Origin of the sequence: Stappia sp., from assembly GCF_048268045.1 — a bacterium.
In the GTDB taxonomy this organism is placed as follows: domain Bacteria; phylum Pseudomonadota; class Alphaproteobacteria; order Rhizobiales; family Stappiaceae; genus Stappia.
Genome location: NZ_JBLWWG010000002.1, coordinates 335660 through 553778, shown reverse-complemented (window position 1 = coordinate 553778; position 218119 = coordinate 335660). Strand labels below are relative to the sequence as shown.

198 protein-coding genes, 3 tRNA genes and 1 pseudogene (1 of these 202 only partly in view) are annotated in these 218119 nt (G+C 66.7%); 83 read left to right on the top strand and 119 right to left on the bottom strand.

Going from position 1 to position 218119, the window contains the following annotated elements; genetic code table 11:
* The first annotated feature begins 560 nt into the window (after window positions 1–560).
* A complete protein-coding gene (locus ACN0WF_RS05110) occupies window positions 561–2489 on the top strand; it encodes a M23 family metallopeptidase (RefSeq protein ID WP_417771697.1) in 1929 nt (642 codons plus the stop codon).
* Between the two features lie 98 nt (window positions 2490–2587).
* Here the strand turns inward: ACN0WF_RS05110 and clpB are convergent, their stop codons facing one another.
* From clpB to ACN0WF_RS05080, 6 genes are all read right to left on the bottom strand, one after another.
* Entirely contained in the window at window positions 2588–5188 is a 2601-nt protein-coding gene (gene clpB, locus ACN0WF_RS05105; protein ID WP_417771696.1) for an ATP-dependent chaperone ClpB, read from the bottom strand.
* A 251-nt stretch (window positions 5189–5439) separates the two neighbouring features.
* The gene (locus tag ACN0WF_RS05100) at window positions 5440–6264 is read right to left on the bottom strand and encodes a DUF4167 domain-containing protein (protein WP_417771695.1); all 825 of its coding nucleotides are present in this window, start codon (window positions 6262–6264) and stop codon (window positions 5440–5442) included.
* A 400-nt stretch (window positions 6265–6664) separates the two neighbouring features.
* Window positions 6665–7582 (bottom strand): peptide chain release factor N(5)-glutamine methyltransferase, encoded by a 918-nt coding sequence (gene prmC, locus ACN0WF_RS05095; RefSeq protein ID WP_417771694.1) that lies wholly within the window; start codon window positions 7580–7582, stop codon window positions 6665–6667.
* The gene (gene prfA / locus ACN0WF_RS05090) at window positions 7579–8652 is read right to left on the bottom strand and encodes a peptide chain release factor 1 (protein WP_417771693.1); all 1074 of its coding nucleotides are present in this window, start codon (window positions 8650–8652) and stop codon (window positions 7579–7581) included. Before prfA ends, prmC begins: the two co-directional genes overlap by 4 nt.
* A gap of 114 nt (window positions 8653–8766) precedes the next feature.
* Complete coding sequence (gene ptsP / locus ACN0WF_RS05085) at window positions 8767–11034, bottom strand: phosphoenolpyruvate--protein phosphotransferase (RefSeq protein WP_417771692.1); 2268 nt, start codon at window positions 11032–11034, stop codon at window positions 8767–8769.
* A gap of 96 nt (window positions 11035–11130) precedes the next feature.
* On the bottom strand, window positions 11131–12381 hold the full coding sequence (locus ACN0WF_RS05080; protein ID WP_417771691.1) for an aspartate kinase: 1251 nt from the start codon (window positions 12379–12381) through the stop codon (window positions 11131–11133).
* Between the two features lie 168 nt (window positions 12382–12549).
* Between ACN0WF_RS05080 and ubiG the strand changes: the two genes are divergently transcribed.
* From ubiG to ACN0WF_RS05065, 3 genes are all read left to right on the top strand, one after another.
* Complete coding sequence (gene ubiG / locus ACN0WF_RS05075; protein ID WP_417771690.1) at window positions 12550–13341, top strand: bifunctional 2-polyprenyl-6-hydroxyphenol methylase/3-demethylubiquinol 3-O-methyltransferase UbiG; 792 nt, start codon at window positions 12550–12552, stop codon at window positions 13339–13341.
* A gap of 19 nt (window positions 13342–13360) precedes the next feature.
* On the top strand, window positions 13361–14056 hold the full coding sequence (locus ACN0WF_RS05070; RefSeq protein WP_417771689.1) for an alpha/beta fold hydrolase: 696 nt from the start codon (window positions 13361–13363) through the stop codon (window positions 14054–14056).
* Between the two features lie 115 nt (window positions 14057–14171).
* Entirely contained in the window at window positions 14172–15365 is a 1194-nt protein-coding gene (locus tag ACN0WF_RS05065; protein WP_417771688.1) for a porin, read from the top strand.
* Here ACN0WF_RS05065 and ACN0WF_RS05060 read toward each other — a convergent pair whose 3' ends face one another.
* Window positions 15366–15722, bottom strand: coding sequence for a DUF1428 domain-containing protein (locus ACN0WF_RS05060; protein WP_417771687.1), 357 nt, complete (start codon window positions 15720–15722; stop codon window positions 15366–15368). It abuts the gene before it with no gap.
* A gap of 20 nt (window positions 15723–15742) precedes the next feature.
* Window positions 15743–16168, bottom strand: a complete 426-nt coding sequence (locus ACN0WF_RS05055) for a VOC family protein (protein ID WP_417771686.1) — start codon at window positions 16166–16168, stop codon at window positions 15743–15745.
* A gap of 159 nt (window positions 16169–16327) precedes the next feature.
* On the opposite strand from ACN0WF_RS05055, the gene ACN0WF_RS05050 reads away from it, so the two are divergent.
* Window positions 16328–16768, top strand: a complete 441-nt coding sequence (locus ACN0WF_RS05050) for a MarR family winged helix-turn-helix transcriptional regulator (protein WP_417771685.1) — start codon at window positions 16328–16330, stop codon at window positions 16766–16768.
* 70 nt (window positions 16769–16838) lie between these two features.
* Here ACN0WF_RS05050 and ACN0WF_RS05045 read toward each other — a convergent pair whose 3' ends face one another.
* The 4 genes from ACN0WF_RS05045 to ACN0WF_RS05030 form a co-directional block, all read right to left on the bottom strand.
* Window positions 16839–17348: a DUF1178 family protein gene (locus ACN0WF_RS05045; protein WP_417771684.1), complete on the bottom strand. Its 510-nt coding sequence runs from the start codon at window positions 17346–17348 to the stop codon at window positions 16839–16841.
* Entirely contained in the window at window positions 17345–18199 is an 855-nt protein-coding gene (locus ACN0WF_RS05040) for a carbon-nitrogen hydrolase family protein (protein ID WP_417771683.1), read from the bottom strand. Before ACN0WF_RS05040 ends, ACN0WF_RS05045 begins: the two co-directional genes overlap by 4 nt.
* A 23-nt stretch (window positions 18200–18222) precedes the next feature.
* Entirely contained in the window at window positions 18223–18477 is a 255-nt protein-coding gene (grxC, locus tag ACN0WF_RS05035) for a glutaredoxin 3 (protein ID WP_417771682.1), read from the bottom strand.
* 123 nt (window positions 18478–18600) lie between these two features.
* A complete protein-coding gene (locus tag ACN0WF_RS05030) occupies window positions 18601–19527 on the bottom strand; it encodes a ComF family protein (protein ID WP_417771681.1) in 927 nt (308 codons plus the stop codon).
* A 170-nt stretch (window positions 19528–19697) separates the two neighbouring features.
* On the opposite strand from ACN0WF_RS05030, the gene ACN0WF_RS05025 reads away from it, so the two are divergent.
* Entirely contained in the window at window positions 19698–20624 is a 927-nt protein-coding gene (locus ACN0WF_RS05025) for a methyltransferase domain-containing protein (RefSeq protein WP_417771680.1), read from the top strand.
* Between the two features lie 77 nt (window positions 20625–20701).
* Here ACN0WF_RS05025 and ACN0WF_RS05020 read toward each other — a convergent pair whose 3' ends face one another.
* From ACN0WF_RS05020 to ACN0WF_RS05000, 5 genes are all read right to left on the bottom strand, one after another.
* Window positions 20702–20917 carry a Flp family type IVb pilin gene (locus ACN0WF_RS05020; RefSeq protein WP_417771679.1) on the bottom strand — a complete coding sequence of 72 codons (216 nt, stop codon included), beginning with the start codon at window positions 20915–20917 and terminating at the stop codon, window positions 20702–20704.
* Between the two features lie 54 nt (window positions 20918–20971).
* The gene (gene mutT, locus ACN0WF_RS05015; protein WP_417771718.1) at window positions 20972–21370 is read right to left on the bottom strand and encodes an 8-oxo-dGTP diphosphatase MutT; all 399 of its coding nucleotides are present in this window, start codon (window positions 21368–21370) and stop codon (window positions 20972–20974) included.
* A gap of 66 nt (window positions 21371–21436) precedes the next feature.
* Complete coding sequence (locus ACN0WF_RS05010; protein ID WP_417771678.1) at window positions 21437–22276, bottom strand: GNAT family N-acetyltransferase; 840 nt, start codon at window positions 22274–22276, stop codon at window positions 21437–21439.
* Window positions 22273–23505 carry a bifunctional glutamate N-acetyltransferase/amino-acid acetyltransferase ArgJ gene (gene argJ, locus ACN0WF_RS05005; RefSeq protein ID WP_417771677.1) on the bottom strand — a complete coding sequence of 411 codons (1233 nt, stop codon included), beginning with the start codon at window positions 23503–23505 and terminating at the stop codon, window positions 22273–22275. The genes ACN0WF_RS05010 and argJ overlap by 4 nt, the downstream gene beginning before the upstream one ends.
* A gap of 75 nt (window positions 23506–23580) precedes the next feature.
* Window positions 23581–23868 (bottom strand): hypothetical protein, encoded by a 288-nt coding sequence (locus ACN0WF_RS05000; RefSeq protein WP_417771676.1) that lies wholly within the window; start codon window positions 23866–23868, stop codon window positions 23581–23583.
* Between the two features lie 254 nt (window positions 23869–24122).
* Here ACN0WF_RS05000 and ACN0WF_RS04995 point away from each other — a divergent pair, with 254 nt between their 5' ends.
* A complete protein-coding gene (locus tag ACN0WF_RS04995) occupies window positions 24123–24737 on the top strand; it encodes a TetR/AcrR family transcriptional regulator (protein WP_417771675.1) in 615 nt (204 codons plus the stop codon).
* 22 nt (window positions 24738–24759) lie between these two features.
* On the opposite strand, the gene ACN0WF_RS04990 is transcribed toward ACN0WF_RS04995, so the two are convergent.
* Window positions 24760–25659, bottom strand: a complete 900-nt coding sequence (locus ACN0WF_RS04990; RefSeq protein WP_417771674.1) for a peptidylprolyl isomerase — start codon at window positions 25657–25659, stop codon at window positions 24760–24762.
* 300 nt (window positions 25660–25959) lie between these two features.
* On the opposite strand from ACN0WF_RS04990, the gene secA reads away from it, so the two are divergent.
* From secA to dctP, 5 genes are all read left to right on the top strand, one after another.
* A complete protein-coding gene (secA, locus tag ACN0WF_RS04985; protein ID WP_417771673.1) occupies window positions 25960–28743 on the top strand; it encodes a preprotein translocase subunit SecA in 2784 nt (927 codons plus the stop codon).
* Window positions 28744–28838: 95 nt separating this feature from the next.
* Entirely contained in the window at window positions 28839–30038 is a 1200-nt protein-coding gene (locus ACN0WF_RS04980; protein ID WP_417771672.1) for an adenylate/guanylate cyclase domain-containing protein, read from the top strand.
* A gap of 203 nt (window positions 30039–30241) precedes the next feature.
* Window positions 30242–30745 (top strand): TRAP transporter small permease subunit, encoded by a 504-nt coding sequence (locus ACN0WF_RS04975; protein WP_417771671.1) that lies wholly within the window; start codon window positions 30242–30244, stop codon window positions 30743–30745.
* Window positions 30735–32060: a TRAP transporter large permease gene (locus tag ACN0WF_RS04970; RefSeq protein WP_417771670.1), complete on the top strand. Its 1326-nt coding sequence runs from the start codon at window positions 30735–30737 to the stop codon at window positions 32058–32060. Before ACN0WF_RS04975 ends, ACN0WF_RS04970 begins: the two co-directional genes overlap by 11 nt.
* Before the next feature lie 16 nt (window positions 32061–32076).
* Entirely contained in the window at window positions 32077–33174 is a 1098-nt protein-coding gene (gene dctP, locus ACN0WF_RS04965; RefSeq protein WP_417771669.1) for a TRAP transporter substrate-binding protein DctP, read from the top strand.
* Window positions 33175–33289: 115 nt separating this feature from the next.
* Here the strand turns inward: dctP and ACN0WF_RS04960 are convergent, their stop codons facing one another.
* A complete protein-coding gene (locus ACN0WF_RS04960; RefSeq protein ID WP_417771668.1) occupies window positions 33290–33898 on the bottom strand; it encodes a L,D-transpeptidase in 609 nt (202 codons plus the stop codon).
* Between the two features lie 103 nt (window positions 33899–34001).
* On the bottom strand, window positions 34002–34928 hold the full coding sequence (locus ACN0WF_RS04955) for a sugar kinase (RefSeq protein ID WP_417771667.1): 927 nt from the start codon (window positions 34926–34928) through the stop codon (window positions 34002–34004).
* A gap of 194 nt (window positions 34929–35122) precedes the next feature.
* Between ACN0WF_RS04955 and ACN0WF_RS04950 the strand changes: the two genes are divergently transcribed.
* Window positions 35123–35917: an alpha/beta fold hydrolase gene (locus ACN0WF_RS04950; RefSeq protein ID WP_417771666.1), complete on the top strand. Its 795-nt coding sequence runs from the start codon at window positions 35123–35125 to the stop codon at window positions 35915–35917.
* An 82-nt stretch (window positions 35918–35999) separates the two neighbouring features.
* Here ACN0WF_RS04950 and ppa read toward each other — a convergent pair whose 3' ends face one another.
* The 4 genes from ppa to ACN0WF_RS04930 form a co-directional block, all read right to left on the bottom strand.
* Window positions 36000–36533 (bottom strand): inorganic diphosphatase, encoded by a 534-nt coding sequence (gene ppa / locus ACN0WF_RS04945; RefSeq protein ID WP_417771665.1) that lies wholly within the window; start codon window positions 36531–36533, stop codon window positions 36000–36002.
* A 198-nt stretch (window positions 36534–36731) separates the two neighbouring features.
* Window positions 36732–37322: an RNA 2',3'-cyclic phosphodiesterase gene (thpR, locus tag ACN0WF_RS04940; RefSeq protein ID WP_417771664.1), complete on the bottom strand. Its 591-nt coding sequence runs from the start codon at window positions 37320–37322 to the stop codon at window positions 36732–36734.
* Window positions 37323–37505: 183 nt separating this feature from the next.
* Window positions 37506–38558 carry an aldo/keto reductase gene (locus tag ACN0WF_RS04935; RefSeq protein WP_417771663.1) on the bottom strand — a complete coding sequence of 351 codons (1053 nt, stop codon included), beginning with the start codon at window positions 38556–38558 and terminating at the stop codon, window positions 37506–37508.
* 83 nt (window positions 38559–38641) lie between these two features.
* Window positions 38642–39334 (bottom strand): arylesterase, encoded by a 693-nt coding sequence (locus ACN0WF_RS04930; RefSeq protein WP_417771662.1) that lies wholly within the window; start codon window positions 39332–39334, stop codon window positions 38642–38644.
* A gap of 83 nt (window positions 39335–39417) precedes the next feature.
* On the opposite strand from ACN0WF_RS04930, the gene ACN0WF_RS04925 reads away from it, so the two are divergent.
* The 5 genes from ACN0WF_RS04925 to ACN0WF_RS04905 all read left to right on the top strand — a co-directional run bounded on the left by ACN0WF_RS04925 (window position 39418) and on the right by ACN0WF_RS04905 (window position 47250).
* The gene (locus tag ACN0WF_RS04925) at window positions 39418–40140 is read left to right on the top strand and encodes an ABC transporter ATP-binding protein (protein ID WP_417771661.1); all 723 of its coding nucleotides are present in this window, start codon (window positions 39418–39420) and stop codon (window positions 40138–40140) included.
* 2 nt (window positions 40141–40142) lie between these two features.
* Window positions 40143–42743, top strand: a complete 2601-nt coding sequence (locus ACN0WF_RS04920) for an ABC transporter permease (RefSeq protein ID WP_417771717.1) — start codon at window positions 40143–40145, stop codon at window positions 42741–42743.
* 209 nt (window positions 42744–42952) lie between these two features.
* Window positions 42953–43711, top strand: a complete 759-nt coding sequence (locus ACN0WF_RS04915) for a hypothetical protein (RefSeq protein ID WP_417771660.1) — start codon at window positions 42953–42955, stop codon at window positions 43709–43711.
* 357 nt (window positions 43712–44068) lie between these two features.
* Entirely contained in the window at window positions 44069–44830 is a 762-nt protein-coding gene (locus ACN0WF_RS04910; RefSeq protein WP_417771659.1) for a Bax inhibitor-1/YccA family protein, read from the top strand.
* Window positions 44831–45141: 311 nt separating this feature from the next.
* Window positions 45142–47250 (top strand): S8 family peptidase, encoded by a 2109-nt coding sequence (locus ACN0WF_RS04905; protein WP_417771658.1) that lies wholly within the window; start codon window positions 45142–45144, stop codon window positions 47248–47250.
* Between the two features lie 92 nt (window positions 47251–47342).
* Here the strand turns inward: ACN0WF_RS04905 and ACN0WF_RS04900 are convergent, their stop codons facing one another.
* A complete protein-coding gene (locus tag ACN0WF_RS04900; RefSeq protein WP_417771657.1) occupies window positions 47343–47717 on the bottom strand; it encodes a DUF2794 domain-containing protein in 375 nt (124 codons plus the stop codon).
* A 432-nt stretch (window positions 47718–48149) separates the two neighbouring features.
* Between ACN0WF_RS04900 and ACN0WF_RS04895 the strand changes: the two genes are divergently transcribed.
* Window positions 48150–48671, top strand: coding sequence for a GNAT family N-acetyltransferase (locus tag ACN0WF_RS04895; protein WP_417771656.1), 522 nt, complete (start codon window positions 48150–48152; stop codon window positions 48669–48671).
* Window positions 48672–48831: 160 nt separating this feature from the next.
* Here the strand turns inward: ACN0WF_RS04895 and ACN0WF_RS04890 are convergent, their stop codons facing one another.
* On the bottom strand, window positions 48832–50514 hold the full coding sequence (locus ACN0WF_RS04890; RefSeq protein ID WP_417771655.1) for an acyl-CoA dehydrogenase family protein: 1683 nt from the start codon (window positions 50512–50514) through the stop codon (window positions 48832–48834).
* 254 nt (window positions 50515–50768) lie between these two features.
* Between ACN0WF_RS04890 and ACN0WF_RS04885 the strand changes: the two genes are divergently transcribed.
* Entirely contained in the window at window positions 50769–51641 is an 873-nt protein-coding gene (locus ACN0WF_RS04885) for a YihY/virulence factor BrkB family protein (RefSeq protein ID WP_417771654.1), read from the top strand.
* 48 nt (window positions 51642–51689) lie between these two features.
* Here ACN0WF_RS04885 and ACN0WF_RS04880 read toward each other — a convergent pair whose 3' ends face one another.
* A complete protein-coding gene (locus ACN0WF_RS04880) occupies window positions 51690–52583 on the bottom strand; it encodes a DMT family transporter (RefSeq protein ID WP_417771653.1) in 894 nt (297 codons plus the stop codon).
* 194 nt (window positions 52584–52777) lie between these two features.
* Here ACN0WF_RS04880 and ACN0WF_RS04875 point away from each other — a divergent pair, with 194 nt between their 5' ends.
* From ACN0WF_RS04875 to ACN0WF_RS04865, 3 genes are all read left to right on the top strand, one after another.
* Window positions 52778–54766 carry a methyl-accepting chemotaxis protein gene (locus ACN0WF_RS04875; protein ID WP_417771652.1) on the top strand — a complete coding sequence of 663 codons (1989 nt, stop codon included), beginning with the start codon at window positions 52778–52780 and terminating at the stop codon, window positions 54764–54766.
* A 135-nt stretch (window positions 54767–54901) separates the two neighbouring features.
* A complete protein-coding gene (locus tag ACN0WF_RS04870; RefSeq protein ID WP_417771651.1) occupies window positions 54902–55237 on the top strand; it encodes a hypothetical protein in 336 nt (111 codons plus the stop codon).
* Between the two features lie 126 nt (window positions 55238–55363).
* Window positions 55364–56548 (top strand): NAD(P)/FAD-dependent oxidoreductase, encoded by a 1185-nt coding sequence (locus ACN0WF_RS04865; RefSeq protein ID WP_417771650.1) that lies wholly within the window; start codon window positions 55364–55366, stop codon window positions 56546–56548.
* A gap of 33 nt (window positions 56549–56581) precedes the next feature.
* On the opposite strand, the gene ACN0WF_RS04860 is transcribed toward ACN0WF_RS04865, so the two are convergent.
* The 4 genes from ACN0WF_RS04860 to ACN0WF_RS04845 are packed head-to-tail and all read right to left on the bottom strand — an operon-like array spanning window position 56582 to window position 58454.
* Window positions 56582–57016: a metallopeptidase family protein gene (locus tag ACN0WF_RS04860; protein ID WP_417771649.1), complete on the bottom strand. Its 435-nt coding sequence runs from the start codon at window positions 57014–57016 to the stop codon at window positions 56582–56584.
* A 35-nt stretch (window positions 57017–57051) separates the two neighbouring features.
* On the bottom strand, window positions 57052–57315 hold the full coding sequence (locus ACN0WF_RS04855) for a hypothetical protein (RefSeq protein ID WP_417771648.1): 264 nt from the start codon (window positions 57313–57315) through the stop codon (window positions 57052–57054).
* A gap of 30 nt (window positions 57316–57345) precedes the next feature.
* Window positions 57346–57858 (bottom strand): disulfide bond formation protein B, encoded by a 513-nt coding sequence (locus ACN0WF_RS04850; RefSeq protein WP_417771647.1) that lies wholly within the window; start codon window positions 57856–57858, stop codon window positions 57346–57348.
* 17 nt (window positions 57859–57875) lie between these two features.
* Window positions 57876–58454, bottom strand: a complete 579-nt coding sequence (locus ACN0WF_RS04845; protein WP_417771646.1) for a YqaA family protein — start codon at window positions 58452–58454, stop codon at window positions 57876–57878.
* Window positions 58455–58612: 158 nt separating this feature from the next.
* Between ACN0WF_RS04845 and ACN0WF_RS04840 the strand changes: the two genes are divergently transcribed.
* Both ACN0WF_RS04840 and ACN0WF_RS04835 read left to right on the top strand, forming a co-directional pair.
* A tRNA-Leu gene (locus ACN0WF_RS04840) sits at window positions 58613–58699 on the top strand.
* A 125-nt stretch (window positions 58700–58824) separates the two neighbouring features.
* A complete protein-coding gene (locus ACN0WF_RS04835) occupies window positions 58825–59502 on the top strand; it encodes a class II aldolase/adducin family protein (RefSeq protein WP_417771645.1) in 678 nt (225 codons plus the stop codon).
* Between the two features lie 15 nt (window positions 59503–59517).
* Here the strand turns inward: ACN0WF_RS04835 and ACN0WF_RS04830 are convergent, their stop codons facing one another.
* Window positions 59518–60063, bottom strand: coding sequence for a hypothetical protein (locus ACN0WF_RS04830; protein WP_417771644.1), 546 nt, complete (start codon window positions 60061–60063; stop codon window positions 59518–59520).
* A 162-nt stretch (window positions 60064–60225) separates the two neighbouring features.
* On the opposite strand from ACN0WF_RS04830, the gene ACN0WF_RS04825 reads away from it, so the two are divergent.
* Entirely contained in the window at window positions 60226–61797 is a 1572-nt protein-coding gene (locus ACN0WF_RS04825; protein ID WP_417771643.1) for a CHAD domain-containing protein, read from the top strand.
* A gap of 492 nt (window positions 61798–62289) precedes the next feature.
* Here the strand turns inward: ACN0WF_RS04825 and ACN0WF_RS04820 are convergent, their stop codons facing one another.
* Window positions 62290–65205 (bottom strand): AsmA family protein, encoded by a 2916-nt coding sequence (locus ACN0WF_RS04820; protein ID WP_417771642.1) that lies wholly within the window; start codon window positions 65203–65205, stop codon window positions 62290–62292.
* Between the two features lie 235 nt (window positions 65206–65440).
* Here ACN0WF_RS04820 and ACN0WF_RS04815 point away from each other — a divergent pair, with 235 nt between their 5' ends.
* The 3 genes from ACN0WF_RS04815 (at window position 65441) to asnB (ending at window position 68861) form a co-directional block, all read left to right on the top strand.
* Window positions 65441–65935 carry a TerB family tellurite resistance protein gene (locus ACN0WF_RS04815; RefSeq protein WP_417771641.1) on the top strand — a complete coding sequence of 165 codons (495 nt, stop codon included), beginning with the start codon at window positions 65441–65443 and terminating at the stop codon, window positions 65933–65935.
* A 69-nt stretch (window positions 65936–66004) separates the two neighbouring features.
* Window positions 66005–66751 (top strand): glutamine amidotransferase, encoded by a 747-nt coding sequence (locus ACN0WF_RS04810; protein ID WP_417771640.1) that lies wholly within the window; start codon window positions 66005–66007, stop codon window positions 66749–66751.
* A 148-nt stretch (window positions 66752–66899) separates the two neighbouring features.
* A complete protein-coding gene (gene asnB / locus ACN0WF_RS04805; protein ID WP_417771639.1) occupies window positions 66900–68861 on the top strand; it encodes an asparagine synthase (glutamine-hydrolyzing) in 1962 nt (653 codons plus the stop codon).
* Between the two features lie 52 nt (window positions 68862–68913).
* Here asnB and alc read toward each other — a convergent pair whose 3' ends face one another.
* The 3 genes and pseudogenes from alc to ACN0WF_RS04790 all read right to left on the bottom strand — a co-directional run bounded on the left by alc (window position 68914) and on the right by ACN0WF_RS04790 (window position 71730).
* Window positions 68914–69927 carry an allantoicase gene (gene alc / locus ACN0WF_RS04800; RefSeq protein ID WP_417771638.1) on the bottom strand — a complete coding sequence of 338 codons (1014 nt, stop codon included), beginning with the start codon at window positions 69925–69927 and terminating at the stop codon, window positions 68914–68916.
* A gap of 64 nt (window positions 69928–69991) precedes the next feature.
* A pseudogene (uraD, locus tag ACN0WF_RS04795) lies at window positions 69992–70492 on the bottom strand (2-oxo-4-hydroxy-4-carboxy-5-ureidoimidazoline decarboxylase); the annotation flags it as partial.
* 308 nt (window positions 70493–70800) lie between these two features.
* Entirely contained in the window at window positions 70801–71730 is a 930-nt protein-coding gene (locus tag ACN0WF_RS04790) for a LysR substrate-binding domain-containing protein (protein WP_417771637.1), read from the bottom strand.
* A 261-nt stretch (window positions 71731–71991) separates the two neighbouring features.
* Here ACN0WF_RS04790 and ACN0WF_RS04785 point away from each other — a divergent pair, with 261 nt between their 5' ends.
* Both ACN0WF_RS04785 and ACN0WF_RS04780 read left to right on the top strand, forming a co-directional pair.
* Window positions 71992–73221, top strand: coding sequence for a urate hydroxylase PuuD (locus ACN0WF_RS04785; protein WP_417771636.1), 1230 nt, complete (start codon window positions 71992–71994; stop codon window positions 73219–73221).
* A gap of 125 nt (window positions 73222–73346) precedes the next feature.
* Window positions 73347–74168, top strand: a complete 822-nt coding sequence (locus ACN0WF_RS04780; protein WP_417771635.1) for a MipA/OmpV family protein — start codon at window positions 73347–73349, stop codon at window positions 74166–74168.
* Window positions 74169–74259: 91 nt separating this feature from the next.
* On the opposite strand, the gene ACN0WF_RS04775 is transcribed toward ACN0WF_RS04780, so the two are convergent.
* Window positions 74260–75120 carry a pentapeptide repeat-containing protein gene (locus ACN0WF_RS04775; RefSeq protein WP_417771634.1) on the bottom strand — a complete coding sequence of 287 codons (861 nt, stop codon included), beginning with the start codon at window positions 75118–75120 and terminating at the stop codon, window positions 74260–74262.
* Between the two features lie 256 nt (window positions 75121–75376).
* Between ACN0WF_RS04775 and ACN0WF_RS04770 the strand changes: the two genes are divergently transcribed.
* Complete coding sequence (locus tag ACN0WF_RS04770; protein WP_417771633.1) at window positions 75377–75823, top strand: L,D-transpeptidase; 447 nt, start codon at window positions 75377–75379, stop codon at window positions 75821–75823.
* 451 nt (window positions 75824–76274) lie between these two features.
* On the opposite strand, the gene ACN0WF_RS04765 is transcribed toward ACN0WF_RS04770, so the two are convergent.
* From ACN0WF_RS04765 to ACN0WF_RS04745, 5 genes are all read right to left on the bottom strand, one after another.
* Window positions 76275–77300: a patatin-like phospholipase family protein gene (locus ACN0WF_RS04765; RefSeq protein ID WP_417771632.1), complete on the bottom strand. Its 1026-nt coding sequence runs from the start codon at window positions 77298–77300 to the stop codon at window positions 76275–76277.
* A gap of 37 nt (window positions 77301–77337) precedes the next feature.
* Complete coding sequence (locus ACN0WF_RS04760) at window positions 77338–78120, bottom strand: 3-hydroxybutyrate dehydrogenase (RefSeq protein WP_417771631.1); 783 nt, start codon at window positions 78118–78120, stop codon at window positions 77338–77340.
* A gap of 220 nt (window positions 78121–78340) precedes the next feature.
* Window positions 78341–79087 carry a hypothetical protein gene (locus ACN0WF_RS04755; protein ID WP_417771630.1) on the bottom strand — a complete coding sequence of 249 codons (747 nt, stop codon included), beginning with the start codon at window positions 79085–79087 and terminating at the stop codon, window positions 78341–78343.
* A gap of 31 nt (window positions 79088–79118) precedes the next feature.
* Complete coding sequence (locus tag ACN0WF_RS04750; protein WP_417771629.1) at window positions 79119–79898, bottom strand: hypothetical protein; 780 nt, start codon at window positions 79896–79898, stop codon at window positions 79119–79121.
* Between the two features lie 109 nt (window positions 79899–80007).
* Window positions 80008–80928: a 4-hydroxy-3-methylbut-2-en-1-yl diphosphate synthase gene (locus ACN0WF_RS04745; protein ID WP_417771628.1), complete on the bottom strand. Its 921-nt coding sequence runs from the start codon at window positions 80926–80928 to the stop codon at window positions 80008–80010.
* Window positions 80929–81227: 299 nt separating this feature from the next.
* On the opposite strand from ACN0WF_RS04745, the gene ispG reads away from it, so the two are divergent.
* The 3 genes from ispG to ACN0WF_RS04730 are packed head-to-tail and all read left to right on the top strand — an operon-like array spanning window position 81228 to window position 84123.
* Window positions 81228–82505, top strand: coding sequence for a flavodoxin-dependent (E)-4-hydroxy-3-methylbut-2-enyl-diphosphate synthase (gene ispG, locus ACN0WF_RS04740; RefSeq protein ID WP_417771627.1), 1278 nt, complete (start codon window positions 81228–81230; stop codon window positions 82503–82505).
* Window positions 82502–83386, top strand: a complete 885-nt coding sequence (gene pdxY / locus ACN0WF_RS04735; protein WP_417771626.1) for a pyridoxal kinase — start codon at window positions 82502–82504, stop codon at window positions 83384–83386. The genes ispG and pdxY overlap by 4 nt, the downstream gene beginning before the upstream one ends.
* Window positions 83387–83400: 14 nt before the next feature.
* A complete protein-coding gene (locus tag ACN0WF_RS04730) occupies window positions 83401–84123 on the top strand; it encodes a DUF429 domain-containing protein (RefSeq protein WP_417771625.1) in 723 nt (240 codons plus the stop codon).
* Window positions 84124–84136: 13 nt separating this feature from the next.
* Here the strand turns inward: ACN0WF_RS04730 and ACN0WF_RS04725 are convergent, their stop codons facing one another.
* The 3 genes from ACN0WF_RS04725 to ACN0WF_RS04715 form a co-directional block, all read right to left on the bottom strand.
* A complete protein-coding gene (locus ACN0WF_RS04725; protein ID WP_417771624.1) occupies window positions 84137–85372 on the bottom strand; it encodes a L,D-transpeptidase family protein in 1236 nt (411 codons plus the stop codon).
* A gap of 200 nt (window positions 85373–85572) precedes the next feature.
* Complete coding sequence (locus ACN0WF_RS04720) at window positions 85573–86526, bottom strand: acetyl-CoA carboxylase carboxyltransferase subunit alpha (protein WP_417771623.1); 954 nt, start codon at window positions 86524–86526, stop codon at window positions 85573–85575.
* A 159-nt stretch (window positions 86527–86685) separates the two neighbouring features.
* Window positions 86686–87537: a DUF3108 domain-containing protein gene (locus ACN0WF_RS04715; RefSeq protein ID WP_417771622.1), complete on the bottom strand. Its 852-nt coding sequence runs from the start codon at window positions 87535–87537 to the stop codon at window positions 86686–86688.
* Between the two features lie 455 nt (window positions 87538–87992).
* Here ACN0WF_RS04715 and rpmB point away from each other — a divergent pair, with 455 nt between their 5' ends.
* Both rpmB and ACN0WF_RS04705 read left to right on the top strand, forming a co-directional pair.
* Window positions 87993–88298 carry a 50S ribosomal protein L28 gene (gene rpmB, locus ACN0WF_RS04710; RefSeq protein ID WP_417771621.1) on the top strand — a complete coding sequence of 102 codons (306 nt, stop codon included), beginning with the start codon at window positions 87993–87995 and terminating at the stop codon, window positions 88296–88298.
* Between the two features lie 176 nt (window positions 88299–88474).
* A complete protein-coding gene (locus ACN0WF_RS04705; protein WP_417771620.1) occupies window positions 88475–89137 on the top strand; it encodes a VUT family protein in 663 nt (220 codons plus the stop codon).
* 81 nt (window positions 89138–89218) lie between these two features.
* Here the strand turns inward: ACN0WF_RS04705 and folD are convergent, their stop codons facing one another.
* From folD to ACN0WF_RS04690, 3 genes are all read right to left on the bottom strand, one after another.
* Window positions 89219–90115 (bottom strand): bifunctional methylenetetrahydrofolate dehydrogenase/methenyltetrahydrofolate cyclohydrolase FolD, encoded by an 897-nt coding sequence (folD, locus tag ACN0WF_RS04700; protein WP_417771619.1) that lies wholly within the window; start codon window positions 90113–90115, stop codon window positions 89219–89221.
* Between the two features lie 81 nt (window positions 90116–90196).
* The gene (locus tag ACN0WF_RS04695; RefSeq protein ID WP_417771618.1) at window positions 90197–90538 is read right to left on the bottom strand and encodes a DUF167 family protein; all 342 of its coding nucleotides are present in this window, start codon (window positions 90536–90538) and stop codon (window positions 90197–90199) included.
* Window positions 90539–90545: 7 nt separating this feature from the next.
* Complete coding sequence (locus ACN0WF_RS04690) at window positions 90546–90836, bottom strand: YggT family protein (RefSeq protein ID WP_417771617.1); 291 nt, start codon at window positions 90834–90836, stop codon at window positions 90546–90548.
* 234 nt (window positions 90837–91070) lie between these two features.
* Between ACN0WF_RS04690 and ACN0WF_RS04685 the strand changes: the two genes are divergently transcribed.
* Both ACN0WF_RS04685 and ACN0WF_RS04680 read left to right on the top strand, forming a co-directional pair.
* A tRNA-Ala gene (locus ACN0WF_RS04685) sits at window positions 91071–91146 on the top strand.
* Window positions 91147–91355: 209 nt separating this feature from the next.
* Window positions 91356–91967: a GNAT family N-acetyltransferase gene (locus ACN0WF_RS04680; protein ID WP_417771616.1), complete on the top strand. Its 612-nt coding sequence runs from the start codon at window positions 91356–91358 to the stop codon at window positions 91965–91967.
* Here ACN0WF_RS04680 and ACN0WF_RS04675 read toward each other — a convergent pair.
* Window positions 91951–92676 (bottom strand): hypothetical protein, encoded by a 726-nt coding sequence (locus ACN0WF_RS04675; RefSeq protein WP_417771615.1) that lies wholly within the window; start codon window positions 92674–92676, stop codon window positions 91951–91953. The two genes, ACN0WF_RS04680 and ACN0WF_RS04675, sit on opposite strands and share 17 nt — an antisense overlap.
* Window positions 92677–93175: 499 nt before the next feature.
* Here ACN0WF_RS04675 and ACN0WF_RS04670 point away from each other — a divergent pair, with 499 nt between their 5' ends.
* Entirely contained in the window at window positions 93176–96244 is a 3069-nt protein-coding gene (locus tag ACN0WF_RS04670) for an autotransporter domain-containing protein (protein WP_417771614.1), read from the top strand.
* 101 nt (window positions 96245–96345) lie between these two features.
* On the opposite strand, the gene ACN0WF_RS04665 is transcribed toward ACN0WF_RS04670, so the two are convergent.
* The 9 genes from ACN0WF_RS04665 to ACN0WF_RS04625 all read right to left on the bottom strand — a co-directional run bounded on the left by ACN0WF_RS04665 (window position 96346) and on the right by ACN0WF_RS04625 (window position 109019).
* Window positions 96346–98412 carry a TRAP transporter permease gene (locus tag ACN0WF_RS04665; RefSeq protein ID WP_417771716.1) on the bottom strand — a complete coding sequence of 689 codons (2067 nt, stop codon included), beginning with the start codon at window positions 98410–98412 and terminating at the stop codon, window positions 96346–96348.
* Between the two features lie 115 nt (window positions 98413–98527).
* Window positions 98528–99538: a TAXI family TRAP transporter solute-binding subunit gene (locus ACN0WF_RS04660; protein WP_417771613.1), complete on the bottom strand. Its 1011-nt coding sequence runs from the start codon at window positions 99536–99538 to the stop codon at window positions 98528–98530.
* 153 nt (window positions 99539–99691) lie between these two features.
* The gene (locus ACN0WF_RS04655) at window positions 99692–100822 is read right to left on the bottom strand and encodes a M20/M25/M40 family metallo-hydrolase (protein ID WP_417771612.1); all 1131 of its coding nucleotides are present in this window, start codon (window positions 100820–100822) and stop codon (window positions 99692–99694) included.
* A 96-nt stretch (window positions 100823–100918) separates the two neighbouring features.
* A complete protein-coding gene (locus tag ACN0WF_RS04650; RefSeq protein ID WP_417771611.1) occupies window positions 100919–102082 on the bottom strand; it encodes a M20 aminoacylase family protein in 1164 nt (387 codons plus the stop codon).
* 24 nt (window positions 102083–102106) lie between these two features.
* Window positions 102107–103777 (bottom strand): ABC transporter ATP-binding protein, encoded by a 1671-nt coding sequence (locus ACN0WF_RS04645; protein WP_417771610.1) that lies wholly within the window; start codon window positions 103775–103777, stop codon window positions 102107–102109.
* Between the two features lies 1 nt (window position 103778).
* Entirely contained in the window at window positions 103779–104663 is an 885-nt protein-coding gene (locus ACN0WF_RS04640) for an ABC transporter permease (RefSeq protein WP_417771609.1), read from the bottom strand.
* A complete protein-coding gene (locus tag ACN0WF_RS04635) occupies window positions 104663–105604 on the bottom strand; it encodes an ABC transporter permease (protein WP_417771608.1) in 942 nt (313 codons plus the stop codon). The genes ACN0WF_RS04640 and ACN0WF_RS04635 overlap by 1 nt, the downstream gene beginning before the upstream one ends.
* A gap of 142 nt (window positions 105605–105746) precedes the next feature.
* Window positions 105747–107327 (bottom strand): ABC transporter substrate-binding protein, encoded by a 1581-nt coding sequence (locus ACN0WF_RS04630; protein WP_417771607.1) that lies wholly within the window; start codon window positions 107325–107327, stop codon window positions 105747–105749.
* 153 nt (window positions 107328–107480) lie between these two features.
* A complete protein-coding gene (locus tag ACN0WF_RS04625) occupies window positions 107481–109019 on the bottom strand; it encodes a M81 family metallopeptidase (RefSeq protein ID WP_417771606.1) in 1539 nt (512 codons plus the stop codon).
* 224 nt (window positions 109020–109243) lie between these two features.
* Here ACN0WF_RS04625 and ACN0WF_RS04620 point away from each other — a divergent pair, with 224 nt between their 5' ends.
* Entirely contained in the window at window positions 109244–110065 is an 822-nt protein-coding gene (locus ACN0WF_RS04620; protein ID WP_417771605.1) for an IclR family transcriptional regulator, read from the top strand.
* Window positions 110066–110109: 44 nt separating this feature from the next.
* Here ACN0WF_RS04620 and ACN0WF_RS04615 read toward each other — a convergent pair whose 3' ends face one another.
* The 3 genes from ACN0WF_RS04615 to ACN0WF_RS04605 form a co-directional block, all read right to left on the bottom strand.
* Window positions 110110–111495, bottom strand: coding sequence for an amidase (locus tag ACN0WF_RS04615; RefSeq protein ID WP_417771604.1), 1386 nt, complete (start codon window positions 111493–111495; stop codon window positions 110110–110112).
* A gap of 195 nt (window positions 111496–111690) precedes the next feature.
* Window positions 111691–112608, bottom strand: coding sequence for a LysR family transcriptional regulator (locus tag ACN0WF_RS04610; protein WP_417771603.1), 918 nt, complete (start codon window positions 112606–112608; stop codon window positions 111691–111693).
* A gap of 90 nt (window positions 112609–112698) precedes the next feature.
* Window positions 112699–112775, bottom strand: a tRNA-Arg gene (locus ACN0WF_RS04605).
* Between the two features lie 493 nt (window positions 112776–113268).
* On the opposite strand from ACN0WF_RS04605, the gene ACN0WF_RS04600 reads away from it, so the two are divergent.
* A complete protein-coding gene (locus ACN0WF_RS04600; protein ID WP_417771602.1) occupies window positions 113269–116328 on the top strand; it encodes an EAL and GGDEF domain-containing protein in 3060 nt (1019 codons plus the stop codon).
* A 33-nt stretch (window positions 116329–116361) separates the two neighbouring features.
* On the opposite strand, the gene ACN0WF_RS04595 is transcribed toward ACN0WF_RS04600, so the two are convergent.
* From ACN0WF_RS04595 to ACN0WF_RS04565, 7 genes are all read right to left on the bottom strand, one after another.
* Entirely contained in the window at window positions 116362–117309 is a 948-nt protein-coding gene (locus ACN0WF_RS04595) for a GDP-L-fucose synthase family protein (RefSeq protein ID WP_417771601.1), read from the bottom strand.
* A gap of 3 nt (window positions 117310–117312) precedes the next feature.
* Entirely contained in the window at window positions 117313–118392 is a 1080-nt protein-coding gene (gene gmd, locus ACN0WF_RS04590) for a GDP-mannose 4,6-dehydratase (protein ID WP_417771600.1), read from the bottom strand.
* Window positions 118393–118512: 120 nt separating this feature from the next.
* A complete protein-coding gene (locus tag ACN0WF_RS04585) occupies window positions 118513–119388 on the bottom strand; it encodes an RNA polymerase factor sigma-32 (protein ID WP_417771715.1) in 876 nt (291 codons plus the stop codon).
* Between the two features lie 448 nt (window positions 119389–119836).
* Window positions 119837–120433: a CarD family transcriptional regulator gene (locus ACN0WF_RS04580; protein WP_417771599.1), complete on the bottom strand. Its 597-nt coding sequence runs from the start codon at window positions 120431–120433 to the stop codon at window positions 119837–119839.
* Window positions 120434–120853: 420 nt separating this feature from the next.
* Window positions 120854–121192 (bottom strand): ferredoxin FdxA, encoded by a 339-nt coding sequence (gene fdxA, locus ACN0WF_RS04575; RefSeq protein WP_417771598.1) that lies wholly within the window; start codon window positions 121190–121192, stop codon window positions 120854–120856.
* Window positions 121193–121544: 352 nt separating this feature from the next.
* Window positions 121545–122006 carry an RNA-binding S4 domain-containing protein gene (locus ACN0WF_RS04570; protein ID WP_417771597.1) on the bottom strand — a complete coding sequence of 154 codons (462 nt, stop codon included), beginning with the start codon at window positions 122004–122006 and terminating at the stop codon, window positions 121545–121547.
* 58 nt (window positions 122007–122064) lie between these two features.
* On the bottom strand, window positions 122065–125250 hold the full coding sequence (locus ACN0WF_RS04565) for a helicase-related protein (protein ID WP_417771596.1): 3186 nt from the start codon (window positions 125248–125250) through the stop codon (window positions 122065–122067).
* Window positions 125251–126088: 838 nt separating this feature from the next.
* Here ACN0WF_RS04565 and pyc point away from each other — a divergent pair.
* A complete protein-coding gene (gene pyc, locus ACN0WF_RS04560) occupies window positions 126089–129559 on the top strand; it encodes a pyruvate carboxylase (RefSeq protein ID WP_417771595.1) in 3471 nt (1156 codons plus the stop codon).
* Window positions 129560–129583: 24 nt separating this feature from the next.
* Window positions 129584–130792, top strand: a complete 1209-nt coding sequence (locus ACN0WF_RS04555; protein WP_417771594.1) for a winged helix-turn-helix domain-containing protein — start codon at window positions 129584–129586, stop codon at window positions 130790–130792.
* Between the two features lie 13 nt (window positions 130793–130805).
* On the opposite strand, the gene ACN0WF_RS04550 is transcribed toward ACN0WF_RS04555, so the two are convergent.
* Window positions 130806–131252 (bottom strand): host attachment family protein, encoded by a 447-nt coding sequence (locus tag ACN0WF_RS04550; RefSeq protein WP_417771593.1) that lies wholly within the window; start codon window positions 131250–131252, stop codon window positions 130806–130808.
* A gap of 179 nt (window positions 131253–131431) precedes the next feature.
* Window positions 131432–131893 (bottom strand): low molecular weight protein-tyrosine-phosphatase, encoded by a 462-nt coding sequence (locus ACN0WF_RS04545; RefSeq protein ID WP_417771592.1) that lies wholly within the window; start codon window positions 131891–131893, stop codon window positions 131432–131434.
* A 177-nt stretch (window positions 131894–132070) separates the two neighbouring features.
* Here ACN0WF_RS04545 and ACN0WF_RS04540 point away from each other — a divergent pair, with 177 nt between their 5' ends.
* Window positions 132071–132364, top strand: a complete 294-nt coding sequence (locus ACN0WF_RS04540) for a 4a-hydroxytetrahydrobiopterin dehydratase (protein WP_417771591.1) — start codon at window positions 132071–132073, stop codon at window positions 132362–132364.
* An 11-nt stretch (window positions 132365–132375) separates the two neighbouring features.
* Here ACN0WF_RS04540 and ACN0WF_RS04535 read toward each other — a convergent pair whose 3' ends face one another.
* Window positions 132376–132615, bottom strand: coding sequence for a sulfurtransferase TusA family protein (locus ACN0WF_RS04535; RefSeq protein ID WP_417771714.1), 240 nt, complete (start codon window positions 132613–132615; stop codon window positions 132376–132378).
* Window positions 132616–132738: 123 nt separating this feature from the next.
* On the opposite strand from ACN0WF_RS04535, the gene ACN0WF_RS04530 reads away from it, so the two are divergent.
* The 5 genes from ACN0WF_RS04530 (at window position 132739) to ACN0WF_RS04510 (ending at window position 136516) form a co-directional block, all read left to right on the top strand.
* Complete coding sequence (locus ACN0WF_RS04530) at window positions 132739–133290, top strand: DUF924 family protein (RefSeq protein WP_417771590.1); 552 nt, start codon at window positions 132739–132741, stop codon at window positions 133288–133290.
* 357 nt (window positions 133291–133647) lie between these two features.
* Window positions 133648–133986 carry a P-II family nitrogen regulator gene (locus tag ACN0WF_RS04525; RefSeq protein WP_417771589.1) on the top strand — a complete coding sequence of 113 codons (339 nt, stop codon included), beginning with the start codon at window positions 133648–133650 and terminating at the stop codon, window positions 133984–133986.
* A gap of 24 nt (window positions 133987–134010) precedes the next feature.
* Window positions 134011–135348 carry an ammonium transporter gene (locus tag ACN0WF_RS04520; protein WP_417771588.1) on the top strand — a complete coding sequence of 446 codons (1338 nt, stop codon included), beginning with the start codon at window positions 134011–134013 and terminating at the stop codon, window positions 135346–135348.
* Between the two features lie 209 nt (window positions 135349–135557).
* The gene (locus ACN0WF_RS04515; protein WP_417771587.1) at window positions 135558–135986 is read left to right on the top strand and encodes a hypothetical protein; all 429 of its coding nucleotides are present in this window, start codon (window positions 135558–135560) and stop codon (window positions 135984–135986) included.
* Window positions 135987–136153: 167 nt separating this feature from the next.
* On the top strand, window positions 136154–136516 hold the full coding sequence (locus ACN0WF_RS04510; RefSeq protein WP_417771586.1) for a hypothetical protein: 363 nt from the start codon (window positions 136154–136156) through the stop codon (window positions 136514–136516).
* A gap of 85 nt (window positions 136517–136601) precedes the next feature.
* On the opposite strand, the gene ggt is transcribed toward ACN0WF_RS04510, so the two are convergent.
* Window positions 136602–138194: a gamma-glutamyltransferase gene (gene ggt, locus ACN0WF_RS04505; RefSeq protein WP_417771585.1), complete on the bottom strand. Its 1593-nt coding sequence runs from the start codon at window positions 138192–138194 to the stop codon at window positions 136602–136604.
* Between the two features lie 242 nt (window positions 138195–138436).
* On the opposite strand from ggt, the gene ACN0WF_RS04500 reads away from it, so the two are divergent.
* A complete protein-coding gene (locus ACN0WF_RS04500; RefSeq protein ID WP_417771584.1) occupies window positions 138437–138871 on the top strand; it encodes a GlcG/HbpS family heme-binding protein in 435 nt (144 codons plus the stop codon).
* A 77-nt stretch (window positions 138872–138948) separates the two neighbouring features.
* On the opposite strand, the gene phaR is transcribed toward ACN0WF_RS04500, so the two are convergent.
* Entirely contained in the window at window positions 138949–139545 is a 597-nt protein-coding gene (phaR, locus tag ACN0WF_RS04495; RefSeq protein ID WP_417771583.1) for a polyhydroxyalkanoate synthesis repressor PhaR, read from the bottom strand.
* Window positions 139546–139879: 334 nt separating this feature from the next.
* Between phaR and ACN0WF_RS04490 the strand changes: the two genes are divergently transcribed.
* Window positions 139880–141061, top strand: a complete 1182-nt coding sequence (locus ACN0WF_RS04490) for an acetyl-CoA C-acetyltransferase (RefSeq protein WP_417771582.1) — start codon at window positions 139880–139882, stop codon at window positions 141059–141061.
* Between the two features lie 243 nt (window positions 141062–141304).
* On the top strand, window positions 141305–142033 hold the full coding sequence (gene phbB, locus ACN0WF_RS04485; RefSeq protein ID WP_417771581.1) for an acetoacetyl-CoA reductase: 729 nt from the start codon (window positions 141305–141307) through the stop codon (window positions 142031–142033).
* Window positions 142034–142268: 235 nt separating this feature from the next.
* Here the strand turns inward: phbB and rpmF are convergent, their stop codons facing one another.
* From rpmF to ACN0WF_RS04470, 3 genes are all read right to left on the bottom strand, one after another.
* Window positions 142269–142454 carry a 50S ribosomal protein L32 gene (rpmF, locus tag ACN0WF_RS04480; RefSeq protein WP_417771580.1) on the bottom strand — a complete coding sequence of 62 codons (186 nt, stop codon included), beginning with the start codon at window positions 142452–142454 and terminating at the stop codon, window positions 142269–142271.
* A 152-nt stretch (window positions 142455–142606) separates the two neighbouring features.
* Window positions 142607–143350, bottom strand: coding sequence for a monofunctional biosynthetic peptidoglycan transglycosylase (mtgA, locus tag ACN0WF_RS04475; RefSeq protein ID WP_417771579.1), 744 nt, complete (start codon window positions 143348–143350; stop codon window positions 142607–142609).
* A complete protein-coding gene (locus tag ACN0WF_RS04470) occupies window positions 143347–144315 on the bottom strand; it encodes a hydrogen peroxide-inducible genes activator (RefSeq protein ID WP_417771578.1) in 969 nt (322 codons plus the stop codon). The genes mtgA and ACN0WF_RS04470 overlap by 4 nt, the downstream gene beginning before the upstream one ends.
* A gap of 247 nt (window positions 144316–144562) precedes the next feature.
* On the opposite strand from ACN0WF_RS04470, the gene ACN0WF_RS04465 reads away from it, so the two are divergent.
* From ACN0WF_RS04465 to ACN0WF_RS04450, 4 genes are all read left to right on the top strand, one after another.
* A complete protein-coding gene (locus tag ACN0WF_RS04465; RefSeq protein ID WP_417771577.1) occupies window positions 144563–145114 on the top strand; it encodes a peroxiredoxin in 552 nt (183 codons plus the stop codon).
* A gap of 121 nt (window positions 145115–145235) precedes the next feature.
* Window positions 145236–145763 carry a carboxymuconolactone decarboxylase family protein gene (locus ACN0WF_RS04460; protein WP_417771576.1) on the top strand — a complete coding sequence of 176 codons (528 nt, stop codon included), beginning with the start codon at window positions 145236–145238 and terminating at the stop codon, window positions 145761–145763.
* Window positions 145764–145961: 198 nt separating this feature from the next.
* On the top strand, window positions 145962–146885 hold the full coding sequence (locus ACN0WF_RS04455) for a polyprenyl synthetase family protein (protein WP_417771575.1): 924 nt from the start codon (window positions 145962–145964) through the stop codon (window positions 146883–146885).
* Between the two features lie 23 nt (window positions 146886–146908).
* Complete coding sequence (locus ACN0WF_RS04450) at window positions 146909–147586, top strand: helix-turn-helix domain-containing protein (protein ID WP_417771574.1); 678 nt, start codon at window positions 146909–146911, stop codon at window positions 147584–147586.
* Here the strand turns inward: ACN0WF_RS04450 and ACN0WF_RS04445 are convergent.
* The 5 genes from ACN0WF_RS04445 to gloB all read right to left on the bottom strand — a co-directional run bounded on the left by ACN0WF_RS04445 (window position 147535) and on the right by gloB (window position 151364).
* Complete coding sequence (locus ACN0WF_RS04445; RefSeq protein WP_417771573.1) at window positions 147535–147933, bottom strand: VOC family protein; 399 nt, start codon at window positions 147931–147933, stop codon at window positions 147535–147537. The genes ACN0WF_RS04450 and ACN0WF_RS04445 overlap by 52 nt on opposite strands.
* A 78-nt stretch (window positions 147934–148011) precedes the next feature.
* Window positions 148012–148710 (bottom strand): hypothetical protein, encoded by a 699-nt coding sequence (locus ACN0WF_RS04440; protein WP_417771572.1) that lies wholly within the window; start codon window positions 148708–148710, stop codon window positions 148012–148014.
* Window positions 148710–149930, bottom strand: a complete 1221-nt coding sequence (locus ACN0WF_RS04435; protein ID WP_417771571.1) for an argininosuccinate synthase — start codon at window positions 149928–149930, stop codon at window positions 148710–148712. Before ACN0WF_RS04435 ends, ACN0WF_RS04440 begins: the two co-directional genes overlap by 1 nt.
* A 185-nt stretch (window positions 149931–150115) precedes the next feature.
* A complete protein-coding gene (locus ACN0WF_RS04430) occupies window positions 150116–150562 on the bottom strand; it encodes a cupin domain-containing protein (RefSeq protein WP_417771570.1) in 447 nt (148 codons plus the stop codon).
* A 16-nt stretch (window positions 150563–150578) separates the two neighbouring features.
* Window positions 150579–151364 carry a hydroxyacylglutathione hydrolase gene (gloB, locus tag ACN0WF_RS04425; protein WP_417771569.1) on the bottom strand — a complete coding sequence of 262 codons (786 nt, stop codon included), beginning with the start codon at window positions 151362–151364 and terminating at the stop codon, window positions 150579–150581.
* Between the two features lie 253 nt (window positions 151365–151617).
* Between gloB and ACN0WF_RS04420 the strand changes: the two genes are divergently transcribed.
* A complete protein-coding gene (locus ACN0WF_RS04420; RefSeq protein WP_417771568.1) occupies window positions 151618–152436 on the top strand; it encodes a class I SAM-dependent methyltransferase in 819 nt (272 codons plus the stop codon).
* Here the strand turns inward: ACN0WF_RS04420 and metW are convergent.
* The gene (gene metW, locus ACN0WF_RS04415; RefSeq protein WP_417771567.1) at window positions 152372–152992 is read right to left on the bottom strand and encodes a methionine biosynthesis protein MetW; all 621 of its coding nucleotides are present in this window, start codon (window positions 152990–152992) and stop codon (window positions 152372–152374) included. The genes ACN0WF_RS04420 and metW overlap by 65 nt on opposite strands.
* Window positions 152989–154170: a homoserine O-acetyltransferase MetX gene (metX, locus tag ACN0WF_RS04410; protein WP_417771713.1), complete on the bottom strand. Its 1182-nt coding sequence runs from the start codon at window positions 154168–154170 to the stop codon at window positions 152989–152991. Before metX ends, metW begins: the two co-directional genes overlap by 4 nt.
* 333 nt (window positions 154171–154503) lie before the next feature.
* On the opposite strand from metX, the gene hisC reads away from it, so the two are divergent.
* Window positions 154504–155631, top strand: a complete 1128-nt coding sequence (gene hisC, locus ACN0WF_RS04405) for a histidinol-phosphate transaminase (RefSeq protein WP_417771566.1) — start codon at window positions 154504–154506, stop codon at window positions 155629–155631.
* A 55-nt stretch (window positions 155632–155686) separates the two neighbouring features.
* Complete coding sequence (locus tag ACN0WF_RS04400) at window positions 155687–156622, top strand: prephenate/arogenate dehydrogenase family protein (RefSeq protein WP_417771565.1); 936 nt, start codon at window positions 155687–155689, stop codon at window positions 156620–156622.
* A gap of 84 nt (window positions 156623–156706) precedes the next feature.
* Here the strand turns inward: ACN0WF_RS04400 and folK are convergent, their stop codons facing one another.
* The 4 genes from folK to ACN0WF_RS04380 all read right to left on the bottom strand — a co-directional run bounded on the left by folK (window position 156707) and on the right by ACN0WF_RS04380 (window position 159996).
* Window positions 156707–157204: a 2-amino-4-hydroxy-6-hydroxymethyldihydropteridine diphosphokinase gene (folK, locus tag ACN0WF_RS04395; protein WP_417771564.1), complete on the bottom strand. Its 498-nt coding sequence runs from the start codon at window positions 157202–157204 to the stop codon at window positions 156707–156709.
* On the bottom strand, window positions 157201–158040 hold the full coding sequence (folP, locus tag ACN0WF_RS04390; RefSeq protein ID WP_417771563.1) for a dihydropteroate synthase: 840 nt from the start codon (window positions 158038–158040) through the stop codon (window positions 157201–157203). The genes folK and folP overlap by 4 nt, the downstream gene beginning before the upstream one ends.
* 232 nt (window positions 158041–158272) lie before the next feature.
* The gene (locus ACN0WF_RS04385) at window positions 158273–159541 is read right to left on the bottom strand and encodes a multidrug effflux MFS transporter (protein WP_417771562.1); all 1269 of its coding nucleotides are present in this window, start codon (window positions 159539–159541) and stop codon (window positions 158273–158275) included.
* A complete protein-coding gene (locus ACN0WF_RS04380) occupies window positions 159538–159996 on the bottom strand; it encodes a MarR family winged helix-turn-helix transcriptional regulator (protein ID WP_417771561.1) in 459 nt (152 codons plus the stop codon). Before ACN0WF_RS04380 ends, ACN0WF_RS04385 begins: the two co-directional genes overlap by 4 nt.
* Window positions 159997–160177: 181 nt before the next feature.
* Between ACN0WF_RS04380 and typA the strand changes: the two genes are divergently transcribed.
* Window positions 160178–161998, top strand: a complete 1821-nt coding sequence (typA, locus tag ACN0WF_RS04375; protein ID WP_417771560.1) for a translational GTPase TypA — start codon at window positions 160178–160180, stop codon at window positions 161996–161998.
* 75 nt (window positions 161999–162073) lie between these two features.
* Here typA and ACN0WF_RS04370 read toward each other — a convergent pair whose 3' ends face one another.
* Together ACN0WF_RS04370 and ACN0WF_RS04365 are read right to left on the bottom strand one after the other, a co-directional pair.
* A complete protein-coding gene (locus ACN0WF_RS04370; RefSeq protein WP_417771559.1) occupies window positions 162074–163570 on the bottom strand; it encodes an MFS transporter in 1497 nt (498 codons plus the stop codon).
* Window positions 163567–168363 (bottom strand): NAD-glutamate dehydrogenase, encoded by a 4797-nt coding sequence (locus ACN0WF_RS04365; protein WP_417771558.1) that lies wholly within the window; start codon window positions 168361–168363, stop codon window positions 163567–163569. Before ACN0WF_RS04365 ends, ACN0WF_RS04370 begins: the two co-directional genes overlap by 4 nt.
* Window positions 168364–168576: 213 nt before the next feature.
* On the opposite strand from ACN0WF_RS04365, the gene ACN0WF_RS04360 reads away from it, so the two are divergent.
* From ACN0WF_RS04360 to leuD, 3 genes are all read left to right on the top strand, one after another.
* Window positions 168577–169161 (top strand): peroxidase-related enzyme, encoded by a 585-nt coding sequence (locus ACN0WF_RS04360; protein ID WP_417771557.1) that lies wholly within the window; start codon window positions 168577–168579, stop codon window positions 169159–169161.
* Window positions 169162–169302: 141 nt separating this feature from the next.
* Complete coding sequence (gene argC / locus ACN0WF_RS04355) at window positions 169303–170253, top strand: N-acetyl-gamma-glutamyl-phosphate reductase (protein WP_417771556.1); 951 nt, start codon at window positions 169303–169305, stop codon at window positions 170251–170253.
* A 32-nt stretch (window positions 170254–170285) separates the two neighbouring features.
* Window positions 170286–170891 (top strand): 3-isopropylmalate dehydratase small subunit, encoded by a 606-nt coding sequence (leuD, locus tag ACN0WF_RS04350; RefSeq protein WP_417771555.1) that lies wholly within the window; start codon window positions 170286–170288, stop codon window positions 170889–170891.
* Window positions 170892–170969: 78 nt separating this feature from the next.
* On the opposite strand, the gene ACN0WF_RS04345 is transcribed toward leuD, so the two are convergent.
* The 4 genes from ACN0WF_RS04345 to ACN0WF_RS04330 all read right to left on the bottom strand — a co-directional run bounded on the left by ACN0WF_RS04345 (window position 170970) and on the right by ACN0WF_RS04330 (window position 176199).
* Window positions 170970–173633, bottom strand: a complete 2664-nt coding sequence (locus ACN0WF_RS04345; RefSeq protein WP_417771554.1) for a TonB-dependent receptor domain-containing protein — start codon at window positions 173631–173633, stop codon at window positions 170970–170972.
* 214 nt (window positions 173634–173847) lie between these two features.
* The gene (locus ACN0WF_RS04340; RefSeq protein WP_417771553.1) at window positions 173848–174828 is read right to left on the bottom strand and encodes a FecR family protein; all 981 of its coding nucleotides are present in this window, start codon (window positions 174826–174828) and stop codon (window positions 173848–173850) included.
* A gap of 112 nt (window positions 174829–174940) precedes the next feature.
* Window positions 174941–175465, bottom strand: coding sequence for an RNA polymerase sigma factor (locus ACN0WF_RS04335; RefSeq protein WP_417771552.1), 525 nt, complete (start codon window positions 175463–175465; stop codon window positions 174941–174943).
* Between the two features lie 236 nt (window positions 175466–175701).
* Complete coding sequence (locus tag ACN0WF_RS04330) at window positions 175702–176199, bottom strand: MarR family winged helix-turn-helix transcriptional regulator (RefSeq protein ID WP_417771551.1); 498 nt, start codon at window positions 176197–176199, stop codon at window positions 175702–175704.
* A gap of 253 nt (window positions 176200–176452) precedes the next feature.
* On the opposite strand from ACN0WF_RS04330, the gene ACN0WF_RS04325 reads away from it, so the two are divergent.
* The gene (locus tag ACN0WF_RS04325; protein WP_417771550.1) at window positions 176453–176875 is read left to right on the top strand and encodes an organic hydroperoxide resistance protein; all 423 of its coding nucleotides are present in this window, start codon (window positions 176453–176455) and stop codon (window positions 176873–176875) included.
* A 121-nt stretch (window positions 176876–176996) separates the two neighbouring features.
* Here the strand turns inward: ACN0WF_RS04325 and ACN0WF_RS04320 are convergent, their stop codons facing one another.
* Together ACN0WF_RS04320 and ACN0WF_RS04315 are read right to left on the bottom strand one after the other, a co-directional pair.
* Window positions 176997–177500 (bottom strand): cyclic nucleotide-binding domain-containing protein, encoded by a 504-nt coding sequence (locus tag ACN0WF_RS04320; protein ID WP_417771549.1) that lies wholly within the window; start codon window positions 177498–177500, stop codon window positions 176997–176999.
* A gap of 123 nt (window positions 177501–177623) precedes the next feature.
* A complete protein-coding gene (locus tag ACN0WF_RS04315) occupies window positions 177624–178346 on the bottom strand; it encodes a GH25 family lysozyme (protein ID WP_417771548.1) in 723 nt (240 codons plus the stop codon).
* Window positions 178347–178638: 292 nt separating this feature from the next.
* Here ACN0WF_RS04315 and ACN0WF_RS04310 point away from each other — a divergent pair, with 292 nt between their 5' ends.
* Window positions 178639–179442: an exodeoxyribonuclease III gene (locus tag ACN0WF_RS04310; RefSeq protein ID WP_417771547.1), complete on the top strand. Its 804-nt coding sequence runs from the start codon at window positions 178639–178641 to the stop codon at window positions 179440–179442.
* Window positions 179443–179495: 53 nt separating this feature from the next.
* Here the strand turns inward: ACN0WF_RS04310 and ACN0WF_RS04305 are convergent, their stop codons facing one another.
* Entirely contained in the window at window positions 179496–180470 is a 975-nt protein-coding gene (locus tag ACN0WF_RS04305; RefSeq protein WP_417771546.1) for an NADPH:quinone oxidoreductase family protein, read from the bottom strand.
* Between the two features lie 167 nt (window positions 180471–180637).
* On the opposite strand from ACN0WF_RS04305, the gene ACN0WF_RS04300 reads away from it, so the two are divergent.
* Window positions 180638–181198, top strand: a complete 561-nt coding sequence (locus tag ACN0WF_RS04300; RefSeq protein ID WP_417771545.1) for an RNA methyltransferase — start codon at window positions 180638–180640, stop codon at window positions 181196–181198.
* 16 nt (window positions 181199–181214) lie between these two features.
* Here the strand turns inward: ACN0WF_RS04300 and holA are convergent, their stop codons facing one another.
* From holA to leuS, 3 genes are read right to left on the bottom strand one after another with little or no spacing between them, the layout of a single operon-like run.
* Window positions 181215–182264, bottom strand: a complete 1050-nt coding sequence (holA, locus tag ACN0WF_RS04295) for a DNA polymerase III subunit delta (RefSeq protein WP_417771544.1) — start codon at window positions 182262–182264, stop codon at window positions 181215–181217.
* A 6-nt stretch (window positions 182265–182270) separates the two neighbouring features.
* Window positions 182271–182840, bottom strand: a complete 570-nt coding sequence (gene lptE / locus ACN0WF_RS04290; protein ID WP_417771543.1) for an LPS assembly lipoprotein LptE — start codon at window positions 182838–182840, stop codon at window positions 182271–182273.
* Complete coding sequence (leuS, locus tag ACN0WF_RS04285; protein WP_417771542.1) at window positions 182827–185436, bottom strand: leucine--tRNA ligase; 2610 nt, start codon at window positions 185434–185436, stop codon at window positions 182827–182829. The genes lptE and leuS overlap by 14 nt, the downstream gene beginning before the upstream one ends.
* A 237-nt stretch (window positions 185437–185673) precedes the next feature.
* Here leuS and ACN0WF_RS04280 point away from each other — a divergent pair, with 237 nt between their 5' ends.
* On the top strand, window positions 185674–186390 hold the full coding sequence (locus tag ACN0WF_RS04280; protein WP_417771541.1) for a YggS family pyridoxal phosphate-dependent enzyme: 717 nt from the start codon (window positions 185674–185676) through the stop codon (window positions 186388–186390).
* Between the two features lie 9 nt (window positions 186391–186399).
* Here the strand turns inward: ACN0WF_RS04280 and ACN0WF_RS04275 are convergent, their stop codons facing one another.
* Window positions 186400–187842 carry a TrkH family potassium uptake protein gene (locus tag ACN0WF_RS04275; RefSeq protein ID WP_417771540.1) on the bottom strand — a complete coding sequence of 481 codons (1443 nt, stop codon included), beginning with the start codon at window positions 187840–187842 and terminating at the stop codon, window positions 186400–186402.
* 562 nt (window positions 187843–188404) lie between these two features.
* On the opposite strand from ACN0WF_RS04275, the gene ffh reads away from it, so the two are divergent.
* From ffh to rimM, 4 genes are all read left to right on the top strand, one after another.
* Entirely contained in the window at window positions 188405–189910 is a 1506-nt protein-coding gene (gene ffh / locus ACN0WF_RS04270; protein ID WP_417771539.1) for a signal recognition particle protein, read from the top strand.
* Window positions 189907–190224, top strand: coding sequence for a chorismate mutase (locus ACN0WF_RS04265; RefSeq protein ID WP_417771538.1), 318 nt, complete (start codon window positions 189907–189909; stop codon window positions 190222–190224). Before ffh ends, ACN0WF_RS04265 begins: the two co-directional genes overlap by 4 nt.
* 32 nt (window positions 190225–190256) lie before the next feature.
* Window positions 190257–190664, top strand: coding sequence for a 30S ribosomal protein S16 (rpsP, locus tag ACN0WF_RS04260; RefSeq protein ID WP_417771537.1), 408 nt, complete (start codon window positions 190257–190259; stop codon window positions 190662–190664).
* 150 nt (window positions 190665–190814) lie between these two features.
* On the top strand, window positions 190815–191354 hold the full coding sequence (gene rimM, locus ACN0WF_RS04255; RefSeq protein ID WP_417771536.1) for a ribosome maturation factor RimM: 540 nt from the start codon (window positions 190815–190817) through the stop codon (window positions 191352–191354).
* Here the strand turns inward: rimM and ACN0WF_RS04250 are convergent.
* Window positions 191312–191791, bottom strand: a complete 480-nt coding sequence (locus ACN0WF_RS04250; RefSeq protein WP_417771535.1) for an antibiotic resistance protein VanZ — start codon at window positions 191789–191791, stop codon at window positions 191312–191314. The two genes, rimM and ACN0WF_RS04250, sit on opposite strands and share 43 nt — an antisense overlap.
* A 104-nt stretch (window positions 191792–191895) precedes the next feature.
* On the opposite strand from ACN0WF_RS04250, the gene trmD reads away from it, so the two are divergent.
* A complete protein-coding gene (gene trmD / locus ACN0WF_RS04245) occupies window positions 191896–192609 on the top strand; it encodes a tRNA (guanosine(37)-N1)-methyltransferase TrmD (RefSeq protein WP_417771534.1) in 714 nt (237 codons plus the stop codon).
* Window positions 192610–192939: 330 nt separating this feature from the next.
* On the top strand, window positions 192940–193413 hold the full coding sequence (gene rplS, locus ACN0WF_RS04240) for a 50S ribosomal protein L19 (RefSeq protein ID WP_417771533.1): 474 nt from the start codon (window positions 192940–192942) through the stop codon (window positions 193411–193413).
* Window positions 193414–193532: 119 nt separating this feature from the next.
* Here the strand turns inward: rplS and ACN0WF_RS04235 are convergent, their stop codons facing one another.
* Window positions 193533–194561, bottom strand: coding sequence for a cell division protein FtsX (locus ACN0WF_RS04235; protein WP_417771532.1), 1029 nt, complete (start codon window positions 194559–194561; stop codon window positions 193533–193535).
* Entirely contained in the window at window positions 194554–195213 is a 660-nt protein-coding gene (gene ftsE, locus ACN0WF_RS04230; protein ID WP_417771531.1) for a cell division ATP-binding protein FtsE, read from the bottom strand. The genes ACN0WF_RS04235 and ftsE overlap by 8 nt, the downstream gene beginning before the upstream one ends.
* Before the next feature lie 241 nt (window positions 195214–195454).
* On the opposite strand from ftsE, the gene ACN0WF_RS04225 reads away from it, so the two are divergent.
* From ACN0WF_RS04225 to ACN0WF_RS04215, 3 genes are read left to right on the top strand one after another with little or no spacing between them, the layout of a single operon-like run.
* The gene (locus ACN0WF_RS04225; protein WP_417771530.1) at window positions 195455–196504 is read left to right on the top strand and encodes an MJ0042-type zinc finger domain-containing protein; all 1050 of its coding nucleotides are present in this window, start codon (window positions 195455–195457) and stop codon (window positions 196502–196504) included.
* A 2-nt stretch (window positions 196505–196506) separates the two neighbouring features.
* On the top strand, window positions 196507–197061 hold the full coding sequence (gene hpt / locus ACN0WF_RS04220; RefSeq protein WP_417771529.1) for a hypoxanthine phosphoribosyltransferase: 555 nt from the start codon (window positions 196507–196509) through the stop codon (window positions 197059–197061).
* A 15-nt stretch (window positions 197062–197076) separates the two neighbouring features.
* Complete coding sequence (locus tag ACN0WF_RS04215; RefSeq protein WP_417771528.1) at window positions 197077–197490, top strand: response regulator; 414 nt, start codon at window positions 197077–197079, stop codon at window positions 197488–197490.
* Window positions 197491–197726: 236 nt separating this feature from the next.
* Here the strand turns inward: ACN0WF_RS04215 and ACN0WF_RS04210 are convergent, their stop codons facing one another.
* The 4 genes from ACN0WF_RS04210 to argH all read right to left on the bottom strand — a co-directional run bounded on the left by ACN0WF_RS04210 (window position 197727) and on the right by argH (window position 203583).
* Entirely contained in the window at window positions 197727–200276 is a 2550-nt protein-coding gene (locus ACN0WF_RS04210; RefSeq protein WP_417771527.1) for a TIGR02302 family protein, read from the bottom strand.
* Between the two features lie 172 nt (window positions 200277–200448).
* On the bottom strand, window positions 200449–201723 hold the full coding sequence (lysA, locus tag ACN0WF_RS04205; protein WP_417771526.1) for a diaminopimelate decarboxylase: 1275 nt from the start codon (window positions 201721–201723) through the stop codon (window positions 200449–200451).
* Window positions 201724–201774: 51 nt separating this feature from the next.
* Entirely contained in the window at window positions 201775–201987 is a 213-nt protein-coding gene (gene lptM / locus ACN0WF_RS04200; protein WP_417771525.1) for an LPS translocon maturation chaperone LptM, read from the bottom strand.
* 30 nt (window positions 201988–202017) lie between these two features.
* Complete coding sequence (gene argH / locus ACN0WF_RS04195) at window positions 202018–203583, bottom strand: argininosuccinate lyase (RefSeq protein WP_417771524.1); 1566 nt, start codon at window positions 203581–203583, stop codon at window positions 202018–202020.
* 44 nt (window positions 203584–203627) lie between these two features.
* On the opposite strand from argH, the gene tlpA reads away from it, so the two are divergent.
* Complete coding sequence (gene tlpA / locus ACN0WF_RS04190; protein ID WP_417771523.1) at window positions 203628–204311, top strand: thiol:disulfide interchange protein TlpA; 684 nt, start codon at window positions 203628–203630, stop codon at window positions 204309–204311.
* 107 nt (window positions 204312–204418) lie between these two features.
* On the opposite strand, the gene ACN0WF_RS04185 is transcribed toward tlpA, so the two are convergent.
* From ACN0WF_RS04185 to ACN0WF_RS04145, 9 genes are all read right to left on the bottom strand, one after another.
* Window positions 204419–204622: a hypothetical protein gene (locus tag ACN0WF_RS04185; RefSeq protein ID WP_417771522.1), complete on the bottom strand. Its 204-nt coding sequence runs from the start codon at window positions 204620–204622 to the stop codon at window positions 204419–204421.
* Between the two features lie 112 nt (window positions 204623–204734).
* Entirely contained in the window at window positions 204735–205616 is an 882-nt protein-coding gene (locus ACN0WF_RS04180; protein WP_417771712.1) for a 3-hydroxybutyryl-CoA dehydrogenase, read from the bottom strand.
* 291 nt (window positions 205617–205907) lie between these two features.
* Entirely contained in the window at window positions 205908–206849 is a 942-nt protein-coding gene (locus ACN0WF_RS04175; RefSeq protein ID WP_417771521.1) for an electron transfer flavoprotein subunit alpha/FixB family protein, read from the bottom strand.
* Between the two features lie 23 nt (window positions 206850–206872).
* Window positions 206873–207622, bottom strand: coding sequence for an electron transfer flavoprotein subunit beta/FixA family protein (locus ACN0WF_RS04170; protein ID WP_417771520.1), 750 nt, complete (start codon window positions 207620–207622; stop codon window positions 206873–206875).
* 230 nt (window positions 207623–207852) lie between these two features.
* Window positions 207853–208545: a rhomboid family intramembrane serine protease gene (locus tag ACN0WF_RS04165; protein WP_417771519.1), complete on the bottom strand. Its 693-nt coding sequence runs from the start codon at window positions 208543–208545 to the stop codon at window positions 207853–207855.
* Between the two features lie 31 nt (window positions 208546–208576).
* Window positions 208577–209149 (bottom strand): cob(I)yrinic acid a,c-diamide adenosyltransferase, encoded by a 573-nt coding sequence (locus ACN0WF_RS04160; RefSeq protein WP_417771518.1) that lies wholly within the window; start codon window positions 209147–209149, stop codon window positions 208577–208579.
* 19 nt (window positions 209150–209168) lie between these two features.
* A complete protein-coding gene (locus ACN0WF_RS04155; protein ID WP_417771517.1) occupies window positions 209169–209366 on the bottom strand; it encodes a twin transmembrane helix small protein in 198 nt (65 codons plus the stop codon).
* Between the two features lie 69 nt (window positions 209367–209435).
* Window positions 209436–210323: an SDR family NAD(P)-dependent oxidoreductase gene (locus ACN0WF_RS04150; RefSeq protein ID WP_417771516.1), complete on the bottom strand. Its 888-nt coding sequence runs from the start codon at window positions 210321–210323 to the stop codon at window positions 209436–209438.
* Window positions 210324–210413: 90 nt separating this feature from the next.
* Window positions 210414–211658: a ubiquinone biosynthesis hydroxylase gene (locus ACN0WF_RS04145; RefSeq protein ID WP_417771515.1), complete on the bottom strand. Its 1245-nt coding sequence runs from the start codon at window positions 211656–211658 to the stop codon at window positions 210414–210416.
* 125 nt (window positions 211659–211783) lie between these two features.
* On the opposite strand from ACN0WF_RS04145, the gene tesB reads away from it, so the two are divergent.
* The gene (tesB, locus tag ACN0WF_RS04140) at window positions 211784–212656 is read left to right on the top strand and encodes an acyl-CoA thioesterase II (RefSeq protein ID WP_417771514.1); all 873 of its coding nucleotides are present in this window, start codon (window positions 211784–211786) and stop codon (window positions 212654–212656) included.
* A gap of 18 nt (window positions 212657–212674) precedes the next feature.
* Here tesB and ACN0WF_RS04135 read toward each other — a convergent pair whose 3' ends face one another.
* From ACN0WF_RS04135 to ACN0WF_RS04125, 3 genes are all read right to left on the bottom strand, one after another.
* Window positions 212675–213874 (bottom strand): CobW family GTP-binding protein, encoded by a 1200-nt coding sequence (locus tag ACN0WF_RS04135; RefSeq protein WP_417771711.1) that lies wholly within the window; start codon window positions 213872–213874, stop codon window positions 212675–212677.
* Window positions 213875–213932: 58 nt separating this feature from the next.
* Window positions 213933–215300 (bottom strand): D-alanyl-D-alanine carboxypeptidase family protein, encoded by a 1368-nt coding sequence (locus tag ACN0WF_RS04130; RefSeq protein ID WP_417771513.1) that lies wholly within the window; start codon window positions 215298–215300, stop codon window positions 213933–213935.
* Window positions 215301–215548: 248 nt separating this feature from the next.
* Window positions 215549–216004, bottom strand: a complete 456-nt coding sequence (locus tag ACN0WF_RS04125) for a GatB/YqeY domain-containing protein (protein ID WP_417771512.1) — start codon at window positions 216002–216004, stop codon at window positions 215549–215551.
* Window positions 216005–216325: 321 nt separating this feature from the next.
* On the opposite strand from ACN0WF_RS04125, the gene ACN0WF_RS04120 reads away from it, so the two are divergent.
* The 4 genes in view from ACN0WF_RS04120 to ACN0WF_RS04105 are tightly spaced (at most 27 nt apart) and all read left to right on the top strand, a layout consistent with a single transcriptional unit that may run on beyond the window.
* Window positions 216326–217183, top strand: coding sequence for an urease accessory protein UreD (locus ACN0WF_RS04120; RefSeq protein ID WP_417771511.1), 858 nt, complete (start codon window positions 216326–216328; stop codon window positions 217181–217183).
* A gap of 27 nt (window positions 217184–217210) precedes the next feature.
* Window positions 217211–217513, top strand: coding sequence for an urease subunit gamma (locus ACN0WF_RS04115; RefSeq protein WP_417771510.1), 303 nt, complete (start codon window positions 217211–217213; stop codon window positions 217511–217513).
* Window positions 217514–217529: 16 nt separating this feature from the next.
* Entirely contained in the window at window positions 217530–217835 is a 306-nt protein-coding gene (locus ACN0WF_RS04110) for an urease subunit beta (RefSeq protein WP_417771509.1), read from the top strand.
* Between the two features lie 25 nt (window positions 217836–217860).
* Window positions 217861–218119: the 5' portion of a lysozyme inhibitor LprI family protein gene (locus tag ACN0WF_RS04105; protein WP_417771508.1), read on the top strand. It continues 164 nt past the right edge of the window; the window shows 259 of its 423 coding nt (coding positions 1–259); it begins with the start codon at window positions 217861–217863; its stop codon lies beyond the right edge, outside the window.

Here is a 218119-nt window from a genome sequence, read left to right as displayed (position 1 = left end):
CCCGCGCCGACACGCCCGCCAAACCTAGTCGCTTTCGCGCGCTCAGATGGCCAATACCCCCTTTGCCGAGCTCCCTCCCCACGATCCTTGCCCGCCAGAGTGGCGTGAAATTCCCCTCGGGCTGCTCCCCCCCCTCTCACAACGCAGCGTCTCCCGCAGTGGCGCGAGGCGGGGACCGCGTCCATACGGCTCCCTTCCCGCCTCGCGCCACAAATACGCCGGATTGCTCCTGTCCTTCGTGGCCCCTAGTATAGCTCGCGCGCGCACCTGCATTCGGAAGGGCCGGATCGGTGCGCTCGCCAGGATCGATGACCGACACCCGTGCGCTTCCCGCGTCGCGACAGTCGGGTTTGCGAACAGGCTGGTTCTTCCGGCCGGTTCGCAAACCTGGCGGCCGCCCGGCGCGCACCACAAGGTCGGCGACAACGAGGTGACCGGGCAAGCGTTTCGCGCAAGGCTCGGCGGCTACCGGCAGGACCAGGGGCGGTTCTTCGGAAGCAGGTTTGCAGGGACAGCAGGGTGACATGCATCTAGGCGGACAACCGCACGGACGCGACGACGTGGATCTGGGCGATGAACCGCCCCTCATGGTCTATGATGGGCGCGCGCAACTTCCCGACAGACGGCGGGTCAGCCTTCGCTGGCTGACGGGGTCGATCCTGACCGGCTTCACGTCGGTGACGCTGATGGGCGGCGCTCTCTTCGCCGCGCTCGACGGCCAGTACCAGGTTGCCGCCGCCCCCGCGCGCGGCGAGCCGGGCAGCGGAACCGTCCTGCGCCCGCTTGGCCTCGGCTCGGCAAAGGGAGACCGGGTCACGCGCGCGGCGGCGCAATATTCCTCCCGCCAGGTGATCCCCGTCTCCACAGTGCACCGCCTCGACGGACGCGACCACATCAAGGTTCGTCCCTATGCCTTCATCACCGCAACGCTGGCGACCCGTCAGTCGCGCGAGGAGGCGGAGGAGATCCCGCCCTTCAACCCGCTGAAGCTCTTCTCCGACAACACGATCATCCCGGCCCGCGCCGCCAGCGACGCGGTCTATGATGCCCGTGTCGAGGGCGAGGTGACGATCAGCTCCCGTGATTTTCCCTATGACGATCCCGATGCCGTCACCGACGCCGGTTATCAGGAGCTCGAGATCGAGCAGTTCGTGCGCCAGTCCGCGCGCTTCCTGTCCGGCAATGCCATCGACGCGGCAGCCGGACCGGTCATCGATCCCGGTCGCTTCGATTTCAACCTGGCTCAGCAGCCGGATCTGTCACGCCTCTCGGTGCGCATCACGCCGGAAAATGTCTCCTTCGTCTCCAAGAACGACACGCCGGAAGGCTTTGCCGGCATGGAGGAGAAAATCGTTCCGGTCACCGGAGAGCTGACGCTCGCGGAGACCCTTCTCGACAATTCCGCCAGCGAGAGCGAGGCCAACGCCATTTCCGATGCCTTCGCCCGCGAGTTCGGCATCGAAAAGATCGAGCCCGGCCAGCGCGTGCGCATCGCGCTGGCCCCGGCGCGCGACGACAGCGAGCGCATGCAGCCGCAGCGCATCAGCCTCTATACCGACACCGAGCATCAGGCGACCGTCGCCCGGTCGGACACCGGCGACTTCATCCCGGCCGAGGCGCCGGACACCTTCCTGGCCGATGCGTTCGCAGAGGCAGATCGGGTTGGCTACGCAGGAACCACCCCGACGCTCTACGACAGCCTGTATCAGACCGCGCTGGAGCAGGACGTCAAGCCAGAGCTCATCGCCGACCTGGTCCGGATCTTTTCCTTCGACGTTGACTTCAAGGCGCGGGTCAAGCCAGGCGACACGCTGGAGATCTTCTACAGCCTCGAACAGGACGATGCGGAAGCACCCGCCGAGATCCTCTATACGGCGCTGACGACCGGCGGCACCACACGCCGCTTCTACCGTTTCCGCACGCCCGACGACACGTCCGTCGATTTCTATGACGAGACCGGCAAGAGCGCGAAGAAGTTCCTGATGCGCAAACCGGTCGCCGGCGGCCGGTTCAGCTCCGGCTTCGGCCTGCGCCGCCACCCGATCGTTGGCGTCATGCGCCCGCACAACGGCGTCGACTGGTCGGCCCCGCGCGGCACGGCGATCATGGCCGCCGGCGATGGTGTGATCGTCCGCGCGGACTGGATGTCCGGCTACGGCCGCCATACCGAAATCCAGCACGCCAACGGCTACACGACCACCTACAGCCACCAGTCGAGCTTCGCCGACGGAATTCGCGACGGTGTCCGCGTCCGCCAGGGCCAGGTGATCGGCCGCGTCGGTTCGAGCGGCCTGTCGACGGGCGCCCATCTCCACTACGAGGTCAAGGTCAATGGCCGCTTCGTCGATCCCATGCGTATCCGCCTACCGCGCGGACGCACCCTCGACGGAGAGATGCTCGAGGCCTTCAACCGCGAGCGTTCGCGTATCGACACCCTGATCGAGCGGGCGACCGGCCCCTCCCGCGTGGCCTCGCTCGGAGAGAAATAGACCGCCCGGCACCGCCGGCGCGGCTCCGCGAAAACGAAAAACCCCGGACGGGTGACCGTCCGGGGTTTTCTTTTATGCAGCCAGGGCCGCGCTCCGCCTCAGGCAGCGGCGACCTTTTCGCCGGCAACGGTGAAGAGCAGGCGGTCGGAGCCGGCGGACACTTCCACCAGCGCCCCGTCGGTGACCTTCCCGGCCAGGATGAGCTCGGCCAGCGGGTCCTGCACCTGACGCTGGATCACCCGCTTCAGCGGACGCGCGCCATATGCCGGATCGTAACCGCGATCCGCCAGCCAGCCGCGCGCGCTGTCATCGAGCGCGAGCTCGATCTTGCGATCGACCAGCAGTCCCTGCAGCCGCTTGAGCTGGATGTCGACGATGGCCGCCATCTGCGAGCGCTGCAGCCGATGGAACAGGATCTGGTCGTCAAGCCGGTTCAGGAACTCCGGCCGGAAGGCCGAGCGAACCACCGCCATCACCTGATCGCGAACCGCCGAGGAATCCTCGCCGTCCGGCTGGGCGACAAGATATTCCGAGCCCAGGTTCGAGGTCAGGATGATCAGAGTGTTGCGGAAGTCGACCGTCCGCCCCTGGCCATCCGTCAGACGACCGTCATCGAGCACCTGCAAAAGCACGTTGAAGACATCGCCATGGGCCTTCTCGATCTCGTCGAAGAGGACGACCTGATAGGGCCGACGGCGCACGGCCTCGGTGAGCGCGCCGCCCTCCTCGTAACCAACGTAGCCCGGAGGCGCGCCGATCAGCCGGGAGACGGAGTGCTTCTCCATGTATTCCGACATGTCGAGACGCACCATCGCGGTTTCGTCGTCGAAGAGGAACGACGCCAGTGCCTTGGTGAGCTCCGTCTTGCCGACACCGGTCGGACCGAGGAACAGGAACGAGCCGATCGGCCGATTCGGGTCCTGCAGGCCGGCGCGGGCGCGCCGCACGGCGGTCGAGATGGCGTGCACGGCCTCTTCCTGGCCGACCACGCGGCGGGCCAGTTCATCCTCCATGCGCAGCAGCTTGTCGCGCTGGCCCTCGAGCATCTTGTCGACCGGAATACCGGTCCAACGCGACACCACCTGGGCGATGTGGTCGGTGGTCACCGCCTCCTCGACCATGGCGCCCGCGACGGCTTCCTTCGCATCGGCCTCGGCAAGCTTCCGCTCCAGATCCGGGATGACGCCATAGGCGAGCTCCCCGGCCTTGGCCAGATCGCCGGTACGCTGCGCCTTCTCCAGGTCGATGCGCGCGGCCTCGAGCTGTTCCTTCAGCTTCTGCTCGGAGGAGAGCTTCTCCTTCTCGCCCTGCCAGCGGGCGGTGAGCGCGTCGGACTCTTCCTCAAGCCCGGCAAGCTCACCCTCGAGCCGCTCCAGCCGGTCACGGGCGGCCGCGTCGGTCTCCTTCTTCAGCGCCTCGCGCTCGATCTTCAGCTGGATGATGCGCCGGTCGAGTTCGTCGAGTTCCTCGGGCTTGCTGTCGACCTGCATCCGCAGTCGGCTTGCCGCCTCGTCCACCAGATCGATGGCCTTGTCGGGCAGGAAACGGTCGGTGATGTAGCGGTTGGACAGGGTCGCCGCCGCGACAACGGCCGAATCCGTGATCCGCACGCCATGGTGCAGCTCGTACTTCTCCTTCAGGCCGCGCAGGATCGAGATCGTGTCCTCCACCGTCGGCTCGGACACGAAGATCGGCTGGAAGCGACGGGCCAACGCCGCGTCCTTCTCCACATGCTTGCGGTACTCGTCGAGCGTGGTGGCACCAACGCAGTGCAACTCGCCGCGCGCCAGTGCGGGCTTCAGCAGGTTGGAGGCATCCATCGCCCCGTCCGCCTTGCCGGCGCCGACCAGCGTGTGCATCTCGTCGATGAAGAGGATGATGCCGCCCGCCGCCGATTCGACTTCGGAAAGAACGGCCTTCAACCGCTCCTCGAACTCACCGCGATATTTCGCGCCGGCGATCAGCGACCCCATGTCGAGCGCAAGCAACTTCTTGTCGCGCAGGCTCTCCGGGACGTCGCCATTGACGATCCGCAGCGCGAGCCCTTCCGCGATCGCGGTCTTGCCGACGCCCGGTTCGCCGATCAGAACCGGGTTGTTCTTGGTGCGACGCGACAGAACCTGCATCGTGCGCCGGATCTCGTCGTCCCGGCCGATGACCGGGTCGAGCTTGCCGTCGCGCGCTGCCTGGGTCAGGTCGCGGCTATACTTCTTCAGCGCGTCATACTGGTTTTCGGCCGTGGCGCTGTCGGCGGTGCGGCCCTTGCGCAACGCGTTGATCGCCTCGTTGAGCGAGGCAGGCGTCAGTCCGCCACGCGCCAGCGCCTTGCCGGCATCGCAGTCGGAACTCATGGCCAGCGCCAGAAGCAGCCGCTCGACGGTGACAAACGAGTCGCCCGCCTTCTCGGCGATCTTCTCGGCCTGCTCGAACACCCGCGCCAGCGCGGGGGCGAGATAGAGCTGACCGCTGCCGCCGGAGACCTTGGCCATGGCGGCAAGCGCGGCATCATTGGCCGTGGCTATGTCGGCGGGACGACCGCCGGCGCGCTGGATCAACCCGGAGGCCATGCCTTCCGGATCGTCGAGAAGCACCTTGAGCAGGTGTTCCGGCGTGAACTGCTGGTGAGACTGGCCGAGCGCGTAGCTCTGCGCGGACTGAACAAAGCCGCGGGCGCGTTCGGTGTATTTTTCGAAATTCATTCTGTGACCTCCTGATCCGGCGATCACCCGAAGCGAGATCGCCTTTTCGGACTGCGGGCCCGAGCCGGCACCCGCACGGCCCTGTCTTGGCCGCCCTCTGCATATAGTGTTGCATTTCGACAACAAAAGAGCAAAGCAAGCCTCGGCACGAAAAAAGGGACCACGCCAGGCGCGGTCCCTTCTCGATGTCGCATCATGCCAGCCCCGCAGCCGGCGCTCCGGCCCGATAACGGGCCGAAGATGTTTCTTTGTCAGGCGTCGCTGGCCGCCGGAGCCTCGGGGCTCTCGGTCTTGCGGGCCCGCGGCGCACGACGGGCGCGCGGCTTCTTCACCTCCCCCTCGTCGCCGGAGGGCTCACCGGCCGTCTCGGCCTTTGCCTCGGAGGGGGCTGGCGATGCAGGGCTGTCCGCGGCATCGGCCGGACCGGCCTCGGAACGACCCTCATCGCCCAGGCTGGCGCGCGTCCGGCGCATTCCACGACCCCGGGCGCCACGCGCCCGGCGGCGTCCGCCGGCATCGTCATCGCCTGCGGCATCGTCGGACTTGCTCTCGCCGTCATCCTTGGCGACCGCCGGTCCGGACTTGCCGTTCAGCACGGGCATCGCATCGACGAAAGGCTGCGGTGCGTCCATCGGCATCACAGGCTTGGCATCGGCGGACGCATCCCGGTCGCGATCGCGATCACGGTCTCTATCCCGATCCCGGTCGCGGCGTTCGTTGCGTTCGCTCCGCTCGGCGCGCTCGCTTCGTTCCGAACGCTCCTCCTGCTCGTCCATCTCGTCGAGCTCGTCCTCGCCGCGCGGCAGAACCACCGGCTGGTGCATGCTCTGCTGTGCCGAGGCGATGATGCGCAGATAGTGCTCCGCGTGCTGGAAATAGTTCTCCGACATCACCCGATCACCGGCGGCGGACGCGTCACGCGCGAGCTGCTGGTACTTCTCGGCGATGTGATGCGCGGTGCCGCGGATCTTCACGTCCGGGCCGTTGGACTCATAGGATCGCGAAAGGGGATTCGGTCCCTTGCGGCCACCCCGCCCCCGGAGGCGCTTGTTGTTGTTCTGATTTCCTGGTCTCATTCTGCCGTTTTCTCTCACGAACGGCGACCGGCGTAGGCCAGTCAAAACAGTCCGGCCGCCCGAGGGGTGCCGGCGCCATGAAACGCAACGGAACGAGTCGATGTTGCGCGGTCGGAACAAGCCGATTGGGTACGGAATACGCACGGTGCTATCGCACCGATCTTTCCGGAATCCTGAAAGGTTCTTCTTGAACAGACCAGTGCCGAGCTAGTCCCAGACCTGAAGGTCGTCGGTGCATCTTCGTAGACGGCCGGTAAATGCCGCGCGATGCGGTGTTCGGCCGAAACGAAAAATCTCTGAGGAGACCTCGATCCGCCGACCCGTCGATCACGATGCCACCCCCGTCGGGCCTCGGCGAGCTGAAACTAGCCGGTTCCGAACGCTTTTCCAAGCTTCTTTTTCACAAGCTGGCGGGTTGGCGTGTTTTTGCCACACCAACCCCTCCCAGGACCCTGTCCCTACCCGCAAGATCTTGACGCAACGTCACTTCCTCGAAACCAGCCGCAACGAGAAGGTCGCTCACGTCCGCGCCCTGGCGCCAGCCGATTTCGACAAACAAGGCGCCATTGCGGCACAGCGCCCGCGCCGCGTCCGGCAGGATCGCGCGATAGGCGTCGAGGCCGTCGTCTCCGGCAAAGAGCGCCAGCGCCGGATCGTGCAGGCGAACCTCGCGCGCAAGCGCCTCCGCTTCCCCCAGCGCGATATAGGGCGGATTGGAGAGGACAAGGTCCAGACCGGGCGCCAGCGCGGCGGCGAAATCACCCTGAAAGCAGAGAAGCCTGTCGCCGACCCCATGCGAGCGGGCGTTTTCGCGCGCACTCGAAAGCGCGTTTGCGGAGAGGTCGCAGGCGAGCGCGACGGCATTCGGCAGTTCGTGCAGGAGCGCCACGGCAATCGCACCGGTTCCCGTGCCAATGTCGGCGAGGCGCAGGCGGCGAGCGCGTCCGCCCGTCGCGTCGACCCACTCGAGCGCGGCTTCCACCAGCGTTTCCGTGTCCGGTCGCGGCTCCAGCGTGTCGGCGGAGAGCCGGAAGCTCAGGCCCCAGAACTCACGCTGGCCAAGGATACGGCCGACCGGCATGCCCGCAAGCCGGGCGTCGAGAAACCGCGCGAGCCGCGCGCCCGCCGCCGCGTCGATCTTTCGCTCCGGATCCAGCACCACGTCCTGAGGCTCGAGTTCGCTTGCCGCAGCGACGAGGAGACGCGCCTCCAACGCGGCATCGGCGATACCGGCCTGCGCGAACCGGGCACGCAGTGCGCGTGCCGCCGCGCCCAGCGTCGCGGGAAGCGGTGGCTCCGCCGCGGCCGGCACCGTCACAGGCCCTCGGCTGTGAGCAGCGTCGCCTGGTGATCGAGCACCAGCGCGTCGATCACCTCGTCGAGCGCCTCGCCGGACAGGACTTCCTCGAGCTTGTAGAGGGTCAGTCCGATGCGATGGTCCGTCAGCCGACCTTGCGGGAAATTATAGGTGCGGATCCGCTCCGACCGGTCGCCGGAACCGACCTGTAACCGCCGCGCCTCGGTACGCTCGCTGGCGAGCCGCGCCCGCTCGGCGTCGAAGATGCGCGTGCGCAACACCTGCATGGCCTTGGCCTTGTTCTTGTGCTGCGAGCGCTCGTCCTGCACGGCGACGACCACGCCGGTCGGAATATGCGTGATGCGCACCGCTGAATCGGTGGTGTTGACATGCTGGCCACCCGCGCCCGAAGCGCGGAACGTGTCGATCCGCAGATCGCTGTCGGCAATGTCGACATCGACGTCCTCAGCCTGGGGAAGCACGGCGACGGTGGCGGCGGAGGTATGAATGCGCCCACCGGATTCGGTTTCCGGCACGCGCTGCACCCGGTGCACGCCCGACTCGAACTTGAGCCGCTCGAAGACGCGCTCGCCCGAGACCGAGGCGATGACCTCCTTGAAGCCGCCGACCTCGCCCTCGCTGGCCGAGACGATCTCCACCTTCCAGCCGCGAAGCTGGGCATAGCGCTGGTACATGCGAAAGAGGGTGCCGGCGAACAGCGCCGCCTCGTCACCGCCGGTGCCTGCGCGCACCTCGAGAATGACGTTGCGCGCATCGGCGGAATCGCGCGGCAGGAAGCCGATCCGCACGGCCTGGGCCAGATCCTCGACCGTCTCCTCGAGCGCTGTCCGCTCGTCCTCGGCAAGCGCCCGCATTTCCGCATCGGCCTCGGGGTCGGCGATCATCGCCTTGACGCCGGCAAGCTCATCCTGCGCTTGCAGCAGTGCACGCACGCGCGCGGCCAGCGGCTCGAGCTCGGCATAGTCGCGCGACAGCCGGACATAGGTCTCCGCGTCCGGGTTCTGGGTCATCCCGTGCTCGATTTCCGCGACGCGCGACAACAGGCCTTCGAGTTTGTCCGCCGATATCATGCGTTGCTGCAGTCCCTTGCGTTTCGATGTTTCGGTGTCGTGATGTCCCGACGCGGCGGTCCGGACCCGGCGCCCCGCAGGCGGCGGCACTTCCGCGTATCCTGAAGGCGCGCGCTAGAGCGGGATATCGATGTCCGTCGCCAGCTTGCGCAAGGTCTCGCGCAGGCTGTCCAGCTCCCCCGGCTCGGCAACCAGCGGCAGTACCTGCTTCGTCACCGCGCCAAGGTCGAGCCCGCGCACCATGGCCTTGACCGGCCCGAGGGCGGAGGCGGACATGGAGAGATTCCGGTAACCGAGGGCGGCCAACGCCATCGCCTCGAGCGGCCGGCCGGCGATCTCGCCGCAAAGCGTGACCGGCGTGTCGTGGCGCGCGGCCGTGTCGACGATGTGCTTGAGCGCCCGGAGAAAGGCCGGGCTCATCGTGTCGAAGCGCCCGGCGACCCGGGTGTTGCCACGATCAACCGCATTGAAGAACTGGAAGAGGTCGTTCGAGCCGATCGAGGCGAAGTCGACCAGCCCGAAGAGCTCGTCGAGCTGGAAGAGAAGCGAGGGCACCTCGATCATCACGCCGAGCTGCAACCGCTCGGGCAGCGGGTGTCCATGCCGCCTGAGATGGGCGATCTCGCGTTCGACAACGGAGCGCGCACGGCGGAACTCGCTCACCTCAGCGACCATCGGGAACATGATCTTCAGGTCCCGCCCGGCCGAGGCATGGAGCAGCGCGCGGATCTGGGTGCGCAGCACGCCCGGGCGGTCGAGCCCGAAACGGATCGCCCGCCAGCCCATGGCCGGGTTTTCCTCCTGGATCGCCCGCAGATAGGGGAGAACCTTGTCGCCGCCGATATCGAGCGTGCGGAAGGTCACGGGCCGCCCGCCAGCCGCCTCGATCACCTGCCGGTAGTAGTCGGTCTGCTCGCTCATCCGCGGAAAGGACGAGGCGACCATGAACTGCAGCTCGGTGCGGAACAGGCCGACCCCGGATGCGCCCGACTCCGACATCGCCGGAAGGTCGACCAGCAAGCCGGCGTTGAGCTGAAGCGACATCTCCACGCCGTCGCGCGTCACCGCCGGCTTGTTGCGCAACCGCCGGTACTGCGCCTGGCGGCGGGCGCGGAAGCGCACCTTCTCCGCATAGGCATTCTCGATGTCGGAGGCCGGGCGCAGATAGATCTGCCCGCTCTCGCCGTCGACGATTACCGCATCGCCCGATTCGGCCAGGCTCACCAGGTTCTCGGCCAGACCCACGGCGGCAATGCCCAGTGCCCGCGCGACGATGGTGACGTGGCTGGTCGGCCCGCCCTCCTCGAGCGCCACGGCGCGAATCCGGTCACGACCGTAGTCGAGCAGTTCCGCCGCACCCATGTTGCGCGCCACGATCACCGCGTCCTGCGGCAGGCCATCGTGCACGGGCCCGTGCTTGCGGCCCATCAGCTCGCGGATCAGCCGATGGGCGAGATCGTCGAGATCATGCAGCCGCTCGCGCAGATAGGGGTCGGTCTGGCGCATCATGCGCGCCCGTGTGTCCGACTGGACCTTCTCCACGGCGGCCTCGGCCGTCAGGCCGTTGTTGATCGCCTCCTCGATCTTGTGGATCCAGCCACGATCATGGGCGAACATGCGATAGGCCTCGAGCACGTCGCGGTGCTCGCCGCTTGGGGCCATGTCGCCGGAATTGAGCAGATCGTCGAGCGAGATCCGCAGACGGTTGATCGCCCGTTCCAGCCGCTCGAGCTCGACGCCGGCGTCCTCGGCGATAAGGTTGGTGACGACGACGCGCGGCTCGTGCAGCACCACGTGGCCGAGACCGACGCCATCCGACAGCGCCACACCCTGAAAGTGCATCGGCCGCGACAGATCGAGCTTCGTGCCCTGCTGGACGATGGCCTCGAGTTCGCCGGCGGCAACCATTTCGGCGATCACCATCGCCGTGGTCTGCAGCGCCTCGACCTCATCCTCGAAATAGGTCCGGTGAGACTGATTCTGGACGACGAGCACGCCCAACGTCCGCCCGGCGCGCAGGATCGGCACGCCGAGGAAGGAATTATAGGCCTCCTCGCCCGTTTCCGGGCGATAGGCGAAGGCGGGATGGGCCTGGGCGTTGGGCAGGTTGAGCGGGCGGGCGTCCGTCGCGATCAAGCCAACGAGACCCTCGCCCACCTTGAGGCTGGTCTTGTGGACCGCGTCGCGGTTGAGGCCTTCGGTGGCATAGAGCTCCAGCACGCCGTCGGCGCGCAGGATATAGACCGAGCACACCTCGGCGACCACGTTCGCCGCGATCAGCACGACAATCTTGTCGAGCCGCTCCTGCGCGTTGATCGGCTCCGCCATGACCTCACGGAGGCGCCGAAGCAGAACGCGCGGCCCTGCGAGAGTGCTCCGCATCACCCTTCAAGCCCTTTCCGCATCACCGGCCCGGGCGCGGGCACGACAGGAGCGCCGCACCCGGTGGGGACGAAGGCCATGGGGCCGACCGTCCGCTTACCCGTCCAGATCGTATAGCGAATGGAGAGTCCGCACCGCAAGCTCGGTATAGGCGGAATCGATGAGAACCGAGATCTTGATCTCGGATGTAGTGATCGCGCGGATGTTGATGCCCTTCTCCGCCAGCCCCTGGAAACAGCGCGCGGCGATGCCCGCGTGGGAGCGCATGCCGATGCCGATCACCGAAACCTTGACCACGTCGCGCGCGCCCTCGATGGCCTGGTAGCCGATCGCATCCTTGTTTTCCCGCAGCACCGTGAAGGCGCGATCATAGTCGCTTTCCGGCACCGTGAAGGTGATGTCGGTGGTGCGCCCGTCCGGCGAGATGTTCTGGACGATCATGTCGACGTTGATGCTCGCGTCGGCCAGCGAGCCGAACACGGCGCTGGCCACGCCCGGCTTGTCGGCAACGTTGCGGATGGACACCTGTGCCTCGTCCTTGGCAAAGGCAATCCCGGTAACGACTTGCTGTTCCACGATCTCGTCCTCGTCGCAGATGAGAGTGCCCGGCGGCAGTCCGCCCGCGCCGAGCTGCGGCGCATCCGGGTCGTCGAAGCTGGAGCGCACGAAGGTGCGCACGCCATGAACCATGGCCATCTCGACCGAGCGCACCTGCAGCACCTTGGCGCCGAGCGAGGCCATTTCCAGCATCTCCTCGAAGGCGATGCGGTCAAGCCTGCGCGCCTTGGGCACGATGCGCGGGTCGGTGGTGTAGACCCCGTCCACGTCGGTGTAGATATCGCAGCGGTCAGCGCCGATCGCGGCCGCCAGCGCCACCGCGCTGGTGTCGGAGCCGCCGCGCCCGAGCGTCGCGATGCGGTTGTCGGGCGCCACGCCCTGGAAGCCGGCGACCACCGCCACCTGCCCCATCTCCAGCCGCTGGATCAGCAGATCCGACTCGACATCGGTGATGCGGGCCGCGCCATGCTGGGAATCGGTCTTCAGCGCGATCTGCCAGCCCTGCCAGGAACGCGCCTCGATGCCCATGTCCTGAAGCACGATGGCAAGCAGTCCGCTCGTCACCTGCTCGCCGGAGGAAACGATCGCGTCATACTCGCGCGCGTCGTGCATCGCCGAGGCCTCGCGGCACAGGCCGACGAGCCGGTTGGTCTCACCCGCCATCGCCGAGACGACGACGGCCACCTGGTGGCCGGCCTCCACCTCGCGTTTCACATGGCGCGCCGCGTTGCGGATACGCTCCAGGTTTGCGACGGACGTACCGCCGAACTTGAGAACCAGTCGGGCCATGGGGTGCTTCGCGAGATCTCGAACATCTGTAGAAGGATAGGCGGCAAGGAAACCACCTTCCCGGATCGGCGCAATCCATACAGATTGCGACGAGGGATCGCAACAGCCATGCTTGACAAAGCCCCCGGGACGTTCGACCTGTCAGCGAGGCAGGATAAGGACCGCAGCATGACCCCCGCCAGCACAAGCAACACCGACAGCGCACCCGCCACCGACCCGGGGCGGGCAAGCACCATCGATCAGGCGGAAGTCGACCGCTTTTCCGCCATGGCGGCCGAATGGTGGGACCCGGCGGGCAAGTTCCGGCCGCTGCACAAGTTCAATCCCGTGCGTCTCGGCTACATCAAGGAGCAGGTCTGCGCCCGTTTCGGCGCCGACGACCGCGCCTCCGATGCGTTCAAGGGGCTTCGCCTGCTCGACATCGGCTGCGGCGGAGGCCTCCTGTGCGAACCGATGGCCCGGCTCGGCGCCGAGGTCGTCGGCGCCGACGCATCGGCGACCAACATCGAGGTCGCACGACTGCATGCCGCCCAGTCCGGCCTCCCCATCGACTACCGCGCGACGACGGCCGAGGACCTGGCCGCGGCAGGCGAGCAATTCGATGTCGTGCTGAACATGGAGGTGGTCGAACACGTCTCCGACGTGCCGCTCTATCTCTCCGCCTGCGCGAAGCTGGTGAAGCCCGGCGGCATCATGTTCATGGCCACCATCAACCGCACGCTCAAGGCCTATACGCTGGCCATCGTCGGCGCGGAATATGTGCTTGGCTGGCTGCCGAAGGGCACCCACACCTACGAGAAGCTCGTGCGTCCCGCCGAGATCGAGGGTCCGCTGACCGAGGCCGGCCTGATCCCGCTCGACCGCTGCGGCGTCAGCTTCAATCCGCTGGCCGACAGCTGGAACCGTTCCCGCGACATGGACGTCAACTACATGATGCTCTTCGGCCGCGACCGCACCTGAACCGAAGGACAAAATGCCGATGGATCCGCTTGTCCTCGTCCCGGGCCTGCTTTGCACCCGGGCGCTCTACGCCCCGCAGATCGCGGCCCTGTCCGTCGATGGCATGACGATCGACGTGGCCGATCACCGCAGCGACGACACGATCCCGGCCATTGCCGCGCGCCTGCTCGAAAACGCCCCGTCCCGCTTTGCCCTCGCCGGGCTTTCCATGGGCGGTTATGTCGCCATGGAGGTCCTGCGCCAGGCGCCGGAGCGGGTCGCCAGGCTTGTCCTGCTCGACACCGCCGCGCGCGCCGACGCGCCCGAACAGACGGAAAACCGCAAGCGTCAGGTCGCGCTTGCGGCCGCCGGGCGCTTCGACGACGTGATCGGCGCCCTGTTCCCGCTCTTCGTGCATGAGCGCCACGAGAACGATGCCGGCCTGCGCGCCGCCGTCTTCGCCATGGCCCGCGACACCGGAGTCGAGGCCTTTGCCCGCCAGCAGGCGGCGATCATGGGCCGGATCGATTCCCGCCCCGGGCTGTCGGCGATCACCTGCCCGACGATGATCGTCGTCGGCGACGGCGACCGGCTGACCCCGCCGGAACGCGCGCGTGAAATGCAAGAGCGCATCGCCGGCAGCCGGCTCGAGATCATCGCCAACTGCGGCCATCTGCCGACGCTCGAGGCACCGGACGAGACCTCCGCCCGGCTTGTCGAATTCCTGAACTGCTGACCAGCGCACCCGATCAGACGGAGCCAGGGGCCACCGTCCCCCGCTGCCACATGCGTGTCTCAGCACCTTGCCAGACTTGAGCCCTCCCCCTCCAGGGCCAGAAGGAGCTACTGCCATGACCACCCGCCACAGCATCGCCGTGAGCCTTGCAGCCCTTTTCCTGGCCGGTGCCGGGGAGAACGCCGGCGCGGCCGGAGCTTCGCCCACGCAGGTCGAACCCGTCGACTATGTGCGCGTCTGCGACGCCTATGGCAGTGGCTTCTTCTACGTGCCTGGAACCCAGACCTGCCTGCGTGTCAGCGGCCGGGTGCGTGCCGAATACCGGGTGCGGGGCTTCGGCGACATGGCCAGTGCCTGGGATGACCGCACCGACAATTCCACCCAAACGCGCGCGCGCGGCTATGCCCGCTTCGACAGCCGCAGTGACACGGAATACGGCCTGCTGCGAACCTATGTGGAAGCGTTTCTGACCGCCGACAGCGGTGCAACGGCCACGACGACCGTCGGCATCGACCATGCCTTCATCTCGCTTGGCGGTTTCACCATCGGCAAGACCCAGTCCGTCTGGGACTATTGGACGGGTTATGCCTATGGCGCGATCTTCACCGACTATTCCAACACCAAGCTGTGGTCGGTCTCCTATACCGGCGAGCTTGCCGACGGCCTGAGCGCGACGCTCGCGATTGAGGACAATTCCAAGCGCCGCACCAATCTCGTCCAGCTCGGCGCACCAGCCACCGTGATCGCCTCCGGTGGGCCGCGCATGCCCGACATCGTCGCCAGGCTCAAGCATGATGGCGACTGGGGTGGCGCACAGGCGATGGGCGCACTGCACCAGGTGATGTTTGCAGCCGGTCCCGGCAAAACCCGCATCGGCTACGCGCTTGGCGCGGGCGTCGAGGTGAAGCTGCCGGTGATCGGCCCGAAGGACCGCTTGATGCTGCAGGCCATCTACACCCATGGCGCGAGCCGTTATGCGGTGGACAGCTGGGACGGACGCATCTCCGATGCGATCACCGATGGCGCCCGCACCAAGCTGACCACCACCTGGAACCTGGTCGCCGGCCTCCGCCACGAGTTCAACGCCCATTGGGCGGCCAACCTGGAAGGCGGCTGGCACAAGGTCGATGCGCTCGGGCAGGCCTACGACTTCCGCCAGATCGGCGTAAACGGCAACATCGAGTGGCGACCGGTCGCAGGTCTTGCGATCGGCCTCGAGGGCGAGTTCCGCAATGTCGACTATCGCGCCGCCGGCCTTGCCGACGGCAACCAGTTTGTGACCCTGGTGCGCGTGCAGCGCGACTTCTGATCAGGCCCGCAGGTCGACCAGCCCCTCGAACCCGCCGAAGATCATGCGCTTGCCGTCGAATGGCATCTCGCCGATCTCCCCCATGCGCGGATCGCTCATCATCTTCTCGAGGGCCGCATCTCGAACCTCCCTGGACGGAAACTCCATCCAGCTGAAGACAACGACCTCGCCCTCCTCCGCTTTCACCGCGCCGCGAAAATCGGTGACCTTTCCCTCCGGCACGTCGTCGCCCCAGCACTCCGTCACCCTGGTCGCGCCGAATTCGAGAAACAGCTTTGCCGCCGCCTGCGCGTGGGCGCGGAACGCCTCCTTTCGGGCTTCCGGCACCGCCATGACAACCCCTGTCACATAGCTCATTTCAAATCCCTCCTCTTTCCTCAACCCGCAGCCCCCATCGCCGCGGTCGCGGCCTCCATGTCCATCCAGACCAGCTCGAAGATATGCCCGTCCGGGTCCTCGTAGCTGCGGCCATACATGAAGCCGTAGTCCTGCACCGGCCCCGGATCCTTGCGCCCGCCCCGAGCGCCGGCGCGTTCGGCGAGTTCGTCCACCTCGCCCCGACTCTCGGCCGAGAAGCAGATCAACACCTGCGCCTGGTGCTTCGCGTCGACGCGATCCTTGTCGGTGAAATCCGCGAACCGCGCGTGGGTCAGCAGCATCAGGTGGATTTCGTCGGAATAGGTCAGCTTCGCTGCTGTCTCGTTGCTGAACATCGGATCCTTCACCGCCCCCATGGCTTCGTGAAAGGCAACCGACCGGTCGAGATCGGCGACCGGCAGGTTCACGAAAATCATCTTCCTCATTTCACCTCTCCTCCCGACGCTGAATGCGCCCCAGCAACCTCGTCACAGCCACGCCCCTGGCGCGCAAAAGCCCCTCAAGATCCTGACTTTCCTGTTGGAAAGAGCCGGATTTAACGAGCGTTCGATTGCTTTTTAGGTTGATATCAACATATTTAGATCATGTCAAAGAAACTTCCGTTCGACGCCACGATCGAGGTGCGCGACAACTGCCTCTGCCTGCACGCGCAACGTGCCGCACGCGCGCTCGCACGGCGGTTTGACGAGGTCCTGCGCCCCTTCGGTCTGACCAACGGCCAGTTCTCTCTGCTGATGTCGCTGAACCGGCCCGAACCGCCGACGCTGGCTCCGGTCGCCCGCCTGCTCGCCATGGACCGCACGACGCTCACCGCCGCGCTGAAACCGCTGGAGCGGCGCAGCCTGCTCACCATCGAGCCCGATCCGAAGGACCGCAGGAGCCGGCGCCTGGCGTTGACGGAAGAGGGACATGCCGCACTGATCGCCGCCCTGCCGGTCTGGCGCGAGACCCATGCGGAAATCGACCGCGAGCTTGCACCGATGGATCCGGAAGCCTTGCGTCAGGCACTGCGGCGCATCGCCTGAGCCGGCGAGCAATCGAGCCCGAGCCGGCGTCCAGGTCCGGCGAGCAATCGGGAAGAACGCCCGGAAGACGTCAGTTGCGGTCTTCGGGCAGCACGGGAAGCGGCAGAACCTGAATGCCCTCGTCGAGGAGTTCGCGCACCTCCTCGCCAGAGGCCGCGCCATAAATGCCCCGCGCTTCCGCCTCGCCGTAGTGGATCTTGCGCGCCTCCTCCGGAAAGGCCGTGCCGACATCGACAGCACTGGCGAGCATCTCCGCCTTGAGCGCCCGCAGTCTGGCGGCAAGATCGGCCGCCTGCGGCCCGCTCGGGGACACCGCGGGCGCTGCAGGTGCTTTCCCCGCGGGCGCATCCACCGACGCACCGGCCTGCGCCATGGGAGCGCGGGAAAGCTGTTCGGCCCGCTCCTCGCGCTTGCGCGCGGTCGCGACCGACGGGGCCATCAGCGCCTTCTCGACCGCCGCGGACCCGCAGGCCGGACAGGTAACGAGGCCGCGTTCCTTCTGGCCGTTGAAATCATCGTTGCCGCGAAACCAGCCCTCGAAACCGTGGCCGTTGTCGCAGCGCAAGGAGAACCGGATCACTCGGCCGCCTCCGCTCGCGCGGCGACGACCCGCAACGCGAAGTCGCGCTGGTTGGCAATCGCTGGAATGCGCTGGCGCGCTGCAAGCGCCGCCGCCAGGTCGATCTCGGCGCAAAGATGTCCGGGCGCATCCCCGTCGATCTCGGCGACCACCTTGCCCCAGGGGTCGACGACGAGGCTGTGGCCGTAGGTCTCGCGCCCGTCCTCGTGGACACCGCCCTGCGCGGCGGACAGCACGAAGGCGCCGTTTTCGATGGCCCGCGCCCGCTGCAGCACATGCCAGTGCGCCGCACCTGTCTGGCGGGTAAAGGCGGCTGGCGCGGAAAGTGCCAGTGCCCCGGCGCCCGCCTGCATGCGGAAGATCGCCGGGAAGCGGATGTCGTAGCAGATCGCCACGCCAAGCCGCATGCCGGCGAGGTCGATGACAAGCGTCTCCCCGCCCGGCCGATAGGTGGCTGATTCGCGCCAGCTCTCGCCATTGGCGAGGTCGACGTCGAACATGTGGATCTTGTCGTAGCGCGCCAGGATCGCCCCCTCGGGCGAGAACAGGAAGGCCCGGTTGACGGCGCTCTCCTCGCCGGTGCGGATCGCCAGCGAGCCGATGTGCAGGTAAATGCCAAGTTCGGCGGCAAGCGCCGCGAAGGCGGCAACGGAGGCATCCTCCGCCTCGGGGCGGATCTTGGCGAAGAGATCGGAGCGGCTGCGCTCCAGCAGATTGGTCATCTCCGGCGTCTGGACATAGGTCGCCCCGTCCCTCGCCGCGGCGCGGATCATAGCACTCGCGTCGGCGATGTTCGCCGCCACGTCGCGCCCGCTGCGCATCTGGACCAGTCCGGCTGTCAGCTTGCTCATGACAATCTCCGCGTTGTCCCGTCCTATGCGTCCAGCAGCGCTGAGAGCTTGCCGGAACGTTCCAGCGACATCAGTTCGTCGCAGCCGCCCACATGGGTATCGCCGATGAAGATCTGCGGAAAGGTCGCCGCGCCCTTGGTGCGCTGGATCATCTCCTTGCGCATCTGCGGATCGAAGGTCGCGTCATACTCGCGAAACGCGACGCCCTTCTTCTGGAGAAGCGACTTCGCCCGCGTGCAGTACCCGCACATCTGACGCGTATAGATCTCGACCGCCATGGTGTTGTCGTCCCTTGCTGATCCGTGCGACGCGCATCTTTTCGGCCAGTGGCCGGCACGTCGGAAATTGCCTTGCCGGCGATATATTGATCTCCGCGCGGCAAACGCAACCCCCGACGCCGGCTAGCTGATCGGCGCATCCGCCCCGGCATGGGCGAAAGCCAGCACATCGACGCCCGAGGCTCCCGCCCTGAGCAAGGCGCGCGTCGCCGCCTGTACCGTTGCGCCGGTGGTGAAGACATCGTCCACCAGGATCACCCGCCGCGCCGCGATCCGCAACACGCCGGAGGCGCTGACGGCAAAGGCGCCGCGCACATTCGTCGCCCGCGCCTTTGCATCAAGCCCGACCTGCCGTTTCGTCGCGCGCACGCGCTCAAGCAGCGCCGGCGCCACCTCGAGGCCGCTGCGCGCGCCCACTTCGCGGGCCAGCAGTGCCGCCTGGTTGTAGCGTCGGCTCCAGTGGCGCAACCGGTGCAGCGGCACCGGCACCAGCAGCGGCGGCGGCACCCCCTCTTCCCGCTTCAGGAGTTCCGCACCGGCGAGTGCCATCAGCCGCCCCATCATACGCGCCGCCGTCGGGCGGTCGTGATACTTGAGCCGCGACACCAGCGCCCGCGCAGGCCCCTCGTAGGCGGCGACCGCCCGCAGCCTGTCGAAGACGGGCGGGTGGGCAATGGCCCGGGGCGACAGGGCGCCTTCACCGAGATCATAGGCGAAGGGCAGCCCGAGCCGCGCGCACCAGGGCGGCGCGAGAAAGGTCATGGCGCTCCAGCACTTCGCGCAAAGGGCCTGATCGGAAGCGACGAGCCGGTCGCAGGCAAGGCAGGTCGGCGGCAGCGCCAGCCGCAAGGCAGCGCCGGCGACACAGGAGGCGACGGCGGCAAACCGGACCAGCGCCGGCCCCGGAGAGAACGGCGCGCGCGCGCGCCCGCCGCCGCGCGTTTCGCTCAGATGCAGGGCCGCCATCGGATCCGCATCGTCCCCGTGCAGGGAGGGAACGCCGCAGGGGATCCATTCCCTCTCGCTCTCCACTCCTCCCGTCCCGGACATGTGCCTCCCCTTGCCGCCAGATGACCGTTGACCATTGACCGTGACGGTCCGGCATGGTTCACCGGCGCGGAACCGTCGCCACGGCGACGATAGCACGACATAACCACAGGTTGCGATCAGGTTGCACGCACCGCGCGGCCCGACGCAAGCCCACCAGGGAACGACACGCCATGGCCTCGCAGGATCCGACGGCGCCGACGCGGCCCGACCTCTTCGACCGGCCTCTGCTGGCGCAGCGACGCGCCCGCGCCCTGCGCCGCGCCGTCGAGGGAGCGGACTTCCTGCTCGCCCACGCGGTCGCCGATATGGCCGACCGGTTGCTTGCGGTGACCCGCGACTTCTCCATTGCCGTCGATCTTGGCGGCCACACCGGACGTCTTGCAGGAGTTCTCGCGACGCATCCGCGCATCGGCCGCGCGCTTCGCGCCGATCTCTTCATCGCGGATCCCAACGTTCCCGGTGCTGATCTCGTCGTCGATGACGCCCTGCCACCCTTTGCCGAGGCGAGCGTCGACCTCATTGCCTCCGCGCTGTCGCTCCATCTGGTCAACGACCTTCCCGGCGCGCTGATCCAGATCCGCCGGTCGCTGAAGCCGGACGGCCTGTTCCTGGCAAGCGTGCTTGGCGGCGACACGCTGTTCGAGCTGAAGGACTGCCTGATGCGGGCGGAGCTGGAGATCTCCGGTGGTGCCGCGCCGCGCGTCGTCCCCTTCGCCGACACGCGTGGGCTGGGGGCGCTGCTGCAACGCGCCGGCTTCGCGCTTCCCGTCGCCGACGTCGACCGGGTCACGGTGCGCTACGACAGCATGTTCGCCCTGATCCGCGACCTGCGGGCCATGGGGGCAACCAACATGCTCGCCGAGCGCGCGCGCACGCCGCTTTCGCGCGCGATCATCGCCCGCGCCGGCGAGATCTACGCAAATGCGCACGCGGACGCCGACGGACGCATCCGCGCCACATTCGACATCGTCTCGCTATCGGGATGGGCGCCGCATGAAAGCCAGCAGAAGCCGCTGAAGCCAGGCTCGGCAAAGGTCAGCCTGGCCGACGCGCTGTCGGCTTTCGATACAAAAGGCAAAGGTGGGAAAGAGGACTGACGCGTCCTGCAGCGGCCGCGCCCGGCGCGGCAACGTCGCGGACGCACGCCTGAGCGCGCCCGCATCCGAAATGATGGTCAGATCGACGCAGCCGCCGAAGCGATGACGCCGAAGACATCATCGTTCAAAACCGTGGCGATGCTGGAGAGTGCGGTGAAGATGGCGAGCGAGATGAGCCCCACGATCAGCGTGTATTCAACGGCCGTCTCGCCGCTCTCGTCGCGCAGGAATGTCCGCACGGTCCCGCTCGAAAGCCCGCTCTGTCCGCCCGAAGCGTCGCGATGAAACTGCATGACCCGGTCCTGTCCCTGACTGCGTCACGCTGGCGGTTTCTCGTTATTTCAGGTCTAGCCCAGATCGATCAGATGCGGAATGAGAGGTTCGTCCGCCGGCGGCATCGGATAGTCCCGAAGCTTCACCGCTCTCACCCATTTGATCGCCTGGCCTTCCCGGCCCGCCACCGTGCCCGACCATCGTCGGCACACATAAAGTGGCATCAGCAAGTGAAAGTCCTCATAAGCGTGGCTCGCGAATGTGAGCGGTGCGAGGCACTCTTTCTTAACCGTGATCCCGAGTTCCTCGGCCAGTTCTCGGATGAGCGCCTCTTCCGGCCGCTCGCCCGGTTCGACCTTTCCGCCCGGGAATTCCCACAGGCCGGCCATCGCCTTGCCCTGCGGTCGCTGGGCAATGAGCACCCGGTTGTCGACATCAAGAAGCGCGCAAGCCGCGACGAGCAGAAGTTTCATGCGTTGACCCCGTTTCGTTTCGGCACGCCTGGCTAAGGTTTCGCTCACCATGACCGCAAGCCGCGGTCAGGCGACCTCCGGCGAGCGCACCGGTTTCGCGTCCCCGGCCGGCGGGTGCCGGTAGGCATAGTCATAGACATGGGAAAAGCCGAGGCCGGCATAGAGCGCCCGGGCGGGGCCGTTCTCCGCCGTCACCTGCAGCCAGGCGGTGTCCGCGCCGGCCGCCCGGCCGGCTGCGAGGCAGGCCTCGACCAGCCGTGCGCCAAGGCCCTGGCGGCGAGCGCCGGGAGCAACCGCAACATCATAGATACCGAGAAGGCCGCGATCCGCGATCGCCACCGCAACGCCCGAGGCACGCCCCGCCTCATCGCGCGCGACAAGGCAAACGCGCGGTGAAGCCACCCGCGAAAGCGCCGACCCGAGTTGTTCCAGCGCCACCGGCGTCACCGTCTCGGGCCGGGTTCCCCCTGTCTCGGCGAAGGCCGTCAGCCACGAGGCGAGATCCGTTGTCTGGATCGTCGCGCCCGCTGCATCCGCCGCCGCGACGCCGCACGCAGGCGCATCCGCGATCCGCCGCGCCCAGACGTCGCTCCGCCCGGCTTGCGGCCAGCCGCGCCGGTCGCAGAGGTCGAGCACCGCCGCAGGCGTCAGCGGCGTGCGGCGCAAATGGAAGGGCACGCCATGACTGGCGAAGAGCGCCTGCGCCGCGGCAAGCCGGTCTCCGGCGTCCGCATCGTCGGATGCGTCGTAGATGTTGAGCGAGTTCACCCGGCGTGCCGGATTTCCCGGCGAAAGACGCAGCATCCAGCGGCCATCGAAATGCGCCATGGCGCTTGGAAAGGCGTTGACGTTCGCCTCCTCGATGGCCGCGACGAGACCGCCCGGCCAGGCAGTCTCGTGGCTCACGAGCGATAGTCGCCGTTGATCGCGACATATTCCTTGGTGAGATCGCAGGTCCATACGGTCGAGCGTCCCTCGCCGAGGCCGAGGTCGACGCGCACCGGAATGAACTCCTCGCGCATGACCGCCGAGGCAGCTGCCTCCGAATAGTCCGCGTCGCGCTCGCCGTCGACGGCGACGCGCACGTCGCCGAACCAGATCGCCAGCCGGTCACGGTCGGCCGGCTCGCCTGCCTTGCCGACGGCCATGACGATGCGGCCCCAGTTGGCGTCCTCGCCGGCGACCGCCGTCTTGACCAGTGGCGAATTGGCGATGGAAAAGCCGATACGCCGCGCCGACGCGTCGCTTTCGGCACCCGTCACGGTAATCTCGACGAACTTGCGCGCACCCTCGCCGTCCTTGACGATCATCTGTGCCAGTTCGCGCATCAGATCGCCAAGCGCGACCTTGAAGTCGGCCAGCCGCGGATCGTCGGCGCTTTCGATGCGCGCCCCACCGGCAGCCCCGGTGGCGAACAGCAGGACCGTATCGGAGGTCGAGGTGTCACCATCGATGGTGATGGCGTTGAACGTGTCACCGACCGTGCCCGACAGCAGCGCCTGAAGCGCGGGTGCCGAAATCGCGGCGTCGGTGACCAGGAAGGACAGCATCGTCGCCATGTCGGGCGCGATCATGCCCGCTCCCTTGGCAATGCCGTTCAGCACCACATCCGTGTCGCCCACCTTCACCCGGCGGCTCACCGCCTTGGGATAGGTGTCGGTGGTCATGATCGCCCGGGCCGCCTCCTGCCAGCTTCCGGCCGTCGCGGCGCCGGCGAGCCTGTCGACCACGCCGGAAAACCGCTCCGCCGGCAGCGGCTCGCCGATGACGCCGGTCGAAGCGAGGAACACCTCGCCGGGCGCACAGCCCGCGGCGGCGGCGGCCAGGCGCGCCGACAATTCCGTCGCTTCCTTGCCCTTCCTGCCGGTGAAGGCATTGGCATTGCCGGAGTTGACAAGCAGCGCGCGGGCGCGCCCGCCCTTCAGGCTGTCGCGACACCAGTCGACGGCAGCCGAGGGGCAGCGCGAGCGGGTGAAGACGCCAGCGACATCAGCACCGGCATCAAAGAGCATCATCAGCACGTCCGTGCGCCCGGCATACTTGATGCCGGCCTGCGCGGTCGCGAAGCGCACGCCGCCGACCTCCGGCAGTTCGGGATAGGATTTCGGCGCGAGTGGCGAGACGGCGCTGGACATCGGGCACTCTCCTGAAGTGCTGGGGGAAAATCGATCCGGGCGAGCCTTGCCCGAACCCCCGCCGCGACGCAAGTCCTAACGCCCGGCGACGCACCGCTCAGGATGGATGAAGGAAAAGAACCGACGGTAGAGGAACGGGATCAGCCCCCACACCATCGAGACGACCACCAGCGGCACCAGCACCAGCGTGCGCTGCCACAAGGCCCAGTCCGCGGTCAGCGGACTGATCGCATAGAGGAGCAGCGTCACCAGCGGATAGACGCCGGAAAACACCAGAAGCGCGAAGCGCGGGCGCGACTGGACACGCTGGACGACGGGCTCGGCCACTTCGGCGCCCCGGGCATTTGCGGTTTGGACGGACATCGACGGCTCCTGAACGTTCGGCCCCACAGGGCGACGGGATGGAACGGGATCGTGCCGGACACGGGTCCCGCGCCTTTTCCCGCCGGACGGACCGAAATAAAACGATACGAACCGTTTCGTATTAAACTGCATCTAAACGGCCCGTTTCGTTTAGTCAAGACCCGTGCTAGAAGGAAAAGTGCGACGCTTGGAGGCACGGCATCAGAACCGGCCCCGAAAAAACAACGAAACGGGACGGAAGGGACCGACAGAAAATGAGCCAGGATTCGACCGACGCCGCCCCCCGCCCCGGCGCGGCGCGCAAGTCGATCGGCGCGAAGCGCAATCCGGCCAGCGCCGACGCCATCCGCAAGGCGGCGGCCGAGATCCTCGAAAAGGATGGCTACGCGCGCTTTTCCATCGAGGCCGTCGCCCGACGCGCCCATGCGGGCAAGCCGACCATCTACCGCTGGTGGCCGAGCAAGGCCGCCCTTCTTGTCGACATCTATCACCGGCAGAAGCAGGGAATGCCCGACCCGGACACCGGCCGGCTCGCCGACGATCTCGCGATTTTCCTGGAAGGACTGCTGCGCCTGTGGCGCGAAACGCCGAGCGGGGCGATCTTTCGCTCCATCATTGCCGAGGCGCAAAGTGACGAAACCGCGGCCGAGGCCCTGCGCGCCTATCTCGACGAGCGCATCGCCCATTCCTCGCAGATGATCCGCCGGGCCCAGGCGCGCGGCGAGATCGCGAGCGGCATCGACCCGGCCAGCGCCATGGACTTGGTGATCAGCCTCGCCTGGTGTCGGCTGCTGACCGGACGGCTGGACATGGAAACGGCCGCCGTGAAGGCGGCCGTCTCGCTGTTCGTGGAAAGCTGGCGAGCCTGAAGGCAGGCCCGGGGCCGTCCGCTCAGTCGGCCTTGGGCGCTTCGGGCGTCTCGCCGGCCTTGGTCGCATCTTCCGCCTTGGCCGGGTCCTCGGCCGGAGCGATGATCTCGATCTTGGTCTTCGCCTTGAGGTCTTCCATCAGCGCGGCGTAGCGCTCGCGCAGCAGATCCTGACGGATCCGCTCGCTCACCGCGTCAAGCTCCGGCGCGGCCTGCTTGCGGGCATCCTCGACCTTGATCACATGCCAGCCGAACTGGGTCTCCACCGGCTCTTCGGTGAACTTGCCGACTTCCAGGTTGAAGGCAGCATCCTCGAATTCCTTGACCATCCGGCCCTTGGTGAAATAGCCGAGATCGCCGCCGTTGGGACCCGATGGGCCGGTCGACTTCTCCTTGGCCAGTTCCTCGAAGTTGCCGCCGTCCTTGAGCGCCTTGATGACCTCCTCGGCCTCCTCCTTGGTCTTCAGCAGGATATGGCGCGCATGACGCTCCTCCTCGCCGACGTAGTTGGAGAATTCCTTGTCATAGGCAGCCTTGACGTCCGCCTCGGTGACCTTCTGCTCCACTTCGCGCGCCAGATAGGCGTTGCGCAGGGCACGGGTCTTGAGGAATTCGAGCTGGCGCTCGAAGTCGGGCTCCTTGTCGATGCCGGCCGCGCGCGCCGCATTGGCCATCACCTGCATGTCGACCATCACGTCGGTCAGCACCGGGCGCCACTGGGTCGGCGGAACCTGGCGCAGCTGGTCGGCGAAGTCGCGCGAGGCGAAGGCGAGATCGGCTTCGGTGATCGTCGTGTCGCCGACCTTGGCGACAGCATCGCCCGGATCCTGCGCATGCGCGATGCCCGCGACGCCGATGAAAAGGGCCGTCATGACGCCGCCAAGCAGGGCCTTGCCGCGTGCTGCGCTAAGATGAAATGTCATTCTCTCTCCTTCCGCTCCATGATCGCGGTCCGCTCGGGTGGTGAGGTCGCGAAGGGCCCGGATCGCGTCGCCGGCACACTGGCGCAAAAGACGCGGCGTTGACAACCTTCGGACCCCCTCTTATCTGTCGAACGGCCCGGCCGTGCGGCCGGCCGACCCCTTTTGTCGAGCGTGCGTCCCTCTCCCTTCGCAATGCGGCGGATCTGAGGCCGGCACGCGCCCGTATCGTCAATATGATCAGTGGATCGTCGCCTGCGCTGACTATCGGGCGGCTGCCCAGTCAAGGATAAGGACCGCCACATGGCCGGCCTCGGCGCAATCGCCAGAAAGCTCTTCGGAACCGCGAACGATCGTCGCGTCAAGCAACTGCGGAACCGGGTTGCGGCCATCAACGCGCTGGAGGACGATCTTCGCAAGCTCAGCGACGACGAACTGCGCGACCGCACCCGCGTCTTCCGCGAGGAACTGAGCGCGGGCAAAAAGCTCGACACCCTCCTGGAACCCGCCTTCGCCACCGTCCGGGAGGCGGCGCGCCGCGTCCTCGGCCAGCGTCACTACGACGTTCAGCTCATCGGCGGCATGGTTCTCGACGCGGGCCAGATCTCGGAGATGCGCACAGGCGAGGGCAAGACGCTCGTCGCCACGCTCGCCGTCTACCTGAACGCCCTGGAGGGCAAGGGCGTCCACGTCGTCACGGTCAACGACTATCTCGCCTCGCGCGACGCCGACTGGATGGGCCGCATCTACCGCTTCCTCGGCCTCACCACGGGCGTCATTGTCCACGGGTTGACCGACGAGGAGCGCCGCGAGGCCTATGCCGCGGACGTGACCTACGGCACCAACAACGAGTTCGGCTTCGACTACCTGCGCGACAACATGAAGTACGAGCGCGGCTCGATGGTGCAGCGCGGGCATCACTTCGCGATCGTCGACGAGGTCGACTCGATCCTCATCGACGAGGCGCGCACGCCGCTGATCATCTCCGGCCCGCTCGAGGACCGCAGCGAGTTCTACAACACCATCGACGCCTTCATCCCGGCGCTCGAGGCGGGCGACTTCGAGCTGGACGAGAAGCAGCGTTCGGCGAGCTTCACCGAAGCCGGCAACGAGAAGCTCGAGACGCTGCTGCGCGAGGCCGGCCTGCTCAAGGGCGAGGGCCTCTACGATCTGGAGAACGTCTCCGTCGTTCACCACCTGCAGCAGGCGCTGAAGGCGCACAAGCTTTTCCAGCGCGACAAGGACTACATCGTGCGCAACCGGGAGGTCGTCATCATCGACGAGTTCACCGGCCGCATGATGCCGGGCCGACGCTACTCCGAGGGCCTGCACCAGGCGCTGGAGGCCAAGGAGAAGGTACAGATCCAGCCCGAGAACCAGACGCTGGCATCGATCACCTTCCAGAACTACTTCCGCCTCTATGACAAGCTTGCCGGCATGACCGGCACCGCCGACACCGAGGCCGAGGAGTTCGCCAACATCTACGGGCTCGAGGTCGTCGACATCCCGACCAACCTGCCCGTCCGCCGCATCGACGACGACGACGAGGTCTATCGCTCGGTCGCGGAGAAATACGACGCCATCGTCGAGCTCATCGACGACTGCAAGACGCGCGGCCAGCCCGTGCTCGTCGGCACCACCTCGATCGAGAAGTCGGAACTGCTCGCCACCCGCTTGCGGGAGGCCGGCTACAAGCAGGTCGACGTCAACGATCTGAACGCCTTCGAGCCGTTGTTCTCCGCCGGTGGTGCCACCACGGCGAAGATCTTCGCCGTGCTCAACGCCCGCTACCACGAGCAGGAAGCGACGATCATCTCGCAGGCCGGCCTGCCCGGCGCCGTGACCATCGCCACCAACATGGCCGGCCGCGGCACCGACATCCAGCTCGGCGGCAACTCCGAGATGCGCTTCGCCCGCGAGCTCGGCGACATGCCCGAGGGGCCGGAGCGCACCGAGAAAGAGGCCGCGATCCTCGCCGACATCGAGGAACGCAAGACGATGGCCAAGGAGGCCGGCGGCCTCTATGTCATCGGCACAGAGCGCCACGAGAGCCGGCGCATCGACAACCAGCTGCGCGGTCGCTCCGGCCGCCAGGGCGATCCCGGACATTCCAAGTTCTTCCTGTCGCTTCAGGACGATCTGATGCGCATCTTCGGCTCCGACCGAATGGAAGGCATGCTGCAGAAGCTCGGTCTCAAGGATGGCGAGGCGATCGTCCATCCCTGGATCAACCGGGCCCTGGCCAAGGCACAGCAGAAGGTCGAGGCGCGCAACTTCGACATCCGCAAGAACCTGCTGAAGTTCGACGACGTCATGAACGACCAGCGCAAGGTCGTGTTCGAGCAGCGCATCGACCTCATGGACGGCGAGGCGGTGGCCGAAACCGTCACCGACATGCGCCACGATGTCATCGAGGAAATGGTCGCCCGCCACATTCCCGAGCGGGCCTATCCCGAGCAGTGGGACACGGAAGGCCTTGAGGCGGAGGTGCGCCAGTATCTCGCTCTCGAGCTGCCGGTGGTCGACTGGGCCAAGGAGGAAGGCATCGCCGGCGAGGAGGTCATCGAGCGCCTCAAGACGGCGGCCGACGAGGCCATGGCCCGCAAGGTCGGCCAGTATTCCCCGCAGATCATGCGCCAGGTGGAGAAGGCGGTCCTTCTCCAGACCCTCGACCACCTGTGGCGCGAGCATCTGGCCAATCTCGACCACCTGCGGTCGGTCGTCGGCTTCCGCGGCTACGCCCAGCGCGATCCGCTGCAGGAGTACAAGACCGAGGCCTTCACGCTGTTCGAGGTGATGCTCGCGAACCTGCGCCAGGCGACCACCGCCCAGCTCATGCGCGTGGAGCTCGTCCAGGAGGAGGCGCCGTCGCTGCCCTCCGACAGCGACCTGCCGCAAATGCACGCCGAACACCGCGACCCGCTCACCGGCGAGAACGAGTTCGACGAGGGCAATGCCGCCGGGACGGCACCGGGCGGACCGCGCGACCCGAACGTCCCCTCGACGTGGGGCAAGGTCGGCCGCAACGAAGCCTGCCCGTGCGGATCGGGCAAGAAGTACAAGCACTGCCACGGCGCGCTCACCTGAGCGCGCCCGAGGGGCGACGCGGGGCGCGCGCAGGATCGCGGCCCGCGTCCGATTGAACTGATGCGCGCCCGGCAGACGTCTGAAAGGCAATTGCAGTGCGCACCAACCCCGAACTCGAACGGATAGAGGACTGGCTGATCCGCGAGGCCCTCGGCAGCCCGGACATGACAGCCATGTTCTCCGGCACCTGCGAGCGCCTCGTCGCGGCCGGCATCCCCATTGCCCGCGCCAATCTGGCCTGGTCAACGCTGCACCCGCTGGTCAATGCCGAGGCGGTGCTGTGGGTGGCCGGCGAGGACGCCCTCTTCGAGCAGTACCCGCACGACCGGGAAGACGAGGAGGACTGGCTGCAAAGCCCCATCCGCGCCATGCTGATGTCCGGTGAGGACAGGCTGCGTCGCCAACTCGCCTCGGGCAACTCCGATCCCGGCTTCCCCATGCTGCGCCGCCTGCGCGACGAGGGCTACACCGACTACATCATCCTGCGAACGCCCTTTGACCTGCCCACCACCAGCGAGGTCGGCCCAACGGGCATGATGGTGAGCTGGGCGACGCGCGCGCCGGGGGGCCTCGATACCCGGACGATCGACCAGATTGACTATCTCCAGATCCGCCTCGCGCTCGCCGCAAGGGCCACGATCCAGACCCGCATCGCCCACACGATCGCCGAGACCTATCTCGGCCGCCATGCCGGCCGGCGTGTCCTGTCCGGCTCGATTCGCCACGGCGACGGCGAACGGCTGGACGCCGTGATCTTCTATTCGGACCTGCGCGGTTCCACGGCCCTTGCCGACAGCCTGTCGGAAGACGCCTATCTCGCCCATCTCAACGCCTATTTCGACGCGGCGGCCGGCGCGGTGATCGCCGCAGGCGGTGATGTGCTGGACTTCATCGGCGACGCGATCCTGGCCGTCTTTCCCATTGACGAAGACGGACTCGATGCAGCCTCCCTGCGCGCCCTCGAGGCGGCGGAACACGCCCTCGCCCGGCTCGAAGCGGCCCGCGCCCTGACCCCGTATCCGCTCCATTGCGGCATCGCGCTGACCTGCGGCGAGGTGATGTTCGGCAACATCGGCGTCGCCGACAGGCTGACCTTCTCGGTAATCGGCCGCACCGTGAACGCCGCCGCGCGCATCGAGGCGATGACCAAGCACCTGGCGACACCCGTTCTGGTGACCTCGGAAGTTGCCGCTGCGGCCCCCTCGGCCTTCCTGCCCAAAGGCAGTTACACGCTTGCCGGCTTCGGTGCCGAGGTGGAACTTTTCGCCCCTCGGGCAACGTCCCAGCGCCCCTGAACCGACGCCCCGCGCACGCCACCTCGCGCACAGGTCGAACAGCCGTTCGGCAGCGCAACCTGACGACGTGTTCATATTTTTGTTATTCACCCGCAAGCCTTTACGAACGTTACGTCACTTGCCCTCACGTCAGCACAGCTCAACACTTGGCCTTGTCACGCGCGACGGCGCCAGACATGATCGGAATGGTTGAGGGAGGATCCATGCTGTTTCGTGCCATAGACGGTTTGAACGAGGTGGTGGGGCGTGTCGTTAGCGTTCTTGCCATCATCTTCGCCGCGATCATCATTTACGACGTCGTCATGCGCTACGCGCTGAACGCCCCGACCCGCTGGGCGTTCGACGTGACGAAGCAATTGTTCGGCTTCTATTTCATCCTGCTCGGCGGCTACGCCCTGCGCCATCAGGCGCACGTACGGGTCGACCTGATCACCGCCGCGCTGAAACCCCGTGCGCGGCGCATCGTCGAGGCCGCCGGCTACCCGATCTTCTTCTTTCCCTTCGCCTGGGTCTTCTTCGACCAGTCCTGGATCTTCGCCGAGCGCTCGTGGAGCCAGGGCGAGACCACCTACGGCTCCATCCAGCTTCCGGTCTATCCGCTCAAGATCGCAATGTGCGTGGCGGCGGGCCTGCTGCTGCTGCAAGGCATCTCCGAATTCCTCAAGCTGGTCCTGAACCGGGAAGACCCTGCACGCCATGACGCCTGAGATCATCGCAGCCGCCATGTTCGCCATGCTCCTGCTGGGGCTGTTCATGGGGCATCCGCTCGCCTTCGTCCTCGGCGGTGCCGCGGTCGCGGGCACCCTTCTCGCCGGCAAGCCCATGCTTCTGGGCATCATCGTCAACCGCATCTACGGCGACGTGCTCGACAACTACACGCTGATCGCCATTCCGCTCTTCGTGCTGATGGCGCGGTTCCTGTCCGATTCGGGCGTCACGGACCGAATGTTCGAGACGCTGCGCCTGCTGATGTCCGGCATTCGCGGTGGCCTGGCGCTGGCGGTGGTGTTCATCTCCATCCTGCTGGCCGCCACCACCGGCATCATCGGCGCCTCGATCACCGTCATGGGTGTCATGGCGCTGCGGCCGATGCTGCAATATGGCTACAGCCCGCGGCTGACGACCGGCGTCATCGCCTCGTCCGGCTGCCTCGGCATCCTCATCCCGCCGTCGATCATGCTCATCCTGATGGCGAGCTATTCGCCGCTGTCGGTGGGCGAGCTTTTCGCCGGCTCCATGGTGCCGGGCATCCTGCTTGGCTTCCTCTATGCCGGCTATGTCGCGCTGATCGCCATCCTGCGTCCCGATCTCGCGCCCTCCGTCGAGCCTGACGAGAAGGTTGGGCGCGGCGAGTTGCTGCGGCTGCTGGCGCTTGAGGCGGCGCCGCCGCTGGTGCTGATTCTCGGCATCCTCGGCAGCCTGCTTGCCGGCATCGCCACGGCGACGGAAGCCTCCGCCATCGGTGCGGCGCTGGCGCTCGCCATCGTCGTCCTGCGCGGCAGGTTCCAGATGAAGACCTTCTACGGCGCCCTGATCGAGACGGGCCGCACCTCGGCGATGATCCTGTTCATCGTCATCGGCGCCACCGCCTTCACCGGCGTCTTCAACATCACCGGCGGCCTGCGCGCGGTGCAGGAGATCATCCGCAGCCTCGACATGGAACCCTGGCTGCTGATCACCATGATGATGGCGATCGTCTTCCTGCTCGGCGCCTTCCTCGACTGGACCGGCATCGTGCTCCTGTCCTTCCCGATCTTCCTGCCGATCGTGCAGGAGATGGACGTGAGCCTGCTGTGGTTCGTCGTGCTGATGGCGGTGGTCCTGCAGACCTCGTTCCTGACACCCCCATTCGGCTACGCGCTGTTCTACTTGCGGGCGATAGCCCCACGCAGCGTGTCGACAGCCGACATCATCATCGGCGTTCTGCCCTTCGTCGGGCTGATCGTGCTGATGTGCATCCTCGTCGCCCTGGTGCCCGATCTGGTCACCTGGCTGCCGAGCGTTCTTTATGCAAGCAACTAGACGGGAGGAGACGTCAATGCTGAAGACATCCCTGAAATACGCCGCAAGCATCGCCGTACTGGCGACGATGGCCGGTCCGGCGCTGGCCGCCGAGACCTGGACGATGACGAGCACCTGGCCGTCGTCGCTGGAGCTGATCGAGACCGACAAGCACTTCGTCGAGCTCGCCAACAAGCTCACCGGCGGCGATCTGAAGATCGACTTCTACGAAGGCGGCAGCCTTGTTCCCGCCGGCGAGGTCTTCGGCGCGGTCGAATCCGGCACGATCCAGGCCGGCGGCGACTGGCCCGGCTACTGGGCCGGCCGCGACCCGGCATTCTCGCCGCTGTCCACCACCGCCAGCCTGTTCAACGCCGTCGACTATGTGAACTGGATCAAGCAGTGGGGCGGCGACGCGCTCTACATGGAAACCTACGGCAAGTTCGGCATGGTCTACCTGCCCTATGGCGTGACCAACAATGAATCCGGCTTCCGCAGCAACACCCCGATCCGCAACCTTGAAGACCTGAAGGGCAAGCGCCTGCGCCTGTCCGGCCTCGAGCAGGGCCGTCTTCTGGAGAAGCTCGGCGGTAGCCAGGTTTCCATGGCCGGCGGCGAAATCTACCAGTCGCTAGAGCGCGGCGTCATCGACGGGGCGGAGTTCTCCACCCCCAACGTCGACTATTCCGGCGGCTTCCAGCAGGTGACCAAATACTGGTCGACACCGGGCTGGCATCAGTCGGCCTCGGTCTTCGGCGTGATGATCAACAAGGCCTCCTGGGACGCACTGACGCCCGAGACGCAGGAAAAGCTGAAGATCGCAGCCGACGCCACCCTGCTCTGGTCGCTCGCCTTCACCGAGAAGCGCGCCAACGAGGCCTACGGCAAGTTCAAGGAAGCCGGCATCGAGATCACCCGCATGGATGACGAGACGCTGGCCAAGATCCAGGAAATGGCCAACGAGGTGATCGTCGAGACCGCCTGCGAAACGCCGTCCTCGGCCAAGGTGTATCTCAGCCAGCTCTCCTATCTGGCGGACTACAGCGGCTGGCGCGAGGCCTCGGCCCCCTTCAATCTCGGCCGCACGCCGAACGGCCCGGACATCGAGAAGATCCGCGCCTGCGCCGAGAAGTAAGCAGCGTCCTGCCGCGGAACGATCCGCCGGCAGGGCATGCGCCCACGCAAAACGGGAAAAGCCGGCCCATGGCCGGCTTTTCTTGTCTTCGATCACCTGAACCGGAAGCCCGCCGTTACTGGCGCACCACCACCGTCGCGCCGACGTTGACGCGCTCATAGAGGTCTTCGACGTCCTCGTTCAGCATGCGGATGCAGCCGGAGGACACCGCCTGGCCGATGGACCAGTCCTCGTTGGTGCCGTGGATCCGGTATTCGGTCGACCCCAGATAGAGCGCGCGCGCACCCATCGGGTTCTTCGGCCCGCCCGGCATGTGGGCCGGCAGCTTGCGGCCCTTCTTGCGCTCGCGCACGATCATCTCCGGCGGCGGCGTCCAACCCGGCCACTTGGCCTTGCGCGTCACCTTCTCCGCTCCCGACCAGCCAAAGCCCTCGCGCCCGACGCCGATGCCATAGCGCATCGCCTTGCCACCCGGCATGACGTAGTAGAGGTAGCGCTCACGCGTATCGACCACCACAGAGCCCGGCTTCTGCTGGGTGCGGTAGCCGACCACGGTGCGCTTGTATTTCGCCCGCGCGATCTTGCCGGCGGCTTCCGGCGTGATGCGGTATTCCTGCCAGCTCCGGCTGACCGGATCGTAATAGCGCCCGGTCTGCGCCTTGGCCGCGCCAGCGGCCACGGCAAGCGCCATCACCGCGCCTGCAAGTCCTGCCCAAAATCGCATGTTCGCTCCTCGTCGCCCGCACCGGCCCGCCTGCGCGCAACAGTCCCCGGAAGATCCGGGCCGGCCATCCTGCGGAAAATGCATGATGCGAATTTACATCGGGCTAACGCCCGGCGCCGCTCCTGCTTTCGAGCAGCGCAAGGACGCCGTCGCGCTGTGGCAGCGGCGCAACAGCACCGAAGCCGCAAACCGCCAGCGCCGCCGCCGCATTGGCGTGATGCGCCGCCGACAGGCCATCCCCCGTCCTGAGGAACTCCGCCAGGAACGCCCCGTCGAAGGCATCGCCCGCCCCGGTTGCGTCAAGCGCCTCGACAGGATGCGGCGCGATACGCGCGCGCGCGCTTTCGCCTGCGTAGAAAACCCCGTCAGCGCCGAGCGTCAGCGCCACGTGCTTCGCGCCGAGCGCCAGATAATGGTCCGCGATTTCCTCCGGCCTCGTCAGTCCGGTCAAGAGCCGCGCGTCGTCGAGACCGGGAAGCAGGATGTCGGACATGGCCGCCGTCGCCTCGACAACCGCCCGGGCACGGGCCAGCGGCCACAACTTGAGCCGCAGGTTGGTGTCGTAGGAAACCAGCCCGCCGGCCTTGCGCACGATGTCGATCGCCTCGAACACCGTGTCGCAGGCGGTTTCGGAGATCGCCTGGCTGATCGCCGAGACATGCAGCACCTTCGCCTGCTCCAATACCGCGCGCGGCAGGTCGGCGGGGCGCATCAGGCTCGCGGCCGAGCCCGTGCGCCGGTAGGAGAAGACATGCCCCTGCGCCCCGTGGGTGACGAAATAGAGGCCCGTCGGCGCGTTCTCCATGCGGATCACGCCCCGCGTGTCGACGCCTTCCGCGCGCCAGAGATCGTCGAACAGATCGCCGAAGACATCCGTTCCCGTCGCGCTGAGATAGCCGACGGAAGCGCCCTGCCGCGCTGCCGCGATGGCCGCGTTCGATGTGTCCCCGCCAAAGCCCTGCACATAGCTGCCGCCCGGCGTCGTCTGGTTGAACTCGATCATCGGCTCGCCGAGGCACAAAAGCTCCATCGGATCCGGCACTCCCATTGCTTTCAGACGTTCGGCGCATCGCGCGCACACGCCATTTCAATCGATTTAGTTTCCCATGCGACGCCATTCTCCTCCTGTCAAGGGTACAGCCAGCCAGCGTTGCCGCACCGGGGCTCTCGCCAGCGCTGTCTTGCCGTGCGACAAAGTGGAAAACTCGCCTGACGGAGATTCCCGTGACGCCACCTCCCATTGCCCTCCCCTTCTTCGAACGCGGCCCGCTCGCGGACGCCCCGGAAAACGCCGGCGCGCCCGTGCTGCTGCTGCATGGCTTCGGCGGCGATGCCCGCGGCTGGGTCGACCTGCAGGAGGGGCTTGCCGGCCTTCGTCGCACACTCGCCGTCGACCTGCCCGGCCACGGACGGGCGCTCGGCTGGCCGCGCATAGGCGGCGCCGGCGTCGCCGCGCGCGCCGTGCTCGGCACGCTCGACGCGCTGGAGATCCCCCGCGCCCATCTCGTCGGCCATTCCATGGGCGGCGCAACGGCGGCATTGGTCGCGTTGAAGGCGCCGGAGCGCATCGCCAGCCTGACGCTGCTCTCTCCCGGCGGTTTCGGAACGCAGATCAACCACCTGCTGCTCAGGCGCTTCGCCGCCGCCACGCAAGCGCAGGAGCTGCATGTTCTCTTCGAACAGTTCTTTGCCTGGGACTACGAACTCGCTCCCCTCGTCTCGCGCCAGATGGCCGGCGAGCGCGCCCGTCCGGGCGTCGTCGAGACGCTTGCCGAGATCGCCGGCGCGATCCTCGACGGAGCGGGCCAGGCGACACTGCCGCTCGAAGATCTCGCCGCCCTCGGCATTCCCGTGAAGCTTGTCTGGGGCACCGAGGACCGGGTACTGCCGGTCGACCAGGCGCGCGGTGTTCCAGGCGCCTTCGCCGTCCATGTCTTCCCGCGTGTCGGCCACATGCCGCATCTGGAGATCCCCGAGGCGGTGCAGCGCCTCGTCACGGAGCAGATCTCCGGCCGCTGAGCGCGGCGAAAACGAAAAGGGCCGCACCGGAATGCCGGCGCGGCCCTTTTTTCGTTTCGATATAGACCCGTAACGCGGTGTCTTACTTGGCGGCCTTGGCGCGCTCGATCGACTCCAGAATGATACGCTTGGCCTCGTCCGGACCACCGAAGCCGGTGATCTTCACCCACTTGTTCGGCTCCAGGTCCTTGTAGTGCTCGAAGAAATGCTTGATCTGCTGGATGGTGATGTCCGGCAGGTCCTCGTAATGGTTCACGTTCTCGTAGCGGCGCGTCAGCTTGGCCGACGGCACGGCAAGGATCTTCTCATCCTGGCCCGCCTCGTCTTCCATGAACAGCACGCCGATCGGGCGGCAGCTCATGATCGCGCCGGGAACGATCGGGCGCTGGTTGGCGACGATCACGTCAACCGGATCGCCGTCGCCGCACAGCGTGTGCGGAACGAAGCCGTAGTTTCCGGGATAACGCATCGGGGTGTAGAGGAAGCGGTCCACGTACATGGCGCCCGCATCCTTGTCCATCTCGTACTTGATGGGCTCGCCACCGACCGAGACCTCGATGATCACGTTGATGTCTTCGGGCGGGTTCTTGCCGATCGGCACGGCATCGATGCGCATGAATGGGGCTCCTCGGACAGGCGGCGGGACGTCAGCGCCCGACCGCGGACCTTGCGTGAAATATCGCCGGCTGTATCGCAAGCCGGGCGCGCGAAGGCAAGACGGAATTTGTGCGCTGCACCTTTGCGCGCGCCGCCGTTCGCGGGCAAAACCCGCCGTTCCGTCTCCCGAAGACCGAGCCTGGCCCCGCGCCTGCCGCTACCAGTGGTCGGCCGGTGCGCCGAGCCAGTCGTCGGGCGCAACGCCGCCGGTCTCCCTGCCAAGCGGGTAGGTTTCCTCGACCAGATAGGGGCCCCCGCCCACGCTTGCCCGCGAGGACAGCAGCACGAAGCGCTTGACGGTGAAGGTCAGTCCCTGAAAGTCGCCATGCTCGGCGAGCCATCTGGCCACGTCCTGATTGGTCGCCGAACGGCAGCGCGCCAGCGTGACATGGGGGATGTATTTGCGCCGCTCCGGGGAAAGCCGCAGGCGCTGCATCAGCCGCTCCTGCTCCGCCTGCATCTCCATCAGCTCCGGCGTCGGCTCCACCCGCGCGAAGATCGCGTGCGGCTTGCCGTTGGCAAAGGCGCCGAGGCCGGTCAGGCGAATTTCCACCGGGTCGCGGCGAACGCGCGACAGGGCGTCGGCGATCTCGTCGGCCATGCGGTCGTCGATGTCGCCGATGAAGCGGAGCGTGATGTGGTAATTCTCGGGATCGATCCAGCGCGCGCCGCGCAGGCCGCCACGGAGAAGGGAGAGCATGAGACCCGTTTGCGACGGAATCTCAAGCCCGGTGAACAGTCGAGGCATGGTGTGACCCTCCTCTGTCGCCGATGACTTCATCAGGACGAGAAACACACCGCACTGCAAGAAAAAACGGTTTTGCGCGCCACATCAGGATCTTGCGCGCGCCACCCGTCGCCTCGCCGGCCCGTCCGCGTGTGACGTGGCGGGCCGGCGAGAATCAGTTTCGCACGAAGACCCCTTGCCGGCTTACGGGCAGGGGCTGCCGTGATTCTGGTAGATCTCGTTGATCCGCGTCTCGATCTCCTCGGTGATCTTGAGATCCTGCGCGCCGAGATCGTGCTCGAGCTGGGAGAGCGATGTCGCGCCCAGGATCACCGAAGTGGTGAAGGGGCGGGTCTCGGCAAAGGCGATGGCGAGCTGCGAGGGCGACACACCAAGTTCCGCGGCAAGATCCACATAGGCGTTGATCGCTGCTTCGGCGCCCGGCTTCTCATAGCGCTGCAGACGGTTGAACAGCGTCTTGCGCGCGCCTTCCGGCAGCGCCCCGTCGCGGTACTTGCCGGTCAGGTACCCCTGGCCCAGCGCCGAATAGGCGAGCAGGCCGACCTGTTCGCGGTGGGCGATCTCGGCAAGGCCGGTCTCGAACGTCCGGTTGACGAAATTATAGGCGTTCTGGATCGAGGCGACGCGCGGCAGCCCCATCTTCTCGGCAATCGCCAGATAGCGCATGGTGCCCCAGGCGCTCTCGTTGGAAAGCCCGATGTGGCGCACCTTGCCGGCCTTCACCAGGTCGGCGAGCGCGGCCAGCGTCTCCTCGATGGCGATCTCGTCCTCGAGCGGCGCCGGGTCCTGCCAGATCGTCGGATTGGAGCCGAAGCCGGAGACATTCCGGTCTGGCCAGTGCACCTGATAGAGATCGACATGGTCGGTGCCGAGACGCTTCAGGCTCTTGTCGATGGCCTCTTCCACATGGGCGCGCGAAAGATTGGCCTTCACGCCGCCATCGCGGAACCAGGTGTTGTCGCTGCGTCCGACGATCTTGGTGGCGAGCACGACCTTGTCGCGGGTGCCGCGCGCCTTCATCCAGGTGCCGATGATTTCCTCGGTCCGCCCCTGGGTCTCCGCCTTGGGCGGGATCGGATAGAGTTCGGCCGCGTCGATCAGGTTGATGCCGCGATCGAGCGCGAGGTCGAGCTGGGCATGACCTTCGGCCTCGGTGTTCTGTTCGCCGAAGGTCATCGTTCCGAGCGACAGGCTCGAAACGGTAATGTCGGTGCGTCCAAGACGGCGCTGTTCCATGGGGGTCTGATGTCCTGATTGGGAGTGTCTTGCTTGGGAGCAATACGTAAGGGGCGACAATTTGACCCCGCCCCGGCCACAGGTCAACCGCGCGAGGCGGCCACCTCCTCGACAATTTTCACAAGACCGGGAAGGATGCCCTCGACGATGATCGCAACCCCCTTCGCGGTCGGATGCATGCCGTCAGGCAGCACCGTGTCCGCGGAGACCGGGATGCCGGCCAGAAAATACGGATAGAGCGCGACATCGTACTTCTGCGCCAGTTCGGGATAAATCGCGTCGAAGCCGCTGGCGTAGTCTTCGCCCATGTTGCGCGGCGCCTTCATGCCGGCGAGCAGCACCTTGATGCCGCGCTCCTTCAGCCGCGCGATGATGGCATCGAGATTGTCACGCGCCGCCTCGACCGGCAGCCCGCGCAGCGCGTCGTTGGCGCCAAGCTCGACGATGGCGATCTCCACCTCGTCGCCGATGGACCAGTCGAGCCGCGCGCGCCCGGCGCCGGTCGTGTCGCCGGAGACGGAGGCATCGATCACCCGCACGTCGTGGCCCCGTGCTGCCAGCGCCCGTTCGAGCTGCGCGTAGAAGGCATCCTCCGCGGGAAGCTGGTAGCCCGCCGACAGGCTGTCGCCGAAGGCCGCGATCACCACCGGCTCGGCCCGCGCCGCCCCGGTTGCCGCCGGCAGCAGCGACAGGGCGAGGCAAAGCGGCGCGAACGGTCTGAAAAGTGTAACGAAGCGTATCACCTGAAGCCTTCCTCTGGACGTCTGCGGGGGCATTCCCCATATCGCATGAAACCGCAAGCGGCGCCGGCACCCTTCGGCGCGCATCCGCCGTACCCGAGCGACATATAGGGCAGTGCATGACCGACCGGCCAGCTTCGGCGCCCCTGATTTCCCTTTCCGACGTGTATCTCAGCCTCGGCCATGGTGCCGGGCGGGTCGATATTCTCAAGGGCGTGGACCTCGAGATCGCCCGCGGACGCTCGCTCGGCATCGTCGGCCCCTCGGGTTCCGGCAAGTCGACGCTGCTGATGATCATGGCCGGCCTCGAGCGGGCCGACCGGGGCGTCGTGCGCGTCGGCGAAGCGGATCTCACCGCGCTTGGCGAGGATGACCTCGCCCGCTTCCGCGGCCGCGAGATCGGCATCGTCTTCCAGTCGTTCCACCTGGTGCCCAACATGACGGCGCTCGAGAACGTCGCCATTCCGCTGGAGCTTGCCGGCCGGCGGGACGCCTTCGCGCTCGCCGAGGCCGAGCTTGCCGCTGTTGGCCTCGCCGCACGTGCCCACCACTATCCCGCGCAGATGTCGGGCGGCGAGCAGCAACGCGTCGCCATCGCCCGTGCGCTCGTCACCCGCCCGCCACTGCTTCTGGCCGACGAGCCGACCGGCAACCTGGACGAGACGACCGGTGCACAGATCGTCGAGCTGATGTTCGCCGCCTGCGCCGAGCGCGGCATGACCATGGTGCTCGTCACCCATGACGCGGCCCTTGCCCGGCGCTGCGACGAGACGATCCGCGTGCGCGCCGGCCATATCGAGCGCCTCGAACCGGCAGGATCTCCCGCCGGAACGGAGGCGTGACAATGCACGGCACGGCGAGCCCGCCCGCCCCGCGGATCCCATCCCCCGCGCCCCGCAGGTCGCCACCGCTTTCCCTGGCGCTGCGCTTCGCCCTGCGCGAGATGCGCGGCGGCCTCAAGGGGTTCTATGTCTTCATCGCCTGCATCGCGCTCGGCGTGGCGGCGATCTCCGGCGTCACCTCTGTATCGCGTGCACTGGTCGAGGGCATCGCCGCCGAAGGCACCTCGATCCTGGGCGGCGACATCTCCTTCCGTCTCACCCACCGCCAGGCCGACGAGGCGGAGGCCGCCTACCTGCAAGGCCTTGGCCAGGTCTCGCGCATCGCCACCCTGCGCGCCATGGCCCGCGTTCCCGCAAGCGGCGACCAGACGCTGGTCGAGCTCAAGGCCGTGGACGACGCCTATCCGCTCTACGGTGCCATGCGCCTGTCCGACGGCGGAGACTTCCGCGCTGGTCTTGCCAGGCGCGACGGCGGCTTCGGCGTGCTCGTCGAGCCGGAGCTTCTTGTCCGCCTCGGGCTTGCCGAGGGCGACACGCTTCGCCTCGGCCGCGCCGACCTGAAGATTTCCGGCACCATCGCCGCCGAACCCGACCGGCTCAGCGACGGCATCAATTTCGGCCCCCGCGTCATCGTCTCGCAGCAAGCACTGGCCGAGACCGGGCTCGTCCAGCCCGGCAGTCTGGTGCGCTGGACCTACCGGGTGCGCCTTCCCGAGGGCACCGGCCTCGACGATATCCGCACCCTGAGCGAGGAGGCCAACCAGCGCTTCCCGCTTGCCGGCTGGCGTATCCAGTCGCGCGCCGAGGCCGCCCCGGGTCTCCAGCGCAACATCGGACGGCTTGCCCAGTTCCTCACCCTCGTCGGCCTCACCGCGCTCGTCGTCGGCGGCGTCGGCGTCGCAAACGCGGTGCGCTCCTATCTCGATGCCAAGCGCCCGGTGGTCGCCACCCTGCGCTGCGTCGGCGCCGATGGCGCCTTCGTCTTTCGCGTCTACCTGATCCAGATCCTGCTGCTCGCACTCGCCGGCATCGTCATCGGGCTTGCCATCGGCGCACTCATTCCCTTCGCCGCCGCCGGCGCGCTCGCCACGATCCTGCCGATCCATGCGGTCGCGAGCATCTACCCGCTGGAACTCGGTCTTGGCGCGCTCTACGGCGGGCTGACGGCGGTCACCTTCGCGCTCTGGCCGCTCGGCCGGGCCCATGACGTGCCGCCGCGCCTGCTGTTCCACGACGACGTCAGCGGCGAGAGCCGCTGGCCCCGCGCGCGCTACGTCGTGGCAACCGGCGTCGCCGTGCTGCTGCTCGCCTCCCTCGCGGTGGCGCTGTCGGGCGACCTGCGGGTCTCGCTCACCTATGTCGGCGCGACCCTTGCGGTTTTCGCGCTGCTTGCCCTGATCGCCCGGCTGATCATGGCGCTGGCCCGCCGCGCCCCGCGCGCCCGCTCCACCGGGCTGCGGCTTGCCGTCGGCAACATCCACCGGCCAGGCGCGCTGACGCCCTCCGTCGTGCTGTCCCTCGGCCTCGGCCTGTCGCTGCTGGTCACGCTGGCGCTGATCGACGGCAACCTGCGCCGCGAGCTCGGCGAGACCATCGCCGCCCAGGCGCCAAGCTTCTTCTTCCTCGACGTGCAGCAGAACGAGCGCGAGGCCTTCGACGCGCTCCTGGCGCGCGAGGCGCCGGGCGCGAAGATCGACGGCGCGCCGATGCTGCGCGGCCGCATCACCGCTGTGAACGACGTGCCCGCCGACGAACTCACCCCCGCCGAGGGCGGCGCCTGGGTCCTGCGCGGCGACCGGGGCATCACCTATTCCACCGACATCCCGGCCAACTCCAAGCTGACGGAAGGCGACTGGTGGCCGGCCGGCTACGGCGGCGAGCCGCTGGTCTCCTTCGAGGCCGACGCCGGCCGGGCGCTTGGCCTCAAGCTCGGCGACACGCTGACGGTCAATGTGCTCGGCCGCGCCGTCACCGCGCGGATCGCCAACTTCCGCCAGGTGGATTGGGAATCGCTCTCCATCAACTTCGTCATGGTGTTTTCGCCCAACACCTTCGCCGGCGCGCCACACACCCATCTGCGCACGCTGACCTACGCCGATGGCGGCGGCGAGACGCGGGAGCTGGCGCTGCTGAAGACGCTCTCCGATACCTTTCCGACCGTGACCGCGGTGCGCGTCAAGGACGCCATCGATCAGATCAACGGGCTCGTCGCCCAACTCGCCTGGGCGATAAGGGCGGCCGCCTCGGTCACCCTCGTCGCCTCCGTGCTGGTGCTCGCCGGGGCGCTCGCCGCCGGTCACCGGCACCGGGTGCATGACGCGGTGATCCTCAAGACGCTGGGCGCGACGCGGGCGCGGCTGATCGGCGCCTTCGCGCTGGAGTATGCGCTGCTCGGCCTCGTCACCGCGGCCTTCGCGGTGCTCGCCGGAACGCTTGCCGCCTCCTTCGTGCTGACCCGCGTGATGAACACGGGCTTCACCTTTCTGCCGGCCACCGCCGTCGGCGCGGCGCTTGCCGCACTCGTGCTGACGGTCGGCCTCGGCCTTGTCGGCACATGGCGCGTGCTCGGCCGCCGCCCCGCGCCGGTGCTGCGCAACCTCTGAGCTCAAGGCAAGGGCCCGCACCCCACCCTTGCAAATTGCACACACCGGCAAGTTTCGGGCAAGCATGTCGCCGCTTTCCCCGGAAACCTGGCCAATTGGCGGATAGCAAGGGTTTTCACAGCGTCTCGGACGGTTAAGATCGCGACCGGAACAAATGTGTCCCTCGAACGGGGGGCCGACCGACGCATATCGACCGGGAGACACACCAAATGACGACAGTCCGAAACCCGCTTCGGCGCCTTGCCGTGGCCGCCGCCCTCGCCGCGACCGCCTGGGCCATGCCGGCGCAGGCGGAATCGCCCTTCCACACCGGCGTCTGGCAGGTGAACGCTCCCACGGGTTCGCAAGGCCTTGTCGTCAGCGACTGGCTGGTCTTCGAGGAGGGCCTGCCCAAGCGCTGGCTCTACCGCAAGGCCGGCACCAACGACCAGAACCAGTTCGACTTCCTCACCCGCACCATCGGCGAGAGCGTCTATGCGCCGGTCGAGATCCGCGTCTACCGCACCGGCGAACACGAGATGAAGTACACCGTCTTCATCAAGGGCCAGGAGCCGGTCGAACTGTCCGCCAACCGTCTCTCGATCCCCAACTACAAGAACTCCTGCCTGTCGGTCGAGAACAAGAGCGAGCGTCTGTTCGGCAACTGGACGGGCACCACTGCCTCGTCGTTCAAGCGCATGCGCCTGACCAAGTCGAAACTCACCATCGACGGCCAGAGCCGCACCATCGAGGCCATGCCCGTGCGCGTCGGCCGCCTCGGCATCGTAGAGAACGGCCAGCCGATCGCCTTCCTCACCGACGGCGGCGGCGACTATGCCGTCGTCCAGTGGTTCAAGCCGGGCGTCGACGTCGCCACGATGCGGGATCCGAAGAAGGAGATCCTCGACTTCGCCCGCGAGGAGATCGTGCGTCAGCCGGGAGGCACCTGCGACAGGCAGATCAAGTCCCGCCTGAAGGCGATGAAATAACACGACACGGCGGGGCGAATGCCCCGACCGCGAGGCAAGGCCGCCCGGATCATCCGATCCGGGCGACCTTCGCGTTTTGCGCGAAAGGTCACGGTGCGTTTACCCCGCGCGAAACATGACGGCACCGGAATGCGAAAACGGCTTTTCGCCTCTTGTTCATGCCATTGAGCGTGTCCATATTCGGTAAGACGTGTGGGTCTTCGCGCCAGCGGTGTCCCTTGGGGCTGCGCGGATGACGCGAAAGCCCGGCATGTCGGACCCGCAATGGCGGGTCGAAACGCATCATGGCCATGGTTTTGCGGGTACGCCGACGGCGATCCGCGAGCATGGCGACGAGAGGGACAGAAAGGACACTCGATGTCGACCTTCGACCGCAATTCGAACCTTCGGTATTCTGCGGCCGGCGCGCGTGCCGAGGCCGGCGTCTATGATGAAGGCCTGCGCGCCTACATGCTGGGCGTCTACAACTACATGGCGCTGGGCCTCGGCATCACCGGCCTTGCCGCGCTCGCGACCTTCTATTTCGCGATTGACCAGTCCTCGGGCGGCATGGCGCTGACCCCGTTCGGTCAGGCGATCTATCTGAGCCCGCTCAAGTGGGTGGTCATGCTCGCACCGCTCGCCGCGGTGTTCTTCCTGAGCTTCCGCATCCAGAAGATGAGCGCATCGGCCGCGCAGACGACCTTCTGGGTCTATGCCGCGATCATGGGCGTATCGCTGTCGTCGATCTTCCTGGTCTTCACCGGTGGCTCGATCGCACGCGTGTTCTTCATCACCGCCGCATCCTTCGGCGCGTTGAGCCTTTATGGCTACACGACGAAGAAGGATCTGTCGGGCTGGGGTTCGTTCCTGTTCATGGGCCTGATCGGCATCGTCATCGCGTCGATCGTGAACATCTTCCTCGCCTCTTCGGCGATGCAGTTCGCCATCTCCGTGATCGGCGTCCTGGTGTTTGCGGGCCTCACCGCCTACGACACCCAGCAGATCAAGGAAATGTACTACGAGGGCGACAGCTCGGAGGTTTCGATCAAGAAGTCGGTCATGGGAGCGCTGCGCCTCTACCTCGACTTCATCAACCTCTTCCTGATGCTGCTGCAGCTCTTCGGCAACCGCGACTGAGGATGCCGACAGCCGCACCGCGCAACGCGGTCTGGCACCGAATGCAAAAAAGGGCGCGAGGGAAACCTCGCGCCCTTTTTCATTCTCCCGACGATTCATCACGCTGCCGGGGCATCGCGGCGACCGCTCGCCAGCCAGCCGAAGGCCCGCCGCCGGCCCCTTTCGCACCTGCGCTTTTGCCGCTCCGTCCAGCCGGATCTGCACTCCGTCCATTTTATTAAACCGTTGATTTTCATGGGCCGTTTCGCAATTGACGGGCCTTGAGACGCGCGCAATATCGCCGCCATCGCATTATCTATGGATGGATCGACATGTCTCGCGTGTTCCCCTTGCATACCCGGCGCGCTGCCGGCGTGGTTTCCCGCCGCGCGGCCGGCCTCCGCCTCGGCGTCAGCGCCGCCGCGGCCATGGTCCTGCTGCTTCCCGGCCTTGCCGCCGCCGAACCGATGCCGTCCGTCGACGAATACGCCGCCCAGTGGGGCCTCGGCATGATCGGCGCGAAGGCTGCCCATGACCGTGGCTACACCGGCTCGGGCGTCACCGTCGGCGTCGTCGACAGCGGCGTCCTGCCCCTGCATCCCGATCTTGTCGCCAACCTGTCCGATCTGTCCTATTCGGGCGTGACCGGCCTGCCGGTCGCAGCCGACGGCAACGGCCACGGCACCCATGTCGCCGGCACCATCGCCGCGACGCTCAACGGCGTTGGCATGGTCGGCGTCGCCCCGGGCGCAAAAGTCGCGCCGCTGCAGCTTGCCAACGACGCCGGCAACATCGATCAGGCGACGCTCGATCAGGTGGTCTCCAATGTCTATGCCTATGGCCTGGCCAACGGCATCGAGTTCTACAACAACTCCTGGGGCTCCGATCCGGTGATGCCGGCGTCCGGCCCCGATCTCGAGGCGGCGCGCCATTATTTCGAGGTCGAGAACCCGAATACGCTCGCCGCCTTCCGCTCCGCCGCCAACGCCGGCTCGGTGCTCGTCTGGGCCGCCGGCAACGACGGACTGGCAAGCGTTGCCTACGAGCCCGGTCTGCCGGTTCTCTATCCCGAGCTCCAGGCCAACTGGATCGCCGTCGCCGCCGTCGGCCAGACCGGCGAAGTCACCGACTATTCCAACCGCTGCGGCATCGCGGCCGCCTGGTGCCTTTCCGCCCCCGGCGGCGATGACGACCAGGAGAATGGCGGCATCTATTCGACCGCCAATGACGGCACCTACGTGCGCATGTCCGGCACCTCCATGGCCGCGCCGCATGTCACCGGCGCGCTCGCCATCGCCCGTCAGATGTTCCCCAACGCCAAGGCCACCGATCTGGCCCAGCTCGTGCTCGCCACGGCGACCGACGTGGGTGCCGCCGGCATCGACGACGTCTACGGCTGGGGCATCCTCAACCTCGACAACCTGACGTCGACGAGGGACGCGGCCACCGGTGCCGTCTATTCGCAGGGCGCCTTCGCCCAGACGCGCACCCTCGGCCAGATCGCCGACATCGCCGGCAACCTGTCGGGCAGCCTCGGCGGCGGCGATCCGGCGCCTGGCGGCGTCACGCTGTCCACCCACGGCGCGGCCCCGACGGCTGACATGCGCATGCGCTGGTGGTTGGCGCCGATGGCGGGCTTCACCCAGACCTCGGCAAGCGCCACCACCGCCTCGGCGATCACCCGCACCGGCGGCGCCATCACCGGCCTCGACTTCCGCCCATCCGAGGAAGTGCGCTTCGGCTTCGGCGTCGGCTTCAGCCAGTCGCGCACGGGCAGTGCCGGCAACAAGGTCAGCTCGACCGGCGTGCACGGCCTTGCCTATGCTGGCTATTCGACGGATGTCTGGTTCACGGACGGCGGCTTCGGCGTCAGCCGCTTCGAGACGAAGACCACCCGCTCGGGCATCGCCGGCCTCGGCGGCGCCGCCGCCGGCCTCACCGGCAAGAGCTCCGGCACCGATGTCGGCGCCTGGGGCAACGCGCGCGTCGGCATGACCTTCGCGACGCTCGCCGCGACGCTTCAGCCCTATGCCCAGGCGCGTGCCGTTCACCAGTGGCTCGGCTCCCAGTCCGAAAGCGGCGCCGGTATCTTCGGCCTGAGCGCGGCCTCCGCCACCACGATGCAGACCGACCTCGGCGCCGGCGTCCGCGTCACCGGCAATGCCCTCGCCCTCGGTGCCGGCGCGGAGCTGCGCCCGGTGGTCGATGTCGCCTACGCCCGCGCCATCGGCTCGCTCGGCGACAGCCGCTCGGTGACCATGCTGGGCTCGCCCGTCGCGGCAAGCGCCGTTGGCGTCGGGCGCGACATTGCCCGTCTCGGCGCAGGACTCACCTACACCGCCATGGACGGGCGTCTGAGCGGCAGTCTCGGCTACGCGGGCGAATTTCGCGCCCGGGCCACATCCCATGCCCTGAACGCAAGCATCGGCCTGCGGTTCTAGGCATTGCCGGCCGCTTCAGGCCGGCGTGCGTGACGTGCAACACCTGAAGCGGCGCATGCGCCGCTTCCTTTTTTTCATGTCCTGAAAAAGCCTCAAACCAGCGACAGATGCCGCTTCTTCTCGAAGACCCGCAACACCTGGGCAAGCTCGCCGCCGCGTTTCAGGATCGCCCCGCCGACGCCAACGACCGCATAGGCCCCCTGTCGACGCGCGTTCCGCGGCACCTTCTCGATGCGATAGAGCGGCATTTCCGAGCTGCGGCGGAAAATCGAGAACACCGCCCGGTCCTTCAGATGGTCGATCGCATAGTCGCGCCACTCGCCGGCGGCGACCTTCTGTCCGTAGACACGCAGGATCAGATCGAGCTCGCGCCGGTGAAATGCGGTGATGGGCAGGGGTGCCGGTCCCGACCGGTCGGGCGCGCCGTCGGCCCCCCGTCGTGCGGTTTCATCCTCGACCTCGCTCATGGCGCCTCCCGCATTTCGCCGCGTCATCCTCCCGTCATGATGGGCCGCGCCGCGCCGGCAATGCAAGCCTCGTTCTGGAATCCCCGGATTCAGCCGTTTCCGCCGGTTTTCGCGGCTCCTTCAAATTTCACAGTTTCGCCCCATTGCAGCCCATACCGCGCCATCTTGAGCGACGAAAAAAGCATGGTTGCAGAAGGAACCGCCGTGGAGCTTCGGAACGCAACAGCCCCCCAGCCCCCCGGGGTTTCGCGGCACAAGGATCCGGTTCTCCGACTGTCATGCAGTCGGTCAGGACACTGAATGCAACCGGAAGGGCCGGCCTTGAGCCGGCCCTTTTCCGTTTCCCCACCTCCCCGCTGTTCTCCTGGACAAAATTTCGCACCGTGGTTTCCGCAGCTTTTGTCGCGGCCCGATCGGCGCTATCATGTCCTCATGACCCTCGGCCTGACCTCCCTGCGCCCAGCGCGCGACAATGATGCCGAAGCGCTCGCCACCATCCATGAGGAGACCTGGCGGGCGACCTATCGCGGTGTCATCGACGGGCTTGAGCTGGAACGGATGATCTCCAAGCGCGGGCCGAAATGGTGGCGCACGGCGCTGGCCCGCGGGGTCCGCATCAAGGTCCTCTATGTGGCGGGAACGCCGGCCGGCTATGCCACCTTCGGCCGCAGTCGCATGCGCGAGCTTCCCTTCGAGGGCGAGATCTACGAGCTCTACGTGCGGCCCGACCACCAAGGCATGGGCTTTGGCACCGAGCTGTTCCAGGCCGCCCGCGCGGCACTGGAACGCACGCGGCTCTCCGGCCTCGCCGTCCGGGTCGTGCGTGACAATGAGGAAGCCGTGCGGTTCTACCACCACCGCGGCGGCCAGGTGCTGATGACCAGCCGCGAGCGCATCGCCCAGACCGCGCTCGACCTCACCGTCTTCGGCTGGTTCCCCGACGATCTGACCTGACGATCTCCCGCAAGGCCCCCAGCACTTGCGGTTGACGAGACGGACGACCGCCCGTCCCGTGCCTGCGGCCGTCCGCCAACTCAGCCCTTTGGCATCGCCTGCCGGCTCTCAGCCCTTTGCTTCGCCTGCCGGCTCTCAGTCCTTTGCGTCGCCTGCCGGCTCAGTCGCGCCCGTCGAGCAGACGCCGCGCGATCACCTGCGCCTGGATTTCGGCGGCGCCTTCGAAGATGTTGAGGATGCGCGCGTCGCAAAGCACCCGGCTGATCTGATATTCCAGCGCGAAGCCGTTGCCACCGTGGATCTGCAGCGCATTGTCCGCCGCCGCCCAGGCAACGCGGGCGCCGAGCAGCTTGGCCATGCCCGCCTCCAGATCGCAGCGCCGGCCGGAGTCCTTCTCCCAGGCGGAAAAATACGTGAGCTGGCGCGCGGCCATCAGTTCCGCCGCCATCAGCGCCAGCTTGTCCGACACGCGCGGGAAGGCGATCAGCGGCTTGCCGAACTGGATGCGCTCCTGCGCATAGCGCAGCCCCAGGTCGAGCGCCGCCTGCGCGACGCCAAGAGCCCGCGCCGCGGTCTGGATGCGGGCCGCTTCGAAAGTCTGCATGAGCTGCTTGAAGCCCTGCCCCTCGACCCCGCCGAGCAGGTTTTCCTGCGCCACCTCGAAGCCGTCGAAGGCGATCTCGTATTCCTTCATGCCGCGATAGCCAAGAACCTCGATCTCGCCGCCGGACATGCCCGGCGCGGGGAACGGATCCGCGTCCGTGCCGCGCGGCTTGGTCGCCAGGAACATCGAAAGTCCGCGATAGCCCGGCTCGGAGGGGTCGGTGCGCGCCAGCAACGTCATCACGTCGGCGCGCACGGGATGGGTGATCCACGTCTTGTTGCCATAGATCTTCCAGACATCCCCCTCGCGCACGGCCCGCGTCTTCAGCGAGGCAAGGTCGGAGCCGGTGTTTGGTTCGGTGAAGACGGCGGTCGGCAGCACCTCGCCCGTGGCGATCCTCGGCAGCCACTCCCGCTTTTGCGCCTCCGTTCCGCCGCACAGGATCAGCTCCGCCGCGATTTCCGAGCGGGTGCCGAGCGAGCCGACGCCGATATACGCGCGGCTCAGCTCCTCAGAAACCACGCACATGCTCTCCTTGCCGAGCCCCAGACCGCCGAACTCCTCGGGGATGGTCAGGCCGAAGACCCCAAGGTCGGCCATCTCGCCGATCACCTCGAGCGGGATGTAGTCGTTCCTCAGGTGCCAGTCATGGGCGAAGGGCTCGACCCGATCGGAGGCAAAGCGGCGCATCTCGCTGCGCACCTGCTCGTAGGTCTCGTCGAGCCCCGTGGCGCCGAACACCGAAACGCCCTGCTGCTGGCGGATCAGCTCGGCAAGCAGCGCGCGCACCTCGACCGTGTTGCCGCTCGCAACCAGCGTCACGACCGCATCCGTCTCGAAGCCGGCCGCCTCGCCGCGCGAGATGCCGAGATCGGCAAGACGCACGGTCTCGCCCTGGTTCATCGGGATGCCGCCGAAGATCTGCGCCAGATATTCCGCGAAGGCGAGGCGGACGATGCAATCTTCCGTCGCGCCGAAACGACCCGCCTCCCGCAGCCGGCCGGCATAGGCGTCGAGCTGCCGCAGCGCGCTCACATAGGTGGCAAGCCAGGCAAGACCATGGGCGGCACGCTGCTCGCGCTCCATCGCCTCGCCCGAGATCCGGCCGTTCTCGACGACACGGGCGCGTACGCGCTCCACCGCCAGCTCGAGAAGATCCGACACCGCGCCGACAGCCTCCGCCGTCAGCGTCTCCATCGGCCTGTCGGCGGCGTTCCCGGCCTGTCCGGCACTGTGCATCCTCTCACTCCCTCTCACCGCCCGGCGATCGTCGCGCCGCAACGCATGTCCGCTCGCGGCCCGGTTCGCCGATGCCGCTGGTGCTGCACCGCCCTCCGCGATGGTGCAGCGCACACAATATCGCGCCGACGCCGCGAAGCAATCCTCCAATTGACGAAGGCTTCGAGAAACTTTGTTGCGCGCCCGACGGTTTGGCCGGCACGGCCGGCCGCACCGCCTTGACGAGACCGGTCCGGCGCTTCAAAAGCCGTTGCATGCGCGTTTTTGCCCCCCTGCGTGCGGCCGCCACCATCCTGTGGGATGCGGTCAGCCACATGACCAACGACGATGGCTTCGCGCTGGCGAGCCACGTCGCGCTGTCCTCGCTTCTGGCGCTGTTTCCATTTCTGATCTTCGTGGCCGCGCTCACCGGTTTTCTCGGCATGGCCGACATGGCCGACAGGATCACCGCGCTGCTGTTCGACACCTGGCCGAAGCAGGTGGCCGGCCCCATCGCCAGGGAAATCCGCGTCGTGCTGACCGAGCCGCGCGGCGACGCGCTGACCTTCGGCATCGCGGTCACCCTGTGGTTCGCCGCCAATGGCGTCGACGCGCTGCGGGTGGCGCTGAACCGCGCCTATGGCGTGCTGGAATGGCGCGGCTATTTCCGGCTGCGGCTGCTGGCGATCGTCGGCGTCCTCGTCGGCTCCATCGTGCTGATCGTCTTCGGCTTCATGATCGTGCTCGCTCCGCTGGCCATCAAGGCGGCTGTGGCCGCCGCCCCGGTGCTCGAGGCCTTCATCTCCAGGCTCAACCTGTCGCGCTACGTCATCGCCACGCTGATGACCTTCGGCGGCCTTCTCGCGGTGCATCTGGTCCTGCCCGCCGGACGGATGCGCCTCATCGACGTGCTGCCCGGCATCGGCGTCACGCTGGCGCTGTGGCTGGCCTCGGGCGCGGCCTTCGGCGCCTATCTGGCGAGCTTCGCCAACTATGTTTCCACCTACGCCGGTCTTGCCGGCGTGATGACAGCGCTCGTCTTCCTCTACCTCGTGTCGCTATGCTTCGTCTTCGGCGGCGAATTCAACGCCGCGATCCTGCGCTGGCGGCGCGAGCGGGCCAAGACCCGCCTCGCCCCCGCGCCCTGAAACACCGTATCCCGGACACCGCGGCCCGGGATACGGCGAGGGCGTGGCTCACGCCGGCGCGCGGCGCGTGCCGATGCGCCTTTCGCGGATCATCAGCAGCGCCGCGACGACGAGCCCCGTGCCCAGGATCTGCAGCGGCACCAGCGTCTCGCCAAAGAGAAGGTAGCTTTCCACCGCGGTCGCCACCGGCACCAGGTAGAACAGGCTCGCCACCTTGGCGGCGCTGCCCTCGCGGATCAGCACCATCAGCAGCAGGATCGCGCCGAGCGAGAGCACCAGCACCAGCCAGGCCATCGCGAACAGCAGCTCTCCCGACCAGGTGATCTGCCAGCTTTCGGCAAGCGACAGTGGCGCGACCACGGCAAGCGCGCCGACATACTGGATCGCCGTCCCCGCGACGAGATCGACGCCGCCGGCAAAGCGCTTCTGATAGACCGTACCAAAGGCAATGCCGGCGACCGCGAGAAGGCAGATGCCGATGTTTTCCACGCTCAGCCCCGAGGCGACCGCGCCGAGCTTCGGCCCCATCACCAGCACCAGCCCCGCCGCGCCGACGGCCAGCCCCGCCCAGTGACGCCCGCTAACCCGCTCGCCCAGCATCGGCCCGGCGAGCAGCGCCGTCATCAGCGGCTGCAGGCCCAGCACCAGCGCCGTGATGCCCGCCGGCATGCCATGGGCGATGGCATAGAAGACGCCGCCCAGATAGACGCCGTGAATGAGCACGCCAGCGACCAGCCCGTGCAGCCAGCCACGCCCCGTGCGCGGCCATGTCACGCGGAACGCGACGGCAAGGCAGACGAGCACCGGCAGCACCAGCAGGAAACGGACCGTGAGGAAGGTGAAGGGCTCGATATAGGGCGCGCCGAGCTTCGAGCCGATGAAACCGGTCGACCACAGCAGAACGAAGATTCCGGGAGCTATCTTTGTGATCAGGTTACGCAAGGAAAATAAGGTCCTGTTTTATTTGACGTAGCGGCCGATAATTAAAAACTGCCAAGCTCCGCTGTTGCCGATTTGATCGGCAGGATTAAAGCAATGGCAATATTCAAGACGCACAGTTCTGTCGAGATTGAATTCCCGACCGCGAGGATTTGGGTGTGACGAGATTGAACGTTCTCGCAGGGGCCGCCACCATAGTGGCTCGACTGACCGTCCGCATCAGGATTTTCCTGCTCATTGCCATCACCATGGCCGGCCTTGCCGCCATCGGTGGCGTGTTCTGGTGGAGCCAGGAAAGCGTCGAGGCAGCCTTCGCCCGCGCCGACGGCTTCACCGGCCTTGCCAGCGATGTCGCGGCGCTTGAGACCGCATCTGCAAATCTGCGCATGATCGAGAAGGCCTACCTCGGCGCGCCGACCGCCGCCCGGTTCGAGGAGTTCCAGGACGGGATCGCCCGGACCCGCGCGCAGATCGCCGAACTCGCGGCCCGGCCGGCGGCAAGGCCCTACGCGGAGGAGATCGACAAGGTGTCCTCCGTCGTCGGCGAGATCGGGCAGGTTTACGGCGAATTGCACGCGGTGCAGCAGCGCCTCGGGCTCGCCGACGCCGATCCCGACACCGACGCCGGTGCGCTGGCGACGCTTGCGCGCGCCGACCACGATCTCGTCACCCGCATCCAGAAGGAAGCCCGCTTCGCCCGCAACCCGGCCAACGACAAGCTCGCCTTCGCCGTGGTCGACATGGCCCGCGCCGGGAAGGCGGCGATCCTGCACATGGACGACGTCACCATCGGCGCCTTCGAGGTGACCGCCGGCCGTTTCGAGCGCTCCCTTGCCCGCGCCGCGTTCGAACAGGCGACGAAGGACGACCTCGCCGCCACGTTCGCCGTCTTCCGCAAGGCCATTGACGTGCTTGTCGCCGACGACAAGACGCGCGGCGCGATCACCGAGCGGCTCGAGGCGCATTTCGACGTGCTGCCGCCCTATCTGGCCGAACTTCGCGCCGCCGCCGCCGCCGGCCTTGCCGCGGCGAACGCTGATCTTGCCGGCAATCGCGCTCTCGCCTCGACGGTGATGACCGCGATCATGGTCGCCATGGTCGCGATGCTGCTGGTCGCCGGCCTTCTCATCGGCACCTCGATCGCCGGCCCGCTGGCCGTTCTGCGCAAGGCGATGGACCGGCTGGCACAGGGCGAGACCGACATCGACCTGCCGCACGCCGCCGGGCGCACCGAATTCGACGCCATGACCGCGTCCGTCGCCGTGTTCCGCGACAATGCCCTCGACCGGGAACGGCTGACGGCCGCGCGCGAGCAGGAAAGCGCCGGCCGAGAGGCCCGCATGGGACGGCTCGAGACCATGATTTCCGGCTTCGAGGACACCGCCAGCGCAGTCCTTGCCCGCCTCGACGAGGCGGCCGACGCGCTGGCCGACGCATCCGGCGCGCTCGGCGAGGCCACCGGCCGCGCCGCCGAGGAAGTTGGCGAGGCCGGCAACGCCGTGCGGATCGCCACCGACAATGTGACCTCCGCCGCCTCCGCCTCGGAAGAACTCAACGCCTCCATCGCCGAGATCGCCGCGCAGGCGCGACGCTCCACCGACGTCGCCGGCAGGGCCGTGACCAGCGCGCGCGAGACCGGAAGCTCGATGACCGAGCTCTCCCGCACGGCCGACCGCATTGGCGAGGTCATGAGCCTCATTCGCGAGATCGCCAACCAGACCAACCTCCTCGCCCTCAACGCCACCATCGAGGCGGCGCGCGCCGGTGAGCACGGCCGGGGCTTCGCGGTCGTCGCGGCCGAGGTCAAGGACCTCGCCGGCCAGACCGCCAAGGCGACCGAGGACATCGCCCAGCAGGTGGAGGCGATCCAGTTTGCCTCCGCCACCGCCGTCAGCGCCATCGGCGACGTGGAAACCGTCATCGGCGAGATGAGCGACATCGCCGGGGCGGTCTCCGTCTCCGTCGAGGAACAGAGCCAGGCGCTCGACGCCATCGTGCAGAACACGGCGCGCGCCTCGGAACGCTCCGGCGCCGGCGCGGCGGCGATGGAGCGCGTCTCCGGCGCGACTGAGCATGCACGTGGCACCGGCACCCGTGTCGGCGAGCTCTCCGGCACGCTCGCCGACCAGGCTCGGGTGTTGCGCGCGGAAATCGCGGTCTTCCTGAAGGACGTGCGCGCCGCCTGAACACGCACGCTCGGCGCGCAAGATCGGCACCTGTGCACAGACCCTGGCCTGCCTCGCGACACGCTTCAGATCGGCCTCGTCCTGGGATAGAGAAGAGTGCGCGATTGGCGCGCCTCTCTTCTCGCAGGTGGTAATATGAGAAAGCTCAACTTCGCCCTGGCGGCGTCGGCAGTTGTCATGTGCGTATCGGCCCCCGCACAGGCCGAAGATCTCGTTTTCACGCTCAAGAACGGAACGAATTCCGTTCTGACCCACTTCTACACGTCTCCCGTCGGCGTGGAGAACTGGGAAGACGACGTGTTCGGGCGCGACGTGCTGGCTCCCGGCGAAAGCATCAAGATCACCATCGCCGACGGGCGGGAGGTCTGCGAATACGACATGAAATTCGAGTTCGAGGACGGCTCCGATCTGGATACCACCACGGACTCCCAGGATTTCTGCGAGATCGATTCCTACACGATCCACGAATGATCTTCAGGCGGGAGGCCCAGGTGCCTTCCGCCCTTGCCCTGCCCGCGCAACGCCATGCTGCGGCCTTGGCGCGGCCTTCGCTGCGTGCTACGTCCGGCCGGTCGCAACATGCAAGACGGGGATAGAATGGCCGACAGCATCGTCATTGTCGGGGCCGGTCAGGCCGGGGCGCAAATCGCCCATTCGCTGCGCACCGGCGGCTACACCGGTCGCCTCACCCTCATCGGCGACGAGGCACATCCGCCCTACCAGCGCCCGCCGCTCTCCAAGAAGCACCTGTCCGGCGAGATTGACGACGCGGGCCTGCACCTGCGTCCCTCCGCCTTTTATTCCCAGAACGAGATCGACTGCCGCTTCGCCTCCCCCGTGACCGCCATCGACCGGGCGGCGAAAACCGTCGCGCTGGAGGACGGCGAGAGCGTTTCCTACGACAAGCTGGTGATCGCCACCGGCACCCGGCCGCGCACCATTCCCCTTCCCGGAGCCTCGCTCCCCGGGGTTGTCACGCTGCGCAAGATCTCCGACATCGAGGCCATGCGCCCGCTTCTTGCCACCCCGGGCCGCATCGCCATCGTCGGCGCCGGCTATATCGGCCTGGAGGTCGCCGCGGTCGCGCGCGCCATGGGCCACGAGGTGGTGGTGGTCGAGGCTCAGGACCGGGTGATGAAGCGCGTCGTCACGCCCGGCGTCTCCGCCTGGTTCGACCGGATGCACCGCGACAACGGCGTAGAACTGCGGCTCGAAACCGGCGTTGCCGGCTTTACCGGCGACGACCGCGTTCGCGCGGTGACGCTCGCCGACGGGCATGAACTGGCCTGCGACATGGTGCTGGTGGCCGTCGGCGCGGTGCCGAACGACGAGCTGGCGACGGCCGCCGGCCTCGAAACCGACGACGGCATCCTCGTCGACGGCGCGGGACGCACCTCCGACCCGGACATCTTCGCCGCCGGCGACTGCACCCGCTTCTTCTCCACCCTCTACGGTCGCTCGGTCCGGCTGGAGAGCGTGCAGAATGCCATCGACCAGGGCAAGGCGGTCGCCGCCACCCTGCTCGGCGGCGAGGTCGACTACGACCCGGTGCCGTGGTTCTGGTCCGATCAGTACAAGACCAAGCTGCAGATCGCCGGCCTGTCGCAGGACTATGACGACGCCCGCACCTTCGGCGACCCGGCCTCCGGCAGCTTCTTCGTCGCCTATCTGAAGGAAGGTCGGCTGATCGCGGTCGACAGCATCAACCACCCGCGCTCGCACATGATGGCGCGCCGGGCGATCGGCTCGCAGTTCCGCGAGGACCTGCTGCCCGCCGCCTGATCCGCATCAGCCGGAAAGAAAGAAGACGGCGGCCTACTCGGCCGCCGCCTCGATCTCTTCCATGTCCTCGTCGCTCAGGCCGAAATGATGGCCGATCTCGTGCACCAGCACATGGGCGACGATGTCACCGAGCGGCTCTTCGTAGGCGGTCCAGTAGTCGAGGATGGCGCGGCGGTAGAGCCAGACCCGGTTGGGCATGCGCCCGCTCCAGCTCGCGCCCCCGCCCTGCGCCAGACCGACGCCCTCGAACAGCCCCATCAGGTCGAAGGGGTCCTCGATGCCGAGGCTGTCGAGCGCATCGTCGTCGCCGAAATCCGCCACCCGGATCTCGATCTCGCCGCAGAGCGCGCGAAACCCCTCCGGCAGCGAGGCGAAGGCGTCGCGCGCCATGACCTCGAAATCGGCAAGGCCCGGCGCTAGCATGCCCGACCAGTCGACCGGCCTCGGCAGTCTCTCGCTCGATCCCATCTATAGCTCCCGCTTCGTCCGTTTCGCTCCACCGCTCACAGATAGGTCGCGATCAGGTAGATCACGAGCCCCACGGCGAAGACGGCCCCGGCCGTGCGCCCGATCTTGCGGCCGAGCCTGACGACCGGGTCGTTCGCGTCGTCGCCGGCTCCTGACCGCGACGCCCCGGCGAACCCGGCGCGCAGCACCGTCTCGCTCTCGCGCTCCGCCCGTCCAAGGGCGATCTCGGCCTCGCGCTGGCGCAAGGCCTCGCGCGCACGCGCGTGATCTCCTCCGCCGCCGTCCTTGTTCTCGCTCATCGCCGCCCCTCCCCGCCGTCTCGCTGGTTTTCAGCCGGCCGCGCGCCGGCCGCGAACCAGCGCGAACAGCGCCAGAACCGCGAGCCCGGCCGAAACGACCGCGTTCCATCCGGCGAACGACAGGCCGAACATCCGCCAGCTCGCCTCGGTGCAGCTCACCACGCGGGTCGACTTCAGCGCGTTCAGCATGTTGGCGGCCGATCCCGGGATCGCCGCGCCGCCGCCGCAGTCGGAAGGTCCCGCCCAGAAGTCCCATTCGGCACCGGCCTGATAGACACCAAGCCCCGCGCCATAGGCAAAGATCGCCGCGACGACAACGAGCAGCAACGCGGTCAGCCCGCGCACCCGCCCCCTGGCGACAAGCGCCAGCGCCACGAGCGCCACCGGAAGGCCGATGTAATAGGGCACCCGCTGCTCGAGACAGAGCTTGCAGGGCGCATAGCCGCCGATGAGCTGGAAGCCCCAGGCACCGAGAATGGCGGCCAGTCCGCCGGCCAGAACCAGAAGAAGCGCCGCCATCGCGGACTTGCGTGCGGAATCCATGTCCGGGATCCTTTTCGTCACAGATACTTGATCACGACAAAGCCCCCGACCAACCCCACGACAAAAACGGTGAACACGAGCCCCAGCCGCTTCTCGATGAAGTCGCGGATCGACGGTCCGAACAGATAGAGCAGGCCCGCAACGATGAAGAAACGCAACCCTCTGGCAAAGACGCTCGCCAGCATGAACACGGCGAAGTCGAGCCCCGTCGCGCCACTGGCAATGGTGATAACCTTGTAGGGGAAGGGCGTTACGCCGGCGATGAAGACGATCCAGGCGCCATAATCGTTGAACTGCTCGCGAAACAGCTCGAACTTGTCGAGATATCCGTAGAAGTCGAGGATCGGCTCGGCGAGCTGCAGGAACAGGAAGGCGCCGATGGCGTATCCGGCCGCGCCGCCGACGACCGAGGTCACCGTGCACAGCGCCGCATAGGCGAAGGCCTTGCCGCGCCGGGCGATCACCATGGGGATCAGCAGGATGTCCGGAGGGATCGGAAAGAACGAGCTTTCCGCGAACGACACAGCCCCGAGCGCCAGCGGCGCGCGGCGTCCCGAGGCAAGCGACATGGTCCAGTCGTAGAGGCGGCGCAACATCCCCGCTGATTAGCCGCTTGCGGGGCGCTTGTCATCCGTTTCCGCGCGCCCGCGCCCGCGTCCGCGGGCATGTCGCGAAAGCCCGATGTTTCAATTGACGCAAGAAGCGCCTTGGCTATGATCGCGCCCGTTCGTGCGGAGCGGCCTCCGCGCCGAATGCCCCCGTGGCGGAATTGGTAGACGCGACGGATTCAAAATCCGTTTCCCTAACCGGAGTGTCCGTTCGAGTCGGACCGGGGGCACCACATGACGGCAGGCCAGGCAGAGCGCCGGCGCGCCGCGATGCTGTTCTCCACGCCTGTTTCCGGTTCCGTTCCGGGCGTCGACGCCGTTCCGGCCCGGGTGCAGGCCCCTGCAACGGACCCCGCCCATGGCCCCGACCGCCTCCGCCGCGCACCCCGACCTCCGCCAGGCGGTGATCGACACCTGTCTCGCGATGAACGCCTCCGGCCTCAACCAGGGCACCTCCGGCAATGTGTCGGTGCGCGTCGGGGACGGCTACCTGATCACCCCCTCCGGCGTCGCCTACGCGGCGATGACGCCCGACCAGATCGTCACCATGGCGCCGGACGGCAGCCATTCCGGCAACTGGGTTCCCTCTTCGGAATGGCGCATGCACCACGACATCTACGCCGCGCACCCACAGGCCGGTGCCGTCGTTCATGTGCATTCGACCCACGCCACGGCGGTGTCCTGCCTGCGCCGCGACATTCCCCCGTTCCACTACATGATCGCCGTCGCCGGCGGCGCGACGCTGCGCTGCGCCGACTACGCGACCTTCGGCACCCAGGCACTGTCGGACCACATGCTGGCAGCGCTTGCCGGTCGCAGCGCCTGCCTGCTCGCCAACCATGGCCAGATCTGCTTCGGCCCGACGCTGGAAAAGGCGCTGTGGCTGGCCGGTGAGGTCGAGGCGCTCTGCCACCAGTACACCGTCGCCTGCCAGACCGGCACGCCGGTGATTCTGTCGGAGGCGGAGATGGCGGAGGTCATCGAGCGCTTTGCCACCTATGGCAAGCAGCCGGAGCGCAAACCGATTTCAGATTGACCCAAGCCTCGCGCCTCAGGGCGCGGATGCCGGCTCCTGCCGCCGCTGCCCTTCCGGCGCCGGCGCGCGGTTGTAGCCAGGCCCGATCGTGAGCGGCCGGTCCGGCACCCGCGCCGGGTCGACATCGCTGCGGATCGTCGTTTCGTGGGTTTCGAGTGGCGTTGTCCCGCCATAGTCGTAGAGGTCGACCCTGACCCGATAGGGCTGGTCCTTGACCACGCCATGAACCGCCGGCGTCTCGAGGCCGTAGCGGGTCAGCCCGTGGCGAATGCGCCGCTCAAGCACGATGTCCGCGCCCCCGGCCGGATCCTCGAATGTCGCCACGATCCGCGACTGCGACGTCGTCGCCTTCTGCACCAGCACGGTGATGCCGGCGCGGATCTCGCCGAGCCTGTAGTAGACGAGAAAGCCGCCACCGGCGATGCGGACATGGGTCAGCGCCTGCTGATGGGCGCGCTGGTAGACGATCACCGTCACGGCGATGAGCGCCAGCGCCAGCACCAATGCGCCCGCCGCGACACGAAACCCCCGCGTTTTCTCGAATTCGACCACAGCCGCCATGGCGCGGCTCTCCCGCATCGCCTGCGTCCTGGCTATCAGCCTAGCACCGGCAGCGCCGGCGCGCGAGCGTGCTGACGCAGCGGCCCGCCGGTAGCCGGCAAAGCAAAGCGCACTCAGCGCGCTTTTCTGGACAGCCCCCGGAAAACCGGCTAGAGCATTGGCATGACCGAGAAAACCCAAGAGACCGAGCTCAAGCTCGAACTGGACAAGGCCGACCTGCAGCGCCTGAAGAAAGCTGCCGCACCGGCCGGTTTCTCGGTGGCACGAGCCGTGACGCGGCCGCTGGCGTCGATCTATTTCGACACCCCCGACCTGGCGCTGAAACGCGCGAAATGGTCGCTTCGGGTGCGCAGGATCGGCAACGACTGGATCCAGACTGTGAAAGCGGGCACCGGCGTCGTCGCCGGCCTGTCGCGACCGCGCGAATACGAGGTCGAGGTCGCCGCCCCTGTTCCCGACCTGACCCGCATTGCCGACGAAACGGTGCGTGAGGGGCTTTGGAAGCTCATCGACGGCGCGCCGCTCGATCAGGTTTTCGAGACCCGCATGACCCGCACGACGCGGGTTTTTTCCGCAGGTGAAAACACCGAGATCGAACTGGCGCTCGATGCCGGGGAAATCCACGCGGGCGCCAGCGCCCATCCGCTGTTCGAGGCCGAGTTCGAGCTGATGGCCGGCCCCGTCGAGGCGCTGTTCGACCTTGCCTCGGCACTTCCGGGACTGGACCGCGCGCGCCTGTCGCCGATGAGCAAGGCCGGGCGCGGCTATGCGCTTCTGGATGGCGGCCTGCCGCAGCCGGCCCCTCTCAAGGCCGACGACGTGGCGCTGACCACCGGGGACACCGCCGAGAGCGCCTTTCGCGCCATCCTGCGCTCCTGCCTGACGCAGATCGCCGCCAACCGCGACGCCGTGCTCGCCGGCGAGGCGCCCGAGGCCCCGCACCAGCTTCGCATCGGCCTGCGGCGTCTGCGCAGCGCGCTCAAGATCCACGCCCGGCTGCTTGACCCGCCGACGCGCGAGGCGCTCGACAACGCCGCCCGCGCGCTTGCCACGACGGTCGGCGCCCTGCGCGACCTTGACGTGCTGGCGACCGATATCCTGGCTCCCGCCCTTGCCGAAGCGCCCGATGAGGTTCCAGCCCGGGCGCTTGCGGAAACCATCGCCGCCCGGCGCATCGAGGTGCGCGGAGAGGTCCGCGCCGCGCTCGAGGGCGTGCAGGTCAACGCTCTTGTCTTCGCCCTCGCGCGTCTCGCCGAGGGTGAGGGCTGGCGGGCGCGGGCGGTGGCCGCCCTCGGTCCGGAAATCGACGACGCCTGGCGGATGCCGGCGCGCGAGTTCGCCGCGCGCGCCATGCACAAGCGCTGGAAGGCGGCCGCCCGCCTCGGCGCGCGCATCGACGATCTCGACCTCGAGGAACGCCACGACATGCGCAAGGCGCTGAAGAAGCTGCGCTACACCTTGGAGTTCTACCGCCCGCTGTTCCAGCGCAAGACGATGAAGCCCTTCCTGTCGAAGCTGAAGCGGCTGCAGGATGTCTTCGGCTATCTCAACGATGTCGCCATGGCGCGTGGCCTCGTGCGGCTGGTCGGCGAGACGGCCGGGGGCGACGCCGACCGCGCACTCGCCGCCGGCTTCGTTCTCGGCTGGCACGAGGCACGCGCCGCCCGCGCCTGGCAAGACGCCCGCGCCCTGTGGGACGACACCCGCGCCGCCGACCGTTTCTGGAAATCCTGACGCCCCCGCCAAGCGAGATGGCCAAGCAGAAGTGCGCGCCAGCCGGGCAGGAGAGCCCAGCGGCCGGGCGTGAGTGAGAAGCCGTCAGGCGAGGGCAGCGGCTCAGCACGTTCCGCAGACACAAGACGGGCCCCTTGCGCCCACCTGCAACCCATTCGCCCCGACAACAGGCCGCCCTCGACACAAGCGGCCCGCACGGGCGCCCCCCGGCACAGACCGACCGCGCCTCCCGCACCGCCGTCACCCCGGGCTTGACCCGGGGCCTATTGGATCCCCGAGCGCTGGCGGTCAAGACACCGGGCATGCGGACCGCTGCGGACGAACCGGCCCCCGCCCCGCATGCCGCGACGTGGAGTGGGTCCCGGGTCAAGCCCGGGATGACGCCGAGGAGAACGAATCCCGGCGCACCCCGCGCCAGCGCGGGCGTGCGGCCTGCCTTCGGCCTGATCGGAGGCTGGCCGCGCCGCTGTTTTGCCGCCGGCGCTCGTCGGATCAGGGGCTCGGTTGCGCCGGCGTCGCGGTTCCGCCGCTGTCTCGCGGCTGCTTTTTCCGGCCGCCGAGCGAGCCGAGGAAGCCCTGCGGCAGGCCGAAGCCCTGCTCCACCGCATCGAGCACCTCCTGGTCGTCGACCTCGCCGTCGATCACCTTCTGCACGTCGATATGGGTGGAGCCGCCGGTGGCGCGACCGATGGCGTCGTTCGCGGCGTTGGTCAGCGCGTCGCCGACGGATCCGCCGCCCTTGCCGCTCTCGCGCGCCGACGACAGCGCCTTGACCAGGCCGCCGCCAAAGCCGTCGAGCTGCTTCAGCGCGGCTTGCGGGTTTTCGAGAATGCCCTGGATATCCGGATAGATTTGCGGCCGGGCCCAGGGGCCGCGCACGATCACCGGCACGCCAAGCCCTTCCAGCGCATGGCTCTCGCCCTTGCCGAGCGGCACCGGCGGCGCGCCCTCGAGCGTCGCCACCACGCGCGGCTCCAGCCGCCAGTCGAGCAGTTTCTCCGGCATGTCGATGCGGCCCGAGCCGGTCATGCGCACCAAGGGCCCGACCAGCGCCAGATCATCCGAGGTGGCGATGCCACGGGCAATCTCGAAGCCCGCGCCCAGTGCCGAGAAGTCGGTCTTCTGTTCCGGGTTCGACGCCCAGCCAAGCAGGGTGTCGACGGTCAGCCCGCGCACCATGCGCGGAATGTTGATGCCACGGATCGAGCCGTTGGCGAAGTCGAAGCGCGCCGTGCCGGCCAGGCTCGAGACCAGCTCGAAGGTGCTGGTGCCGCGCGCGACGAGATCCGTGCCGACGGTGAGTTCGCCGTCGATCCAGTCGAAGCCGGCAAGGGCTGCAAGCAGGCTGCGGCCGCCGACGCCGGCAAGATCGAAGGACGCAGCGAGCTCCGGCACCGCGCCGCCGCCGTCGAGCATGAGCCGCCCCTTGCCGGAACCGCCGTAAAGCGCCATTTCGGCCAGCGTCGCCTCAAGCTTGCCGCCGGAAAGCACCACCTTGAGCCGGCTCGGGCCAACCTCGACACCATCCCAGGAAATCGCCTTGGCGGTCAGGTCGAGGTCGGCGGCAAAGGCCTTGAGGCCGGAGAGATCGATGGGGGCGCGGCTCCAGCCGCTGCCTTCCGCGCCGGGCACGCGCGGCGCGGACTCGATGCCGCCGCTGCGTGCGGCCTGCATGTAGGGATCGACCGCCAGCCGGTCGAGGGCGAGCGTGCCGGTGAGCTTCGGCGGGCTGGAGAGCGTCAGCGTGCCCTCGCCCGTGCCCGTGGTCTCGTCGAGCCGGATATGCGCCTGGCGGAAGCTGACGGCCGTCTCGCTCGTGTCGAGCTTGCCGGAAAACGCAAAGCGCTTCAGCCCGCCGTCGCCGGAAAGAGGCATGCCGAGCCAGCCGGCAAGACCGCGCAGATCGGCCGTCTCGACGACGACGTCGCCGTCGAGGCCGCTGGCCGGCGAGAAGGCGCCCTCATAGCCCAGCGTCACCCGGCTGCCGGAAATCCGCAGCGAGGTCGGGGCCGGCATGCCCGCCATCATCAGCGCCGGCGTCGCCGATCCGTCGACGCGGAACGCCTCGCCACGCCATGTCAGCCCACCGTTCAGCGTCACCGGCGCATCGAGACCGGAGAAGCTGACGGCCAGCGCCAGGTTCTCGATCTTCGAGGCCGCCGGATCGTCGCCAAGCGGCGCCGGCAGCGCCAGTCCGGAGATGCCGCCGCCGGCGAGGCTGAGCTTGCCGGCAATGTCGAGCGTGCCCATGAGCCGTGCCATGTCGCTGCCCGAGGCCGACAGGCGCACGTCACCCGCCAGCGTGCCGCGCGCTTCCTCGCTTCGCCCGGCAAGGGCAAGAAGGTTCGACAGGCTTGCGTCGGCAAGCGCCAGCCGCGCCTCGACGGCCGGCTCGCCGCTGGAAAGATCCGCGCGGCCGTCGCCACGAAGCTGCGCCTCGCCAAGCCTGGCCGTCAGCCCGGCGACGTCGACCGCGTTCCTTGTCAGGCGAAGCTGCGCCGTCATGCCGAAGGAGCCGGGTTCTGGGCCGGTGGCGACGCCGAAGACGGCAAGCGTCTCGCCCAGCGCCGCGCCCTCGGCCGAAACCCTGAGATTGCTTTCGCCCGACATCGACGCATCACCGGTGACGCCGGCCGTGACGCCGGCACCCGTCAGCGTCAGTTCGACGCCGCTGGCTTCGCCTTCCGCCAGCGCCAGGGGCGCCGCGATGTCGCCGGCCACCTCGATCTCGACGCCGCGGTGGACGAAGCTGCCGGAAAGGTCCATCGGCCCGGCGAGCGAGGGCAGCGACACCTGCATGTCGATCTTCTCGATCCGCTGACCGCCCTCGGCCGAACCGATCACCAGAGTGCCGTTGGTAACGGTGAGCCTGTCGACGCCGATGCGCGCCAGCATCGCCGCGCCGCCGGCCGCTTCCGCCGCCCGGCCCTCATCCGCCGTCTCGACCGCGCCGGGTCGCTCGGACCGCGCGGCCTCGGAATTGCTTTCGGAAATCGCCTCGGTCGCCGCGCTCCAGCGGTCGAGCGGAAAGCCCTCCGCCGCCTTGACGGCTTCCGTGCCGGCGTCGCCGCCGACCTGCACCTGCGGCCTGTCGAGCGCGATGTGGGTGAGCTTCGCCGACCCGCCGAAGAGCGTGCCCCAGGCGAGACCGAAGTCGACCTCGCCGACGCGCAGGAACTCCATGCCGTCCGGCCCAGCGACGCCGACGTCGCTGGCGGTCATGCGCAAGCCCGGCAGCAGCGACAGGCCGACCGCCCCGTCGAGCCGCAGGTGCCAGCCGGTGCGGGCCTCGATCTGCGCGATCAGCTCGGCCCGGATGGCATCCTTCGGCAACAGCAGCGGCACGACCATCGCCAGCGCCAACAACGCCACGAGACCGCCGACAACACCAATCGCAAGCCTTTTCACGCAAACACCCCATCATCGAATCAGCCGCCAGTTTACGACAAAGCATGTCGACAGCATGGCCGAAGACGCTGCTTTGCTGCCGTGCGGCATGGACTTTTTCGGCAAGATTGCCAATGTTGCTCGTCTGGGGCCTGTCGTGTCGCGCCCGTTGGCGCCCCGGCCAAGGGCGCCGGGCGGCGGCGGCAGAGCGCGTTGAGCGGCGGGGCTGCCCCGCGGCCGGACCTGAGGAGGGCACATGTTTCCAGCGTTGAAGCGTTTCCTGAAGACCGTGGTGACGGGGGAAGCGGACGACCTGACCTTCGCCGAGGACGACCATCGGCTCGCCGCCGCGGCACTCCTTGTTCACATCATCGCCGTCGACGGCGTCGTGGATGATGCAGAGCGCGAGATGCTGTCGCAGGTGCTGCGCACGACCTACCAGCTCACTCCCGAGATGACGACGGAACTGATCGAGGCGGCGACGAAGCGCGACGCCGAGGCTGTCGATCTTTACGGCTTCACCTCGGTGCTGAAGCGCACGCTCGACATCGACGGCCGGCTCAAGGTTCTGGAGATGATGTGGGAGCTTGTCTACGCCGACGGCACGGTGCACGAGTTCGAGGACAACACGATCTGGCGCGTCGCCGAGCTGATGGGCATCTCCTCGCGCGAGCGGCTGGCGCTGCGCCGCAAGGTCGCCGCCCATACCCATGTCGACAGCGGCGACGCGGACGAGGGCGAGGCCTCCTGAGTTTCGCTCAGCCGGACACGACCGAACGCCCCTCGACGGCGGCCCCGATTGCACGCTAAACTCAAGATCATGATCATAGATCCGAAGCAATTTGCAGATCGCCCGAAGGTCCTGATCGTCCTGCATCAGGAAACCTCGACGCCCGGCCGCGTCGGACAAGAGCTTGTCCGGCGCGGGTTTGCTCTCGACATCCGACGCCCGCGCTTCGGTGACCTGCTGCCGGAAACGCTTGCCGATCATGCCGGCGCGGTGGTCTTCGGCGGCCCGATGAGCGCCAATGATCCCGAGGCCTTCGTCTCGCGCGAGATCGACTGGATCGGCGTGCCGCTGAAAGAGAGGAAGCCCTTTCTCGGCATTTGCCTCGGCGCGCAGATGATGGCCCGCCACCTCGGCGCGCCGGTCTATGGCCACGACGACGGCCTCGTCGAGATCGGCTATTACGACCTCCACCCGACCAGCGCGGGCAAGACCTTCATGCCCTGGCCGCGCAAGGTCTACCAGTGGCATCGCGAGGGCTTCGGCCTGCCCCATGGTGCGGAACTGCTGGCCTCCGGCGACACCTACCCCAATCAGGCGATCCGCTACGGGCCGGCCGCCTATGCGATCCAGTTTCACCCGGAGCTCACCTACCACATGATGGTGCGCTGGACGACGCGCGGCGCACCGCGCATGGCGCTTCCCGGCGCCCGCCAGCGGCGCGACCATTTCGCCGGGCGCTATGTGTTCGATCCGGAGGTCAAGGCCTGGCTCGACGGTTTCCTTGACCGCTGGATCGGCCGCGCCGACGCACCCGCCCTTGCCGAGGCTGCCGAATAGGCCTTCGCCGCAGCTCTCGCCTTCCTCTCGTCGCGTTTTCCGGTAAAACCCGGACCTCTCGCCTCGTCCTTTTCAGCCGCGCCAACGTGCTTTAAGGGTCGCAAGGCGACCTGGGCCACGACCTGTTCGGCCAGAGACGGAGCGTGACATGTGCGGCATTGCCGGGATTTTCAGGCCGAACGGCCTCAGCGACGCGGACCAGGGCCTTCTCGACGCCATGGGCGAGGCGATCGCCCACCGGGGGCCGGACGCGCACGCCACCTGGACGGATCCGCGCGCCGGCATCGGCCTGGTTCACCGCCGCCTGTCGATCCTCGATCTGACCGAGGCCGGCGCCCAGCCGATGCACTCCGCCTGCGGCCGCTACACGATCTGCTACAATGGCGAGATCTACAATTACCTCGATCTGCGTCGGGAGCTGGAGGAGGAAGGCCATGCGCCCGTCTGGCGCGGCCATTCCGACACCGAGGTGCTGCTTGCCGGCGTCGTCGCCTGGGGGCTGGCGGCAACGCTGTCGCGCACCAGCGGCATGTTCGCCATCGCTCTCTGGGACCGGGAGACCCGGCGCCTGACGCTGACCCGCGACCGCTTCGGCGAGAAGCCCCTGCATGTCGCGGTCTTCGACGGAGAAATCGCCTTCGCCTCGGAAATCAAGGCGTTGAAGCGGCATCCGCGCTGGCAGGGCCGCATCGACCGGCAGGCCATCGCCCAATGCCTGCGCCACGGCTACATTTCCGCCCCCCTCACCGCCTTCGAGAATGTGGTGAAGATCGAACCGGGCGCCTGCGTCGAGATCGACGCGGCGGCGATAGCGCCGGAGCAGTGGCGCAAGACGCTCTTCTGGGATGCGCTCGCCGAGGCACGCGACGCCCGCGCCAACCGCTTCTCCGGCTCGCCCGAGGCCGCGGTCACCCGGCTCGACTCGCTGCTGCGCGAATCCGTCGCCCGCCAGATGATCTCCGACGTGCCGCTTGGCGCTTTCCTCTCCGGCGGCATCGACAGCTCCACCGTCGCCGCCATGATGCAGTCGCTGAGCAGCGTGCCGGTCGAGACCTTCTCGCTCGGCTTCGACGACAAGGCGACCAACGAGGCGGAGTTCGCCCGCGCCGTCGCCGCCCATCTCGGCACCAGCCACAACGAGATCTACCTGTCCGGCGAAGAGGCGCGCGACCTGGTGGCGAAGATGCCGGAGGTCTACGACGAGCCCTTCACCGACCAGTCACAGCTGCCGACCTATCTGGTCGCCCGTTTCGCCCGGTCCAAGGTGACGGTGAGCCTGTCGGGCGACGCCGCCGACGAGCTTTTCGCCGGCTACGGCCGCTACCATTCCATCGCCCGGCAATGGTCGGGTTCGCCCTTTTCAGCGCTCGCCCGCGGCGCCCAGCGCGCCTGGATCCGGGCGCAGCTCGCGCTTCTCGTCGCCCCGGCGGAAAAGCGCGGAAGCACCCGCGTGGCCGGCGGCCGTTCGCCGGCAAGCCTGCGGCTGCGGCTGGAGGAAAAGCTCGCCCGTTTCGACACCCCATCGGCCACCGCCGCCTATGAGCGCAAGTTCACCCTGCTCGACGGCGCCGACCGGCTGGTGCCGGGAACCCGGCGCCTCACCCACCCGCTGCTGGAAACGGTAGCCTCCGAGACGGACTGGACACCGCTCGAGCAGGCCAGCTTCCTCGACCTCACCCACTACCTGCCGGACGACATCCTGGTGAAGGTCGACCGCGCCGCCATGGCCCATAGCCTGGAAACGCGCGTTCCCTTCCTCGATCCGGACGTCGTCCGCTTCGCTCTGTCCCTGCCCGACGACATCCGGCTGATGGACGGCCAGCGCAAGGGCGTGGTCAAGGCGGTGCTCGACCGCTATGTGCCGGCCGCGCTCTGGGACCGGCCCAAGCGCGGCTTCGGCATTCCCTCCGCAAGCTGGCTGAAGGGCCCCCTCAGGCCGCTGGCCGAGGACATGTTCGCGCCCGACACGCTGGCGCGCACCGACGTCCTCGACCCCACGCTGGTGCGGCTGTTCTGGGAGGATTTCCTGGCCGGCGACAAGCGCCGCGCCAACATCGTGTGGGCGATGTTCGTCGTCCAGCTCTTCCTGGAACGCGAAACCCGCGGCTGAAGCGAGCGCGGACCCGCCCCGCCTCAACAGCGGCCTCGGTGCCGGCCCCGCCTCAGTCCAGCGTGCCGAAGAGCCTCAGCCGGCTGACGCCGCCATCGGGGAAGATGTTGAGCCGGACGTGGGTGAGCGGACCGATGTCCTGGACCTGCGCGGCGGGGATATCGTGGATCGCATCGGCGGTGAGCGGCGTGCGCGCGATCAGCTCCGGCCAGAACATCGACGAGGTGACCACGGCCCGCTCCAGATCGCCGGCGAGATCGCCCAGATCCGCTGCCTGAATCGAGAAGCTCTCCGGGAAATTGCCCTTGTAGAAAGCGGTGTCGAGCGCGGCGCGGGCGATGCGGCCACGCGCCCCGAGCTCGACGATGATCCAGTCGTTGCCCGGTTCGCGCCGCCGCCGGGTTTCCCAGCCGTCGCCCATGTTGAGGCCGCGTCCCGGTGCAAGCAGCCGGTGATAGGCGCCGTAATGGGCGTCGGAGAAGGCAACGATGCGCGCGCCGTTGAGCGCCGAGGCAAGGTCGAGCTCGCCGCCGCCGGCCGCCTTCGGATCCAGCGCCGGCCGGCCGTAGACACGAAAGCGCGCCACGCCGCCATCGGGATGGATATGCAGCCGCACATGGGTGAATGCCGTGCCGGCGGCGCAGGCGAAAAAGTGATGCGCGCTCGCCCCCAGCGGCGACATCGGCACCAGCTCCACCCAGTCGCTCGACCCGTCCGGGTCGCCCTGCGAGACGCAGGCCTCGATGCGGCAGGCGGGGGGATAGTTTCCGGTGAAATGGGATGTGTCGACGTCAAACCCGGTGATGCGCCCGCGCGCCGCGAGCCGCACCACGGCGCTGTCGTGGCCCGGCCCCCGGCGGCGGCGCGATTCCCAGCCGTCCATCCACTTTCCGTGGTCGTCATAGCGGTCGGGATAGAACACCGCCTCGCTGTCGTCGAGCATGCGCGCGACCGGAGCGAAGAAGTCGTCGGTCGCCGAAAGCGCCGCCGCGCCGAGGCCGGCTGAGGCAAGATTGATGTCGCGCAGCGCGAAAGCCGGGCGGTCGGAAGCGGGAACGGTCGTCATGGCGAAGGTCCTTCGGGAACAGCGGCTGGAAAGAAAGAAAGCCGGCTTCATATTTGTCTGAAAGTCAGTCGGGGAGCAGGTCGGCAAGGCGAAGGCCGGCGATCCGTTCGACCTGGGCACAGGCCGTCTCGAACTCGCTCTCCCGGTCGCTGGCGACCCGCGCCTCGAAATTCTCGAGAATCTCCGCCTTGGTCCGCCCCTTCACCGCGAGAATGAAGGGAAAGCCGTAGCGGGCCTTGTAGGCCTCGTTGAGTTCGCTGAAGCGCGCCCGCTCCGCGTCGGTAAGCGCGTCGAGCCCGGCCGACGCCTGCTCGGCGGACGAGGAGGCGGTGAGCCGCTTCGCCGCCGCCAGCTTGCCGGCAAGATCCGGGTGGGCGAGGAGCACGCCGAGACGCTCGTCGGCGCTGCCCGCGCGAAACGCGGCGCAAAGAGCACCATGCAGCCCGCCGGCACGGTCGGCCGCCTCCGGCAGGCCGGCATCGAAAGCGCGTCCGGCGACCCAGGGCGAATGTTCGAAGACACCGCCGAAACGGTCGACGAAGGCGTCGCGGGTCATCGTGCTCGGTCGCTGGTGTCGATCGTCGCTCATGATCTCGCTCTACGCTCCACTGCCGTCTCCGCAGCACGGGCGGAGCACATTTGATCTATTGATAATCCAGAATAATAGCCCTGATTATCAAAATTCCATTGAAAGACATTTCGTCTGCCGCCGCCTGTCCCCGCTTCCAGGTGCCCGCGGCGTCGGGCTCAATCCCCGCCTGCACACCGGTCACTGGCGTGTCGCGGCCCTGCACGCCAGCGGGCCGGCGACGCACAAAATGACGTCATTCAGGCCTTCGATTTGCACGAATTGCAGCAATCGAAGCAGATTTGTCAGGCAGCCGGCAAGGTCCCGAGCCGCGCCGACACCTCCGCCCGGCAGCGCTCGACGACGAAATCGAGAAAAAGCCGGATCTTCGGATCCTGGTAGCGCTTGTGCGGATAGAGCGCGGCAAGCCGCACCGGCGGCGGCGGCGTCTCGGCGCAAACGACCTCCAGACGCCCAGCGGCCAGATGGTCGGCGACCTCGATCAGCGGCTTGTTGACGATCCCGGCCCCGGCAAGCGCCCAGTCGGTCAGAACATCGCCGTCGTCGGACTCGAAGGGCCCGAAGACCTCGTGGCGCTGCGGCCCGTCGGGCCCGACCAGGGTCCAGTGAAATTCGCTGGAACCGGGAAAGCGCAGCAGCAGGCAGTCGTGCCGGTCGCGCACCAGCGCCGCGCCGCTTTCCGGCCGGCCGCGCCGGTTGAGATAGGACGGGGCCGCGCAGAGCACCCGAGGGCAGTCGAAGACGGGGCGCATCCTGAGCTCCGAGTCTGCCGGCGTGCCGAGGACAAAGGCGATGTCGAGCCCCTCGCCCAGTACGTCGAGCCTGCGGTCGGAGAGCCGCAGCCGTACGTCGATCTCCGCAAATGCCTGTTTGAACCGGGGAACCAGCGGCGCGATCAGCCGCCGCCCGATGCCGAGCGGTGCGGCGACGAAAATCGAGCCCCGGGGATTGCGCGACACGGCGGCGACCGCGGCTTCCGCCTCCTCGATCGCCTCCAGGATCTTCAGCGCCCCCTTGTGAAAGAGCGTCCCGTGCTCGGTCGGCGCCAGCTTGCGGGTCGTGCGGTTGAAAAGGCGCACGCCCAGATGCTTCTCAAGTTCCGCGATCCGGCTGGAGACCACCGCCGGCGACACCCGTTGATCGCGCGCGGCCGCCGACATCGAGCCGAGATCGACCACCCGCACGAACACCCGCAACATGTTCACATAGGACATAGACCCCGCCCAACCTCCTGGCGTCGAAGGGCATTTGCCGCACGCCGGGCCTCAGGCTGTGGCGCAGTACGGTAATTATCAAGTTGAATTTGAGAGTGCTGGAAAAATATGCGGCATTATTTGTAAATCGCCGGTCTGTCACTTTTGCGGCGAAGCCGGCTGGCGGGATCGCTCAGGCTCTGGCACGTTTCGTGCTCGCCACTTGGGCAGGCATCTCGCCGCCCGGCACATCCGGCGCGCGATAATCGAGGGAGAACGGGAATGGAACTGGCGATCATGTGGGACTGGCTCGCCTTCGCCGTGCGCTGGCTGCATGTGATCACGGCCATCGCCTGGATCGGATCATCCTTCTATTTCATCGCGCTGGACCTTGGCCTGCGCAAGGCGCCGGATCTGCCCGAGGGCGCACACGGCGAGGAATGGCAGGTCCACGGCGGGGGATTTTACCACATCCGCAAGTATCTGGTGGCCCCGGCGACGATGCCCGAGCACCTGACCTGGTTCAAATGGGAGAGCTACGCCACCTGGCTTTCCGGCTTCGCGCTCCTGTGCGTCGTCTACTACGCCAGCGCCGATCTCTATCTCATCGACCCGAACGTGCTCGAGATGTCACGCGCGACCGCGATCGCCGTCTCGATCGCCTCCATCGCGCTTGGCTGGATCATCTACGACCTGCTGTGCAAGTCGCCGCTCGGCAGAAGCACGACGGGTTTGATGCTGCTGCTTTATCTGGTTCTGGTCGCCATGGCCTGGGGCTACACCCAGGTCTTCACCGGCCGCGCCGCCTTCCTGCATCTGGGCGTCTTCACCGCGACGATCATGTCGGCAAATGTCTTCATGATCATCATCCCGAACCAGAAGAAGGTCGTCGCCGCGCTGCTGGCCGGAAAGACCCCTGACCCGGCTCTCGGAGCGCAGGCCAAGCAGCGGTCGCTTCACAACAACTATCTGACATTGCCTGTCATTTTCCTGATGCTGTCGAACCACTACCCGCTCGCCTTCGCCACTCCGTGGAACTGGGCGATCGCCTCGCTGGTGTTCCTGATGGGCGTCTCGATCCGTCATTTCTTCAACACGATGCACGCCGGCAAGGGCAAGCCCTGGTGGACGTGGCTGGTCACCGCGGCGCTGTTTGCAGCCATCGTCTGGCTCTCGATGCAGCCAGCCCCGGGCGCCGATCCGGCGGAGCTGGCCGAGGCCCGTCCCTCCCCGCGCCAGGCGCGCTTCATCGACGACCCGCATTTCGAGGCGGTGCGCGACACCGTGCTGTCGCGTTGCTCCATGTGCCACGCCCGCGAGCCACTGTGGGAGGGCATCGCCGCCGCGCCGAAGGGCGTGCTGCTGGAGACCGACACCGACATCGCCGCCCATGCGCGCGAGATCGCTCTGCAAGCGGGCTTCACCCACGCGATGCCACCGGCCAACATCACCTACGTCGAGCCCGAGGAGCGCGCCCGCCTCGTCGCCTGGTACGAGAGCGCCACCCGCTGAGGGCGGCATAGGTGCAAGGCTGCAACAATGGCACAAAATCGCATCAGCGTTAGGATTCGCGGGTCATTTTGCAGCTATAAGAAAGGCAATCGAGCCAACGACTTTTCCGGAGCGGTCGACCGACCATGCGCAAGACACTGAAGAACGTTCTCCTTCTCGCCGCTGCCAGCCTGCTCGCTGGCGCGACTGTCGCCAGTGCACAGGACAGCCTGACGCCGCCGGAGGACATGCCTGTGCCGTCGCGTCAGTACGTCGTCGATCTCGGCGTTGGTGCGCTCGTCCAGCCCAAGTACGAAGGGTCGGACAAGCTGATGATCACGCCGATGCCGATCATCAACTTCGCCCGCTTCTATTTTCCCGGCTACGGGCAGGTGACCGATGGCGAGATCAAGAAGCGCGGCTTCTTCTTCTATCCGTCCTTCAACTACGTTGGCGAGCGCAAGGCTTCCGACGCGGCCCATCTGACCGGCACCAACAAGGTCGACTGGGCGCTCGAGCTCGGCGCCGGCGCCGGCTTCCGCTATGACTGGTTCCAGGCCTTCGTCGAGGTTCGCCAGGGCATCAACGGGCACTCCGGTCAGGTCGGCCGCCTCGGTGCGGACGTGATCTTCAGCCCGATGGAGCGCCTGCAGCTGAGCCTCGGCCCGCGCGCCGACTTCGCCTCGGGCGACTACATGCGCACCTATTTCGGCGTCAGCGCCGCCGAGGCCGGCGCCGCCGGCAGCGTGCTGACCGCCTACCGTCCGAGCGGCGGCTTCAAGACCCTCGGCCTGCTCGGCCGCGCCAGCTACGCCATGAACGACACCACCTCGCTGCACCTTCAGGCCGGCTGGGACCGCTATGTCGGCGACGCCGCCAAGAGCCCGATCGTCAAGACCGGCGAGCGCGACCGCTTCACCATCGGCGCCGGCGTCACCTATCGCTTCGCCTTCGACCTCTTCGACTGAGGCCGGCTGACGGCCGCACGCAACGAAAAGGCCCGCCGCTTCCGATGAAGCGGCGGCCCTTTTTGCGTCGAGCCTGGCGTATCCGGGTCGCCTACTCGTCGTCCTCGGGCATCATGTCGTCGCAGGTCTTGAGCGAGATCCCGTAGGGAAGCTTCGTGCTCGCGTCCCCGCAGGCGCCGACCAGCCGGGCCTGCAGGAGCCCGCGCGCGCCGGAAAGGTCCGCGCCAACCAGCCGGGTACGCCGAAGCAGCGCACCTTCCAGCACCGCCCCGTTAAAGTTCGCACCGGAAAGGTCCGCGCTTGAAAAGCGTGCCCCCGAGAGATCCGTGTTGCTGAAGTTCGCTCCAACCGCCCTCACCCGATCGAAATCGGCGTTCGGCAGGCGCGCGCCGGAAAGATCCGCCCCCATCAGATCGGCGCGCTCCAGATTTGCGCCATCCATCTTCGCGCCCCGGAACGAGGCCTCGCCGGCGGCCATGCGGATCATCAGCGCGCCGCGCAGATCCGTCCCTGAAAGATCGGCTCCGGCAAGCGACGTCTCGATCAGATCCGAATCGCGCAGGTCCGAGCCGGAGAGATCGGCGCCATCGAGCATCGCCTTCTCCAGGTCGACGCCGCGCATGGAGGCGTTCGAGATGTTGGCGCCGGAAAGGTCAGCCCGCTCCAGTTCGGTGCGCCGCAAATCCGCTCCGGAAAGATCCGCGCCGCGAAGCTCGGCCTGCTTGAGGTCGGTCTCGCGCAGGTTCGCCCCCGCGAGCCTTGGAGCATCGAGCTTGAGGCCGCGCAATTCGGACAGGCGAAGATCGCATCCCTCGCAGGCACCCTCGCGCTTCAGCTGCTCCAGATCCCCGGAGGCGCGGGCGACGGGCGTCTGGCCGGTGGCCAGAAACGCCAGCGCGACGCCCAGCGCAGCGGCGGCGGGAACCATATGGCGGGCACGAACGTCAGTCATGGCAAGGATCTCTCGTATGGGATGGCGCATCGTGGTGGGAGCCCCTCCGGACGCGGCACACATCTTTCAACGCACCCCTTGATTTAAGGTTCCCGGCCCGACTTTGTAAGAGCGTTGACGCAATCGTCCGACACGCGGCCGCTGCCTCGGCCGCAATCGCGCCGAGACTCTTCCCCTGCGGCATGATAGAAATAGCAAGGTCTCATTAACGAATTCAGCGAGACCTTTGCATTTTGCGAAAGGGGGGCCTTTCAGCATGTCCTTGTGGAAGCGGTTTGCCGCTGTTGGCGTTCTGGCGCTGGCCCTTGGCGTCTTCTCCGGATTTTTCTCCAGCGCCGACGCTGCCAGCCTTGTCGCGCGCATCGACATTTCCCGCCAGCGCATGATCGTCTATGTCGACGGCCGACACGCCGCCTCCTGGCCGGTATCGACCGCCCGGCGCGGCTATCGCACGCCGACGGGAACCTTCCGCCCCGGACGCATGCACCGCCGCTACTTCTCGAAGAAGTACCACGGCTCGCCAATGCCCTATTCGGTGTTCTTCCTGGGGGGATACGCCATCCACGGCACCAACGCCGTGCGCGCGCTCGGGCGACCGGCCTCGCATGGCTGCGTGCGCCTGCACACCGAAAACGCCCGGCGGCTGTTTTCGCTGATCGAACGTTACGGCAAACGGAATGCGCGAATCGTCATTACCCGGTAACCTTGACCGGCGATCACGGCATTGCCCCCCTTTTCCAAAGGGGCCAGCTCGCCTAGATTGCATGAGAAGTCGCTAGGGTGCCTGGCGGGACGAAGGAAGACAGCGGGGTCGCATTTGCCGCCTTCCCTCGTCCGCCAATCGCTGACGACGCACTACCTGACTATCAGCGTGCCAATGATGACGGAAAACCGTTGCCAAATCGTTGGCACGCTGATGGCACAACATGATGTGTGCCCCGATGTCGACCTACGACATCTTGACGAAATTAACCTTCCCCTAACCCTTCCTGCGTCGCATTTCGCAAGCCGCAGGCCGCGCGCGCCCCGCACGGCAAGGTAACGCAAGAATGCGTTAACCATGTTTTCGATGTGGGTGGAATTTGGACGCGCCGCGCATGTGTGATTCGCAGTGAAGGCGGCAGGTGATTCGCACCCGCCGCCGCCACTGCGTTTCACATGAACTCGGCCTTCAGGTCGATGCTCGAGTGCTCTCCGACCAGGTGATAGTTCTCGTCCGCCCAGGCGGCAGCGGCCTCGCGGCCGATGTCGCGCAGATGCGTCAGGAACCGCCATTCGGCGTTCATCTTCGACGACGACTGCAACGGCTTGAGGTCGTCCGCCGCGATCCGGTGCAGATGCACCTTCTGGTAATGCGTCGCATCGAGCTTGCCCTGATGAATCAGCCGGGTGACGAACTCGATGGCGCGCATCTCGCGCAGGAGTGTCGAGTTGAAGGTGATCTCGTTGAGCCGGTTGAGGATCTCGCGCGCCGTCCGCGGCGTCTCGGCGCGTTCTATCGGGTTGATCTGAACGAGCACCGTGTCGGACGTGCCGGTGGTCCCAAACAGCGGGAACAGCGGCGGATTGCCCATGTAGCCGCCGTCCCAATACGGCTCACCGTCGATCTCCACCGCCTGAAAGACATGCGGCAGGCAGGCCGAGGCCATGACCGCATCAAGCGTGATCTCGTCACCCTCGAACACCTTGATCTTGCCCGATCGCACGTTGGTGGCGCAGACGAAGACCTTGAGATGATCGCAGGCGCGCACCGCGTCGAAGTCGACGGCCTTCTCCACCACTTCCCGCAAGGGATTGATGTTGAGGGGATTGAACTCATAGGGCGAGGCGAAATGGGTGGCCAGATCAAGGGCAATGAAGCTCGGCGAGAGATCGAGGCTCCACTGGCCGAGGATCATGTCCAGAGGCGAGCGGCGGATCGGGCTGAACCACGCCCCGTCGCTCACCGCCTTCCAGAAGTTGTGAAGCGACTCGCGCGCCCCATCCTCGCCACCGCGATGCAGCCCGTCCGCCAGCACCACCGCATTCATCGCACCGGCGGAGGTTCCGCTCAGCCCCTTGATGACGAAACGACCGCTTTCCAGCAGCCAGTCGAGCACGCCCCAGGTGTAGGCGCCATGGGCGCCTCCACCCTGAAGCGCCAGATTGATCGGCTTGGGAGCTTCGGTTTTTCCGCTCATCTCCGGCCGATGCTCCGCGGACCCGGATGCGCGCCCGTCACTGCGCCACCCAGCCGCCGTCCATCTGCATCATCGAACCGGTGATGCAGGAGGCCGCGTCGCTGGACAGATAGAGCGCCATCTCCGCGACCTGATCGACGGTGACGAACTTCTTGGTCGGCTGCGCCGCCAGCAGGACGTCGCGCTTGACCTCTTCCTCGGTCATATGGCGAGCCTTCATCGTGTCGGGGATCTGGCGCTCGACCAGCGGCGTCCAGACATAACCCGGGCAGATGGCGTTGGCGGTAATGCCAGCTTCGGCGACCTCGAGGGCCACCGTCTTGGTCAGCCCGGCGATGCCGTGCTTGGCCGCGACATAGGCGCTCTTGAAGGGCGAGGCGACGAGCGCATGAGCCGAGCCGGTGTTGATGATCCGGCCCCAGCCCTTCTTGCGCATGCCGGGAACCGCGGCATGGATGGTGTGGAAGGCGGAGGACAGGTTGATGGCGATGATCGCGTTCCACTTGTCGATCGGAAAGTCTTCGATCGGGGCAACGTGCTGGATGCCGGCGTTGTTGACGAGAATGTCGACCGCGCCGAACTCCTTGGCCGCATCGGCCATCATGTCGGCGATCTCGTCGCCCTTGGTCATGTCGGCACCGCTGTAGACGCATTTGACGCCGAATTCCGTCTCGATACCGGAACGTTCCTTCTCGATGGCATCGCCGTCGCCGAAGCCGTTGATGACGACATTGGCGCCGTTCCTGGCCATGATCCGGGCGATAGCGAGCCCGATGCCGGAGGTCGAACCGGTGACGAGAGCAGTCTTGTCCTTGAGCATGCGAATGTCTCCTGTCTTGCCGGCGGTTCGCGGCGTGCGTCCCGAGCCGTCAGCTCTTCTGAATTGAGCGCGCCCCATTCAACATAAGGCGGCGCTGCACTGCAACAAGGTCGCGCGACCGGACGTCGCATGCCCTAACGGCAACCTTGCGGCAGGCTTTCCGCTTCCTTGACGAGCAGCCCCAGGCGGGCAGGCCGAGCGGCGGCAACCTCCGGCGTGTTCAGACGTTCTGGCGCTTTCGAAAAGTCTGGCGCTCACGGAAAATATAATAGCCGCCGGTGATCAGCGCGCCGTTGAGAAAGACGCTTCCCGCGTGCCAGACGGGCGGCAGGAGATAGGGGGCCAAGGTGGAGAGTCCGTCCCGGTCCGATAGGATGGCAACAACCAGCAGCGCCAGAAACATCGCACAGCCAAGAACGAGCGCGAAACAGAGCCAGACCAGCGTCATGGGCAGGCCGAGCCCGGAGCCTGCGACAAACGCCTCGCCGGGCGCGAGCGTCTCATCGAGGGCGGCGGCCGGCAGGATCAGCAACACCCGGTTCAACGCCGGCAGGATCAGGAAAATCGTCAATACGGCGAAAACGCCCAGTCCGCCGGCCCGGGTCGCGACAAAGCGGTTGCTCACGTAGACAGCGGTGAAAAGCGCTATGACCGTCGCGACGGCGATCAGAACGTAACGCAACCCGTAGCGCAGATGCCGCCGCTCGAACGGCGGCCGAAAAGGCGGAACGCCCTCACGCAGGAGCAGATGCCGGTGCCAGGGAACCGCGACCGCCATGCCGACAAGCGCCGCCATGGCGAGATGGACCAGATTGCGCGGGCCGGCGCCCGGCACGGGGCTGATCGCCAGCAGCACCAGACCCCAGATCGCGTACCAGCGCCAGGCGATGCGCACGAAGACGCCCCGATCCGCGCTCAAGGCCGAAAGCGTACCGAACAACAGGCGGCGAAGATAATCGAGAAACATCGACCCGACCTCCCGGCCCCTCCGCCGGGCGTCAGCTCCGCCTGGTATCCGGCCCCGGCGCATACCGCTCGCAAAAGATGTAATAGCCACCCGTGAGCACACCGATCTGCAGCGCCGTGGTGGCGATCTGAAGGGCGATGGAGAGGATGAAGACGGCAATCGTCCCGATGATCGATCCGCCGCCCAGAAGGCCGGCGAGAAGCGAAAGAGCATAGTCGAACACGCCAACGACGAGCGCCAGGCCGATGCCGGCCAGCGCCATCGGCAGGCCGAGCCCCTGGCTGTTGCCGAAGGCTTCGCGGAAGCCGAGGGGCTCATCGAGCGCGGTTGCCGGCAGGACAAGCGACAGCCGCATGAGAAGCGGGATCAGCAGGAGCAAAACCACCGCCACAACGACGATGATGAACACGGTGGCGCCGGCGCCTTCCGGCGAGCCCAGGAGGCTGGCCGCGAACACCCCCGCCACAGCGCCAACCAGGGCTGCCGGGATAACCAGCATCAACGCCACAAGGAACATTTTCAGGACATAGCGGAGCTCGCGGCCGCCGAAACGCAGGTTCATGGCGGCCGGGCTTTCCCGCAACAGAAGATTGCGGTGCCAGGCAACCGCGATCGAGCCACTCGCGCACAGCCAGATCAGAACGATCGGCAGGGCGATCAGCTTGCTGTCGCCGAAGAGCAGCGTTCCGGCAACGGAAAGAACGGCAATCAGCGCATACCATGCCCAGCAGATCCGGAGGAAGACGTCGAAATCAGCGAAGAGCGCCTTGAACGAACCGGTAAAGAGCCGGACGGTGGTGTTGACGAACATTGTGCCCCCTTGACGATCAAACCCGCGATGCTGCAGCCATTCTGACCTAACCGCAGAGGCCCGGGATTGCAATCAGCAGATGCGTGGCCGTCCCGGCCCACCGGCCCGCTCAGCCGTTGCCCCCGCGCCGACGTCCGCGTGACAGATCGCGCACCGAGGAGACGGCGGCCGCGGCCCGCTGCTTGTGCGCCCGTGCCCGCACCGCTTCCGCCCGCTCCCGTTCGGCAAGTTCAAGGCCGACCTTCTCGGCGAAGCGTTCGCGTGCCAGCGCGTAGGAGGTCGCCAGCAGCGAGCTGTAGAGCCAGGTGACGATGACCATCGCCCCCATGGGAAACAGCGCCGAATGCAGCACTGCCAGCGTCTGCGTGTCGGGCGCGACAAGCCCCAGAACGCCCAGCAGGAAATACCAGGTGAAGCCAAGGACCGCGGCAAGCAGCCAGATCGCGATGGCCGCGACCATCAGCGCCAGCCCGAAGCCCTGGCTGAGCCGCCAGGCATCGCCAAGGCTCAGGTCGTCGTCGAGCGCGATCGCCGGCAGCACCAGCGACAGGCGCTGCACCACGAGGATGACCAGGAAGGGGCTCGCCAGCACCAGGATCGCGGCAAGAGGCCCGACGAGTGGCGTCAGCAACAGAGCGGCGAACAGGATCGGCAGGAACAGCAACGCCCCGATCAGCCCGAGCACCACGAGCTTCCAGGCGACCCAGACATTGCGCGCGCCGAACGCGAGAAAGAACTCCCGCCGCCCGAGCAGGATCCGGCGCAGGTAGGCAACGCCGATGGAAAAACCAGCCAGCACGTTTGCAACGATGGCGAGCCCGCGCCAGGCCACTGTCCGCACCTCGTCGCCGGCGGCGATGGGCTCGACCATGTAGGAGCCGGTGGCAAAGCCCGCTTCGGGCATCAGCGGCAGGGAGATCGCCGCGTTGAGCGCAACCAGCAACAGCATGTAGCCCCAGCCAGCCGCGAACAGCGTCGCCAGTTCCTTGCGCGCCAGGGCCAGCGTTCTGCTCAGGACGATCAGGAACATGGGCTCATCCGTGCATCTCGCTGTCGTGGATCGCGGGCGGACACGCGCCCCGTCCCCGGAAATGAGGTCGGGCCGCCCCCCGGTCAAGGGCGCGATCCGCCGGATTGGAGCGCGAATGCGCCGATGCCGCAAGGGCCGGCCTTGCGAAAGAAGCCGGCGCGCCCTATTCAATCGACGGGAAGGCGACGCCCGGGGAGCGGTCGCGCAGACGCGCGCCGCGGAACGGAAATCGCCTCGCAGGGGGCCCGCCCTTTGAGGCGCGCGCCCCATCGCAGGCACGAGACGAACGGATCGGCGGCATGGATTTCACCGGCATGGACAGCGTGAGCGACGACGGCTTCGGCCCGGCACGACGGCGAACCTCGGTACCGGTCGCGGTCGGTTCCGTCACGGTCGGCGGCGGGGCGCCGGTCGTCGTGCAATCGATGACCAACACCGACACGGCCGACATCGACGGCACGGTGGCCCAGGTCTCGGCGCTGGCAAGCGCCGGCTCCGAGCTCGTGCGCATCACCGTCGACCGCGAGGAGGCCGCCGCGGCCGTGCCGCGCATCCGCGACCGGCTGGCACGCATCGGCGTCAACGTCCCGCTTGTCGGCGACTTCCACTATATCGGCCACAAGCTGCTCGCCGATCACCCCGACTGCGCCGAGGCGCTGGCCAAATACCGCATCAATCCGGGAAACGTCGGCTTCAAGGACAAGCGCGACCGCCAGTTCGGCGAGATCATCGATATCGCGCTGAAGCACGACAAGCCGGTGCGCATCGGCGTCAACTGGGGCTCGCTCGACCAGGATCTGCTGACCCACCTGATGGACGAGAACGCCGCCAGCGAACGCCCGGTCTCCGCCGCCGCCGTCATGCGCGAGGCGATCATCCGCTCAGGATTGCTGTCGGCCGAACGCGCCGAGGAACTCGGCATGGGCCGCGACAAGATCATCCTGTCGGCCAAGGTCAGTCAGGTGCAGGACCTGATCGGCGTCTACGCCGACCTGGCGCGGCGGTGCGACTACGCGCTGCATCTCGGCCTCACGGAGGCGGGCATGGGCACCAAGGGTATCGTCGCCTCAGCCGCCTCGATGGGCATCCTGCTGCAGCAGGGTATCGGCGACACGATCCGCGTCTCCCTGACACCCGAGCCCGGCGGCGACCGCACCCGCGAGGTGCAGGTCGCCCAGGAACTGCTGCAGGTGATGGGTTTCCGCGCCTTCGTGCCGGTGGTCGCCGCCTGCCCGGGATGCGGGCGCACGACCTCCACCGTGTTCCAGGAGCTGGCCCGCGACATCCAGGACAACATCCGCGAGCAGATGCCGGTGTGGCGCGAGAAGTACCCCGGCGTCGAATCGCTGAACGTCGCCGTCATGGGCTGCATCGTCAACGGCCCTGGCGAGAGCAAGTTCGCCGACATCGGCATCTCCCTGCCCGGCACCGGCGAGACGCCGTCGGCCCCGGTGTTCGTGGACGGCAAGAAGGTGACAACCCTGCGGGGGCCCTCCATCGCCGATGACTTCAAGGTGATGGTCGACGACTACATCCGCACCCGCTTCGGCGGCCAGAGCGGGACGGCAGGCCAATGATGCCCGGCGCGATGCCGCCGGCGGCCAGACCGGACGTTCTCGTCATCAACTCGCAGGTCGTGCGCGGCACGGTCGGCAGCCGCGTCTCGGTCTTTGCGCTGGAGCGCATGGGCCACGCCGTCTGGCTGCTGCCGACGATCCTGCTGCCCTGGAACCCGAGCCAGGGGCGCGGCGAGCGCATCGTCGCCCCGGACGCCAGCTTCGACGCCCTCGCCAACGACGTCGCCCATGCCGACAATCTGGCGAATGTCGGGGCCGTGATTTCCGGCTACCTGGGCAGCGCCGCCCAGGCCGAGGCCATCGCCCGGCTGGTGGCGGCGGTGCGAAAGGCCAACCCGGACGCGCTCTATCTCTGCGACCCGGTCGTCGGCGACGAGGGCGGGCTCTATGTGGCGGCCGAAACCGCCGCCGCCGTCCGCGACCTGTTGCTGCCGCTGGCCGATATCGCCACGCCCAACCTGTTCGAACTTCGCTGGATGACCGGCCAGACCATCGAGACAGAAATGCAGGCAATCGCGGCCGCTCGCGGCCTCGGCCTGCCGAGGGTGCTCGTCACCTCCGCGCCGGCGCTTCGCCGCAACTCGGTCTCCAACCTGCTGGTCACCATGCGCGGCGCGCTGGCGGCCGAGCACGGGCTGGTGCCGAATGCCCCCAATGGCACGGGCGACCTGATGTCATCCCTGCTCACCACCAATCTGCTTGCCGGATACGACGACGAGACGGCGCTAAAACGGGCCGCCGCCGGCGTCTTCGAAATGGTCGCGCGCTCGGTCAAGCAGGGCGCCCGCGACCTGCTCATTTCGAGCGAGCAGGCCTCGCTGGTGCAGCCGATGGCTCTCGTATCCTGCCGGCGTGTGCTCGACGCGCCGATGCGCGCCTGAAGGCGGTCGCGACGATGCGGGTCGCCGGCATCGACGGCTGCCGCGCCGGCTGGGCGGTGACCATCCGCGAACGCACCACCGACGGCCTGCTTCGCCACGACTTCCGCCTGTTTGCCGATTTTTCGGAACTCCTCGCCGACGAGAGCCTGTCCGTCCTCGCCGTCGACATGCCCATCGGCCTGCCGGATCGCGCCGGGCGCGGCGGCCGTGGTCCGGAAACGGCGGTGCGCCCCCTCCTTGGCGCGCGCCAGTCCTCCGTCTTCTCCGTGCCCTCTCGCGCCGCCGTCGCCTGCACCGATTACCGCGAGGCCTGCCGGGTCGCACTGGAAAGCTCGGATCCGCCGCGCAAGGTCTCGAAACAGGCATTCAACCTCTTCACGCGCATCCGCGAGATCGACGCGCTGATGGCTCCGAGCCTGGAAGACCGCGTCTTCGAGGTGCACCCCGAGCTTGCCTTCTGGCGGTTGAACGGCGAACGCCCGATGTCCCTGCCCAAGAAGCAGAAATCGGCAGGCCACGCGCCCGGCATCGCCGAACGCGCCGAACTGCTTGTGCGCCATGGCTACGAGAGGGATTGGTTCGAGCAGGCACGCCCCTCCGGGGTCGGGCGCGACGACCTGCTCGATTGCGCCGTCAACGCGGTGATCGCCGAGCGCATCGCTGGCGCGCGGGCGCAGCCCTTCCCCTCCCCGTTCGCACGCGACGGCAAGGGCCTGCGCATGGCGATCTGGGCCTGAGACGCGGGCCGGCCTAAGGCTTGGCGGGAGGGATCGGCGCCGCCGGATCGGCGATGCCGGCCGGCTGTTCGGTCTTGGAGCCGCCGGAGAAGAGACGACCGAAGAAACCGCCGGATTCCTTTTCCTTCGGAGCCGCGAAGGCCTGCTCGTTCGCGGGCGAGTTCGACGGGATCGGCGTCATCGGCGCGGTTGCCGTCTGCGCGGGAGCTGCCGGCGCGGGAGCTGCCGGCGCGACCGCTCCGGCCGGAACGCTGCCCGTCGGGGCCTCGTCCGCAGCCGCATTCTTCGTCTCGTCGTCATTGCCGAAGAAGGCGGCGATCTGTGCCTTGCGCTCCTCGGAGCGCTTCTCCGCCTCGACCAGACGGGCAATTTCCGCGTCATCCTTGCGCTCCTTGGCAAGCACCGCCGTCTCGATGCTCGTGGGCACCTGGAAGGCCGGGCACTGCGCGGTCGCGCGGAAGGGTGTTCCCTCCACCAGCGGAACGGCGTCGAACACGTAGCGCTTCTCGCAGACCTCGATCTTCGGCGGTGTCTTCGTCACCTCGAAGTGATCGTAGCCACGCTTCATCATCTTCCAGAAGTCGTAGTGCTCGCTGTCGCGATGCTTGGCCATGTTCTCGGCCGTCATGTGGAACGGGAAGGCCTGGACCTGGAAGGTGCGCTGGCCACCCTTGAAGCTCTCGCGCGCCAGCGCGTAGATGTCCTGCACCTGCGCGTCGGTCATCGCGTAGCAGCCGCGCGACGAACACGCGCCATGCACCATCAGGTTCGATCCCGTGCGCCCGTAGGCCCGGTCGAACTTGTTCGGATAGCCCATGTTGAAGGACAGGTGATAGCTGGAATTGGGGTTCATCAGGCCGGGCGTGATCTCGTAGAAGCCTTCCGGCGCCTGACGGTCGCCTTCCTTCTTCTTCGGCCCGAGGTCGCCGGACCATTTGCAGATCTCGAAGGTGTCGAGCAGCGCATAGCGGCCTGACTTGGTCTGCTTCCAGACCTCCAGCTCCGATTCCTGCTTGAAGATGCGCAGCATGATCGGGCTGGACATGTTCATGCTCAGCCGGGTCATCTTCGCCTTGATCTCACTGCTGACGGGGCGCATGTGCTTGGGGCCGTAGCCCAGCTCGTCCGCCTGGCATCCAGCCAGCACGGCCGCAAGCGCCAGCGCGGCAAGCGCCTTGCGCGGACCGCGGGCCATCCGCCCGAGGTCAAAGCCCGCGAAACTCCGCGCCATGCCGCTCGTCATGCTCATGTCGTTCCTTGCGCCTCTCGCGCCGATCAGCTCGCCTGCCCTGCCACGCCACGCACTGCAGACCAAGGGTCCGGGAGTTTGGTTGACGCAAGGTTACCAAGCCGCAATCATCTGGAGGCCGACGCACTGACGGGCAGGCGTCGCCGACTACCTGCTGCCTGATGATTCTGGCGTTTTGGCGGCAAGGCGCAACCGAAGCCTCACAGGCTCCGGCCGATCTCCAGAAACTTCTTGCGCCGATGCGCCCGGATCGCCGCCGCGTCCATGCCGTCGAAGCCCGCCAGCGCCGCCTCGATGGCCGCTCCGGCCCGGTCGACGACAATCTCCTTGGCGCGATGCGCGCCGCCGAGCGGCTCCTCGATGATCTCGTCGATGACCTTGAACTGCAGCAGGTCCTGGGCCGTGATCTTCATGTTGGTGGCGGCATCCTGCGCCCGCGCGCCGTCGCGCCACAGGATCGTCGCCGCCGCTTCCGGCGAGGCGACGCTGTAGATCGCATGCTCGAGCATGGCCACATGGTTCGCGGAGGCAATGGCGATGGCGCCGCCCGATCCGCCCTCACCGATGATCATGGCGACATTCGGCGTTCCCAGCGCCAGGCAGGCGTCGGTCGAACGTGCGATCGCCTCAGCCTGACCGCGCTCCTCGGCGCCGATACCCGGATAGGCGCCGGCGGTGTCGACGAAGGAGAGCACCGGCAGGCCAAAGCGCTCGGCCATCGCCATGATGCGCACGGCCTTGCGATAGCCTTCCGGCCGGGCCATGCCGAAATTGTGCTTGAGCCGCGACTGGGTGTCGGAGCCCTTCTCCTGGCCGAGGATCGCCACCGAGCGGCCGCGGAACCGGCCGATGCCGGCGATCACCGCCGCATCCTCAGCATAGTTGCGGTCGCCGGCCAGCGGCGTGAAGTCCTCGATCAGGCCGGTGACATAATCGAGCGCGTGCGGCCGGTCCGGATGGCGCGCCACCAGCGTCTTCTGCCAGGGCGTCAGCCGGGAATAGATGTCCTTGAGAGCCTGATCGGCCTTCTCTTCCAGCCGCTCGATCTCTCCCGCGATCTGGACTTCCTCGCCCGAAGCGGCGACGGAGCGCAATTCGTGGACCTTGCCCTGAAGATCGGCGACGGGCTTTTCAAACTCAAGGAAACTGTGCATCTGGGGTCGGGTCCGGGCGCTGCTTCTGCGGTATCTGGCGGTCGACAGGCCCAGGAAGGCCCGCCCGCCGATTGCGGCGCGACACTGGCGAGACCGGCCGGCCGTGTCAAGCCATCCGCGCAAGCATCCGCGCGCGAGGGTGCCGGAAAGGCCGCCTCCTCAGCGCGTCGCCTGGTCGCGCGCACCGCTGAGATCGAGCTTGCGCGGCTCGACGACGAGCGTGCCGCTCTTGGTGCCCATCTCGATGCGATAGGGGACATAAACATTGCCCGCGCCGAGCGGGGCAAGCCACGCCTCCATCTTCCGGTTCTCGGCCATATACTTGACAGACGCCACCGACGGGCGGTGGCCGGCAACCGGAATCCAGCGCGCCGAGCAGACGATCACCTGCCCGTCATAACCCTTTCCGGAGACCTCTCGCGTCTCCTTGTAGGAAAGCTGGATATCGAAACGGGTCCAGCCGTCGAAAACCGGGATCTTGCGCGCGCACACGCTCTTCTCGTCGCCGCGCCTGGCGCTGATCGGCATCAGAATGGCGCTCAGCGGATCGACCACGCCGCGCGTGTGCTTCTTGGTGACCTTGATGCGCTCCGCGTTGGGCTTGAACTTCGGCGTGACGCGCATGGAGCGCACCTTGCCGGAGCCCTGCTCCAGATCGACGAAGAAATCGCGGTCGGCGGCGCGCGACGCCATCTTGTAGCGCGCCGGACGTACCGACTTGCCGGAGAGCCAGCCAGAGGCTTCCGCCCCGCCCTTTCCGGAGGAAAACAGCGTACCAATGCCCGCCGGCTCCATGCCGGCCTTGGCCGAATAGGCATTGCCCTGAACGACCAGCGACAGCGACCCGCGCGCGATCGTCAGCCCGGAAACGGAAATGTCGTAGACACCTCCGAGCCGCGTGGTCTCCGCCGCCGCCGGTCCGGCCGGCAGGGAACACAGCAGGAGGCCTGCGGCAACAGCGGCCGTCGCCCGCCCGGCGCGGCGCCCCTTCGCGAAGACATCTTTGAACATCGGACCCTCATCCGGGCCGCGCCCCGGTGGGGCCGACCGCTTGAAACGCGATGAAACTCGAGACTCCCCGCCGCGACGGACAGCCGTGACACCGGGGAACATTTCACGGCCATTGTCCCGTGGCACGGTAACCGCATGGTTAATGGACTGCAAATGATTGCCGCCAAATGCGGGCCACCCGGCACAGAAAGGCCGGCGACGCGGAGCCGGGACGGGAGGATCCCTTGCCATGCCGGCGCGTATCGCTCTTGACGGCGCGGTGGAGGTTCCTTATAGCAGGCCGACTTTTCATCCATTGCCGCGAGCCTTTCGCCGGACCGGATCGGGTTCGCGAGGGAAGCGGTAGTTGTGTATGGCGGGATCTCCCGCAATCGAACCGCCCGCAGCAAGCCTTGCAAGCTGCGAACAGACGACCAACGATCGGCAACGATCAGACGAAAACAAGAAGGTGTCCCATGGCCCGCCGTTGCGAACTGACCGGCAAGGACGTGATGACCGGTAACAACGTCAGCCACGCCAACAACAAGTCCCGTCGCCGGTTCCTGCCGAACCTGTGCAACGTGTCGCTCATCTCCGACGCTCTCGGCGCGACCTACAAGCTGCGCATTTCCGCGCATGCCCTGCGGTCCGTCGAGCATCGCGGCGGCCTCGACGCCTTCCTTCTGAAGGCTGCCGAGAGCGAGCTGTCGCCGAAGGCACGCATCCTGCGCACCGAGATCCGCCGCCGTCTGGCCGAGACCTCGGCAGCAGCAGCGGCCTGATTGCGCTTCTCCGCGCCCGACGACGGCGCGGAGGCGACAGGACACACGAACAGCCGTGATCGCGTGATCGCGGCGACTGCCGGAGGCGCCATGGCGCCTCCTTTTGGCGTTTGCGGTGCGCCTCGCGCCGGCGGATTGCCGGCCTTTCGCGCCCCCCTGCCGGAGACAGACCCCGCATGCCCCTGGACCAGCCCATTTCCCGCTTCACCGCACCCCGCGCGCTGGTGGCCGTGGCCGCCATGGCCGTCGTCGTCGTCGCCTCGAATATCCTGGTCCAGTATCCGGTCATCGCCACATTTGGCGGCCTAGAGCTTGCCGACCTGCTGACCTGGGGCGCCTTCACCTATCCGGCCGCCTTCCTGGTCACCGACCTGACCAACCGCCGTTTCGGCCCCCAGGCGGCGCGCAAGGTGGTGCTGGTCGGCTTCGCCCTCGCCGTCGTCCTGTCGGTCTGGCTCGCCACGCCGCGCATCGCCATCGCCTCGGGCTCGGCCTTCCTCTGCGCCCAGATGCTGGACATCGCCATTTTCAACCGCATGCGCCGGCAGGCCTGGTGGAAGGCGCCGGTCGCCTCCTCGCTGATCGCCTCCGTGCTCGACACGGCTCTCTTCTTCGGCATCGCCTTCGCCGCCGCCGCGACCCCGCTGCTGGGCTTCGGCGACGCGTTCGCCACCGGCACGGCCCCCTTCCTCGGCGTGTTCGCCCTCGAGGTGCCGCGCTGGCTGTCCTGGGCAGCCGGCGACCTCTCGGTCAAGCTGCTGGTCGCCACGCTGCTGCTCCTGCCCTACCGGCTCCTGCTGGCCTGGCTTTCGGTCACGCCCGCCCCCAGCAACGCCTGAGGCGACACCGCGCGTGCGCACGAAAAAGGCCGGCCCGCAAGGGACCGGCCTTTTCTCTTTCCGCGCGCCGCACGGGCTCACTCACATTTGCGGAACCGGCAGCTTGCGCCGGCGGCAGGCGGCGACCACCGTGTTGGCGAGCAGGCAGGCAATCGTCATCGGCCCGACACCTCCGGGCACCGGCGTGATCGCACCCGCAATCTCGCGCGCCTCGGCGAAGGCGACATCGCCGACCAGCCGGGTCTTGCCCTCGCCACGCTCGGGCGCCGGAATGCGGTTGATGCCGACGTCGATGACGGTCGCGCCCGGCTTGATCCAGCTCCCGCGCACCATCTCCGGCCGGCCGACCGCGGCGACCAGCAAATCTGCACGGCGGCACAGCGCCTCGACATCGCGGCTGCGCGAATGGGCCATGGTCACCGTGCAGTTCTCGTTCTGAAGCAGCAGCGCCACCGGCTTGCCGACGAGAATGGAGCGACCGAGCACCACCGCATCGAGACCGGTAAGATCGCCGCCGAGCGCTTCCTTGGCGAGGATGACGCAGCCCTGCGGCGTGCAGGGCACGAGCCCCGAGCGGCCGAGCACAATGCGCCCTGCATTCTGCGGATGGAGGCCGTCGACATCCTTCGCCGGATCGATGGCCAGCACCACCTCGTCGGTGTCGATCTGGGCGGGCAGCGGCATCTGCACGAGAATGCCATCGACACCCTGATCGGCGTTGAGCTTGTGCACGAGCGCCAGAAGATCGGCCTGGCGGGTGTCCGCTGGCAGCCGGTGCTCGATGGAGCGCATGCCGCACTCTTCGGTCTGGCGCACCTTGTTGGTCACATAGACCTGGCTTGCCGGATCCTCGCCGACCAGCACGACGGCAAGACCGGGGCGCAGCCCCTCGTTCTTGCGCAGCTTGGCCACGGCATCCGCCACGCCGGCGCGCAACCGGGCGGCTCGTGCCTTGCCATCGATCAGGGAAGCGGTCATGGAACCTCCGGGTATCGCATGTCGGAAAGAAAAGGGAACGGGCCTCGCGCGGACGCCGGCAAGGGGGCCACCGGGCGAAGACTAGCCGGATGGATGCGCGAAATCGGCAAGCAGAGCGACAAGACGTTGCCGCTCCGCGTCATCGCCGGCCTCGAGACGGAATTGCTTGAGCCGCGCCGTGGATCCGGACGAGAGACGGACGGCGCTCTTGGCAAGCCCCAGGCGCTTCGCCAGCAGAGCGCCGACGGCCGCATTGGCCGCCCCCTTGTCGGGCACGGCGCGCACCTTCACCTTGAGCACAGCGCGCCCGTCGGCCAGCACCGAAACGCCCTCGATTTCGTCGCGCGAGGCATTGGGCGTGGCGCGCACGCTGAGCCGCACTCCATCCGGAAGCGTCTCCCAGGGGCACGGCTCGCCGGTCATCGCGGCCTCAGTAGACGTAAGGATAGACGTAATAGGCGATCACCCGCTGCAGCAGGAAGATGCCGAGAAGCAGAACGATCGGCGAGATATCGAGGCCGCCCATGGAAGGCACGACGCGGCGGATAGGGCGCAGAAGCGGCTCGGTCAGATTGTAGAGCGCCTGACCGATCATCGCCACGAACTGGTTCCGCGGGTTGACGATGTTGAACGCATAAAGCCAGGAGAAGATTGCGCTTGCGATGATCACCCAGGTGTAGAGATTGAGGATCACGAAGACGACGTCGAGAATGGCGCGCATGTCGGGAAGGGCTCCGGCTCGGATCGTGAAGGGTCTGCCCTCATGTAGCCGCCCCGGCCCGCGCCCGCAAGCTTGCAGCTGCGCCAACCGGCCCAGCGGACGCAGAGGCAGCGGATAAAGCGGGGCTCGGTTAACGCCCCCTCCCCGGCCCGCGCGCGTTCTGCACAGGAAGCCGGTGACGGGCCTTGACAGCCCCCCTTCGCCTCCCCTAAATGCCGCTCACGCTCATAGAGCGGGGCCGTAGCTCAGATGGGAGAGCGCTGCAATCGCACTGCAGAGGTCAGGGGTTCGATTCCCCTCGGCTCCACCAATTTCCTTATGAATTATATTTTCATTTCAATTCAATAGCCTGACACGGGACTGCCGCCCTGGCGCGGTCGGTTTGACTGTCTCCCGACATAAACCGGAAGAACCCGCCCGATCATCTCAAGGCCGTGCGCAGCTCTGCTCTCTCTTTGCCACCTTGTGCTTCGAAATGAAGCCCTTCCACCCCGATGACCTCGCGACGGGCCGCGCGCCATGTGTGGCGCCAGCCAGCCACACGGACCGGCGGACCGGATTTACCGGCCCGAGCCTTCGGTCGCGCCCGATGCGGGCTTGAAACGCAACAGGCAGCCATTGGAAACGAGAACCGTCATGCAGACGCATGTAAGACCCGCCACTGCTTTCGATGTTGCCGGCATCTTCCACGTGAGAACCTCCGTGACCGAGAATGTCCTGACAGTCGCCGAACTGACCGACATGGGCATCACGGAAGCCTCGATCACGGAGATGATCAATGCTTCGACTTGCGCATGGGTCGCGGTCGAGAATGGTCAGATCGTCGGGTTTTCCATGATCGACCCGGACGAGGGCTCGCTTTTCGCGGCCTTCGTGCTTCCGTCCCATGAAGGCCGGGGGATCGGCAAGGCGCTCGTGCGGTTCGCGGAAGATGCCCTGTTTCAAAGTCATGCGAACATTTGGCTCGAGACGGGCAAGACAACCCGCGCCGCCGGCTTCTATCGCCGCCTTGGCTGGGGAGACGAACAGGATCTTGGCGCGGGCGACATCCGGCTTGTGAAGCAGCGCGCCTGGCAACAGCAGGGTTCGCAAGGCGCAGACCACCACATTCCGCCTACTCGTAATCGGTGAAAGTCGGAGACGGAAGCCGGGTGCTGAGCCGCCGTCGATGGCGCATGACGAGCGGATGGAAGACGTCGCCGAAGATATGCGTCCAGGGAACCGGATAGCGCGAAGGCACGCCATCAACCAGATCGCCGGGGCGCTCCTTTGGCAGGCGCGCCGGATTGGCCCGAAGGGCCGGCAGCAGCCGGTCGAGCCGCCGGTTCATCTCCGCCCACCAGCGTTCGCACAGCGGCGTGGCCGGCCGAAAGACGAAGGCGCCGCCACCGATCAACTCCCGATAGTGTAGCTGCAGCCACTTGCGGTGCAGGTAGGCGCGCGCCGACCGGTCGAACCGCTCCCCCAGCTGCTGGCTCGAACTGTACATGTTCGAGATGACGCCCGGGTTCGGCTCGCTGTAGCCAACCGCCCAGAGCCGGTCATTGCGCTCCAGTTCCGCAAAGCCCGGCTCCCAGGAGTGCTGGCAGGGCTTGATGTCCGCATAGCCGCCACCGTGGCGCAGCATCGCGTAGCAGCGCAGGAAGTCGGCCCGATGCGCCAGATTGAGAAAGGGATAGGCCGGATGCAGATCGGCGGCAGGAACAAAAGCCGCAAGGTCGTCGCCGGTGACAAACTCGACCTGGCATTCCGACACACGGGTAAGCGTCTCAAGCCCGCGCCGCCGGTTCTCGGACATGGCATTGGCACCGGTCCAGAAGCAGAAGATGCGCCGCTTCATGCGGTGCCCTCATCCCGTGGGGTTCGTTCAGGCGACGTCTCCACTGCCCCTAGGGCAGGCACCTCACATAATCCTGATCGCCGACAGAAAAACAACCACCTGCCAAATGATTTGCCGGCAGGATCCCCCGCGAATGTTGCAGCCCCACCACATCGCCCAGGAAAATTAACCCAGGAAAAGCCGGAAAAAGACAAATCTCTCACGCGCAAGGCGGATAGGACGTCTGCCTCAGGTCCGCCTCGCGCCGCGCATGCGCCAAATCCGCTACGTCCAATGGCATCCCGACTTCAGCGACCTGCCTCCCGTGCGCACCGCAACGTGAAATTCATTCAACGGAGCCGAAATCAGCCACCGATTGTGCAGCCATCCCCTGTCCTTTAAGCGAAGGAGGCGCATGCAAAACGCCTGTTGCGATCCCCGGTTCGGGTTGCCGGCGGGTCGCCCTCCTCCGATTACGGAAGCGAGACGGCCGGGCGTTCGCTCATTGGGGGGAAACAAGATGTCGCTGGAATTCCGCACCGCCTGTACCCGCACGTACCGGCCGACGGCGCGAGACATGATACGCGCCCGTCTGCTCACCGGCACGGCGCTCGCGGGGATCGCGCTGGCAATGTCGGCCGGGCTGCCGGCGCAGGAGGCGCGCGCCCAGGCCGCGACGCCCGACCTCGAGGTCGACACGGCGATTGTCGGCCAGTACTTTCTTGAGCAGGAACACGCGGGCGGTGGCGTCTTTCATCTGAGCAACACAGGGTCCATCACCGACAATGGCCCCTCGCAGGCCGCACTTTCCTCCGATGCGTCTCCAGCGGCGGCCGTGGGCTGGACGATGAACATCGACGGGCAGATCAGCGCAACCGGATCGAACGGCGTGGGCATCGGCTCCTACGCCGACGAAACGATCACCATCGGCAGCTCGGGCGTCGTTCAGGCGAACAACGCCACCGGCGGTACCGGCATCTCCTCCATCAACGGCGTCAGCATCGACAACTCCGGACAGATTTCCGGCGGCTTCGCCGCAATCATGGCCGGTTCCGGCAGTCTGTCGCTGATCAATCGGGAGGGCGCCTCCATCCAGGGCATCACCCAGATGACCTCTGTCTCCGGCGGCACTGTCGACAACGCCGGCCTGATGAACAGCACATCCTCCCTCGGCCACATCGTGCTTCAGGGCGACGCCACCGTCTACAATCGCGCCACCGGCGTGATCACCTCTGACAGCAACGCGCTTTTCATCAAGGAAGGCAGCGGCAGTGTCGAGAACTGGGGCGAGATCACGACGCGCTCGCTGCATGGCGCGAACAGCGCCGTCTATCTTTACAACAGCGGCTCGGCCATCAACCACGAAGGCGGTACGATTTCCGGCGCCATAGGCATTCGCTTCGGAAACAGCGCCGGCCAGACAACACAAAAGGCGACGCTCACCAACAGCGGCTCGATCACGGGCACCGCCTACTACCCGGTCCTGTTCCAGAAGCTCGACGAGGCGAGCCTTACCAACACCGCGACGGGGAACCTCGAAGGCCTGCTTCACGGCGTCTTTCTCACCGACGTGACAGCCGGCGAGATCATCAACGCCGGCACGATCAAGGGCGCCACCGCGATCACACTGTCGGGCACGACCAAGGCCACCATCCACAATTCGGGCCGTATCGAGAGCACGGATGAATACGCCATCAACAAGAACGCAACCTCATCCTACGACCTGACGCTCGACACCGGCTCGAACATCATCGGCAAGGTGAAGGCGGACAGCGGCGACACGCTCACTCTGAAGGGCAGCGGAAGGGAGGACGAGGATCTCCAGGGCTTCGGAACGCTGACCATGGCCGGCGCGGCCTGGACGCTGTCGGGCGCGGTTCAGGCGGACACGCTCGATCTCACGTCTGGCGCGCTGACCCTGACCGGCTCGAACATCGACTTTGGCAGCATCACCGTTGCCAACACGGCCAAGCTCATTGTCAACGGCAGTTTCGCGTCTCCGGTGACGACAACGCTGTCCGGAGGCGCCCGGCTCGGTGGCACCGGCACGGTGGGCGAGACCACGGTGAATTCGGGCGGCATTCTCAGCCCGGGCAACTCCATCGGCACACTCAACGTCGCCGGCGACGCAACCTTCAATGCCGGCTCCATCTACGAGGTGGAAGTCGATCCCGCCGGAGCGGCGAGCGACAAGACCATCGCCTCGGGAGCCATCATCATCAATGGCGGCACCGTGCGGCACATCGGCCTGTCGGGAACCTACAGCCCGACAGCGACCTACCGGATCCTCGAGGGAGGAACCGGCCTGTCCGGCTCCTTCGACAACGTTGCATCGGACTATGCGTTCCTGACGCCGGAGCTCATCTACGACCGCACGAACTATACGGTCGACCTCAAGCTCGCGCGCAACGACATCAGCTTCGCGGACAAGGTCGCGACGGCAAACCAGATGGTCGCGGCCGCCGCCGTCGAAACACTCGGCCTTGGCAATGCCGTCTTCGACGCAGCCGCCGTGCTGCCCGACAACGCCGCCGTTCTCGGGGCCGCCTTCGACAGCCTCTCCGGTGAGATTCACGCCAGCCTTCAGTCGACGATGATCGAGACGGGCAGCCAGCTTCGCGACGCGGTCAACGACCGGCTGCGCACGGCCACCGCCGGCGGTGTCCGCCCCTCGGCTCCGCTGCTCGGCTACGCGCCGACGGCGGGCAGCAGCTCGCCGACGGGCAAGGTGCTCGCCGCTTCCGCGGACGCGACCGGCTGGGCCGTGTGGGCACGCGGCTTCGGCGGCTGGACGACGAAGGACGGCAACGGCAATGCCGCGGCGCTGACCTACAGCAACGCCGGCGTCCTGATCGGCGCCGACCTCGACGCCTTCGACAGCGTCCGCCTCGGCGTTTTCGGCGGCTACGGCCGCACCGACATCAACGTCAGGGCACGCGGCTCCTCGGGAACCGTCGACAGCTATCATGTCGGCGCCTATGGCGGCACGTCGTGGGCCGCGGGGAGCGGCCTGCTCGCCCTGCGCAGTGGCCTCTCCTACACGTGGAACGACGTCGACACCTCCCGCAATGTCGCCGTCGGAGCGCTCGGCGGAACGCCCACGGCCGGTTACAGGGCGAGGGCCATGCAGGCCTTCGGCGAGGCCGGTTACAGCTTCGACATGGGAGCGGCAAAGGTCGAGCCCTTCGCCGGCCTGGCCTATATCGGCCTGCGCACCGACGGCTTCAACGAGGCCGGTGGCGCGGCCGCGCTGGCGGGTCAGAAGTCCGACATGGACACGCTGTTCTCGACCCTGGGCGCACGCGGCGCGACCAGCGTCACGCTCGGCACGCTGCCGCTGGAGCTGACCGGCGCCATCGGCTGGCGTCATGCCTTCGGCGACGTGACGCCGGTCGCCACCAGCAGCTTCGCCGGCGGGTCGCCCTTCTCCGTCGCCGGAACGCCCATCGCCCGTGACGCGGCGCTGCTTGAAGCCGGCATCGGCGTCGCCCTCGCCGAGCGGGCCCGCTTCGCGCTCGGCTACAAGGGGCAGATCGCCGAGGACGCCCGCGAGCACGCCGTCACCATGCGCATCAGCGCCCGCTTCTGACATCAGGCGCCACGACAAGCAAAAGCCCCGCTTCCGGGATCCGGAAGCGGGGCTTTTTCGTGATTGGCGAGCCTTTCAGGGCTGCAAGACGCGGCCTGGTCTCACGCCGTCCGCTGCTTCGCCAGGATCTGGCGAAGGAAGACGGGAACGACCAGAGCAACGCCGATCAGCGTTGCCACCAGGTGCGGCGCCACAAGCAGGACCGCCGCCAGCACCAGCAGCACCCGCTCATAGGCGTGAAGCGGAGCGAACAACCAGTTGGCGAAGGCCGCCGATAGCATCCAGATGCCCGCCATGGCACCAAGCGTCGCCAGGAAGAACTCGTTCCAGGTGAAGCCGTCGACGACGATCAGCAGCGACGGCGAGAAGGCGAAGACGAAAGGCACCAACGCCTTGCCCATGCCGAGCCGGAAGGCCGTGTTGCCCGTCTTGAACGCGTTCGCCCCGGCGATGCCGGCCGCCGCATAGGCGGCAAGTGCCACCGGTGGCGTGATATCGGCAAGCACGCCGAAATAGAACACGAAGAAGTGGGCGACGAGCGGCTGCACGCCAAGCATGCCGAGGATCGGAGCCGCGACCGCGATCATGATCAGATAGTTGGCCGTCGTCGGAATGCCGCAGCCCATCAGGATGCAGACGACGGCCGTCATGATCAGCGTGAACAGCAGCGTCAGCGTCGAGACGCCCATCAGCTCGAAGGGCAACACCGCGAACCAGCCATGGACGTTCTGCGCCCAGTCGGCAGCGACCGTGGTGACCATATAGGCAATCTTGAAGCCGACGCCGGTCAGCGTGACCACGCCGATGATGATGCCGACCAGCGCCGCCGCCGCCGTCACCGACAGCGAGTATTTGGCGCCAACGACAAACCCGTCCCAGGCCTCGCGCACGCTCTCGCGCACCGCGGTTTGCAAGTCATGCCGAAGCAGGTTCTGGATCGCCAGAACGAGAAGACAGGCGGTGATGCCCCAGAAGGCGGCGAGATAGGGCGTGCGGCCCGAAAGCAGGATTGCGACGAGCACGAAGAGCGGCAGCGTCGTCAGCCAGCCGGCCTTGAACACGGCCCAGGCAACCGGCAACTCCTCCTTGGTCATGCCGCGCAGGCCGCGCGCCTTGGCCTCCAGGTGCACCTGCACCAGCACGCCGAAGAAGTGCATGAACGCGGGCACCAGCGCCGCCGTCAGGATCGTCGTCAGCGGAACCCCGAGATACTCGATCATCAGGAAGGCGACGGCGCCCATCACCGGTGGCGTGATCTGGCCGCCGGTGGAGCTCGCCGCCTCGACGGCGGCCGCGAAATGGCGCGGATACCCGATGCGGATCATGGCCGGAATGGTCAGCGAACCGGTCGTGACGGTGTTGGCGATGGAGGAGCCGGAGATCGAGCCGAGCATCGCCGAGGACAGCACCGACACCTTGGCCGGCCCGCCCGCATAACGCCCGGCGACCGCCGAGGCGAGGTCGATGAAGAGCTGTCCAAGGCCGATGCGGGTGGCCAGGACACCGAACAGCACGAAGTGGAAGACATAGGTCGAGATGACCCCGAGTGGCGTTCCGAAGATGCCCTGGCTGGTCAGGTAGAAGTGGTTGACCATGCTGGACCAGCTCGCGCCGGGATGAGCCAGGATCCCGGGCATCGACCGGCCGAAATAGGCATAAGCCATGAACAGCAGCGCAATCACCGGCAGCGGCCAGCCCATGGCACGCCGCGTCGCCTCGATGAGGACGACGATGAGGGTCGTGCCCATGATCACGTCGATCGGCAGCGGATCACCGACCCGGAAGGCAAGCTCGTTGAAGATCCAGGGCACATAAAGCGCAGAGACCGTGCCGGCGATGGCCAGCACCCAGTCGATGAGCGGCAGGCCAAGCGGTCGAATGGCACCGGCCTTGGGCTCACGCTGAGTTCCCCAGGCGGCGAAGAGCAGGAAGATCAGCGCCATCGTGAAGGCAAGGTGCACGCCGCGATGGGTGGTTGCCTGCGGAATTCCGAAGCCGGAAGTGTAGTAGTGATAGCAGGACAGTACGAAGAGCACTGTCGCGGCGAAGCCCGACAGCAGCGGTGGCAGCGGTCTGAACCGCACCTCCGGGTCGAAACGCTCCTCCAGCGCCTGCATTTCCTGTTCCGTCAGCGCCTCGGCGCGGTCGGTGTCCGGTGTCGCCCCCATCGTGCGTCCCTCGTGATGATCGCGAAACTCGCGTGAAGATGCCGAAAACAGCACGACCCGGTTCGTCCGGAACCGGGTCGTGCATTGTCATCGTTCAGATCGAGCCCTCGAACCGTCAGTCGGTCTTCAGGCCGGCCTCGCGGTAGAACTTCTCCGCGCCCGGATGCAGCGGGATGCCGACGCCGTCGAGCGCCGTCTCCGGCGTGATCTGGCGGCCCTTCTGGTGGCCGGAATCGAGCAGCTTGCGGGTGTTCTTGTTCCACAGCGCCTTGGTGATCTCGTAGATCAGCTCTTCCGGCTGGTCGGCGCTGGTGATCCACTGCGCACCGACCGAAAGGGTCGTCACGTCGCCGTCGACCCCCTCATAGGTGCCCGCGGGAACCGTGTTGGGCGCGAAGAACGTGTACTTGCCGGTGATCGCCGTAGCCTCATCGCCGGAGATCGGCACGAGGGTGATCTTGTGCTGGCTGGCCAGCTCGGCGATGGCGCCCGCCGGGAAGCCGCCGACGAAGAAGAAGGCGTCCATGGCGCCGTCGCGCATGCGCTCCGCGGCCTGGTCCGGCTTCAGGAAATGCGCCTCGACCTTGTCCTCGGACAGGCCATAGGCCTCGAGGATGAGACGGGCGTCGACCAGCGTGCCAGAGCCCGGCTCGTCGAGAGAGACGCGCTTGCCGGCAAGATCGGCAACGCTCTTGATGCCGCTGTCGGCGGAAGCGACCAGATGGATCGTCTCCGGATAGAGGTTGGCGATGGCGCGCAGCTTCTCGACCGGGGCGCGGTCGGTCCAGATGCCGGTGCCGGAATAGGCCCAGGTGGCAACGTCGGACTGGGAGAAGCCGGATTCAAGCGTCCCGCCGGCAATGGCGTTGACGTTGGCGACCGAACCGTTGGCGGAAAGCGCCGTTGCGATCAGACCCGGAACGCCGCAGGAACCGCCCTGGTCGCACGGACGCGAGCCCGGAGGGCTGGAGATCGCATTCGCGATCAGTCCGCCGATCGGATAGTAGGTCCCGGCGGTGCCGCCGGTGCCAATGCGGAAAAACTGCGGCTGCTGGGCAACCGCAAGGCCGCTGACGAGGAGACCGCCGATTACGGCTCCGATAAATGCTAGGCGACGTGACTTCACTTCAGCCTCCCTAAAGGAAAATATTAACGGAACCTTTCCGTTAGCATTCCTGTGCGCGCGCATCAACGGAAACCGCGCCGCTCTTCCCCAGTCACGCGAAACCCGCGGAGACGACACGCCAGGGTGCATCGCCTCCGCGGGTTCCGGCGAAAGTCAGGCGAGACGCAGCAACAATCCGGAAATCAGCTGCGCCCGCTCGACGAGGCTCTCGGTGTAGATGTGCTCGTTGAGCGTGTGGAGATCGCGCCCGCGCACGCCGATGGAATCGATGGTCGGAATGCCCATCGCACCGGTGAAGTTGCCGTCGGAACCGCCGCCGGCCGAGCAATGCGAAAGATCGAAGCCGACCTCCGAGGCGACCTGGCGGGTGATCTCGTAGAGCGCCATCGTGCCCTCGTCCGGCTCCCAGACGGGACGGGTGACGCCGCGCGTTACCTCGACGATCACGTCGTCATACTCGCCCGAAAGCGACAACATCCGCTCCACGCCCCGGTCCAGGTCCTCCTGGCGCTTGGCCATGGACAGCACCTCCGCGTCGCAGAACGAGGAAACGCAGTTGACCCACTGGCCGGCGTGAACGACGCCGACGCTGAAGGTGCAGTCCTCCGTGGTCATCGCCTCGATCTCGAGGATCTTGCGCGCCATGGCCGCAATTGCCGAGCGTCCGTCGGCGAGTGCCCAGCCGGCATGGCTCGGGCGACCCGTGGTCCGCAGGTTGAAGCGTGCGATGGCGTAGCGCCCGGTTACAGCCGAGCCATCACGATGGGCGGGCTCGGGGACGAGCACGTATTTGTTCTTCGCCGCCTCGCGCTCGATCAGATCGCGCGTCGAGGGGGTGCCCACCTCCTCGTCGGGGGTGAACAGCACGGTGACGGGAAGCGGCGTCTCGAGGCCGGCAAGCGCGATCTGGCGAAGCGCTTCGACGGTGACGTAATTGCCGCCCTTCATGTCCAGGATACCCGGGCCATAGCACCGGTTCTCCTCGATGCGGAACGGCAGCTTCTCCAGCGTTCCGAGCGGATGCACCGTGTCGAGATGGCCGGAAACGAGGATGCCGGGCTTGCCCGCGTCCTTGTGCGGGAAGGTGGCACGCACCGAGCCGCCGAAGCCCATGCGACCGGGAATGCGCTCGATGCTCGCGCCGGCGACGGCGAGATCGTAAGCGGCAAGATCCATCATCCTGTCGACGGCGGCCGCGTCGAAGGTCGGGCTCTCGCATTCCACCCAGGGCTTGAGGCCGGCGAGGATGGCGTCGGTGTTGAACGGCAGGTCCTTGAAGGTCATGGCGTGCTTCCGGTGTGACAGGGATCGGTGCCCGCCTCCGATGGAGGCGGGCTCGGACCGCGCGCGCTGCGCGCGGCCGGCTGGATGCGGAAGGGGTCAGGCCGCCTCGAGGCGGCGCTCGACGATGCGCGCAAGAATGCTTGCACCCACCGGCAACATGTCATCGTCGAGGATGAACCCCGGATTATGCACCGGCACGCCACCCTTGTGACCAAGCGTGCAATAGGCGCCCGGCACGACCTGCAGCATGTCGGCGAAGTCCTCGCTCGCCGAATTGACCTGCTTCGTGTAGGTCGCCTTCTCTGCCCCGACAATGTCGCGAGCGGCCTCCAGATAGGCATCCGACAGAGCCGCATCATTGTTGAGCACGGAGAAGATCGGCCGCAGGTCCGGCACGATCTCGACGCCGTAGCTCTGCGCCATGCCGGCACACATGGCGCTCACCCGGTCATGGATGAGATCGCGCACCTCGTCCTCGAAATAACGGATCGTGCCGGAGATCACGGCCTGGTCGGGCACCACGTTGTAGGCCGAACCGGAATGGATCTGGGTAACCGACAGCACGGCCGCGCTGGTCGGCGGCACGTTGCGGCTGATGATCGACTGAAGCTGCTGCACCAGCGCGGTGGCGATGACGATCGGATCCTTCGAGTGGTGCGGCGCCGCGCCATGGCTGCCAACGCCGTTGACCGTGATGTCGAAGAAGCTCGCCCCCGCCATCGCCGGCCCCGGCTTGACGCCGAATTCGTTCTCGGCCGCAAGCGGGTTGTTGTGCATGCCGTAGATCTCGTCGCAGGGGAAGCGATCGAAGAGACCGTCGGCGATCATCGCGCGCGCGCCGCCAAGACCTTCCTCGGCAGGCTGGAAGATAAAGACCACCCGGCCGGTGAAATCGCGGTTCTCGGAGAGATAGCGCGCCGCGCCCAGCAGCATCGTGGTGTGCGCGTCGTGGCCACAGCCATGGAACTTGCCGGGCGACTGCGAACGAAAGGGCAGGTTCGTGTGCTCGTCCATGGGCAGCGCGTCCATGTCGGCGCGCAGTCCCACCGATCGGCCCGCCCCGCCGGTTCCCTCAAGAATACCGACCACGCCGGTCTTGCCGATGCCGGTGTGCACCTCGATGCCCCAGGAGGCGAGCAGCTCAGCCACCTTGCCCGAGGTGCGAACCTCCTCGAAGCCGATCTCCGGATGCGCGTGAAAATCCTGGCGGATGGCGGTGAGTTCCGGTGCGAACTCGGCGATACGGGAAATGACTGCCATTTTTCTTTCCGTCCCTTTGCGACCTCAGGCCTCAGCCACGGCCAGTTCCTTGAAATTCGCGAAATCCCAGCCACGCCCCGGAGCAGCCTCGATCAGCGCCTTCGTGTAAGGGTGTTTCGGGTGGGCGAGCACACTCCTGGCGGCGCCGTGCTCGACGATCCGCCCGCGCTGCATCACCACCACGTCGTCGCAGATCTGGGCGGCGACGCGCAGGTCGTGGGTGATGAACAGGATGGCGATGCCGAGCTTCTTCTGCAGATCGTCGAGCAGATCGAGAACCTGCGCCTGCACCGAAACGTCGAGCGCCGAAACCGCCTCGTCGGCGACAAGCACATCCGGCTCCATGGCGATCGCCCGGGCAATGGCGATGCGCTGCCGCTGGCCACCCGAGAACTGGTGCGGATAGCGGCCGAGCGCATCGGCGGGAAGCCCGACGATCTCCATGAGCTCTCCCGCCCGGGCAAGCGCCTCGGCCCGCGGCTGGCCATAGTTGAGCGGCCCCTCGATCAGGCTGTCGCCGATGGTCCAGCGCGGATTGAGCGAGCGGAACGGATCCTGGAACACGATCTGGATGTGCTTGCGCACGCCGCGCAGCTCGCGACGCCCGATGCTGGCGATCTCCTGGCCGGCCACCTTGATGCTGCCGTCGGTCGGATCGATCAGCCGCATGATGCAGCGGGCGACCGTCGACTTGCCGGAGCCGCTCTCGCCGACGATGCCGAGCGTGCGTCCCCGCGAGATCGTGAAGGAGACGTCGCGCGCCGCCCGTGTCGGCTCCCGGTTCACGAACCAGCCCGACTTGCCGTAGTTCTTCTGCAGGTCGTCGACCACGAGAACCGTCTCGCTGCCGCCCTGCCGCTCGTCGCGCGCATGCCGGGGAACGAGGCTCGGCACGGCGGCGAGAAGATCACGGGAATAGGCATGCTGCGGATTGCGCAGCAGCGTTTCCACCGGTGCCTGCTCGACGATCTCGCCGTGGCGCATGACATGCACGGTGTCGGCGATCTCGGCGACGACGCCCATGTCATGGGTGATGAACAGCACCGCGGTACCATGCTTTTCCTGCAGCTCGGCGACGAGGCCGAGGATCTGCTGCTGGGTGGTCACGTCGAGCGCCGTTGTCGGCTCGTCGGCGATCAGCAGCTTCGGCTCCAGGATCAGCGCCATGGCGATCATGATGCGCTGGCGCTGGCCGCCGGACAGCTCGTGCGGGTAGGAACCGAAGATGCGCTCGACATCCGGCAGATGCACCTGCTCCATGATGTCGAGAATGCGCTGGCGCCGCTCGCGGGTGCCGAGCTTGACGTGGGTGTCGAGCATCTCGCCGATCTGGTCACCGACCCGCATCACCGGGTTCAGCGCCGTCATCGGCTCCTGGAAGATCATCGACAGATGGACGCCGCGCATGTCGCGCATTTCCTGCGCGCTGAGGCCGAGCAGGTCGCGCCCCTCGAGCAGGATACGCCCGCCGGCGGTCTCCAGCGCTCCCTTGGGCAACAGCCCCATGGTGGCGAGCGACGTGACGGACTTGCCCGACCCGCTCTCGCCGACCAGGCAGACGGTTTCGCCGGCGCGGATCTCCAGGCTGATGCCCTTCAGGACCTGGTGTTCGGGACGGCCGTCGATCTGGACGACGAGATCCTCGATGGACAGGACGACCGGTGCGTCCTCAAAGCTCCTGGACTTGAACTTCATGTCACGCCTCCCGCTTCTTGAGCCGCGGATCAAGCAGATCGCGGGCGGTATCGCCGAGCAGGTTGATCGACAGAATGCAGAAGGACAGCATCAGGCCGGGCCAGAAGATCAGCATCGGCTTGATCTGGAAGTAGAGCCGGCCCTCGGCCATGATGTTGCCCCAGGTCGGGATCTCGGTGCTGACGCCGGCGCCGAGGAAGGACAGGATCGCCTCCGTCAGGATCGCCGAGGCGCAGATGTAGGTTCCCTGCACGGTGAGCGGCGCCAGCGTGTTGGGCATCAGGTGCTGCCACAGGATCTTGGGTGTCGAGGAGCCGAGAGCGATGGCCGCCTCCACATAGGGCTCCTCGCGTGCCGACAGCACGACCGAGCGCACCAGGCGCACGACGCGCGGAACCTCGGGAATGGTGATGGCGCAGATCACCGACCACAGGCTCGGCCCGTTGAGAGCGACCAGCGCGATGGCCAAAAGGATCGAGGGGATCGCCATCAGGCTGTCCATCACCCGCATGATGATCGCGTCCGCCATCCGGAAGAAGCCTGAGACGAGACCGATAGCAAGGCCCAGGAACACACTGACCAGCGCGGCGCTGATGCCGATCAGCAACGAGATCTGACCGCCCATGAGAACGCGGGAGAAGATGTCACGACCATAGGCATCGGTGCCGAGCATATAGGTCTCGCTCGGCCCCTTGAGCCGGTTGAGCGCGTCGATCGACAGCGGATCATGCGGAATGTAGAGCGGCGCGAAGGCGCAGGCGATAACGATGAGGACGAGCACGAGTGCCGCGATCGTCGGGCCGACGCCGAGGCGCCAGGAGCCGGGCAGCGACAGCAGGCCGAGCGCCCGCTGCATGCCGGAAACGGGTTGCGGTGTCGCGGCCATCAGTAGCGGATCCTCGGATCGATGAGACTATAGGAGACGTCGATCAGGAGATTGATCATCACGTAGAGGCCGCTGGTCAGCAGGATCATCGCCTGGATGACCGGATAGTCGCGGGCCAGGATCGCGTCGACGGTGAGCCGGCCGATGCCGGGGATGTTGAAGACGCTTTCGGTGACCACCACGCCGCTGACGAGCAGCGCGAAGCCGGTGCCGATGATCGTCATGATCGGGACGGCGGCGTTCCTGAGGGCATGGCGGAACAGCACCCCTCGCTCGGCGACGCCCTTGGCACGCGCGGTGCGGATGTAGTCCTCGCCGAGAACCTCCAGCATGCTGGCCCGAGTCATGCGCGCGATAAGCGCGATGTAGATCGTCGCGAGCGTCAGGCTCGGCAGGATCGCCTTGGAGAGAAACTTTCCGAAGTCCTTTGACGGAGCGGTGTAGCCCTGCACGGGAAGCCAGTGCAGCTCGATCGAGAACGCCTGGATGAACAGATAGCCGATGACGAAGACCGGCACGGAAAAGCCGAGAACGGAGAAAGTCATCACGGCGTAGTCGACGGCAGTGCGGTGACGCCAGGCGGCGAGCACGCCCATCGGCACGGCGAGCAGCACGGACAGCGTGATGGTCAGCAGCGCGATGTTGAGCGTCGGCCAGATGCGCTGGCCGATCATGCCCATCACCGGCGTGTTGGAGATCAGCGAGATACCGAGATCGCCGCGGGAGAGCTGCCCCATCCAGGTGCCGAACTGCACGAGCAGCGGATCGTTGAGGCCGAGCGAGGTGCGGATCCGCTCAAGCTGCGCGGGCGTTGCCGCATCGCCGGCGAGGATCGCCGCCGGATCGCCGGGCGTCAGCCGCAGGAGCAGAAACACGAAAATCGCAACAATGACCATCACCGGAATGACGGCGAGGCATCGCTTGAGGATGTAACCGATCATCGGAGGAATGATCCCTTCCCAGTCTGGTTCGCGAAAGACCGCTCGAACGACCGGCGGCCGGCCCGGGAGGGAGCCGTCGCTGTCCGGTCGGATCGGCCGGCGAATTGGCCCGGCGCGAGGCCGGGCCAATCGTTTTTTGGGATCACTCGGTCTTGTCGATGCCCCAGAACACGGGCACCGGCGACGGGATCATGTCCACCAGCTTGTTGCTGCGGGCCTGCGCCGTCAGGTACTGGCCGAGCGGGATGTAGATCACGTTGTCGAGTGTGTGAGCCTGGATCTTCTTGGCGACTTCAAGCTGCTCGAACGGCGTGGCGGCGGCGATGAACTCCTCGCGAAGCGCCTCCAGCTCGTCGTCCTTCGGCCAGCCGAACCACGCCTCGTCACCACGGCCGTTCAGCATGGCGCTGACCAGCGGCGAGCTGATTTCCGGCACGCCCCAGTTGGTGAAGAACAGGTTCCAGCCGCCCTCCGAGGGCTTGGCCATCGACGCGCGGCGGGTGACCAGCGTCTGCCAGTCCATCGGCTGCATGTCGACGTTGAAGCCGGCCTCGCGCAGAGCCTGGGCGGCAACAACCGGCTGAGCGGTCAGCGTCACCACATCGGTCGGCTGCATGAGAACGACGGGCGTGCCGTCATAGCCGGATTCCGCCAGGAGCTTCTTGGCGCCCTCGACGTCGCCGCCGTTGACCAGCGTCTCCGATCCGGTCGGATCGGCCAGCGGTGTGCCGCAGCCGAAGATCGCGCCGCAGATCTTGAAGTAGTCCGGGTTGCCGACCAGCGTGCCGAGGACATCGGCCTGGCTCATCGCCATCATCGCCGCCTGGCGCACCTTCTTGTTGTCGAAGGGCGGATACTTGAAGTTCATGCGACCCATGGTCTGGAAGCCGAGCGGATCGCGGACCTCCGTGGTGACCTCGTCCGAGGACTGAAGGATCGGCAGAAGATCGATCGGCAGCTGCTCGATGTAGTCGATCTCACCCGACATGATCGCGTTGACCGCGGTCTGGGCGTCGGGCATGCTCACCCACTTGACCTTGTCGACCTTGACGACCTTGCCGCCGGCCATCCAGCTCGCCGGCTCGTCGCGCGGCACGTAGCCATCGAACTTTTCGTAGGTGACGCTGACACCGGGCTGATATTCGCTGTCCACGAACTTGAACGGCCCGGAGCCGATGTATTCCGTGATCGCGCTGTCGACGGAGGTGTCGGCAATCCGCTTCGGCATGATGAAGGGCGGCAGCGCCGACTGCTTCGACAGAGTGTCGAGGAACGGCGGGAACGGCTCCTTGAGCGTCCAGACCAGCGTCTTGTCGTCGGTCGCGGTCAGGCTCTCGGTGCGGTCGAAAATCAGCTGGCCACCGGAGTCCTTCTTGCCCCAGCGCTTCATCGAGGATTCCGCGTCGGCCGCCGTCACCGGAGCGCCGTCATGGAATTTCAGGCCGTCGCGCAGCGTGAAGGTGTAGACGAGCTTGTCGTCGGACACCGTCCATGAGGCCATCTGCGGCTGCGGCGCGAACTTGTCGTCCTGCGCGATCAGCACGTCATAGATCATGTAGGCGTGATCACGCACGATATGAGCGGTGGTGAGCACCGGATCGAGCACGCGCAGGCCCGAGTGCATCACCGCGGTGATCACCTTCTCCTCGGCCGAAGCCGGCGACCAAAGCCCGGTCGAGGCCAGCATGGCCGCGGCCATGACCCCGCCGACGGCCCGGCGCATGCCCGGCGTCTTTCTTTTCGCGGTCCCCTTGCGGACCCCGGTCTTCAAATCCAACATGCCTGTTCCCCTTTTTTGGTTCAGTTGCTGCCATGTTCGTGCCCCTGCCCCGGCCTTGTTTCTGCCGGTGATCGAAGCAGCTCCTCCCGGCGCCTCCTAGGAGACCATGGGACCCTCCTGCGCCACGCCGCCGGCCGGCGGCGTGAAGCTGGGTCCCTGCGGCGACAGCCGCAGTCCCGCCTCGAGATTCCGGAACGGAAGATCATATGCGTTGAGAGCCATCGGCCCCGGCGCGGTGCACACCAGCACCGTTTCGGCGATCGGCTCGAAATGCGCACGGAAATGCACCGAGCTCTTGTTGACCAGGATCGCCTGCTCCAGCGGCTCGATGCCGACGTAGCGATACATTTCCTGATCGGCGAGCTGCACCTTGCGGCTCGCCAGAACGACCTTGACGCCACCGATGGAGACACAGGCGCTCGGTCCGAGATCCATCTCCGTGTCGCCGTAGAACGGCCCGCTGGTGCGGAAGCGCCCATCGGAGAGCTTCTCGACCCGGAAGGTCGCCTCGAACGGCTCGTCGCCGGCAACCCCGCTCTTGCCGCCGAGCGACAGGCGGACGTCCGCGCCCTCGCCCGCTGCATGAGCGGCGGCGGCCGCTTGCGGATCGACCATCAGGCCAAGCGCGGCCCGCTCCGCCCCTTCGCTGACCAGCGCGCGCAGCATGCCTGCGGTGTTTGAATCGCCGCCGGCTCCAGGATTGTCCTGCGTGTCGGCGATCACCACCGGCTTTGATGCGCCCGCGGCGATGCGCATGGCCTCGCGCACCCCTTCCTCGGGCGCATAGGCCCTTCCGGCAAAGGCGCCCTCGCTTGCAAGAAACAGGTCGCGAAGCTCGTCGGCGGCGCGATCCGCCGCCTCCTGGGTGCGACCGTAGGCCAGCACCACGGGCGAGCATTCGTCGAAATCGGCAGCCGGAAAGCCCATCAGCGCGGAAGCCGAGACGACGTCGCCGCGCTCCATCTCCGCGACCCGCGCATAGAGACTGCGGGCCGGCTCGATGGTCGTGCACTGCCAGGGGATGGGGATGAGATAGGGCACCCGCCGCATCGCCTTGGCAAGCCGGCCGTGGTTCATCACGTGGTCGAGCATTTCCGCCGTCAGCCGGCCAGTCTCCGCCATGTCCACATGCGGATAGGTCCGATAGGCGACCAGCACGTCAGCGTTGTCGACCATCCGGCGGGTGGTGTTGCCATGCAGATCGAGGCTCGCGGCAAGCGGCACATCGGGCCCGATGGCGCGGCGGATGCGCTCCAGGATCTCGCCCTCTCCATCGTCGACATGCTCGCAGACCATGGCGCCGTGAAGATCGAGATAGACGCCGTCGAGCGGACCTGCGTCGGCCAGTCGCGCGAGAATCTCGTCGGCGATCGCCTCATAGGCGTCCCTGCGCACATGTGCCGAGGGGATGGCCACGGTCCACAACAGCGGAACCACCTCCCACCCCCTGTCGCGGGCAACTTCGAGCGCACCGGCAACGCCGATGTTCACACCCGGCGCGCGCTCCAGAATTTCCTCACCACGGCTGATGGGAATGTGTCCGCCGCCGTGATTGAAATCCTCGATCGTCGCCTTTGTCGGAGCGAACGTATTGGTCTCATGAAGAAAACCGGCAAACGCCACACGCTTTGTCACGCGCTCTCCCTCCCATCGAGAGGGTATCGGCTTGCGCCGGAGCCGGGTGCCCCGATCAAGGCGAATCCTTGGAATGTCAGGAAATCCATGGCCAAGTTCACTCCAGCGCGGTATATCGTTATGCGATACAGTTGTATTGATTTCAGGTTAGGACGCCCTTGCTACTTTCGTCAATGCCTTTGCGCGGCGACGAGAGGCTTTCGAGCCAAGACGAACGGAACCAGATGACGATAAGCTCCGAACCGACCACCGCCGACGAACAGGCCGACAGGGACAATCCGCTTTTCGTCCAGTCCGTGGACCGTGCCCTGCGTGTGCTGTCCGCCTTTCGCGGCGCCGAGCACCCGCTGTCGCTCGGCGAACTGGCCGACCGCGCCGGCATCGGCCGCAGCGCCGTCCAGCGGCTTGTCTTCACCCTGCGAGAGCTTGGTTATATCGACCGGGATCCGGCGGATTCCGGCTACGTTCCCGGCATCCGCATCCTCGACCATTCGCACGACTACCAGCGCCTCAACCCGGTCATCGTGCGGGCTACGCCCGTGCTCCTCGAACTGCGCCGGGCCGTGCGTGAACGCGTCGATCTCAGCCTGCGCGACGACCTGCGCCTGGTTTACGCCCAGCGCCTGCAAAGCAAGCGCGAGATCCTGACCTCGACGCTCGTCGGTCATGCGGTGCCGATCCACGCCACCTCCGGCGGCTGGGCGATCCTGGCAAGCCTCGAGGAGGCCGAGGTCGACGACATCCTGGCGCGCAGCGACCTGCGTGCCATCACTCTCAGGACACTCACAAACCCCGACGCGATCCGCACCAAGGTGGCCGAAGCGCGCCGTGAGGGTTTCGCTCTCGCACAGGAACAGGTGCTGCTTGGCGAGATCGTCATCGGCGTCGCCATTCGCGGCCTCGACGGAACCCCCGTCGGCGCGATCCACGTCGCCGGCTCCCTGTCCGAATGGCAACCGGAAGATTACGCCCGTCACGTCGCCCCGCTCGCCATGGCCGCCGCCGCCACCATCAGTCGGAGCTGGCCGGAACGGCCGGCTCGCTGAACAAGAAGCAGACTGGCGCACCACGGCGAGACGGGTCATGACAGTCAGAGCTCCGGCCACTCGGTGATCGGTCCCACCCAGCTTTCATAGGCGCGGGCAAGCCCCAGCACTGTCAGATCCTCGAAACGGTTGGCCACGATCTGCAGGCCGATCGGCATGCCTGACGACGAGAAGCCGCAGTGCACCGAACAAGCCGGCTGGTCGCCCATGTTCCAGGGCATCGTGAAGCCGATGTGGTCGAGCGAACGCTTGGGATCGTTGGTCGGTCCGGCCCACTCGGCCGGGAAGCCGACGATCGGGTTGACCGGAGAGAGGATCGCCTCGACCTGCATCAGGGCGCGGGCTCCGGCATCGCGAATGGCAAGCATCTGGTCGAAGCCCGCCGCGACGCTGGCACCGTCATAATCCTTGGCCGACGCCGCCCATTCGAGAATGAAGGGCAGGATCTTCGCGCGCCGTTCCGGCGACATGTCGCGCATCCTCGACCAGAAACGGGCCTGCCAGAACGCATCGACGCCGTTGAGCATCTGGGGCGTCATGAAGGGCGAGAGTTCGACGATCTCGGCGCCTTCCGCCTCGAACCGGCGAGCCGCCGCCTCGATGGCCGCACGCACCTCCGGATCGACGGCGATGCCGCAGCCGGCGTCGAGCATAAGACCGATCTTGCGCCCCTTCACGCTCTCCGGCGCGACGTTCCAGTCGAGATTCTCATGGCGCACCGAGGTGGCGTCGCGCGCGTCCGGCCGGGTGAGCGTCTCCATGACGACAAGACTGTCGTCGACCGTGCGCGACATCGGCCCGTGGCAGCGGCCGGGATAATAGGGATAGACCGGCACGCGCCCCTGCGTCGGCTTGAAGCCGAAGAGCCCGCACCAGGCGGCCGGAATACGGATCGAGCCACCAATATCCGTGCCCATGTGCACCGGGCCGTAGCCTGCCGCACCTGCCGCGCCGGCACCGGCGCTGGAGCCGCCCGGATTCTGACCGAGGTCCCAGGGGTTGCGGCTGAGATGGTGAAAGCTCGACAGACCCGAGCTCAGCATGCCGTAGTCCGGCGCCGTCGTCTTGGCGAAGAAGATGGCTCCGTCCTCGCGCAGCCTTGCCGCCGCCGGAGCGTCTTCCTGCTCGGGAACGAGGTCCACGGCCGCCGTGCCGTTGGGAACCGGATCCCCCTTCGTCGCGATCATTTCCTTGATGCTGATCGGCAGGCCGTCGAGCGGCCCGACGGGCTCGCCCTTCTTCCAGCGCGCGGTCGAGGCGTCCGCCTCCGCGAGAGCCTGCTCGGGGCGATACAGGTAGAGCGCCGCGACCTTGGGTTCGACCGCATCGACACGCTCGACCAGCGCACGCATGTACTCGCTCGGCGAGAACGACCCCGACGCATAGGAAGAAAGGATGTCTCGGGCGGAAAGGGATAGCAGGTCGCTCATGTCGCTCCACTCGGCTGGAAAGGCAACCGGATGGCTGCCTGCAGGATCATGTCGGGACCGCGGCATGGCACGGTCGGCACCTGATCGCCAGGAAGAGAAGGCCCTCCCCGACCATCACGAACGCCAGCCTGCACAACCTGGCAGTGTCAATGCAACGTCAATTTTGTGAGCATAGTGCAACGGAAACCGGAGCACTCAATCAAGAATGCCGCTTTCCCGATAGGCGCGCAGCCGGGATTCCAGATGAGAGGCCAGCCGTTCGGCGGCAAACGTCAGTGTGCGGCCCTTGCGCAAGCTAAGCTGCAGGCTCGTATCGATGACGATGTCCGACGCAAAGGGCCGCGCGACAAGCGCCCCCGCGGTGATGTCACGGGCCACGGAAAGCCGCGGCAGCACCAGGATTGCCGCCCCCAGCCGGGCGAGCTCCTTCTGCACCGTGATCGACGCCACGGAGAAGGTGACGCAAGCTGGCGGGAGGCCCGATTGCCTCAGCCGCTCCTCGATCAGCCGGCGTACACTGAAGGAAGTGTCAGGCAGGGCCAGAGGGTAGCGCGCCAGGTCCTCGAGACCGATCTCGGCCTGCCGCGCCAGGGCATGATCCGGCGACAGGATCGCGGAATGCGAAAGCGGAAACCGGCAGCGGCAGACGACCTGCGGGTCGTGGGGCGAGAAGATCGTCAGGGCCAGATCGCTGTCGCCGGCGGCCACAGCCCGCAAGGCCTCCGTCGCCGACCCCTCCTGCACGGAGACCTGCACAGCCGGATAGAGCTTGTGGAACTCTGCAAGGCCGGCTGCAAGGATCGCCCCGCCGGTCGCGCCGTTGACATGCACGGACACATCGCCACGCTTCAGCCCGCGCATGTCGTCGATGAACTGTCGAGCCTGGTCGAACTCGCGCATCGCCGTGCGCGCATGCACGGCCAGTTGCTCGCCAGCCGCCGTCAGCACGATACCGCGGGCCCCACGCTCCACCAGCGGCGCGCCGAAGTGATACTCGAGATTCTCGAGCTGCCGGCTCACGGCAGTCGGCGACACGCCCAGGTTCTGCGCCGCCCGACGGATCGACCGGCACTTCACAAGCTCGTTGAAATAGGCAATCGCCTGCAGCTGCATGACACCCCGCTCCGCAGTTCCGCTCATTCCATGGCAGAGCCGGCGTGCAAGCGCAATTCAGGGCGTGACAAGCATGCGGAGGAAGGAAAGTGGTGATCCCGACAGGATTCGAACCTGTGACCCTCAGATTAGGAATCTGATGCTCTATCCTGCTGAGCTACGGGACCCTGAAGCCAACGACCGAAAACCCGGCCTGCAACCGCATTCTACCGCGTCGCCACAGGGGACGACACAGGCGCTTGATAGCAAATCGGTGCAAAAAATCAATTTCCTTGGTCGCACATCCCACAACGCACACGAGATACGAAAGCATCAGCCCGCACACGCAAACGCGCCCTGATTTAATTTTCAGCACAAAAAAGCTGCTTAATAAAAGCGAAATGTATCGTAGGGTAAGAATGAGAAAAAATTTCAAAGAACACAAAAATACGTACAACAGGCGAATTGAGCCAACTGTGCACCTGCGCGCTTCATCGGCTCACCGAGAGATTTTGACGCATGAGCCCAGCATCGCAAAGTATCAGGACGGGGTACGACGGCCCATCTGACCACGCCCGCCTGCTCGCCGCGATAGATTGCCTCCCCCAACCCGCCTGGATGTTCGACACGGACGGGCGCTACCTTGCGCAAAGCAGCGTCGACAGGGAAACCCACGGCCCCTTGATCGGACTCTTGCCAACTGAGGCACGCGTCGGCCCCGACGAGGGCCGTGTCTGGCTCGATCTTCATCTGCGCACCATTGCGGGCGAGCACATCCGCTACAGCCGCGAGCTCGACACGGCGCACGGGCGCATCATTTCCGAGACCTCCATATCGCCAGTCTGGCACAATGGCGCGATTGTCGGCGGCGTTGGCATTTCCGTAGACCAGACCCAACGCGCGACAGCCGAGAAAACGCTCCAAGAAACCCACAAGAGGATCAGCGATTTTCTGAAGATCTCCTCGGACTGGGTCTGGGAAACCGGACCGGATCTGCGGTTCAGCGCGGTCTATGGCGACGACACCCGCTTCGGTCTCGACTTCTCCCGCTGGCTCGGCAAGACCGGCTGGGAACTCCAGGGCGTCGACCCGGCCCACTATCCGCTCTGGGCAAGCCTTGTCGCAAAGGCGATGTCTCGACAGCCGATCAACGATTTCATCCATCCACTCCAACTTCCCGACGGCAGCCGGCGATGGATCGAGATGAACGCAGAGCCGATGTTCGACGACGCGGGCACCTTCACCGGCTACCGCGGGGTCAGCCGCGATGTCACCGACCGCGAACGCCTCAACCGGATGCTGCGCCGCTCCGACCTGGTGATCAATGCCACCGGCAACCTGATCGTCCTGTGCGATGTGCAAGGCCGCATCGAATGGGTCAATCCCGCCTTCAGCAAGTTCACCGGCTACTCCCTGGACGACGTGGTCGGGCAACGCCCTTCCGAGTTCCTGGAAGCCCCCCGGACGAATACGAAGGCAGAAGCCACCTCCGAGATCGACGCGGCTCTCGCGGAAGGCCGCGAGATACGAAGCCAGGTTCTGAACCGCAAGCGCAACGGTGATCGCTACTGGGCGGACATCCAGGTTCGCCCCTTGTTCGCTGCCGACGGATCGATCGCCGGATCGATCGGCGTTCAGACGGTCATCACAGACCTTGTCACGGCGCAGCAGCGGCTCACCGCCACGCTCGACGGCGTCGCCGCCGGCATGCTGCGGGTCAGCGAGAACGGTCAGATCATCGAGTGCAATGCTGAAGCATGTCGCCTTCTCGGCCAGACCGAGGAGCAACTTCTGGGGCGTGAGCCGCTCGACGACACCTGGATGACCCTCTTCGCCGACGGTAGCCCGCGCTCGAAGAGCGACATGCCCGCTGCCATGGCCCTGAATTCCGGAAAGCCGATGAAAGGGGAGATCATCGGCGTGCGACTGCCCGACGGATCGACCCGCTGGCTTCGTCTCAACGCAAACCAGATCGTCTATCAGAACACCGACGTTTCCGAGGTCATCGTCAGCTTCATCGACGTGACCGGCGACGAGGAGCAGAAGCGGGAATTGGAAACGGCCCGCTCGCTGCTGAACGATGTGATCGAAACCATCCCAGACGCCATCGCCGCCTTCGACACGAACGACCGGCTGATCCTGTGCAACGAGGCCTACCGCGACTTCTACGCTCTCAGCGAGCCGGAAATTCTCCATGGAGCCACCTTCGAGGAAATCCTGCGGCACGGCGTCGAAGTGGGACAGTTCGAGGGCGTGGGTGCAAGCGCCGACGAGCGGGAAGCCTGGCTGAGAAAACGCATGGAGGAGCATCGCCAGGCAGACCTGGCGCCTTCCATGCACCAGCTTGCCAACGGTCGCTGGATCCAGGTGCGCGAGCGCCTGTCCGAGAGCGGCGTTTCCGTCGGCGTGAGCGCCGACATCACGGCGCTGAAGACGGCCGAGTTTGCTATCCGCAACATGGCCGAGACCGATTCTCTGACCGGCCTCGCTGACCGCGCGGTGATGATGCGCGACCTTTCTTGCGTGCTGTCAGGCACGCGCGGACAGGACGAGGGCGGTGTTTTCGCGCTGCTCGATCTCGATCACTTCAAGTCGATCAACGACACGCTCGGTCACGACGGCGGCGACCAGCTGCTCTGCGTCATCGCCAACCGGCTGCGTCGCAACACCCGACGAACCGATGTCGTGGCGCGGCTCGGAGGCGACGAGTTCGCGGTCCTCATCCATGGCGTGTCCGACGAGGCCGTCGCCAAAGCGGTGATCGACAAGTTGCACCATGCCCTGACGGCCCGTGTCACCATCAACGGCACGACGCTCCTTCCCGCCGTGTCTCTTGGCGTGACACTGCTTCCCAAGGATGGGGCGAGCGCCCTTGAACTTATGAAGAATGCGGATATCGCGCTCTACCGAACCAAGGATTCCGGTCGCAACGGCTGGACATTCTACGACGTAGACCTGCGCCGGAGGCTCGAGACACGGCGCGACCTGGCCGAACAGCTCCAAAGCAATAACGCCAACGACCAGGTCGACATCATCTTCGAACCGAAGCTTGAGCTCGCGACCGGCCGGATCATCGGCCACGAGGCCCGCGCCCGACTGTTTCACCTCGGCGAGGAAATTGCGCCGGAAACGGTCCTCGCCATCGTCGAGGAAAGCGGCCTGGGGCTCCACCACGCCGAACTGCTTCTCAACCGGGCGCTGACCAATATTTCCGCGGCCCTTGCCGCGGGCGAGGATCCGGGGCATGTCGCCTTCAACCTGACGACCGAAGCGCTGCGGGATCAACGGTTCATCGAGATCGTGCGCCTGGGGCTGGAGCGATACTCGGTCCCGCCCGAGCGGCTGGCGTTCGAGATCACCGAAACATCGCTGCTCGACCGGTCGGTCAGCCGGGTGTCGGAGACGCTCGACGGGCTCCACCGCCTCGGGGTGACGCTGACGCTGGACGATTTCGGCACGGGTTATGCCTCTCTCACCCACCTGAAGCACTTCCCGGTGTCGCGGCTGAAGATCCATCGCTCCTTCGTCGCCAACGTCGACAATGACAACGGCGACGCGGTCATCGTGCGCATCCTCATCGAGCTTGCGCACCATCTGGGGATGACCGTCACGGCGGACGGGGTGACCACCGACGCGCAGATCGACGCGCTCAAGGCCCTGGGCTGTGACTATATGCAAGGCACCCGCGCCGGATCACCGCGCCCGCAACTCGGCCCCGCCGCTCCGCCCGAGGGAGCCTGACCGCAACTCCTTCGGAACCGGCTGTCCGAGCTTTCAATCCGTGCGGTTGGCCTTGTACCAGGCGATGGTGGAGCGAATCCCCTCTTCCAGCGAGATCCGCGGCGCCCAGCCAAGCTTGGCGAGGCGCGAAGACTCCATCAGCTTGCGCGGCGTCCCGTCAGGCTTGCCCGCATCGAAGGCCAGCTCGCCCTGATAGCCGGTCTCGCGAGCGATCAACCGTGCCAGATCACCGATCGAGATCTCCTGGCCGGATCCGACATTGAGCGGCTCCGCGCCATCATAGGCGTCGAGAAGGAAGACCACCGCGTCGGCGAGATCGTCGACATGCATGAACTCGCGCAAGGGCGTGCCGCTGCCCCATATCTCGACATGAGGCGTGCCCGCCTCGGCGGCCTCGAGGAACTTGCGGATCAGCGCCGGCAGGACATGGCTCGTCTTGAGGTCGAAATTGTCGTTCGGGCCGTAGAGATTGGTCGGCATGGCCGAGATATAGGCAAGGCCCTGCTGCTGGCGGTAGGCTTGGCAAAGATAGATGCCGGCGATCTTGGCGACCGCATACCACTGGTTTGTCGGCTCGAGCGGCCCGGTCATCAGCGCATCCTCGCGGATCGGCTGCTCGGCATGCTTCGGATAAATGCAGGACGAGCCCAGGAAGACAAGGCGCTCGACCCCGGCCCCGGCCGCCGCATCGATCACATTGGTCTCGATCAGCAGGTTGTCGCGCAGGAACTCCACCGGTTGCGTGGAGTTCGCCATGATTCCACCGACCTTTGCCGCGGCGAGGATCACCGCGTCGAGCCGTTCCCGGGCGAAGAAGGCGCGCACCGCGCTCTGATCGCACAGGTCGAGTTCGGCACGGCTGCGCGTAACGACCTCGACCGGCTCACCCGCCAGCCGGCGATGGATCGCCGAGCCGACCATGCCGCGATGTCCGGCCACGAAGATCCTGCGCCGCCGGCCGTCCTGGTTCGCTTCACTCATGTCCTACTCGTCCCGTCCGTAAGCGCGCCGCGCGTGGCGCTCGGTCCTCAGAAGCTCCATGTCGGCATCGACCATCTCGTCGACCAACGCCGAGAAACCGGTCGTGTGGCGCCAGCCCAGCCGCTCGCGCGCCTTTGTCGGATCACCAAGCAGGAGCTCGACCTCGGTCGGACGGAAATAGCGCGGATCGATGGCAATCAACGTCTTGCCGCTCGCCTTGTCGCGGCCGGTCTCGTCCACCCCCTCGCCCGACCAGACGATATCGCGCCCGGTTCGCGCGAAGGCGCGTTCGACGAACTCGCGCACCGAATGCATCTCGCCGGTGGCGAGCACGTAGTCGTCGGGCATGTCCTGTTGCAGCATCCGCCACATGCCCTCGGCATAGTCGCGGGCATGGCCCCAGTCGCGCTTGGAATCGAGGTTGCCGAGGTAGAGTGTTTCCTGCAGGCCGAGCTCGATCGCCGCGACCGCGCGGGTGATCTTGCGGGTGACGAACGTCTCACCGCGCAAAGGGCTTTCGTGGTTGAACAGGATGCCGTTGCTGGCATGCATCCCGTAGGCTTCGCGGTAGTTCACCGTGATCCAGTAGCCGTAGAGCTTGGCCGCACCATAGGGCGAGCGGGGATAGAAAGGCGTCGTCTCGCGCTGCGGGGTTTCTTGAACCTTGCCGAACAGCTCCGAGGTCGAGGCCTGGTAGAAACGGCAGTCTTTCTCCATGCCGAGGATGCGAAGCGCTTCGAGCAGGCGCAGCACGCCGATGGCGTCGGCGTTGGCCGTGTACTCCGGCGTTTCGAAGCTCACCATGACATGGCTCTGAGCCGCGAGGTTGTAGATCTCACAGGGACGAATCTCGCCGACGAGGCGGATCAGGTTCGAGCTGTCGGTGAGATCGCCATAGTGCATGAAGAAGCGTGCGTCGGCGTCGTGCCGGTCCTGCACGATGGGGTCGATGCGCCCGGTGTTGAACGAGGATGAGCGCCGCTTGAGACCATGCACCTCATAGCCCTTGTCGAGAAGCAGGCGGGCGAGATAGGCCCCATCCTGTCCGGTCACGCCGGTGATGAGGGCGCGTGGTGCTGTCATCGACTGTTCCCCTTGAGCGCAGGTCGGCGGACGACCCGATGGAGGTTCCTCCTACTGCACTCAACGAAGACAGGCAACCGCGGGCAGGCCGCAACGACGCGCCCGCGGGCAGGTACCTCTTTACCCGCAGTAGGCGATCTTGTCGGGCTGCACCTTGAGGAGCGCCTGGCGCAGCTTCTCCAGTGCCCGGCTCTCGATCTGGCGTACACGCTCCTTGGAGATGCCAAGCTTCTGCCCCAGCGCCTCCAGCGTCGCGCCATCCTCGCTCAGCCTGCGCTCACGCACGATCCTGAGTTCGCGCTCGCTAAGCACGGCGAGGGCATTCTCCAGCCAGCGCGACCTGCGTTCGGTATCGATCGCCACGCCGACAGCCTCTTCGGGAAGCGGATCGGGCGAGACGAGAAAATCCTGTCGGTCGGAACTCGAGCCGTCGCCCTCCATCACCGGCGCATTGAGCGAGGTGTCAGGCCCCGACAGCCGGGCGCTCATGGTCTCGACGTCGGTCGTCTTCACGCCCATGGTCTCGGCAATCTGGCCGACAAGTTCGGACTCGGAGATCTGCGTGACACCACTCGACAGCTTGGCCCGCAACCGCCGAAGATTGAAGAACAAAGCCTTCTGCGTCGACGAGGTGCCGCCACGCACGATGGACCAGTTCCTGAGGATGTAGTCTTGAATCGAGGCGCGGATCCACCAGGTGGAATAGGTAGAGAAGCGAACTTCGCGCTCCGGATCGAAGCGCGCCGCAGCCTCGAGAAGCCCGATATGGCCCTCCTGGATAAGGTCGCTCATGGACAGGCCAAAGTTGCGGTACTTGGCGGCAACCGCGATGACGAGGCGCATGTGGGCAAGGCTCAGCCGCTCGAGGGCACTCTCGTCGCCATCGCTTCGCCAGGCGACCGCGAGATCATGTTCTTCTTCGCGGGTGAGATAGGGCGCATTCATGGCTGCGCGAACCAGTTGACGACGGTTGCCGGAAAGATAGCTCACGGTCAGTTCCTCCGCGTCTTGCGTTCTCTGTCTTGTATACGCCTGGCCCCGGCGTTCGGTTCATTTCACAATCTTTGAAACAACCGGAGACCGCGTGATCTTGAGCGGTTGCCTGTCGCCATCCAACTGTGTGCGAGGCACAAGACAGTTCCCCGTTTTCCGCAGGAGCGGACACCAATCCATGGTGAGGGCGCACGCAGCAGGCCGTGGCATCGACAGGCACCACATCAGTTGGTCCGAGAATGCAGCACCTCATCGATCAGCGCAAATCGCACTTCCGTTACCCTGAGATCAGATTCTCTTATGAGGACGTCACACCGGGGCGACGAGGCCTCGCCAGCGCGGGCCCCAAAAAAAAGCCCAGCGCATGCGCCGGGCCTTCAAACAATCCAACCGGAGTACCGGGCGGAAGCCTCCGCAACAACGTCCGAAAACGCGCGTGCGGGGGCTCCTGTCAGGCAGCCTCGGTCTGCTCCGCGTCGCCATCCTCGCCGTCGCCTTCCTCGGCGGCCGCGGCCGCTGCCTTGCGGCTGGCGGACTTGGCGAGGTTCTGTTCGATCTGGCGGATCGCCTCGGTGTCGGAGCACTTCTGGACCGCAGCGATCTCGCGCGACATCCGGTCGAGAGCGGCCTCATAGAGCTGACGCTCGGAGTAGGACTGCTCGGGCTGGCTGTCGGAACGAAACAGATCGCGCACGACTTCCGCGATGGCAATCAGATCGCCGGAATTGATCTTCGCTTCATATTCCTGGGCGCGGCGGCTCCACATCGTGCGCTTCACGCGCGGACGTCCACGCACCGTCTCGAGAGACTTTTTCACTTCGACGGGCTCGGCGAGCTTGCGCATGCCCACGGAAGCGATCTTCGCTACCGGAACGCGAAGCGTCATCTTGTCCTGCTCGAAGTTGATCACCAGAAGCTCGAGCGCATAGCCCGCGACATTTTGCTCCTCGATCGCCGTGATCTGGCCGACGCCGTGAGACGGATAGACGATAAACTCGCCCGTCTTGTAACCCTGTCGCTGCGCGGTCTTCTTCATCGTTGTTGCCATACGCCTATGCTACTCCTGCGCAGTTGCGGCCAATTGCGGCCGTCGGCGAGTCCGGCCCTGCGCCGTCCCACCCTTCCACGGAGAAACGCACGTCCACGATCCCTGTACGATCCAGGGCCGCCGGCGTCCGTTATTCGCTGATCAGTCGACCGAACATGTAACCCCAGTCGTAAAGGAGAGAAGCCGCGGACCGCTCAAATCGAGACTGGACCGCAACCATAAAAAAACCTCCACCGGGAGGGAGAGAGACCGGACGATCGGTAACTGAGGAAAATACTATATCACGAAATCTTCTGATTTCAAAGCATCGCTCACAGGCACACGCGTTCGTCGGGGCGCGCGCGCCCCGGACGTGGCAGTTCCCGGCACCAGTCCGGGACATCTGGAAGCAGAGCCTGCCGGCTCCGCGAAGACACGAGATCAGTCGCCCGAGCCGGGTTCCGCAGAGAAATACTGCTCGAACTTTTCGGTCTTCCCGTCGAACTCCTCCGCTTCGGGCAGCGGATCCTTCTTGACCGTCAGGTTCGGCCACTTGGTGGCATACTCGGTGTTCACCTCGAGCCACTTTTCAAGGCCAGGCTCGGTGTCCGGCTTGATCGCATCGGCCGGGCATTCCGGCTCGCACACACCGCAGTCGATGCACTCGTCCGGATGGATGACGAGCATGTTCTCGCCCTCGTAGAAACAATCCACCGGGCACACCTCGACGCAGTCGGTGTACTTGCACTTGATGCAATTGTCCGTGACGATATAGGTCATCGTTGTCCTTTCAGCGAGACCGCCGATCCGGGAGCGCATTCTCCGGACCCGTCACCACCGCCTTCTTCCTATCCGAGCCGACGCCGACCGGCCGCATGACCCGCCAGACCGCCTGCCACACGGCCGGCGAAATGCTCCGCCCGTCTGCCTTTGTGTCTGCCTACCGGGTTTGCCGGAACGCATCAAGTTCGGAATATGTTGCGAACCATAGCCATCGGAGAACAGATTTCTCCGCTTTCCTTCTGCGGAAAGGGACATGGCCGATGCAATGGCTGGTGCGGGCCGGTCAATCTGTCGCAAGGAGGGCACACGCGCAGCGCCCCGGCGCCCCGACGAGCCCCCTTGTCCGCCGTCAACCTTGATCGGGCCAGTCGTCGCGAAGCCGGTCCGTCTGGCGCCGGTCGCGCTTCGTCGGTCGCCCCGCCCCCGGATCGCGCCGCCCGGCCGGCGGCCCGTCGACGACAAGCACGGTCTCCCCCTCGTCCGTTACCCGCGTTACCGCAGGCCTGGACGGCTCCTGTTGCTCGACAAGCTCATAAAGGGTAGCTGCTTCCGGCGCCGGTCCGCGCCGTGTTCCCGGCAGGACGATCTTGAGCGTCCGGACCCGGTCCGCGACAGCGATCGTCAGCGTGTCTCCCGGCCGGACCGTCTTTGCTGGCGTCGTCGTCTTCTCGCGGTTGACACGCACATGGCCGCTGGCAACGAGCTTCTGCGCGAGGCTGCGCGACTTCACCACCCGGGCGAACCAGAGCCACTTGTCGAGCCGCTGTGTGCCGGCGCCTGTTGCCGGCGCCTTGTCGTCACCCGCGCCCAAAACACCCTCGCGATGCCTGCGGGCGACCCCGCATATCACGGGATCGCCCGAAGAAATGTCAGTCCTTCGGCTTCTTTTCCAGGTCGGCCTTCAGTGCCGCCAGCTTGGCGAAGGGCGAGTCCGGGTCGATCCGGGCGGGACGATCATTGCGAGGAGCCGCCGGCTTGCCGCTGCCTCCCCGCTTGCCGCCGCCGTCCGGACGCGGCCCGCCGCGCCCACCGCCCTCGCCGCCGCGCGCGGCGCGGCCCTTGTCGAAACCGCCGCCCGGAGCGCGATTGCCCTTGCCGCGCGGCTTGCCACCCGACCGGTTACCGCCCTCGCCATCGCCGGCTGCACGATTGTTCTGGCCGCCGTTCTGGCCACGACGCGCGCCGCCGCCCTCACGCGGGCGCCGGTCACGACGCCCCGGCCGCCAGATGTCGATGGTGACCGTTTCCAACTCGGGCTGGCCAAGCGGCAGAACCGGCGTACCGGCCGCGTCGATCGACGCGGAAATTCCGTCGGCATCAACCGAAGTCAACGCACCGGCATCAGCCTGTGTCTCACCTTCACCGGCAGCCTCGGCCAATGTCGTTTCGCTCGGCGCATCCACCTCGGCAGGCGCCGCCTGTTCGGCCGGAGTGTCCTCAGCCGGCACGTCGCCGGCAACCAGCGCTGCGTCCGCCTCCGTCGCGCGCTCGACCGCCGCCGCCTCGCCAGCAGCGTCGGGCGCGGGCACAGCGGGTGCCGCTGCGTCGACTGCAAGCGTCACCGGCCGCTGGATTTCACGCGTCTCCGAGCGATAACCGAGCGACTTCAGAACGGCGGAGAAATCCTCGCCGGCGCAGCCGAGCAACGACGTCATCGCCACGGTCACGGTGAAACCGCCGCCTTCGGGAATCGCCCCCTCGGGAGGAGAAACCGCCGGATCGAGCGGCTTCCAGGCAAGCAGTGGGCGGATCAGGTCGGCAAGGCGCTCGAGAATGTCGATACGCACCGCCCGCGGCCCGCAGACGCGGAAGCCGACGACCTTGTAGAGAGCGGGGGCGATTTCCGGATCGACCGCGATCGAGGTTCGGCCGGAGGCCGAAAGCTGTGGCAGCTCGGCCAGCCCCGGCATGTCCGGATCGCCGTGCTTCAGCGCCCAGAGCTGAGCGATAAGACGGCTCGGAGCAGGCTTGAGAAGCGCGGGAACGAAAATGTGATAGGCGCCGAAACGCACGCCGAGCTTGCGCAGCCCCGCGCGCATCGTCTGGTCGAGCTGGCGAACGTCCTCGGAAATATCGCCACGCTCGAGAATGCCGAGCGCCTCGACGAGCCGGAACGCGATGCCCCGCGCCAGACCCTCGAGCCCTTCGCCCGTTTCAAGGTCGCGCAGCGGCTTGGCGAGCGTGTCGATATGCGCCTTGAGCCACAGGTTCAGCCGCGCCTCGACCTTCTCGCGGTCCGCAGTCTCCACCCCCTCATCGACAAGCAGCAGCAGGCCCGGAGCAAGCTCGCTCTCGCCGGCGATGAGCCGGCCAACGATCTCACCCTGCCAGCGCAGGGCTCCGTCGGAGGCCAGAGCGAAGGCCTCGTTGCCGGCCCGTGACAGCCGGTCGGCACGCGCCGACAACTCGCTGGCAAGCGCTTTCTGGGCAACCGCCTTCAAGGCCTTTCCGTCAGGACCATCCGCTGCCGGGTCCGGCGCGAAGCGGAAGCCTTGCAGCTTGCCGACATGCTGTCCCTCGACAAGCACATCTCCTGCCGTCGTGATTTCCGCTTCAAGCATGGCGTTCTCTCTCAGCCGTCGCATCAATACACTGGTACGCCTGTCGACAAATCGCTGTGTCAGCCTGTCGTGCAGGGCGTCCGATAACCGGTCTTCTACGCCGCGCGTGACCCCTTGCCAATGGGCAGGATCTGCAAGCCAATCCGCACGGTTGGCGACAAACGTCCATGTGCGGATGTGGGCAATACGGTTGGCGAGCGTGTCGATGTCCCCATTCACCTTGTCGGCGAAGGCGACCTGACGCGCGAACCAGTCGTCGGGAATGACCCCATCGCGCGTCAGATGTCCATATATTCCTGCAATAAGATCCGCGTGGTTCGCCGGCGCGATCTTGCGATAATCCGGCACCTGGCAGACTTCCCAAAGCAGTTCCACCCTGCCAGCGCTGGCCGCGACCCGGCGAATTGCCTCGTCGCGCACCGCGTGATCGAAGGCCGTTTCGTCGGCCGAGGGCGGCGCGCGCGTCAGCCCCGGCTCGCGCGGTGCCTCGTCGAGCGCATGGCGCAGCGCCTCGATGGAGGAAAAGTCGAGGGCGCGATTGCGCCACTGGAAAACCTTGTGCGCCTCGAAGCGATGGCTCTCAAGCGCTTCGACCAGATCGTCATCGAACGGATCCACGCGCCCGGTCACGCCGAAGGTGCCGTCGCGGGTGTGCCGGCCGGCGCGGCCGCCAATCTGGCCGATCTCCGAAGGCGTGAGCATCCGGTACTGGTAGCCGTCGAACTTGCGGATGCCGGCGAAGGCGATGTGATCGACGTCGAGATTGAGCCCCATGCCGATCGCGTCGGTGGCGATCAGGTGCTCGACGTCCCCGTTCTGGAAAAGCTCGACCTGCGCGTTGCGCGTGCGCGGGCTCAGCGAACCGAGCACAACCGCTGCCCCACCGTGCTGACGGCGGATCAGCTCCGCGATCGCATAGACCTCGGCAGACGAAAAGGCGACCACGGCCGAGCGCGGCGGCAGGCGGGTGATCTTCTTCTGGCCTGAATAGGAAAGAACCGACATGCGCGGTCGGGTGACCACATTGAGCCCGGGCAAAAGGCGCTCAAGCAATGGCCGCGCGGTCGCGGAGCCGAGCAGCAGCGTCTCCTCGGAGCCACGCATGTTGAGAAGCCGGTCGGTAAACACATGGCCGCGCTCGAAATCGGCGGCGAGTTGCACTTCATCGATGGCAACGAAGTCGACCTTCAGGTCGAGCGGCATGGCCTCCACGGTCGCCACCCAGAAAACCGCGTCCGGCGGCACGATCTTCTCCTCGCCGGTGACGAGGGCAACCTTCTTCTCGCCGACCCGCTGGACGATGCGGCCATAGACCTCACGCGCCAGCAGCCGCAGCGGCAGACCAATGACACCCGATCCGCGCGCGATCATGCGCTCGATGGCCAGATGCGTCTTGCCCGTGTTGGTGGGCCCGAGCACGGCGGTCACCGTACGCGCACGCACGCTGGTCGGGAGCTGCGTGCGAGACGACTGCAAATATCCGGATTGAACCATATCGTGCGACGACGCGAGGCGGCCTTCTGGCGACGGCTGTCCGGACCGCTCCTCCACCGGCACGCCAGCCAGCGACGGGGGGCGGCCCCCGGAGAACTCGAACCCGGCAAGCCCGGGACCCTGTAACTGCCCGAAACACGAGGTCCGCAAACGATGCGAACCAAGTCTCGGCCTGATTGTCTGGTAGCACAGAGCCGCTGCGGCTGTCCCCCCTCTTTTCACCGGCCTCGACCAAGCCCGGGCGACGCGCCTCCAGGCCCGATACCCGCTCCCCCTTCACCGGAAAATCTGTGCGAGCGACAGACGGAATCAGGGTGAATGGAACGAGTCCCGAACAAAGCCAGACCGAATCGACGTCAGCCGAATGTTCCCTCTTTGTTTTACACAAGATGTTGGGGAAATCGCACGTACCTACGCGAAATGCTGAATCACAACAGGATCTTGGCTGGCATGATGACCTTCAGGTCGCCCGGCGGCGAATGCTGGGAAAGAATTGAGATTTCGTAAACCGGACACCTAAAATTCAATCGATAACGTTAAGCATTCGACGAAACCACGAACGAAGCCTGTCCGAATCGCTGACCGGACGATGTTCCTGATTTACCCCAACCCGATCTCGTGCTTCGGCCCGCCAGCGACACAAAATCTGTCTGGCGTTTTTCAAAGATGGCCGCCCGCCCTCCGCTGGAGTTAGGACTTCTGTCTCGTTTCGACACGCATCGAGGCGACCCGGGTCCGATAGGGCGATGCAATGACGACGATTGCAGTGCAGCATCTTTCCATGGCTTCGGCGGACCTGTAAAACGCAGATAGCAGCAGCCATGCAGGAGGGGTAAACGTGGCCATTCGCAAGATCCTTGTCGCCAATCGCTCGGAAATCGCCATCCGTATCTTCCGCGCCGCCAGCGAGCTGGGGATGAGAACGGTCGCTGTCTTCGCCGAGCAGGACAAGCTGGCGCTGCATCGCTTCAAGGCCGATGAGGCCTACCAGATCGGCAAGGGACCGCATCTGCCGGAGCCGTTGGGGCCCATCGAGGCGTATCTGTCCATTCCCGAAATCATCCGCGTCGCCAGGGCCGCGAATGTCGACGCCATCCATCCCGGCTACGGCTTCCTCTCCGAAAGCCCGGAGTTTGCCGAAGCCTGCGCCGAGGCCGGCCTCATCTTCATCGGCCCCTCGCCTGACACCATGCGCCGGCTCGGCAACAAGGTCGCCGCGCGCAATCTCGCCATTGAGGCGGGCGTGCCCGTGATGCCAGCGACCGACCCGCTTCCCGACGATATGGGCGAGGTGAGCCGGCTTGCCGGGGAGATCGGCTATCCGCTGATGCTCAAGGCCTCCTGGGGCGGCGGCGGCCGCGGCATGCGTGTCATCCGCGACGAGGAAACCCTTCTGCGTGACGTGGACGCAGCCAAGCGCGAAGCCCGCGCCGCCTTCGGCAAGGACGAGATCTATCTTGAAAAGCTCGTCGAGCGCGCGCGCCACGTCGAGGTACAGATCCTCGGCGACAGTCACGGCAATCTCGTCCACCTCTTCGAGCGTGACTGCTCCATCCAGCGCCGCCACCAGAAGGTCGTGGAGCGTGCGCCGGCCCCCTATCTCTCGCCCGAGCAGCGCGCGGAGATCTGCGAATACGGTCTGAAGATCGGCAAGGCTGTCGGCTATTGCGGCGCCGGCACGGTCGAGTTCCTGATGGACGTCGACACCGGCTCATTTTACTTCATCGAGGTCAATCCGCGCGTCCAGGTCGAGCACACCGTCACCGAGGAAGTGACCGGCGTCGACATCGTCAAGGCGCAGATCCGCATCAGCTCCGGCGCGATGATCGGCGACCCGGCCTCGGGCGTGCCACCCCAGCAGGAGATGCGCCTCAACGGCCATGCGCTTCAGTGCCGCATCACCACCGAGGACCCGGAACAGAACTTCATTCCCGATTACGGCCGCATCACCGCCTATCGCGGCGCGACCGGATTCGGCATCCGGCTCGACGGCGGCACCGCCTATTCCGGCGCCGTGATCACGCGCTACTATGATCCGCTTCTGGAGAAGGTCACAGCTTGGGCCCCCTCGGCCGAGGAAGCCGCCCAGCGCATGGATCGGGCGCTTCGCGAGTTCCGCATCCGCGGCGTCGCAACGAACCTCGTCTTCCTCGAGAACGTCATCGGCCATCCGGACTTCCGCGCCAACAGCTATACGACCCGCTTCATCGACGAGACGCCGGCGCTCTTCGAGCAGGTGACGAGGCGCGACCGCGCCACCAAGCTCCTGACCTATATCGCCGACGTATCGGTGAACGGGCACCCGGAGACCAAGACCCGCCCGCGTCCGCCGGCGGACGCGCCGGCGCCCGTATCGCCCGTCTACGACACCCCTGTCGCCGACGGCACCCGCCAGCTTCTCGACAAGCTCGGCCCGACCGGCTTCGCCTCCTGGATGAAGGAGCAGACGCGCCCGCTCGTCACCGACACGACGATGCGCGACGCCCACCAGTCGTTGCTCGCCACCCGCATGCGCACCTTCGACATCGCCCAGGTGGCGGAAGCCTATGCGCGCGGCCTTCCGCAGCTGTTCTCGCTGGAATGCTGGGGCGGAGCGACCTTCGACGTCGCCATGCGCTTCCTCACAGAGGACCCCTGGGAGCGACTGCGGCTGGTGCGCGAGCGCGCGCCAAACATCCTGCTGCAGATGCTTCTGCGCGGGGCTAACGGTGTCGGTTACGCCAATTATCCCGATAATGTGGTGCGGGACTTCGTCGCCCGCGCGGCGGAAAACGGCATCGACCTGTTCCGCGTCTTCGACTGCCTCAACTGGGTGGAGAACATGCGCGTCTCCCTCGATGCGGTGATCGAGGCGGACAAGCTGTGCGAGGGCGTGATCTGCTACACCGGCGATCTCAATGACAGCGCCCGGCCGAAATACGACCTCGCCTATTACATCCGCCTGGCCAAGGACCTGGAAAAGGCAGGTTGCCACATCCTCGGCGTCAAGGACATGGCCGGCCTGATGAAGCCGGACGCGGCGAAGACCCTCTTCACCGCGCTGAAGCAGGAAGTGGGGCTGCCGATCCACTTCCACACCCACGACACCTCGGGCATTTCCGCGGCAAGCGTGCTGGCGGCGGTCGAGGCCGGCGTCGATGCCTTCGACGCGGCGATGGACGCGCTGTCCGGCCTGACCTCCCAGCCGGCACTCGGCTCATTGGCCGCGAGCCTTGCCGGCGGCCGGCACGACACCGGGCTTGATCCCCGCGTTATCCGCGAAATCTCCTTCTACTGGGAAGCGGTGCGCACCCAGTACCGCGCCTTCGAGAGCGACCTGAAGTCGCCCGCCTCGGAGGTCTACCTGCACGAGATGCCGGGCGGCCAGTTCACCAATCTCAAGGAGCAGGCCCGCTCGCTCGGCCTCGAAATGCGCTGGCATGAGGTGGCGCAGGCGTATCACGACGTCAACATGCTGTTCGGCGACATCGTCAAGGTGACCCCCTCCTCCAAGGTCGTGGGCGACATGGCGCTGATGATGGTGAGCCAGGGCCTTTCCGTCGCCGACGTGCTCTCGCCGGAAAAGGACGTCGCCTTCCCCGACAGCGTCGTGCAGATGATGCGCGGCGACCTTGGACAGTCGCCCGGTGGCTGGCCGCAGGAGATCCAGTCCCGCGTGCTCAAGGGCGAGACGCCGATCACCGTGCGGCCGGGCTCGCTGCTCACCGACGACGATCTCGCCGCGCGTCGCGCCGAGGCGGAGGAGAAGACCGGCACCACGCTCGATGACGCCGAACTCGCCTCCTACCTGATGTACCCGAAGGTCTTCACCGACTTCGCTGCCGCGCGCGACCTCTACGGCCCGGTGAGCGTGTTGCCGACCCCGGTCTATTTCTACGGCCTTTCGGTCGGCGACGAAGTCCTGATCGAACTCGAGCCGGGCAAGACGCTGGTCGTCCGCTGCCAGGCGATCGGCGAGACGGACGAGAACGGCGAGAAGAAGGTGTTTTTCGAGCTGAACGGCCAGCCGCGCATCATCAAGGTTCCGGACAGGGCGCACGGGTCGACAGGCGCGGCCGTCCGTCGCAAGGTGGAGCCGGGCAACGTTGCCCACGTCGGCGCGCCGATGCCCGGCGTGATTTCGACCGTGACGGTGAAGGCGGGCCAGCAGGTGACCAGCGGCGACGTACTCGTCTCCATCGAGGCGATGAAGATGGAGACCGCACTCCATTCGGACCGTTCCGGAACCATCGCCGAGGTGCTTGTGACACCGGGCCAGCAGGTCGATGCCAAGGACCTGCTCGTCGTCTTCGAGGCCGCGGCGGACTGAACGGAAGACAAGGGAAGACGCGACGTGACGCTGACCATTGCATCCGCCGACCTGCGCCGCGTCTTCCTTCACCTTCAGGGACTATCCGATCAGCCGGGGCGGCGGATCGACAGGAATGGCGTGCATGAAATGATCGACCGGCTCGGCTTCGTGCAGGTCGACAGCATCAATACGGTCACCCGCGCCCACCACCAGATCCTGTTCTCGCGCAACCAGACCTACCGGGAGGACCAGCTCACCGGCCTTCTCGAGCGCGACCGCGCGTTGTTCGAGAACTGGACGCACGACGCCTCGATCATTCCCGCCGCCGCCTACCCCTATTGGCGCCACCGCTTCGCGCGCGAACAGAAACGGCTGAAGGCGCGCTGGACCAACTGGCACGGGCACGACTTCCACGACGAAATTGAGCGGGTCCATGCCCATGTGCGCGACAACGGACCGTCACGGGCGCGCGACTTCGACAGCGAGCGTGACCGAAAGGAGCCCGGCTGGTGGAACTGGCAGCCGGGCAAGACCGCGCTGGAATATCTCTGGCGCTGCGGCGAGATCGCCGTTACAGCCCGCGAGAATTTCGCCAAGATCTACGATCTTTCCGAACGCGTGATCCCGTCAGGGCACTTCGGCCAACAGGTCTCGCAGGCCGATTTCATCGACTGGGCCTGCCGCTCCGCGCTCGAGAAACTCGGTGTTGCGACCCATGGCGAAATCGCCGCCTTCTACGACCTGGTCACGCCCGATGAGGCAAAGGCCTGGTGCACGCAGGAAAAAGGGCGTTCGATCCTGCCCGTGGAAATCGCGACCGAAGCGGGGGGAAAACCGCGCGCGGCCTTCGCGCGAGCGGACATCCGCGAGGTGATTGACGCGGCTCCGGAGCCACCGGCGCGCATGCGCGTTCTCAGCCCCTTCGACCCGGTGCTGCGGGACCGCAAGCGCGCCGAACGGCTTTTCGGCTTTGCCTACCGCATCGAGGTCTTTGTCCCGGCGCCAAAGCGCACTTACGGCTACTATGTGTTTCCGCTGCTGGAGAAAGACCGGCTCGTTGGACGCGTCGACATGATCTGCCGGCGCGCCGAAGGTGTTCTTGAGGTCACCGCCTTCTGGCCGGAAAAGGGTGTGCGCCTGGGGGAAGGCCGGCTCGCCCGCCTCGAGGCGGAACTCGCTCGCATGGCCCGCTTCACCGGCATGGACCGCGTGCGCCTGGCCGATGGCTGGCGCCGCGATCCCGCCGGCTAGAGAGCAATCGGGATCAGGAGCAAAGCACCTTCTCGATACTGTCGGGCGGATGACCGGTCAGCGTCTTGTCGACCTCGGCAACGACCCGGCTCGACACTTCCTTGTGGAACGCCTTGCGCAGGTCTCCGAGTGTTGTGGGAGGCGCCACGACAACAAGCTTCGAGAATTTCCCCTTGTGCGCCAGCACGTAGAGCCGGTCGGCGATATCCTTGGCGAAGCGGTGCTTCTCCATCAGGTGCCAGTCGGTCGGCTCCATGGCACTGCGATGGGGACCGGGGCCATCGCTTCGGCGGCCCGGGGCATCCGTTCCCTGCTCGGAGGTCGGAGGATTGTCCTGTTCGAGCACCTCCAGAATCTGCAGGTTCGGATAATCTGCATCGCCTTCATTGCGGAAGAACAGGGCTTTTTCGCCATCTCCGACAAGCACCCAGGCGTCGTGTTCGATGCGGCAACCGCTCATGGTCGTCCTCCTGTACAGGTCGCTTCGGGCCTTCGCGAACCATCGCGACACCCGGCGGCCACCCCTCCATGCCCCTCCTTTCTAGATAGTCCGTCCGGCAGGAATTTAAACGGCTTGCGCGACGATCACCCTGTCGCTGACGGTGCTCCGCGCCGCCTTACGCTCCCCTTGGTGCCGGCTCACGATCCGAGGATCTCGTCCGCCAGGGCAGAGGCTCCGCGTTTCAACATCTCATGGACACGTTCGAACCCGTCCGCTCCCCCGTAATAAGGGTCGGGAACGTCGCGATCGAGAAACCGGCGCAACCGCCCCTCGGCCCGCAGCGTCGCCGCCGAAGCACCTGCAAGCCGGAACAGGTTGGCAAGATTTTCACCGTCCATCGCCAGCACGAGATCGAAGCGGGAGAAGTCCTCCGCCCTCACCTGCCGCGCACGCTGCCCCGAGATGTCGATCCCGTGCCGCATGGCAACCTCCACCGAGCGCGGGTCGGGCGGATTGCCCACATGCCAGGAGCCGGTGCCGGCGGAAGCGACCATGATCCGGTCGCCCGCCCCCCGGCCGACAAGTTCGGCGCGCAGGATGCCCTCGGCCAGCGGCGAACGACAGATATTGCCGAGACAGACAAACAGAACGGATGTCATGGAAACTCCCGTGTTCGATTTTGCCGAAGCACCGCGCTGCACCCGGAGCGGTTGGCGACAAGTGCCAAAGGCGGGGTTTCAGGGCGCGGCCGGCGACCTATCTTCAAAAGAGAACCGGGACAGGACCGGAAACCGCAAGAAGTGCCCGCGGTCACATCCCGGGCGCAAGGAGGACAGATGGCCAGGAACCTTGACGAGGCAGCGCGCAACGCGGCGCTCGCGGAACTGACGGGCTGGAGCCTGGGCGGCGAGGGAAAGACGATCACCCGCCGGTTCGCCTTCGCCGATTTCACCGCCGCCTTCGGCTTCATGGCCCAGGTCGCGCTCATCGCCGAGAAGATGAGCCATCATCCCGACTGGTCCAATGTCTACAACCGCGTGGAAATCACCCTGACCACCCATGATGCCGGTGGTCTGACCGAGCGCGACATTGTGCTGGCTCGCGCGATCGATGGGCTGGTCGGGGGCTAGAGGAAGACGGCTCAGTTGCCGCACTCGATCAGAAAGACATGCGCCGTACCTTCCTGCGCGCGTTCGACAAGCCTGTGCCCGGCCTCCTGGCAATAGTGGGGAATGTCGATGACCGACATCGGATCGGTGGCGACGACCCTGAGCCGCGCGCCGGCAGCGAGCCGCGACAGGGCCTTGCGCGTCCTGAGCACCGGAAGAGGGCATTTCAGTCCCTTCAGATCAAGCTCCTGTGCGCCCTCGCCGTCCACCATCGTCGTCACCCGTTTTCATATCCGTCATCAGACGGCATCATTCACCACCGGCCGGCACCCCGCGTGCCGGTTTCCTTCGCCGGGTCCGTCGGATCCGCAAGGTTGCAGGAGCATAAGCCGCAAATGACCATGGACAAGCCCACCCCTTTCGACGTTCTCGATTTCTGGTGGACCGCCGGACCGCAGAAATGGTTCGCCCGCAGCGATGCCTTCGATGCCGAGATCCGTGAGCGGTTCGAGGCGGCGAGCGTCGCGGCCGGCAGGGGAGACCTCGACGACTGGGCCACGACGCCGCATGGCGCTCTTGCCCTGATCATCCTGCTGGACCAGTTCCCCCGCAACCTCTACCGCAACGACGCAAGGGCCTTCGCCAGCGACCAGCGCGCGCTGAAGACGGCGGAACGGGCGCTCGAACAGGGTTTCGACAAGGCATTTCCGACGCAGGCCCGCACCTTCTTCTACCTCCCCTTCGAGCACGCCGAGGACATCGCGGCGCAGGAGCGCAGCGTCGATCTCTTCCGCCGCCTCGCAAATCAGGAGACCTATTTCTACGCACTCCTGCATCTGGACGTGATCCGGCGCTTCGGCCGCTTTCCGCATCGAAACCCCGTGCTTGGTCGCGAAACGAGTCCGGCCGAAGCCGCCTATCTCGCCGACGGCGGTTTCGGCTCCTGATGCGCTCTTATCCATGCCCGCTTTTTGTGCACATGATTTGATCATACGCAAAGCCACGAAGTGACTATTATTTAGGCATAGATATAAATCGCTCCCGGCTTGCCCAAGCCGGGAGCGCCGGCCTCGGCACTCGGCGCTTCGCCTTTGTTTTTCCTTGTATTTTCTTCCCAAAAGACGCCCGTTTTCCGGCTCTTTTCGCACTGCAATACGACTTGGCACGCTCCTTGAAAAGGATGGGACGGCGTCAATCGGACCCGCGCGTCCCAGCTTCGGGATCGCGCTCCGGTTCGGGTCATTCCGTCGAGGGGGCATTTGGCCTGAGGCGGACACGCAGCAGGGAAAGGAACGGAACCGAGCATGAAAATCGTGATGGCCATCATAAAGCCGTTCAAGCTCGACGAGGTGCGCGACGCCCTCACGAGCATCGGCGTTCAGGGACTGACGGTCTCGGAAGTCAAGGGCTACGGGCGCCAGAAGGGGCACACCGAGATCTATCGCGGCACGGAATACGCCGTGAGCTTCCTGCCCAAGCTGAAGATCGAGGTCGCCGTTGCCTCGGACCTCGCCGACAAGGTCGTCGAGGCGGTCGCCGCAGCCGCGAAGACCGGCCAGATCGGCGACGGCAAGATCTTCGTCTACGCGCTCGACCAGGTGCAGCGCATCCGCACCGGCGAAACCGACGCCGCGGCGCTTTGATCCATTCGAGCAAGGGAAATCCCGATGAAACTCAGCTTTGAAAAAGTCGGTCTGGCATCGCTTGCGCTCCTCGCGGCGACCGGCTCGGCACTGGCCCAGGATGCTGCTCCGGCAGCCGAGGCCCCTCAGTATGCTCTCGCCAGCGACACCGCCTTCATCTTCAACACCCTGCTGTTCCTGATCGGCGGCTTCCTGGTGATGTGGATGGCGGCAGGCTTCGCCATGCTCGAAGCCGGCCTCGTTCGCACCAAGAACGTGTCGATGCAGTGCCTCAAGAACATTGCGCTCTATTCCGTCGCGGGCATCATGTATCTGCTCGTCGGCTACAGCCTGATGTACACCAACGTCAACGGCGGCTACATGGGCACGTTCGCCGTCTACGGCTGGCCGGCGGCCGGCACCGCCAACGAGGGCAGCTACGCTGTCGCCTCCGACTGGTTCTTCCAGATGGTCTTCGTCGCGACCGCGGCCTCGATCGTCTCCGGCACGCTCGCCGAGCGCATCAAGCTCTGGCCGTTCCTGTTCTTCACGGTCATCCTCACCGGCTTCATCTACCCGATCGCCGGCTCCTGGCAGTGGGGCGCCGGCTGGCTCTCCGAGATGGGCTTCTCCGACTTCGCCGGCTCCACGCTGGTGCACTCCGTCGGCGGCTGGGCGGCTCTTTCCGGGGCTCTCATCCTCGGTGCGCGCCGTGGCAAGTACGTCGATGGCAAGGTGATCCCGATGCCGGGCTCCTCCATGCCGCTCGCAACCCTCGGCACCTTTATCCTGTGGCTCGGCTGGTTCGGCTTTAACGGCGCATCGCAGCTCGCCATGGGCTCCAACTCCGACGTCTCCGACATCTCGCGCATCTTCGCCAACACCAATCTGGCCGCTGCCGGCGGTGTGGTTGCCGCGATCATCCTGACGCAGATCCTCTACAAGAAGGTCGACGTCACGATGGCTCTGAACGGCGCGCTTGCCGGTCTCGTCTCGATCACCGCCGAGCCGCTGATGCCCTCACCGATCCTTGCCGTGCTGATCGGCGCCGTCGGCGGTGTCATCGTGGTCTTCGCCGTGCCGCTGCTCGACAAGCTGAAGCTCGACGACGTGGTCGGTGCAATCCCGGTCCACCTGCTGTGCGGCATCTGGGGCACGATCATCGTCCCGCTCACAAACCCCGAGACATCCTACGTCACCCAGTTCATCGGCATTGTCGCCTATGGCGTATTCACCTTCGTGGCCAGCGGCGTCGTCTGGTACCTGCTGAAGGTGACCGTCGGCATCCGCGTCACGGCCGAGGAAGAGGCCATGGGTCTCGACAAGGCCGAAGTTGGCGTCGAGGCCTATCCCGAATTCGGCCAGGGCAGCCAGCGCGCCTGACCCGGCCGGACACATCTCCCGAACGGTTGCCGCACCGGCGACCGTGACTTCAGGGCCCGGAGCACCGCTTCGGGCCCTTTTTTCTCGTCCGGTCTCCCAGTCTCTTCCGGCCTTGCCGCAAGGCCGGAGACACATCATTGTGCGGCGGCGCCGGCGAATCCCTTTTCGGGACGATCTCCGGGCGCAGCAAACGGACGAGGATCCCCGGCATGCCGATGTTCATATCCATTCCGCTGACCGTCGCACCGCTTCTGGTCTACAACCTCCTCGCCTACTCGCTGCTCGGCGACACCGGCGGCGACCCCTGGGCCGCCCCGATCGTCACCGTCGAGCTGGTCTCCGGCGCCCGCTTCACGCTCGTCATCGGCGACCTGATGATCATCGCCGGCCTGGCCCTGCTGTTCGTCGAGCTGCTCAAGGCCACGCGCACCGGCGTCGTCGCGCTGACAGACCACATCCTCTCGACCCTCGTCTTCATCGCCTATCTGGTCGAGTTCCTGACCGTGCGCGAGGCGGCGACCTCGGTCTTCTTCATCCTGATGTTCATCTCGCTGGTCGATGTGATCGCCGGCTTCTCGATCACGATCACCGGCGCCCGCCGCGACTTCGGCGTCTCGCCCGGCGACCACATGCACTGACGCCTCCGCGCCGACGCATAACGTCGGGTTTTCCAGAGGTTTCCCACCCCGAATCAACCTTCCGTTACGTTAGTCGTTAACAAAAAGTTATCGACTGGCACGGCATTTGCGCTAAATTCCTCGGCAATACTGCCAGTGTCTCGAATTGGCACGCCGAGGAGGCGACGATGCGGATCGTAGCGGCAAATCGTACGGGGAAGGGACCGGGGCGCACCGAAAGGACGCAGCGCACGGGCGCTCGCCCTCACAGGAACGGCGCATCGGCGGGCACGGCCGGTGCCGGCGGCAGCCGCAATGCGCTCGTCGTCACCGCCGTCGAGCCTGTCGTCGAGGCGACGGCCAACCGCTTCGCGCGGATCTACCGTCCCAGCGCCATGCTGATTGCCCAGCTCATCGCGCTTCGCGAGAACATGCCCCAGCAGCGCGCGCGCCGGCGCGCCGAGCCGGCTGAAGCCATTGACGCCTATCGCTCGGCCGAGCGTCGTCCCCGCACCCAGGAAACAGGGCGCGTTTTGTCCGTGAGCCGCTGAGGGTGGCCACGGGCAACGCCCCCACAGGACAGAAAACGCCCGCCGAACGGCGGGCGTTTTCATGCAAGGCGACGGGCAGCCGACCTCAATAGCCGATTGCGCAGCCGTCCTTGCGCGGATCCGATCCGCCGACCAGCATGCCATTCTCGCGGTCGATCAGGATTGCCTGCGCACCGCCGATCGGTTCATCGACAAGCATGATCTCGTGGCCAAGCGCCCCCAGGCCGGCAAGTGTCTGCTCCGGCACGCCTCGCTCGGCCTGCAGCACATGCGTCTTCTCGTTGAAGAACATGCGCGGCAGATCGATCGCCTGCTGCGGGTCCATGCCGAAATCGACCATGTTGGACAGCACGTGGGCATGGCCGCAAGGCTGGTAGCCGCCCCCCATCACTCCGTAGGAAAGATGCGGCAGGCCGTCCTTGAGCACCATGGCAGGGATGATCGTATGCAGCGGCCGCTTGCCGCCGTCGATGCAGTTCGGATGGCCGGGCTCGAGGCGGAAGCACGCCCCTCGGTTCTGCAGCAGCACCCCACTCTCCCGGGCGCAGATGCCGGAGCCGAAGCCCTTGTAAACAGAGTTGATGAGCGAAACGGCGAGACCGTCCTTGTCCACCACCGACAGATAGATCGTGTCGGAGGACGGCCCGAGCAGTGCCGGCGGAATGTCGCCCATGCGCGCCCCCCGCGACACGCGGGACGCGAGACGATCCAGATAGGCATCGCTCAGGAAGGCCTCGGGCCCATGCGGCATATGCGCCGGATCGGCGAGATACATGTCGCGTACCGAATAGGCGAGACGGCCGGCCTCGAGCTCGAGATGGAACCGCTCGACGCCTGTCGGATCGAGACCGGAAAGATCGAAGCGCTCGAGAATGCCAAGCAGCACGAGCGCGATGAAGCCCTGGCCATTGGGCGGCAGTTCCACGACCTCGACCCCGCGATAGGGATGGCGCACCGGCACCATGTCGAGCGTTTCCATGCCGGCGAGATCATCCAGCGTCATGAGCCCGCCGCGCGCCGAAAGCGTTGCAACGATATCGCGCGCCACCTCGCCTTCGTAGAACCCTTTCGCACCCTCCGAGGCAATGCGCTCCAGCGTGCGGGCAAGCCCCGGGTGGCGCATGACGGTACCGACCGCCGGCGCCGCGCCGTCCACCAGATACTCCGCCCGCGCGCCCGCGTCGGCGGTGAGTTTCGCCACGTTGCGCGCCCAGTCGAAGGCAACGCGCGGTGCGACCGCATAGCCGTGGCGGGCATAGCCTATGGCGCGCGTCAGCACCTCTCCGAGGCCGCGTGTGCCATGGCGGGCCAGCAGCGTCTCCCAGGCCCGCACGGCGCCGGGCACCGTCACCGCATGGGGACCGCAGTCGTCGATCGCCGTCACGCCGATCTCGGCAAGCTTGGCGGGCGTCGCGGCCTTTGGTGCCGGGCCGGACCCATTGAGGCCGAAAAGCTTTCCGTCCGGACGCGCCACAATGGCAAAGCAATCGCCGCCGATGCCGGTCATCTGCGGCTCGACAACCGCAAGAACGGCCGCCGCCGCAACGGCCGCGTCAACCGCGTTGCCCCCGCCCTGCAGGGTCTCGAGAGCTGCCGCGCTTGCCAGCGGATGGGACGTCGCGGCCATGGCCGTGGGGGCGTGGACGCTCGAGCGTCCGGGAAAATGGAAATCGCGCATTGCGTGAAGATCCTGTCGGTTGTCGGAGATCTCGCCGGGCTCGCGGCGCAGAGCCCGCGCCCGGTCCGGGGCGGTTTCTGCATGGCCGGGAGCGTGTCGAGACGCGGGAATGATGCCGGCGCGGCCCTCCATTTTTTCCATGCCGGCACGAGTATTTGTCGTTTTTGCCCGTTGGTCGACAACCACCGGACTGATAGCGATAGGTCCACGGTAACCCGACGACGCACAGGAGACTTTCGCCAATGGGCAAACTCACCCTTTCCCTTTCGGAGAAGATCGTCCAGGCAGCCTTCGCCAAGGGCGCGGAACTGAGCCTGAAGCCGCTGACGGTCGTCGTTCTCGACGCCGGCGGCCACACCATCGCCCTGCTCCGCCAGGATGGCGCTTCGATCCTTCGCCCGCAGGTCGCCACTGGCAAGGCCTTTGGCGCGCTCGCGGTCGGGGCCGGATCGCGCTGGCTTGACGCCAACGCCCAGACCCGCCCCCATTTCATCCAGGCGCTGAATGGCGTCGCAGGCGGCAACATCGTTCCCGTCGCCGGAGGCGTGCTGATTCGCGACGGCGAGGGCGGCGAAATTCTCGGCGCTGTCGGCATCACCGGCGACAGCTCGGACAATGATGAGGCCTGCGCCGTCGCCGGGATCGAGGCGGCGGGCTTCACGCCCGACGTCGGCTAGGCAGACAATACGAGACAAGGGAAAGGCCGGCGAAGGAGCCGGCCTTCTTTGTCGTGCGCACGCCCGCCAGCGACACCCTATTTCTTGTCGGTGGCGATCGAGTCGAGCTTCTTCTGCATCTCCACAAGCTGCTTCTTGAGCTGATCGAGATCCTCGGCGCTCGCCGCTTGCGGGGCTGCGCCCGGCTCCCGGATCGCGCCCTCTTCGCCATCGGCACCCTTCGCTGCGCCAAACGGCAGGAACATGCGCATTGCCCGGTCGAAGATCTCGGCATTGCGCTTCACGTGATCCTCGATCACGTCGAACGCGCCCGTTCCGAAGGCACCCGACATCTGCTCGCGCAGCTTGTCCTGCTCTTTCGTCAGCGAGTTCATGGAAAAGTCGAGATAGCTCGGCACCACGTTCTGCATGCTGTCGCCATAGAAGCGGATGAGCTGGCGCAGGAACGTGATCGGCAGAAGGTTCTGCCCCTTGTTTTCCTGTTCGAATATGATCTGGGTGAGTACGGAGCGGGTAATTTCCTCGCCCGACTTCGCATCGAAGACCACGAAGTCCTCCTCCCCCTTCACCATCAACGCGAGATCCTCGAGCGTCACATAGGTGCTCGTGCCCGTGTTGTAGAGGCGGCGGTTGGCGTATTTCTTGATGATCGTCGGCTCGGTCGTCTTGCCCATATCGTCTTCCGGCTTCCGGCTTTGCGCTGCGCGATACGCGCGCGCTATCCTCCCCGGCGGCCCGTCGTCGACCCGGCGCGCCGCCCCTTCTGCCTTGTACGATAAGCCAATTGTCGCCTCCGGTACCACCGTTTTGTCTGCCCGCTGACAGGCGTGCCCAATCCGGCCTCCTCAGACCAAATGATGAGCAGGCGAAGCCGTCTTTTCGCGCCTCCGTCCCATGCGTTGCGGTTGACTAAGGTCGGGCGAGCGTCTCTAGTTGGGCCAAAGCGCGCGAAAAAACATAAGCATGAGGGGCGCGTTTCCGGGAGGTCCGGATTTCGGAGGCATCATCATGAGCGCAAACACCGACGTCGTCATTGTCAGCGCCACGCGCACACCCGTCGGATCCTTCAATGGATCCTTCGCCAATACCCCCGCCCATGAACTGGGCGCCATCGTCATCAAGGCGGCCATGGAACGCGCCGGCGTTACCGGCACGGAGATTGACGAGCTCGTCTTCGGCCAGGTTCTCACCGCCGGCCAGGGCCAGAACCCGGCACGCCAGGCGGCGATCCTTGCCGGCATCGATCCGGCCGCAAGCGCCTGGACGCTCAACCAGGTCTGCGGCTCGGGCCTGCGCACCGTGGCCATCGCCATGCAGCAGATCACGGCCGGAGACGCCTCGATCGTCGTCGCCGGCGGCCAGGAAAGCATGTCGCTCTCGACCCACTGCGCGCATATGCGCTCGGGCTACAAGATGGGCGACTTCAAGATGATCGACACGATGATCAAGGACGGCCTGTGGGACGCCTTCAACGGCTACCACATGGGTCAGACGGCCGAGAATGTCGCCGAGAAGTGGCAGATCTCCCGCGACGAGCAGGACGCCTTCGCCGTCGCGTCCCAGAACAAGGCCGAGGCTGCCCAGAAGGCCGGTCGTTTCAAGGACGAGATCACCCCGGTGACCGTCAAGGAGCGCAAGGCCGAACGCGTCGTCGAGGATGACGAGTACATCCGCCACGGCGCCAGCCTGGAAGGCATGGCCAAGCTGCGCCCCGCCTTTGCCAAGGACGGCAGCGTCACCGCCGGCAACGCCTCGGGCATCAACGACGGCGCCGCGGCGCTGGTGGTGATGAGCGCGGCCGAGGCCGAGCGCCGTGGCCTGACACCGCTTGCCCGCGTTGCATCCTGGGCCACCGCCGGCGTCGATCCCGCGATCATGGGCTCCGGCCCGATCCCAGCTTCGCGCAAGGCGCTGCAGAAGGCCGGCTGGAAGGTCGAGGACCTCGATCTCGTCGAGGCCAACGAGGCCTTCGCGGCACAGGCTTGCGCGGTCAACAAGGACATGGGCTGGAACCCGGACATCGTGAACGTCAATGGCGGCGCGATCGCCATCGGCCATCCGATCGGTGCGTCCGGCGCCCGCGTTCTCGTCACGCTTCTTCACGAGATGGGCCGGCGTGACGCGAAGAAGGGCCTCGCCACGCTGTGCATCGGCGGCGGCATGGGTGTCGCCCTCTGCGTCGAGCGCTGAGCCGACAGGCTCTCGCAGCGGACGGCCCTTGGGCCGTCCGCATTGCGGCGCAAGCCGCCGCGCCAGGAGACACCACACCTCCACCGCAACACTCGAAACGCCCCGCGAAAGAACGGGCGAAGCACAACCATAAATTGATATAGATCATTGAAAGCCAGCAACCGCTGGGGCATCACCGCGACATCTGGAAAAGATCATGAGGGCTTTTTCAGCTTGTCTGAGCCGGCAGAGGAGACGACGTCCATGAGCAATGTGGCAATCGTGACGGGGGGCACGCGGGGCATCGGCGCCGCTATTTCAAAGGCGCTGAAGGATGCCGGCTACACGGTGGCGGCGACCTACGCTGGCAACACCGAGAAGGCGGAAGCCTTCAAGGCCGAGACCGGAATTCATGTCTACAGGTGGGACGTTTCGGATGCCGAAGCCTGCAAGGAAGGCGTGGCGCAGGTCGTATCCGACCTCGGCGCGGTCGAGGTGCTGGTCAACAACGCCGGCATCACCCGCGACGGCTGGTTCCACAAGATGGACTACGAGCAGTGGTCGGCGGTGATCCGCACCAACCTCGATTGCATGTTCACGATGACCCGTCCGGTCATCGACGGCATGCGCGAGCGCAGCCACGGCCGCATCATCAACATCTCCTCGATCAACGGACAGAAGGGCCAGCTCGGCCAGACCAACTATTCCGCCGCCAAGGCCGGCGTCATCGGCTTCACCAAGGCTCTTGCCTCAGAAACGGCGCGCAAGGGGATCACGGTCAACGCGATCTGCCCGGGCTATATCGATACCGACATGGTCGCCGCCGTGCCGGAGAAGGTCCTTGAGGGGATCATCGCGGGCATCCCGGTGGGACGCCTTGGCCAGGCCGAGGAAATCGCCGCGGCGGTGGTCTATCTCGCGTCCAAGCAGGCAGCCTTCATGACCGGCGCGGTCATGACCATCAACGGCGGTCAGTATTACGCCAACGGCTGACCACCCGAGCCGGTCTCCATACAAACGAAAACCCCGGATGCGTCGCCGCATCCGGGGTTTTTCATTGCCGCCGCGCAGATGCTACGGCAGCGCAAACGCGCAAAAAGGTAAAGGGACCGGCGCAACCGGTCCCTTTACCGAATATTCTTGTCCTGCAGGCGTCGGACCTGCAAGCGCGCATTGCGCGCCGCGTCGGATCCGTCCCTGCGGGTCTTCATCCGCGCGGCAAGCCCGCTCAGACGCCGTCCTTCGGCGCCAGGATCTGACGACCGCGGTACATCCCGGTCTTCAGGTCGACATGATGCGGACGGCGCAGCTCGCCGGAATCCCTGTCTTCGACATAGGACGGCTGCCGCAGGGCGTCGGCGGAGCGACGCTGACCGCGCTTCATGCGCGAGGTTTTTCTCTTCGGAACGGCCATTGTTCTTCTCTCCGTCGTGCAATATCCCGCGAACCCGGACCGGGTCTGCCCGGGGCGTGGGTCCACGCGGTGTGCAGGAATGGCGGGCTTATACCGAAACCCGCAAGCATTTGCCAGCCCGAAAGCGATTTTTTTGCGCTCCGCCGCTCCGTTTATTGGCCCGAGGCAAAGCCGGGCAGGCAATCGAGGTGCGGATCCATTCCCAAAGCCCGCCCCCGGTTGATCCGCGCCAGCCGCGCGTGCCCCGGTTTCGGATTGGCCGGATTGCGCGCCAACGGGTTCGGAAGGGCAGTCGCAAGGCGCGCGGCCTCGCTGCGCGAAAGCTCGGACGCGGGCTTGCCGAACCATGCCTGCGACGCCGCTTCCGCGCCGAAGACGCCCTCGCCCCATTCGGCGACATTGAGATAAATCTCCAGGATCCGCCGCTTTGAGAGCATCGCGTCGAGCATCAGCGCCAGCGGCAGCTCCATGCCCTTTCGCACGTAGCTGCGCCCGTTCCACAGGAAGAGGTTCTTGGCGACCTGCATGGTGATCGTCGAGGCGCCGCGCACGTCATCCCCCTCGCCGAGCGCATCGATCTGCTTGTCCAGCGCCTGCCAGTCGACGCCGCCATGGTCGCAGAAACGGCCGTCCTCGGAGGCGACAACCGAGCGCACCAGGGCCGGAGCAATATCCTCGAGCCGGACATAGGTCCGGTCAACCCAGAGCCCCTGTGCGTAGCGCGCCAGCATCAAGGTGCTCACCGGCGGCGCGACCGCGTAGACGATGGTCAGCAGCGGCGGCAGAAGCACCAGCGCGAGAACGACCCTGAGAAGGATCCTGCGGATGGACACCCGCCGCCTTGACGGACGCGTATCGCCACTCGCCTCGCCTCCCGCCCTGCCCCGTCCGCTCACGCCATCGTCTCCGCGTCCCCGCCCCCGTCGTCATCACCATTCTTGCCAGCCTTCGCCGCCGGCGTCGAGCGCCCGGCAAGGTGGTCGCGCAGCGCCGCCGCAAGGGTGCGCGCATCGGCCGTATGCGCGGACCGCCTGCGCCAGACAAGCCCGAGTTGGCGCACCGCCTGCGTGCCCTCGATCGGCACGATCGAAAGTCGCGTTCCGCGCGCCACCCCCGCCCTCACGGCAATTTCGGGAACGAGCGTCAGGCCGAGACCATTGTCCACCATCTGCACGAGCGTCGTCATCGACGAAGCGCGAATGTCATCGGCCTCCATCGGAGCCCCTCCGTTGAAGGCCAGCAGCACGTGCTCGCGCAGGCAGTGCCCATCCTCCAGCAACAGCAGCGGCTCGCGCCGCAACCGGGCCAGATCCACCGGTGCCTGCGTGGCCAGCGGATGGCCCTCGGGAAGCGCCAGCAGCAGCCGGTCGGAGCCGATCACCTCGCTTTCCAGATCTCCCGTGTCATAGGGCAGCGCGATCAGCAGGACGTCGAGGCGGCCATCCTTGAGGTCCTGCACGAGCACCCGGGTCAGATCCTCGCGCAGCACGAGACGCAGGTCGGGGTGCGCCCTGCGCAGCGCCGGCAGGGCCTGGGGAAGAAGGAAGGGCGCAATGGAGGGAATGACACCAAGCCTGAGACGCCCGGAAAGGGGCTTGCGCGCCGCGCTTGCCAACCCGGCGAGGTCCTCGGCCTCGCGCAGGATCAGGATCGCCCGGTCGAGAACGCTTTCGCCCGCCTCCGTCAGCGACAGTACCCGTCCCGACCGGTCGATCATTTCCGCCCCGAGACACTCTTCGAACTGGCGGATTGCGCCGGACAGCGTCGACTGGGTGACATGGCAGGCGCGCGCCGCGCGCACGAAGGAGCGATGCTCCGCGAGCGCGACGAAATACTGCATTTGCCGAAGCGTCGGGAGCATTCGCGGGTTCCATTCAACCGGTGCCGGAGCATCACGCCGCGGCGTTTTGACAGGCCTCCGACAAGATGACGCAGGGGCGCCCTGATGTATCGACAATACCGATGCACTACATCGAATTTATCGGTTTGACCGAACGTCGTTTCATTTGCATACCCGGTGTCATTGCACTGCACAACAGGCAGGGCAAACCGCTTTTCAGGCACCGCGCGCAAGAGCGCGCGCCGGGCCTCAACTCAGGAGACACACCATGATCGGTATTGGCGACAAGCTGCCCGAGTTCGAGATCGTCGGCGTGAAGCCGGGCTTCAACCACCACGAGGAGAACGGCGAGAGCGCGTTCGAGACGCTGACGGAGACCAGCTTCGAGGGCAAATGGAAGGTTATCTTCTTCTACCCGAAGGACTTCACCTTCGTCTGCCCGACCGAGATCGCTGAGTTCGCCCGCCTTGCCGGCGACTTCGAGGACCGCGACTGCGTCGTCCTCGGCGGCTCCACCGACAACGAGTTCTGCAAGCTCGCCTGGCGTCGCGATCATCCGGATCTGGACAAGCTGCCGATCTGGTCCTTCGCTGACACCAACGGCTCACTGGTTGACGGCCTCGGCGTTCGCTCGCCCGACGGCGTCGCCTATCGCTACACGTTCATCGTCGACGATGAGAACACCATCCAGCACGTCTATGCGACCAACCTCAACGTCGGCCGCAACCCGAAGGACACGCTGCGCGTTCTCGACGCCCTGCAGACCGACGAGCTGTGCCCCTGCAACCGTGAGGTCGGCGGCGCAACGCTCGCGGCCTGATCGGCGCGAAGCAGAAACAGGGCGGCGGGACGTGTCCCGCCGCCCCTTCGATCCGCAGTATCGCGTGCCACGGCACGCGCACCGGCGCTCTTCGCCGGAGACCCGTTCCAGGAGACCGTTCATGTCTATTGATGCCCTGAAGGCCGCGCTGCCGGATTTTGCCAAGGACACGCGGCTGAACCTGTCTTCGCTCGCCAGCGACGAGACCTTCACCGACCAGCAGAAATACGGCCTGATGGTCGCCTGCGGCATCGCCAGCCGCAATCCGAAGGTTCGCGCCGAGCTGATCGAGGAAGCCGGCGCGCATCTGAGCGCCGAGGCACTTGCCGCCGCAAAGGCGGCCGCGGCGATCATGGCGCAGAACAACGTCTACTATCGCTTCGTCCACCTGGCCTCCAATGACCAGTACAAGACCATGCCGGCAAAGCTGCGCATGAACATCATCGGCAAGCCCGGCGTCGACAAGGTCGATTTCGAGCTGTGGTCGCTTGCGGTCTCCGCCATCAACGGCTGCGGCATGTGCATCGACGCCCATGAGGACATCCTGCGCAAGGCCGGCATGTCGAGCGAGCAGATCCAGACCGCGATCCGCTACGCCGCCATCATCCAGTCGGCCGCCGTGGCGCTGGAGGCGGATCTCGCCGCCTGAGCGCAGCTCGCGCGGCTGTCCCTTGGCGCGTTTCGCGCGGTTGACCTTTGGCGCGTTTCGCGACACTGAGGTGGAGAGACAAGACAACGGGCGGTGCGGTCTCCGGCAGCACCGCCCGCAGCGTTTTCGGAACAGCACGGAGGGGCCCCGCCCAGGCGGGACCGTGCCTTGCGAAAGACAACCAAGCGGAGGCAGAGCTTGACCCACCAGGATGCGTCCGGCGGCGATCCCATCCGCCTGCTTGCCGATTGCGCACGACGTGTAGAGGCGGCACTCGATAACGCCCTTGCGACCTCCGCCCTTGCCGGTGAGCACCCCCGCCCCGAACGCCTTGTCGCGGCCATGCGCCATGCGGCCCTTGGCGGCGGCAAGCGCCTGCGCCCCGGCCTCCTTCTGGCCACGGCAAGGCTTTTCGGTCGCGACGACGAGGGGGTGGTTCTTGCCGGCGCGGCGCTGGAATGCATCCACTGCTACTCGCTGGTCCACGACGACCTGCCGGCCATGGACGACGACGACATGCGTCGAGGCCGTCCGACGGTGCACAAGGCCTACGATGAGGCGACCGCCATCCTTGCCGGCGACGCGCTGCTCACCCTCGCCTTCGACCTGATCGCCGCGCCGGCCGTTCACACCTCAGCGGCCGTGCGTCTCGAGGCCTCGCGCGAGCTTGCCCGGGCCGCCGGTCACGGCGGCATGGCGGGTGGTCAGATGCTGGACCTCGCCTCGGAGCACCGTGACCGCAGCGAACAGGAAATCCGGCTCCTCCAGGCCATGAAGACCGGCGCGCTGATCCGTTACGCCGCACGTACCGGCGCGCGCCTTGCCGATGCAAGCGGCCCCGATCTCGAGCGGTTGACCCGTTTCGGCGAGATCATCGGGCTTGCATTCCAGCTCGCCGACGACCTTCTGGACGTGGAAGGCGATGCCGCCCGCCTTGGCAAGGCCGCCGGCAAGGATGCGGACGCCGGCAAGGCGACCCTCGTCGCGCTCAAGGGCGTTGCCGAGACACGGGCCGAACTCGCGGACCTTGTCGCGGAGGCCGAGGCCTTGCTGGCGCCTTTCGGCGCGCGGTCAGCCGAGCTGGTGGCGCTCGCCCGCTTCGTTGCCGACCGCGACCGCTAGAACCAGCGCATGTCCGGCCGGCAATGACGACTCTCCTCGATGTCTGGGATCATACCGTCACCGCGCGCGGTTGCGACCTCGTCCTGCCGGACGGGTGCCGCGACCTGATCCTGGTCACCAAGCCCGGCTCAAGACCCACGGCTTTCGTCAGCGACCTGCACACGGCCCCGGTTCTGACCACCGACTTTCCGCCCGGCACCCGGCTGACGGGTTACCGTCTTGCGCCGGGAACGCGGATCGACACCCCGCGCCTTCTGACGCGGATCACGCAAGCCAGGGACAACCCGGCCTCTCCCCTTTCGCTGATCGACGAACACTGCGGGCGAGAAATCGGAATCATCGAGGCGTTCGCCGCGATCGAGGCGGCCCCCGCCGCAACGGCTGCAGGGCTCGCTCGACGCCTGTCGCTCACGCCCCGGACCTTGCAACGGCTGTTTCAGGCCAACGAGCTGCCCGCCCCCGGCTTCTGGCTTCGCCTGGCCCGTGCACGGCATGCGGCATCGGGGCTGCGCGAAGATGCGCCGCTCGCCGACATCGCCGCCGACGCGGGCTATGCGGACCAGGCGCACATGACGCGCGCCTTCCGCCACTGGTTCGGAGCGACACCGGCGCGGCTCAGGACCGACCCGCACCGGCTCTCGCTGCTGGCTCAGTCCGGACTCGCGGTCCCGGCAACGGGTGAGCAGATCTCGACCAGATAGCCGTCGGGATCGGACACATAGGCCGTCGTCTGGCCCCAGTCCTCTTCACGCGCATCCTGAACAAGCTCCGCACCGGCGGCGCAGGCCCTGGCCAGCGCACCTGCGACATCATCGGTCTCCAGGGCGATCTCGAAGACGGGCGCGCCCGGGACCGCTCGTGCCGGCGTCTTGCCAAGCTGCGTCATCAGGGAGCGCGCGGAAAACGCCAGCTTCGTCCCGCCTGTCGCAAGTTCACCGTAGGTGCCGCTGTCATGCAGGAAAGCGGTCTCGAGACCGAAGGCACGCTGGTAGAACGCCAACGCGCGGGCCACATCCTCCACGTAGAGGATGGTGTAGCGAAATTTCATCGAAGGACCTCCTGATCGACTTGTCCGGCCTTCGCATACTCCGTCGCCGCAAGCCAGTCTTGAAGATTTGCGACAAACCTAGAAGGCCGCGCTCAGAAAGCTGCGCATGTGAAAGCCGGCCTCCTCGGGCCCTTGCGCATGCGCGCGTCCGAAGGGGCAGGCACGCCGCGCCAGACAGCCCCGGTGGCAGTCGGCGGACGGATTCGCCGAAAGCCACGCCAGGCAGCGGGGTACGTCGTAGCCAGTGCTGTCGAGCGCACCGGCGGGACAGGCGGAAATGCAGGGGGGATTGGAGCACGTCGGGCACGGGCCGTCGCCGGAGCGCCCGGTCGCCGGCAGCGCCTCACGGGACAGGAGCGCCGCACGCAGCCCCAGCCAGGGGCCATGGAGCTCGTCGGCGAGAACGCCCAGGGGCGAGCGCGAGAAGCCACCCGTGCGAAGCGCCCAGCGCTGGAAAGGATGCCAGGGCGGCCCATCGAAGGGAAAGACGACGCCAAGCTGCTCGTCTTCCGCGACAGCCGTGAGCGCGGCACGGGTGTAGCGGTCGAGCGGATCGGACGCGCCATCGCGCCACTCGGGGCGCTCCTTCAGGATCGGGAGAACGGTGTTCGACAGGCTGCCGACGACGAGAACCGCGGCGGCGGGTGCCCCGTCCGGCAAGGCGGGCACGTTGTCGTCCGGTTCGGGAGCAAATCCGCCCGCGACAAGAAACCCGGCGCGGGCGAGGCGCCTGCCAAGACCGGCAAGCCACGCCCCGTCCCGCGCCGGGTCGCTCATTACTTCACGCGGTCGCGCTTGGCGAGCGTGCGCAGGCGCAGCGCGTTGAGGCGGATGAAGCCGGCCGCGTCCTTCTGGTCGTAGGCGCCGTGATCATCCTCGAAGGTGACCAGGTCCTCGGAGTAGAGCGAATGGGGCGACTGGCGGCCGACCACGATGACATTGCCCTTGTAGAGCTTCAGGCGAACCTCGCCGGCCACCTTCTCCTGGCTCTTGTCGATCGCCGCCTGCAGCATCTCGCGCTCGGGCGAGAACCAGAAGCCGTTGTAGATGAGCTCCGCATAGCGCGGCATCAGCTCGTCCTTGAGGTGGGCGGCACCGCGGTCGAGCGTGATCGACTCCATCGCCCGGTGGGCGGTGAGCAGGATCGTGCCGCCGGGCGTCTCGTAGACGCCACGCGACTTCATGCCGACGAAGCGGTTCTCGACGAGATCGAGCCGGCCGATGCCGTTGTCGCGGCCATAGTCGTTGAGCTTGGCAAACAGCGTCGCAGGCGACATCGCCTCGCCGTTGAGGGAGACGGCATCGCCCTTCTCGAAGCCGATGGTGATCTCGGTGGCAACATCCGGCGCGTCCATCGGGGAAACGGTGCGCTGGTGCACATACTCCGGCGGCTCTTCCCACGGATCCTCGAGAACCTTACCCTCCGAGGAGGAATGCAGCATGTTGGCGTCGACCGAGAACGGTGCCTCGCCGCGCTTGTCCTTCGGCACCGGAATCTGGTGCTTCTCGGCGAAGTCGATCAGGTCGGTTCTGGACTTGAGCGTCCAGTCACGCCACGGGGCGATGACCTTGATGTCAGGATCCAGCGCATAGGCCGAAAGCTCGAAGCGGACCTGGTCGTTGCCCTTGCCGGTGGCGCCGTGGGCGATGGCGTCGGCGCCGGTCTCATGCGCGATCTCGATCAGCCGCTTGGAGATCAGCGGACGGGCGATCGAGGTGCCGAGCAGGTAGACGCCCTCATAGAGGGTGTTGGCACGGAACATCGGGAAGACGAAGTCGCGAATGAACTCCTCGCGCAGATCGTCGATGTGGATCTCCTTGATGCCAAGCATCTCGGCCTTCTTGCGGGCCGGCTCAAGCTCCTCGCCCTGGCCGAGATCGGCGGTGAAGGTCACCACCTCGCAGCCATATTCCGTCTGCAGCCATTTCAGGATGATCGAGGTGTCGAGGCCGCCAGAATAGGCAAGCACCACCTTTTTGATATCTTTGTGAGCCATGAGGTCCTGAGTCCAGTAGATCCGGTGTAGAAGTCCCGGCGATGCGGGATCGGGGAAGATGCCAGGAAGATCGCGACCGATCCTCCCGCTGCCCTGGAACCCCCGAAAGGGCAGCCGAAAACCGGGCGCACTGTAGCCCGTGCACCACGAAGCGCAAGCCGGGAAATCGGGGGCTTCGCCCGCCGTCAGCCTTGCGACGGCGGCACGAAACCGGCAGGTGCCATCTCGAAGCCCGCGAACTCGAAGCCCGGCGCGACGACGCAGGAGACCAGCGTCCACGCCCCCAGACTGCGCGCCGCCTGCCAGGCGCCCGCCGGCACGATGCCCTGTGGTGTCTCGCCGCCGACAAGGTCGCCGCCGAGGGTAACGGTCTTGCGGGCCGTCCCCTCCCCAGCGATCTCTAGCGCCAGCGGCGCGCCGGCATGCCAAAGCCAGATCTCGGCCGCATCAACCCGATGCCAGGCGGAGCGTTCGCCCTCGGCGAGCAAATAGTGGATCGCCGTTGCGCGGGCTCGGCCGGAGGCATCCACCGCGTCGTCGCGAAAGGTCTCCCGGTAGTGCCCGCCCTCAGGGTGCGGGCTGAGCTCAAGAAGCCGAACGACCTCGTCGGCAGACATGTTCGAAGCGGTCATCGCATCCTGCGGCATCTCAGAAACTGTCCTTGCGGCGGCGGATCTCGGCGAAGACCTCGGCGTCGCTCGCGGTCTCCATCCCCAGACCCGCGCGGATCGCCGGATCGCGGGCGCGCAGGAAGGGATTGGTGGCAAGTTCCTGCGACATGGTCGTCGGCAGCGCCGGCCGTCCGGCCGAGCGCAGCGCCTCCACCTCCTCGGCACGGGCGACAAGCGCCGTGTTCTGCGGATCGATCGTCAGCGCGAAGCGGGCGTTGGAGAGGGTGTATTCGTGCCCGCAGTAGATCCGCGTGTCGCCGGGAAGACGGTCGGCAAGCTTGTCGAGCGAGGACCACATCATTGCCATGTCGCCCTCGAACACACGACCGCAACCCAGTGAGAACAGCGTGTCGCCAGTGTGGGCGAACCCGATCTGCGGCGCGAACCAGGAGATCTGGTCGAGCGTGTGGCCCGGCGTCCCGATGGCCTCAAGCAAAAGCCCCCCGATCTCGAGCCGCTCCCCGTCGCTCACACCCGCGTCGAGCCCGACGATCCGATCGCGCGACATCTCCGGCCCCGTCGCCCTGGCGCCGGTCTCCGCCTTGAGGGCCTCAAGCCCCTGGACATGGTCCCAATGGTGATGGGTGATCAGGATGTCGGTGAGACGCCAGCCCGTCTCCGCCAGCACCGCGAGATAGGGCGCCGCATCCGGCACATCGATGGCAATGGTCCGCTCGGTCGCAGGAAGATGCAGGATCACGCCGAAATTGTCGTCGAGACACGCAAACTGCCGGATATCCGCATCCATGCCGCCACCGTTCATTCTCGCTACCCCGTTGCCGCCGATTGTCGACCGTCGATTGTCCGCGCCGCTCAGCGCGCGGCCAAGACTGCACCGGGGACCCGGACGAGACAAGACCCCAGGCCGCTCCGCCGGCGTCATATTGAGCGGTTGCATCGCGCGTCGCGGAAGGGTTCAATCGGCCGGCGGCTACCGGGTCGGGACAATCCCGGAACCCCGCCGTCCGACACGCGATGGTCCGGGTGTCCCTGCCGAAAGTGCTCTCAGGTTGCCCATGTATCTCGACGCCGCGCATCAACGCACCTTCTACGACCTGCCGCTTGGATTGATGCTGCGCGTGCTTGTTGGCGCGCGCGTGCGCGCCTTCTGGCCGTCCCTCGCCGGCAAGCGGCTGGTCGGTATCGGCTATGCCGGCCCCTACATGCGCCCCTATCTGGACGAAGCTTTGTGCTGCATCGCCGCCATGCCGGCGCAACAGGGCGTCGTCGCCTGGCCGCGCGGCGGGCGAAACTCCGCAACGCTCGTGGAAGACGACGACCTGCCATTTCCCGATCACGTCTTCGACAACGCGCTGATCGTCCACGCGCTCGACCACAGCGGCGACCCGGAGGCGCTCCTGCGCGAGGCCTGGCGCGTGCTCGTTCCAGGCGGCCGGGTGCTGGTCGTCGTGCCGAACCGGCGCGGCCTGTGGGCGCGCTCGGAAATCTCGCCCTTCGGCTACGGGCGCCCGTTCTCGCGCGGCCAGATCGAGGCGCTGCTGCGTGACTGCCAGTTCGAGCCACGCGGCCGCGGGGAGGCGCTGTTCCTGCCGCCGACGCGTTCGCGCCTGCTTCTGCGCGGCGCGCGTACCTGGGAGCGGATCGGGCGACGTCTCTGGCCGGCCTTTGCCGGATTGCTGGTGATCGAGGCGGAAAAACAGGTCTATCGCGGCGCGCCTGTGCGCCAGCAGCGCGTGTCGCGCAGTTTCCGGCCGCTGTTCATTCCCGACGGCGCCACCACAGGATTGAGCGGTCACACCCACATGCGTTTCAACGCTTCAGCAGAAACAGCGCCTGCTCGCCAATCAGGTTCCACACCCACCAGGGTGCCGTGAAGCCGACCGGCTCACCGCGGGCGTTGAGCGCCATCGCCTTGACCATATGCGCATCCACCTCGCCGCACATGGTGACGAAGTCGCGGATGGTGCAGAAGTGGATATTCGGCGTGTCGTACCAGGAATAGGGGAGATAGTCCGTCACCGGCATCCGCCCCTGAAACATGAGCTGCAACCTGTTGCGCCAATGCCCGAAGTTGGGGAAGGAGACGATGACGTTGGCGCCGATGCGCAGGAGTTCGCCCAGCACCTGGCGCGGCGCATAGGTCGCCTGCAGCGTCTGGCTGAGGATGACGAAGTCGAAGGCATCGTCGGGATAATCGGCAAGATCGCGGTCCGCGTCGCCCTGCACGACCGAGAGCCCGCGCGCGACGCAGGCGTTCACACCGGCCTGGGACAGCTCGATGCCGCGCCCGTCGACATGCTTCTCGCGCACCAAAAGGTCAAGCAGCGCCCCGTCACCGCAGCCGATGTCGAGCACGCGGGACCCGGATGTCACCAGATCGGCGACGAGCCTGTGATCGCCGCGCGCCTGTTCATGCCGCGTCCCGCTCATGCCTGATCTCCCTTCACGGTCTCGCCCGGCGCGGGAATGCCGCGCGCATGGGCGGCCCCGGTGAGGAAGCCCGTCACCGTGCGGAACATCTCCGGCTCGTCGAGCAGGAAGGAATCATGCCCCCGGTCGCTCTCCACCTCCACGAAGGAGACATTCGCCGCAGCCGCATTGAGCGCGCGCACGACCGCCTTGCTCTCGGCGGTGGGAAACAGCCAGTCCGAGGTGAAAGACATCACGCAGAACCGGGTCGGCGAGTGCAGGAAGGCGCGCGCCAGCGAGCCGCCGTAGTCGGCGGCCAGATCGAAATAGTCCATCGCCCGCGTCACATAGAGATAGGAATTGGGATCGAACCGATCGACGAAAGTCATCCCCTGGTGGCGCAGGTAGCTCTCGATCTGGAAGTCCGCGTCGAAGCCGAAGGTCACCGCGTCCCGGTCCTGCAGGTTGCGCCCGAACTTGCGGTGCAGCGCCGGGTCCGAGAGATAGGTGACATGCGCGGCCATGCGCGCCACCGCAAGCCCCTTGGACGGGCGCACGCCGCGCTCGAAATAGCGTCCGCCGCACCAGTTGGGATCGGCCATCACCGACTGGCGCCCGACTTCGTGGAAAGCGATGTTCTGCGACGAATGACGCGCGGCGGAGGCGATCGGCACGGCGGCGAAAACGCGTTCGGGATAGCTTGCAGCCCATTGCAGGACCTGCATGCCCCCCATCGAGCCGCCGACGACCGCAAACAGTGTCTCGATGCCCAGGTGATCGAGAAGAACGGCCTGCGCGTTGACCATGTCGCGAATGGTCACCAACGGCAGGTCGAGCCCCCAGCGCATGCCCGTCGCCGGGTTTGTCGACGCCGGTCCCGTGGTTCCGAGACAGCCGCCGAGCACATTGGCGCAGATGACGAAATAATGGTCCGTGTCGACCGGGCGGCCGGGGCCGACCAGAAGCGACCACCAGCCAGGCTTGCCGGTCAGCGGGTTGGCCGAGGCGACATACTGGTCGCCGGTCAGCGCATGGCAGACGAGCACCGCGTTGGAGCGCTCCGCATTGAGCGTGCCGTAGGTTTCATAGGCGATCTGCCAGGGATCGAGCACAGGCCCGGAATCAAGCTTGAGTGCACGCTCGCCGCCGAACCGCGCGAACTGGCTGGAGGGGGTGTCCGCCTCGCTCGCAGGCGACATGCGCAATTCTCCGCCCGTTGCCGCCGCTTCGGCCACTTCATCCGCCCGTCCGGCGTCCTCGCTTGTCTGGTCCGTCATCGCGCCCCGGCGCTCCTGCCTGCCCCTTGCGAACCCGCCGGCGGAACGGCATGCCGACCGGCGGACGCCGCATAAACCCCACCATTCGGGAGGGTTGAGAGGTAGGAGGCCGGTTCGGCGAGGTCAATGTTTTCTTTTGCCTTAGCCCTTCCGACTGCCTATGAATGGCGCGGATCCGGGGCGCCGGGGGCAGCGTTGCTGCACCGGAGGCGACCAGCGGGTCTCCTTCCAAATCGCGTGAACCGGTCCAGAAACATGCAGCCGACGAACTCCAGCGCAAACCCGACCCCCGCCCTCCGTCCGACGCCCCGCCCGGGCATCATGGAGATCGCGCCCTATGTGCCCGGCCGCACCAAGTCGACCGGTGGCGGCAAGCTTCACAAGCTCTCCTCCAACGAAACGCCGCTCGGCGCGAGCCCGGCCGCGATCGAGGCGTATCGCGGTGAGGCCGGGCATCTGGAGCTCTACCCCGATGGCGGCTCCGTCCGCCTGCGCGAGGCGATTGCCGACGTGCACGGGCTCAACGCCGACCGCATCATCTGCGGCAACGGCTCCGACGAGATCCTCGAACTCGTCGCGCGCGCCTACATCGGCCCCGGCGACGAGGCTGTCTTCAGCGAATACGGCTTCATCGTCTACCGGATCGCGATCCTGGCCGCCGGCGGCACGCCCGTCGTGGCGCCGGAGAAGGACCTGACCACCGACGTCGACGCGATCCTTGCCTGCGTCACCGACAAGACGAAGGTCGTCTTCCTCGCCAATCCGAACAATCCGACCGGCACCTATCTGCCGTTCGACGAGGTCCGCCGTCTTCAGGCCGGCCTGCCGCCGCAGGTGCTGCTCGTGCTCGACGCCGCCTACGCGGAATACGTCCGGCGCAACGATTACGAAGCCGGCATGGAACTGGCCGCGACCTCCGAGAACGTGCTGATGACCCGCACCTTCTCGAAGATCTACGGCCTTGCGGCGCTGCGTATCGGCTGGGCGTACGGTCCGGCCCATTTGATCGACACGCTGAACCGCATCCGCGGGCCCTTCAACGTCTCCTCCGCCTCGCAGGCGGCGGGCGCTGCCGCCGTGCGCGACCGCGCCTTCATCGACGCGGCGATCTCGCACAACGAGACCTGGCTGCCCTGGGTGACGAAGGAACTGGAGGCGCTTGGCCTCAAGGTGACGCCGAGCGTCGGCAATTTCCTTTTGCTGCACTTCCCCGAGGACACGGGCAAGACGGCTTCGGATGCAGACCGATATCTGAGCGACCGTGGTTGCGTGCTGCGCGCGGTCGGCGCCTATGGCCTGCCCAACGCGCTGCGCATGTCGATCGGCTCGGAAGAGGCCAATCGAGACGTCGTCGCCGTGTTGAAGGAATTCCTCGCGGCCTGACCTTCCAGGACCCGTGCCGCGCCTGCGGCCGGGTCCCAAGTCAAAGCCTGCATTCATGTCCAATCCGAAGTTTCGCCGCCTTGCCCTGATCGGCATCGGTCTGATCGGCTCTTCCATCGCTCACGTGGTTCGCCGCGAGGGACTGGCCGAGGAAATCGTCATCTCCACACGCTCCGCGCACACGTTGCGGCGTGCCGAGGAGCTTGGCCTCGGTGACCGCTACTGCCTTGATGCGGCGGAAGCCGTCGAGGACGCCGATCTCGTCATCCTCTGCGTGCCCGTCGGCGCCTGCGAGGCCGTGACCCGGTGGATCGCCCCGGCGCTGTCCCCCGGCGCCATCGTTTCCGATGTCGGTTCGACCAAGGCCTCGGTCGTGCGCCAGATGGCGCCTCACTTGCCCGACAACGTGCATTTCATTCCCGGACACCCGATCGCGGGCACGGAGGAATCCGGCCCCGACGCAGGTTTCGCGGACCTGTTCCGCAACCGCTGGTGCATCCTCACCCCCGTCGAGGGCACCTCCCCCGACGCGCTGGAGCGCCTTGCCGCGTTCTGGACCGACTGCGGATCCATGGTCGACACGATGGATGCCGAGCATCACGACCTCGTGCTCGCCATCGTCTCGCACCTGCCGCACATCATCGCCTACAACATCGTCGGCACCGCCGACGATCTGGCAGCCGTGACGAAGTCCGAGGTCATCAAGTATTCGGCCTCCGGCTTCCGCGACTTCACGCGTCTCGCCGCATCCGACCCGACCATGTGGCGCGACGTATGCCTGCACAACAAGGATGCGATCCTGGAGATGCTGTCGCGCTTCTCGGAGGATCTGGCCGCCCTGCAGCGCTCGATCCGCTGGGGCGACGGCGACGCGCTCTTCGACCTCTTCACCCGCACCCGCGGCATCCGGCGCTCGATCATCGCCGCCGGACAGGAGACCGCGACCCCCAACTTCGGCCGCGACAAGCCGGGCGAGAGCGAGCGGCGCTGACCCCATAGCGTCCGCTGCGAACGAAAAAGGCCCCGACGGATGCCGGGGCCTTTGAATTTCTGCTGCACGAGGAAGCTCACCCTGTCAGGGCAACTTGACGATTTCCTCGCGCCCCGGGCATTCGGCGAGAGCCTCGGCGACGGTGCGACCGTCCCCAAGCGGAGCATCCGGCCAGATGTCCGCCAGAGGCACCAGCACGAAAGCCCGCTCGCCCATGCGCGGGTGCGGGATCGACAGCCCGTCCTCCTCGACGCGCGCGGTTCCGTAGAGCAGAACATCGATGTCGATGAGACGCGGGCCCCAACGCACATCGCGGACGCGCCCGATCTGCTGCTCCACCTCGAGGCAACGGTCGAGCAGGGCACGCGGCGACAGCATCGTTTCGATCACGGCACAGGTGTTTCGGAAATCATCCTGCGGCACCGGCCCCCAGGGCGGCGTCCGGTAGTCGGCCGAACGCGCCAGAACCTCGATGCCCGGCGTGGCGGAGAGTTCCGCCAGGGCACGGTCGAGGTTGGCGCGGCTGTCGCCCATGTTCGAACCCAGCCCGAGTGCGGCGCGCACCGCCCGCCCCGCGCTCACAGCGCGCCCTCGCTCAAAGTGGCGTGAACGATGCGGGCGGCGTCCGCATGGGGCTGGACATTGTGGACCCGAACCATGCCCGCTCCCTTCATCATCGCAATCGTGTGAAGCGCGAGTGAGCCGAAGAGCCGGTCATCGGCCTCCACGGCCAGGACGGCTCCGATCAGGCGCTTGCGCGAGGCACCGACCAGCACCGGCCGTCCGTGCCGGGCGAAATGCTCCAGCCGGTTGACGATGGCGTAGTTCTGGCGAAGCGTCTTGCCGAAGCCGATGCCCGGATCGAGCATCTGGCGCTCGGCTGGAATGCCGGCACGCTCGGCCAGTTCAAGAGAGCGTTCGAAGAAACGGTCGATGTCGGCGAAGATGTCGACAGTCTCGTCCGCGCCCTCCCGGTTGTGCATCATGATGACGCCTGCACCGGCTTCAGCGACCACATCGGCCATGGCCGGGTCCTTCTGCAGGCCCCAGACGTCATTGACGATGGCCGCGCCCACCGCGCAGGCCCGCCGTGCGATGCCCGACTTGTAGGTGTCGATGGACACCGGCGGCGACAACCGGCACATCTCGGAAATCACCGGCGCAAGCCGCCGCCACTCCTCGTCCTCCGGCACCGGTTCGGCGCCCGGCCGCGTACTTTCGCCACCCAGATCGATCACATCCGCATGATGGGCCGCCATCTTGTGGGCGCTCGCCATCGCATCGTCCGGATCAAGAAAGCGGCCGCCGTCCGAGAAGGAGTCCGGCGTCACGTTGACGATCCCCATGACATGCGGGCGCGACAGGTCGAATGCGCCGCCCGCAAAAGCAAACCGGGTCGGGAAAGGATGTTCTGTCATCGCAAGTGCATCGCTCGCTTACGCTGGGTTATCCGGCGAGCGCGTCAGGTGCACGCCTCTCCCGGTGCATCGGCGGGGCCAGCGTCTCTGCTTGCCTCGCCGTTCATCCAGCGTCTTGCGCGCTTTGCCTTTGATCGTCAAGCCGGCACGCACGACACGAACCGGCGAAGTTCCGGCAGCCGGACATCGAGCGCCCCGCGTCCCCGCCACGGCGCGCCGGGGCAGGCCTTGGCTAGGCGCCCTGCCGGGCATTGTGAATGCCGAGACCGATGTGGGACAGGACGGCGATGGCGATCATCGACGGCGGAATGATCGCCATGCTGAGCACCGGATCACCGATCGCCGCGGCGACCAGACTGCCCAGAAGTCCCGCACCGAACTGCAGGAACCCCATCATCGCCGAAGCCGAGCCGGCAATCCTGGGGAACCCCTGGAGCGCCGCCGCAGTCGGGGCCGGCAGCGAGACGGCAAGGCAGAACGCGAAGAGGCCGACCGGCAACATCGTGTTGAGGAAGCTCGGCTCGGACAGGACCACGCCGCAGACCATCGCTACCGCGGCAATAACCATGCCCGGCAGCGAGAACGGCAGCAGCCGCGACGCATCCACCCGGCCGAGCAGGTAGCTCGTCAGCACCGTGCCGGAGATGAAGGAGCCGGATTGGAGCATCATGCCGAAGCCAAACTGGATCGGCGTCAGTCCGACACGGTCGATGAGGACAAAAGGCAGGATCGAGGCAAGCGTGTAGATGGTTCCGATGCCGAAGCCGACCACCAGGCTCGGTTGCAGATAGCGCGTGTCGGACAAGAGCAGCGCATAGTTCGCGGCGAAACGCCGGGGATGGGCATGGCTGCGGTCCTTGTAGGCATTCGTCTCCGGCAGATAGGCGGTGACGACGACATACAGAACCACGCCGTAGAGCAGCATCGCCCAGAAGATCTGGTGCCAGCCGAACAGTTCCAGCGTGATGCCGCCGATTGTCGGGGCGAGCGCCGGGCCGACCGCCAGCATCATCGCGATGGTGTTCATGATCCGCGCCGAGGACTGCCCGGTGAACTGGTCGCGCACAATGGCGCGCGAGGCTGCGACGCCAACGGAGGCGCCGATGCCCTGCAGCGTGCGCGCAGCGATCATCCAGTCGATGGTCGGGGCAAAGGTCGCGACCAGCGTCGACAGCAGATAGAGCACCAGAAAGACCTGCGTCACCGGCTTGCGCCCGAAGGCGTCGGTCAGCGGCCCGCACATGAGCTGCGTCAGCGCGAAGCCGGTAAAATAGGCTGTCAGCGTCAGCTTGACCATGGACTGGCTGGTCGAGAAGGCCTCGGCAAGAACAGGCATGGCAGGCGTATAGAGCGCCATCGTGATCGGGCCGATGGCGACAAGTGCGGCGCCGAGAATGGCCGTGCGCCGCTCGCCCATGAGCGGCCCTCCGCCCGGGCTTCCCGGTGCGGGCGCGGCGGCGATGCCACCAAGGGCGGCGGAAGACTGTATGGGGGGTGTCATCGTCTGTCGTTTTCGCTGCAGAGGGAAAGATTGCCGAGCATGCGCGTCAGGAGGTCATAGGCCGCGGCCGCCTCCGCATCGCTCATGCCGCGAAGTGTTTCGGCACGAATGCCGATAGCTACGGAGTGGATATGGTCCAGCACGGGCGCGGCGGCCGAGGTCAGGACGACGCATTTCGCCCTGCGATCTGCCGGATCGGTTCGTCGCTCGACAAGGCCAGCCCCCTCGAGACGGTCGAGAACACCGCTCAGCGTCATCGGCTCGACGCCGAGCCGCTCGGCCAGCGCGGCCTGCCTAAACTCCGGATAGTGCTCGATGAAGGCCAGTGTGCGCGCCTCGGACGCGGTCAACCCGGTGTCCGCCTCCGCCAGCGCACGCTCGAACCGGCGGCGGAGAAGACGAGCGATGTCGCCAACGAGAAATCCGACCGGCCGTGACAAGAGCGCAGGATCCATAAGATCTCCATATTATATGGCATCCTTATCAATTATCCCGAACCTCTGGCGTGTCAAGAGGCGCGGCAACGCCCGTTGCGGAATGCTGCGTTGCACGAAACCGGCCTGAGGTTTATAGAGGGGCCCGAAAAAGCCGCGGGTGCCTTGCGCCCGCGGAAACTGTTTCCGGAGCACCTCACTTATGGATTTGCGCAACATCGCCATCATCGCGCACGTCGATCATGGCAAGACAACCCTTATCGACGTGCTTCTGAAGCAGTCCGGCGCCTTCCGCGACAATCAGCGGACCGAAGAGCGCATGATGGACTCCAACGACCTGGAGCGCGAGCGCGGTATCACCATTCTCGCCAAGGTCACCTCGCTGACCCATGGCGACACGCGGATCAACATCGTCGACACCCCGGGCCACGCCGATTTCGGCGGTGAAGTGGAGCGTATCCTTCACATGGTCGACGGCGTGGTGCTTCTGGTCGATGCCGCCGAAGGCCCGATGCCGCAGACCAAGTTCGTGCTTGGCAAGGCGCTGAAGCTCGGCCTTCGCCCGATCGTCGCCATCAACAAGATCGACAAGCCCGATCAGCGCGCGGAAGAAGTGCTCGACGAGGTGTTCGACCTCTTCGCCGCACTCGACGCCAACGAAGAGCAGCTCGACTTCCCGGTTCTCTACGGCTCCGCCAAGCAGGGCTGGATGGCCACGGACCCCGCGGGCCCGAAGGATTCCATGGATCCGCTTTTCGACCTCGTGCGCGCCCATGTGAAGGCCCCCTCGGCAGAGCCTGGCGCCTTCCGCCTGCTGGCCACCACGGTGCAGTCCAACCCCTTCCTCGGCCGTATCCTGACCGGCCGCGTGGTTTCGGGCGAAGCCGTGCCGAACATGGCCGTGAAAGCCATCTCGCGCGATGGCAAGGTCGTCGAGACCGGCCGCATCTCCAAGGTTCTCGCCTTCCGCGGCCTTGAGCGCCAGGCCATCGAAAAGGGCGAGGCGGGCGACATCGTCTCCATCGCCGGCCTGTCCGAGGCAACCGTCTCCGACACGATCTGCGCTCCGGAGTTTTCCGATCCGCTCCCCGCCCAGCCGATTGATCCGCCGACGCTGTCCATGACCTTCCGCGTCAACGACGGTCCGCTCGCCGGAACCGAGGGCGACAAGGTCCAGTCGCGCGTCATCCGCAAGCGGCTGATGGACGAGGCGGAAGGCAACGTCGCGCTCAAGATCGAGGACGCCGCGGACGCGGACGCCTTCGTCGTGGCGGGTCGCGGCGAGCTCCAGCTTGCCATCCTGATCGAGAACATGCGCCGCGAAGGCTTCGAGCTGTGTGTCGGCCGGCCCCGTGTGGTCTTCCAGACGGGCGAGAACGGCGAGCGTCTCGAGCCCATCGAGGAAGTCATCATCGACGTCGACGAGGAGCATTCCGGCGTCGTCGTGCAGAAGCTCTCCGAGCGGAAGGCCGATCTCCTTGAGATGCGTCCCTCCGGCGCCGGACGCACGCGTCTTGTCTTCCATGCCCCGACCCGCGGCCTCATCGGCTACCAGTCGGAGCTTCTGTCCGACACGCGCGGCACGGCCATCTTCAACCGCCTGTTCCACGCCTATGCGCCGCACAAGGGCGATATCCCGGGCCGTCACACCGGCGTTCTGATCTCCAACGGCGACGGCGAGGCGGTGGCCTACGCGCTCTTCAACCTCGAAGACCGCGGCCCGATGCTCATCGATGCCGGCGTCAAGGTCTACCGTGGCATGCTCATCGGCGAGCACACCCGCGGCAACGACCTTGAGGTCAACGTGCTGAAGGGCAAGCAGCTCACCAACGTGCGCGCCTCCGGCAAGGACGAGACCGTGCGCCTGACGACGCCGATCCGCCTGTCGCTGGAAGCCGCGCTCTCCTACATCAACGACGACGAGCTCGTCGAGGTGACGCCGCAAAACATCCGTCTGCGCAAGGCCCTGCTCGACCCGCATGACCGCAAGCGCGCCGAACGCGCCGCGAACAAGACGGCCTGACACGGCAATCTGATACGGCGATTTGGCCGGCACCGGTCGCAAGCAGACAGCCACGGAAACGCAATCGGGCGGGAGCTACTGTTCCCGCCCGTTTTCATTTGCCCCGCCTGAACCGCCGATGCGGCTGACGAGAACCAGCCCGGCGCAGAAAAAGACGACGATCACCGTCATGCCCGCCGCCTGGCTGGCGGTCAGTGCCGTGACGATGCCGACGAGCGCCGGCGCCATGAAGCTTGTCACCTTGCCGGAAAGCGCGAAGAGGCCGAAATAGCGCGTCAGCGAGGCCGGCGGCGCGACATCGACCAGAAGCGTGCGCGAAGCCGCCTGCAGCGGACCGGCCGCCGCGCCCAGGATCGCGCCGAAGGCCAGGAACACCTGCTCGGAAACGCTGCCGAAAAGCGCATCTCCCGGCTGAGGCGGGGCGACCTCGACCACGAAGAACACGGTGTCCGCGTCCACCGACACGAGCCCCAGCCCGCAGGCGATGAGAACGACGAGCGCTCCCGCGATCACCCGCTGCGGCCCTATCCGGTCGTCAAGCCGGCCCCCGATGAAAGCGCCGAGCGTCCCGGTGACCGTCAGCAGAATGCCGAAGGTGCCGATCTCGATGCTCGACCAGCCGAGCACGCCTGCGGCATAGATCCCGCCGAAGGCGAAGAGCGCCACGAGGCCGTCCTTGTAGATCATGTTGGCGGCGAGGAAGACGGCAACGGTCCTGTTCGAGCGGACCTCACGCAGCGTCGCTCTAAGATCTCCGAGCCCTGCCCGTGCCGCGTCGAGAAGACGGACCGGGCGGTGCGGCACATCCGGCACGAAGAGAAACAGCGGCAGCACGAAGGCGACGTACCACAGCGCCGCGAACGGACCCGAAGCCCGGTCTCCGGCGCGTGTCGCCGGGTCGAGACCGAAGAGCGGATCGAACCCGAGCAGCGTGCGGCCCGTGTCCGGACTGGCGGCCATGAAGCCGAGCACCAGCACCAGCGAGACCAGCCCGCCGACATAGCCCAGCGCCCAGCCGCTCCCCGAAAGCCGCCCCAGCTTCTGGCGCGGCACGAGGTCGGGCATCATCGCATTTGTGAAGACCGTCGCGAATTCCGCCCCCAGCGTCGCCACGGCGAAGCCTGCGAGCGCGAACGCCACCGCATGAGGCGTATCCGGAGAGGCCAGCCCAAGGACCAGCGATCCGAGAACGAGCGGAACGGAAAAGGCGGCGATCCAGGGTTTTCGGGCGCCCGTGCGGTCGGCGATGGCGCCAAGCACCGGCGCCAGCACCGCGATGCAAAGTCCCGCCGCCGCCGTTGCGTATCCCCACAAGGCCTGGCCTTCGGCAGGCGTGGCGGCAACCGCGGAGGCGAAATAGGGCGCGAAGACGAAGGTGGTGACAAGCGTGAAGAAGGGCTGCGCCGCCCAGTCGAAGAAGAGCCAGCTCCAGATGGCCTTTCGCCCGACCGGAGCGAGGCCGAGAGCGGCGCCGCCCCCGGCAAGCTGCTCGACGCCGACGCCGGCCGCGATCGGCCCCTGCGTACCGGCCGGGGAAGGAAGCTCACCCTCCCCCGGCCGGGTACCTGTCATCGGGCAAGTTCGGCGAGAAGGCCCGCCGCAACGGAGAACTTGGACACTGACAGCTCACCCTCGATGATCTCGTTGGCCGCGCGCGCGGTGCGCATGACCCGCGCCTCATTCGCCCCGAGCCAGTTCTCGAACCCGTCGGCAGCCAGCGCCTCGACCGTCACCTCGCGGTGCGCCCGGTCAAGCGTTGCCTTGGCCCGGTCGAGCGCCAGCCCGTCATAGTAGTCGGAGATGCTCAGGTCGCGGGCCTTGGCCTCCATCACGCCAAGGCGGAAGTGGCCGGCGACCTTGAAGAACACCTCGGCCACCTCCCTGAGATCGCGGCCGCTCTGCTCCGCGATCAGGATGATGTCCGGGATCTCCGTCTCTATCGGCAGCCGCGCGATGCGCGCGGCAAGCGGACCGGGCACCCCCGCCTCGGCGAGGCGCGCGGTCTCGGCCTCGATCTCAGCCTTCGCCGAAGCCTCGACGACAGAACTGACCGTCGGCGCGAGCGCGTCGATGCCGGTCCGGAAGCGCGACACGACGCTCTCCAGCCCCGCCTCGAACGAGACGTTGCGCAGGAACCAGACCGTCTGCTCCAGGACCAGATCCTGAACCGCGCGGTAGAGCTCGATCTGCAACGCCCCGTCGATGCGCGCGTCGAGGGCATCGATCTCGCCGTTGAGGGTGGTGAGTTGATAGGCGTCGCGCACCGCCGCGAATGCCTGGGCCACCTGCGCCGGATCGGCGCCGGTCTGGTCGGCGATCCGGGTCGGGAAAGTCGGCCCGCCCCGGTTGATGATCGAGTTGGCGAGCATCGTGGCGATGATTTCGCGCCGCAGCCGATGGCCGCGGATCTCGTCCGCATAGGCCTCCTGCATCTCCGGCGGGAAGTAGCGGAACAGCTCGCGCGCCAGATAAGCGTCATCCGGCACCGGGCTGTCCAGCAGCCGGTCGAACAGCGTGATCTTGGCGTAGGCGAGCAGCACGCCGATTTCCGGCCGTGTCAGCGCGCAATCGGACGCCGCCAGCTCATCCAGCGCCGCCTCGTCGGGAAGCTGCTCGACCACGCGGTCGAGCAGGCCCGCCTGTTCGAGCTGACGCATCATCCGCCGCTGGTAGCCGAACTCTTCCATCCCGCGCGATTCCGCCAGCGAGATCGCCAGCGTCTGCAGGTAGTTGTTGCGCAGGACCAGACCCGCGACCTCGTCGGTCATCCGTGCCAGAAGCGTGTTGCGATCGGCAACGGACAACGCGTTCGCGCGCACAGCCGCGCCGAGCGCGATCTTGATGTTGACCTCCATGTCCGACGAGTTGACGCCCGCCGAATTGTCGATCGCATCGGAGTTGCAGCGTCCGCCGCGACGGTTGAAGGCAATGCGGGCCTTCTGGGTCATGCCGAGGTTGGCGCCCTCGCCAATGACCTTCGCCCCGACCTCGCCGGCCGTGACGCGGATCGCATCGTTGGCGCGGTCACCGACGTCGGCGTCGCTTTCCGAAGCCGCCCGCACATAGGTGCCGATGCCACCGAACCAGAGCAGGTCCACCTGCATCTTGAGGATGGCGTTCATCACTTCCTGGGGCGTCGCCTTGGCCTTCGCGATGCCGAGCAGCTCCTGCAACCGCGGCGACAGGTCGATCGACTTGGCCTGGCGCGAGAAGATACCGCCGCCCTCGGAGATGAGCGAGGCGTCATAATCCTTCCACGAGGAGCGGCCGAGTTCGAAGACCCTCTTGCGCTCGGCCCAGCCGGTCTCCGCGACCGGATCCGGATCGAGAAAGATATCGCGGTGGTCGAAGGCGGCGACCAGCAGGATCTCCTTCGACAGCAGCATGCCGTTGCCGAAGACGTCGCCCGACATGTCGCCGACGCCGGCGACCGTGAAGGGCTCGCTCTGGATGTCGCGGTTCATCTCGCGGAAATGGCGCTTGACCGCCTCCCAGGCGCCCCGCGCGGTGATACCCATCTTCTTGTGGTCGTATCCGGCCGAGCCGCCCGAGGCAAAAGCGTCGCCGAGCCAGAAATTGCGGCTTTCGGAGATGGCGTTCGCCGTATCGGAGAAGGTTGCGGTTCCCTTGTCGGCGGCCACCACCAGATAGGGGTCGTCGTCGTCGTGACGCACCACCCGCTCCGGCGGCCAGACCTTGTCGCCGCTGAGGTTGTCGGTGATGTCGAGCAGCGACGAGACGAAGATCTTGTAGGCCTTGGTGCCCTCGGCGAAGATCTCGTCGCGGGTGCCGCCCGCCGGCAGATGCTTGGGCACGAAGCCGCCCTTGGCGCCGACAGGCACGATCACCGCGTTCTTGACCTGCTGGGCCTTGACCAGGCCCAGCACCTCGGTGCGGAAGTCCTGCGCCCGGTCGGACCAGCGCAGGCCGCCGCGCGCCACCTTGCCGAAGCGCAGGTGCACACCCTCGACCCTCGGGCTGTAGACGAAGATCTCGCGGTACGGACGCGGCCGCGGCAGGTCCTCGATGCGCTGCGGATCCAGCTTGAAGGCGAAGGTCTGCTTCGGCTTTCCATGCGCGTCGTGCTGGAAGAAGTTGGTGCGCAGCATCGCTTCGATGATCCCGCCAAAACTGCGCAGGATGCGGTCGTCATCGAGGCTCTCGACCTTGTCGAGACTGGCGGTCAGCTCGCTCTCCACCCGCGCGGCGCCGAGCGAACGGTCCTTGCCGTCGAGATCCGGGTCGAAGCGCAGGTGGAACAGCTCCACCAGCCGCGTCGCCACCTCATGGTAGCGGTTGAGCGTGCGCCACATGTAGTCCTCGGAAAAGCGGATGCCGGCCTGCCGCAGATAGCGCGACAGCGCCCGCAGCATGGCGATGTCGCGCCAGGCGAGCCCGCCGTTGAGGGCAAGAGCGTTGTAGCCGTCCGATTCCGTGTCGCCCCGCCAGATGGCCAAAGACAGCGCTTCCAGCCTCTCGCGCAGATCCTGCGTCAGGTCGATGGGATCGCCCGAGGCCGGCTCCAGCGTCAGGTCGTGCAGATAGGCGAGAGGCCTGTCCGCCGGCGTGATCCGGTAGGTCCGCTCGTTGATGACCTTGAAGCCCATGTTCTCCAGAATCGGCACCCGCGCCGACAGCGGAATCGGCAGGACATGATGAAAGACCTTGAGGAAGATGCGCTTTGGCGGATCCTGCTCGCGGCGCGAGAACCTCAGAGCGGTGTCGGCCGTCTCGCTCAGCGTCTCGACGATGCGAATGTCGGCAAGCGCCGCATCCGCGTCGTAGACCTCCCGGTAGCCCGCCTGGAAGGCATCCGCATACCGGTTGGCGATGTCCATCGCCTTGTTGCCGCCATAGGCGCCGCGCAGGGCCTCGCGGAAGCCATCGGCCCAGGTACGCACAATGCCGGCAACCGCCTGCTCCAGTGTCTCCTGGCTCGGATCCGGGGTCTCGCCCTGGTCGCGACCGATGATGAAATGCACCCGCGCCAGCGGCCCCTCGGGATAGGACACGTACCAGGCCGAGAGCCGGCCGTCATAGACCCCGGCAAGGAAAGCGCCGATCTTCAGGCGCACCTCGGTCGTGTAGCGGTCGCGCGGCACGTAGCAGAGGATCGACACGAAACGGTCGAACTTGTCGCGCCGTGCAAGCACCCGGATACGCGGCCGCTCGTCGAGCTGGAGGATGGCCGTGGCGAAGTCGTAGAGAAGATCCGGCTCGATCTGGAAAAGCTCGTCGCGCGGATAGCTCTCCATGACGTTCATCAGGGCCCGCCCCGAATGGCTGTCAGGGTCGTAGCCGGCGCGTGCGAGCACGGAATCCACCTTGCGGCGAAGGAACGGAATGCTCTTGGTCGACAGCGTGTAGGCCGTCGCGGTGAAGAGGCCGACGACGCGCAGCTCGCCGACGAGTTCTCCCGCGTCGTCGAAGAGCTTCACGCCGATATAATCCATGTGGACGCGACGATGGACCCGGCTCTTGACGTTGGCCTTGGAAACGATGAGCGGCTCGGGCTTCATCAGGAAGTCGCGGATCTCGGGGGTGATCACCACGAATTCCGATCCGCGCCGCAGCACCCGAACCTCGGGGTCGGCCAGAAGGCCGAGGCCGGAGCCTTTCTTGTGCGACAGCTCGCCGGCGGCGACACCGCCCTCGAAATAGTATTCCCGCATGCCTAGGAGGATGAAGTTGTCGCCCTCCACCCACTCGAGAAACTGGATCGCCTCCGCCAGCTCATCGACGGAAACGGGCGGCGGGCTGTCCTTGTAGGTCGCGATGGCGGCGTGCAGGCGCTCGCGCATCGGCGCCCAGTCGCGCACCGCCGCGCGCACGTCGTTCATCACCAGCTCAAGCCGCTCGGCCAGCTGGTTGCGCTCGATGTCCGCGTCGATGCGCGCCACATGGATGTGAATGAGGCTCTCGCGACGGCCGCCCTCGATCCTGGACTTGCCGCCGCCATGGCACGAAACGAGGGCGCCGTTGCCGTCACGGGTCACTGTCAGGATCGGGTGAAGCACGAGACGAACCTCGAACCCGCTGGCCTGCAGCTCGTCCATGACCGAATCCACCAGAAACGGCATGTTGTCGTTGAGGATCTCGACGACGGTCACGTCGCCGGCATGGCTCCCCTCGCCGGTCGGGGCGGGATTGTAGACCGTGATCCGATGCGTGTCGGAAGCATGCTTTGTCAGTTGCGCCCAGGCCTTTCGCGCGATCTCCGCGAGATCGGCGGCCGTGTAGCTGACAACGTCCTCGGCCGCGCCGCGCGCGAACAACTCGCGCGCGAATGCACCGGGCTCGGGCTCCATACCCTCCACCACCGCGTTGATCAGGCTGATTTTCGCTTGCTCTCGTGCGTCGGGCATTGTTCCCTCACCATCCAGCCCGGCCGGTGCCGGCCAGGTTCTCCTTGGTCCGTCCGCGCAGCCGGGCGCGAGTCGTGGGACACCCCTGGCTGCGCGACCATGCTAGGACGATACTATTGAAGAAGAAATGACTTCCAGTGGCGATCGGCACGAAACCCGTCCCGAGCCGCGCGCGAGGCACGGAAGTCGCATGAAAAGGGGAGGAGTTTCACCATGAATGACACAATCACCGCCGCCGCCCGGCCGATCGCGCTCGACCTCGAGCAGGAGACCCCTCTGAGCCCGCAGACCGAGGCCTATTTCGCCAAGTGCCGCGAGAAGCTCGGCATGGTTCCCAACGTGCTCGCGGCCTATGCGTTCAACGAGGACAAGCTCTCCGCCTTCACGGCGATGTACAACGACCTGATGCTCGGCGACAGCGGCCTGTCCAAGCTGGAGCGCGAGATGATCGCCGTCGCCGTCTCGGCCGTGAACCGCTGCTTCTACTGCCTGACCGCCCATGGCGCGGCGGTGCGTCACCTGTCCGGCGACCCCGAGCTCGGCGAGCTGATGGTCATGAACTACCGCGTCGCCGACCTCTCGCCGCGCCATCGCGCCATGCTCGACTTCTCCGTCAAGCTGACCGAGAAGCCGCAGGAGATCCTCGAGGCGGACAGGCAGGGCCTGCGCGACGCCGGCTTCTCCGACCGCGACATCTGGGACATCTCCAGCATCGCCGCCTTCTTCAACATGTCGAACCGCGTCGCCGCGGCAACCGACATGCGCCCCAACGCCGACTATCACGCGATGGCGCGCTGATCCAAGGCCCGACGTCTCCAAGGCCCAACGTCTCCACGGATCGACGTGCGACGGACATGACAAGCGGGACGGGTCTGGTGTAGAAAGCCGGTCTTGCCGGCGGGCAATCCGCCGGCGATCCCTCAACTGGAGTTTGGAGCCATGGTCGCGAAAGTGTTCATCGACGGCGAAGCCGGCACGACGGGTCTGCAGATCCGCGAGCGCCTCGGCCGCCGTCGTGACATCGAGCTTCTGTCCGTCGCCCCGGAGCGGCGCAAGGACATCGGCGCGCGCGCCGAGCTGCTGAACTCCGCGGATGTGGCCATCCTCTGCCTGCCGGACGATGCGGCGCGCGAAAGCGTCAAGCTGATCGAAAATGACACCACCAGGGTGATCGACGCTTCCTCGGCGCACCGCGTCGCCGAGGGATGGGACTATGGCTTCGCCGAGATGGCCGCAAGCCAGACTGTCGCCATCGCCGCCTCGAAGCGGGTCACCAATCCGGGTTGCTATCCGCAAGGGGTGATCGCCTGCCTCCGTCCGCTGATCGAGGCCGGCCTGCTGCCGGCGGACTTCCCCGTCACGGTGAACGCCGTTTCCGGCTATTCGGGCGGCGGCCGGCAGATGATCGAGGCCTATGAGGCCGATGGCGCGCGCAATCCGGCCTTCCTGCCCTATGCGCTGACGTTCCGGCACAAGCATCTGCCGGAGATGACGCGCTATGCCGGCCTGGCCTCGACGCCGATCTTCGTGCCGAGCGTCGGAAACTACGCGCAGGGCATGGTGACGGCGGTTCCGCTGCGCCTCGAGACCCTTGCCCGGGTGCCGAGCGCGCAGGAACTCCACGCAGCCCTCGATGCGCATTACCGTGCGCTGGAGGGCTCCTTCGTCGACGTCGCCCCGCTCGGCCAGGCAGACCGCGTCGCCGAACTCGACCCGGAGACCTTCAACGGCACCAACCGCATGCGCCTGCATGTCTTCGCCAGCGAGGATCGCGCGCAGGTCGTCCTGATGGCCGTCTACGACAACCTCGGCAAGGGCGCGTCCGGCGCCGCCGTGCAGAACCTCAACCTGATGCTCGGCGTCGCGGCCGACGAGAGCCTCGCGGCCTGAACCGCCCCTTATTTTGCAGGAGACCACAAGAGATGGAAAAATTCGACAAGCTTGAGGGCGTGGCCGCTCCGATGCCGATCATCAACATCGACACGGACATGATCATCCCGAAGCAGTTCCTGAAGACGATCAAGCGGACCGGTCTCGGCAGCGCGCTGTTCCACGAGATGCGCACCAATGACGATGGATCCGAGAACCCGGATTTCATCCTCAACAAGCCGGCCTACCGCAACGCCAGGATCCTTGTCGCCGGCGACAACTTCGGCTGCGGATCGAGCCGCGAGCATGCACCCTGGGCGCTGCTCGACTTCGGCATTCGCTGCGTGATCTCCACCAGCTTCGCCGACATCTTCTACAACAACTGCTTCAAGAACGGCATCCTGCCGATCGTGGTCTCCGAGGAGAACCTCGAGAAGCTGATGGATGATGCGCGCCGCGGCGCCAACGCGACCATCACCGTCGATCTCGAGGCCCAGGAAATCCGTGGCCCCGATGGCGGCGCCGTCAGCTTCGACATCGATCCCTTCCGCAAGCACTGCCTGCTGAACGGCCTCGACGACATCGGCCTGACGATGGAGAAGGCACCGATGATCGACGGCTTCGAGAAGCAGATGGCGGAGACCCGCCCCTGGGCCTGACAGGCTCTCGCGACAAATCGAAAACGCCCGGCCAATGGCCGGGCGTTTTGCATTTTCCGGAAGCTTTGCCCACGTCCCTCAGAACTTCGCCGTCACCGACGCGTAGACCGTCCGCCCCGGCGAAGGCTGCTGCACCAGGCTCAGCGGATCGACGTAATACTGGTCCGTCAGATTGTCGACGCGCAGGGAGCCGGTGAGCGTGTCGCTGAACTGGTACTCCGCGAACACATCGACCAGCGTATAGGGATCCCACTGGATCGCGCTGATGAAGGACGTGAGACCGCGCGCCGTTTCCTCGCCGTGGGAAATCGCCCGCGGCCCGACATGGGTGACGCGTCCGCCGACCGTGAGCTTGTCCTCCAGCAGCTTTTGCGACAACGTCAGACCGACCATGTACTCCGGCGGCACCTGGTTGGTGGCGTAGTCCGCATAGAGCGAATTGTTCTGGCAGGTGCCCGACGTCGGGCAGAAGGCGACGTTGAGGTAGTAGTTCGCCGAAAGCTCGGCCGAGAAGCCGGCCCATTCGTAGCGCCCCGAAAACTCCAGGCCTTCGAACTTGGCCCGATCCAGATTGTAGACGATCAGGGCGGAGTAGACGAAGCCACTAGATGCCACCAGATCCTCGCGCCATTGGCGCGCCAGATAGTTGGTCACGTTCCAGTTGAAATAGCCGAACTTGAACATGCCCCGGTCGTCATCGGCGAAAAGCCCCTCCTGAACGACATTGGCGCCGATCTCCCAATTGTTGGAGCGCTCCGGCTGGAGGTTGGGATTGAAGCGTGTGCTGTATCCGGTGAGCGCCTCCATGATCGACGGCGACCGCAGCGCGCTGGAAAAGCGCGCATACAACTCCACGCCATCCAGCGGCCTGACCGTAACCCCCACCTGCGGGCTCCAGCCGCCGACCGACAGGGACTGACCGTGGAAATCGTCGGCGGTGAGCGTCGGGTCCCCCTCGGTCCGGTCCTTGGTCCACAGATGCTGGTAGCGCAGGCTGCCATCGACCGTCAGCCAGTCCGTCAGGTCCCACTTCGCCTTGACGAAGGCGGCGGCCTCCTCACGCGTGCCATTTCGGACCTTGAGCCAGTCTTCCAGGACGATCGTATAGGGGCTGGGCTCGGTCTCCTCATGCAGGAGGGAAAGACCATAGGTCAACGAAAGCGCGCCAAGGCCCGTATCCACGCGCGAGGTATTGGCGAGATCCGCGCCCCACATCAGATTGTCGGTGCCGACACGGAAGTCGGACGCCAGGCCGAGGTCCTCGGGCTGCACCGGCGACCATTGCGTCCCTGCCCGGCGGGGGTTCCGCAACTGCAGCCAGGTCACCCAGAAATTGGCTTTCAGATCCACGTAGTCGTTGTCGAGCGGATCATAGCGATAGGACGACGTCACCGTGTCGAGCTGACTGCCGACCGTCTGGGCCTGCTGCTTTGCCTGGCTGGCGTCCGTGGCAAAACGCGATGCCAGCGTGTCGCCGGCCTCGCTTTCGAAGCGGGTGTAACCGAGCTTTACCGTGTGCTCATCGCCGAAACGGAACGTGCCCTTGGCGATGACCGACTTGGTTTCGAGCTGCGTGTTCAGCACCTCCTCGCCGGCGCGATAGTTGGCAAGCCCGGCGTTCTGGACATAGTCGCGGTAATCGAAGGAGTCGGGCCAGCAGTTGCCGTTCGGGCAATAGGGCGTGCGCCCCAGGTGTTCGAGTTCGGCGGAATCCCCGTTCTGGCCGGCATGATAGTTGCCGCGCTTGCGATAGGCATAACCCAGCAGCAGGTCGACATTCTCCGTCTGCATCGCGCCGACGATACTGCCGGAGCCCTGAGTGGGCATCAGTGCCGGCGGCCTGTCCATGCCGGTCGTCGATGTGGAGACGACCGGATTTCTGCCGAATAAGTTAAGGATGGAATAGCCTGCGGCCGTGCCGGCAACAGGGGTACTCGTGTTGGTGCCCATCGTGCCTTTGAGGCGCACGCCAAAAGTCTTGCCGTCCTCGACGATATCCGAGGCCTCGATCGTGGTCATCTTGACCGAACCGGCGATGCCGTTGGAGGCGGCGTCCGATCCCTTGGTGATATCGACGCCACCGAGAAAATCGGGATCGACGAAGGTGCGGTTGGAGACGCCCTGGTAGCCTTGGTAGACGTTGACGGAATTCATCGCGCCGTCGACGGTCACCGCGACACGCCCCATGCCCTGCATGCCGCGAATGTTCACATCCACGGAACTGCCGCTGTTGCGGGACTCGCCCGACAGAACGCCCGGCGTTCCGCGAAAGATGTCAGCCGGGCTCGACGTCCCGAAGCGCTCGATCTGCTCCTCGGAGATATAGTCGGTGGGCGCCGGGTCGAAATAGGGGGCATCGACGCTCGCGCCACTGCCGCCGATGACGATCCTGTCGAGACGCGAGGCCTCCTGTCCACCGCCGCCCACGGCGGGAAGCGCCCCCATGTCGGTGATCGTCACCGACGTCGGACCCGTGAACCCGTAGCTCAGGCCCGAACCGGCAAGCGTCGTGGCGAGAGCCTCCTCGGCCGTCATCGTGCCGCGAAGCGCCGGGGCGCTCGCCCCCGAGGCGACCGCGGTGCGATAGGCAACCTGCAGGCCGGCCCGATCGGCGATCCTGCGCAGCGCCTGGCCAAGCGGCATCCCCGGCTGGTCGAAGTCGATGGAGCGCGCCGATTGCCCCAGCGCGACCGGCATTCCGGAAAACCCGGGAAGCGCTCCCGGCCAGAGAGCGGTTCCCATCAACAATGTCATGGCAACCCGACGGCAAGCACGCCGGGTGGACTGTCGTCCAGTTTCGTTGGTCGGCATCTGACCCCAAACCTCGATTTCGGAAATTACCCGTGCGGGCGATCGCGCGAAGGGTTTGGGTGGTGCTCGCCTGGACCCTTCATCACATTGACGCGCAAGAGGCGCGACTGCCTAAAGAGGAAGGGTGCTTTTTTCGCGGAACCGATCAGGAGAGCAGGATGAGGACGCCCGGAACACGGCTGGTCGACAGGCCCATCGTTCCGGCGAGCGTACGCAGGGCGACGAGCGGTTCGCCGGTGGAGACCACCGCGCTGACGGGAATGTCCTGCGCCACCGTGGGCGCAACGACAACCCGCTCCGGCAGATAGCGCGCGATCTCCGCGACCGCCGTACCGAAGGACTGTCCCTCGAAGATCAGGCGCCCCGAGCGCCACGCAAGAACCGCATCCATGTCGACGGGGACCGCCGGCCGCGGCCACTCCCCGTGCGCGTAGCGCGTCTGCTGCTCGGCCCCGACCGCGACGGACGCAGCGCCCGCCAGATCGGAGGAACGGCGTGACCCGCTGACGTGCACCCACCCCTCGCTCACGGAAACAATCGTGTCGCCCGCGAGTTCCTTCACCGTGAAGAGAGCGGCGAGCGTCTCGCTTTCCCCGCCAAGCGAGGCGACCTGGAAGGGACCTTCGGAAGCGCCGGCGATCCGAAACTCCGCTTCTCCGCGCAGCAGCGCGACGCGGCGCGCGCCCCCCTGGAAATCAAGCGCAAGCGCGCTGTCGGTGTTGAGAAGGACGGTCGACCCGTCGGGCAGGGAAAACTCCGCCTGCTCGCCGACGGCGGTCGCGAGATCGGCGTTCCACCACACCTCGAGCCTCGGTGCGGCGAGGAGACCGACGGCGGCAGCCGCGAGAGCGCCGCTTCCGGCGAGAAATGCCCGCCTGCCAAGCCGCGCGTCGCGCAAGGGCGCTGCTGGAATGGCGCCTCGGCGCACCCCGGCCCGCCTCTCCAGAACCTGGAGCTCCTGCCAGAAATCGCGCTCGCGCTCGAACGCCACCCGATGCGCGGGAGCCGCGTCGCGCCACGCCTTGAAGCGGGCCATGTCCTGTGCGTCGACCTTGCCGGACGTCAGCCGCACAATCCAGTCGCGCGCTTCCAGCGCCGCACGGCGGTCGCTGTCCGATGGTGTCACGGGCTCGAACATCTCGTCGGTGCCACTTCCCAAACAAGTGGGCGCTCGCTCGCGCGCCCTGCTACCTTATAGACGGGTCACGGCGCGCGGTGCCTAATCACGTCGGCCAGGATTATTCGTCGAACGTATCGCGCACCTTGGCGAGCCGCTCCAGCGCCCGGCGGATGTGGTAGTAGACCGCCTCGTCGCTGATGCCCAGCTTCTCCGCGATCTTGCGGTGCGAGATATGCTCGATCCGGTTCATCAGAAAGATGCGCCGCGTCTTCTCGGGCAGGTTGTCGAGCGCCAGGCACACGGCATGAAGGCGCTGGCGGGCGATCAGCGTCCGTTCGGGCGAGATCTCTTCCGCCCCTTCCCACAACACCTGGGAAAGCTCCGTATCGATCTCCCCCCGGCGGCGTTCCTTGCGCAGATGATCCGTGACCGTGTTGCGCGCAACCCGCGTGACGAAGCCCACCGGGTTTTCGATCGGGGCATCGAGAGAAGCCGCCTCGAGGCGAAGCCAGACATCCTGCATCAGGTCCTCGGCAATCGCCCGGCTGCCGATGCGCGCCTGGGCGACGGCCTCAAGGCGCGGACGCGCCTTCACGAAGGCGCCGATCAGATTTGCAAGCTGCAACCGTTTCACAAAATTCACTGCCGGCTCCGGCACGCCCCATGCGCCGCCACATACGCGCCCTAGACGATGTCAAAATTCGCCGCAATGGCAATGATTTAGAGGCATTCAAAACTATAGGGATAAACATGTGCAAAATACTCATGTTTAGTCCTTGATTCCCTTGGCCTGTCGCGCCGGCGCCTCTGGCCCGCGCAGGCTCTGGATCCGGGACCGTCCCTATGGCATTTGTGAGAATATGTTGCAGTTTCGCAACATCACGGCACAGCCCGCGGTCCGTTTGCCTGTGTCGTGTTCAAAGCAGCCCTCAAGGCTTCAAGGTCTTCCTTGAAGCGGGCGAGATCGACACCCGATGCCATGCAGGCCGAAGCGATGCGTTCCGGCACGCCGCGCGCCTGGAGCTTCAGCCTGGCCCCTTCCTCGCTCACGCTCACCAGAACCCGTCGTTCATCGGCCGTATCGCGGCGACGCAGGACGAGGCCCGCCGCCTCCAGCCGCTTGAGCAGCGGCGTCAGCGTGCCGGAATCGAGAAAGAGGGCCTCGCCAAGACCTTTCACCGATGTCTCGCCGCGCTCCCACAGCACAAGCATCACCAGATACTGTGTGTAGGTGAGCCCCAGCGGAGCCAGCACTCCCTGGTAGACGCGGCCGAGTGCCAGTGTCGCGGAATTGAGCGCGAAGCAAAGCTGTCGCGAAAGCCGAAGCGGCTCGTCAGCGTCTCCAAACCCTGGTGTTTCGTCCCGATCCTGTTCCATCTCGGACCTTTCTTGCGCGTCGACCCGGTCTTTCCCTCGAGCGCAGCCGCGCCATATGGGCGTTGAACGCCCGCTCTCACATGCTGCTGCATCCCCACTGCGGGACTGTGTGTCAAGTTTCTTGCAAATAATTATATTGTACAAAATTCAATTTCGCACTATCTATTTGTGACAAACGGGCGATCCCACGCCGACTGCATCAGGCTTCGGGGCACCCGCGAATTTGACTGAACGGACGGAAAAGGAGACCGACATGGCCATTCTCTACACAGCTCACGCCTCCGCCACCGGCGGCCGCACCGGCACGGCGAAGTCCGACGACGGTCGGCTCGACCTGACGCTCTCGACGCCGAAGGAACTGGGCGGCGACGGCGGACAGGGCACCAATCCCGAGCAGCTCTTTGCCGCCGGCTATTCCGCCTGCTTCATCGGCGCGATGAAGGCCGTCGCCGGCAAGGAGAAGATCAAGCTTCCCGCGGATCTTTCGATTGCCGCAGACGTCGGCATCGGACCGCGCGAGGACGGCACCGGCTTCGGCATCGCCGTGACGCTCAACATCTCCCTGCCGGGAATGGAGCCGGATGCCGCAAGGGATCTGGTCGACAAGGCCGATGTCGTCTGCCCGTATTCCCACGCCACCCGCGGCAACATTCCGGTCGAGCTGAAACTGGTCTGACGCACCTGCCGGCAACGCCTGTCGGGGCGGAGGCCGCAAGGCTTTCGCCCCGATTGCGTTCAGCGGGCTGGCGGCCCGGTGTCCGCGAGGATGGCAAGAGAGACGGAGGAAATGACCGGCTTCAGCCGACGGTGTCGGTGTCCGCAGCATTCCGCAGATCGCGCGCCGCGCGGATCTCGAGGCTTTCGCGCTCGATCTGCTCGAGAACCGTGCCGACACGCCCCAACGCACCGACGGTCTTGCGGAATTCGGCCGCGCGCGCATCGAAAAGCCGGCGAGCGATGTCGGGAAACTCCTGCAGCATGCGCTTGAACAGCGCCCGACGGATGCGGATCACCTCGGTCGCCCCGCTTGCCACGGCACGGGCCGGGCGGCGCGTTTCGACGAGCAGAGCCGTTTCACCGATCAGGCTGCCGGGACCATAGGTGGCGGCCTTCACGCCCTCCTCATCGGTCTCCAGCCTCACCGCGCCGCTGGCAATGACCAGTCCGGCGTCGGCGCGCTCGCCGGCGATGAACAGCACTTCTCCATCGCGAAAGGACACATTCTCGGCCGAGAAGGCGAGCAGCCGCAACTGCTCGTCCGGGAACTCGGAGAGCAGTGGTACCTGACGCAGGAGATCCATATCCCGGGCTAGACTCATGCCTTGAGAAGTACGCCGAAGCCGGCGACCTGCACAAGGCTCTTCTGGCCCGCACGGCCCCTGCCTGGGGATGCCTGAGGAAAGGATCCCCAACCAAGGCTCGGCTCAGCGCTCGCGCTTGCCCTTCAGCCAGTCGCGCCACTGCGAGCGGGACCCGTAGAAGACATTGCGGTCGACATTGCCGGCGACGCCGTCCACCCGACCGGTCGCGGTATACTGCCAGAACACCCAGTTCGTGCGTTTCTCGTATTTCCGGTCCGGATGGCTTGCAACCGAGCGCAGCCAGAAGTCATAGCCGTGCTTGGCACCGACAAGCCGGTCGCGGTGAAAGTCTACGGACGAGTAGATCACCGGACGCTTGCCATAGTGCGCCTCGACCGCCTCCAGGAAATGGCGCATGTCGCGAATGACCGACTCGCGCGGCGGGCGCTCGCGGCAGGTCTTGGAGTGCGCGTTCCACTCCATGTCGAGCACCGGCGGCAAGGCGTCGGGATCGACCGGCACATTCTGGATGAACCAGGAAATCTGCTCTTCGACCGGACGGCAGAAATAATAGAAGTGATAGGCACCGCGCGGAACGCCGGCGGCCTTCGCCTTCAGCCAGTTGGTCATGAACTCCGGATCGACGTAGTCGCCGCCCTCGGTCGCCTTGATCCAGGCGAACTCGGTGCCGGCCTGCCTTACCCGGTTCCAGTCGATGTCGCCCTGATAGCGCGATACATCGATGCCGTGGATTGCGAAATCCTCCGGCGTTGGATCGGGAAAGTCGAATGCCGTGCATGCCGTTAGGAACAGACTGCAAATCAGGCTCAACACGCGCGTGGACATCGCTCTCTCTTCGGTCCGGCCCCCTCAACTGCGCCGCACCGTATGGGCAAACCGTTAAGGAAGCGCTTACCAATGAACCGCAGCGGAAATGCGGAGACGGAAAAGTCCGCGGAAGCGGTCACGCAAATGTGATCTCCCCGCAGCGGAGGTCCCGCGCGGCCGGGCTGCGAACAGCCCCTTGCAAGGTGATGCCGTCGCCGACCCGCTCGGCCCTTGCCCCGCCGCCGCTTTGCTGGCATTCCAGCCTGACAGCCTGTTCACCCGTCTCCCCCGTGCAGTTCGCGAGCCCGCCATGACCGACCGCCTGACGATCGCCACCTGGAACATCAACTCGGTGCGCCTGCGGCTGCCGATCGTCGAGAAGCTCATCCTGGAGCATGCTCCGGACGTGATCTGCCTGCAGGAAACCAAATGCCCTGACGGGAATTTCCCGCTCTCGCCGCTGCGCAAGCTTGGCTACGAGCACATCGCGCTGAACGGGCAGAAGGGATATCACGGGGTGGCGACGCTCTCCCGCCGTCCGTTCACGGACGAGGCCCGCGTCGACTATTGCGCCAAGGGCGACAGCCGGCATCTCGTCACCGGCATCGAGTTCGCCGGCAACCGCTTCGCGCTGCACAATTTCTATGTTCCCGCAGGCGGCGACGAGCCCGATCCCGCGATCAACGACAAGTTCGCCCACAAGCTCGCCTTCCTCGACGAGATGGCGGAGCGTTTCGCCGCCGAAACCGGCCCGCGCATCGTCGTAGGCGACCTGAACGTCGCCCCCTATGAGGAGGACGTGTGGTCGCACAAGAAGCTGCTGAAGGTGGTCAGCCACACGCCGCTCGAATGCGAGAAGCTCGAGGCGGTGCGCCACGCGGCAGGGCTTGACGACGTGATGCGGCGCTTCGTCCCGATCGAGGAGAAGCTCTACACGTGGTGGAGCTACCGCGCCCGCGACTGGTCCGCCGCCGACAAGGGGCGACGCCTCGATCACGTCTGGGCAAGCCCGGAACTCGCCGGCGCGGCCACCCGCATGGAGGTCCTGCGCGACGCACGCGGCTGGGAGAAGCCTTCCGACCACGCCCCCGTTCTGGTGCGCCTCGAGGCGTGAGACCGACGCCGGGCCGAAGCCGCCCGGCGTCCCTCGTTCTTCGCGCCTCGCCCTCAGGGGCGGATGATCACCTTGCCCTTCGCCTGCCTGTCGGCAATGCGGCGCAGCGCGGCCGGCGTCTCCTCAAGCGGGTAGATGCCGTCGACATGCGGAACGACGCTGCCCTGCGCCACCCATTCGAGCAGTTGGGCCATGCCGTCGCGATGGTCCTCGGGCTCACGCACAATCGCCTCGCTCCAGAAAACGCCAAGCACATCGCAGCCCTTGAGGAGCAAAAGATTGAGCGGCAGTTTCGGGATTTCGCCGGCGGCGAAGCCGATCACGAGATAGCGCCCCCGCCAGCCGGTCGCCCGCAGCGCCGCCTCGGCATGGGTCCCGCCGACGGGATCGTAGACCACATCGACGCCGCAGCCATGGGTGAGCGCCTTCAGCCGCTGCTTCAGGTCCTCTTCCTCGTAGTTGACCAGTTCGTCCGCGCCGTGCGCCTTCGCCAGCGCCAGCTTTTCCGCGCTGGAGGCGCAGGCGATGACGCGCGCGCCCATTGCCTTGGCGATCTCCACGGCGGCAAGGCCGGTGCCACCCGACGCCCCGAGCACCGCGACCGTCTCGCCCGGCTCGAGCCGCGCGCGGTCGCGAAAGGCATGCAGCGCCGTGCCGTAGGTGACGGTCAATCCGGCCGCGACCTCATCGGCAACCCCCTCGGGCAGCGCGACCAGATCCTCCTCCGAGGCAATCACCGCCTCGCGCACCGCGCCCCACTTGACGTAGCCCATTACCCGATCGCCCGGCTCGAAGAGCTCCACCCCCTCGCCGATGGCCAAGACCCGTCCGGCGAACTCGGCGCCCGGCGAGAATGGCAGCTCCGGCCGAAACTGGTATTTCCCCTGCAATATCAAGGTATCGAAGAAGTTGAGGGCCGCCGCGCCAACCGCGACAAGCACCTCACCGGGTCCAGGCTCCGGACGGGCGATCTCGGCAATCACGAGATCTTCCGGCGGTCCCAGACGTTCGCAAAGAACGGCTTTCAATCCTGTATCCCCCAATGGGCAATACGCCGGAGTGGCGCAAACAGACCCCGTAAAAGTGCCTAGCACATCGCCATCATGGTTAAAAGTTCGTGAAAGCCCCATCGCTTGCCTTGGCGGCTTTGCGGGGGTATGCCCCGAGCATCCATTCTCAAGACAGGGCAGGTGAAATGCGCGGTTACTTCGCCGTCGGTGCCGAAGGCATCTCCAAGCCGATGAACCTCGGCAACCTGATGCGCTCGGCACACGCCTTCGGCGCAAATTTCTTCTTCACCATCGATGCCCATGACCGCATCCGCAAGGCACCGCCCTCCGACACCTCCAAGAGCTCAGGCCACCTGCCGCTGTTCCACTGGCCGAGCATCGACGCCATGGACCTGCCGCACGGCTGCCAGCTCGTCGGCGTCGAGCTGACCAGGGACGCGGTTGACCTGCCGAGTTTCATGCACCCGCTCCAGGCCGCCTATGTACTGGGCCCCGAGCGCGGATCGCTGTCGCCCCGCATGCAGGCCGCCTGCTCGCACATCATCAAGATCCCGACCAAGTTCTGCCTGAACATCGCGGTCGCCGGCGCCATCGTCCTCTACGACCGGCACCGGGTCCATGGCCAGTATCCCGAGCGTGCCGTCTCCAGCGTCAATCCCAGAACGGAACGGCCGGTGCACCGCCACGGCGGCCCGATCATGCGCGTGACGCGCAAGCTCTATCAGGGAGAAGACGCGCCGGAATAAGGCGCGCAGGCGATTTTCAGCGCCGCGCGCCGCGGGCACGCGACCGCGCGACCCGCGCAAGCGTGAGCAGCACGTCGCCGACAAGCGCGGCGGCAAGCGCCGGCGACTGACGGGCATCGGCCACCACGCGCCCCAGCCGCTCGCCGGCGCGCGCCAGATCCTCTCCCGACCACAGTCCGAGCTGCCGGGAGATCATGTCCTTGCGCTTGTAGAAGACCGGCGGCCGGGCGCCATCGACCACCTGGGAGGGCGACTGCCCCCGGTCGACCGCGGCCCGCCCGCGGGCCAGAAACTGGAAATGGCGCAGCGCCGAGCCGGCGATCACGTCGACGCGCTGCCCGGTCGCCTCCAGTCGCTCGAGCCCGTGGTCGAGCGTGACCAGATCGCCGAGGGCGGCGGCGTCGATCAGTTCGTCGACCGCGAAGGCGGAGGCGTCGCCGATGATCGCCTCGACGTCGGCGGCCTCGATGCGCTCCCGTCCGTGGGCATAAAGGCAGAGCTTGCGCACCTCGCCGCGGCTTGCCAGCCGGTCGGCGCCCAGAAGCCCCATCAGCGCCTGGCGCGCCTCGCGGGAGATCGAAAGTCCGGCCTCGCGCAGCTCCAGGTCGATCACCCGCTCCAGATCGCGCTCGGCATCGGCATAGCAGGCGATGGCCACCGCCTTGCGGTCGCTCTCGACCTTCTTGCGCAGGCCGACGCCCTTCTTCAGGTCGCCAGCTTCGATGACGACAAAGGCGGTTTGCGGATCGATGGCGCCAAGCAGAGGGTCCACGGCAGGCGACAGGTTGCGCCCGGCGCCGTCGCGCACCCACACGACACGGCGGCCGCCGAACAGCGGCACCGTCATGACCTCGTCGATCAGCCGTGCAGGATCGGAGACAACGTCGCCGCCGTCCAGCTTGACCAGCGAGAACGGATCGTCGACGCCCCCGGAAGCGGCGTCGACAAGCATGCGGGCACGTTCCGAGACCAGCCCGACATCCGGGCCGAACACGAGAACGAGCGGCACGTCCGCCGGTGGACTGGCGACGAAGCGTTCGACCTCAGCCGCCTTCAGGGCCACCATGAGCGGTCAGCCGCGCGTGGCGAAAAAGCCCGCGAGCCGTGTCTGCAGATCGCCGGCGACCATCTTGGCCGCCCGGTTCTCCGCGTCGCGCTGGGCCCGCAGGTTGGCGAAACGCTGGCTGGAGAAGTCGAAGGACGCCGAGCCGAAGGCCTTGCCGGTCTTCAGCGTCTTGCCCGTCGCGGCATCGCTCAGCACGTAGCTCGCGTTCACCGTGACCGTATAGGCCGAGGGAACGTCGGCAAGGCGCTCGACACCGATCTCGTTGAGAGGACGGTCGATCAGGATCTTCAGCCGGTAGCGGGTCGGTGCCGCCTCGCGACCGCGCGTGAAGCCGAAGATCAGCTCGTTGCGCAGCACCTGACCGACCCGGTCGAGATCCTCGTCGGAGGCCGTCTCGACAGGGTCGATGTCGATGGCGGCGAGCTCTTGCACCAGCGCCGGCGATCCCGCCGGCATCGACAAGGTGCCGTAGAGCGGACGCACCTGGCAGCCGCCAAGCGCGAGCGCGGCGACGACAAGCGCCGACAGCGCGACATGTCGCGCCAGGCGACGGGAAGCGAGATCAGACGACGACATTCACGATCCTCTGCGGAACGACGATGATCTTGCGCACCGGCTTGCCCTCGAGCGCACGCTGCACCGCCTCAAGCTGCAGCGTAGCCGCTTCGACCTCCTCTTTGGAAGCCTCGCGTGCGACGGTGATGTCGGCGCGCTTCTTGCCGTTGATCTGCACTGGCAGGGTGATGCTCGCCTCGACCAGCAGCGTCTCGTCGACCTCCGGCCATCCGGCCGTTGCCAGCAGCCCCTCGCCGCCCAGCGCAACCCAGCATTCCTCCGCCAGATGCGGCGTCATCGGCGCCATCATCTTGGCCAGGAAGAGCGCGCATTCGCGCACGGCGAAGGCCATGTCATCGTCCTGCGTCCCGCCCTGGAACGCCTTCGACAGCGTGTTGACGAGCTCGTAGAGACGCGCCACCGCCCGGTTGAAGGAAAGCGCCTCGATATCCGAGGAGATCGCCGCACAGGACTTGTGCGTCGCGCGGCGCAAGGCGCTTGCCTCCGCGCCGATGGTCGCCGGACGTTCCGCCGTCGGCACCGCCTCGGCGATCTCGGCAAGCAGGCGCCAGACACGCTGCATGAAGCGCCAGGCGCCCTGCACACCATCCTCGGTCCACTGCACATCGCGCTCCGGCGGGCTGTCGGAGAGCATGAACCAGCGCGCCGTATCGGCGCCATAGGTCTCGATGATGTCCGTCGGATCGACCGTGTTGCGCTTGGACTTCGACATCTTCTCGATGGAGCCGATGGTCACCGGCGAGCCGTCGGCGGCAAGAACGGCGTGCCGCTCCTCGCCTTCGCTCTCGATGCGCACCTCAGCCGGCGACGCCCATGCGCCGCCTGTCGTGCGATAGGTCTCGTGGGTGACCATGCCCTGCGTGAAGAGCCCCTTGAACGGCTCCTTGACGCCGAGATGCCCGGTCACGCTCATCGCCCGCGCGAAGAAACGCGAATAGAGAAGATGCAGGATCGCGTGTTCGATGCCGCCGATATACTGGTCGACGGGCAACCAGGCGTCGGCAACCGCCTTGTCGGTCGGCGTCGCCGCCTTCGGGTCGGTGAAGCGGACGAAGTACCAGGACGAGTCCACGAAGGTGTCCATCGTGTCCGTCTCGCGCCGCCCCGGCTTGCCGCAGTTCGGGCAGGCCACGTTGCGCCAGGTCGGATGACGGTCGAGCGGATTGCCCGGCTTCTCGAAGTCGATGTCGTCGGGCAGGCGGACGGGCAGGTCGGCGACCGGCACCGGCACGACGCCACAGTCGTCGCAGTGGATGACCGGGATCGGGCAGCCCCAGTAGCGCTGGCGCGAGATGCCCCAGTCGCGCAGCCGGTAGTTCACCTGGCGTGCGGCCTGCGGCGCGCCGTCGATCTCCCGCGCCTCGAGGCGCGCGGCAACGGCCTCCTTCGCCTCGGCGATGGAGAGCCCGTCCATGAAGGACGACTTGTAGATGGTGCCCTCTCCGGTGAAGGCCTCTTCGCCGACCTCGAAGGTCGCCGGATCCGCCCCCGTCGGCAGCACCACCGGACGCACCGGCAGCCCATACTTGCGGGCAAAGTCGAGATCGCGCTGGTCATGCGCCGGGCAGCCGAAGATGGCGCCCGTGCCATAATCCATCAGAATGAAGTTGGCGACATAGACCGGCAACTCGATGGAAGGATCGAGCGGATGGGTCACACGCAGCCCGGTATCGACACCGGCCTTCTCGGCCGTCTCGATGGCCTCGGCCGAGGTGCCGATGCGCCGGCACTCCTCGATGAAGGTGGCGATCTTCGGATTGTCCTCGGCCAGCTTCGCCGAGATCGGGTGATCCGGCGACAGGCCCATGAAGGACGCGCCGAACAGCGTGTCCGGCCGGGTGGTGAAGATCTCCAGCGTCGTGTCGCCGGTCGGTGCGGCCTGCGTGAAGGCAAAGCGCACGCGCAGCCCCTCGGAGCGGCCGATCCAGTTCTTCTGCATCAACCGGACCTTCTCCGGCCAGCGATCGAGGTCGTCGAGCGCTGTCAGCAGCTCTTCCGACCATTCGGAGATCTTGAAGAACCATTGGGTCAGCGCGCGCTGCTCGACGAGCGCGCCGGAGCGCCAGCCGCGCCCGTCGATCACCTGCTCGTTGGCGAGCACGGTCATGTCGACCGGATCCCAGTTGACCTTGGAATTCTTGCGATAGGCGAGCCCGGCCTCAAGCAGATCGAGGAACAGGTGCTGCTGCTGGGTGTAATACTCCACGTCGCAGGTCGCGAATTCACGGTTCCAGTCAAGCGACAGGCCCATGATCTTGAGCTGGCCGCGCATGGTCGCGATGTTCTCGTAGGTCCAGTCGCGCGGGTGCACCTTGTTCTGCATGGCGGCATTCTCGGCCGGCATGCCGAAGGCGTCCCAGCCCATCGGATGCAGCACGTTGAAGCCGCGGGCCCGCTTGTAGCGGGCCACGACATCGCCCATGGCGTAGTTGCGCACATGCCCCATGTGGATGCGCCCCGACGGATAGGGGAACATCTCAAGCACATAGTATTTCGGCCGCGGATCGTCGTTCGAGGTGGAGAACACCCCGGCTTCGTCCCAGACCTTCTGCCAGCGGCTTTCCGCCTCGCGGGCGTTGTATCGCTCCGTCGCCATGATTGTGGTTGCTTTTCTCGTGACCATTGCGGGATAGACGTGGCGCGACTGTCACCAGAAATCCGGCCCCGGGTCAACCTGCAAGGCACCCGCCGCCTGCAAGGCCCGTGCCGCGCGCGTCGCCCGTAACCTCCGGATCCGCCCGCCCCCTTGCCCCTGCGACCGGGATGGGGGTATCGGGGAAGGTGGAACGGCACGTTCCCTTAGCCCCCGCGCGAACCCTGTCGAGGTCTTCCAATGAACGCGATCCATTCCGCCGACGATCCGAACCGCCCGGCCGCAGACGACGACGCCGTCGCGCATCTGGCGGAGATCCGGGAGGCGCTCGCCACAGCAGAGCGCGAGGCCGGGCGTAGCGCGGGATCGGCGACGCTGATCGCCGTGTCCAAGACCTTCGAACCGGAGGCGATTCGCCCGGTTCTCGCCGCCGGTCAGCGCGTCTTCGGCGAGAACCGCGTTCAGGAAGCGCAGCGCAAGTGGCCGCAGTTGCGCGAGGAGTTCGACGGCGTGGAGCTTCACCTGATCGGCCCGCTCCAGTCCAACAAGGCGAAGGAGGCGGTCGCCCTCTTCGACGTGATCCACACGATCGACCGGGAGAAGATCGCCCGCGCGCTGAAGGCCGAATGCGAGGCGCAGGGCCGCAATCCGCGCTTCTTCATCCAGGTGAACACTGGCGAGGAGCCACAGAAGGCAGGCGTCGCGCCGGGCGAGGCGGACGCCTTCATCGCCCTGTGCCGCGACGGGCTCGGCCTCGACATCGCCGGCCTCATGTGCATCCCGCCGGCGGATGAGGTCGCCGCGCCGCATTTCGCGCTGCTGGCGAAGATCGCCGCGCGCAACGGTCTTCAGGGCCTGTCGATGGGCATGTCGGCGGACTTCGAAAGCGCCGTGCAGTTCGGCGCGACGCATGTGCGCGTCGGCTCGGCGATCTTCGGCACCCGTCCGAGGCCGTAAGCCGGCGTCCTAGCGTTCCGACCAGAAATCCGGCGTCAGCAGGATGATGCCGGAGAGGATTTCCAGCCGCCCCAGGATCATCTGGAAGGTCAGCAGCAGCTTGACCACATCGGGAAGCGACTGGAACGTGCCGGCCGGCCCGATGATGTCGCCGACGCCCGGGCCGACATTGGCAAGCGCCGTGATCGAGGCGCTGAGGGCCGTCTGCACATCGAGCCCGGCCACCGCGTAGAACAGCGCGAAAATGGCGAATGTTCCCGCGTAGAGCAGCCCGAACACCAGCACGCCCTCGATGATCGACGGGCTGACGGGCTTGCCGTCGTAGCGCGCCTCGACCACCCGGTGTGGGCTCAGCATGCCTTTCAGCAGCGCGCGGATGAAATTGATCAGCAGCAGCACGCGGAACGCCTTGAAGCCGCCCGAGGTCGAGCCGCTGCAGCCGCCGAGGAACGTCAGCAGGAAGAACAGCGCGATCGCCAGATTGCCCCATTGCAGGTAATCGCCGGCGGCGTAGCCCGTTGTCGTGATGATCGACACCACATGAAAGACGGAGAGCGTCAGGTGGTGGAAGGGATCGCCCCTGTCGTGCAGGTGCAGGGCGATGAAGGCGCCGATGCTGAAGGCGGCGACCAGCCCGAGGAAGAAGATCACCTGGCGCGAGTCGCGCACCTCCCGCCGCTCCGCGAGCTTGATCAGAAACAGGAACGGCAGGCTCGACAGCAGCATGAAGACGCTGGAGATCCAGTAGATCGTCAGGCTGTTGAACTGCCCCATGGAGCTGTCCGACGTGGAGAAGCCGCCCGTCGAGACCGTCGACATGGCGTGGTTGATCGCCTGGAACGCCGTCATTCCGGCGAGGTAGTAGAGCAGCGTGCTCGACAGGGTGAGCGTTCCGTAGAGCAGCAGCAGGCGGATCAGGAAGGGCTCGAAACGGCCGTAGGGCTTGGAGTTCGTCTCCGAGGATTCGATGGAAAAGAGCTGCGACCCGCCGACCCGAAGCCCCGGCAGCAGCCAGATGCCGAGCACGACGATGCCGATGCCGCCGATCCATTGCAGCAGCGAGCGCCACAGCAGGATGCCGGGCGGCATGGAATCGAGACCGCTCAGCACCGTCGCGCCGGTCGTCGTCAGGCCCGAGGTCGCCTCGAAAAGCGCATCGATGAAGGAGATCTGCAGCCCGCTCAGCCACAGCGGCAAGGCTCCGGCGATGCCGAAGGTGATCCACGCCGCGTTGACGAAAATCAGCGTCTCGCGGACGGTGAACCGGCTCTGGCCGCGCAGGAACGCGGCCGTCGCCACGCCACCGGTGCAGCCGACGACGAGCGCCGACACGGTGAACACGACCCAGTCCGGATTGCCCGACATGAGATCGGCACCGGCGGGAATTAGCATGAAGAAGGCAATCAGGATCATCAGACGCCCGATGGGCAGCGCGACGGCTCTCAGGTCCATAACGGGGTTCCCGGATCCCTGCGTCTCGAAGCGAACCGCACCATCTGTGCAAGGCGCGGGCGCTCGTGTGCGAACGACGTTTCCCGACCTCCCCCCGGGCACAAGATACGCGGGGCGCGCCTTATGCCCGTGCGCAACAGGTGCCGGTCACGGTGGCCGCATCATCCGCTTTTCGCGTCCGAATTCAAGCGGAATGCACGCGGCGTCCGACGGCAACCGTCGCCGCGCGATGGCGACGGCGGCGGCGACCGGGCAACCGGGATTGCGATCGGGCGCCGCTTTTTCTTGACTTCACGCGGCGTATGCGCCTATCTCGCACCGAAAATTTCGAAAGATTGTCCAGATTTCGATCCGCCTACCGGGACCCGCGAAGGTCTAAAGAGTTCCCGGAGGTCAACACCCGACAGCGCGATGCGCCCTCGGGTGTCACATCGCTTTGCGCGATCGGAATGGGCGTCTTTTTCCGAGCGACGGCGGCGGGCCCCGGTCCGGCCAATGTCAGACACCAACGACGCCAGGTCATCGGGGCCGGGCCGACACGACGGGATCCAAGGACCGCGACATGTTCGAAAGTCTGTCCGATCGCCTGAGCGGCATTCTCGACAAGCTGACCCGGCGCGGCGCGCTGTCGGAAGCCGATGTCTCCGAGGCGCTGCGCGAGGTTCGCCGCGCCCTGATCGAGGCCGACGTCGCGCTGCCGATCGTCAAGTCCTTCACCGACAAGGTGCGTTCGCGCGCCGTCGGTCAGGAAGTGCTCAAGTCGGTCACCCCCGGCCAGCAGGTCGTCAAGATCGTCCACGACCAGCTCGTGGAGATGCTGGGCTCGCAGGCCGAGCCGCTCGACCTCAACGCGCCCGCTCCCTTCGCCGTCATGATGGTCGGCCTGCAGGGGTCGGGCAAGACCACCTCCACCGCCAAGATTGCCCTGCGCCTGACGAAGAACGACAAGCGCAAGGTTCTGATGGCCTCGCTCGACACCCGCCGTCCGGCGGCGCAGGAGCAGCTCAAGGTGCTCGGCGAGCAGAACGGCATCGACACGCTGCCGATCGTCGCCGGCCAGAACCCGGTACAGATCGCCAACCGCGCGATGACGGCGGCCCGCCTCGGCGGCTACGACATCGTCATGCTCGACACCGCCGGCCGCACGCACATCGATGAGCCGCTGATGCTCGAGATGGCGGAGATCAAGGCGGCGACGACGCCGCACGAGATCCTGCTCGTCGCCGACAGCCTCACCGGTCAGGACGCGGTCAACCTCGCCACCTCCTTCGACGAGCGCGTCGGCATCACCGGCATCGTGCTCACGCGAATGGACGGCGACGGCCGCGGCGGCGCGGCCCTGTCGATGCGCGCGGTCACCGGCAAGCCGGTCAAGCTCGTCGGCACCGGCGAAAAGTCGGACGCGATGGAGGAATTCCATCCCTCCCGCATCGCCGACCGCATTCTGGGCATGGGCGACATCGTTTCCCTGGTCGAGAAGGCCGCCCGCGAGATCGACCAGGCCGAGAGCGCCCGCATGGCGGCGAAGATGCAAAAGGGCATCTTCGACCTGCAGGACCTCGCCGACCAGCTTCGCCAGATGGAAAAGCTCGGCGGCATGTCGGGGATCATGGGCATGATGCCCGGCGTCGGCAAGATGAAGAAGCAGATGGGCGCGGCCAATCTCGACGACAAGGTGATCAAGCGCCAGGTCGCGATCATCCAGTCGATGACCCCGCGCGAGCGGAGCAAGCCTGAGCTGCTCAAGGCGAGCCGCAAGAAGCGCATCGCCGCCGGCTCCGGCGTCGACGTCGCCGATGTCAACAAGCTGCTCAAGATGCATCGGCAGATGGCCGACATGATGAAGCAGATGGGCAAGGGCAAGGGTCTGCTCGGCAAGATGATGGGCGGCATGGGCATGCCCGGCGGCGGTGCCGGCGGCGGCATGCCCCAGATCGATCCGAAAGAGCTGGAGAAGCTTGCCCAGTCCGGCCAGCTTCCCGGCGGCATGCCCGGCCTTCCCGGCGGCCTCGGCAAGATGCCGGGCCTTGGCGGCCTTCCCGGCTTTGGAGGGGGAAAGAAGAAATGACCGACAGCGCCGAGACCCTGCTCGACACCAAATCCGATGCGCTTGAAGAGCTCCAGCGCCTGCGCGGCTCCATCGACAACATCGATGCGGCCCTCGTGCACATGCTGGCCGAGCGCTTCAAGTGCACCCAGAAGGTGGGCGTCCTCAAGGCCCATTACCAGCTTCCGCCCGCCGATCCGGCGCGCGAGGAAAGGCAGATCGAACGTCTGCGCTCCCTGGCAAGGGACGCCAATCTCGATCCCGACTTCGCGGAGAAGTTCCTGACCTTCATCGTCAAGGAAGTGATCCGCCACCATGAAGCCATGCGCCGCTGATCGGCGTCTTTGATCAAACAGGAGAAACCCAGATGGCCCTCAAGATTCGTCTCGCCCGCGGTGGCGCCAAGAAGCGTCCGTTCTACCGCATCGTCATCGCCGACGTCCGCTCGCCGCGCGACGGCCGCTTCATCGAGAAGGTCGGCGCCTACAACCCGATGCTGCCGAAGGACGACGCCAACCGCGTCCAGCTCGACGTCGAGCGCATCCAGCATTGGATGAGCCACGGTGCCAAGCCGACCGACCGCGTGCTTCGCTTCCTCGACGCCGCCGGCCTGCTGAAGCGCGACGCGCGCAACAACCCGCAGAAGGCCGAGCCGGGCCAGAAGGCCAAGGAGCGCGTCGAGGCGCGCCGCCAGGCCGAGGAAGAGGCCGCAGCGCCCGCCGCCGAGGCCGCCGCAGCACCGGCCGAGGCCGCTGAGGAAGCCGCCGCCGAATAAGGCGGACGCACAGCATCCGCACAAGCGCAGCCCCGGCCGGTCTCACCGGCCGGGTTTGCCGTTTTCAGGGCACAGGGCCACGCGGCCCGCGCGGCGGCCTTGCCAGCGAGCCCGTTCCGTTCCCTATCTCGAAGAAGAAGTGAGACGCCGGTGTCCACCGACCGCATCCTGATCGCCCGCATCGGCGCCGCGCACGGCGTGCGCGGCGAGGTCCGGGTCAAGCCCTTCGGCGACGACCCGCTCTCCTTCGCCGACTATGGCCCGCTGGAGACGGCGGATCGCAAGCGCACGCTCGAGGTGGTCGCCGCCCGCGTGCAGAAAACCGTGGTCGTCACCCGTTTCGCCGGCATCGACGACCGCAACGCCGCCGAGGCCCTCAACGGTCTCGACCTCTACGTTCCCCGCTCCGCGCTTCCCGAGCTCGACGACGAGGACGAATTCTATCATGCCGACCTGCTCGGCCTCACGGCGGTGACGCCGGAGGGCGAAACGCTCGGCCGGATTGTCGCCCTGCCCGACTTCGGCGCGGGAACCCTGCTGGAAATCCGCCCGGAGGCGGAAGTCTCCTATTATGTGCCCTTCACCCGCGCCGTGGTGCCCCGGATCGACCTGGCCTCAGGCCGCGTGACCGTGGTCGCGCCGGACGATCACGCCGACGACGAGGAAGACGGCGAGGCGGCGCGCGACTGAGCGGGCTCGGCCGCATGCAGATCCGCGGTCTGGGCGTCGCTCAGCGCGGCCCGCGTCTCGGACCGGATCAGCAGGATCGCCACGACGACGATCGTCACGCCGACCGTGTTGGCCGCGATATCCAGCAGCGAGGCCTCATGGTTCGGCATCAGGCCCTGAAGCCCCTCGCCGACAATGCCCATCGCCATCGCGGCGCCGGCGGAGATCCGCAGCCGGCAGCAGAAGAAGGCATGGATCGCAAGCGTCAGCATGCCGAAGAAGATCAGGTGCTGAACCTTGTCCCAGGGATGGGTGATGCCGGTGTTGAAGACGAGACCGGCGAGCAGCCCGTATCCAAGGAGCACGGCCAGCGGCAGGACCCGCGACAGCGACAGGTCCATGTAGTGGCGCTCGACGGCGCGACGGACGAAGCGCGTGAGCGCGAAAATGGACGGCATGGAAGGCTCCCTTGGCAGAGCCGGAGAATACCGGCCGTACCGTTAATCAAAGGTATCGCGACGGCCTGCGGCCCGCGTATCGGGAAGGCCATGAAAGGGTGACCATGGGTTTCGACGCCACCGTGCTGACGCTCTATCCGGAGATGTTTCCCGGCCCGCTCGGCGCATCGCTCAGCGGCCGCGCGCTGGAACGTGGCGACTGGTCGCTCGCCGCCCGCCAGATCCGCGATCACGCGCACGACCGGCACCGCTCGGTCGACGACACCCCGGCCGGCGGCGGTGCCGGCATGGTGCTGCGCGCCGACATCCTCGCCGCCGCCATCGACGCGGAAAGTGCCGCCGACGATCCCCGGCCGCGCCTGCTGATGAGCCCGCGCGGCAAGCCGCTCGACCAGGCCCGCGTGCGCGCGCTCGCGTCAGGACCGGGCGCCGTCATCGTCTGCGGCCGGTTCGAGGGCGTCGACCAGCGCGTCATCGAGGCGCGCCGGCTGGAGGAAGTCTCCATCGGCGACTACATCCTCTCCGGCGGCGAGATCGCCGCCATGGTGCTGCTCGACGCCATCGTCCGGCTTCTGCCCGGCGTCATGGGCAATGCCGAGAGCGGCACCCACGAGAGCTTCGAGACCGGCCTGCTCGAGCACCCCCATTACACCCGCCCGCGCGACTTCGAGGGGCGCGGCATTCCCGAGATCCTGACCTCGGGCGACCATGCCCGCATCGACGCCTGGCGCCGCCAGCAGGCCGAGGAGCTCACCCGCGAGCGCCGCCCCGACCTGTGGGCGGCGCATCAGGCCCGCGCGCACGCGCCGAAGCGCTGAAATCCGCGCCTTTCCGGCAAAAAGGGCATGACAAGCGCGCCCGTTTGCGATAGAGAGCGCACCACTCGGGTGCCGTTTGGTGCCGCGTGCCGTTTTTCCTGTGCAAGGAGTGATCGTCGAGATCCCCTCCCTGGACCGGAAGGGAGTGTCGAGACCTCGCCGCAAGGCTGATGGCCCGGCCGACCCGCAGCCCGGCACGCGCGACAAGCGACAGACCGGAACTGATTTCGCTCCCGGACACGATCCGGATTGGCCAAAACACGGTGAATTCGCCCCCGCGGCTTGATCGCAGGCGGGCGCTCTGACCGCTCAAAAGCAGAAGGCAGTGCCATGAACATCATCGAGCAAATCAACGCCGAGGAAATGGCGAAGATCGAAGGCGCACGCAAGCTCCCTCCGTTTTCTCCGGGCGACACGATCCGCGTCAACGTGCGCGTGACGGAAGGCACCCGTACCCGTACGCAGGCCTATGAAGGCGTCTGCATCGCGCGTTCGGGCGGCGGCATCAACGAGAGCTTCACCGTCCGCAAGATCTCCTACGGCGAAGGCGTGGAGCGCGTGTTCCCGATCTTCTCGCCGATGCTCGAGGGCGTCGAGGTCGTGCGTCGCGGCAAGGTGCGTCGCGCCAAGCTCTATTACCTGCGCGGTCGCCGCGGCAAGTCGGCCCGTATCGTCGAGGCCACCAACACGCGCGCCCGTCGCCTGAACGACGACATGAAGGCCGAGCTCGCCTCCGCCAAGGCCGCCAAGGAGGCCGAGGCCGCCGCTGCCAAGGCCGCCGCTGCCGAAGCCGCTTCGGAATAAGCCGCAAGGCGCTTCTCCGGAACCTTCCGGAAAGCAGAAATCGCAAAGCCCCCCGCCTCTGCCGAGGCGGGGGGCTTTTTCGTTTCCCTCGAAGTTTCACGAAGACCGGCGCGGCGCGCTCAGTCCAGCCGGGCGAGATGGGTGCGCACCGCAATCCGCGAGGTTGCCGCCGTCAGAACCGTGACGAGGAAGATGATGGCCAGCACCCCGAGATAGCCCGCGACCCCGACCGAGAGGTCGCCGAACAGGCCCACGGCCTGGGAGACGCCGGCCGAGGTGGCCCCGTCCTCGGACACGAGACCGAGCACCAGGAAGACCAGGCAGGCGGCAAACCCGCCGGCGACGCCGCCGCGCAGGCCGAGCAGCAGAAAGTGCCGCTGGAACTCGCGTGCGATGAAATTGTCCTCAGCGCCAACGAAATGCAGCACCTCGACCACGTCGCGGTTTCCCGCCATGGCCGCGCGCGTCGCGAAGACGACGGAAAGAACCATCGAGGCCAGCACCAGCACCAGGATCGCCACGCCGCCGGCGACGACCGCATTCGCCATGGCCGCGAGGCGGTCGGTCCACAGGGCGTGATCGTCGACGCTGGCGCCGCGCACGTCGGCGGCGACCGCCTGGCGCAGGGCGGCCAGGTCGAAGGCGCGCCCGTCGTCGATCTGCACCTGGATCAGGCGCGGCACCGGCAGGCTCTCCAGATCGAGCCCGGAGCCGAGCCAGGGCTGCAGAAGGTCGCGCGTCTCGCCATCGGACAGGGCGTGAACGCCGCCGACGCCCGGCTGCGCCTTCGCCGCGGCGATGGCCTTCTCGATCTCGCGCAGCATGTCGACGCCCTCGGCCGGGCGGATCTGGATCGTCACCTCGCGAAGCAGGTCGTTCGACCAGGCGTTGGCGGCATCGTTGACGACGGTCACCGCGCCAATCGTCAGGCAGGCGAGGAAACTCATGATCGCGACCACAAGGGTCAGCGCCCGCCCGGCGACCGCCTGCGGCGGCACGATCTGCGCCGGCGCGCGCAGCGCCTCGGACTTGGCGCGGGGCTTGCGCCGGCGCACCCCGGCGCGCGGCAGCGTGCCGCCGCGGCGGCCCTGGCCGGACCGCTCCGGGTGCTCGTCCTTGCGCGTCGGCGGGGGGATCTCGTCAGTCATTGATCTGCAGCCGTCCTTCGCGCAGTTCCAGCCGGCGGGCCGACACCTGTTCCATCAGGGCAAGGTCGTGAGTGGCGATGACAACGGAGGTGCCCAGCCGGTTGAGCTCGATGAACAACCGGAGCAGGCGGCGGGCCAGCGGCGGATCGACGTTGCCGGTCGGCTCGTCCGCAAGCAGCACCTCGGGCCGGGTGATGAGCGCGCGAGCGATCGCCGCGCGCTGCTTCTCGCCGCCCGAAAGCACCGGTGGCAGCACGTGCATGCGCTCGCCCAGGCCCACCCACTTCAACAGCTCGACCACATCTCCGCGATATTGCCCCTCCTCCTGTCCGAGCACGCGCAGCGGCAGCGCGACATTCTCGTAGGTGGTGAGATGGTCGAGCAGGCGGAAGTCCTGGAAGACGATGCCGATGCGCCGCCGCAGAGCCGGAAGCTGGCTCTTCTGCAGCGCCGAGGTCTCCTTGTCGAAGGCCGTGATGAGACCGCGCGTCGGGCGCAGCGACAGGAACAGAAGCCGCATCAGACTAGTCTTGCCGGCGCCGGAAGGACCGGTCAGGAACTGGAACGACTGCGGCGTGATGTCGAAACTCAGGTCCCGCAGGACTTCCGGCCCCATGCCGTAGCGCAGGCCAACATTCTCGAAACGGATCACGGCAACCTCTCGATGGCGGATCGGGCGACGCTATCGCGGCGCGATTAACGCTTCATTAACGATATGCGGGCGTCATGGTGACATGTCGGCGAACGCCGCGTGGCGTGGCCCGCGCGGCGGCGTGCCTGTCGCCGTTTGCGGTGTGTTTACGGTCCATAGGCAGAATGTAGCGGATCGTCGGGGCATTGGAAGGCGAAGTCCCGGCCTCCCGCTTTGTGGATGATACGAGGCCGTTTCCACAATGAAGATCACCTGCCCCGACTGCGCAACCTCCTACAGGGTGAGCGACATGCTCATCGGACCCGAAGGGCGCAACGTGAAATGCGCGCGCTGCGGTGCGCGCTGGACCGCGCACGAGGAGGACGACACCGCGTCCATCGAGACGGATCTGCCGGCAACGGCAAGCGACGCGCGCGTTCCGGAGATGGCCGAGGCGATGGCGGGCGCCGCGGCAAAAGGTCCCTCCGCCGACGATCCACTCTCAAGCGACGATGACGACGACAGCGTGTCGGACGACGACTGGGGTGCGGCCATGGCAGAGGCCGCGCCAGCCGACACCGACACTTTCGACATCGACAGCGACACGCAGGAAAACGACACGCCTGGCGGCGATGATGCCACGTTCGACAGCGGCGACGCCCTCATGAGCGTCGACTTCGATGCGGATGGCGGTCCGGGTGATGGCGCGAATGTCTCCGATGGCGAGGACGACGACGGGAACAAGCCGGTCGACATCGAGACCCTTGCCCGCCGCCCCAAGATCCAGCACAGGCCACGTGAGGACGAGCCGGCGCTGCGCCGCCTGGCGAAGGGCGCCGTTGCACGCGCCCGCCACGTCCACCCACGGCGGGTGGTTGGCGCCGGCATCCTCATCGCCGCGCTGTCGCTGTTCGCACTGGCCGTCGTGCTGCGCACGCCGATCGTCGCGCGGTTCCCCGACCTCGCCGGCCTCTACGCGCTCGCCGGCTTCGAGGTCAATCTGCGCGGCCTCGAGTTCCGCGATCTCAGGACGTTCCGCGAGCTCGACAATGGCGCGATCGTCCTCGTCATCGAGGGCACCGTGGCCAACGTCACGGACAAGGATGTCTATGTTCCCGCCGTCCGCTTCGCACTGCGCAGCGAAGACGCGCAGGAGATCTACGCCTGGGTGGTCGAGCCCCGCGCACGCCGCCTCGACAAGGGCGAAACCACCCGTATCAGAACCCGCCTCGCCTCCCCGCCGGACCTCGCGGCCGGCATCCTGGTCCGCTTCGTGGACCGCGGGCGAGCCCAGAACGCAAAACTCAGGTAGCAATGAACGCAGGACCGGATATCCGCACGCTCTTCGACGAGAAGGCCATCGCCACCCGTGTCGAAGCCATCGCCGACCAGATCGCCGCCACCCGGCCGGACCGGCTTCTCGTCGTCGCCGTGCTGAAGGGCAGCTTCATGTTCGCCGCCGACCTCGTGCGGGCCATGCACCGGGTCGGGCTCGAGCCGGAAATGGAGTTCATCCACCTGTCGAGTTACGGGGCGGGAACCGAGTCAAGGGAAATTCGCGTCCTGCGCGACGTGGAGAGCGATGTCGCCGGTCGGGATGTGATTCTCGTGGATGACATCCTGGAAAGTGGAAGAACGTTAGCATTTGCACGGGACCGACTCACCGAACGGGGCGCAAGATCCGTTCGGGTCGCGGCGCTGCTCGACAAACCCATGCGCCGCAAATCCGCCATTTCTGCGGATTATCTCGGATTCGAGTGTCCGGATCGATTCGTTGTCGGATACGGGATGGATATGGGCCACAAGTGGCGCCAACTTCCCTTTATCGGCTACGTCGTCCAGGGCGACGAACCTGACGCGGACGCTTGAGAACCGGAGAGGGACATGGCTCACATTCTGATTGCCGAGGACGACGAAGCCGTTCGCAGCTTCGTGAAGCGCGCGCTGGAGCTGGACGGTCACTCCGTCGTCGCCCATGAGGACGGGGCTGCGGCGGCCGACGAGCTGACACGCGAGAAAGGTCGGTTCGACCTGATCCTCTCCGACATCAAGATGCCGGTCATGGACGGCATTGCCTTCGCGCTGATCGCCGCCCGCGACTATCCGCAGATCCCGATCCTGCTGATGACCGGCTTCGCCGACCAGCGCGAACGCGCCAACGGACTGGATGCGCTCATCCACGACGTGGTGACCAAGCCCTTCTCGCTCGCCGAGATCCGCCGGGCGGTTTCCGATGCACTGCAGGGCATCCTGCGCGAGGAAAGCCTCAGCACCGGCGCCATCCGCCGCTACGCCTGACGGCCGCACGGCCCCGGGGCCGGGACCGGGGGAGACAAGGCAGGAATTGCGGGCAGGCGCCCCTCTCCGCGCCGCCCGGACCCCTGTCTTTCCGTCTCTCGCACGTCTTGCCAGCATGCCGACACGACAAGGCCGCCACAGCACAAGCTGCGGCGGCCTTGTCGTTTGTGCGGTCTTCGCGAGGCCTCCTGGGCTCCAGCGAAAATCAAGCGTGAACGCTCCGCGCCGGTGCCGGATCAGTAGCGCCGAAGCAAGCGCTCCAGATAGTCGAGCTCCAGCGGCGGCCGCCCGGGATCGGAGAAGCGGCGCCGCAGCTCCTCCAGAATGCGGCGCGCGCGCTGCACGTCGATCTCGTCGGGAACCTTCACCCGGTCGCCGAAGTCGGGACCGTCGGTGCGACGCGGCCGGCCGAGCGGATCCTCGTCCCTCGGACCGCCCGGACGCCCGGCCATGCCCTGTCCCTGGCCGAGCATCTGCTCGGCAAGACCCTGCGCGCCCTGCCGGAGCGCGTCGAGGGCATTGCCCTGCTGGCCGACGGCCTCGCCGGTCTGCCCCTTGCCGAGGCTGTCTCGGGCATTGCCCATTTCCTCGCCCGCCCGGCCGAGCGGCTCATTCTGCGTCATGCCGTTCTGGGCCATCTGGTCGAGCAGTTTCTGCAGCTGCTCGCCAAGCTCGCCCTGTCCCTGCTGGAGCTGCTTGAGCGCCTCTGCCAGCTCCTCGGGCGACATCTGCCCGTCGCCGCCCTGCTGGGCCTGATCCTCGCCGTCCTGCCCCTGCCCCAGCCGCTGTTCGCCCTCTCGCTCGCCGTTCTGGCGGTCGGCGCGGCTGGTCTCGTCCATGAGCTGCTGCTGGCGCTGGATCATCTCGCCCAGCTGATTGAGCGCCTCCATCATCTCCTGGCTCATGCCTTCCGGCATCCGCTGCGGCCTGCCGGCCTGCAGGTTCTCGAGCATCTGCTGCATCTGCGCCAGAAGCTCGCGCGCCGCGTCGCGCGAGCCGGTGCGTGCCAGCTCCTCGATCTTGTCGAGCATGTTCTGCAGGTCCTGCGGACGCATGGTGCGCGCGTTCGGATCCATCGGCTGCATGGCCTGCGGCGACTGCTGGCGCATCTGCTCGGCGAGCGCCTGGAGATAATCCTTGAGCGCCTCGCGCAGCTCCTGCGTCAGGCGGGCGATCTCTTCCTCCGGGGCGCCCTCTTCCAACGCCTTGCGAAGAGCCTCCTGCGCGTCGCGCAGCGCCTTTTCGGCAACGGACAGATCGCCGTCCTCGATGGTCAGCGCAAGCTCCCACATCAGGTCGACCAGCTCGCGCAGGGAGTCGTCGGTCCGCGCCCTGACCAGCAGCCCGCGCACGAACTTCATGCCGAGATAGGTCTTGGCACCGTCGTCGAACACTTCGGGCGCCAGCATCAGCGCATCGAAGGCGTCCACCACCCGCACCTGCGCATTGGCATCGAGGGCGAGATTCCGTCGCTGTTCGACGACCGCCCGCGCCAGCGGCTTGGCGAAGCGGCGCTGCGGCAGGGTGAAGCGATGTGGAGGCGACTGGCCGGTCTGGCCGGCGTGATCGCGCGCATTGAGCAGGATCTCGACTTCGGACCCGGCGAACGGGTGGCTCGTCAGGTCGCGGATGGTCTCGCCCGTACCCGAATGCCGCTCGCCGGCCGGCAGGGAGAGGGGAAAGGCCGGTGCCTCGACCAGCGGCCGGGGGCGTGTCGTGCTGTCAGGCACGCGCGGCCGCACCGGGCTGATCTCGGCATCCGCCGCCACGATGCCGTTGTCGTCCTCGGCAAGATAGGTGAACTTGACCGCGCCGCTGAGCTGCTCCTCCGGGTCGTTGAGAAGACGGATCGTCGGCGCTTCGTCCGGTTCGACAGCGATCTGCCAGGTCTCCACGACCTTGCCGCCATCGCGGATCTCGAGATCCGCCGATGCCTCGAGCCGCTCGGCAAAGCGCAGGGCTCCCGCGGCATCGCCCGGTTCCGCGGCAAGCGCGCTGCGCGCGCCGCCAGCGACCGCCGCCGCCGTCACCAGCGCCACCTCGACATCGGGTGCGCCAAGCGCACGCACGGTGAGTTCGCTGCCCTCCGGCACGCTGATCGCCCCGGTCCGGTCGCGCAGCGAGGCGGTCGCGCCGGTCAGGAACACCGGAGCGCGGCCCGTATAGGCTGGCGGCGTGATCCAGGCATCGATGCGCAAGGGGACAGCCGGCACGGCCGCGCCGGCCATGCCCAGCGGTGACAGCCGCTGCCAGCGCTCGCCCTCGGCGACGAAGAAGCCGACAAGCAGCAGCATCGCCGCGACCGCGCGAAGCCCCCAGGGATCGCCGCGAAAGGCCTGCGGCTCTGGAAGTCCGGCGCGCAGCCCGGCAAGCGCCGCGCGCGCCCGGCGTCGATGGAGCTGCCAGAGCGCCTGTGTTTCCGGCGTTGCCTCGGTGGAAAAAAGCCGATCGTCGAGCGCCGTCAGCGGATGATGCGAGAGCCCGGAAGCGCGTTCGACCCGGGAAAGCCCCTCCGCCCGCGCCGGCCAGCGAACGCGCGCCATCGGACGGGCCAGCCAGACGGCGGCCGCGATAAAGGCAAGCGTTGCGGGAAGCGAGAGCCAGACGGGAAGAAACGACCAGAGGCCGACCCAGCCAAGACCGACGTAGAGCGCCACGACGATGGCGACATTGTGCAGCGGCGGCCAGACCCGCTCCCACCATAGCGCCGCGCGCGCGCGGGCAACGGCCCACGCGATGCGATGCGTCGTCGTGTCGTCAGCTGGGGCGTTTCTCGCCTCGTTCACCTGGCATGCCTCCGCGACCGAACCCGTTCGACCAGACTTCAGCCCCCGCCCGCATGCGCCCTTCCGCGCCAAACGCGCGAAAGGCCGGCCGGCCTCACCCCAGACTAGGGTGGTCCGTTTGCGGACGTTTGGCAAGGCTTGGCCGCCTGCCGGAGCTCACATCCGCGTGGCTTCAGGCCTTGTCGAGCCAGTCGGGAAGCCGGTCGGCGCCGATCACGTCCTCATAGGTCGGACGCGGGCGCACCACCGCGAAACGGTCGCCGTTGACAAGCACTTCCGGCACCAGCAGGCGGGTGTTGTAGGTCGATGCCTGCACCGCGCCATAGGCGCCGGCGGAAAACACCGCAAGAAGGTCGCCGGCCGCGACCGCCGCCATCTCCCGGTCCTGGCCGAGGTAGTCGCCGGTCTCGCAGACCGGGCCGACGATGTCGGCGCGAATGCGGGTTTCGCCGACACCGCCGCGAACCACCGGGCGGATCTCGTGATAGGCCTCGTAGAGTGTCGGGCGGATCAGGTCGTTCATCGCCCCGTCGACGATGACGAACTTCTTCTCCGCCCCGTCCTTCACGTAGACGACCCGGGTGACCAGGATGCCGGCGTTTCCGGCGATCATCCGGCCCGGCTCGAAGATCACCTTACAGTCGAGATGCGCGACATGCCGGCGAACGACCGCGGCATAAGCCTCCGGATGCGGGGGCGGCTCATTGTTGTCGCGGTAGGGAATGCCGAGACCGCCGCCAAGGTCGACGTGATCGATCGCGTGACCGTCGGCGCGCAGCTCGCCAATCAGCGTGCCAAGGCGCGAGAAGGCCGCGTCGAAGGGCTCGAGCTCGGTGATCTGGGACCCGATGTGCATGTCGATGCCCGAGACCTCGATGCCGGGAAGCTGTGCCGCCTCGGCATAGACCTCGCGCGCCCGGCCCCAGGGGATGCCGAACTTGTTCTCCGCCTTGCCGGTCGCGATCTTTGCATGGGTGCGGGCGTCCACATCCGGGTTGATGCGCACCGAAACCCGTGCCGTCTTGCCCTTCTCGCTGGCGACCCGGGAAAGCTGCACCAGCTCCGGCTCGCTCTCCACGTTGAAGCACAGGATGTCCTCGTCGAGGGCGAAGGCCTGCTCGGCCTCCGTCTTGCCGACACCGGAGAACATGATCCGGCTGCCAGGCACGCCGGCGGCGCGCGCCCGCCGCAGCTCACCCTCCGACACCACGTCCATGCCCGCCCCCAGGCGCGCCAGCGTGGTCAGCACGGCCTGGTTCGAGTTGGCCTTCATGGCGTAGCAGACAAGCGAGGGAATGCCCGCGAACGCCTCGCTGAACACCCGGTAATGGCGCTCCAGCGTGGCCGTCGAATAGCAGTAGAACGGCGTGCCGACTTCCGCGGCGATCCGCTCGACCGGCACGTCCTCGGCGAGGAGGCGGTCGTTCACATAGGCGAAATGATGCAAGGGACCTGTCCTGTCCGTGCCCCGCGTCACGGCCGCGACGGCCGTCCGGGATCAGATGATGGCGTCGAGAATGAAATCGCGCTGCGGTTTGGCCGGGCGCTCGACCGCGGGAGCCGGGTTCGCGACGTCGCCGGCAAGCGCCGGGTCGACCGTTCCCGGCCTCTCGAGACCGCCGCGACGCCCGCACCCGGCAACCGTCATCGCCAGCAGCGCCGCGACCAGGACACCGGTTCGCAACAGAGGGGAATAGCCACCCTTCGCCATGATCCGCGCAACTCCTTCACGCGCCATTCGTCACGGGCGCGGTTGTTCAGGGCTTCCCCGTGCAGGGGCGATCATCCACGGACGACCGCTGCTCGGGAGCAAGGCCGGCGACCTTCGCTTCGTCGGCACGAAGCGAAGGGCGCCGGGCCTCGTTTCCTCCCATGCGGCGGGGCCGGCCGCACCCCTTCCAAGCCCGCCCCCCCCGCCCGCGGCGCCGCGCTCCAGCGCCTCCAGCCAGCGCCGCGCCTGCTTGCGCACGTTGACCGGCGACGTGCCGCCGTAGCTGGTGCGCGAACGCACCGACTTGTCGACCGACAGCACCGAGAAGATGTCGTCCGTGATGCGCGGCTCGATCTCCTGCAGCGCCTCGAGCGGCAGCTTGTGAAGCGCCACGCCCTTTTCCACGGCAAGCGCGACGGCGCGGCCGGTGACGTGATGGGCCTCGCGGAACGGCATGCCGACGACACGCACCAGCCAGTCGGCCAGATCCGTCGCCGTCGAATAGCCGGAGCCGGCCGCCGCCTTCATCGCCTTGGTGTTGGGCGTCAGGTCGCGAACCATGCCGGTCATGGCGGCAAGCGCCAGCGACAGGCTCGGCAGGCCGTCGAACGCCTGCTCCTTGTCTTCCTGCATGTCCTTGGAATAGGCCAGCGGCAGACCCTTCATCATCACCAGAAGCGCGGTCAGCGAGCCGTAGATGCGGCCCGTCTTGGCGCGCACCAGCTCGGCCGCGTCCGGGTTCTTCTTCTGCGGCATGATCGAGGAGCCGGTCGAGAAGCGGTCGGACAGGGTGACGAAGCCGAACTGCGCCGAGCACCAGATGACGATCTCTTCCGCCAACCGCGACAGGTGCATGGAGGCGATCGAGGCGGCGGAAAGCGCCTCGATGACAAAGTCGCGGTCGGAGACGGCATCGAGCGAGTTGGCGGTCGGCCGGTCGAAACCGAGTGCCGCCGCCGTCATCTCCCGGTCGATCGGGAACGAGGTTCCCGCCAGCGCGGCGGCGCCGAGCGGGCATTCGTTCATGCGCACCCGGGCATCGCGCACGCGCGAGCGATCACGGGCGAACATTTCCACATAGGCCATCAGGTGATGGCCGAAGGTCACAGGCTGCGCCGACTGGAGATGGGTGAAGCCCGGCATGACGTCGCCGGCGTGCTCCTCGGCCCGCTCGGCCAGAGCGCGGATCAGGTCGGTGAACTGGGCATCGAGCGTGTCGAGCGTGTCGCGCACCCACATGCGGAAGTCGGTCGCCACCTGGTCGTTGCGCGAGCGGGCCGTGTGCAGCCGGCCGGCAGCCGGGCCAATCAGCTCCGCCAGCCGCGACTCCACATTCATGTGGATGTCCTCGAGCGCGCGCGAAAACGTGAAGGTGCCCCCCTCGATTTCACCTCGGATCGTGTCGAGACCCTCTGCTATCTTCGCCGCGTCTTCGGCAGCGACAATCTCACGCGCCGCCAGCATGCGGACATGGGCCTTCGAACCCTCTATATCCTGGCTGTAGAGCTTGCGGTCGTAGTCGATGGAGGCGTTGATCTCCTCCATGATGGCGTCGGGTCCTTCGGCGAACCGGCCTCCCCACATACGATTGCTCATGAACGTGCCCCTCTGGCGCCTCAAACGGACGGATACGTGACTAGATGACCAACGAAACGCAGCCACGGCCTCGCAGACGTCTCGCCCTTGCCGCACTGGCCGCCGCCGCGCTGGCGGCCGGATTGGGCGGGGTATACGTGATCGGCGGGGCAGATGGCAACACGAAGCAGGCGGCAAGCTGTCGGGGCGCGCTCGACATCGCCCGCGCCGTCGCCCCGATGGCGAAGGGCGAGCTTGCCGCTTTCCTGCCCGCCGAAAAGCCGATGTCGGTCGCCGACCTGACCTTCTCCGACGACGCCGGCCAAAAGATGAGCCTCGCCGACTTCTCCGGCAAGACCGTCCTGCTCAACCTCTGGGCCACCTGGTGCGCCCCCTGCCGCAAGGAAATGCCGGCGCTCGACCAGCTCGAGGCGGAGATGGGCAGCGACGATTTCGAGGTGGTCGCGGTCAGCGTCGACCAGAACGGCAACGAGAAGCCGAAGGCCTTCCTGAAGGAGATCGGCGTCGAGCACCTCGTCTTCCGCGCCGACCCGTCCATGAAGATCTTCCAGGACGTACGCGCGCGCGGCCGCGCGCCGGGCCTGCCGACGACGCTTCTGATCGACGGCAAGGGCTGCGAGATAGGCGCCGTGATGGGGCCGGCCGAATGGGCCTCGGGTGACGCCAAGGCGCTGATCCGCGCCGCGCTCGACGAAGGCCGCAAGACCGGGGCGTCCGGGGGAAGCTGAGCCGGCGGACGCACAGACAGCCGGCGAAACGAAAAGCGGCGCGAGGAGGCCCCTCGCGCCGTTCGCATGTTCTGATGTCGGGTCGGCCCCAAGCCGGGCCTGGACCCTCAGACGGAAACGTCGACCTTGCCGCCGATGCCCGCGCCCGCCGGCGCCTTGGCCGCCGTTGCGGCCGCGGCATCCGCATTTGCCTCGAGCATGGCGGCAATTCCCGCCTCGGCATTGGCGTTCTGCTTCATGAAGGTCGTGGTCAGGGCCATCTGTGTCTGGGACGTGGAGGCGCCGACCATTGCGGCAGCGACGTTGGACATGAGGCAGTCTCCCGACAAACGTGTGATCTTGCGCGCATTCTCGCCCGCCCCGCATTAACGGGCGGTTAAGAATGCCGACCACAGAGGCCCTGTCCGGCCCGGCTCCGCCTCCTCAGCGGGTCGGAACCGGCGTCTCGCCGCGGTAGTCGTAGAAGCCGCGCTGCGTCTTGCGACCGAGCCAGCCCGCCTCGACGTATTTCACCAACAGCGGACACGGGCGGTACTTGGAATCGGCCAGCCCCTCGTAGAGCACCTGCATGATCGACAGGCAGGTGTCGAGGCCGATGAAATCGGCGAGCTGCAGCGGGCCCATCGGATGGTTCGCGCCAAGCCGCATGGCCGTGTCGATGGCTTCCACCGAGCCGACGCCTTCATACAGCGTGTAGATCGCCTCGTTGATCATCGGCAACAGGATGCGGTTGACCATGAAAGCCGGAAAATCCTCGGCCACGGCGGTCGTCTTGCCGAGCTTGCGGGTGAACGCCTTGGCAAGCTCGAAGGTCTCGTCCTCGGTGGCAATGCCGCGCACCAGCTCGACGAGCTCCATGATCGGCACCGGGTTCATGAAGTGAATGCCGATGAAACGCTCCGGCCGGTCGGTGGAGGCGGCGAGCCGCGTGATCGAGATCGACGAGGTGTTGGTGGCGAGGATCGCCTCCGGCTTCAGCAGCGGACAAAGCTGGCTGAAGATCTTGCGCTTGACCTGCTCGTTCTCGACGGCGGACTCGATCACCAGATCGGCGTCGCTCAGCTCTTCCATGGTGTTGGCGGCGACAAGACGGTCGAGCGCCGCGCTGCGCACCTCTTCGGCGATCTGCCCCTTCGACACCTGGCGGGCCAGGTTGCCGTTGATCGAGGCGAGCCCCGACTGGATGCGATCGCGGGAAATGTCATGGAGAGCGACCTGAAAGCCGGCGACAGCGCAAACATGCGCGATGCCGCTGCCCATCTGGCCCGCACCGACCACACCGACTTTCTTGATCTCGATCACCATCATGCGTTCCGATTTCTTGTCGCGGGGGCGGAGCGCCCGCATCGCGGAGGTGTATTCATGGCAACTTAGCATGTCGCCCGCAAGAACCCAGGGTGCGGGCAAGGGCCTGGTCGCTTTGGCCGCTGCCCTGCCGCGTCTGCCCGGGAAGAGGCGAAAGCGGACGGGGGAACGGCAGCGCCCGCCACAAGGGGCGGGCCGGAAACGCCCGGCCCCGCGTCAGACGGCGGGACCGGGCAATGTTCATCGGGCGCAAACGGCGCGGCCGCACAGGCGGCGCGCCCGCCCGCGTCCTCAGCCCTTGGCGGCTTCGACGGCCGCCTTGAACTCCGGCAGGATGTCGAAGAGGTCGCCGACGAGGCCGTAGTCGGCCACCTGGAAGATCGGGGCCTCCTCGTCCTTGTTGATGGCGACGATCACCTTGGAGTCCTTCATGCCGGCGAGGTGCTGGATGGCACCGGAAATGCCGCAGGCGATGTAGAGATCGGGAGCAACCACCTTGCCGGTCTGGCCAACCTGCCAGTCGTTCGGAGCATAGCCCGCGTCGACGGCGGCACGGCTGGCGCCAACGGCGGCGCCAAGCGCATCGGCGACGGGAAGGATCACTTCCTCGAACTTCTCCTTGGAGCCGAGCGCGCGGCCGCCGGAGATGATCACCTTGGCCGAGCTCAGCTCCGGGCGGTCGGACTTGGAAAGCTCCTGGCCGACGAAGCTCGAGAGCTCCGAAGCCGTCGCCGTCGCATCCTCGATGGACGCCGAACCGGTTTCCTCGGCGGCCGCGAAGCTCGCGGTCCGAACCGTGACGACCTTCTTTGCGTCGGTCGACTTCACGGTCTGGATGGCATTGCCGGCATAGATCGGCCGCTCGAAGCTGTCCGCGTCGACGACGCCGATCACGTCCGAAAGCTGCATCACGTCGAGCAGCGCGGCAACCCGGGGCAGCACGTTCTTGCCGCTGGCCGTCGCCGGAGCGACGATGCCGTCGTAGCCATCGGCGAGCGACAGGATCAGGTCGGCAAGCGGCTCTGCGAGCTGCGCGGCAAGGCCGTCGCCATCGGCGAGGAGAACCTTGGTCGCACCGGCGAGCTTCGCCGCCTGCTCGGCGACCGCGCGGCAGTCCTTGCCAGCAACGAGCACATGAACGTCGCCGCCCATGGCCTGGGCCGCTGTCATCGCCTTGTGGGTCGCGTCGTTGAGCGATTTGTTGTCATGCTCGGCAACAAGAAGAATGGTCATCTTGGGTCTCTCCTTCCTGTTTTTTAGAGCACGCCGGCTTCGTTCTTGAGCTTGGAGACAAGCTCGGCGACGTCGGCGACCTTGACCCCGGCCGCGCGTGCCGGCGGCTCAACGGTCTTGAGCACCTCGAGACGCGGCGCGATGTCGACGCCGAAATCCTCGGGCGTCTTCTCGTCGATCGGCTTCTTCTTCGCCTTCATGATGTTGGGAAGCGAAGCATAGCGCGGCTCGTTGAGGCGCAGGTCCGTGGTCACCACGGCCGGCATCTTCAGGCTCACCGTCTGCAAGCCGCCATCGACCTCGCGGGTCACGTCGACCGTGCCCTCGCCAAGATCGACCTTCGAGGCGAAGGTGCCCTGGGCCCAGCCAAGCAGGGCGGCGAGCATCTGGCCGGTCTGGTTGCAGTCGTCGTCGATCGCCTGCTTGCCGAGAATGACGAGGCCGGGCTCTTCCGCCTCGACGATCTGCTTCAGGATCTTGGCAACGGCCAGCGGCTCGGTCGTGGCATCGGTCTTGACCAGAATGCCGCGGTCGGCGCCCATCGCCAGTCCAGTGCGCAGGGTCTCCTGCGCCTGCTGCGGACCGACGGAGACGACGATGATCTCGTCGGCCTTTCCGGCCTCGCGCAGCCGGATGGCCTCCTCGACGGCGATCTCGTCGAACGGGTTCATCGACATCTTCACATTGGCGAGGTCGACGCCCGAGCCGTCGGCCTTGACCCGAACCTTGACGTTGTAGTCGATCACCCGCTTCACAGGCACCAGGATCTTCATCGGTTGTGCAACCTCCCGCTGGCGCGGCCGGGATATCGGCCGCCGGTCGTCATCGTGTCCTCGTCATGGTGTCGAGGTTCCCTTGGGGCACCCGAATTCGGCGAAATTCCGCCGATCTGGTATAGCGCGCCGGGACCGTACTGGCGCTGCCGAACCCTGTCAATGTCGCGTTGAAACTGCCGCGAAACGCGGCGGAATCCGCGCTTCGCGCGCCCGTTGCCGGCAAAGCGTCAAAGCCCGCGGTCAAAAAGCGCGATGCCGCGGCGGCGGAACGGCACGACCAGAGCCGCGCCGGCGAGCGCGCCCGCAACATGCGCCCACCATGCCACCTGACGGTCGCCGAGGCCCAGAGCCATGACGAGTTGGAACACGATCCAGGCGGCAAGCACCAGCGCCGCCGGAAGGCGTAGCGGCAACCGGCCGAAGGCCAGCACCCAGACGCGCACCCTGGGGTGCAGCACCAGATAGGCGCCGATCACGCCGGCGACCGCGCCGGACGCTCCGATCAGCGGCACGATGGACGCGGGGTCGAGCGCCGCATGGGCGAAGCCGGCCGCCGCCGCGCACAGAAGGTAGAAGACGAGAAAGCGCAGATGCCCCATCGCGTCCTCGACATTGTCGCCGAACACCCACAGGAACAGCATGTTGCCGCCGAGATGAAGCCAGCTGCCGTGCAGGAACGCATAGGTGACCAGCGAAGCGCCCTCGGGAAGCACCGCGAGCTGCGGCGCCAGCTCGCGCGTTTCGAACAGCACCGCCGGCACCAGCCCGAGCGACAGGGCCGCCGCCTGCATCGCCGGCTGCCACAGTCCGCCGCCCTGGATCAGCACGAAGACCGCCACATTGAGCGCGATGAGCCCCCATGTGACAAATTGTCGCCGCACGTGCCGCAACGGATTGTGATCGTAGAGCGGGATGAACATGCGCTTGGCTCCGCGTCCGCGCCGGGTGTCCCTAGCGGTTCTTGCCCGGGACCCAGAGCACGTCGGCCGCGCCCTTGTCGTTGGCATGACGGGCGGCGACGAAGAAGAAATCCGACAGCCGGTTCATGTAGATCAGCGCCTGGCGGTTGACCGGCTCGCGCTCGGCAAGCTCCGTCATCAGCCGCTCCGCCCGGCGCGACACGGTCCGCGCGAGGTGAAGATAGGCGGCAGCCGGCGAGCCGCCTGGCAGCACGAAGGACCGCAGCGGCGAGAGATCGGCGTTCATCCGGTCGATCTCCGCCTCGATGGCGCTCACCTGCGCCTCGGTGACGCGCAGCGGCGGATAGGCAGGGTTCTCGCTTTCGGGCGTCGCGAGATCGGCGCCGAGATCGAAAAGATCGTTCTGGATGCGCGCCAGCGCCATGTCGAGATCCGGGGCTGCCTCAGCCGTGGCAAGCCTGGCGAGACCGACGACGGAATTGGTCTCGTCGACCGTGCCATAGGCCTCGATCCTGAGATCGTGTTTCGGCCTGCGGTCGCCCGAGGCGAGCGCCGTGGTGCCGGCGTCTCCGGTCTTTGTGTAGATCTTGTTCAGAACAACCATATCACGTCCTCCGGCTGGATCAGGGCTTCGAGCCGGACAGATAGAGCACGCTCATGACGATGACGATGGCCAGGAACTGCAGAACGACGCGCCAGCGCATCAGGTTCTGCGAGCGCGACGAAGGACCGCCGCGCATCATGTTCCAAAGCCCCATCAGAAGCACGAGCGCCACCGCCGCGAGCGCGAAGGGGATAGCCCCTCTCAGGATTTCAGCCATTTCCGATCCTTCCCGTCTGTCCGTTCCGCCGCGCCCGGGCCTCTTCGGCGGAGGCGCGCGCGGGTGTCGTCATTCTTCGCCGCGCGCCGCGCGCAGCAGCATCCTGTCGAGCATGCGCGCGCTCAGCACCCGCTTCGCCGCCGCCATCACGATGGTCGGCACGGTCACCCGGTAGCGCAGCTTCGGCCGCGATGCCTCCACCGCGTGAACCAGTTGGCGCACCACCGCGCCGGCCGGCAGTTTGAAGGGCGAGGGCTCGCCGGAGCGCATCCGCTCCAGCCGCTTCTCATAGCTGGCGCGAAACGGCGAGGCAGCCATTCCCGCGTCGCCGATCACCCGTTCGAAATTAGCCAGCGCATTCTCGGTGAAACGTGTGGCGATCGGGCCGGGCTCGATCAGCGAAACCGCGATGCCGGTGCCGGCGAGCTCGTTGCGAAGCGTGTCGCTATAGCCTTCGAGCGCGAATTTCGAGGCGTTGTAGGCGCCGCGATACGGCATGCCGATGAAACCGAGGATCGAGGAGCACTGCACGATCCGCCCCGTCCCTTGCGCCCGCATTGCCGGGATGACGGCGCGCGTCAGCGTGTGCCAGCCGAAGAAATTCGCCTCGAACAGATCGCGCAGGGCGGTCGTCGGCATGTCCTCGAGCGCCCCCGGCACGGCATGGGCGCCATTGTTGAAGAGCGCGTCGAGCCGTCCGCCGGTGCGCGACAGAACCTCCGCCGCCGCCGCCGCGATGCTGGCCTCGTCCGCATAGTCGAGACGCAGACTTTCAAAGCCCTGGTCAAGAAGCCGCTCCACATCCTCCTGCCTGCGGGCGGTGGCGAAGACACGCCAGTCGCGACCGCGCAGGGTGTGGGCCGCCGCCGCCCCGATGCCGGAAGAGCAGCCGGTGATCAGGATGACCCGCTGCCGCCGATCGCCGTCTGCCGGCTGGTCAGGCTGTGTAACGGCCATCGATGCGATCTTTCCCTTCCCCGGTGTTCGACACTCCCTCGTTCCTAAAGCAAATCAGGCCCGCGTTGAATCACCTTCTCGCACGAACCCTCAGATCGGGTCGCCGACGAGCAGCCGGGGCGCCGGGCCCTCCAGGCCGGCGGCCTGGCGGATGAACATGCGCTTGAGCGAGGGCATCCGGTCGACCAGGCCGAGGCCGATGTCGCGCACCGCCCGCACCACATCCAGATCGTTCGAAAACAGCCGGTTCAACACATCGGTGACGGCCCCCATGCGCCAGGCATCGAAGCGCCTCCAGCGCTGGTAGCGCTCCAGCACGTCGAGCGCGCCGATGTCCTCGCCGAGCCGCCGCGCCTCCACGATCACCTCGGCAAGCGCCGCGACATCCTTGAACCCCATGTTGAGCCCCTGCCCGGCAATCGGGTGAATGCCGTGGGCGGCATCGCCAGCGAGCGCAAAGCGCGGGCGCACGAAATCGCGGGCAAGCGTCAGGCCGAGCGGGAAGGCGTGGCGCGGCCCCTCCAGCTCGATCTTGCCGAGATGGTGGCCGAAGCGGCGTTCAAGCTCGAGCTCGAAGGTGAAATCATCACCCTTGACCAGCTTGTCCGCCTCGACCCGGCGCTCCGACCAGACCAGCGAGGAACGGTTGCCGACCAGCGGCAGGATCGCGAAGGGACCGGAGGGGAGGAAGTGCTCCTCCGCCCGTCCGTTGTGCGGCCGCTCGTGGCGCACGGTGGTGACGATGCCCGACTGGTCGTACTCCCAGCGCACCGTGCCGATGCCGGCAAGGTCGCGCAGACGCGACTTGACGCCGTCTGCGGCGACCAGCAGGCGCGCCTGGCGCGTCGCGCCCGATCCGAGGCGGATCTCGACGCCGGCGCCGGCAACCGAGAAGCCGGCGACGCTGTCGGGCGCGATGTGCTCAACGCCGATCTCCGCGCCGCGCCGCGCCAGCGCCGCGACCATTTTGCCGTTCGGAACCATGTGGGCGAAGGGCTCTCCCGCCTCCACCGCGCCGTCGAAGGTGAGAAACACCGGGCGCACCGCGTCGCGCAGGCGCGAATCGGTGACGATCATCTCGGTCATCGGCTGGGCATGCGGCAGGATCTCCTGCCAGACGCCGAGCTGGTCGAGCATCCGGCAGGCGGCCGCGGCGATCGCCGAGGCGCGCGGATCCTTCTCTAGGCTTTCCACCGGCCGCAGGTCGACCACGGCAACCGACATCGCCGGATCCGCCTGCTTGAGTGCCAGGGCAAGCGACAGGCCGACATAGCCGCCACCGGCGACGAGGACGTCCAGGGACCGGTCCCCTTTCGGGGTCTGTTTCGCGCTCATGCGAGCCTCCTTGCGCCCGGCTGAAGGGCTTTCGACGCCACACCGTCCGTTCGGACGGCCTTGACTTTCCGCTCCGGCGAAACACACGTTCCGGAAACCCGTTTCCGCCGAAGAGGACCCTCCGGATGCGTTCTGCCGTCGATGACCTGCTCTCGATACTCGATCTGGAGCCGCTGGAACACAATCTCTTCCGCGGCATGAGCCCGCAGGTCGGCTGGCAACGCGTGTTCGGCGGCCAGGTCATCGGCCAGGCGCTGGTCGCCGCCTCGCGCACCGTGCCGGAAGACCGCTTCGTGCATTCGCTCCATGCCTATTTCCTGCGCCCCGGCGATCCGGCGGTGCCGATCATCTACGAAGTCGACCGTATCCGCGACGGCGGCAGCTTCACAACGCGGCGTGTCGTCGCCATCCAGCATGGCAAGCCGATCTACTCCATGTCCGCCTCCTTCCAGCTGATGGAGGCCGGCCTTGAGCACCAGTCGACCATGCCGGACGTGCCGATGCCGGAGGACCTGCCGAGCGAAGCGGAGCTGAAGGAGAAATTCCTGGCGCACGCCCCCGAGCCGGTGCGCCGCTACTGGCAGCGCGACCGGCCCATCGAGCTGAGGCCGGTCGACCTCGACCACTATTTCAGCCGCAAGAAGCTGACGCCGGCGCAAAACGTCTGGGTCCGCGCCAGCGCCGCCCTGCCCGACGATCCGCGCATCCATTCCTGCGTGCTCGCCTATGCCTCCGACATGACCCTGCTCGACACCTCGCTGTTCGCCCATGGCACCAGCGTGTTCGATCCGGAGCTGCAGGTGGCGAGCATCGACCACGCCATGTGGTTCCACCGCCCGTTCCGCGCCGACGACTGGCTGCTCTACGCCGAAGACAGCCCCTCCAGCTCCGGCGGACGCGGCTTCACCCGTGGCGGCCTCTATTCCCGCGACGGCCAGCTCGTCGCCTCGGTTGCCCAGGAGGGGCTCATCCGCGTGCGCGACCGCAAAGCGGAGTGACCCGCCGCGCCGCGATGCTCAGCCGAAGCGACCACTAAAGCCCGTGATCGCCAGCGGATTGCCGGACAGCGCCGCCGCATCCGGCGTGTCCGTCGCGACATTGCCGACGAAAGCGTCGAAAAGCCTGCGCACGAAGCCCTCCGGCAGGTCGCGGGTGATGAACACGAGCCGCGTGCGGTGGTCACCGTCCGGCCAGGCCGGCAGTCTCACCGGCGGATGAAAGACATGCTGCACCCCGTGCAGCACCACCGGCCGCTCCGGGTCCTCGGCAATCCGCACGATGCCCTTCATCCGCAACAGCTTCGGCCCGTGCGCCGAACGCAGCAGGTCGAGGAACATCTCCAGCCCGGCCGCCGGCATCGCCCGCTCGGAGGTCAGCGAGAAGGCGCGAATGCCATCGCCGTGCCGGTTGACGTCGTGATGGTGATGACCGCCGCCATCCCCGTGGGAATGATCATGTTCATGGTCGTGGTCGTGATGATGATGCCGGTGCTTGTCCTCATAGGCCTCGGCATTGAGCCAGCGCGCCACATCGGACGTCTTTGTCGCCGGATCGTAGAGGCCGGTACCGATCAGCTCCGCCACCGTTGCTTCGCCTTTCGCCGCAAAAAGGATCGGGGCGCCCGGGTTGAGTGCCGCGATCCGGCGGCGCAGCGGCGAGGACGGGTCGTTGGCCGCCGCCCCCTCGGCAAGGTCCGTCTTGGTCAGCACGATGCGGTCGGCCACCGCCACCTGCTTCACCGCCTCTTGCTGCGCGTCCAGGGTCGCCTCGCCATTGACCGCATCCACAAGCGTCACCACCCCGTCGAGCCGGTAGCGCATGACCAGATAGGGGTGCTGCATGACCGTGTGCAGGACCGGCGCGGGATCGGCGAGCCCGGTGGTCTCGATCACCACCCGCGACAGGCGTTCGGTGCGGCCGTTGTCGAGCCGCCGCAGCAAATCCTCCAGCGTCGTCACCAGGTCGCCGCGGATGGTGCAGCACAGGCACCCGGAGGACAGTTCGACGATGCCCTCCGCGCCACCCTCGACGAAGAGATGGTCGAGACCGACCTCGCCGAACTCGTTGATGATCACAGCGGCGTCGGCAAGCGCCGGATCTCCCAGCAGCCGGTTGAGCAGCGTTGTCTTGCCGGCTCCCAGGAAGCCGGTGATGACGGTCAGCGGGATCGGCGGCTTCGGCTGGCGCGCAGGCGCGGGCGCGGGCGCCGGGGCGATATCGGTCACGACAGGTCCTTTCTCGCCCGAAGGCGATCTCTGTGACGCAGGACTGGGATCAGGGGCGCGGCGCGGCCAGGGGCCGCGGCACGAGAACGAGCGGCTTGCCGCGGAAGATCGCGCCGGGCGCTGCCTGGCCGGCAGCGGTGCCATGCTCGACGCTCCGGCGAATGCCCCCCGCGCCGGAAACCGCGGCGGAGGCCTCGATCAGCGCCGGCTTCGACTGGGGCATCGGCGCGCCGGGGATCGGAACGCCAACGGCGACAGCCGCCGCAGCGACGCCGGCCGCAATCTTTGGCGAATTCGCATCGGCAGGCACCCCGAGCGACACGCGCAGCGGCTCGTCGACGCGCTGGCGCGGGCCGATCACCTCGTCCATTACCTTGGCCCAGTCGGTCTTGCCGCCGGCGGTCTGGGGGACCTCGTCGTCCTCGGCATCGGCGGCAGGCTGCGAAATGCCCTGCAGAGCCGGCGGGCGCGAGATGCCGCCGCCCACGAAGGCGAGCACAGAACCGCCGGATTTCCTATTGCCATAGGCGGCCAGGAGTTCCTCGGCCGTCGGCCGGGGATTGCGCTTGCAGTAGCCGTCGGGCGGCGGCCCGCCGGACACGCCGGTCAGCTGCTCCACCGAGCGGCCGCCGCGCTTGTCGAACCCGTCGTCGATGAGCTCGCGCGCCTTCGCCGCCCGCTCCACGCCCGAGGCGGCGCCGAGCACGACCGCAAGCACCGTGCGCCCGCCGCGCGTCGCGGAGACGACGACGTTGAGCCCGGAGTTGCAGACGTACCCCGTCTTCATGCCGTTGGCGCCAGGCACCCGGGCGAGAAACTCCCGGTTCGCCGACTTCAGCACCTTGTTGCCGACCCGGATGCCGGCAACCTGGAAGTAATGGCGATGCTCGGGAAACTCGCGCCACAGGGTGCGCGCCAGAAGCGCCAGATCGCGCGCGGAGGAAATCTGGCCCGGGTCGGGCAACCCGTGCGGATTGACGAAATGGGTCGCCGACATGCCGAGCCGGCGCGCCTCCGCGTTCATCAACTCGATGAAGGCCGGCTCGCTGCCGCCGACGGATTCGGCGATCGAGACCGCAACGTCATTGGCCGACTTGACGATGACCATCTTCAGCGCGCTGTCGAGCGTCAGCCGGGTGCCCGGCTTGAAGCCCATCTTGCTCGGCGGCATGGCGTGCGCATTGGCGCTGACGGTGACCACGGACCGGGCGCTCGCCCGTCCCTCGCGCATCGCCTTGAAGGTGACATAGGCGGTCATCAGCTTGGTGATCGAGGCCGGATACCACTGCCGACGCGCCGCTTTCTGCGAAATGACGCCGCCAGACTCCATGTCGACGACGATCCATGACGCCACCTCGGCACGCGCGCCGGGGCCCGGGAGCGCCGCGACCGCAAAACCGGCCAGCGCAAGCAGCATGAAAAACCCACGCAGGCGATGCCTGCCGGGCAGAATAGAACGGGCCATAGCGTTGATCTGCACGCCCAATCCTCCGGACGATGGGTCGAGGCGGGCCGCAGCGCAACCCCGCCTCATGCGGGACGTCGGTCGCACGGATCGCTCCACGACACGACGCTCCCTTTGAATTCTCGCCCCTATCTAGCCGAAACCGGGGACGAATTGCAAAATCCGCGCAAGAAAATTCCGTTACGGAAGATCATTGCCGCTCAGGCGGAAAGCCGTGCCTTCACCTTCGCGCTCGCCATCTTCATGTCCATGGTGGCGGCGTGGCGCGCCTGCAGCGCGGCCATCACCTTGCCCATGTCCTTCATGCTGCCGGCCTCGAGCTCGGCGATGACGGTGCCGACCGTCGCATCGATCTCCGCCTCGCTCATCTGCGCCGGCAGGAAGCCCTCGATGAGCGCGACCTCGGCCTTCTCGCCCTCGGCAAGATCGGCGCGCCCGTTCTGTTCGTAGAGCACGATCGAATCCTGAAGCTGTTTCACCATCTTCTTCAGGACCTCGATGACGAGCGCGTCGTCGTCGGTCCGCGCCTCGCCGCCACGCAACTCGATCTCGCGGTTCTTGAGCGCCGACTGGACGAGACGCAGCGTGGAAACCGTCTTGGCGTCCTTCGCCTTCATGGCGGCAACGAGGGCGGACTTGATGTCGTCGCGGATCATCGGGGGAACTCCTGGAACGCTGGCACGGGGTCATTGGAAGAGGCCTCGCCCCATGTCGTCATCCGCGACCGGATGCACAAGGCGAGCGTCGTCCGGCATTTAGACGCAGGAGCGACGACTTTGCAAAGAAGACCGCACGGCCGTGCCCCGTCTTCTTCGCCCTCGTCTTGTGCATTTGCCCATTTCCTGGGCATGACGCCAGCCCTTCCCCCGGCGCATCGCCCCTTTCCCTGCTCCCTCCGGCACGCCCCGCAAGACTTCCCGCAAACTGGCCCCGCTCTTGCTAACACCGAGCCATACGAAGCAAGAAAGCCGAGCCCCATGCCCGCCGACCCCGCCCTGATGCACTCGACCAGCCCTCCGGCCCTGCAACGGGTGCGCGGCGCAGCCCGCGTCCGCTTCGTCCAGCGCGCCGAGGCGACGCGGCTCGCCGACCTCGAGCAGAGCGGCTCGGCCAAGATCCGGCTTCCCAAGACGCATGACGGCGTCCCCGTCGCCGTCTTTCTCAACACCGCAGGCGGCCTCACCGGCGGTGACCAGCTCGACTTCGACGCCGAGGTCGGCGACGGGGCCCGCGCGATCGTCACCACCCAGGCGGCCGAGCGGGTCTACAAAAGCCCCCATGGCGCCGCGACCCTGGACAGCCGCCTGCGCGCCGGGGATGGCGCATGCCTGGAATGGCTGCCGCAGGAAACAATCCTCTTCGACCGCGCCGAACTGACCCGTTCCTTCTCCGCCGACCTTGCCCCGAACGCCGCCCTGCTGGCGGTGGAAAGCGTCGTCGTCGGACGCGAGGCAATGGGCGAGAGCGTCCATGCGCTGTCCTTTCGCGACCGCTGGCGCATCCGGCGCGACGGCCGGCTCGTGTTCGCCGACGAGGCCCGCATTTCCGGCGACGCGACCGACATTCTTTCCGGCCCGGCAACGGCCGCAGGCGGGCGCGCCTTCGCCACCGTCATCGACTGTCGGCCGGGAGCGCCGGACGACCTTGGCAAGGCGCGCGCACTGCTCGACGGCCTGCGCGGCTCGGGCACGGCCTTTCGCTGCGGCGTCAGCGCGCTCACCGACTGTCTTGTCCTGCGCTTCGTCGCCGAGACCGGGCAGGACATGCGCGAGGGGCTTGTCGCCTTTCTCGAGACATGGCGCGGCACGGCGCTGCCGCGCACCTGGTACTGCTGAGCGCATGCCCGAAACAGGACGGACCACATGAAACTGACGCCACGCGAAAAGGACAAGCTGATCGTCGCCATGGCCGCGGAGGTGGCGCGCAAGCGCCTGGCGCGCGGGGTGAAGCTCAACTACCCGGAGGCCATCGCGCTGATCACGGACTTCGTCGTGGAAGGCGCGCGCGACGGTCGCACGGTCGCCGAGATGATGACCGCCGGCGCCACGGTGATCTCCCGCGACCAGGTGATGGAGGGCGTCGCCGAGATGATCCACGACGTCCAGGTCGAGGCGACCTTTCCCGACGGCACCAAGCTCGTCACCGTTCACGAACCGATCCGCTGACAGACGGAGGGCAACCATGATCCCGGGTGAAATCCTGCCCGCCGAGGGCGATATCGAGCTGAATGCCGGCCGCCGCATGCTGGAGATCGAGGTCGCCAACACCGGTGACCGCCCGGTGCAGGTCGGCTCGCACTATCACTTCGCCGAGACCAATCCGGCGCTGGCCTTCGACCGGACGGCCGCGCGCGGCATGCGCCTCGACATTCCCGCAGGAACGGCAATCCGCTTCGAGCCGGGACAAACCCGGAAAATCACGCTCGTCCCCTATGTCGGGGATCGCGCGGTCTACGGTTTCAATGGCAAGGTGATGGGGTCTCTCTGACACCACCACACAAGGCAGTTCGAAAATGACCCGCATTTCCTTCGCCACGCTGGCTCTCGCCGGCTTGTCCCTCTTCGTTTCGCTGCCCGCCTCCGCCGCGCAGCCCGATGTGGATTGCAACGATCCGCAAGTGCAGATGGAAATGACCTATTGCGCCGAGCAGGAATGGCAGGCGGCCGACAAGGATCTCAACGCAGCCTACGGCGAGGCGATGAAGACCATGCGCGGCCTCGACGCCAACCAGAGCGCCGACATGAAGGGCGCGGAAAAGGCGCTGAAGGAGG

What these genes read in the sequence shown, in the direction of transcription:
- ACN0WF_RS04960 (WP_417771668.1), bottom strand. Translation starts at nt 33,898, where the DNA reads ATGCGATTTTGGGCAGGACTTGCAGGCGCGGTGATGGCGCTTGCCGTG.
- ACN0WF_RS05070 (WP_417771689.1), top strand. Translation starts at nt 13,361, where the DNA reads ATGGATCCGCTTGTCCTCGTCCCGGGCCTGCTTTGCACCCGGGCGCTC.
- alc (WP_417771638.1), bottom strand. Translation starts at nt 69,927, where the DNA reads ATGACGACCGTTCCCGCTTCCGACCGCCCGGCTTTCGCGCTGCGCGAC.
- ACN0WF_RS05040 (WP_417771683.1), bottom strand. Translation starts at nt 18,199, where the DNA reads ATGAGCAAGCTGACAGCCGGACTGGTCCAGATGCGCAGCGGGCGCGAC.
- ACN0WF_RS04145 (WP_417771515.1), bottom strand. Translation starts at nt 211,658, where the DNA reads ATGAGCGCGAAACAGACCCCGAAAGGGGACCGGTCCCTGGACGTCCTC.
- ACN0WF_RS04510 (WP_417771586.1), top strand. Translation starts at nt 136,154, where the DNA reads ATGCGGATCGTAGCGGCAAATCGTACGGGGAAGGGACCGGGGCGCACC.
- ACN0WF_RS04780 (WP_417771635.1), top strand. Translation starts at nt 73,347, where the DNA reads ATGCGCAAGACACTGAAGAACGTTCTCCTTCTCGCCGCTGCCAGCCTG.
- ACN0WF_RS05025 (WP_417771680.1), top strand. Translation starts at nt 19,698, where the DNA reads ATGGCCTCGCAGGATCCGACGGCGCCGACGCGGCCCGACCTCTTCGAC.
- ACN0WF_RS04275 (WP_417771540.1), bottom strand. Translation starts at nt 187,842, where the DNA reads ATGGACCTGAGAGCCGTCGCGCTGCCCATCGGGCGTCTGATGATCCTG.
- ACN0WF_RS04635 (WP_417771608.1), bottom strand. Translation starts at nt 105,604, where the DNA reads ATGATCGGTTACATCCTCAAGCGATGCCTCGCCGTCATTCCGGTGATG.
- ACN0WF_RS04490 (WP_417771582.1), top strand. Translation starts at nt 139,880, where the DNA reads ATGAGCGCAAACACCGACGTCGTCATTGTCAGCGCCACGCGCACACCC.
- ACN0WF_RS04830 (WP_417771644.1), bottom strand. Translation starts at nt 60,063, where the DNA reads ATGGCGGCTGTGGTCGAATTCGAGAAAACGCGGGGGTTTCGTGTCGCG.
- fdxA (WP_417771598.1), bottom strand. Translation starts at nt 121,192, where the DNA reads ATGACCTATATCGTCACGGACAATTGCATCAAGTGCAAGTACACCGAC.
- ACN0WF_RS04690 (WP_417771617.1), bottom strand. Translation starts at nt 90,836, where the DNA reads ATGCGCGCCATTCTCGACGTCGTCTTCGTGATCCTCAATCTCTACACC.
- leuD (WP_417771555.1), top strand. Translation starts at nt 170,286, where the DNA reads ATGGAAAAATTCGACAAGCTTGAGGGCGTGGCCGCTCCGATGCCGATC.
- ACN0WF_RS04815 (WP_417771641.1), top strand. Translation starts at nt 65,441, where the DNA reads ATGTTTCCAGCGTTGAAGCGTTTCCTGAAGACCGTGGTGACGGGGGAA.
- ACN0WF_RS04545 (WP_417771592.1), bottom strand. Translation starts at nt 131,893, where the DNA reads ATGACATCCGTTCTGTTTGTCTGTCTCGGCAATATCTGTCGTTCGCCG.
- rpsP (WP_417771537.1), top strand. Translation starts at nt 190,257, where the DNA reads ATGGCCCTCAAGATTCGTCTCGCCCGCGGTGGCGCCAAGAAGCGTCCG.
- ACN0WF_RS04170 (WP_417771520.1), bottom strand. Translation starts at nt 207,622, where the DNA reads ATGAAGATCCTGGTGCCTGTGAAGCGGGTGATCGACTACAACGTCAAG.
- ACN0WF_RS04520 (WP_417771588.1), top strand. Translation starts at nt 134,011, where the DNA reads ATGAAACTCAGCTTTGAAAAAGTCGGTCTGGCATCGCTTGCGCTCCTC.
- metW (WP_417771567.1), bottom strand. Translation starts at nt 152,992, where the DNA reads ATGAGCGGGACGCGGCATGAACAGGCGCGCGGCGATCACAGGCTCGTC.
- ACN0WF_RS04680 (WP_417771616.1), top strand. Translation starts at nt 91,356, where the DNA reads ATGTGTGGCGCCAGCCAGCCACACGGACCGGCGGACCGGATTTACCGG.
- ACN0WF_RS04730 (WP_417771625.1), top strand. Translation starts at nt 83,401, where the DNA reads ATGCGGGTCGCCGGCATCGACGGCTGCCGCGCCGGCTGGGCGGTGACC.
- ACN0WF_RS04765 (WP_417771632.1), bottom strand. Translation starts at nt 77,300, where the DNA reads ATGAGCGGAAAAACCGAAGCTCCCAAGCCGATCAATCTGGCGCTTCAG.
- ACN0WF_RS04930 (WP_417771662.1), bottom strand. Translation starts at nt 39,334, where the DNA reads ATGCCCCCGCAGACGTCCAGAGGAAGGCTTCAGGTGATACGCTTCGTT.
- ubiG (WP_417771690.1), top strand. Translation starts at nt 12,550, where the DNA reads ATGACCCCCGCCAGCACAAGCAACACCGACAGCGCACCCGCCACCGAC.
- ACN0WF_RS05065 (WP_417771688.1), top strand. Translation starts at nt 14,172, where the DNA reads ATGACCACCCGCCACAGCATCGCCGTGAGCCTTGCAGCCCTTTTCCTG.
- ACN0WF_RS04845 (WP_417771646.1), bottom strand. Translation starts at nt 58,454, where the DNA reads ATGTTGCGCCGCCTCTACGACTGGACCATGTCGCTTGCCTCGGGACGC.
- ACN0WF_RS04500 (WP_417771584.1), top strand. Translation starts at nt 138,437, where the DNA reads ATGGGCAAACTCACCCTTTCCCTTTCGGAGAAGATCGTCCAGGCAGCC.
- ACN0WF_RS04835 (WP_417771645.1), top strand. Translation starts at nt 58,825, where the DNA reads ATGGCCCCGACCGCCTCCGCCGCGCACCCCGACCTCCGCCAGGCGGTG.
- tesB (WP_417771514.1), top strand. Translation starts at nt 211,784, where the DNA reads ATGCGTTCTGCCGTCGATGACCTGCTCTCGATACTCGATCTGGAGCCG.
- ACN0WF_RS04420 (WP_417771568.1), top strand. Translation starts at nt 151,618, where the DNA reads ATGTATCTCGACGCCGCGCATCAACGCACCTTCTACGACCTGCCGCTT.
- ACN0WF_RS04535 (WP_417771714.1), bottom strand. Translation starts at nt 132,615, where the DNA reads ATGGTGGACGGCGAGGGCGCACAGGAGCTTGATCTGAAGGGACTGAAA.
- ACN0WF_RS04885 (WP_417771654.1), top strand. Translation starts at nt 50,769, where the DNA reads ATGCGCGTTTTTGCCCCCCTGCGTGCGGCCGCCACCATCCTGTGGGAT.
- ACN0WF_RS04670 (WP_417771614.1), top strand. Translation starts at nt 93,176, where the DNA reads ATGTCGCTGGAATTCCGCACCGCCTGTACCCGCACGTACCGGCCGACG.
- ACN0WF_RS04310 (WP_417771547.1), top strand. Translation starts at nt 178,639, where the DNA reads ATGACCGACCGCCTGACGATCGCCACCTGGAACATCAACTCGGTGCGC.
- ACN0WF_RS04870 (WP_417771651.1), top strand. Translation starts at nt 54,902, where the DNA reads ATGAGAAAGCTCAACTTCGCCCTGGCGGCGTCGGCAGTTGTCATGTGC.
- ACN0WF_RS04440 (WP_417771572.1), bottom strand. Translation starts at nt 148,710, where the DNA reads ATGAGCGACCCGGCGCGGGACGGGGCGTGGCTTGCCGGTCTTGGCAGG.
- ACN0WF_RS04995 (WP_417771675.1), top strand. Translation starts at nt 24,123, where the DNA reads ATGAGCCAGGATTCGACCGACGCCGCCCCCCGCCCCGGCGCGGCGCGC.
- ACN0WF_RS04320 (WP_417771549.1), bottom strand. Translation starts at nt 177,500, where the DNA reads ATGGATCTCCTGCGTCAGGTACCACTGCTCTCCGAGTTCCCGGACGAG.
- hpt (WP_417771529.1), top strand. Translation starts at nt 196,507, where the DNA reads ATGAACGCAGGACCGGATATCCGCACGCTCTTCGACGAGAAGGCCATC.
- ACN0WF_RS04595 (WP_417771601.1), bottom strand. Translation starts at nt 117,309, where the DNA reads ATGAGTGAAGCGAACCAGGACGGCCGGCGGCGCAGGATCTTCGTGGCC.
- ACN0WF_RS04895 (WP_417771656.1), top strand. Translation starts at nt 48,150, where the DNA reads ATGACCCTCGGCCTGACCTCCCTGCGCCCAGCGCGCGACAATGATGCC.
- ACN0WF_RS04470 (WP_417771578.1), bottom strand. Translation starts at nt 144,315, where the DNA reads ATGCTCCCGACGCTTCGGCAAATGCAGTATTTCGTCGCGCTCGCGGAG.
- ACN0WF_RS04325 (WP_417771550.1), top strand. Translation starts at nt 176,453, where the DNA reads ATGGCCATTCTCTACACAGCTCACGCCTCCGCCACCGGCGGCCGCACC.
- ACN0WF_RS04630 (WP_417771607.1), bottom strand. Translation starts at nt 107,327, where the DNA reads ATGCGCCGGGCCGTCGGCGGGGTCATGGCCGCGGCCATGCTGGCCTCG.
- ACN0WF_RS04785 (WP_417771636.1), top strand. Translation starts at nt 71,992, where the DNA reads ATGGAACTGGCGATCATGTGGGACTGGCTCGCCTTCGCCGTGCGCTGG.
- typA (WP_417771560.1), top strand. Translation starts at nt 160,178, where the DNA reads ATGGATTTGCGCAACATCGCCATCATCGCGCACGTCGATCATGGCAAG.
- ACN0WF_RS04110 (WP_417771509.1), top strand. Translation starts at nt 217,530, where the DNA reads ATGATCCCGGGTGAAATCCTGCCCGCCGAGGGCGATATCGAGCTGAAT.
- dctP (WP_417771669.1), top strand. Translation starts at nt 32,077, where the DNA reads ATGCTGAAGACATCCCTGAAATACGCCGCAAGCATCGCCGTACTGGCG.
- ACN0WF_RS04225 (WP_417771530.1), top strand. Translation starts at nt 195,455, where the DNA reads ATGAAGATCACCTGCCCCGACTGCGCAACCTCCTACAGGGTGAGCGAC.
- ACN0WF_RS04640 (WP_417771609.1), bottom strand. Translation starts at nt 104,663, where the DNA reads ATGGCCGCGACACCGCAACCCGTTTCCGGCATGCAGCGGGCGCTCGGC.
- ACN0WF_RS04385 (WP_417771562.1), bottom strand. Translation starts at nt 159,541, where the DNA reads ATGACACCCCCCATACAGTCTTCCGCCGCCCTTGGTGGCATCGCCGCC.
- ACN0WF_RS04165 (WP_417771519.1), bottom strand. Translation starts at nt 208,545, where the DNA reads ATGTTCATCCCGCTCTACGATCACAATCCGTTGCGGCACGTGCGGCGA.
- ACN0WF_RS04345 (WP_417771554.1), bottom strand. Translation starts at nt 173,633, where the DNA reads ATGGGAACCGCTCTCTGGCCGGGAGCGCTTCCCGGGTTTTCCGGAATG.
- ACN0WF_RS04610 (WP_417771603.1), bottom strand. Translation starts at nt 112,608, where the DNA reads ATGCAGCTGCAGGCGATTGCCTATTTCAACGAGCTTGTGAAGTGCCGG.
- ACN0WF_RS04970 (WP_417771670.1), top strand. Translation starts at nt 30,735, where the DNA reads ATGACGCCTGAGATCATCGCAGCCGCCATGTTCGCCATGCTCCTGCTG.
- hisC (WP_417771566.1), top strand. Translation starts at nt 154,504, where the DNA reads ATGCAGCCGACGAACTCCAGCGCAAACCCGACCCCCGCCCTCCGTCCG.
- ACN0WF_RS04855 (WP_417771648.1), bottom strand. Translation starts at nt 57,315, where the DNA reads ATGAGCGAGAACAAGGACGGCGGCGGAGGAGATCACGCGCGTGCGCGC.
- ACN0WF_RS04565 (WP_417771596.1), bottom strand. Translation starts at nt 125,250, where the DNA reads ATGGTTCAATCCGGATATTTGCAGTCGTCTCGCACGCAGCTCCCGACC.
- phbB (WP_417771581.1), top strand. Translation starts at nt 141,305, where the DNA reads ATGAGCAATGTGGCAATCGTGACGGGGGGCACGCGGGGCATCGGCGCC.
- metX (WP_417771713.1), bottom strand. Translation starts at nt 154,170, where the DNA reads ATGTCGCCTGCGAGCGAGGCGGACACCCCCTCCAGCCAGTTCGCGCGG.
- holA (WP_417771544.1), bottom strand. Translation starts at nt 182,264, where the DNA reads ATGGTGGCCCTGAAGGCGGCTGAGGTCGAACGCTTCGTCGCCAGTCCA.
- prfA (WP_417771693.1), bottom strand. Translation starts at nt 8,652, where the DNA reads ATGATATCGGCGGACAAACTCGAAGGCCTGTTGTCGCGCGTCGCGGAA.
- thpR (WP_417771664.1), bottom strand. Translation starts at nt 37,322, where the DNA reads ATGCCTCGACTGTTCACCGGGCTTGAGATTCCGTCGCAAACGGGTCTC.
- ACN0WF_RS04750 (WP_417771629.1), bottom strand. Translation starts at nt 79,898, where the DNA reads ATGTTCGTCAACACCACCGTCCGGCTCTTTACCGGTTCGTTCAAGGCG.
- ACN0WF_RS04465 (WP_417771577.1), top strand. Translation starts at nt 144,563, where the DNA reads ATGATCGGTATTGGCGACAAGCTGCCCGAGTTCGAGATCGTCGGCGTG.
- ACN0WF_RS04185 (WP_417771522.1), bottom strand. Translation starts at nt 204,622, where the DNA reads ATGTCCAACGTCGCTGCCGCAATGGTCGGCGCCTCCACGTCCCAGACA.
- ggt (WP_417771585.1), bottom strand. Translation starts at nt 138,194, where the DNA reads ATGCGCGATTTCCATTTTCCCGGACGCTCGAGCGTCCACGCCCCCACG.
- folP (WP_417771563.1), bottom strand. Translation starts at nt 158,040, where the DNA reads ATGACAGAACATCCTTTCCCGACCCGGTTTGCTTTTGCGGGCGGCGCA.
- ACN0WF_RS04280 (WP_417771541.1), top strand. Translation starts at nt 185,674, where the DNA reads ATGAACGCGATCCATTCCGCCGACGATCCGAACCGCCCGGCCGCAGAC.
- ACN0WF_RS05000 (WP_417771676.1), bottom strand. Translation starts at nt 23,868, where the DNA reads ATGTCCGTCCAAACCGCAAATGCCCGGGGCGCCGAAGTGGCCGAGCCC.
- ACN0WF_RS04910 (WP_417771659.1), top strand. Translation starts at nt 44,069, where the DNA reads ATGTCGACCTTCGACCGCAATTCGAACCTTCGGTATTCTGCGGCCGGC.
- ACN0WF_RS04790 (WP_417771637.1), bottom strand. Translation starts at nt 71,730, where the DNA reads ATGTCCTATGTGAACATGTTGCGGGTGTTCGTGCGGGTGGTCGATCTC.
- leuS (WP_417771542.1), bottom strand. Translation starts at nt 185,436, where the DNA reads ATGGCGACGGAGCGATACAACGCCCGCGAGGCGGAAAGCCGCTGGCAG.
- ACN0WF_RS04920 (WP_417771717.1), top strand. Translation starts at nt 40,143, where the DNA reads ATGCACGGCACGGCGAGCCCGCCCGCCCCGCGGATCCCATCCCCCGCG.
- ppa (WP_417771665.1), bottom strand. Translation starts at nt 36,533, where the DNA reads ATGCGCATCGATGCCGTGCCGATCGGCAAGAACCCGCCCGAAGACATC.
- ACN0WF_RS04150 (WP_417771516.1), bottom strand. Translation starts at nt 210,323, where the DNA reads ATGGCCGTTACACAGCCTGACCAGCCGGCAGACGGCGATCGGCGGCAG.
- ACN0WF_RS04990 (WP_417771674.1), bottom strand. Translation starts at nt 25,659, where the DNA reads ATGACATTTCATCTTAGCGCAGCACGCGGCAAGGCCCTGCTTGGCGGC.
- ACN0WF_RS04155 (WP_417771517.1), bottom strand. Translation starts at nt 209,366, where the DNA reads ATGGCTGAAATCCTGAGAGGGGCTATCCCCTTCGCGCTCGCGGCGGTG.
- ACN0WF_RS04615 (WP_417771604.1), bottom strand. Translation starts at nt 111,495, where the DNA reads ATGAGCGACCTGCTATCCCTTTCCGCCCGAGACATCCTTTCTTCCTAT.
- ACN0WF_RS04250 (WP_417771535.1), bottom strand. Translation starts at nt 191,791, where the DNA reads ATGCCGTCCATTTTCGCGCTCACGCGCTTCGTCCGTCGCGCCGTCGAG.
- ACN0WF_RS04530 (WP_417771590.1), top strand. Translation starts at nt 132,739, where the DNA reads ATGACCATGGACAAGCCCACCCCTTTCGACGTTCTCGATTTCTGGTGG.
- ffh (WP_417771539.1), top strand. Translation starts at nt 188,405, where the DNA reads ATGTTCGAAAGTCTGTCCGATCGCCTGAGCGGCATTCTCGACAAGCTG.
- ACN0WF_RS04915 (WP_417771660.1), top strand. Translation starts at nt 42,953, where the DNA reads ATGACGACAGTCCGAAACCCGCTTCGGCGCCTTGCCGTGGCCGCCGCC.
- folD (WP_417771619.1), bottom strand. Translation starts at nt 90,115, where the DNA reads ATGACCGCTTCCCTGATCGATGGCAAGGCACGAGCCGCCCGGTTGCGC.
- ACN0WF_RS04360 (WP_417771557.1), top strand. Translation starts at nt 168,577, where the DNA reads ATGAATGACACAATCACCGCCGCCGCCCGGCCGATCGCGCTCGACCTC.
- ACN0WF_RS04850 (WP_417771647.1), bottom strand. Translation starts at nt 57,858, where the DNA reads ATGGATTCCGCACGCAAGTCCGCGATGGCGGCGCTTCTTCTGGTTCTG.
- ACN0WF_RS04180 (WP_417771712.1), bottom strand. Translation starts at nt 205,616, where the DNA reads ATGGTGATCGAGATCAAGAAAGTCGGTGTGGTCGGTGCGGGCCAGATG.
- argJ (WP_417771677.1), bottom strand. Translation starts at nt 23,505, where the DNA reads ATGTCCAGCGCCGTCTCGCCACTCGCGCCGAAATCCTATCCCGAACTG.
- ACN0WF_RS04890 (WP_417771655.1), bottom strand. Translation starts at nt 50,514, where the DNA reads ATGCACAGTGCCGGACAGGCCGGGAACGCCGCCGACAGGCCGATGGAG.
- ACN0WF_RS04825 (WP_417771643.1), top strand. Translation starts at nt 60,226, where the DNA reads ATGACCGAGAAAACCCAAGAGACCGAGCTCAAGCTCGAACTGGACAAG.
- ACN0WF_RS04665 (WP_417771716.1), bottom strand. Translation starts at nt 98,412, where the DNA reads ATGGGGGCGACACCGGACACCGACCGCGCCGAGGCGCTGACGGAACAG.
- rpmF (WP_417771580.1), bottom strand. Translation starts at nt 142,454, where the DNA reads ATGGCCGTTCCGAAGAGAAAAACCTCGCGCATGAAGCGCGGTCAGCGT.
- ACN0WF_RS04775 (WP_417771634.1), bottom strand. Translation starts at nt 75,120, where the DNA reads ATGACTGACGTTCGTGCCCGCCATATGGTTCCCGCCGCCGCTGCGCTG.
- lptM (WP_417771525.1), bottom strand. Translation starts at nt 201,987, where the DNA reads ATGGCGAAGGGTGGCTATTCCCCTCTGTTGCGAACCGGTGTCCTGGTC.
- ACN0WF_RS04435 (WP_417771571.1), bottom strand. Translation starts at nt 149,930, where the DNA reads ATGGCTCACAAAGATATCAAAAAGGTGGTGCTTGCCTATTCTGGCGGC.
- argC (WP_417771556.1), top strand. Translation starts at nt 169,303, where the DNA reads ATGGTCGCGAAAGTGTTCATCGACGGCGAAGCCGGCACGACGGGTCTG.
- lptE (WP_417771543.1), bottom strand. Translation starts at nt 182,840, where the DNA reads ATGTCGTCGTCTGATCTCGCTTCCCGTCGCCTGGCGCGACATGTCGCG.
- ACN0WF_RS04315 (WP_417771548.1), bottom strand. Translation starts at nt 178,346, where the DNA reads ATGTCCACGCGCGTGTTGAGCCTGATTTGCAGTCTGTTCCTAACGGCA.
- ACN0WF_RS05050 (WP_417771685.1), top strand. Translation starts at nt 16,328, where the DNA reads ATGTCAAAGAAACTTCCGTTCGACGCCACGATCGAGGTGCGCGACAAC.
- ACN0WF_RS04525 (WP_417771589.1), top strand. Translation starts at nt 133,648, where the DNA reads ATGAAAATCGTGATGGCCATCATAAAGCCGTTCAAGCTCGACGAGGTG.
- ACN0WF_RS04645 (WP_417771610.1), bottom strand. Translation starts at nt 103,777, where the DNA reads ATGAAGTTCAAGTCCAGGAGCTTTGAGGACGCACCGGTCGTCCTGTCC.
- ACN0WF_RS04540 (WP_417771591.1), top strand. Translation starts at nt 132,071, where the DNA reads ATGGCCAGGAACCTTGACGAGGCAGCGCGCAACGCGGCGCTCGCGGAA.
- ACN0WF_RS04860 (WP_417771649.1), bottom strand. Translation starts at nt 57,016, where the DNA reads ATGGGATCGAGCGAGAGACTGCCGAGGCCGGTCGACTGGTCGGGCATG.
- ACN0WF_RS04720 (WP_417771623.1), bottom strand. Translation starts at nt 86,526, where the DNA reads ATGCACAGTTTCCTTGAGTTTGAAAAGCCCGTCGCCGATCTTCAGGGC.
- ACN0WF_RS04265 (WP_417771538.1), top strand. Translation starts at nt 189,907, where the DNA reads ATGACCGACAGCGCCGAGACCCTGCTCGACACCAAATCCGATGCGCTT.
- ACN0WF_RS04515 (WP_417771587.1), top strand. Translation starts at nt 135,558, where the DNA reads ATGCCGATGTTCATATCCATTCCGCTGACCGTCGCACCGCTTCTGGTC.
- mutT (WP_417771718.1), bottom strand. Translation starts at nt 21,370, where the DNA reads ATGAAACTTCTGCTCGTCGCGGCTTGCGCGCTTCTTGATGTCGACAAC.
- ACN0WF_RS05055 (WP_417771686.1), bottom strand. Translation starts at nt 16,168, where the DNA reads ATGAGGAAGATGATTTTCGTGAACCTGCCGGTCGCCGATCTCGACCGG.
- ACN0WF_RS04655 (WP_417771612.1), bottom strand. Translation starts at nt 100,822, where the DNA reads ATGACCTTCAAGGACCTGCCGTTCAACACCGACGCCATCCTCGCCGGC.
- tlpA (WP_417771523.1), top strand. Translation starts at nt 203,628, where the DNA reads ATGACCAACGAAACGCAGCCACGGCCTCGCAGACGTCTCGCCCTTGCC.
- ACN0WF_RS05080 (WP_417771691.1), bottom strand. Translation starts at nt 12,381, where the DNA reads ATGGCCCGACTGGTTCTCAAGTTCGGCGGTACGTCCGTCGCAAACCTG.
- ACN0WF_RS04935 (WP_417771663.1), bottom strand. Translation starts at nt 38,558, where the DNA reads ATGGAACAGCGCCGTCTTGGACGCACCGACATTACCGTTTCGAGCCTG.
- ACN0WF_RS04705 (WP_417771620.1), top strand. Translation starts at nt 88,475, where the DNA reads ATGCCCCTGGACCAGCCCATTTCCCGCTTCACCGCACCCCGCGCGCTG.
- ACN0WF_RS04460 (WP_417771576.1), top strand. Translation starts at nt 145,236, where the DNA reads ATGTCTATTGATGCCCTGAAGGCCGCGCTGCCGGATTTTGCCAAGGAC.
- secA (WP_417771673.1), top strand. Translation starts at nt 25,960, where the DNA reads ATGGCCGGCCTCGGCGCAATCGCCAGAAAGCTCTTCGGAACCGCGAAC.
- ACN0WF_RS04175 (WP_417771521.1), bottom strand. Translation starts at nt 206,849, where the DNA reads ATGACCATTCTTCTTGTTGCCGAGCATGACAACAAATCGCTCAACGAC.
- ACN0WF_RS04365 (WP_417771558.1), bottom strand. Translation starts at nt 168,363, where the DNA reads ATGCCCGACGCACGAGAGCAAGCGAAAATCAGCCTGATCAACGCGGTG.
- ACN0WF_RS04330 (WP_417771551.1), bottom strand. Translation starts at nt 176,199, where the DNA reads ATGGAACAGGATCGGGACGAAACACCAGGGTTTGGAGACGCTGACGAG.
- rpmB (WP_417771621.1), top strand. Translation starts at nt 87,993, where the DNA reads ATGGCCCGCCGTTGCGAACTGACCGGCAAGGACGTGATGACCGGTAAC.
- ACN0WF_RS04620 (WP_417771605.1), top strand. Translation starts at nt 109,244, where the DNA reads ATGACGATAAGCTCCGAACCGACCACCGCCGACGAACAGGCCGACAGG.
- ACN0WF_RS04550 (WP_417771593.1), bottom strand. Translation starts at nt 131,252, where the DNA reads ATGAGCGGTTGCCGCATCGAACACGACGCCTGGGTGCTTGTCGGAGAT.
- asnB (WP_417771639.1), top strand. Translation starts at nt 66,900, where the DNA reads ATGTGCGGCATTGCCGGGATTTTCAGGCCGAACGGCCTCAGCGACGCG.
- ACN0WF_RS04115 (WP_417771510.1), top strand. Translation starts at nt 217,211, where the DNA reads ATGAAACTGACGCCACGCGAAAAGGACAAGCTGATCGTCGCCATGGCC.
- ACN0WF_RS04125 (WP_417771512.1), bottom strand. Translation starts at nt 216,004, where the DNA reads ATGATCCGCGACGACATCAAGTCCGCCCTCGTTGCCGCCATGAAGGCG.
- ACN0WF_RS04675 (WP_417771615.1), bottom strand. Translation starts at nt 92,676, where the DNA reads ATGAAGCGGCGCATCTTCTGCTTCTGGACCGGTGCCAATGCCATGTCC.
- ACN0WF_RS04695 (WP_417771618.1), bottom strand. Translation starts at nt 90,538, where the DNA reads ATGACCGGCGAGCCGTGCCCCTGGGAGACGCTTCCGGATGGAGTGCGG.
- ACN0WF_RS04650 (WP_417771611.1), bottom strand. Translation starts at nt 102,082, where the DNA reads ATGGCAGTCATTTCCCGTATCGCCGAGTTCGCACCGGAACTCACCGCC.
- ACN0WF_RS04370 (WP_417771559.1), bottom strand. Translation starts at nt 163,570, where the DNA reads ATGACAGGTACCCGGCCGGGGGAGGGTGAGCTTCCTTCCCCGGCCGGT.
- ACN0WF_RS04760 (WP_417771631.1), bottom strand. Translation starts at nt 78,120, where the DNA reads ATGCTCAAGGACAAGACTGCTCTCGTCACCGGTTCGACCTCCGGCATC.
- ACN0WF_RS04160 (WP_417771518.1), bottom strand. Translation starts at nt 209,149, where the DNA reads ATGGTTGTTCTGAACAAGATCTACACAAAGACCGGAGACGCCGGCACC.
- ACN0WF_RS05060 (WP_417771687.1), bottom strand. Translation starts at nt 15,722, where the DNA reads ATGAGCTATGTGACAGGGGTTGTCATGGCGGTGCCGGAAGCCCGAAAG.
- trmD (WP_417771534.1), top strand. Translation starts at nt 191,896, where the DNA reads ATGGGTTTCGACGCCACCGTGCTGACGCTCTATCCGGAGATGTTTCCC.
- ACN0WF_RS04955 (WP_417771667.1), bottom strand. Translation starts at nt 34,928, where the DNA reads ATGGAGCTTTTGTGCCTCGGCGAGCCGATGATCGAGTTCAACCAGACG.
- ACN0WF_RS04450 (WP_417771574.1), top strand. Translation starts at nt 146,909, where the DNA reads ATGACGACTCTCCTCGATGTCTGGGATCATACCGTCACCGCGCGCGGT.
- ACN0WF_RS04130 (WP_417771513.1), bottom strand. Translation starts at nt 215,300, where the DNA reads ATGCTGCTTGCGCTGGCCGGTTTTGCGGTCGCGGCGCTCCCGGGCCCC.
- ACN0WF_RS04235 (WP_417771532.1), bottom strand. Translation starts at nt 194,561, where the DNA reads ATGACTGACGAGATCCCCCCGCCGACGCGCAAGGACGAGCACCCGGAG.
- rplS (WP_417771533.1), top strand. Translation starts at nt 192,940, where the DNA reads ATGAACATCATCGAGCAAATCAACGCCGAGGAAATGGCGAAGATCGAA.
- ispG (WP_417771627.1), top strand. Translation starts at nt 81,228, where the DNA reads ATGGATTTCACCGGCATGGACAGCGTGAGCGACGACGGCTTCGGCCCG.
- grxC (WP_417771682.1), bottom strand. Translation starts at nt 18,477, where the DNA reads ATGGCGGTCGAGATCTATACGCGTCAGATGTGCGGGTACTGCACGCGG.
- ACN0WF_RS04905 (WP_417771658.1), top strand. Translation starts at nt 45,142, where the DNA reads ATGTCTCGCGTGTTCCCCTTGCATACCCGGCGCGCTGCCGGCGTGGTT.
- ACN0WF_RS04865 (WP_417771650.1), top strand. Translation starts at nt 55,364, where the DNA reads ATGGCCGACAGCATCGTCATTGTCGGGGCCGGTCAGGCCGGGGCGCAA.
- gmd (WP_417771600.1), bottom strand. Translation starts at nt 118,392, where the DNA reads ATGACAGCACCACGCGCCCTCATCACCGGCGTGACCGGACAGGATGGG.
- clpB (WP_417771696.1), bottom strand. Translation starts at nt 5,188, where the DNA reads ATGAATTTCGAAAAATACACCGAACGCGCCCGCGGCTTTGTTCAGTCC.
- ACN0WF_RS04120 (WP_417771511.1), top strand. Translation starts at nt 216,326, where the DNA reads ATGCCCGCCGACCCCGCCCTGATGCACTCGACCAGCCCTCCGGCCCTG.
- ACN0WF_RS05030 (WP_417771681.1), bottom strand. Translation starts at nt 19,527, where the DNA reads ATGTCCGGGACGGGAGGAGTGGAGAGCGAGAGGGAATGGATCCCCTGC.
- ACN0WF_RS04770 (WP_417771633.1), top strand. Translation starts at nt 75,377, where the DNA reads ATGTCCTTGTGGAAGCGGTTTGCCGCTGTTGGCGTTCTGGCGCTGGCC.
- ACN0WF_RS04755 (WP_417771630.1), bottom strand. Translation starts at nt 79,087, where the DNA reads ATGTTTCTCGATTATCTTCGCCGCCTGTTGTTCGGTACGCTTTCGGCC.
- gloB (WP_417771569.1), bottom strand. Translation starts at nt 151,364, where the DNA reads ATGAACGGTGGCGGCATGGATGCGGATATCCGGCAGTTTGCGTGTCTC.
- ACN0WF_RS04900 (WP_417771657.1), bottom strand. Translation starts at nt 47,717, where the DNA reads ATGAGCGAGGTCGAGGATGAAACCGCACGACGGGGGGCCGACGGCGCG.
- ACN0WF_RS04300 (WP_417771545.1), top strand. Translation starts at nt 180,638, where the DNA reads ATGCGCGGTTACTTCGCCGTCGGTGCCGAAGGCATCTCCAAGCCGATG.
- ACN0WF_RS04745 (WP_417771628.1), bottom strand. Translation starts at nt 80,928, where the DNA reads ATGTTCCTGATCGTCCTGAGCAGAACGCTGGCCCTGGCGCGCAAGGAA.
- argH (WP_417771524.1), bottom strand. Translation starts at nt 203,583, where the DNA reads ATGAGCAATCGTATGTGGGGAGGCCGGTTCGCCGAAGGACCCGACGCC.
- ACN0WF_RS05100 (WP_417771695.1), bottom strand. Translation starts at nt 6,264, where the DNA reads ATGAGACCAGGAAATCAGAACAACAACAAGCGCCTCCGGGGGCGGGGT.
- ACN0WF_RS04430 (WP_417771570.1), bottom strand. Translation starts at nt 150,562, where the DNA reads ATGACCGCTTCGAACATGTCTGCCGACGAGGTCGTTCGGCTTCTTGAG.
- phaR (WP_417771583.1), bottom strand. Translation starts at nt 139,545, where the DNA reads ATGGGCAAGACGACCGAGCCGACGATCATCAAGAAATACGCCAACCGC.
- ACN0WF_RS04380 (WP_417771561.1), bottom strand. Translation starts at nt 159,996, where the DNA reads ATGGATCCTGCGCTCTTGTCACGGCCGGTCGGATTTCTCGTTGGCGAC.
- ACN0WF_RS05020 (WP_417771679.1), bottom strand. Translation starts at nt 20,917, where the DNA reads ATGCAGTTTCATCGCGACGCTTCGGGCGGACAGAGCGGGCTTTCGAGC.
- pdxY (WP_417771626.1), top strand. Translation starts at nt 82,502, where the DNA reads ATGATGCCCGGCGCGATGCCGCCGGCGGCCAGACCGGACGTTCTCGTC.
- ACN0WF_RS04400 (WP_417771565.1), top strand. Translation starts at nt 155,687, where the DNA reads ATGTCCAATCCGAAGTTTCGCCGCCTTGCCCTGATCGGCATCGGTCTG.
- ACN0WF_RS04215 (WP_417771528.1), top strand. Translation starts at nt 197,077, where the DNA reads ATGGCTCACATTCTGATTGCCGAGGACGACGAAGCCGTTCGCAGCTTC.
- ACN0WF_RS04445 (WP_417771573.1), bottom strand. Translation starts at nt 147,933, where the DNA reads ATGAAATTTCGCTACACCATCCTCTACGTGGAGGATGTGGCCCGCGCG.
- ACN0WF_RS04810 (WP_417771640.1), top strand. Translation starts at nt 66,005, where the DNA reads ATGATCATAGATCCGAAGCAATTTGCAGATCGCCCGAAGGTCCTGATC.
- ACN0WF_RS04975 (WP_417771671.1), top strand. Translation starts at nt 30,242, where the DNA reads ATGCTGTTTCGTGCCATAGACGGTTTGAACGAGGTGGTGGGGCGTGTC.
- ACN0WF_RS04725 (WP_417771624.1), bottom strand. Translation starts at nt 85,372, where the DNA reads ATGAGCATGACGAGCGGCATGGCGCGGAGTTTCGCGGGCTTTGACCTC.
- ACN0WF_RS04580 (WP_417771599.1), bottom strand. Translation starts at nt 120,433, where the DNA reads ATGGCAACAACGATGAAGAAGACCGCGCAGCGACAGGGTTACAAGACG.
- ACN0WF_RS04715 (WP_417771622.1), bottom strand. Translation starts at nt 87,537, where the DNA reads ATGTTCAAAGATGTCTTCGCGAAGGGGCGCCGCGCCGGGCGGGCGACG.
- ptsP (WP_417771692.1), bottom strand. Translation starts at nt 11,034, where the DNA reads ATGCGGAGCACTCTCGCAGGGCCGCGCGTTCTGCTTCGGCGCCTCCGT.
- ACN0WF_RS04925 (WP_417771661.1), top strand. Translation starts at nt 39,418, where the DNA reads ATGACCGACCGGCCAGCTTCGGCGCCCCTGATTTCCCTTTCCGACGTG.